Source organism: Celeribacter sp. ULVN23_4 (assembly GCF_054788345.1).
The window spans coordinates 110928-338912 of the sequence record NZ_JBTVYO010000002.1 but is presented as its reverse complement, the minus strand read 5'-3'; the positions used below and the strand labels follow the sequence as shown (position 1 = coordinate 338912).

The following is a 227985-nucleotide window of genomic DNA, read 5'->3' as shown; positions in this document are numbered from 1 at the left end:
CCGCCGATTCCATCGCCATTCTGAAACTGGTCGCCTTCCAGATGTCCGACCAAATCCCGAACGAAGTTCTTCGCGCGCAGGCCTCGCTCTTGCTGCCGCAGGAACGCCTGCGCGATCTGATGCCTGACGCGCCCGGCACCGGCACGGCGCTTTTGCCCTCCTACGCCGCGCTTTTCCCTGAAGTCGTCCCCGGCAAGAAACCCTCCGGCACCGAATATGCCATGGCGCCCTTCCCGAAACCCGGTCTTGCTGGCGCGTCAAACGCTTGGGCTGCGGCACCGGGCCGCTCGGCCACGGGCGAAACGCTCTTGGCCAACGATCCGCATCTCGGGTTTTCTGCCCCCGGCGCGTGGTATCTGGCGCGGATTGAGCTTTCGACCGGCGGCGTGATCGGTGCCTCGGTGCCCGGCATTCCGGGCATCGTCTCGGGCCGGAGCGAAGATTTCGGCTGGGGCATCACCGCCGCTTATCTCGATGACGCCGATCTCTACATCGAAAAGCTCAACCCCGAGAACCCGGACGAGGTTCTGACCCCCGACGGGTTCAAGCCCATGCGCACGCGTCCCTCCATCGTGCAGATCAAAGACGCCGCCCCCAAGACCCTGACCCTGCAATGGACCGAAAACGGCCCGGTACTGCCCGCGACGTCCTTTGACGTGGACACGATTACGCCTCCGGGCCATGTGGTCTCGACGGCTTGGACGGCTCTGGTCTCAGATGATCGTTCGATCTCCGCGCTCGTGGCGCTCAACCATGCTCACGACATGGACGATGCGATGAAAGCCGCCCGCGATTTCGCCGCGCCCGCCATGAACCTCGTGCTGGCCGATCCCGAAGAGGTGGAGATGAAAGTGATCGGGCGCGCGCCGAAACGCGATGCGCGCCACCAGTCGCAAGGCCGTATTCCATCGCCGGGCTGGATCGAGACCAACCGCTGGCAGGGCTGGCGTGACTTTGACGATCTGCCGCTGTTCACCGGCGGCGAGACTGGCATCGTCGGCAACACCAACAACAAAACGGTCGATGCGCCCTTCCCCAACCACCTGTCCTATCACTGGGGCGACACGCAACGGGTGCAGCGCTGGACGCGGCTGATGCAATCACGCGAGGTCCACACCCGCGACAGTTTCATCGAGATACAGAACGACATCGTCTCCCCCTCCGCGCGGACGCTTCTGCCACTCGTTGGCGCCGATCTCTGGTTCACCGGCGAGGCCGCCCCCGAAGGCACGCCCGAGCGTCAGCGTCAAAAAGCGCTGAGCCTCTTGGCGGAATGGAACGGCGAGATGAGCGAGCATCTGCCCGAGCCTCTGATCTATTACGCTTGGATGCGCGCACTTCAGGACCGCTTGATCCGCGACGAAATTGGTCCGCTGACGCGTGAGTTCACCCATGTCGATCCGCTGTTCATTGAACGCGTCTTCCGCAACATCGACGGCGCCTCCGCCTGGTGCGACGTGATCCAGTCCGCCCCGGTTGAGACCTGCACCGATATCGCGCGCCAGTCGCTTGATGACGCTCTGCTGTGGATTGGCGAACATTACTCGACGAACCTTGAATCCCTGCGCTGGGGCGACGCGCATATGGCGCATCACGATCACCCGGTTCTGGGCGATGTGCCCTTCCTGAAATGGGTGGTGAACATCCGGCAATCGACCTCGGGCGGCGACAACACCCTGATGCGCGGCGTGACCTCCGGCGATCCGGATGATCCCTTCACCAACGTCCACGGTGCGGCCTATCGTGGGGTTTACGATTTCGCCGACCCGGACAGTTCCGTGTTTATCGTCGCCACAGGCCAATCCGGCCATCCTTTGAGCCGACACTATGACGATCTGGGCGAGCTTTGGCGGCGCGGTGAATATGTCCCGATGAGCCTCGACCCGGAACTGGCGCGCGCCGCTGGCGTCGGCATCACCCATCTGGTGCCGAAGGAATGAAAAGGAAATTTTTATGGTGTCTAAAATTTTTAGAAAGAAGGAGTTACGCCGTGAGATCGCTGCGATAGAATTCAGGTATTTTCTGTCTTCTGCGGAGACTGTTATTGAAACACATAAAAGCCGATCAACATCATTTTCTGAATTAGATCAGGCGTATAGTTTTCACCTCACCTGTGAAGATAACCATTTGCAAGCCAGTTTCGAAAAACGGAAACTAGCCTATCTCAACCTCGAGGGCGATCCTGACGTCGAGTGTGGCACGAGATTAGTATATAGTTTGAATCCGACTGGTATTGTCGGGTGCCTCTTATATCCTGCTCGCAACCCGGTATCTGATGTCCAAGAATCTCTCATCCTGTTGAGAACAGGTCAATATTCAAGTTTTGAATTGCAAAAGCGCCTGAAGCGCGACCTGAAACTCCTCGAAACATACCTCTTCGTCTCCTCTCCGGACTTATCGGCAAGTCTTTTACAGCGTATGAGAATATTCTGGATACGGACATTGGGGCGCCTCCAAAAGAAGGGAGATGTTTCCAAATCTAGATTGTTTCTTTGGTTCTATTCGGGCGCAATTTTCATTCTAGGTTTTCTATTTGAAACTCTCCTAACATTTCTATTCGGTCTTTGAGTAACTTATTAGGCTAAAAGTAATATGCGCTTGTGATGCAACCGTAAGAAAGAAGGTAATATGACCTCAGAGCTCGGCAAAATGCGCGCGGGCCAGTGGTATCACAGCCTCGACCCAGAGATCGACGCGATCCGCACCCGCGTGTTCGATGCGGTGCATCGGCACAACATGGCCCTGCCATCCGAACGCGGTGACATTCATCCTGAGCTGCGCGCGCTTTTAGGCTCCGCGCACGACACCGCGCGGATCGAGGGGCAGTTTCACCTGCTCTATGGCGAGAACCTGCATCTTGGCGAAGGGGCGTTTCTCAATGTCGGCTGCGTGGTACTTGACAGTGGTCGTGTCGAGATCGGGGCGCGCACGATGATCGGGCCGAAGACGCAAATTTACTGCGCCGATCACCACCGCGATCCGGAGCTGCGTGGTCAACTGATCGAACGCGCGCTGCCGGTCACGATTGGCAAAGATGTCTGGATCGGCGGCGGCGCGATCATTCTGCCGGGCGTGACCATCGGAGATCGCGCCATTGTCGGTGCGGGAGCGGTCGTCACAAAAGACGTCGCGCCGGACACGCGTGTCGCGGGCAATCCGGCGCGGGTTCTCACATCAAAAGGGTAAGGCGTCACGCCTGCCCTTTGATCTCTTTCTTATAGACGAGGAAAGACGCGCCTTTTTTCACGGCCGTACGCGCGGCACGATCCAGCGCCGGGTCTTTGAACGGCTCTTTCTGCTGGGTGATGTCGCCCGCTTTCTTGAGCTGAATGGCGGACCAACCAGTCACCTCAAGGCCTTTGAACCCCTTGGCAATCGCAGGCTTTTTGTCCGAGGCCACCATGAAGACCATGATCGCGTGACGCGCGCCCATGCGCAGCCCGGTTTTCGCGCCAGCTGTGGCTTCGAACAGCATCATGAAAAGATGCGGTTTCTTGCCCGGCGCGGGCTTCGGTGCCGCCTGTTTCGCAGCTCCCTTTTTGGGGGCGGCCTTATTAGGGGCGGCTTTCTTGGTCGTCTTGGTCGCCTCAGCGCTCATCTCACATCTCCCGGAATTGCTTTTCCTGCCGCGGTGTCCACAACACCTTGAGTTGGTATCCCTCTTCCGTCATCTCTTCCGAAAGAACAACCCCTTCCTCAAAAAGCCATGCGCGCTTGCGGCCATCAGCATAGGGCAAAAGCATATCGCGTTCGATCTTCTCTTCTTCGAAAAATGCGGAAATCCCGGCGAGAAGCTCCGGCACGCCTTCGCCACTCACAGCCGAAATCGCGAAGATATTCTCCTCATGCGCGGCGCGCTCCAGGCGGGCGGCGCGGGCCTCCTCGTCCAGAAGGTCAATCTTGTTCCAGACCTCGAACATCGGCGCATCGTCCTTGATCCCGAGATCGCGGAGGATTTTCAGAACGTCATCGCGTTGGTTTTCGCTCTCGTCCGATGCGATGTCACGCACATGCAAGATGAGATCAGCGTCGAGCACCTCTTCCAGCGTCGCCCGGAATGCGGCGACAAGCTGGGTCGGCAGTTTGGAAATGAACCCCACCGTATCAGAGAGGATGATCTCCCGATCCCCGCCATGGGCGTTTTCGATCACCATCTGACGCATGGTCGGGTCGAGCGTTGCAAAGAGCATGTCTTTGGCGAACACATCGGCGCCCGTCACCGTGTTGAAGAAGGTGGATTTCCCGGCGTTGGTGTAGCCGACCAGAGCGACAATCGGGAACGGCACCTTGGCGCGCGAGGCGCGGTGCAACTCGCGGGTTTTCACGACCTTCTCAAGCTGACGGCGCAGGCGCGTCAGTTGTTCGTCAATGGCACGACGGTCAGCCTCGATCTGGGTTTCGCCGGGGCCGCCGACGAATCCGAGACCGCCACGCTGGCGTTCAAGGTGGGTCCAGGCCCGGACAAGGCGCGTGCGCTGATAGGTCAGCGCGGCCATTTCGACCTGCAAAACACCCTCTCGGGTCCGCGCACGGTCGGAAAAGATTTCGAGGATCAGGCCGGTCCGGTCGAGCAGTTTGACCTTCCAGTCCTTCTCAAGGTTGCGCTGCTGCACCGGCGTGACCGGCCCGTCGACGAGAACAAGTTCGACCTCATTCTCTTTCAGGCGCTGTTTCAGCTCTTCGATTTTACCGGACCCAAACAGATGCCCCGGTTGGATTTTCGGCAGGCGGACGACTTCGGACCCGACGACTTCGAGATCGGGCAAAGCATCCGCAAGCGCCACGGCTTCTTCGAGCCCTGAGACCGCGTCGCGTCGGTTCCGGTCGGAGGTAATATCAGGATGAAGCACCCAAGCACGGGTCTTCTTCACCTCAAGATCATGCAGTTCGGCCAAATGCCGCTCCTTTAACGTGAGAAAGCACCCGTCGCCTTACGACAGGTGCGCGTCACTTAATCCTTGTGAGACGGAATGCAAGGGCCTGGGATCAGGCCTCTTCACCATCGTAGAGATTGATCGGCTGGGCCGGCATGATGGTCGAGATCGCGTGTTTATACACGAGCTGCGATTGACCATCGCGGCGCAGAAGAACGCAGAAGTTATCAAACCACGTGATCACACCCTGAAGTTTCACACCGTTGATCAGAAAGATCGTCACGGGGACTTTGGTTTTGCGAACGTGATTGAGGAAAGCGTCCTGAAGGTTTTGTTTGTCGGCGGCCATGATCTTTGCCTTTTTCTTGCGCTTTTGATGCGAACTGTCCCTCGGGCGACAGCACTTGAGGCTGAGTTCGCCGGAGTTTGGCCCGAATGTCAAGATAAGGCGCTGATTTTCCCGGACATGTTTTCGACTCGGCGCAAATTTGTGTCACATCTTGTAGATGGCAGCGCTAACGCCCGCCGCATGTGGACACCAGACGCGCTCACAGCGGTCGCGCGCTTACCATCATAGAAAGACACAGTTTCCAGAAAACAGATCAGCGCCGCCAGAATTCGGGGTTGAGCAGCGCAATGATCGCAAGCATCTCAAGCCGCCCCAGCACCATCGTCGCCGCAAGGATCATCTTCTCCGCGCCGCCTAGGGTGGCATAGCTCAGAGAAGTGTCACCCGCGACCTCGACCAGCGGCCCGGTCGTGGTGAGCGCCGAAATGGTGAACACCGTGGCCGCCTCAAACGAGAGCCCGAACAGAGACAAAAGCATCATCACAGCAGCAATGGTAAAGGCGAAGACCATGAAATAGACCCAAGCCACATAGGCCCCCTCACGGCGAATACGACGCGCATTGGCCCCGGCCCCGCCGACAGAGTGCGGAGAAATCAGCTTTTCGATCTCGCGTTCGCCGTGGCGCACAAGCGCGTAGAGCCGGATCAGCTTCACGCCCCCCGCAGTCGTCGCCACACCGCCGCCAAAGATCGCCAGCCCCATAAGCAAGACACCGGGGGCCTGTAGCCCGGACCAAAGCCGCGCTTCTTCCCAGCCTGCGGATTCGAACCCGGCAGTGGACAGGAAGGACAACACCATGAACGTGCCGCCCCAGAGCGAGGACAGAGCGCGCCCCAAAGTCCAGTCGCCCGAGACTTCCAGCACCGCCACCCAATGACGCAGGAACAGGAACAGCGGCACGGTGATGATCAGGGCCAGCGCGATTTTCATCTCTGGGTCGCGCCAGAGCGGCGGTGCATCGATGCGGGGCTGATCCGCCGTGAAGGTCTTGCGCGAGAGCGCGAGGAACAGGAAGGCAAAGACCAGCAATTCTCCCATGAACCCGGACCCTGCCCCCGTCAGCCCGCCCACCGGCGAAATACCGGAGGTCGCCATGACGGACATGGCATGGCACAGCGCCACATAGGGCGAAGATCCAAACATCGAGAGCGCAAACCAAAGCGCCAGCGTGAGGCCGAGATAGATAGGGAACAGTTTCGTGGTGAATTTTGCAATGCGTTCCGGGGCCGCCGCAATCCGGGTGATCTGCGAGACGCGCACATCGCTTTGCCCGGCCTGACGTGAGGAAATCACCTCGAACCCGCCAAGGTTCAAAGGCGCAAGCACCGCAATCGCGGTAATCCACGCAAAGAGCCCCCCCAGCCAACCGACCAGAGCCGTCCAGAGATGCACCGGTTTCGTGAGCCGCGCCGGATCGTCGAACAGGGTCGCCCCGGTCGTGGTGAGCGCGGAAACCATCTCGAAATAGGCGTTGAAATAGGTCGTGTCCTTCGTCGCATCCGCGAAGGGCACGGCAAGGATCAACGGCAAAAGCGTATAGACCCCCAAAAGGGTCAAAAGCTGATTGCGCCCTTCCCGGTCCCGATCACGCCGAGTTTCGCGATCTTCCGTGCCCTCAGGCCGAAACCGCGCCATGGCGATGAACACGGCCAGCGAAGAGAACAACACACAGGCGTAAAAGAACGCCCGCACATCGTTCCATTCGCGCAGCACAACGCCATAGATCGCCGGGACCAGCATCGCGACACCGGCCACCAGCATCAGCTGGACGAAAAATGGCATGCGCGAGAAGCGGTTCATTAGAAATAGTCGATCGAAACTTGCAGCAGGCGTTCAACTTCCGGCACGTCGGCGGCCAGCGAGAAGATGGTGATCACATCGCCCTCGTCGATCCGGGTTTCCCCCATCGGCTTGACGTATTTCTCGCCCTTGGCAATCGCCCCGACCAAAACGCCTTCGGGGAAGTCGATGTCGCGAATCCGCTTGCCTGAGATCGGCGAGGTGGACAGAACCTGCGCTTCGATCACTTCCGCCTCGCTGTCGCCGACGGAATAGACGTTGCGCACCCGCCCGTGACGGATGTGGCGCAGGATCGAGGACACGGTGGTCGCGCGCGGGTTGATATAGGCGTCGATGTCGAGCGCGTTGAGGATCGGCACAAGCGTCGGATCGTTGACCAAAACAATGGCCATCTTCGCCCCACCCTGTTTCGCCCGCACCGCTGCGAGCATGTTAACCTTGTCGTCATCGGTCACGCAAAGCACGGCGTCGGCGCGCGAAATGCCACCCTCGGCCAGAAGCTCGGGATCGAGACCGTCGCCATTGAGCACGATGGTGCGTTCCAGCGCGTCTGCGGCTTTCTCGGCGATCTTGCGGTTCTTCTCGATGATCTTGGCGCGCATGCGCTCGGTCCGCGCTTCCAAAGCCTGCGCCACACCGAGACCGACATTGCCACCACCGAGGATCACGATGCGTTCCTGCTTGGCATTGGTCTTGCCGAAAATCTCCAGCGTGCGGGTGATATCGTCGGAATGGGTAAAGACATAAATCTCGTCGCGCGCGAACAGCTGATCCTTCGGCTCGGGCGCAAACAAACGCCCTTCACGGCGCACCCCGACCACGGTGGCGCGCAGGGTCGAAAAGAGATCGGTCAACTCCCGAAGCGAAGTGTTGAGCACCGGGCATTCTTCTTCGAGAAGAATCCCCATGAGCTGCACGCGACCGGCAAGGAAGGCCTGCGTGTCAAAGGCGGCCGGGGCCGCGAGACGGCGCAGGGCGGCTTCCGCCACTTCTTTTTCCGGCGAAATCACCACGTCGATCGGCAGGTGATCGCGGCGGTAGAGATCGGAATAGATCGCGGTCAGGTAGGATTGCGCCCGCAGACGCGCGATTTTGCGCGGCACGGCAAAGACGGAATGCGCCACCTGACAGGTCACCATGTTGACCTCGTCGGAATGGGTCGCCGCGATCACCATGTCGGCATCGCGCGCGCCCGCTTTGTCCAACACGTCGGGATAGGAGGCGAAGCCCTCGATCCCCTGAACGTCCAGAGTGTCGGTCGCCCGGCGCACCAGCGCGGGGTTGTTATCGACGACGGTCACGTCGTTTTTCTCGACGGAGAGCTGTTTGGCGATCTGCCAGCCGACCTGGCCCGCGCCGCAAATGATGACTTTCATTGCATCATCCCTGATCTAAAGCGTTTCGCGAAAGGCTTTCGCTTTGCCAAAGGCTTCGCATTTAACGACGGGGGCGTCAACGCGGCAGCGTGCCCGCACGCAGTTTCGCGCGACACGCCCCTCTGTGACGTCACGACTGAGTTTTATTCCGTTTCCTCGGCCACATAGGCCACACGCCCGCCCTGTTTGGTGCCTGTGACAACGCCCAGAGACTTGAGCTTGCGGTGCAGCGCCGAGCGCTCCATGCCCACAAAGGTCGCTGTGCGGGAAATATTGCCGCCGAACCGGTTGATCTGGGTCAGCAGATATTCCCGCTCGAACACCTCACGCGCCTCTCTGAGCGGCAGGGTCGCGATGGCGGGAGAGAGCATTGCCCGACCGTCATCCTCACGCACTCCGTCCTCGGACGGCAGTTCTTCTGCCTCAATCATGCCGGTGCTGTCACCGAGGATCAGAACCCGTTCGATCACGTTCTTGAGCTGGCGCACATTGCCCGGCCAGACCATCGTCTGCAACATCGCGGAGGCATCTTCCGACAGGTCCCTGAGCGGCAGGCCCTGCTCCCGGTTGAGCTTTTCAATAAAGTAGCGCGCCAGTTCCGGGATATCCTCGCGGCGCTTCTCAAGCGCGGGCACTTCAATCGGCACGACATTCAGACGGTGATACAGCTCCTCTCGGAACCGCCCGGCCTCGATCTCTTCAAGAAGATCGCGCGAGGTGGAGGAGACCACCCGCAGATCGACAGACACTTTCGAGGTGCCGCCAACCCGGGTGAACCGCTGATCGACCAGCACGCGCAGGATTTTCGACTGGGTGCCAAGCGGCATGTCCGCCACCTCGTCGAAATAGATCACCCCGCCATTGGCCTCTTCGAGAAGCCCTTTCTCGATGCCCCGCTCCGGCGTCTCCCGCCCGAACAGCACCTCTTCCATCCGGTCCGGCTCGATTGAGGCCGAAGATACGGTGACAAAGGGCGCGCCGCTGCGCTCGGACCCGGCGTGAATGAACCGCGCCGCGACTTCCTTGCCGACGCCAGCCCCGCCGGTGAGCATCACGCGACCGTTGGATTTGGTGACCTTTTCCAGATTGCTCTTGAGCTGTTTGAAGGCGGTCGAGACGCCGATCATCTCCAGATCGCCCGCTCCAGACCGTTTCAGCGTGGCGTTCTCGCGCCGCAGACGGGAGGTCTCCATCGCGCGGGTGATCACCACCATCAGCTGGTCAATATTGAACGGTTTCTCGATGAAATCGTACGCGCCCTGTTTGATCGCCGCCACCGCGATCTCGATATTGCCGTGGCCCGAAATAATGATGATCGGAACCTCAGGATGCTCGCGTTTGACATGCGTCAGGATGTCGATCCCATCCATCTCGCTGTCCTTGAGCCAGATGTCGAGGATCATCAACGCAGGAACGCCGTCCTCGATCTCCTTGAGACATTCGTCGGAATTCGAGGCCAGCCGGGTCTCGAAGCCCTCATCCTGAAGGATATCTCCGATCAATTCGCGAATATCGCGCTCATCATCGACGATCAGAATATCAGACATCTTTCACTCCAGACTTCATCTTTACACTGCAAGCTTTTGTTTTTCATTACGATTAACCTCACCCATAACGGCAAGGCGAATGGTCGCACAGGCCCCCACACGGCCCGAGGCATCCAGAGGCACACCATCGGTCAGCGTCAGCGTCCCGCCATGTTCCTCAATGATTTTCTTCACGATCGGCAGCCCAAGACCGGTGCCTTTCTCGCGCGTCGTGACATAGGGCTCAAACAGGCGCGACCGATCTTCCGGCAGGCCGATCCCGTTATCCGTGATGCAGATCACCGCCTCTTTGCCTTCGCAGCTCATCGCCACACGGATATGCGGAGAATGCCCTTCCGGAACACCTTCTTCCTCAAGGCTTTCAAGGGCTTCCCCGGCGTTCTTGATCAGATTTGTCAGCGCTTGACCGATCATTGTCGCGTCCACCTCGGCCATTGCCGTGGCGGGTTCAATTTCTGCTGCGATCTTCACATCCGGCTGGGCGTTCTGCTGCAACAGCACCGCGCCTTTCACCAGTTCGACCAGATCATGCTCCCGCCGTTCCGGACTTGGCATGCGGGCGAATTTCGAGAACTCATCGACGATCCGGCGCAAATCTCCGGTCTGGCGCACGATCACGGAGGTGTATTGCTCCAGATCGGCCCGCCCGTCCTCATCCAGCCCACGGCCAAACTTGCGCAGAATGCGCTCGGCGGAGAGTTGGATCGGCGTCAGCGGGTTCTTGATCTCATGTGCGATGCGGCGCGCCACATCACCCCATGCGGCCAGACGCTGCGCACTCACGAGATCGGTCACATCGTCAAAGGCCACAACATAGCCCTCAAGCGCCCCCTCGACATCGCGACGCGTGGCGATACGCACCAAAAGGCTCTCCTGCGCGCCGGAGCGGATCAGCCGCAATTCTTCCTGCGCCAGCTCGCGCTTATTGCTCCGCAACACATCAAAGAGCGGCCCGAATTCCGGCACCACAACCGCAAGTGCCTCCCCGGTGACATCCTTCTCCCCGAGGTTCAAAAGCGCCTGCGCCGAGCGGTTCAAAAGCGTCACGCGCCCATCCGCATCAAGGCCGACCACACCGGCCGTCACAGAGGACAGAACACTGTCGAACAAGCGACGGCGGTGTTCGATCTGGGCGTTGCGCTCCAGCAACTCGTCGCGCTGCACCTTCACCTGCCCGGTCATCTGGTTGAACACACGTCCGAGGGTCGCGATCTCGTCTTGACCATCTTCTTCCGGCACCCGCGCACTCAGATCGCCTTCCCCAACCCGCTGCGCCGCACCTGCCAGCCGCCCAATGGGGCGCGCGAGGCGTTCAGCGAACCACAGGCCAAGCCAGGTCGCGGCCAGAATGAGGATGATTGCGAAGCCGATGTACAAAAGGCCGAACTCGAACAACAGCCGACCGCGCTCGCTTTCAAGCTGGTTGTAAAGCGCGATACTGTCCTGTGTCTCATCCAGCAGGCTGAGGATTTTCCCGTCCACATCGCGGGTCACATAGAGATAGCGATCGGAAAATCCTGCAAGCCGCTGCAACGCCCGGCTCTCGTTGTGATCCCAATCGTCAATAAGCATCAACTCCCCGCTTTCGGCGCGGGCCAGTTGGTTCTCCGTCGGCTTCTCATAGTCGAACAGGTAAGACCGTTCCCCGCGGGCTTTGATCTCTCCGGCGCGGTCGATGACATAGGCCTCGCGCAGGCCACGCTGAATGAGCCCCTGCCCCTGATTGAGCACCTGTCGCAAACCACCGTCCGGCAGGATGGTCACGGAGCGACGCTTGTCGATGATGAAATTCGCCAGAGCGCGCGTGTCTTCGGCAAGACCGTCACGGTGTTCGGTTTCATAGGCCTTCGCCGCCTCCAAAGAGGAGCCGACCACGTTGCGCACCCGGTCGGAGAACCAGCCCTCAAGGCCGAAATTCACCGTGACCACGGCAAAGACCGCAACCATAACCGTCGGGATCAGAGCCAGAAGGACGAAAGCGCCAGACAGTCTGAGGTGAAGACGAGACCCTTCTGAATGCGCGCGCCGTGCCGCGACAACGCTTGCAATCCTTTGCGCCACAAGCCCCGCAACAACGATGACATAGACCACATCGGCGAGCAGAACGCCCCGCAGAACTGTCGAGGCCGGGCCGTGATCAAGAGGACCGAGAACGAGGAATGTAAGCACCGCCAACAGCGGCCCCATGACAAAGACCGCGATGGTGGCCGCATTCTGCAACCGACGTTGCCGCCGCAGTCGCACAAGCCTGTTCCAGCTCTGCCGACCGATTCTTTGTACCACAGGCTTTTGCGCCACCGTCTGGAACCCCGAACTGCTCAACCCAGCTCTGCGCGCCCTTGTTTTTTGGGGAAACTTGCACACAAAGCACCGTGGCAGAGAGAGCGCAGCCCCGTGATATTCCGGTCACTGCGCCCAAATCAGCACGGCTGTGGCCTTTTTACATCAGCTTACGGCGGCGTGTCACCTGAATATCGAGGTCGTTGATCTTTTTCCGCAAGGTATTGCGGTTGATGCCAAGAAGATCAGCACATTTGGCCTGATTTCCACCCACAGCATCGAGCGCGATTTCGATCAACGGTCCTTCGACTTCTTTCAAAATCCGCTGATACAGGCCCGGAGGCGGCAAAACCCCACCGTGCAGGTCGAAATAGCGGCGCAGATGTTTTGCAACAGAACTCGACAGCTTCTCGCCTTCGCCACCGCCCTGAAGCGGCTCCATGGCGGGCTGATTGCCAAGCACTGTTTCCACCTCGACGCGGGTGATTTCCTCTTCCGGGGAGGTCACGATCAGGCGGCGAATGGTGTTTTCCAGCTGACGCACGTTGCCCGGCCAGCTGTAGCTGCGCACCAGATCCATGGCTTCGGAGGTAAAGCGGCGCGGGCTCAGGCCGTCGCGCTCGGCTTTGGTCAGGAAGAACTCCGCCAGCAGCGGGATATCGTCCACACGTTCGCGCAGAGACGGCACGGAAATCGTCACACCGCCGAGACGGTAGAACAGATCCTGACGGAACGCGCCGTTTTCCATTTTGGCCGAGAGATTGGCCTGCGAGGTCGCCATGATGCGCGGCGCATTGTCGGTGAAACTGTCGAGCATCCGCACAATGCGGGCCTGAGCTTCCTCATCGAGATCGCCGACCTCATCAAACAGGATGGACCCGTTCTTCGCCTTGGAAATCACCGCAGCGGGCCCTTCCATCGTCGCAAGGTCAGACGCGGACACCACCACGAACGGCAGGTTGCGACGGTCGGAGAAATCGTGGATCGCGCGCGCGATCAGGGATTTGCCCGTACCGGACTCGCCGGTGATCAGCACCGGCAGATCGGTGTTCATCACGCGCGCAACAAGGCGATAGAGCGTCTGCATCGCGGGCGTGCGGCCCACGAGCGGCAAATCTTCCTGCGGCCCACCAATCTCAGACGGCGCTTTCGCGTTCGACGGCGCCGGGTTGGCGCGGCGCTTCACGTCGAGCGCTTTGGAGGCGCGCTTCATCAGATCGGGAAGATCAAAAGGCTTCGGCAGATAGTCGAAGGCTTCGGCTTCGGCGGCCTGAATGGCCGTCATGATGGTGTTCTGCGCGGAGATCACGATCACCGGAAGACCGGGGCGCAGCTCAGCGATGCGCGGCAGGCTCTCAAGCCCGTTGCCATCGGGCATCATCACGTCGGAGATCACCAGATCGCCTTTGCCCTCTTCGACCCAACGCATCAGCGTCACCAGAGACGAGGTTGCATGGACCTTGCAGCCCGCGCGCGTCAGCGCTTGGGTCAGAACCGTGCGGATCGTGCGGTCGTCATCGGCGACGAGGATCGTGCCATCCATAGTATTCTCTCCTTGTCAGTGGCGCATCGAACCAAACGGTCCGCGCGCTGCCCCTTTTTGGGTGGGGCTTTTTGCAACTTTATGACCTGTCATCCCCATGTCATGCCTTTTTCACGTCGCGCGGGGCGACAGGCAGGGAGATGCGGAAGACTGTCTTGCCGGGCACGGAGTCCACGGAAATCCAGCCTTCATGGTCGGAAATGATCTTGGACACGAGCGCAAGGCCAAGCCCCGTGCCGTTCTCGCGCCCGGATACGAAAGGTTCAAACACATCGGCGGCGATCTCCGGCGGCAGGCCGGGACCATCGTCGATGATTTCCACCTGCAATGGCAAGGCGCCGCCGCTGCCATCCTTGCGGCGCAGGCGCAAGGACAGATCATAGAAGGTCCGCAGACGGATCGTGCCACCGTCTTTGCCCGCCGCTTCCGAGGCGTTCTTGATCAGGTTCAGAAAGACCTGAAGAATTTGGTCGCCATCGACGAACGTGGGCGGCAGCGAGGGATCGAACTCCTCGATGAATGTCATATTCGCGCCGTAGGACAGTTCCGCCGATTTGCGGGCCCGGTCCAACAGGTCGTGAATGTTGATCGCGTGTTTCGCCGGTGGGCGCAGGTTGCCGAATTGCTCCACCTGCTCCAAAAGCGCGACAATGCGGCGGCTCTCGGCCACGATCAAATCGGTCAGTTCGAGATCTTCGGGTGAGAGGCTCATCGACAAAAGCTGCGCCGCGCCAGTGATCCCAGCGAGCGGGTTCTTAATCTCATGCGCCAGCATCTCGGCCATGCCAATCGCGGAACGGGCGGAGGTTTTCACCTGATGCGCACGCCCCAGACGGTCGGCGATCTGGCGCGGCTCCATCAAAAGGACAAGCCAGTCTTCCATGCCCTGAAGCGGCGCGATCTGGATGTTGCATTGCACCGGCGCGGCATTGCCGCCCGACACATCGACATTGTTGATAAAGAGCGGCGAGTCATCGCGGCGCACCCGGCCAAAAGCCTCTTCCAGCGGCGCATCAATCGCCAGCTTGTCGAACACCGGCACACCGGTCAGCACTTTGGCCGACGCGTTCAGAAACAGCTCAGCCGAGGAGTTGACCTCGACGATCTGGTTGTTCGCATCCATCATCAATGCGGGCACAGGCAGCGACGGCCAGAGCATGTCGAAACGATGGGTCATACGGCGCAGATCTCCCCGCTCAAAGCCTCTGGCAAAAGATCGAACACGCCCTTCGGCGTCTTTTCGGTCAGCACCCGCTTGCGCAGCCCGGAGGACGTGCCCGCCTCATCCATATACCACCCCAAATGTTTGCGCATCACGCGCCCCCCAAGAAATTCACCATAAAAACTCAGCCCGGCCTCGTAGTGCCCCGCGACCATCTCCGCGAAAGCTTTGCCCTCCGGGCGCACGGGCTCCGGTGCGCCGGTCAGGTTCGCGGCGACCTGCGCCAAAAGCCAGGGACGCCCTTGCGCCCCCCGCCCGATCATCACGCCATCGGCCCCCGATTGCGCCAAGGCCGTGCGGGCCTCCGCGGTGCCCGTGATATCGCCATTGGCGATCACCGGGATCGACACGGTCTCTTTGACGCGGCGGATCGCAGCCCAATCGGCGCGGCCCTTGTAGAACTGACACCGCGTGCGGCCATGAATGGTGATCATCTGAATGCCTGCGGCTTCGGCGCGCCGAGCCAATTCCGGCGCATTCAGAAGCGCATCGTCCCACCCCAGCCGCGTTTTCAGCGTCACCGGCACGGACACCGCCCCGACCACCGCCTCGATCAGCGTCAGCGCATGATCCAGATCGCGCATCAGCGCCGAACCGGAATAGCCGGACACGACCTTTTTCGCCGGGCAGCCCATGTTGATGTCGATGATCTTGGCGCCATTGTCCTCGGCCATTTTCGCCGCCAGCGCCATCGGCTCCGCTTCGCGCCCCGCCAGTTGCACGGCGGTGTTCTCGACGCCAAAGCCAAGCTCGGCCTTCTCGCGCGCGCCGGGACGCGCATTCAGCATGTCATGCGAGGCCACCATCTCGGACACAACGAGACCCGCGCCGAAAGACGCGACGAGATCGCGAAACGGCAAATCCGTGATTCCGGCCATGGGAGCCAGAAACACGGGTGGGTCCAGTGCAAGTTGCGCCAATTCAACGGGCAAGCGATTAATCCTTGAGCATTTCGGACAGGGGTAGCGGTCACAGCCGCGAGTCGCAAAGCTTCACGACGAAAAAAGTAGCGGAAAACACGTCATGCACAAATTTTAATCTACAAAAAGGTCAAAAACAGCGCATTGCAAGCCTGCGCGCCACCGATTATGCCAAAACCTATGACAGAAAATGCAGCTCTGATCGTTGCCGCCGGACGCGGCACCCGCGCAGGCGGGGAGATGCCGAAGCAATGGCAAAAGCTTGGCGCTGCCCCGGACGCACGCCGGGTGGTCGAGCATGCCATCGCCGCGTTTCGCCCGCATGTGTCGCGGATCGTTGTGGTGCATCACCCTGACGACAAGACAATGGCGCAAAGCCTTGAAAACGTGACACTTGTCGAAGGTGGCGCAACGCGGTCCGCATCGGTCAAGGCGGGGCTCGAAGCGCTTGCAGATCAAGACATCGACACAGTGCTGATCCATGATGCCGCCCGCGCTCTGATCCCTGCGGATGTCATCACATCTGTCCTCACCGCCCTGCAAAACACCCTCGGCGCTGCCCCGGCGCTTATGGTCACGGATGCGCTCTGGCACGGGGGCGCGTCGCAAAATGGCGCGCAAACAGGCATTTTTGTAGACGGCACCCGCGATCGCAGCGGGCTTTATCGCGCCCAAACGCCGCAAGGGTTCAATTTCGAGGCGATTCTCGCCGCGCACAGGGCTTTCGCTGGCGAAGCCGCCGATGATGTCGAAGTGGCCCGCGCCCATGGCATTGCTGTTGCGATCACCCAAGGCTCGGAAGAGAATTTCAAGATCACCCACCCGGAGGATTTCGCCCGGGCGGAGGCGCTTTTGCGTCAAAGAGCGCAAGAAAAACCACAGGAGACGGCACAGATGGATATCCGGCTGGGCAATGGCTACGACGTACACCGGTTTGGCGAGGGCGATCACGTCTGGCTCTGCGGTGTAAAAGTCCCGCACGGGCGCTGCCTTCAGGGCCATTCGGACGCCGACGTCGGCATGCACGCTCTCACAGATGCGATCTACGGCGCCTTGGCGCGCGGTGACATCGGCCAGCATTTCCCGCCCTCTGACCCGCAATGGAAAGGCGCGGAGAGCCATATCTTCCTGCGTCACGCCATCGGCCTTGCGCGTGAAATGGGGTATGAAATGATGAATTGCGACGTCACGCTGGTTTGCGAACGCCCGAAGGTCGGCCCCCATGCCACAGAGATGCGCGCGGCACTGGCGGAGATCATGAACGTCGATGTGGACAAAGTGTCGGTCAAGGCGACCACCTCTGAGCGTCTCGGGTTCACCGGGCGCGAAGAAGGCATCGCCTCGCTGGCGACAGCCGCGCTGATCAAGCGCTGATCGAGGAGAGATGAGATGAACCCATTCGCTGAACTGATCGGCACCATGGCCCGGATCGGCTATATGAAACCCGCCTCCGGCACTTGGGGCTCTGCCGCCGCCGTGCCGCTGTTCTGGGCGCTGGATGTGGCTCTTGGCGTGCCCGGCGTCATCATCGGCACGGTTGTGGCCTTTGTCGTCGGTCTCTGGGCCACGCAGGAGATGACCAAGGCGAAGGGCGAAGAAGACCCCTCCGAAATCGTCATCGACGAATTGGTGGGCATGTGGATCGCGCTGATCCCGGTTTCCATCGGTTCCGCCATGGCGGGCATGCCCTCCACAACGCTCTGGCCCGCGTGGCCCACGGCCTTTCTCGCCTTCCGCCTGTTCGACATCTGGAAACCCGGCCCCATTGGCTGGGCCGACCGCCGCGGCGATGCGCTTGGCGTGATGCTCGACGATGTGATCGCAGGCGTGTTCGCCGCCATCGTCGTGCTGCTCTTTGCGGGCATCTATCACGGCATGCTGCAATGACCGCCCTGCCCCATGCCCTCGCGGAAGAAGTGCTCGCGCTCGCACGCCGCGCGGGTGTGATGATCTCCACCGCCGAAAGCTGCACCGGCGGGTTGATCATCGGCGCACTGACCGAAATCCCCGGTTCCTCCGATGTGGTGGATCGGGGCTATGTCACCTATTCCAACACCGCCAAACGCGAAATGATCGGCGTCTCGCCTGTGACCTTGGCCGAATATGGCGCGGTCTCCGAGGAGGTGGCGCTTGAGATGGCCGAAGGCGCGTTGAACAAATCCCAAGCCGGGGTCGCGGTCGCCGTCACGGGCATCGCGGGGCCCGGCGGCTCGGAGCACAAACCCGAGGGCCGCGTCTGTTTCGGTCTCGCCCGCAAAGGCGCGACGACTGTGGTGGAAACGGTGGAATTCGGCCCCCTCGGCCGCTCCTCTGTGCGCGCTGCAACGGTCGAACATGCTCTGGAAATGCTGCGCTCTGCGCTGCGGGGGTGAGCGGAGTGCCACACAGGCACCAAGCCCGAAACGGAAGAACTGCCCCTCCCCATCGCGTTAACCTTAATCTGATTAACCTTAACGCGTGAGAGGGGGAGGCTCAACGTGGCAGGCGCGCCAGAGCGCCCGTCGCAGCCTTCACAGGAAGGACACGGAAGCCGCTCTCTCAGCCGTAAAGTTCCTGCGCCCGACGCTCGAATGCGCGAACGATGCGCTGCATCGCCTCGTTGAACACAACGCCGATCACGCCCTGAAGGATCGCGTTCTTGAATTCGAAATCGACGAAAAACTCGATCTCGCAGCCACCGTCTTCAGCGGGCGTGAACTGCCACCAGCTTTTCATGTAGCGAAACGGGCCGTCGAGATATTCCGTGTCGATCTTGCGCTCAAGCGGGAAAAGCTTGACCCGCGAGCCGAATTTTTCGCGGAAGACTTTGAAAGAAATCACCAAATCCGCAAGCATCAGAACATGGTCGCCCATGTCCGTGCGAGACCGAATTCGCGCTGCGGCATTCCACGGCAGGAACTTCGGATAATTCTCGACATCCGCCACCAGCGCGTACATTTGATCTGCGCTGTAAGGGAGGTGTTTTGTTTCCTGATGCGTCGGCATGGTCTCTGGTCTGTCTTTGCTCGGCCTGATACATCTATGGCGGCGACGAAAATTGCAAGGGTGCAAAGAGGGACAGCATGACGCAGCGACCTTATCACATCGACACCATGATCTCTGCCAAGACGATCGCGGCGCGGATCGAGGATCTCGCGAAAGAGATCCGGCGGGCCTATAGCGATACGGATAAATTGGTGGTGGTTGGGCTGCTTCGCGGCTCTTTCGTCTTCATCGCGGACTTGGTGCGCGAGCTGGAGATGAATGTCGAGGTCGACTTCCTTGAGGCCTCCTCCTACGGCAACGCCACCGAATCTTCGCGCGAAGTGAAAATCCTCAAGGACCTGCGCGGCGGCATCGAGGGCCGCGACGTGTTGGTGGTCGAAGACATCGTCGATACCGGCCACACGCTTTCGGCGGTGATCAAGCTGTTGAAATCGCGCAATCCGCGCAAGCTTGAGACCATCGCGCTTCTGGACAAACCCGCGCGGCGGGAAGTCGATCTCAAGGCGACATGGACGGGGTTTGAAATCCCGGACGCCTTCGTCGTCGGCTATGGCATCGACTTTGCCCAAGCCAACCGCAACCTGCCCTTCATCGGCTCGGTCGTGTTCGAGGATGAGCCGGAAGGCGGAGCACAGGCGTGAACGATCTGCGTTGGCTTCTGCGCGCCAAACGCTGGGCGCAAAATCCGCCCTCGCCCAGACGGGTCAAATTCGTCTTCGCCATCATCGCCGCCTGCATCGCGCTTTATGCGATTGAGAAAACCGTCGGATTGCCGGAGTGGATGCACGTTGAGGGCCAGACCCGTGTAAAGGTCCGGCCCGTGTCTTCGGAATAAGCCCTTAGCAGCGGCTTGCCCGTCGCCTCATTCGGCAACCATGAGGCTCTTTTCCCCAAGCAAGAGCGGCTCTTGCGCCTCAAGCGCCGCCGCGATGCGGGTCCGCGCCTGACGCAGACGTGGCGCATCGGCGAGATCGGCGTGCGAGGCCACGAACACCGGCAACGGCGGCAGATCGACCACCGGCTCAACCTGAACCAGCCGAGAGGACGCATTGCCGACCACCACCGGGAGCATCACCCGGCCAAGCCCCGCTTCGGCGAGCGCGCGCAGGGTCAGGAAACTGTCCCCCGCAGAGGTAAAGACCGCTTTGCGACGTTCCAATTCCTCACGCAGCTTCTGCGCGGCATGCGAGCGCCCGATGGCCCCCGTCAGCCCGATCCAGCGATTGGGCGACACGTCTTCAGACAGGGCATAGAAGCCAAAGCGCATCTGCGCCGCCATTTCTCCGTGCAGGTCTTCCGGCAGTTTGAAGGTCGGGCGGACCGTCACATCGGCATGCAGCCGCGACAAATCCACATGGGCGTTGTTCGAGACCAGCTCGAAAGACAAATCCTGCTCATGGGCAGACATCCGCGCCAGAAGCGGCGGCAGAACCACCTGACAGAACGTGTCGGTCGATGTGACCCGGATCACCCCCGCCAAAGGCGCTTCGCCCGCTTTTGCAAGACGTTCAACGGCACCAACGGCGGCCTCCACCTCACGCGCGGCCTCGATCAGCCGCAGCTTTTCAGGCGAGACCTCATAACCGCGCACGGATTTTTCGAACAGCTCGACCCCGAGACGCTTCTCAATCCCCGCCACGCGCCGCAGCACGGTGGCGTGGTTGACGCCCAACTCCCGAGCCGCGCCAGACACCGAACCCGAACGGGCCACGGCAAGCACGAACCGATAATCATCCCAATTAGGCCTGTGCATCATTTCCAAATCTCCCCTCCTGTTCTGACAAATATTATCATGAGGGCGGCTTTGCAGCCTTGAGGAAGATCACTTCCGCAACGATTTTTGCACATGTTTAAAAAAATTCAAAAAATTGAGTATTTAAAGTGGAGGGGTTTTATAAAGTCGAACTTTCAAGCCGCCATGGGCAATGGGCGCTCCGGTTGGCTCCCACGGCAGCCCCGTGGCCTGCGCCAATTGCCCGTCGGAGGTAATCATCCCGACGCGCCAGCCCTGGAACCGGTCGCGCATCACTTGGCCGAAACTGCCGTAAAGCGCGTAGAGGTCTTTCTTTTTCCCGATCCGCGCGCCGTAGGGCGGGTTCACGATCACAAGCCCTGCCGGGCCTTCGGGACGCTCCAGTGCAGAGATCGGCGTCGGCTGGAACATGCAGAGATCGGCGACACCCGCGCGCTCGGCATTTTCGTTCGCCATACGCACAACATTCACATTGCGATCAGATCCGTAAAACTGCAAATCGCAGGGCTTTTCGACCCAGCCTTCTTTGAGTTTTTGCACAGTGGTGGAATTAACAGCAGCAGGATTGAAAGGCGCGAGCTTTTCGAAGGCAAACCCACGGGCACGCCCCGGCATCATGCCGCGTGCAATCTCCGCGGCTTCAATGACAAAGGTGCCGGACCCGCACATCGGGTCGAGCACCGGCTCGCCCCCAGCGTAGCCACAGGCACGCAGGAAGGAGGCCGCCATGGTCTCCCGCATCGGGGCCTTGCCGACGCCCGCCTTGTAGCCGCGCTTGTGCAGCGCCTCGCCCGAGGTATCGACGGAAAGGATCACATTGTCATCCTCGATCCGCACCTTAAGCACGACCTCGGCCTCGGCGGAAATCGGCGCGCCAAGCTCTTCGGTGATCGCCCGTTCAATCCGTTCCTGCGCCGCGCCCGCGTGGTAAATCTTGTTGCGCTTGCCCGTCACCACCTCGACGCGGAACGGTACATCGGCGCGCAAAACATCTCCCCAAGGAAACTTGCGGCTGCGCTTGTCGAGCTGTGCAAGATGGAAGGCCCGGAAAGAGCCGATCCGCGCCAGAACCCGCGCGGCACCGCGCAGGGTCAGGTTGGCCCGCACCACATCGTCCCATGTGCCGTCAAAGGTCACACCGCCGCCCACGGCTTCAGGGGCGGGAAACCCCGCCTCCACCGCTTCCTCAAGAAGATACGGCTCCAGCCCCGGCTGCGTGCCGAGGAAAATCTCGAATGTCTGCACCACTTACGCCTGACCGAATTTCTTGAGACGGTTTTCGCGCAGACGGGCAAAGTCGTCGCCCGCATGGTAGGACGAACGCGTCAGCGGCGTTGCGGAGACCATCAGGAAGCCCTTGTTGATCGCGGCTTTCTCATAGTTCTTGAACGCATCCGGCGTGATGAATTCTGCGACCGCGTGGTGCTTCGGCGTCGGCTGGAGATACTGGCCGATGGTCATGAAATCGATGTCGGCGGCGCGCATGTCATCCATGACCTGCAACACTTCCGGACGTTTCTCGCCAAGACCAACCATGATCCCGGATTTCGTGAACATGGTCGGGTCCAGTTCTTTCACCCGCTGCAACAGCCGCAGGGAGTGGAAATACCGCGCACCGGGGCGCACCTCGTGATAGAGGCCCGGCACGGTTTCAAGGTTGTGGTTGAACACATCGGGCTTCGCCTCGACCACGGTTTCCAGCGCAGAGGGCGCGCATTTCAGGAAGTCAGGCGTCAGAATTTCAATGGTGGTCTCGGGAGAGCGCTTGCGGATGGCGCGGATGGTCATCGCGAAATGCTCCGCCCCGCCGTCTTCAAGATCGTCACGGTCCACGGAGGTGATCACCACGTGCTTGAGGCCAAGCTTTTGCACGGCATCGGCGACACGCCCCGGCTCGAACACATCGAGCTGATCTGGGCGCCCGGTGGCGACGTTGCAGAAGGTACAGCCACGGGTACAAATCTCCCCCATGATCATCATGGTGGCATGACCCTGCGACCAGCATTCGCCCGCGTTCGGACAGCCCGCTTCTTCGCACACGGTGACAAGCTTATGCTCGCGCATGATCTTATGCGTCTCCATGTAGCCTTTGGAGGTCGGGGCTTTCACCCGAATCCAATCCGGCTTTTTCGGCTGGGCGTTGTCGGGACGATGCGCCTTTTCAGGGTGGCGCTGGTCGGGGATCTTGAGATCACGCATGGCGGGGCCTTCTTTTCCGTTTGGATCACGATATAGGCAACCTGCCCGCAAATGTCTCGCGAAAACCGCGCATTTCGCCCGCACTTCGCCTGCGCAACAATTTTCGCCGCAGGCGCATTGAAGCCATGTTTAGAATCGCTCTAAACCCTACGCCATAATGAAGCGCTCCCCCGCACGGAGAAGCGCAATCTCAAGGAGCCAGTCTCATGAAAGCCGGTTACAAACTCCCCGAAGTGACCTTCCACACCCGTGTCCGCGATGAAAGCATCGGCGGCCCGAACCCGTTCAAATGGGAAGACAAAACGACTGCGGACTATTTCGCAGGCAAGCGCGTTGTGCTCTTCTCCCTGCCGGGTGCCTTCACCCCGACCTGTTCCACCTACCAGCTGCCGGGCTTTGAAAAAGGCTTCCCTGAGTTCAAAGACCTGGGCATCGACGCCATCTACTGCATGTCCGTGAACGACAGCTTCGTCATGAACAAATGGGCGCAATCTCAAGACCTTGAGAACGTCGGCGTGATCCCGGACGGCTCCGGCGAATTCACCCGCCGCATGGGCATGCTGGTCCGCAAGGACAACCTCGGCTTCGGTCTGCGCTCCTGGCGCTACGCCGCCGTCGTCAACGACGGTGTTGTTGAAGCATGGTTCCAAGAGCCGGGCCTTTGCGACAACCACGGCGAAGACCCCTACGGCGTGTCCTCCCCGGAGAACGTGCTCAAGTGGCTCAAAGGCGAAGAAGCCGAAGCCGTCGCATAAGACCTTCGCATTTTCGACGATACGAAAGGCCCGCGGGACAGTCTCGCGGGCCTTTTCGCATCTGCGGCAAAATTCGGAGTGGAATGGCCTTCGGAATACCGTCGCATACCGGAAATGCCCGAGGCGCATGGCTAAAAGACCGTCTCAGCCACGCCCCCGCGCATCCGCCAGCAACTCCTCCCCGGCATCGGTCAAGAGCGCCGCAAGCTCGGTGAACCATGGTTTCGCCTCCGTCGATTGCCGCCGTACCAGCGCCACAACGCGTTGCGGCTCGGGCGCAGAAAAACGCAACACCCGCATGTCCGGGCTCGCAGCCATTTCCGAACACAGCGCAATTTCCGGCAGCAGCGTCAAACCGAACCCCTGCGCGACAAGCCCACAGAGCGTCGCCAAAGACGAGGCCCCGAGATCGACCGACTGCCGGTTGCGTTTCAACCCGCAGACCTCAAGCGCCTGATCCGCCAGACAATGCCCTTCATCCAGCAACAACAGCGTGTCCGGCGACAGGTCCTTAGGATGCGGCACATGTTCGGCAGAGTTATATCCGGCAATCCGGCTTTGCGACCCGGCCAGCAGGAAGTGATCCACGAACAATGGCTCCGCCAGAAGCCCCTGCAAATCATAGGGCAATGCGATCACCGCCGCGTCCAACTTGCCGCTTGCGACAAGCCCGATCAGCTCCGCCGTCTGCGCCTCCCGCACCCGCATATCGAGGTTGAGCGCCGCCGCCTTGATCCGCGTGAGCGCGCGCGGCAAGAGATAAGGCGCGATGGTCGGAATGACGCCAAGTGTCAGCCGCCCCGTTAGGCCTTTCGACAGCCGGATTTCCGCCTCAAGATCGCGCGTCATCGACAGGATTTGTCGCGCCCGGTCGAGCACCACCTGCCCCGCCCGCGTCAGTCGAATGTCGCGCGGCAGACGTTCGACAAGCTGAGTGCCGAGACTGGCTTCCATCTCTTTGATCTGCTGCGACAGAGCCGGTTGGGTGACATGCACGGTTTCCGCCGCCGCCGAAAAGCTGCGGGTTTCGGCGAGAGCCACGAAATAGGTCATTTGTCTGAGCGTGAGCATGCGTCCTCCTGATCAGAAAAACTAATGCAAGAAGCCACAAATTACAATTTCAATTGATGTGACAGGGCCGATATTCAGTAGCCACCTCAGTAGCTATGAGGCTGTACGGGGCTATCGCCCCACCTTGAGACCGTCTGTGGCACAGACGCACTTCACCCGAAGGCGCGCCCTTCGGGTGCTTTTTTGTCGGCTATGAGCGTGTTCCCGAGTTTCACCCAATCAGGTTCGAATAGCCTGCCCTGTCGTAATGCGCCTTCAAACGCTGCAACGCGATCCGCAAAACGATCTTGCCGGACCGCGCCGACCAGCCCATGCGCTTCTCCGCCTGCTCCATGCCCTCCAACAGACAGCAGCAGCGCAAAGCCACATCGCCCAGCCCCGGTCCGAGATCGGACAGCGCCGCCGCGACGCGGGCTTTCGCAGCCTCGGGGCCGCTCCCTTGCGCATCGCCATGCGCCCCGGCCCCGCCCTCAAGTGCGGTCCGAGCCCAGTCCATTTTGGCCCAGTCCATCTTTGCCCCGACCGCCATCTGCGCCAGTTCAAAATCCTCGCGCAACCGCTCCGCCGCCGCCACGAGTTCCGGCGACAGGAACAGCCCGCCATCCTTATCGCGCCGCCGCGACAGAACCATGACCGGGCTCTCCGATGGCTGATATCGGATACGTTTCGCCCGCACGGTCGGCACCGCCCCGGCGCGCAGCGCAAAGCTCTGGCTCCCCGCCTCGAATGTGGTCGGTGCCTCGGCAAAGCCCACACGGACCATTTCATCCTCCATCAGAAACGCTCTGAGCGCCGCACGCCCTGTCCCAGAAATCGTATAGCGCGTGATTTTGCCCTTCACCTCAGCGACGATCCAGCCCTTGAGCGCCAAGGCCTGCGCGATCGGACGGTCCAGCACGGCGGTTCGGGCCGTGCGCCCGTCCGGCAGATCGCGGACGACCACGGCCTTTTCCATGTCCTTGGCCACCGCCAGACAGGCCCCCGGCTCCGACAACCGCCGCAGAATGCGACGCGCCTCGCGGGCGATGGTGGCATCATCCGGCGGGAAGGCACCTGTGGGGTCATCGAACGGGCGTTGGTCGGTCATGGCAGGCTTATCCTTGCTGAGAAATGTGACGGCAGACGGGTCTGTGGGAGCCACAAAATCCCCCATCGAAGCAGTGGACTGATGAGCGCCCAACACGGTGAGCGCCTCGTCAATCAAGGGATCGTCGCGCTTCTGTTCCAGCTTGCGGACCTGCCGCATCACCGTCGACGGGGCGCAGCCGCCACGCCGCGCCAAATCCCGTATCGTATCGCCCCGTTCCGTGTGCGCCAGATAGCGCTTGGCTTCGAGCGGCACCCATTGCGGCAGCCCTTCGTCCGCCCGATCTCGCCCTGTTCCAGTTTCCATTTTCAGCATGATGCCCCCATATATCGCAAAAATTGTTTCCATTTCAGACACAAGAAAAGCAGCACTGGAGACACCGGTTCTCCACGGTTTTTCCACTGTATTTCCACAGCTTATCCACTGACTTATCCCGAATCCTAAATCAACCGTGAGTTGTATTCCTTACCCAAAAGTTAACTGTATCCATTTCGAGAATTATCGTTTCCCAAGACTTAACAATGCAGCAGCGCACCGTTCGCCGATCCGCACCAATGCGCAACGCCCCTCAAGGCCGTGCCAAGCTTTCCTCACAGCAGATTTTTCAGCGAATTTTCCATGCGTCCGCACCGCCGCCCCAAGGGCGAAGGCGCTCAGACGCAAAGAGTTTCAGGAGAGCCAACCATGACCGATGTCACAGCCTTGCTTGCCACCCTGCGTCGCCCCCGCCTTTTGATCCGCGCCGCGCGCTATGGCCTAGAAGGCTACAATCGGAACCGAGACCTCAAACGCGTCATGCGCACGGGAACGCCGCCCACGCCCCTGCTCGCCCTCACCCGGCTGATTGAAGAAGAAGCCCGGATCGAGCACATTCGACGCTCCGGCGACGCCACCTATAACGTGACGCGCCATGTCGAAGTGCTCATCGCCTTGATGGGCGAGGCGCGCTTGCTGCCGAAGGTTCCGCAAAGGGCGTGACTGGCTCAGATAGTGGCCAAAGAACGACCGAAGGCACCCGTTTGCGCGCGCTCCCGCGCCGTGACGGGAGATTTTTCATCGCAATTTGCACTCAGACCCGGCCGGAGGTGGGAATCCATCTTGCCTGAAACGGCGCGCACGCATAAAGGCAGGGCATGACCCAGACATCCCATGACCGCCTCCTCATTATCGACTTCGGTTCCCAGGTGACGCAGCTCATCGCGCGCCGTCTGCGGGAGCTGAACGTCTATTGCGAAATCCACCCCTATCAGAAGGTCACCGACGCCTCGCTGAAAGAGTTTGATCCGAAAGCGATCATCTTCTCCGGCGGCCCGGATTCGGTGATGCGCGAAGGCTCCCCGCGCCCGCCGAAAGCGGCGTATGAGCTGGGCGTGCCGATCCTCGGCATCTGCTATGGCCAACAGGTCATGATGCATGATCTCGGCGGCCGCGTCGAAGCGGGTGAACATGCCACCGCCGAATTCGGCCGCGCCTATGTCACCCCGTCCGAAGACCGCCCCGACTTCCTCAAGGGCTGGTTCATGGACGGCACGGGCAAAGAACAGGTCTGGATGTCCCACGGTGACCACGTCGCGGAAATCGCACCGGGTTTCGCGGTCTATGGCACCTCGCCGGGCGCACCCTTCGCGATCACCGCAGACCTTGAGCGCAACTTCTACGCCGTTCAGTTCCACCCGGAAGTCCACCACACGCCGAACGGCGCGACGCTTTATGAGAACTTCGTCAAACTGGCGGGTTTCAAGGGCGACTGGACCATGGGCGCTTACCGCGAAGAGATGATCGCGAAAATCCGCGAACAGGTCGGCGACAGCCACGTGATCTGCGGCCTCTCCGGCGGCGTCGACAGCTCCGTGACCGCGATCCTGCTGCACGAAGCGATTGGCGATCAGCTCACTTGCGTCTTCGTGGACCACGGCCTTCTGCGCCTCAACGAGGCCACCGAAGTCGTGAAAATGTTCCGCGACAATTACAACATCAAGCTGATCCACGCCGACGAGAGCGATCTGTTCCTTGGCGAGCTTGAAGGCGTTTCCGATCCGGAAACAAAACGCAAAACCATCGGCAAACTGTTTATCGACGTATTCCAGAAATATGCTTCGGAAATCGAAGACGCCGAATTCCTCGCGCAAGGCACGCTCTATCCGGACGTGATCGAATCCGTGTCCTTCTCCGGCGGCCCCTCGGTGACGATCAAATCGCACCACAACGTCGGCGGCCTTCCGGAAAAAATGGGCCTCAAACTGGTCGAACCGCTCCGCGAGCTGTTCAAAGACGAGGTCCGCGCGCTGGGTCACGAGCTGGGTCTTCCGGCCTCCTTCATCGGTCGCCACCCCTTCCCCGGACCGGGTCTTGCGATCCGCTGCCCCGGCGAGATCACCCGCGAAAAGCTGGCGATCCTGCAAAAGGCCGACGCGGTCTACATCGACCAGATCCGCAAACACGGTCTCTACGATGAGATTTGGCAGGCCTTCGCCGCCATTCTCCCGATGCGCACCGTCGGCGTGATGGGTGACGGTCGGACCTATGACTACGCTCTGGCGCTCCGCGCGGTGACCTCGGTCGATGGTATGACGGCGGATTACTACCCGTTCACCCACGAGTTCCTCGGCGAGACCTCCACCCGGATCATCAACGAGGTGAAAGGCGTGAACCGCGTGTTCTACGACTGCACCTCGAAACCGCCGGGAACGATCGAGCTGGAGTGATCCAGTCGGTGACACATCGAACAGCATGTTCTGGTTCAGAACATGCTGTTTTTCTTTCAGAATATCTCTGTAGCCCCCATGTCCTCCGCCCATTTCTCCTACGTCTTTGATCAAGGCTACGCATTCCCAACACTTGTGTCGCTGGCATCCCTGCTGCGAACCACGCAATCGGACTGTGAGATTCTGCTCCTGACGGATCGGGCAATGCCCCACTTCCGCGCGGCTCTGGACCAACTGATGCAGCTCCACCCGAAGGCCAGCGTCTCCCTTGTCGAAAACCCAGATCTTCCGAGCGAACCTCCGGCTTGGGCGGCTGGCGCGCGCATCAAGATTTTCTGGCAACTGAGGCTCTACCCGCTCCTTCAACGCAAGAGCCTCGTGATTGATGGCGACACTCTGGTCATGGACGACGCGGCACGTGCCTATGACATCCCGCTCGGGTGCCACGCCATCGCCGCCGCCCCGGATTATTATTACCGCCACCTGTTCTACAAACGCCGCCACTATTCCCGCTTCCGCCCGTTTCAGGCCCGCAAGCTGAAACGTAAAGCGCGGCGGATCGTTAAAGATGCCACGAAGCAAATCCAAGCGAGCAAACGCGACATTCCCCTCGCAGGCTATACCAACACTGGCGTGGTTCTCATCGACATGCCGAAGCTGCGCGCGCAGGGCAAGGCGGACCGGCTCTGCGATTTCGACAGCTGTCTGCGGACCCACGAAGAGAAAGGCTGGGGGCATCAGGACCAGGACTGGCTCAACTTCCTTTTCGCCAGTGACCTCGCGGAGATGCACATCCGCTGGAACGTACAACACACTCAAATCGTAGAAGAAAACACCCAAAAACCCTATGTCCCATCCAAACAGAGACAGGGCTATCGCGAGGCGCTCGACAATCCGGGAATTCTGCATTTTGCGGGCGATCAAAAACCTTGGCACGCACCTGAGGACACCCGCTCCATGACCGACTTTCAGCGCCAAGCCCACATGCATTGGCGCAAAGAGGCTGCGCAGCTTTCGGACGAAACAGGGATGGACATCCTGCGCCTTTGCAACGATCCTTTCGCGACCTGACGCGACCGATTTTCAAGACGCACTGACCGCACGCGAAGGCTCTGGGAGGAGAACCAAATGGCTGGCAAAGTCCTGTTGACCGGCACCATGACATGCGCCCCCGATGAGGTGGAGAATGTGGTCGCGCTGCTCCCCGAACACATTCGCCTTTCGCGCGCGGAGCCCGGCTGTCTGCAATTCGATCTCTGGCAGGATGAGGTCCGCCCGACCGAGTTTCACGTCACTGAAGTGTTCCGAAGCGAGGCCGCCTTCGCAGCCCACCAAGAGCGCACGCATAATTCCGACTGGTTCCGCGTCACCGGTCACATGGCCCGCGACTTCAACAAAAGCCTGCACAGTGCCCAAAAGTAATACGCACAACGAGACGAAAGCGAACACGCCCGTGAATAAAGATTCTCAACCTCTCAAGGCAGCACTCTGGATGAGTGGGGCGTTGCTCGGGTTTTCTTCGATGGCGGTGGCCGGGCGTGAGCTCGGGGGGCATCTGGATACCTTTGAAATCATGGGGTATCGTTCGTTCTTTAGCCTCCTGATCGTTCTCAGTGTGGCTCTGGCTCAGCGCCGCCTGGCGGAATTGCACCCGACAGCTATGGCGCTGCACTTTGGTCGCAACCTGAGCCATTTTGCCGGACAAAACCTGTGGTTTTACGCTCTCACGGTCATTCCAATGGCCCAGCTTTTTGCGCTTGAATTTGCCTATCCAATTCTGGTCGGTCTCGGAGCATCAATTTTCCTCGGTGAAAAGATGACGCCGACAAGAGCCGTCGCAGCAGCCATGGGGTTCGCCGGGATTCTCATCGTCGCAAGACCCTTCGGAGGTGGAGGACTTTCAGCAGGTCTCATCGCCGCGGTTCTCTGCGCATTCGGCCTGGCAACCTCGGCTCTTTTCACCAAACGCCTCACCCAAACAGCGCGTGTGTCCGTTCTGTCGATCATGTTCTGGATGGTAACATTTCAACTTGCCCTTGGTATCATATGTGCCTTTGCTGACGGCCATGCGACCTTGTTGAAGCTACAGGACCTGCCTTGGGTTCTTGTGGTCGCCGTCGCCGGGCTTGGCGCGCATTTCTGCCTGACCACTGCGCTGTCTCTCGCGCCAGCCTCCATCGTCACGCCCATCGACTTTCTGCGTCTCCCGATCATCGCTGTCGTCGGAATGGTCTTTTACGGCGAAGGTCTCGACATCTATGTTTTCATCGGCGCGGCGATTATTTTTTCAGCCAACTACATCAACATTTTGGCCGAAAACCGCCGCATCTCCCGCCCCACAAGCATAAGCTGATGCACGAATGCCATGGTCAGCAGGTTGCAACCATGACGCGGCGTCAGAATTGCTTGAAATTTTGTCGCAGCTTAGGCTGATTGAACAATAAGGGCGAAAAATCGCTCATCACGACACTTTTAGATCTAGAGGGCGGGCTCAGGGCTCGTCAGGGATGGAGATCAATGAAAAACACGACACGTTTGGCGGCCTCTTCTGCCGCTCTGGCCATTATGGCCGCAACCGGTGCCTCTGCTGGTGGTCTGGATCGTTCCGGCCTCTCAATCGCCCCGATTTTCGAGGATGGCACCTATGCCGAACTAAGCTTCGGCTCCGTGAGCCCGGACGTTTCCGGCAATCTTCTGGACACATTCGACTCGGGCGACATGGCCCCGTCTTTCAACATGGTGTCCGGTGCCTATAAACGCGACCTGAACGACAAACTGTCCATGGCTTTGATCATCGACCAGCCGTTCGGTGCCGACGTCGATTATCCGAGTGGCACGGGCTATCCGGTCGCTGGCTCCAACGCCACCGTGGACACGATTGGCGTCACTGCGATCCTGCGCTACAAATTCAACGACCGCGTGTCCATCTACGGCGGCGTCCGCAACGTCTCGACCAAGGGCGAGGTTGAACTCTACGAAAGCGGCAGCCTTGGCTATACCATGGACACATCTCATGAGAACGATTGGGGCTATCTGGTCGGGGCCGCATATGAGATCCCAGACATCGCCCTGCGCGCCAGCCTGACCTACAATTCTCAGATCGACATCGACTTCACTGCGCATGAAACCGTCGTAGGTTTCGGCAGCGCCGATACCGACATGGAAGTCAGCCTGCCGCAATCGGTGAACTTCGATTTCCAAACAGGAATCGCCGCCGATACACTCCTGATGTTCTCCGCCCGTTGGGCAGAATGGACGGAAACCACGATCACGCCGGACCTCTACACAACCTTTGTTGATCCGGGAAACAACCTCGTAGACCACAACGACGACACGATCTCCTACAGCCTCGGCGTAGGACGCCGCTTCAACGACAAGCTTTCCGGCTCGCTCTCTGTCGGCTATGAAAAATCCTATGGCGGCATTCAGGGCAATCTGTCGCCCAAAGATGGCTACAAATCCATCACCGCAGGCCTGAAATACCAGATCACCGCACAAACCGCGATTGCGGGTGGTGTCTCCTACGCTTGGATTGGCGACGCGAACACCTCGCTCTCTGGCTTTGAAACCGAGTTCGAAGACAACACCGCAATCGGCTTCGGTCTGAAACTCTCGCATCACTTCTGATCCGGGCGTTACATCTTAGGAAAGGCCCTGCGATCTCGCGGGGCCTTTTTCATGCTTGCCGCCCTGCTCACCCCTACCCGTTTCGTGCCCGACAAAAGTCCGACAGAAGTCCGACGCTTTGCCGACACCTCATTTCACCGCCATCCCCGCTGCTTCCGAGCGAAAACCGCGATCCGCGTTTGCACAATTTCCGGTTTGCCAGCACGCCCCGCACGGGTGATTTTGCAAGACATTGAAAGGAGCGCAGCATGGCCGCACAAAAGACCATTTCCCCCGCCGCATGGGCCGGGCTGTTCGCCATGGGGTTTCTCTGGGGCTGTTCCTTTCTGGCCGTCGCCTTCCTGATCCGCGAGGTTCCGATCTATTGGGTCGTCGCGGGCCGCGTGTCCATCGCCGCCGCCGTGCTTTGGACCTACGTGATCGTCAAAGGCCTGCCGGTTCCGAAGTTTTCCCTGTATCTGTGGCGCTTTATCTTGGTTGGCGCACTGACCTCCGCCGTACCGTTCCTCCTTATCACATGGGCGCAGCGGCACATCCCCTCCGGGCTTGCGGGTATCCTGAACGCCTCAACGGCGATCTTCGGCGTGCTCTTTGCGGCGCTGATCTTTGCCGATGAAAAGCTCGGCTGGCGCAAAGGCACGGGCGTGCTGCTCGGGGTCTTGGGCATCATCACGATCATCGGGCCGGAGGCGCTCAAATCCTTTGACCTGACCTCTCTCGGTCAACTCGCCATGATCGCCGCCACCATGTCCTACGGGGTCTCCAACTCCATCGGCCGCATTCTTTTGTCCGATCTGAAACCCGAAGTCGCCGCCGCCGGCATGCTCACCGGCGCCGCCATCATCGCCCTGCCCGTCGCCTTGCTGGTCTCGGGCGCGCCGCCCGTCTCACTCAGACCCGAAACATGGGGCGCGATGCTCTACCTCGCGGTGATGTCCACGAGCCTCACATACATCATATATTACAAGGTGATACAGGCGGCGGGCGCGGGCAACACTTCGCTCACGACACTGATCGTCGCGCCGGTCTCCATCGCTTTGGGCGCAGCTGTGTTGGGCGAAAGCCTCCCCCCGCAGGCCTATCTCGGATTCGGGTTGATCGCACTTGGTCTTTTGGTGATCGACGGACGGATTTTGAAGCGGCTCCGACCGCGCAAAGCCGCTTAACTCTTGCAGCGACGCGCGCCCCGTGGCACCACCAATCGCGACCAACGGGGAAGACTGATGAAATACGAAACTGGTGCGGACTGGCAAGGCTGCGAGAACAAACGCCTCATCCTTTTCGGGATGTCGGGCCTCGGCAAGACCGTGATTTCCAACATGCTGCGCGAGACGGGACAGTGGTATCACTATTCCATCGATTACCGCATCGGCACGCGCTATCTGGGCGAAGCCATTGACGACAATCTGAAAAAGATCGCCATGCGCGAGCCGTTTCTGCGCGAGCAATTCCTCTCCGACAGCATCTACATCAAAGCCAACCTGAGCTTTGGCAACCTCGCCCCCGTGTCTTACTTCCTCGGCAAACCCGGCTCGGAAGCCCTTGGCGGCATCCCCTTCGCCGAGTTCCAGCGCCGCCAAAAGCTGTTCCGCGAGGCGGAAGAAGCCGCGCTAATGGACACCGGCCATTTCATCACCCGCTCCGAGACGCTCTATGGCTACCCGCATTTCGTCTGCGACACGGGCGGCTCGATCTGTGAATGGGTGGACGCGGAAGATGCCAACGATCCGATCCTCAAAGCGCTCTCGCAGGACGCGCTTCTCGTTTGGCTGAAAGGCTCCGAGGCCCATACCGAAGAGCTTGTCCGCCGGTTCGACAAAGCGCCGAAACCGATGGCCTATCAGCCCGAGTTCCTCGCCACGATCTGGGAGGAATATCTCGCCGAGAAAGCCGTCCAGGAAGACGAGGTCAACCCCGACGATTTCGTCCGCTACACCTATGCGCGCGCCCTCGCGCATCGCCAGCCGCGCTATCAGACGATGGCGGACAACTGGGGCATCACGCTCGATTACGAGCATGTCAAACAGATCAAAGGCCCTGCGGATTTCCATAGCCTCATCGCCACTGCGCTTGATAATCGTCCGAAACAGTCCTAAATCTGGCTCCTTCACCCTTTAAGAGGTCCCAAAATGCCCATTACACTGCCCGAAAACCTGCCCGCCTATGACGTCCTCTCCGCCGAGGGTGTCATGGTCATGGGCGAGGGTCGGGCCGCGCGGCAGGACATCCGTCCGCTCAAAATCGGGCTTTTGAACCTCATGCCGAAGAAAATTCAGACGGAGAACCAGTTCGCCCGTCTGATCGGCGCGACGCCTTTGCAGATCGAATTTCACCTGATCCGCATGAGCGAGCATCAGACCAAGAACACCGCCGCCGAGCACATGGAGCAGTTCTACCGCCCGTTCAACGAGGTCAAAGCCTCCGGCGATAAATTCGACGGGCTGATCATCACCGGCGCGCCGATCGAGCACCTGCCGTTTGAGGACGTCACCTATTGGGACGAACTCAAGGAAGTGTTCGAGTGGACCCAGACCAATGTTTTCTCCACCTTCGGCGTGTGCTGGGGCGGGATGGCGATGATCAACTATTTCCACGGCGTGAAAAAACACCTGCTGGATCACAAGGCCTTTGGCCTGTTCCAACAGGAAAACCTTGCGCCAAGCTCGCCCTACCTGCGCGGATTTTCCGACCAGTGCTATATCCCGGTGAGCCGCTGGACGGAGATGCGCCAGGCCGAGATCGACGCGGTTCCAAGCCTGATCCCGCTTCTGGGCTCTGACGAGACCGGCCCCTGTCTGGTGCAGGATCCGGAGCATCGCGCGCTCTATATCTTCAACCATTTCGAATATGACACGGGAACTTTGTTCGAGGAATATCAACGGGATGTCGAAGCCGGCGCAGAAATCATCCTGCCGCAACACTATTTCCCGAACGACAATCCGTCGCTGCGCCCAATGAACCGGTGGCGCTCGCACGCCCATTTGCTCTACGGCAACTGGATCAACGTGATCTATCAGGATACGCCTTTCAATCTGGAAGACATCGGGAACTGAGCCGATGGTCGCGCAGGCGCCCAACCCGCTCACCCAGATGCCGCTCCGGCAGGGCCCCATGCGGGCCCTGAAAACCCGCCGCAAAGGCGAGTTGATCAAAGGCGCGAGTGGCGCGAAAATCCATGTTGAGAGCTACGGCCCCGAAGAGGCCCCGCCCGTCGTGTTGATCCACGGCCAGTCCGGCTCGACCTATGACATGAGCTTCGCCCTCGCCCCGGCGCTGGAAGAACATTTCCGGGTCTATCTCATCGACCGTCCGGGCTTTGGTCACAGCCCCTATCACAAGGACGAAACCCTGATTGGACAGGCCCGCGTGATCCGCGAGGCCATTGCGGAGATCGAACCGCGACAGCCCATCGTGTTGGGCCAGTCCTATGGCGGCGCTGTCGCGCTCCGCTGGGCGATTGACGCGCCAGAGACCTCCGCCGGTTTGGTGCTGGTCTCCTCCCCGTCGCATCACTGGGACATCAATTCACCGCTCTTGCACCGCACCTTGGTGCGCCCTGTGATCGGTTGGTGGGCGGCGGAGCTGATTGCCTTCCTGACGCCGCAAAGCATCGTGACGCAGCAGCTCTCCAAAGTCTTTGCTCCGAACCCGGTGCCGGAAGGCTATGCCGATCATTTCCAGCCCCGGAACTCCATCGTGCCCCGCCGTCATCGCCTCAATGCCCGCCAGCGCGTGGCGCTCAAGGAGGAGATTTTCGAAATGATGGATGAGTATCGCCATCTCGACATGCCGATTGAAAGCATCCAAGGCGTCTCCGACATCATTGTACCGGAAATCCTGCACGCCAAACCTTTGGACGCGCGGGTGGAAAGCAACCATCTGGTCCGGCTTGAGGGTGTCGGTCACATGCCGCACCATGTCGCGACCGATGACGTGGTTCAGGCCGTGCACCGCGCGCAGGAGCGCATCGCGGCACGTTGCAACCGGGGCTGAAAAACCCCATAGTGTTAAAGCGATTAACACGGAAGGCCCGCGACATGACCGACCTGCCCTTTGACGGCGCCATCTCCCGCTATTTCGAAAAAGACGCCCCGAAATCCATCCGCAAGGCGGTGGAAGACGGCGGCAAGAAAGAAATTCTCTCGCCCTCTTTTCCCTATGAGACATGGTTGAAGAAGAGCGACTATGAGGACGAGATCGACGCGCTTCAGCTTGAGCTTGTGAAAATGCTCGCCGATGTGCGCGAAACCGGCAAGCGGATCGTCGTCGTGTTCGAAGGCCGCGATGCAGCGGGAAAAGGCGGCACGATCAAACGCTTCCGTGAATATCTCAACCCGCGCGCCGCACGAGTCGTCGCCCTGTCGAAACCGACCGAGCGCGAGGCCGGGCAATGGTATTTCCAGCGCTATATCGATCACCTTCCGACGGCGGGCGAAATCGTCCTGTTCGACCGCTCGTGGTACAATCGCGGCGTGGTGGAAAAGGTCTTTGGCTTTTGCTCTGACGAGCAGCGCGAGAAGTTCTTTCATCAGCTCCCGGAATTCGAAGAGATGCTGGTCTCCGAGGGCATCCAACTGTTCAAAATCTGGCTCAACGTCGGACGTGCCGAACAGCTCCGCCGTTTCCTCGCCCGCGAAAGCGATCCTTTGAAACAGTGGAAGCTCTCCTCGATTGACGTCGAAGGGCTGAAACGCTGGGACGCATACAGCAAGGCGATCTCCGAGACGATGGAACGCAGCCACACGCTGATCGCGCCCTGGACCATCATCCGGTCCGACGACAAATACCGCGCGCGGCTGAATGCGATCCGCTCGGTGCTGATGAAGATCGACTACAAGGGCAAGGATGCCAAGAACCTCGGCGCGATCGACACGGAGATCGTCGATGGCCCGAAAATCCTGATCACCGGCGACGAGGACGAATGAGAGCGGCCTCATGAGCAAACGCGGCTATCATCACGGCAACCTGCGACAGGCGCTGATCGAGGCGGCTCTTCAACTCATCGAGGAGAAGGGCCCGACCGGTTTCACCCTGTCGGAAGCGGCGAAAACGGCGGGGGTCACCCCGGCGGCAGTCTATCGCCATTTCGAGGGCCGTGAGGATCTGATCGCGGAAATCGCCTTGCAAGGGTTCGAGGTGTTCGGCGATCTGCTGCATTACGCCTATGAAACCGGCCAGCCCTCCGCGCTTGCCTCCTTTGAGGCGGTGGGTCGCGCCTATCTCGCCTTTGCCCGCAAATACCCCGGCCATTACATCGCGATGTTCGAGAGCGGCATCTCCATGCAGCGCAGTCCCGAGCTGCACACTGTTGCGAACCGCGCTTTGGGCGTGCTCGAACAGGCGGCAGAGCAACTCTCCGAGCAAATCCCCGAGGGCAAACGCCCGCCGCCGCAGATGTTCGCGGCCCATGTCTGGGCGATGTCCCATGGCGTGGTGGAGCTTTTCGCGCGCGGCACGCCCGGCGCGCGTGTGCCCTTTCCGCCCGAAGACCTTTTGGAAACCGGAATCGGGATATACTTGCGTGGATTGGGGCTTATTCCACAGGACAAATGAGCCTCGAAAAGGAGGCATATGTCTGATTTCACACGCAGAACATTGATCGCCAGCGGCACGGCGGCACTCGCCTTTCTAGGGATCGCTCGGGCCGAGACCCCGCCGGAGACGCGCAATTACGGGGCGGCGGAGCTCGACATCTATCGCGCGAACAGCCCGCGCGGCGCGGTGATTTACGTCCACGGAGGCGCTTGGCGCATCGGGTCGCGCAAGGCGGTGGACGCCAAACCCGCCTGGTTCAATTCCATGAGCCTCGATTTCATCTCTATCGATTACCCGATGCTGCCGGAAACGCCTGTGCCGGGTCAGATCAAGGCCGTGCGGCAAGCGATCGACTGGTGCTTCGCCCATGTCGCCAAACCGGACCGCACCATCGTGATCGGCCATTCGGCGGGCGCGCATCTGGCGGCGATGGCGACCCTGACGGGAAGGGTGCCGCGCCCGGCGGGGGTCATCATCAACGACAGCGGGGCGGTCGATCTGATCACCCTCGCCCGCGCGCATCAAGGCCACCTGCCCTTCGCAACCCGTGGCGCGTTTCGAGACAAATCTCAATGGGGCGCGCTGTCTCCGGCCTACACTCTTGCCAAGACCCTGCCGCCGATCCTCGCGATCTGGTCGCAAGTCCACGGCCACGCCTCCGCCATGTCGAATTTCGTCACGCTGGCGCGCTCAAAGGGGGGCGATGTGAGCGTGTTTGACGGCTCTGAGTATCGTCATGCAGAGGTCAATCGCACGCTTGGAACGGGCGCAATTCCCGATCTGGAACGTGCGATTACCGGGTTCGTGACGAAATCCCTCCGCCAATAAGCGCTGTTACTGACCCGCGCCAAACACCACCAAAGCGCCCGGAGACCAGCTGATCCGTGCAGAGGTGCCCACATCGAGCACATCACGCCCGAAGATGTTGCGCATGGAGATGCGGACAGGTTTCTCGACGCCTTCGAATTTGACGTCGTAATAGGTCATATCGCCGTAATAGACGACTTCTTCGACCTTCGCAGGCGCCTCGCGGTGGGTGGCAGACTGGCCTTCGTAGAGGATGGTCACAGTCTCCGGGCGGAAGCCGACAGTGGCCTCGCGCACAGGCACGCCAGCCGGGCATTGCGCCTCGGAAATTTCCGCGTCGCCAAGGCCCGCGACGGTGGCGATGTATTTGCCATCCTCTTCGCGCACGGTCGCCGGGAGGAAGTTCATCACGCCGATGAAATCCGCCACACGTTTCGATTTCGGCTTGCGGTACAGCACTTCCGGATCGTCACATTGCGCGATCTCGCCCTCGAACATCACGGCGATGCGGTCGGACATGACAAGCGCTTCTTCCTGATCGTGGGTCACGAGGATAAAGGTAATCCCCACCTCGCGCTGAAGTTTGATCAGCTCCACCTGCATCTGCTCGCGCATTTTGCGGTCGAGCGCGGAGAGCGGTTCGTCAAGCAACAAAACCTTGGGTTTGAGGACCAGCGCACGGGCGAGTGCAACCCGCTGGCGCTGGCCACCGGACAACGCATGGGCGGCGCGGTGGCCGTAACCTTTGAGGCCGACCATCTCCAAAGCATCCTCGGCCGCCTTGGTTTTCTCGGCTTTCGACATCGACGATTTGCGCAGACCGAACGCGACGTTCTGCAACACCGTCAGGTGCGGGAAGATGGCGTAGGACTGGAACACCATATTCGTGGGGCGTTTGTTGGCCGGCACCCCGCGCATGTCTTTCTCCGAGATCATGACATAGCCGGTGTCGTAATCCTCAAACCCCGCGATGGTGCGCAAAAGCGTGGTCTTGCCACAGCCGGACGGCCCCAGAAGGGAGAAGAACTCGCCCTGCCCGATTTCGAGATTGATGCCACGCAGCGCGTGATAATCCCCGTAATGCTTGTTGACGTTCTGAAGCGAGATCAGCGCCGGTCCGGCAGGTCGTTTTTTGATGGTCATTAGAGGAAGCCCCCGGTGTCTTTGAGCCCGGCGCGCTTGGCACCACGGCGGCGGAAGAATTCAGCGATTACGATGAGGATGACGGAGAGCACGACAAGGATCGTCCCAAGCGCCATCACCGCAGGAAGAAGTTTCGGGAAGCGCATCATCGAGAAGAGATAGACCGGCAGGGTCGGTTCGGCCCCGGTCAGGAAGAAGGCGATGATGAACTCGTCCATGGAAATGGTGAAAGAGATCAGAAGCGCGGAGATGATCCCCGGCATGACGAGCGGCAGGGTCACCAAGCGGAAGGTCGACGCAGGCGTTTCGCCCAGATCATAGGCCGCCTCTTCGAGCGACGGGTCGAGCGAAGCGAAGGCCGATTGCAGGATCGCGATGGCAAAGGGCGTACAGATCAGCGTATGCCCCGCGATCACCGACCAAGCACCGGTGTCAAAGCCCATGCGCAGGATCACGATCAGAAGCGACACAGCGACGATAATCTCCGGCAGCACCAGAGGCAGCATGATGAAGCCCATGATGCCCTTTTGTCCGGGGAAGGAATAGCGCGTCGCCGCCATGGCCGCGAAAACCCCGAGGCCAGTGGCCAGAACCGCAGAGGTCACTGCGATCTTGAGCGAGTTCAGCAGCGCGCCATGCATCTCTGAGAGCGTCAAAAGCGTGGTGAACCATTCGGTCGTAAAGCTCTCCAACGGGAAGGCGATCACCGAGGAGCTGTTGAAGGCAAACAGCGGCAACAGGAAGATCGGCGCGTAGAGAAACAGCAGGTAGAAGATGGCGTAAACCTTGAGCGACTTCATTTGCGGCCTCCCTGTGCTTTGCCGCCTGCGGCCTTGTTGCCCAAAAGCATGAAGACGATGGCGATCACTGCGACGATCAGCATGGCAAGCACCGCAAGCGTGGCCCCCAGAGGCGCGTTGTTGAGGCGCAGGAACTGGGTCTGGATCATATTGGCGATCATCAGCCCGCCGGGGCCGCCGACAAGGCGCGGCGTGACGTAATCACCGATGGTCGGAATGAAGACGATCAGCACGGCGGCCACCACACCGGGCGCGGCCAGAGGCAGGGTCACGCGCAGAAAGGTCATCGTGCGGCTCTCGCCGAGATCGCGGGCGGCCTCAAGCAGCGAGCGGTCGATCTTCTCCAGCGCGACAAAGATCGGCAGGATCGCAAAGGGCGCATAAGCATGGGCCAGAGTGATGATCACCGCGTTGACGTTGTAGAGGATGAAGGTCAGAGGTTCTTCAATCAAACCAACGGCTTTCAGGCCGGAGTTCAGAACGCCGTTATAGCCGAGGATCACTTTCCAGAGGAACACGCGGATCAGGTAGGAAGTCCAGAACGGGATGGTGATGAGGAAAATCCAGAGGGATTTATGCTCGGGCTTCACACCAAAAGAGACGAAATAGGCAATCGGAAAAGCCAACAGCACGGTGATCAAAGTCACCAGCCCCGACACCATCAGAGAGCGCAGCATAAGCTGGCGATAAAGCGGATCGGTCAGCGCCTCTTTATAATTCGCCAGCGTGAAGGCCGTGTCGAAATCGCGGACGCCCGTCTGGGTCCAGAACGAAATCACCAAAATCGCCAGCAAGGGCACCGCCAGCAACAACAGCGCATAGAGCGCCGTTGGCGAGACGAGCATCAGCCCCACCCCTTGTTCGGTGCGGAAGAACCGCCGCAGCTTTTCGCCGATTGTCATGCCCTCTTTCCCCTTGAAACACATGGATCATATGAGACCATCTGATCCTGTGAATTATTTGATCAAATTTGCAAGTACTAACGCACCGGCCTCCCTACGCAATGGGCAAATTCAAGGCAGATGCCACTTGATCGATCATCAAAGAGGCAAACTCTGCATTGCCATGCAATACGTCATCCGCGTCATGCGGCAGGTCTTTGCGCTGCGCAAGTCGAACCGAGCCGCGCAGGAACTCTTCGCGCGTGAAAAGCCCCTTTTCAATTGTCCCCTCCGGCTGCGCGATGAAGCCAATCCCCTCCGCCTCGCACAGGCTCCGGGTGGCGGTATCGAACCAATCGGAGACGAAGCCGCCATCGCCCCGCGCATCGAGCTGCACAAAGCCGAGATAGGTTTTGCCTTGGTCACGCACCCGTTCCGACGGGCGCGGCTGGCTTGCGATGAAGACCGGCGCATCCGTCGCTTGTTTAAGCGCCATCGCGAGCTGCATCCCATGAGTCCGGCGCAAACGCTCTTCGCCGTAGGCGCGCAGCATCGCGGCCGAGGCCAAGGGGCGCGCGCCTTCCACGGCACGCACATCCCCGGAGATCGACGGCATATCAAGGCTGGAGAGTTCGCGGAACATCCGCACGAAGGTGAAAATCGCCACATGCAGCCCTGTGACGATGAACCCGTCGTAGTCCGAGAGCGCAAAGGAGTCGCGCCCGACCAGATGTGTGAGACGCATGTTCGCCTCCGCATTGGCGCTTTGCAGCCGTCCCTCGACCACCTCGAAATGCGACAGGCTATCGCCATGCGCGCCGAACATGTCGAGCGCCAACCCCGGCCAGCGCGCTGCAAATCGCTCCGCCGCAGAGGCATAGGCCGCCATATGGGAATTGCCGAGCACACATAGACGCATCGTCATTTGCGCAACGCGTCCAAGAGCGCTTCTTCGCAAATCACATCATCGGCATCCTCGAAGGCGTCATCCTCTTCCGCGCATTCATCCATATCTGGCTCCACGGCGTCCAACAGCCCCTGCGCTGTCAGGAATACGGCCATCACCTGCTCCACCATCTCCGGTCTGACCGAGCGCAGATTGGGCGCGAAGGCCGGTTCCGTATTGGCCCATGTGGTGACCATCTCATAGGAGGGAAAGTAATCCACCGCCTCGTGATCCGCCGCGAAATCCCCGGCCGCCGCGCGCAGAACCGCTTTTGAGTAGGTCGTCGCAGAGAGAACATGCTGCCCGGAGGCCGTCGCGGTCAGAGGCACGGGTGAGACGGTCAGCAGCAGTTTGATGTCCTTGTTCATCTGGCGCAAAAGCCGCTGCATTTCAACGAGATCCGCATAGATTTCATCATAGGTGAAATTCTGGAACACATGGCGGCGCGGGCGGTAGTCCCCCGCGATGACACCCGGCGCCACGGCCATCGTCCGCCCGGAGCGTTTGGCGATCCAGCCTTCGGTGAGGCCGAGCGTGAAGACGAACACATCCGCCTTTTGTACCAGAGACACCACCTTCATCAGATGGGCGCGGCGCAGTTTCATCGCCTCTTCGCGACTATCGCAGCCCTCCGGCTCCACACCGGGGCGCAACATGTCGAACCAGCGCTCCCCTCGCTGCGCGAACAGGTTCTTGCGGACCTGCCCCGCCATCGCATCTTCGAGCAGCTCACGCATCTGCCGCGCCGTGTAGACATTGCCGTAGCGCGCCGAATAGATGCCGTAGCCATATTGGCGCGCCAGCTCGTCGCTCATGCCTTTGGGTTTGGGCTCGACATCCAGAACATTCACCCCGGAGAGGCGCAGGTAATTTCCGATATGTTGGGCAAAGCAACTGCCAGCTGTGGCGACAGACGTGTCCCGCGTGATCCGAACTTTCGGATCATACAGCCCCGGCCAGCCCTGCCGGTCGGTGTCGACCACTCCGCTGCGCCAGAAGCTCTGGGATGGGATGTCTTCATAGGGGTGAGGCAAAGCAGAGACTCTTCAATCGCTTGAACCTCACTATGGCGTGGACGCCCCTCGAATCCAAGTGTTTCGCACCACCGGACCCGCCAAAGAAAAAGCCGCCACAGAGAGCTCTGCAGCGACTTTTCGAAAATATATGCAGTCCGGCGATTAACGCTTGGAGAACTGGAAGGAACGGCGAGCTTTGCGCTTACCGAATTTCTTACGTTCAACAACGCGGGAGTCACGGGTCAGGAAGCCAGCAGCTTTCAGAGCGCCGCGCAGTTCCGGGTTGTAGAGCTGCAGAGCTTTGGAGATGCCGTGTTTCACAGCACCGGCCTGACCGGAGAGACCACCACCTTTAACGGTAGCAACCACGTCGAATTCACCTTCGACGCCAGCGATTTCCGCCGGTTGTTTCACGATCAGCTGGAGCACCGGACGGGCGAAGTAGACAGACATGTCTTTGCCGTTGACGGTGACTTTGCCGGAACCCGGCTTGATCCAAACGCGGGCAACAGCGTCTTTACGCTTGCCGGTGGCGTAGGAACGGCCCAGTTCGTCACGAACGGGTTCGCGGGGCGCAGCAACTTCGACGACGGCTTCACCACCAGCGACGGCGTTCAGCTCCTCAAGGGATTTGATTTCATCAGCCATGATTATGCGCTCCGGGTGTTTTTCTTGTTCATGGATTTGACATCCAGAACTTCGGGGGACTGCGCTTCATGCGGGTGCTCGGCACCAGCGTAAACGCGCAGGTTGGTCATTTGCTGGCGGGAGAGTTTGCCGCCCGGCAGCATGCGCTGCACGGCTTTGGTCACAACGCGCTCCGGGTGGTCGCCGTCGAGCAGCTGACCGATGGTGCGGGATTTGATGCCGCCCGGGTGGCCGGTGTGCCAGTAGAAGTTCTTGTCGGTGCGTTTTTTGCCCGTCAGCTGAACTTTTTCGGCGTTGATGACGATCACGTTGTCACCCATGTCCATGGACGGGGTGAAGGTGGCTTTATGTTTGCCACGCAGGCGCATCGCGACGATGGAAGCGAGACGGCCCAGCACGACGCCTTCAGCATCGATGATGATCCATTTCTTGTCCACGTCCGCGGGAGTAGCGGAGAAGGTTTTCATTTTGCTTGCCCTTATTGGGTGAGAATTCGATTGAGCGTGTTCTAAGCATTTCGCGCGCCACGTCAAGCGCATGCTTTTGCGATTTAACAAGTAAAAACAACCCCTTAAAAAATAGGTATTATTTTACCCCACATTTTTCACCCCTTTTGGCGCGAAACAGAGGTTTGCGCGATGTCATGGCGCGCCCTATTGCTGTTTTGTACCACGTTTCAGACAAAACAACATCAGGTCCCAGCATGTTCGCCAGGCTCAACCTTATGGATCACCTAAAACAGATCGTCTACGGCGGCAATGACGGCATCGTCACGACCTTTGCCATCGTCGCAGGGTTTGCCGGGGCGAGCGCCGAGGGCACCGGGGAAATCGCGACATTGGCGGTTCTGGTGTTTGGTCTGGCCAATCTCTTTGCCGACGCCACCTCGATGGGACTGGGAGAATTCCTGTCCGCCCGCGCCGCCCGCGACATGATCGGGAGGCGGCGAAAACGACTGACCCACAATCCATCGGAACAGGTCGCGGCCCTCACCCGGCACCTCAAGGGGCACGGGCTGTCCACCTTGGACGCCACCACCATGGCGACACTGGCCGCCAAATCGCCGGAACTGATGGCCGAAATCACGCTCTCTCAGGTCGAGGGATTGGAAGATCCGGGCCAAGGCCCGCTCTGGCCGCGCGCTCTGGTGACTTTCATCTCCTTCGTCGCCTTTGGCACGATCCCGATCCTGCCCTACATCCTTGGCCTTCCGAGCGCGCTACAATTCGGCGCCGCCGTCGCCGCGACAGGCATCGCGCTTACACTTTTGGGACTGCTGCGCCACGTTGCGACCCGCGCAGCGCTTTGGCGCGCGGTCGGGGAGACCGTCTTGCTCGGCGGACTTTGTGCCGTGGTGGCCTATGCGGTGGGGCTGATCGTGGCCGGGTGAACGTAAAAGGCCTGCCCCCGAAGGAGCAGGCCCGCCTGATATTCAAATATGCAGCGCGATCAGAAGCGGTAGGTCATCCCCACTTCGATGGTCCGACCACGACCACCGATACCGTCGGTGAACATTCCCTCACCCGAGGTCGCCAGACCGGTCCCCGCCTCGCGGTAGAACTTGTCGGTGAGGTTTTCGACGCTGGCGTAAAGCTCCAACCCGTCACTGACCTGCCACGATCCGTAGAGGTCAAACAGCGTGTAAGAGTCGAGATCGACAGTCGTGCCGCTCATATCCACGAAGGAAGTGTAGGTCGCAACCGAGCTTTCGCCGACATAACGGACACGGCCACCGATCCGGGCATCGCCATTCATAAGCTTCACACCGAGATCCAGCGTCACATAGTCGTCGGGCAGTTCGCCGTAGGAATCCTTGCCGAACCCGGCTTCGTTGCTGATCGGCTGATCCGTATCCGCGATGGTCACGGACAACGACCCAAAGAAGCGATCCGTGTCAAACCCGCCGGACAATTCAAGCCCGGTCATCGTCACAGTGCCATCCGTGTTGATGAAACGCACGGTGCCGTCGCTGTCTTGCTCATAATTGATGTAGTTTTCGATGTCGGATTTGAACACGGTCGCCCCGGCCCAAAGTCCTTCACGCGCGAAATTCACACCAAGCTCGAAGGTCTCAGCCGTTTCCGCTTCAAGGTCAGGATTGGTGTAGATCGCGGAGCTGGCCGTGGCGTGCGATCCGCCGCTGTAGAACATCTCCGTCACGGTCGGCGCGCGCATGGTTTCGGCAAAGGAGCCATAGGCCGACCACTCTTCGTCAAAGTGATACCGGGCCACGAGGCTGCCGTTCAGCTTGCCATCATCCCGTGTCACGTCCTCGCCGTCGATCGTGCTGTCGAGCTCATAGTAGTCATAGCGCAGACCACCGCCGAAATCCCAATTTCCGAGCGTATAGGCGGAGTTCATGAACACCCCGGCCTTGGCCAGCTTGCCCGCCGCATTCGCGCCAGAAGTGCTCTCTTCCGTGTCGAAATCGTTCTGCGTATAGGCGACACCATAATCGAGCAGCAGATCACCGATACCCAAGGCAAACAGGCTGCGGTTGCTCAGGTTGGCCCCAAGCGTCTCATCCGTCCCGTTGCGCCCAAGGTAAGAGCCCGAGGTCTTGCCCTCCCCGGTCGGGAAATCAAAGCTGAGATCCTGCCAGTAGACTTTCGCGGTCATATCGATCAGCGGATCGCCCGGATTGTAATGCATATCCGCGACCACGCTCTGGCGCTCCACATCCCAGATGTAGCCCGAGGAATCCGTCGGGTAGAACGTGTTCTGATAATCCTGCGCCGTCAGGTTGAATTCGAGGTCTTCCGTCGGACGGTAGCGCATCTTCGCCAAAATCGTGCGCGGCTCGTCTTTATAATACTCGCTGGACTCAGTCCCTGCCCCGTCCTCAAACGGCCCGTGATTATAGCCGCTCACCGCAGCCATGCCGCCAAAACGACCGTCCTTGCTTTGCATCGCACCGGCGAAGGTCGCGGCCACATCGCTGCCATTGGTGCCAAAGCTCAACCGCGCCATGCCGCCGGTCGTCTCACCCTCTTCAATCAGGTCGTCGATCCCGATGGTCCGGAAATTCGCGGCCCCGGCCAATGCGCCCAGACCATCCGCCCCGGCGACCGCCCCTTTGGCGATATCGGTGCTGGCGATCAGCCCCGGATCGAGAAAGACCTGATCGTCATACGAACCGCCATGACCGGAAATGTTGCGGAAAGTTTGCGGGATGCCGTCGATCATCGTGTTGACGCGGCCAAAACCTTGCAGACCACGGATGTTCACCGCGACCGTCGGGCTGTCGGCGGGCGAGCGGGTGAAGGCCCCGGCAGTGGCGCGTACCGCCGTGCCGATGTCATTGCCATATTGCTCGACCATCGTGGAACCGTCCAAAGCGCTGACAGACGCCCCGTTCAGCGTCGTGGTCGCGCCCGCCTCGGTTTCGCTTTCGACGATGATCGGCTCAAGCGCGGTCCTATCCTGCGCCTGAGCGCTCAGCGGCAGCCACGGCAACAGAAGCGCCGCGCTGAGAAGCAAGCGCGCGCGGGCCCCGACGGGCCGAAGATAAATGGTCATGAGATTCCCCTCTCATATGTCCGGATCAGTTGATGCGTTGACGATCTCTTGATCTCGGGGGCCGGGTTCGGGGACCTTGGGCTGCCTAGTTACAGCATGTTCACAATGCCGGAAAAGCGTCGGGCGGACGATTATTATCTCTTAGTCTTTCTGTCAACTTTCACCCCTACGTGCGCAAACGCACAAATTGCGCCTCGTTGCCGTTATGCAACAACTGATCCACACATAAGCCTCTCCAACGACGCCCGAAATTCAGGCACAACACCGCTTTGTCGGTCTTGTTTACGGTCGAGATCGCAGTTTTGTGAATATTTGGTATGCAATGGTATGCACACCTTTCGTTAGCGTCTGAAATGGTCTAAAAGAAAGCGACTCTCCCAGACCTCTCATGGAGCTCCCCAGATGACCAAGATCAAGGTAGAAAACCCAATCGTCGAAATGGACGGCGATGAAATGACCCGCATCATGTGGGACTTCATCAAGAAGAAGCTCATTCTGCCCTATCTCGACCTCGACCTGCTCTATTACGATCTCGGCATCGAGTCCCGCGATGAAACCGATGACCAGATCACCATCGACGCAGCCGAGAAGACCAAAGAAATCGGCGTTGCCGTCAAATGTGCGACGATCACCCCGGACGAAGCCCGCGTCGAGGAATTCAACCTCAAGCGCATGTACCGCTCCCCGAACGGCACGATCCGCAACATTCTCGGCGGCACGATCTTCCGCCAGCCGATCATCTGCCGCAACGTGCCGCGCCTTGTGCCGGGTTGGACCAGCCCGATCGTCGTCGGCCGCCACGCTTACGGTGACCAATACAAAGCCACCGACTTCCACTTCCCGGGCGCAGGCCAGCTGACGATGAAATTCGTTGGCGAAGACGGCACCGTGATCGAGAAAGAGGTGTTCAACGCCCCCTCCGCCGGTGTCTATCAGGCGATGTACAACCTCGATGACAGCATCCGCGACTTCGCCCGCGCCTCGCTGAACTACGGTCTCTCCGTGGGCTGGCCGGTCTACCTCTCGACCAAGAACACCATCCTCAAAGCCTATGACGGTCGTTTCAAAGATATCTTCCAAGAGGTCTACGAAGAAGAATTCGCCGAAGCCTTCAAGAAAGCCGGCATCTGGTACGAACACCGCCTGATCGACGACATGGTGGCCTGTGCGATGAAATGGTCCGGCAAATTCGTCTGGGCCTGTAAGAACTACGACGGCGACGTGCAGTCCGACACCGTGGCACAGGGCTTTGGCTCGCTGGGCCTGATGACCTCGCAGCTGATGACCCCGGATGGGAAAATCGTCGAGGCCGAAGCCGCCCACGGCACCGTGACCCGTCACTATCGCCAACACCAAGCTGGCGAAGCCACCTCGACGAACTCCATCGCCTCGATCTTCGCCTGGACCGGTGGCCTGAAGCACCGCGCCAAACTGGACGACAACGAACAGTTGATGCGCTTTGCCACGACGCTGGAAAAAACTATCGTCAACACCGTGGAAAGCGGGTTCATGACGAAAGACCTCGCGCTGCTCGTCGGCCCGGATCAGGGCTGGCTCACCACCATGGGCTTCTTGGAGAAAATCGACGAAAACCTGAACAAAGCGCTGGCGGGCTAAGCCCCCCCATCCAGATTTGAGACAGGCCGGGGCCAAAACGCTCCGGCCTTTTTCTTTGCCACGTCTCGACCTCTTTTCGCAACGACAGCCTCGCAACCACTTGCCCGACCCGCGTCTCTTCGTCAGATTGGACAGCAGGCATGACCCAAACCGGGATGCTTTTGACCTCAATAAGGGACAGTTATGAAAAAACATCTTTTGACCGGGCTTTTCGCTCTTCTCGCGACACCTGCGCTCGCCCACCTTCCGCCCGAAGAGCACGGCTCATTTCTCGCTGGCGTCTCGCACCCGCTTTTCGGCCTCGACCATGTGCTCGCGATGCTGGCCGTTGGCGTCTGGGCACTACAGATCGGCGGCAAGGCGCTTTGGGCCGTTCCCGCAGGCTTTGTTGGCGCGATGACGCTGGGCTATATCGGCGGCATCAGTGGCCTGCCCCTGCCCTTCGTCGAGCCGATGATCCTTGCCTCCGCCATCGTCATCGGCCTTCTGGTCAGCTTTGCCGTGCGTCCGGGCCTTTGGGGCGGCGTTGCCATTGCGGGGTTCTTCGGCCTGTTCCACGGCCATGCCCATGGCGCGGAGCTGGGCGCGGCCCATGCGCTCGGGTTTGGCGTCGGCTTTATCCTCGCCACGGCGGCTCTGCATGCGGCGGGCATCGTCTTGGCGCAGTTTATGGCCCGCACACATCCGCTCGCCCCGCGTTTTCTTGGCGCGGCCTCTGCGCTTCTCGGCCTGTCTCTGGTGTTCGGCTGATCGCATTTACCATAAGCCACGAATTGCGCGGGAGATTTTCCGCGCAATTTTACCTGTTACCTTGGCTTTAACAGACTGCATCCTATCTTCGGCTCGTCAGGAGAACAGAAGGTTTCCGATGCAGATTTCCTCTGCCCATCATCCGCTCACAGGACTTGGCCTGTCGCAGAACCAAAGCTCCGCCTCCGATCAGGAGACGCGGACGGCGTCAGAGCATGACAAGCCCGCAGAGACCGAGACCAAATCCAAAAGCACGGCGATCAAGAGTACGGCGATCGAGACCGCACGGGAGATTTTCGCGCGCTACGATCTGACCGCGATCTCCCCGACTGCCATTGATGAGCTGACGGCGGAGCTCAAAGCCGTCCGCTTCGATGATCTCGGCTTTGTCATGGGGCTTGAACGTCAAGGCGCCGCCTATCTGTCGGAGATGGCCGCCACAGGCCGCGTCTACGGCACTGGCGAGGAAGGCACCGATCCGAACGCCCCGGTTGACCTGATCGCGCGCGCCCGCTCCGATCTCGCCTCCGCCAGCCGCTATGGGCAGGACACAGAACGGCTCACGACACATCTGTTCAAACTCGAAGAGGCGCAGATGAGCCGCCCGGTCGCCAGCGCCCCCGCCTCGACCTCGCCGCAACTTGCGGAAACACTGGTCTTGTTTCAGGCCCAAAGGCTCTGGATCGAGTGATCCTCCGCGCCACTCAGGCGACCTTTGCCCTCTATAAGCCTTTCCCCTGCTGCATTTTTCGACAGCCCGCCAACTTCACAAGAAATTGCCGGGATGCCAATGCGTTTTGGACTAGACAGGTCAATATCGCTGTCCTAATTGAGTCTTATGCCAGCGCCCATACCAATTACAGAATCGCCCACCAAACACAGCCTCATTGAGGATGTGCAGGGCTTTTCCATTGCCTTGATCACCACCTCCATCGGGCTCGTGATCATCAACCAACTGGGCTTTATCACCGGCCAGACGGCGGGGCTCGCTCTGGTCATCTCCTACCTCACCGGCTGGTCCTTTTCTTGGGTCTTCTGGCTGATCAACGTGCCCTTCTATGCGCTGGCATGGTTCCGCATGGGCACGGAATTCACACTCAAATCCGCGCTCTGCGTCACGGCAGCCAGTCTCCTCGTCGCGATCATCCCCAACTGGATGTCTTTCGACCACCTCAACCCGCTGTTCGGCACCATCGCCTTCGGCATTCTCACGGGCTACGGGCTTTTGGGCATTTTCCGGCACAAGGGCTCGCTCGGCGCGCTCGGGGTGATCGCTCTGGTTGCGCAGGATCGCTTTGGCATTCGCGCTGGGATTGTCCAACTCGGCTTTGACGCGGTGCTCTTTGGCGTAGCTTTCTTCCTTTTCGAACCGACCCGGGTGCTGTATTCGCTCTTCGGCGCGTTGATCCTGAATGGCGTGATCGCCTTCAACCACCGCCGAGACCGTTATATCGCAGACTGACCCCGGAGCCTCCAATGACCGCAACAGAAGCCGAAAAACCGCGCGAAGAAGACCAGCATTCGTTCTTCGACGATGCGCAGGGCATCCTGTTCGGCACGATCATGTGCGCCTTTGCCCTGATCCCTCTGCGCACCCTTGGGCTGATCACCGGTCAGATTGCGGGCTTTGCCGTGCTGATGTCCTATGTCACCGGCTGGTCATTTGGCTGGGTGTTTTTCGTCGCCAACCTGCCGTTTTACTGGTTCGGCTATAAACGCCTCGGCAAGAAATTCATGCTCAAGACCTTCGCCGCCGTTGTCATGGTCTCGATCTTCTCCGAATGGTTCCCGACGCTCGCGACCTTTGAGACCCTGAACCCGCTGCTCGGCGCCGTGATTTTTGGCTTTGCCACCGGCGCCGGCCTTTTGGCGATCTTCCGCCACGGGGCGTCGCTGGGCGGGATCGGGATCATCGGCCTCTACATTCAGGACGCGACCGGGTTCAAAGCCGGATACGTGCAGCTGATCTTTGACGCCTGCCTCTTCATCGCGGCCTTTTTCCTTCTGCCGCTGCCGATGGTGCTCTACTCTCTGCTGGGTGCGCTTCTCGTGAACCTCGTGATCGCCATCAACCACCGCCGCGACCGCTATATCGCAATGTAAGGAGGCGAAATGCCTGCGCATTACATCTACCTCATCATCGCGATCTGCCTTGAAGTCATCGGCACCACCGCCATGGCGGCCTCGCAACAATTCACCCGGCTTGTCCCCGTCGTGATCCTCGTGATCTCTTACGGGCTGTCCTTCTACTTTCTGTCCATGACCCTGCGCACCGTGCCTGTCGGCATCGCCTATGCGGTTTGGTCGGGGCTGGGCATCGTTTTGATCTCGCTGATCGGGCTGGTGTTCCTCGGGCAGAAACTCGATCTTCCGGCCCTTCTCGGGATTGCCCTGATCATCGCAGGCGTGCTGGTGATCCATCTTTTCTCGCGCACGGCATCACATTAATCCGCTTTCAGCGGCTTTTCGCCCCTGCCCGACGCTTTAAAGCTGGCCTTTTGTCCTCTCAGCGGTTAGGCGCGAGGCCAAGACATATTCACGACGGAAACCCCACCCTATGGATCTTCGCAATATCGCCATCATCGCTCACGTTGACCACGGCAAAACCACCCTTGTGGATGAGCTGCTGAAACAGTCGGGCACCTTCCGCGAAAACCAAGCCACCACCGAGCGCGCCATGGACTCCAACGATCTGGAGCGTGAGCGCGGCATCACCATTCTGGCGAAAGCCACCTCGGTTGAGTGGAAAGGTCATCGCATCAACATCGTTGACACCCCCGGCCACGCCGACTTCGGCGGCGAGGTGGAGCGCATCCTCTCCATGGTCGATGGTGTTGTCCTTCTGGTAGACGCCGCCGAAGGCCCGATGCCGCAGACCAAATTCGTGACCTCGAAAGCCCTCGCCCTCGGCCTGCGCCCGATCGTCGTTCTGAACAAGGTCGACAAACCGGACGCCGAGCCGGACCGCGCGCTCGACGAATGTTTCGACCTCTTCGCCTCGCTCGACGCGAATGACGATCAGCTCGACTTCCCGCATCTCTACGCCTCCGGCCGTAACGGCTGGTGTGACACGGAACTGGACGGCCCGCGCAAGAACCTCGACGCGCTGTTCAACCTGATCCTGAACCACGTTCCGGCCCCGAAACAGATCAAAAAGCAAGACGAGCCCTTCCAAATGCTCGCCACCACGCTCGGCTCTGACCCGTTCCTCGGTCGCCTTCTGACCGGCCGTGTCGAAAGCGGCAAGCTCAAAGCCGGCACGACCATTCAGGCTCTGACCCGCAACGGCCAGAAGATCGAACAGTTTCAGGTCAAGAAAATCCAGGCTTTCCGCGGTCTCGGCATGGCCGACATCGACGAAGCCGTCGCGGGCGACATCGTTTCGCTCTCCGGCATGTCGAAAGCCACCGTGTCCGACACGCTCTGCGCGCTCGAAATCGATACCCCGCTGGAAGCCCAGCCGATTGACCCGCCGACCATCACCGTCACCTTCGGCATCAACGACAGCCCGCTGGCCGGTCGCGAAGGCAAAAAGGTGCAGTCCCGCGTGATCCGCGAGCGCCTGATGAAAGAGGCCGAGTCCAACGTCGCCATCAAGATCAAAGACACCCCCGGCGGCGAAGCTTTTGAGGTTTCCGGTCGCGGCGAACTTCAGATGGGCGTTCTCATTGAAAACATGCGCCGCGAAGGGTTCGAGCTTTCGATCTCCCGCCCGCAGGTGATCATGCGCGAAGAAGACGGCAAGCGGATGGAACCCATCGAAGAAGTCACCGTCGATGTGGATGACGAATACTCCGGCGCTGTGATCGAGAAACTCACCGGCGCGCGCAAAGGCGATCTGACCGAGATGCGTCAGCAGAACGGCAAGACCCGCATCATCGCGCATGTCCCGTCCCGTGGCCTCATCGGCTATCACGGCGAATTCCTCACCGACACCCGCGGCACCGGCGTTCTGAACCGCGTGTTCCACAGCTGGGCCCCGTACAAAGGTCCTATCCCGGGCCGTCGTCAGGGTGTTCTGATCTCCATGGAAGACGGCGAAGCCGTGGCCTACGCGCTTTGGAACCTCGAGGAGCGCGGCAAGCTCTTCCTCGGCGCTCAGGCGAAGGTTTACCAAGGCATGATCATCGGCGAGCACTCCCGCGACAACGATCTCGAAGTGAACCCGCTCAAAGGTAAGAAACTTACCAACGTGCGTGCTTCTGGTACGGACGATGCGGTGAAACTCACCACGCCGACGACGCTCTCGCTCGAAGAAGCCATCGCTTACATCAACGATGACGAGCTTGTCGAAGTGACCCCGGAAAGCGTCCGCCTGCGCAAACGCTACCTCGACCCGCATGAGCGTAAGCGCAACGCGAAAGCAGCGGCTCAGTAAAAACGTATCTCGCGTTCAAACGACTTCAAAACCCGCCGCTGCCCGGCGGGTTTTTCTTTTGGCTTACCGCCCCTATTATCCCTAAAATCAAAACAATAATTTAAAATCATATGGTTTTGTGTAATTTTAAATCGATAAAAAACCCTTTAATTTCAGCCAAAAGATGATTTTTTGATTTTTCTTGGTGGTTTTACGGAACTTTGCGCTAGCATTTTTATAAGGCCATCACTTTACAGGCGCGGTCGTTCGGTCGTGCACGCATAGCGAAGCGCTGGGGAAATTGAGTTAGCAGGTGCCCGGTTTTCGTGGCTTTCCACTTCAAAGGAGGGAGTGAAAGTCCATGTTGCGTTAGGTTTAGGTGCGATGGCCTCATGAAAGGGAGGAACCATGACACAAACCAATCGACTGAAACATATCGCGATTGTCGCAGGGCTGGCGCTTGTCGCGCCAAGTTTCCCCGCATCAGCAACCACTGTGGACAGCTATAAAGTCGCACACCCTATGATGGCAAGCGTGCGTGAGGACGGCTACACCGTGCGGGTGCTTCGCGTCAATCAGATGAAGAACCTGATCACCATCATTTCGGTCAACGAAAAATACGAACGCCACGTTGCCTTGAACCGTAACAACGGCGCGTTGATCTCGGATCGCCTCTACCCGCTCGGTTATTCTTTTGATCCGCTGACAGCGCCAAATGGAATGCCAGGCAACAGCTCCTCGGGGGGGAAGGGAGCCTCTGGTGATTTGGCAGCGGGCACCGGGACCGGCGGCAGCGGCGGTATAGACGACGGCACGGGCAATGGTGCGGGCGACGGCACGGGCGATGGAGCGGGAGGATCATCATCCGGCGGCATTGGTGTTGCAGGAAACGCATCTGTCGGCAGCAGCGGAGCCAGTGCGGGCGTTGGCGCGAATGTTGGCAGCAAAAGCCTCGGTGTTTCAGTGAGCCTCGGCGGCAACTGATTAACCCTTAGAGGCAGGCAGAAAATGCGACGGGCCGAGTACGGGCCGTCGCAACTCCCGAACGGTCCAAACGCCCCAGAATTCTTTCACCGTCTACTTTCACCGTCTTCTTTCACCGTCTTCTTTCCATGAGCGCGCAGACGATGTGCGATGAGTGTCCTTAGATTTTAGCGCTGCTTACGGTATCTTGGCGCTCAAAGGGAGACCAGCCATGCGCAAAATCCAAACCCAAGGGGTTCACCACATCACCATCACCGGCGCTGACCGGCAATCCTCGATCGAGTTCTGGGAGGGCGTGCTGGGCATGCCGTTCGTGTTTGATCAGCCCAATCTGGACGCCCCGGAACAGGGTCATCTCTATTTCGATCCGGGCGACGGGCGCTTGATCACGGTGTTCACATCAGAGGACCGCAAACCGGGCCGTCACAGCATCGATCAAGGCCCCGGCTCGCTGCACCATCTGGCGTTCAACGTCTCCAAGGTGACCTTTGATCAGGTGGTTGAGCGTCTCGACGCGCGCGGGATCAAACATTCCGGCGTCAAAGATCGCGGCTTCATGGACAGCATCTATTTCCGCGAACCGAATGGCATGCTTGTCGAACTGGCGAGCTACCGTTTCGAGCCGCCGCAGGGCTACACCCACACGGACGTGCTGCACCGCGCCCATCTCATTCGCGTGGCGGCGGGAGATGATCACATCGAGACAGTTCACCTCGCGGATGCCATCGAGCAGCTGGTGAATGAGAGCACCAACACGCTGTCTTTCGACCGCAGCCCGAAAAATCCCTTCGCCAAATAAAAACGGCGCGGGACAGCCCGCGCCGCTTTCAAATCATGTGAGTGATCTCACTCTTCGATTTCAATCACCACGATGTCGCGCTCGGACGCGCCGTTCGCGTGGCTCAACGCCTCTTGGTATTCCGGGCTGTTGTAGCAGGCCACGGCAGCCTCGACGCTGTCGAAGCGGGTCACGACGTTGCGCGGACGGTCGTTGCCTTCGAGCTGGACATAACGGCCGCCACGGGCAAGGAATTTACCGCCATGCTTGGCAATCGCGGGGCCAGCGAGTTTCGCATAACGGCCATAGGCCTCTTCATCGGTGACCTTGATATTGGCAATCCAAAGTGCGGGCATCTGTCTCTCCTTAAACGCCGTCCACGATCACGATGTCACGCTTGGACGCGCGCAGGGCGATCGGAAGAATGTCCTGATATTCCGGTGAGTTGTACCATGCGCGCGCGGTGTCGCGGTCCGGGAATTCAATCACCACATGGCGGGACGGGCTTTTGCCCTCCACCTGTTCGGGCGCGCCACCTTTGACAAGGAAGCGCCCACCCCATTTTTCCGCAAGCGCGACGGTTTTGGAGGCGTAGCCCTGATAATCCTCAGGGTCCGTCACCTCAATGGTCGCGACGATATAGGCCGTCATCCGAGCACCTTTTCAGCCGCAGCGATGGCCGCATCCGCGCCGGAGAAATCCTTGCCGCCGCCCTGCGCCATGTCCGGACGGCCACCGCCGCCCTTGCCGCCCACTGCGGGCACAGCCGCCTTGAGCACATCGACCGCAGACACCTTGCCCGTCAGATCATCGGTCACGCCGCAGGCCACGGCGACCTTGCCATCTTCCTCGGCGATCAAAAGGATCACGCCAGAGCCAAGGTTGGTCTTATGCGCGTCGATCAGGCCGCGCAGGTCTTTGCCGGAGACGCCTTGCAGCGCTTGTGCGAGGAACGGGATGCCGTTGACATCTTTCGCCTCTGCACCACCGCCGGAACCACCGCCAAGCGCGATCTGTTGCTTGAGGTTCGCGACCTCCTGCTCCAGCTTCTTGCGCTCATCGGCAAGAGCTTTGACGCGCTCGACCACTTCCGAGACGGGCGCTTTCAGGACGTTTGCAACCTCATGCGCACGGTTGGCCTCGGTTTCAAGATGCGCAATCGCCGCCTGCCCCGTCAGCGCTTCGATCCGGCGCACGCCAGCAGAAGACGCGCTGTCGCCCAAGATCACGCAGAGGCCGATATCGCCGGTGCGTTTCACATGGGTGCCGCCGCAAAGTTCAAGCGAATAGGTCTGACCATCGGCCCCCTTGCCGGTGTCGGCCCGGCCCATGGAGACCACGCGGACCTCATCGCCATATTTCTCACCAAACAGCGCCTGCGCACCGAGTGCGCGAGCATCGTCCGGCGTCATGATACGGGTTTCGACCGCATCGTTTTGACGGATGTAGAGGTTCACATCGCTTTCCACCTTGGCAATCTCTTCCTCGCTCAAGGCTTTGGCGTGGGAGAAGTCGAAGCGCAGGCGGTCGGGCGCGTTCAGCGAACCGCGCTGTGCGACGTGATCGCCAAGCGCCTCGCGAAGTGCTTCGTGCAGAAGGTGGGTTGCGGAGTGGTTCGCGCGGATCGCAGAGCGCCGTGCATGATCCACTTCAAGCGCCGCCGGAGCGCCCACTTTGATCTCACCGCGCTCGATGGTGGCGAAATGGATGAAGACACCCGCGACCTTTTTCGTGTCGGTGATTTTCGCGATGGATTTCTCCACACGGATCACGCCGGTGTCGCCGACCTGACCGCCGGACTCGCCGTAGAACGGCGTTTGGTTGACGACGATCTGGACGGTATCGCCCTCTTTTGCGGTCTCAACTTGGGCACCGTCTTTGACGATGGCCACGATCTCGCCCTCGGCCTTCTCGGTGTCATAGCCGAGGAATTCCGTGGTGCCTTTCTCTTCCGCGATGTCGTACCAGACGGTCGAATCCGCCGTCTCGCCGGAGCCAGCCCAAGCGGCACGCGCCTTGGCTTTCTGTTCGGCCATGGCGGCATCGAACCCGTCGGTGTCGACCTCGACGCCCTTCTCGCGCAGCGCATCCTGCGTCAGATCGAGCGGGAAACCGTAGGTGTCATAGAGTTTGAACGCCGCCTCGCCCGGAAGCTTATTCCCTTCCGGCAGATCGACCAACTCGTCTTCGAGCAGTTTCAGGCCACGGTCCAACGTCTGGATAAAGCGGGTTTCTTCGAGTTTCAGCGTCTCTTCGATCAGAGCCTGACCGGTGCGCAGTTCCGGATAGGCTTCGCCCATCTGGCGCACCAGTTCCGGCACCAGTTTGTGCATGACCGGATCTTTCGCGCCCAGAAGGTGCGCGTGGCGCATGGCGCGACGCATGATCCGACGCAGAACGTAGCCGCGGCCCTCGTTCGACGGCATGACGCCATCGGCAATGAGGAAGGACGTGGACCGCAGGTGGTCCGCGATCACACGGTGGTGGACGTTCTTGTCGCCATAGGGATCGACGGAGGTCGCATGGGCCGAGGCTTCGATCAGCGAGCGCATCAGGTCCGTGTCGTAGTTGTCATGCGAGCCCTGCAGCAGCGCCGCGATCCGCTCAAGCCCCATGCCGGTGTCGATCGACTGCATCTCAAGCTCGGTCATCGAGCCGTCGGCAAAGCGTTCGTTCTGCATGAACACGACGTTCCAGATCTCGATGAACCGGTCGCCGTCCTCTTCGGGGGAACCCGGAGGGCCGCCCCAGATGTGATCGCCGTGATCATAGAAAATCTCGGTGCACGGGCCACAGGGACCAGTGTCGCCCATCTGCCAGAAGTTGTCAGAGGTGGCGATACGGATGATCCGCTCTTCCGGCACGCCGACCTTTTTCCAAATCTCGAAAGCTTCGTCATCGGTGTGGTAGACCGTGGTGTAAAGCTTGTCCTTCGGGATATCGAAATCTTTGGTGATCAGCTCCCAGGCAAAGGGGATCGCCTCGTGTTTGAAGTAATCCCCAAAGGAGAAGTTGCCCAGCATCTCGAAGAAGGTGTGGTGGCGCGCCGTGTAGCCGACGTTGTCCAAATCGTTGTGCTTGCCCCCGGCGCGGACGCATTTCTGTGCCGTCGTGGCGCGCGTGTAATCGCGCTTTTCAACCCCGGTGAAGCAGTTCTTGAACTGCACCATCCCGGAGTTGGTGAACATAAGCGTCGGGTCGTTGCGCGGCACAAGCGGGGAGCTCGGCACGACGGTGTGACCGTTGCGTTCGAAATAGTTAAGAAAGGTGGAGCGGATATCGTTCACGCTGGGCATGTTGGGCGCATCCTTACGGAAAAGTCTTGGCGTTCGGCATGGTTTACCCGCGCAGGCCCGTGCTGTCCATAAGCGCCAAAAGGAAAAGGGCCGAAACCCATCGGCTTCGGCCCCTCAAAACATGCGATCCGCGCGACTTATTCGTCGTCGATCATGTCACCATGATCGAAATCGTCGCCCAGATCGAAATCAAGCCCGTGAGCGGCTCGGATTTTGTCCTCGATCTCAAGCGCGACCTGCGGGTTTTCTTTCAGGTAGCGTTTCGAATTCTCGCGGCCCTGCCCCATGCGCTCATCGCCATAGGAGAACCATGCGCCGGATTTGTCCACGACACCAGCTTTCACGCCGAGATCCAGAAGCTCCCCGGTTTTCGAGATGCCTTCGCCATACATGATGTCGAATTCCACCTGTTTGAACGGCGGCGCCACCTTGTTCTTCACCACTTTCACGCGGGTCTCGTTGCCCACAACCTCATCGCGGTCCTTGATCGACCCGATGCGGCGAATGTCCATGCGCACGGAGGAGTAGAATTTCAGAGCGTTCCCGCCAGTGGTGGTCTCCGGCGAGCCGAACATCACGCCGATCTTCATGCGAATCTGGTTGATGAAGATGACGGTACATTTCGAGCGGCTGATCGAACCGGTCAGTTTGCGCATCGCCTGCGACATGAGACGGGCCTGAACGCCGACGGAGCTGTCGCCCATGTCGCCTTCAAGCTCGGATTTCGGCGTCAGCGCCGCCACCGAGTCGACCACGACCAGCGACACGGCACCGGAGCGCACCAGCGTATCGACGATTTCAAGCGCTTGCTCGCCGGTGTCGGGCTGAGAAATCAGCAACTCGTCAAGATCGACGCCGAGTTTTTTGGCATAGATCGGGTCCAGCGCGTGTTCCGCATCGACAAAGGCGCAAACGCCGCCTTTTTTCTGTTCCTCGGCAACACAATGCAGGGTCAGCGTAGTCTTACCCGAGGATTCCGGGCCGTAGATCTCGACGATCCGCCCCTTCGGGATACCGCCGATGCCGAGAGCAATGTCGAGGCCGAGAGAGCCGGTCGAGGTTGCTTCGATCTCCTGAACCGGGTTGTCAGCCCCCAGCTTCATGATCGAACCCTTGCCGAATTGCCGCTCAATCTGGGCCAGCGCGCTGTCGAGCGCCTTCTGCTTGTCCCCGTTCTGCTTGTCGTTTTTTGCCATGTCTTTGGTCGCCGTTGCCATCTGTTCAATCCCTTATCTCACACCCGTCAAAAAGCGTCCATCGCGGAAACGTCGCGGGGCTGGGAGCTGCTCTGACCGGGGCCTGTGTTCGCCTCTTGTTCTCATATATCTTTATGAGCACAAAAAGAGAACATATCAACTTAAAATTACAAAACGACTATGTGGGAGCGTTGGTTAACCGCGGGTTAGCATCGAGAAGAAACCATTCCGAGACACAAGAGATAACGTCAAATACATCCGCGATCGCATTGATTTTTAGATGTTAGTAGAATTGAGACTGAACCGTCGCGGTCAATTCCGAAAGGGAAAACGGCTTGGGTAGAAAAACCGAATTCGGGATGCGCGATTGCTGGTCCGTGAAATGATCTTCGGCATATCCGGAGACGAACACGACCTTGACGCCCGGCCGGGATTTCAAAGCTTGCGACACCCAGCTTGGCCCATCCATCCCCGGCATAATCACATCAGAGACGAACACGTCGATTTGGAGGCTCTCATCCTCCAACGTCTCAAGCGCCTCCTCGGCATTCTCCGCCTCAATCACCGTATAGCCCCGCAGACGCAACGCGCGGGAGGCAAAGGCGCGGACGGGGGCTTCATCTTCCACCAAAAGAATAACCCCGGAGCCACGTTCAGCAGAAACGCCAGCCTCGGCAAAGGATTTGTGAGACGCTTCTACAACCGCTTCGGCCCGTGCGGTATGGGCAGGCAAATAGATGGTAAAGGCCGTCCCGGTCCCGACAACGCTGTCGACAAAGATAAAGCCCCCGGTCTGCTTGATAATCCCGTAAACCGTGGACAGACCGAGCCCCGTCCCCTCGCCGGTGCGTTTGGTCGTATAGAAAGGCTCGAACACTTTTTGGAGCCGATCCGGGGGAATGCCGCTGCCCTGATCCGTCACGCTCACAACCACATATTCCCCCGCAGGCAAGGTGGCCCGGTCGCGCGTGAACGCCTCGCGCAGCACCTCGTTTCGGGTTTCGATCTTGATCGTACCGCCGTCCGACATGGCGTCGCGCGCGTTCACCACAAGGTTCATGAGAACCTGTTCCAGCTGCCGTTTGTCCACCCGGATCGGCAAAAGCCCGATGTCGTGGTCCAGAGACAGGGTGACCCTTTCGCCCACCAAACGGTTCAGGAGATGGGTCAGATCCGACAGTGTATCCCGCAGGTCGATGACCTCCGGCTTCAGCGTTTGCTTGCGTGAAAAGGCCAGCAATTGCCCAACCAGAGAGGCAGCACGATTGGCGTTTTGGTGGATTTGAACGAGATCACCGTAATCCGTGTCCGACTTATCGTGCCGCAAGAGCAACAGGTCGCAATGACCTGATATTGCAGTCAAAAGATTGTTGAAGTCATGTGCGACACCGCCCGCAAGCTGGCCGATCGCTTGCATCTTCTGACTTTGCACGAATTGCGCCTCAAGCGATTTCAGTTCTGTTGCGTCAGACAACACGGCGATGAGTTCAATGTCATCTCCCGGCCCCTCGACCCGGTTGAGCGTGATCTGCAGAAACGTATCGCTTTGAGGGCGCGATGCGCGCACGAACTCCGGTTTGCGCACCCGGCCCATTGCCACATCCGACACCCAATCCTGCACCGGGCGGCCCAATCCCTCCACCAAATCACTGAGACTGAAACGCTCATGCGTCGAGATCGCGAGCAGCTCACGCGCATGCCGATTGGATTCGATAATTTGCCCATCCACAGCAACCTTCAACAAGGCCACAGGCAGCGCATCGAGGGCTTCCCAAGCTCCGACATTTGGCGTCGAATCCGGCATGAAAAACAGTTCTTTACGACCTGTTCCTGCCTTCTCGATCTGCGCGACACGCGCATAAATGCGGCCTTCGGCACCGGCAAGAACATGCACATCGCCGGGGCGGATCGGCAGGTCGGTCACCATGCGGTCCAAGCTTTGCTCACGATGGCCGAGCAAGCGGTGCATCGCCTCATTCATAAAGAGAACCGAATTGTTTGGAGAGAGGGTCAGCATCGGCAAGGAAATCGCGTCGCCAGAAAGCGCAGCGCGCTCCGCCATGTCTTCCAAGCGCCAGAGAAAACCGTTTTCGCCCACCAGATGCACGGCAAGGCGCATATGACCGTGGCGCATCACAACATCTTCGCGCGCAGCCCCCTTTGCCAAAGCGCGCGATTGCATACGGCTCAAGGTCGCCCCCGGCGCGGCAAAGATTCCTTCGAGCGCAGACAAAACACTCTGCCCCCCGCGCCCGCCAAACCGCTCAACAGCCGCCCGGTTTTGATAGCCGATCACGCCCGCCATATCCGTCGCAAAGGACGGCGCGGCGTCATTGGCCAAGAAGGCAGCAATCGCAAGGTTGAGACGTCTACGCGACCTGCGCTGTCGATGATTGAGAAACCAGATCAACAACACAGCCCAGAGCAAGGCCGCGCCAGAGCTAAAGGCGATCAGGCCAAACACCGGCTTTGGCAGCAAAAGCGCGATCCCACAGAGGGCAATCCCACTCAGCGCAATCACAGTGCTATATGGGCCAATGCGTTCGGCCTGTTTCGATAATGGCCCCGCAGTCATGCTCGTACTCAACACATCTCCCCCTATGCGTTTCGTCCTTAAAATATCTTGATCCCGGCTCTCCTCGCCCGGTCCAAATCGCGTCTCACAAAGACGCTGTCCCCTATGGCATGCCCCCGACTGCACACGAATGTGTGCTCAACTGTTCTATGAATTGGTTAACCAAGCCTTAACCGACAGCATGAAAAGAGGATAAAATGCGAACAAGCTATCGGTAAAGTAGTATTTAAAACCTGACTTACAGGCCTAAAGCGACCTCACACGTCACGACGCAGGATGGCGTAGAAGAAACCATCGCCGCCTTTGAGCGGGCTGAGAACCGATTGACGGATCAGAGAAAAAGCGGGCCGGCGCGTCAAAAATCCAGCCACCTGATCCGTATTTTCCGCTTCAAAAAGCGAACAGGTCGCATAGGCCAGAACACCGCCGGGCGCGACACGTTCGGCGACCTCATCAAGGATTTCCGACTGAAGCGCCACAAGCCGGGTCAACCGCGCGTCAGTGAGCGCCCATTTCCCCTGCGGGCTGCGGGAGAACGCGCCGGAGCCGGAACATGGCACATCGCAGAGCACCAGATCATAAGTCGGAGCCAGCTCCGCCTTGCGGGCGCAGGTCACTTTGATCCCGGCACGAGAGGCGCGTGGCGCGATGTCTTGCATCCGCGCCGGATCAACATCATGTGCGGTCAGGTTCAACTCAGCCCGCGCGCCCATGGCAAGCGACTTGCCGCCACCGCCCGCGCAGTAGTCGAGCACCGCCATGCCATTTTCAAGCGGCAGAGCATCAATGATCGCCTGAGACCCCGCGTCTTGCAGCTCGACAACACCCGTCAGATAGGCTTGCGACCGGGCCACGGCACGGGTGCCCTTGGTGACTTTGAGAGCCGTCTCCGAGAGCGGATGCGGCACGGCCTCGATCCCATCAGCGGCAAGCAGTTCAAGCGCATAAGAGAGCGTGGATTTCGCGATGTTCACCCGGAGAAAGACGTCCGAGCGCTGCCGCAGAAGCTCAAGGGCGGCCTCCGTGTCCGCCCCGAGCGTCGCCTCATAGAGAGGCAGAAGCCAATCCGGGCAGTCGAAGCGCACACCGCGCGGCGCTTGGTCCAGCGCGGGCGGCATGGCCTGTTCGTCCTCATTGAGAGGTCGCGGCGCGAACCGGTCTTCACAAAACAGGGTGTCCGGAGAAATCTCCTGCGCCCGCAAAGCACCGATCATCAACTGACGACCGGAGGGACGCCCCTCGCCAGCCCCGCCGAGCCAAGCGTAAGATCGTTTGCAGCGCAGAGCATCGAAGACATGATCACGTATGGCGGCGCGGTCCTTGGAGCCGGCAAACCGATGGCCGCGCGCCCAATTTGTCAGGACACGTTCCGCGTTCTCCCCCGAGAGAATATCGTCGAGGCATTCAATCGCAGCAGAGATACGGGCGGCAGGGGTCATAGAAGGCTCCGGTAGCGGATCACCAGCGACCCGTCAGACCAGACCTACACCGCCGCCCGCCGACAATCAACGCGCCAGAAGCTTGCCAATGAGATCGCCATCAAGCACCCGGTCGCCGCAGTTGGTCTCGTCCTGCATGCGATTGCACAGACGGTTCAGCCCTTTGAGCGTGCGCGGCCCCGCGAACCCATCCAGCTTGCCGCTGTAAAGGCCCATCGGCTTCATCTCGCTCTGGAGCATATAGACCGCCAGATTGGGGTTGGCCTTGTAAAGTTCTTCACCGAACCACTCGGACATCAGCTCTGGCTGCGCCTCGACCGCTTTGGCAAGACGCGGATAATCGCGGCTCATGCGGTGGGTGGCCGCCTCGATGGTCAGCGCGAATTGGGCTTTTTGTGCGTCGGTGAGCAAGTCTCCATAGGCCTCAATCGCCGCTTCCGCCGCCGCTGGATCCTTGCGGATATTGTAGCGATTGCCGTCGCGCTGCATCGAGATCAGGCTCATGAGCGCCGTGGCGTTGCCGTCTTTCGCCGCCGTTTCAAGTTCCGACAGCGCCTTCGGCCCGCTGGCACGCATCGAGATGCCCCAGATGGCCCGCTGCGCTTCGAGAACGGCGATCCGTTCCTCTCCCGCCGCACGCGCCTTATCGGCATAGCCGTCGAATTTCGAACGCGAGTCCGGCCCCAGATAGCCATACATGGCCCCCTCGGCGAGACTGACCCAAGCAGAATTCTCGCCCATCTCTCCGGCGCGGATCAAATTGGCTTCGCCCGCCTGCCAGTCCTTTTCGGACCACATCAGCATCGAACCATACTCCGCAAGCCCTTTGCCGTCCCCGGCGGCCGCCGCGTCCTCAAAAAGCGTCTTGGCCTGCGCCCAGTCTTTCTCAAGTGGCTTGCCGTAGAGATAGAACTCCCCGAGCGCGGTTTTTGCGCGGGTGTCGCCTTTCGACGCCGCCGCCTGCAACAGCGGAAGCCCGCGGTCGACATCACGCGGCATCACCCAACCGCCGATCAACTGCTGCCCCAGAACGCGCATCGCGTCCGCATTGCCCTGAGCCGCCGCCGCACTCAAAAGCCGATCCGCCTCTGCGAGATTTTTCTCCACGGGCGCACCCCAGAGATAGGCCTGTCCCAAAGTCGATTGCGCTTTGGCATCTCCAGCCTCTGCCGCCTTGGTCAAAAGCAGAATGGCCGCCTCGACATCCTGATCGACACCGCCATAGCCCCAGAGCAAGGCGCTTCCCAGATCTCTTGCCGCGGCCATATCACCGCCATCTGCGGCCGCCTTCAAGGCCGCAGCATCAAGGTCTTCGGCCATGCCCGCAAGCGGCAAGACCCATGAGGCCAGCACGCCGACCAACGCATATTTCAAATGTTTAGAATGCAACATATTCCCCCTCCACATCCCAGTGCCGCCAAGGTTCGGAAAGGGCTCAACTCTACCCGTCTCTGCAGATCACAAACGGCATTTTAAGGAAAACACTGGGGATCACAGAATATGTCCGACGCCTTGGCCGCATCCCCCATTAAAGCAGAAAATTGGTAAAAATTCAATTTGCCATAACGTCGCCAAGCACGGAGGCCCGAAATGAAAAAAGCGCCACGGTTTGATCCGTAGCGCTCTGTTTTTCCAGCGATATGGATATTCGCTCAACCGATGCGGTAATTCGGGCTTTCGCGCGTGATCTGCACGTCGTGAACATGGCTCTCCTTGAGACCCGATCCGGTGATTTTCACGAAGTTGCAGTTCTTGCGCATCTCGCCGACGGTGGCGCAGCCCGTGTAGCCCATGGAGGCCCGCAGACCACCGACCATCTGGTGCAGGACGGTAGACACCGGCCCCTTGTAGGGCACCTGACCTTCGATGCCTTCCGGCACGAGCTTGTCGGAGGCTGCGTCTTTTTGGAAATACCGATCCGCAGAGCCGCGCGCCATCGCGCCCAAGGACCCCATGCCGCGATAGGATTTGAACGAGCGACCTTGGTAGAGGATCACTTCGCCCGGGGATTCATCCGTGCCCGCGATCATCGAGCCGACCATGGCCACGGAAGCGCCTGCGGCGATGGCCTTGGAGAAGTCGCCGGAGAATTTGATACCGCCGTCCGCAATGACCGGCACATCGCCAGCCGCCTTGGCGCAATCCATGATCGCGGTGAGCTGCGGCACGCCGACACCAGCCACCATGCGGGTGGTGCAGATCGAGCCCGGCCCGATGCCAACTTTCACAGCATCCGCCCCCGCATCGATCAGCGCCTTGGTGGCGGCACCGGTGGCGACGTTGCCTGCGATGATCTGGACCTTGTCGCCGAAGATTTTCTTCGCGCGCGCCACCCCGTCGATCACACCGGCCGAGTGCCCGTGCGCCGTGTCGATCACGATGATATCGACGCCAGCGTCCACGAGCGCTTCAGAACGCTCAAAGCCCGCATCGCCCACACCGGTCGCCGCGGCGACCCGAAGGCGCCCCAGCTCGTCTTTACAAGCCGAGGGGTTGAGAACGCTTTGCTCGGTATCCTTGAGGGTCAGAAGACCGGTCAGCCGGTTGTCCGCATCGACGACCAGAAGCTTTTCGATCCGACGGGCTTTCATCAGCGAGATCGCCTCATCGCGATCGGCTGGCTCCTGCAGGATCGCGAGCTTGTCCGAGGTCATCACCTGAGAGACCGGCGTGTCATCGGAGGTCGCAAACCGCATGTCGCGATTGGTGACGATACCGACGATGCGGCGATCCGCGTCGATCACCGGGAAGCCGGTGAAATTATACTGCGCGCAGAGCGCTTTCGCGTCGGCGATGGTCTGGTTCGCGGTAAGGGTCACCGGGTTGTAGACGATGCCAGACTCGAAGCGTTTGACCCGGCGGACTTCGGTCGCCTGCCCTTCGACGCTGAGGTTCTTGTGCACCACACCGATGCCACCGGCCTGCGCCATGGCAATCGCCATACGGGCCTCGGTCACAGTGTCCATTGCAGAAGACAGCAGCGGAATGTTCAATTGAATAGATTTTGTCACGTATGTCTTGGTGTCAACTGTAGACGGCAGCACGTTGGATGCAGCCGGAACAAGCAATACGTCATCGAAGGTAAGCGCCTCGCGAATCTCCATCAGGTCTCTCCATGTGGGATACGGTTTGGCACGTCCCTATTACATGTATGCCCCTTAATGGAAAGGGCCATTTGTGTGTTTTACCGAGATGTCACGCAAGATTTAGGGCCGCACTCTGGGGAGAGGCGGCCCTTTTTCGAGTATTTTGCAGCAAAGGAAACCTAAACCGTCGCCGCATTGGTGGCTTTGGCAAGCTTGCCGCGCATCCAGATTTGCATGATTTTCGGCGCGATGTAGAAAATCACGAGCGTTGCCGCGACCAGTTCCAGCCCGCCGATGATGCGGAAAGGCATCGGCACCAGCGTGGCCGCAGCGAACATCATGTTGGCGAAGGCTGCGAGCGGAAAGGTAAACGCGCCCCAAAGCGCGGAGAAATCGCCTTTGGTCAGGTAGCGCACCCCGAACACGTAGACGAGGAGCGCGGTCACGCCAATCCACGCGAAGGCCAGCGCCAGCGTGGTGTAGCCCAGAAGCGTGGCGACAATGCCGAACAGCGAGAGCGGCGCAAGGTGGATCGCCAGCAGCGGGCGCAGCGGCGGCGGCACATCGGCCTTGGCGAATTGCAGCACGGAAATGAGCCAGATCGCCGCGGCAATCGGCAGCGTGGTGGCGAAGAGGAATTGCGACAGACCGACCCAGCCCAAAGGCACGGCGGAAAGCGGCGCGAGGATGTAGCCGACGAAGGACAGATGCCATGCGGGGGTCACACGGCGTTGTTCAGCTGGGCCGAGCGCAAAGGACCGAATGATCAAAAGCGCGACGACCGTCAGGGCGATAAGCGACAGCACAAGCACGGTTTTCGCAGCGAGCGCCGAATACGGCACAAGGACCGCAGCAAAAAGAAAACCGGTGTCTGCTCCGGCTGACAATCCCGCCCGCCCCGGTAGGATGCGCAGGTCTTCGGCGATCACCGAGGGACGGCGGGACATTTTGGCGAAATAAGTCAGAAGCGCGAAGAGATAAAGCAAAGAGAACGCCCCGAGCAGCATCTCCCCGATCCAAGCGGGCGCCCCCGGGATCACCTTCGCGGCATTGCGCCAGGCAAGCCCCAGCCCCATCAAACCCATGATCGGCGGAAAGATCGCCGGAGGCGTCGCTCGCCAGAGCCCTTGCGGCGCTGTATTGAACGGTTTCGGCATGATGCGGGGCGGTGTCTGGGACATGGGATGAACCTTGAAATGGGCCTTCAAACATACATTTAGAATGCTGAATATCACCCTACCCTGTTTTGCGAAAGAGTTTCCACGGGGGCGCGATGTCGCGGGTCTGTTCCCGCACAAAAAAGGCGACCCTAAGGCCGCCTTAAATTCTGTCACCTTTGGCTTTACCCCTTCGGGCGCATCGACAGGCCATCAGCGAAAAGATGCACTTTCTCCGGCGGGGCAGAGAGTTTCACGGTCTGGCCTTTGAGACCGGCGTGAATGCCCGGCAGTTTGGCGATCAACGGTTCATTGCCGCGTTCGGCCACGAAATACAGAAGCGTCACTTCGCCGAGCGCTTCCACCACATCGACCACACCGTCGACGATGGCCTCGCCTTCGGCCAGATGCATGTCTTCCGGGCGCACACCGACATTGACCTGACGGCCCATGTCTTCCGGCCCCGTGGGGATGGTCGTCGTGGCGATGCCTTCGCCGTCGAGTTGCACCTTGGTCATCTCACCGGTCTCGATGATCTTACCCGGCAGAAGGTTCATCGACGGGGAGCCGATGAACTGGGCAACGAATTCATTGTCCGGTTTCTCGTAGAGATCAAGCGGCGAGCCGACCTGCGCGATGCCTTTGTTGGCGAGTACCACGATGCGATCCGCGAGGGTCATCGCCTCGACTTGGTCGTGGGTCACATAGATCATCGTGCTCTCGGGCATGCTTTCCTTGAGCTGCGCGATCTCCAGACGGGTCGCAACGCGCAAAGCGGCGTCGAGGTTGGAGAGCGGTTCGTCGAAGAGGTAGACCTTCGGGTCGCGCACGATGGCCCGGCCGATGGCGACACGCTGACGCTGCCCCCCCGACAGAGCTTTGGGCAGGCGGTCGAGATACTCTTCGAGCTGAAGGATATGGGCCGCCTTCATGACCGCCTCTTTGATCTCCTCTTTCGACTTCTTGGCGAGCTTCAAAGAGAAAGCCATGTTGTCGTAAACCGTCATGTGCGGATAGAGCGCGTAGCTTTGGAACACCATAGCGATACCGCGCTGTGCCGGCGGCACATCGTTCACAAGCTCCCCATCGATTTCGAGCGTCCCGCCGGAGATTTTCTCCAGACCCGCAATCATGCGCAGCAAGGTGGATTTACCGCAGCCCGAGGGGCCGACGAAGACAATCAGCTCGCCGGTCGCGATGTCGAGATTGATGTCCTTGAGGACCTCGACCTTGCCGCCATAGACCTTGGCGACGTTTTCCAGTTTAAGATCGGCCATTTCTCTCTCCCCTCGCCTCTCAGGCAGTTTCCCGCAGCATAAGCGCCGGTTGCCACGGCCCGAGATGCAGTTTCCCGTCGTCCATCGGAGACGCAGAATTCAATTCGCTTCCAATGTGATGCCAGTTCCCCTTGGGCGCGTCCAGTGTCGCGGGCTGATCGGACAGGTTGAACACGCAGAACAGTTCTTCGTCTTCCGACTTGCGCGTGAAACTCAGGCAGCTTCCGTTGACCGTCAGATCCAACATCTCGCCGGTCATCAACGCCTTATGCGCGTGGCGGAAGGCAATCGCCCGGCGGTAGTGATGCAGAATCGAACCGGGATCGTATTCCGATTGCGCGACAGAGAGCGACAGGTGATCCGGGCTGACCGGCAGCCAGGTGCGCGGCGCGTCAGAGAAGCCGCCGTGATGCTGGGTCTGATCCCAAACCATCGGAGTGCGGCAGCCGTCGCGGCCCTTGAACTCCGGCCAGAACTGGATGCCGTAAGGGTCTTGCAGGTCTTCATAGGCGACATCCGCCTCGGTGAGACCAAGCTCTTCGCCCTCATAGATACAAGCGGAGCCCCGCAGGCACATCATCAGCGTGGTGAACGCCCGTGCGCCCATCGGATCGAGGTGCCAGCGCGACATGTGGCGCTCCACATCGTGGTTGGAATAGGCCCAGCAGGCCCAACCGTCCGCAGCGACGGCAGACACTTTATCCATGACCTCTTTGACATAGTCCGGCGTCGGCGTGTCCCCGGACAACAGCTCAAAGGCGTAGCACATATGCATAAGCTCATCGCCCGTGGTGTATTCCCCAAGGATTTCAAGCCCATGCTGCTCATCTCCCACTTCGCCGACGGCAGCGGCGCCGTAGGGTTCCATCACCGCGCGCAGCTTGCGCAGGAATTCGAGGTTTTCCGGGCGCGATTTGTCGTAAACGTGCTGCTGCCAGTTGTACGGGTTCACCGCAGGCGCGGTTTTTGCCGTGCGCAGTTCCGGCGCGAGCGGCGGGTTGTCCCGGAACTCCGCGTCATGGGTGTAGAAGTTGATCGTATCGAGGCGGAAGCCATCGACACCGCGCTGGAGCCAGAAATTCGCCACATCCAGGAGCGCGTCCTGCACTTCCGGTTCGTGGAAGTTGAGATCGGGCTGCTCGGTCAGGAAGTTGTGCAGGTAGTATTGCAAACGCCCCGCGTCCCATTGCCAGCCGGAACCACCGAAGATCGACAGCCAGTTGTTCGGCGGCGTCCCATCGGGTTTCGCATCGGCCCAGACATACCAGTTCGATTTCGGGTTGTCCTTGGAGGAGCGGCTCTCCACGAACCACGGGTGCTGATCCGAAGTGTGCGACAGAACGAGATCGATCATCACCTTGACGCCAAGACTGTGCGCCGTGTCGATCACCGCGTCGAAATCGGCGAGCGTGCCGAACATCGGGTCAACATCGCAGTAATCAGACACGTCATAGCCGAAGTCTTTCATCGGCGAGGTGAAGAAGGGCGAAATCCAGATCGCATCCACGCCAAGCGAGGCGATATAGGGCAGACGGCTGACGATGCCGAGAAGATCGCCAATGCCATCGCCGTTGCTGTCCTGAAACGAGCGAGGATAGATCTGATAGATGACGGCCCCGCGCCACCAGTCTTTTTCACGCGTGAAAGGCGTAGAAGAAGGAATCGTTGCGTTCATGGTTTTGCTCTTTTGTTATGTCGCGTGTCTTATTTGACAGACCCGGCCAGAAGGCCGCGCACGAGATATTTTTGCATGAAGAAGAAGACCGTCAGCGGCACGGCGATGGACACGAAGGCTGCCGTCGCGAGGATTTCCCAGTTGCCGCCACGGGTGCCCAGAAGCTCGACGATCTGGCGCGTCATGACGGTGGTGTCCCCGGAGCTGTCGATCAGGAAGACGAGCGCCACCAGCAAGTCGTTCCAAGTCCACAAGAACTGGAAGATCGCGAAGGAGGCGAGCGCCGGGAAAGACAGCGGCAGGATGATCTTGGTGAAAATTTGGAAATCCGTCGCGCCATCGACGCGGGCGTTCTCGATGATGTCTTTCGGCAGCCCAACCATGTAGTTGCGCAGCAGATAGATCGCCAGCGGCAGACCGAAGCCCGTGTGGGCGGCCCAAACGCCGAGATAGCCTTTCGAATTGATCGTGTCGCCCGGTTCAAACCCCAAAAGCTGCCCGATGGAGCCCACCGACAGGAAGCGGCGCGCATTGTCCGGGTCCGGGGTGCCGACAAGGGCGACGAACCATTCCACAACCGTGCCGTGGAAGGTCAAAAGCGGGATCAGCGCCAATTGCAGCGGCACGACGAGCAAGCCGACGATCACCGCGATCAGGAAGGCCCGCCCCCGGAAATCCATCCACGCCAGCGCATAGGCCGCGAACGCCGCGATCAGGATCGGGATGACCGTCGCCGGGATCGTCACGGTGAAGGTGTTGATGAAGGCTTTGCTCATCTTGTCCGTCGCCTGACCGGAGAACAGCACCGTGCGGTAGTTCTCAAAGGTGAAAGACGGCGGGGTCTTCGCTGTGAGGAACACACGCTCGCCACGACGTCCGGAAAATTCCGTATCGTTCACGAGACTGTAGTCACCATTGGCCTCGACGGTCAGCTGCCCGTCATCGCCCAAATCGGCCGTTTCGCCCGCCGTATAGTCGTCAATCGCGCGAGACGAGGTGCCCCAGACGGAGATCGTACCGGGCTTGGCGCCCTCTTGCTCGAACAGATTGCCTTCGATCACATATTTGCCGTCGATCTGCTGCTGCATCTCCGGGGCCGCAGTGCGGATCATCGTGTTCTGCACCTGCGGGAAAAGCGCCTTCCACCAGCCGGAGCTGGAAATCTGGTCGCCGGTCCGGAAGGAGGACACGAAGAGGCCGACCGTAGGGAACAGCCAGAGGAAGACCAGAAAGATCACCGAGAGGTGCGTGGCCCAGATGAGAGCGGGTTTCTTGCCAGCGATATTGTCCATGATCCTGCCCTCACTTCATCTCTTTGCGTGCGTTGTAGACGTTCCACACGAGGATCGGCGTCACCAGCAGCATGATCACCATGGCTGCCGCAGAGCCGACGCCCCAGTCGCGGGCGCGGAACAACTGGTCATACATGTAGTTGGCCAGAACCTGTGTCTCCCATTGACCGTTGGTCATGGCAAAGACGATGTCGAAGATTTTCAAAACGACGATGGTGATCGTGGTCCAGACGACGACGATGGTGCCCATGATCTGCGGCACTTTGATTTTGAAGAAAATCTGGAACGGGTTGGCGCCATCGACAATGGCCGCCTCAATGGTTTCTTCCGGCACACCGCGCAAGGCCGCCGAGAGGATCACCATGGCGAAACCGGTTTGAATCCAGATCAGAACCACCATCAGAAAAAAGTTGTTCCAGAACGGCAAGGTGAGCCAGTTGATCGGCTCCGCCCCGCCAATCGCGAGGTAAATCGCATTCAGGATACCGATTTGTTCAGTGCCCAACGGACGGGCGTCATAAACCAGTTTCCAGATCACCGCAGCGCCCACAAAGGAGATCGCCATCGGCATGAAGATCAGAGATTTGGCGATGGAGCCCCAGCGAATACGGTCGGTGAGCTGCGCCACCAGAAGGCCGAACGCCGTGGAGGCCGCAGGCACAACCAAAAGCCAGAGCGCGTTGTTGCGCATCGCTTCCCAGAATTTCGGGTCGGCAGACATTTTGCGGTAGTTTTCCAGACCGACAAACGCGCCGCCCATGTCACGGTCGGTAAGAGACAGCCGCAGCGTATCGAAGACCGGATAGGCGAGATACAGGCCCAACGCCATCATCGCCGGCAACAGGAACAACCAAGGCCGCACGAGGTTCGCACGGTTGATATTGCGCCCGGCATTCGCACCGCGCGCCGGGAAGATCACCTTGTCGAGGATGATGTTGGAAAAATAGAAATAGCCGATACAGGCGCCGACGCCGATCGCGATGGTCAGAAGACCTTGAAGTGCCGGATGCATTGTCTCTCCCCTTCCGTCAGGCGGCTGTGTTCAGGCACGCCGCTCTTGCCTTGCGCTTATCAATGTCCCTTTGGGTCCCTTTGGGGATTTGTCACTCCCGTCGGGTCAGCAGCTGCGCAGTTCGTTGCGGACGCGAAAGCCTCCGGGCCCGAAGGCCCGAAAGCATCTCTTGTTTCAAATCTGGCTGATTACTTCAGCGCATCCCAGGAGGTCTGGATCGACTTGGCAACATCTTCAGCGGACTCGCCGCCCGTGTAGTCAACCATACCGGTCCAGAAGGAACCTGCGCCCACGCCGCCCGGCATCAGGTCAGATGCATCGAAACGGAACGTGGTGGCATTCAGCAGAATGTCGTTCATTTTCTTCAGCGTCGGATCGGAGAACACAGAGGTATCCACGGCCTTGTAGGGCGTCAGGAAGCCTTTTTGTTTCATCCAGGCTTCATGGGCATCCGTGGTTTTCAGGAATTCCATGAACTGATGCGCTTCCGGGCTGTCATTGGTGATGGCCCAAAGCGTACCGGCGCCAAGCACAGGCGTGCCGAGATCTTTGCTCTCGTAGGACGGGAAATAGAAGAAGTCTGCATCTTCGCCAAGCACGACATCCTCCGGGAAGAAGGCCGGGATGAAGGACGCCATGTGGTGCAGGTAGCACTGCGGCGGCGAGGTGAAGAGACCTTTCGGGCTGTCGCGGAAGTCGGTGGAGGCAACCGCATCGGCACCGCCCGAGACGAACGCATCATTTTTCGCGAACCAACCGAATTCTTCAATGGCTGCGACGACGCGCGGATCGTCGAATTTCACGTCATTGGTGACCCAGCCGTCGTACACTTCAGGATCTTGCGTGCGCAGCATCATGTCTTCGACCCAGTCGGTGGCCGGCCAGCCGGTGGCGGCCCCGGACCCCAGACCGATACACCAAGGCGTTTCGCCATCGGCGACGATCTGTTCGGTCAGCGCTTTCAACTCTTCCATCGTGGTCGGAACTTCGTAGCCCGCATCCTCGAAGTTCTCCGGCACGTACCAAACGAGGGATTTCACGTCGATTTTGTAGGGGAAGGCATAGAGGTGATCCGCGCCGTCTTTCCCGGTGTAGGTGCCAAGTGCGGTCCAGCTTTCGCCCGCCGCGTAGTTTTCTTTCAGCCATTCATCGGTCCCATCGGCCAACGGCGTCAGGAAACCACGCTTTGCCATATCCGAGGCCAAACCCGGCTGCGGGAACACGGCGATATTCGGGGCGGAGCCCGCTTCGGCGTCAATCACGATTTGCTGTTCAAAGCTGTCGGAGCCGACATAGGCAACATCAAGGCCGCTTTGCTCCTCAAAAACCGCCAATACTTTTTCGACCATCTCTTGGTCGGCGCCAATCCACGGGCCAGCAATCGTCAGGTCCTGCGCCTGCGCACCTGCGGCCATAAGGGCAAGCGACGCGGCACCGGTCATAAGTGTCTTTTTCATGTAAACCTCCCAGTTTTCATACCCGGACACGGGCGGAGAAATCGTAGCGTTATCAGTCAAGAAATCAATCATTTCCACAACCGTCAAAGCGCTTTGACATGCGCAACCTGTCCCATGGCACCTAGAGAGTCAATGACACGGATCAACCGAAACCGCAGTGTCAAAACATAGCTGATGAAATTTGTGTGACGGCGCGTGAGCGCCGCACGCCCCCCCCGCCTTCCTCCAAGCAGAGTTGCTCGCACCCCCGCATCAAATAGGTCAGCACTCCCGTCTTTACCTTGCCCCTGCCTCAGTCTAGCGTGACATCAAACCACGGATCACGCAGACACAAATGAACCTTAAAGAGCTTTCTTCACTGCTTGGACTGTCCCAAACGACCGTCTCCCGCGCCCTCAACGGCTATCCCGAAGTTTCCGAGGTCACGCGTCAAAAGGTGTTGAAAGCCGCACAACAACACAATTATACCCCGAACCCGCGCGCGCGCAGCCTCGCGACCGGGCGCAACCACGCCGTGGGCCATATCATACCTCTCTCCAAAGGGCATGAGATGGTGAACCCGGTTTTCGCCGATTTTGTCGCAGGCGCGTCCGAGATCTACGCCCGGGAAAACATCGACATGCTGTTGCAAGTGGTCCCCGACAGTGGCGAGGCAGAGGCCTATCGCAAGATCGCGGCAAAAGGATCGGTCGACGGTGTGATCGTACACGGACCGAAGGCAGATGACCCGAGAATCAAACTGTTACGCGACATTGGGATGCCCTTCGTCGTCCACGGGCGCTCGGGGAGCACGGATGAAAACGACTATTCCTGGGTCGATATGAACAACCAGCGCGCTTTTGAGCGGGCCACGAAATTCCTGATCGATCTTGGCCACCGCCGGATTGCTTTGCTCAACGGGCTTGAAGGCATGGACTTCGCCGCCAAGCGCCGCGCAGGCTATCGCGTCGCACTAGAAGCTGCCGGGATCACCGAAGATCCGAGCCTGTGCCACAGCGCAGAGATGACTGAAGACTTCGGCTTTCGCGCCGCAATGGAGGTCCTGAGCAAGGACCAACCTCCCACCGCGATCATCGCCTCTTCGATCATCGTCGGTTACGGCGTCCGCCGGGCCATGGACACGCTTGGCCTCAGGGTTGCCAAGGACGTTTCCCTGATCGTCCATGACGACGAACTGTCCTACATGCGCAATGGCAGCACGGAACCGATCTACACCGCAACGCGCTCCTCGGTGCGTCTGGCCGGGCGCATCTGCGCTGAAATTCTGATGCAGCAGATCGCCAATCCAAAGCGTCCCCCGCATCACGAATTGCTCGATGCCGATCTGATCATCGGCCACACCACCGGACCTGCGCCGACCCCGAGCTGATCCGCAAGGCGGTTTGGCAAGTTTTCTGTTTGCGCAAACCTTCAAAGCGCTTTGAGCTTGCCCGCAAAGCCCCGAACTCGTTATAAGCGCAGCCAGCCCCAGCCACTCAGAAATGGAGCGCTCCATGGCAAATGTCTCGAATCCCACCTCCCCCCTGACCCGCAAAGATTTCCCGAAAGGCTTCCTGTTCGGCGCGGCCACCGCCGCCTATCAGGTCGAAGGCCACAAATTCGGCGGCGCGGGCCGCTGCCACTGGGACGATTTCGCCGCCACCCCCGGCAACGTGCTGCGTGCCGAAGACGGCGCCTTGGCCTGTGATCAGTATCATCGCTACGGCGAGGACATGGACATTCTCAAGGCCGGGAATTTCGACGCCTACCGCTTTTCGACAAGCTGGTCGCGCGTAATCCCCGAAGGCCGCGGCGCGGTGAACCGCGAAGGGCTGGAGTATTACGACCGTCTCGTCGATGCGATCCTTGAGCGCGGGCTGGAGCCGCATGCCACGCTCTATCACTGGGAACTGCCCTCTGCCCTGTCAGACCTCGGCGGCTGGACCAACCCGTCGATTGCGCGCTGGTTCGGCGATTTTGCCGAAGTGATCGATGACGTGATCGGTGACCGCGTCGCCTCCTACGCCACAATCAACGAACCTTGGTGCGTCTCCTACCTGTCGCATCTGCTGGGCCACCACGCTCCGGGCCTGCGCAACATCCGCGCCGCCGCACGCTCGATGCATTACGTGCTCAAAGCCCATGGCGAAGCGATCTCCCGCCTGCGTGCCCGTGACCGCAAGAACCTTGGCATCGTACTCAATTTCGAGCATACCCAACCTGCCACAGATGACCCTAAAGACATTCGGGCCGCTGCCACGCAAGACGCCACCCACAACCGCTGGTTCATCGAAGCCATCACCAAGGGCCGTTACCCCAAGGAAGCGCTCGAAGGGTTGGAGCCTTATCTGCCGCATGATTGGCAGGAAGATCTCAAAGCGATCTCCCGCCCGATCGACTGGCTGGGCGTCAATTACTACACCCGCAATCTAGTGGCCCATGACGCCGAAAGCCCCTGGCCCTCGACCGCCCCGGCGCAAGGCCATCTCGCCACCACCCAGATGGGCTGGGAAATCTGCCCGGAAGGGCTCGAAGCCCTGCTTTTGCGCCTCAAGGAAAACTATGTCGGAGACCTGCCGATCATGGTGACGGAAAACGGCATGGCTTGGGATGATCATGTCCGCAACGGCGTGGTCGAAGACCCGGAACGCTGCGCCTTCATTCGCGATCACATGGCCGCAATGCACCGCGCACTTGAGCAAGGCGTCAACCTTCAGGGCTTCTTTTACTGGTCCCTGCTGGACAACTACGAATGGGCCTTTGGCTATGAACGGCGCTTCGGAATGGTGCATGTCGATTTTGAAACATTGAAACGCACCCCCAAAGCCTCCTATCACATGCTCAAAGACCTGATCGCCCGAGACTGACTCGAGACCCTGCTGCGGAGTTGACGCCATGCCCCATCCTTCCGATACCCTCACCCTCGTGGCCGATATCGGGGGGACCAACACGCGCGTCGCTCTGGCAGATGGGGAAACCTTGTTGCCGGAGACGATCCGTCGCTATTCCAACCGCAAGTTTCCGGGGCTTGAGAGCGTTCTAAGGCAATATGTCGAGGATGAGGGCGGCGTCGATTGCAAAGGCGCCTGCGTTGCGCTCGCAGGCCCCGTGCGCGATGGCGTCGGGACAATGACCAATCTCGACTGGACCATCGACCACGACACGTTGCGCCGCGCCACACAGGCCGAACATGTCTCCATCCTGAACGATCTTCAGGCACAGGGCTATGCACTCGGACTTGTCGCGCCGGAGAATATGCGCTCGGTGATCGACGCACCAACCCCGGCGCCACATTCGGCCAAACTGGTGATCGGCATAGGCACCGGGTTCAATGCCTCTCCGGTGTTCGAGACCCCCCGTGGCCGCTTCGTCGCGCCCTCAGAAAGCGGGCACGCCAATCTCCCGATCCGCACGGCTGATGAGTTGGCGCTCTGCGAATTCGTCGAAACCGCGCATGGCTTCCCCGCCATCGAGGATGTGCTGTCCGGCCGCGGTCTGGAACGGGTCTATCTTTTCCTCGGCACACGCAGCGGGGCCGCCCGCGAGAAATCCGCCGCTGAAATCATGGACGCCGTGGCCCGTGGCGACGATCCGCGCGCCACCGAAGCCGCCCGCCTCTTCGTCAAGATGCTCGGCACGGTGGCGGGCAATCTCGCCCTCATCCAACTGCCCTTTGGCGGCATCTATCTCGTCGGCGGCGTTGCCCGCCATATAGCGCCTTATCTCGATGCCTTTGACTTCAATGGAGCCTTCCGCGACAAAGGCCGTTTCGCCGGATTCATGAAGAATTTTTCCGTCTCCGTGATCGAAGACGATTATGCCGCCCTCACCGGCTGCGCCTCTCACATGCACAACATATACCCGTAACGCATTGTTATTGTGAAACCTTACAGTTTCACGACAGGCGCAGAGTGTTGCATTCAAGAAAAAACGGTGGCGTAACCTCGTTTTAACTCCCTTGCCCTTACACAAGGTCTCGTGACCACAGTTGTAAGGGAATTTCGGGATGCCTCACCCCTGCCGAACACACGCCTTTCGCCAACAAGGCCTGCGCACATGACGACACATGTGCATCTTCACGATCGGCTCGATTATCAATCCGTGCCTCCCCTCATGGCGGAGCTTGGCGCGATTACGGATGACACGCTCGTCATTGATGCCGGCAATGTCCGCCATCTCGGCGCCCTGTCGCTTCAGGTGATCCTGTCCGCCGTCAAAACGCGCGCCGCTCAAGGCAAGAGCACTCGGCTCGCGAATGCCTCTGACAACTGCATCGATATGCTTGGCCTCTTTGGCTTCACCCCAGAAACCATTACTCAACCGGAGGCCTGGACATGAGTCTGGAAGTTCTCGCTGTCGACGACAGCCGCACCATGCGTGACATGCTCAATCTCGCCCTGTCCTCGGCGGGCTTCACCGCGCACCTTGCCGAAGACGGTCTTCACGGTCTCGAAGTTCTCGAAGACATTGACCCGGACGTGATCATCACCGACATCAACATGCCGCGCATGGATGGCTTCGGTTTCATCGACGCCGTCCGCTCCGAAGACAAATGGAGCCGCATTCCGATCCTCGTCCTCACGACTGAGAGCGCCGATGAGCTCAAGGCCAAGGCCCGCTCCGCCGGGGCAACGGGCTGGATCGTGAAACCTTTCGACCCCGCCAAACTCGTCAAAGCCCTCCAAATGGTGGCTGGATAAGAGGTTCCCATGTCCGACCCGATGGCAGAAATCCGCGCCTCCTTCTTCATCGAATGTGAGGAACTTCTGGAAAGCCTTCAAGATGGCCTCCAGTTGATGGATGACGGCGACAGTGACCCGGAAACGATCAACGTCGTGTTCCGCGCCGTACATTCGATCAAAGGCGGCGCGGGTGCGTTTGGCCTCGACGATCTGGTGCATTTCGCCCATCGGTTTGAAACGGCGATGGACGAGGTGCGCGCAGGTCGGTTTCATCCGGATGGCGATGCCGTCCGCCTGTTCTTCACTTGCGCCGACATTCTCGGCGATCTGGTGCGCGCCGCCCGCGATGGCGACAGCGTTGCCTCCGATGTGACCGATCCTGTTCTGGCAAAGCTCGAAAAACTAGTCGGCGTCGAAGAGGAAGAGGAGGAAGAACTCGACTTCACACCGGCAACCCTGTCTCTGGATTTCGATACGGAAAACGCCGTGGCCGACTTGCCAGACTTGCCTGACCTGAGCGCTCTCCCCTTGCCAGAGGAGCCCCAAGACACGCAAACCGTCATGCCGTCGGACGAAACCGAGTCCCCGACCGAGACCGCGAGAGGCTTCACCATCCTCTTCAAGCCGGAAGCCTCGCTCTACACCTCCGGCAATGAACCGCTCTATCTCCTGCGCGCCCTGCGCGATCTTGGCGATCTTTCCGCAGATTGCCATTGCGCCGCCCTGCCCACGCTGGATGAAATAAACCCGGACACCGGGCATTTGTCTTGGACGCTGACCATTCAAACAGAGGAGTCCGAACAAGCCGTGCGGGAGGTCTTCGAATTCGTAGACGGCCTCTGCCAGCTCGAAATACACCCCCTCTCCGCATCCCAACCGCTGCCGGAGCTTCCCTCGGAAAATCAATCACCGAACCCGGCGGCTGAAGCCCCGCTGCAGCCGGACATGACGCCAACACTCGCCCCGCCTCCGGAGCAGTCCGTCGAGGAACCGACTCAGTCGGAAACAAGCCCAGAGGTGACCGAAGATATCATCACGCCCGTGCTCCATGACGCCGCCCCGCAGAAAGAGAACACGACCCCGCCCAAAGCCGCCTCAGCCACGCCCACACAGCCCCGCGCCACGGTGCGCGTTGATTTGGAACGCATCGACCGGCTCGTGAACCTTGTCGGAGAGCTTGTCATCAATCAGGCGATGCTGAGCCAATCCGTCACCGAGGCCAATCTTCCCCCAAACTCTCCTGTCTCAACCGGGTTGGAGGAATTCCTACAGCTCACCCGCGACATTCAGGAATCGGTGATGATGATCCGCGCCCAGCCGATCAAATCCCTGTTCCAACGCATGGGCCGGATCGTGCGGGAATCCTCCGCCTCCGTCGGCAAAGAGGTCCGGCTTCACACCGACGGCGAAAGCACCGAGGTCGACAAAACCGTCATCGAACGGCTCGCCGACCCGCTCACGCATATGATCCGCAACGCAGTCGATCATGGTCTGGAAAGCCCTGAAAAACGGATTGAGAACGGAAAATCGCGCTTGGGTCACGTCACCCTCACCGCGCAACATCGTTCTGGCCGAATTGTGATTGAGGTGACCGATGATGGTGCCGGGATCAACCGGGAGCGCGTCAAGGCAAAGGCCATTGAGAAAGGCCTGATCCCCCCCGACGTCACCCTGAGTGAAAGCGATATCGACAACTTGTTGTTCCTGCCGGGTTTTTCCACAGCGCAGGAGGTCTCCAATCTCTCCGGCCGGGGGGTGGGGATGGACGTGGTCAAAAGTTCGATCCAAGCCCTCGGTGGCCGGATCAGCATCTCGTCGCAAGAGGGCAAAGGCTCGACATTCTCGATTTCGCTGCCCCTCACCCTCGCCGTGCTGGACGGCATGGTCGTGCGCTTCGCTGAAGAAACCCTTGTTGTCCCGCTCAACGCCATTCTCGAAACCCTCACGCTCACCGATGACGACGTCAAGGCACTCGGGCCTCAAACCCATGTTGTCCAAATCCGTGGCGGCTTTGTGCCGCTGCTCGATCTCGGCGCGGAGCTCGGATACCGGCCACCACAAGACAGTTACGTCGGCGGGATCGTCCTGTTGATCGGTCAGGAAGATGGCAATCGCGCCGCCCTCGCCGTCGATGCCATCGAAGATCAGCGTCAGGTCGTCATCAAAGGTCTTGAGGGCAGTTATGGCCGTGTCCCCGGAATTGCGGCGGCCACCATTCTCGGCGATGGGCAAATTGCCCTCATTCTCGACCCCACCGATCTGGTCAGTCAGGCCAGCGGACGCACCCGGACGCCCCACCATCAGCAGGCACTTGTAGGATAAGATCATGACGGACACCGACAAACAGACCTCCTCCTCTTCTATGGAGCTATTGTCCTTTCGCGTCGGCGGGCAGGACTATTCCGTGGACATCATGTCCGTGCGGGAAATTCGCGGTTCGGCGAAAGCGACATCGCTCCCACACGCCCCGCCGTTCATCAAAGGCGTCATCAACCTGCGTGGCACGGTGTTGCCAATCATCGACCTCTCCGCCCGCCTCGGGTTGCAGACCGGTGAGGACTCGGAACGCAATGTGATTATTGTCGTCGATCTCGGCAAACGGACCGTCGGACTTATGGTCGACGCAGTTTCCGACATTCTCGCCATCCCCTCCGAAGAGATGCAGCCACCACCCGACCTTGCCGCAGATGAGGCGCGAGCTTTTGTCTCTGCCCTGACCATCGTGGATGGGCGCATGATCCGAATTCTCGATTTGGAAGCAGTGATGCCACCGCAAGGAGAGGAAGCCGCTTGAGCGAAATCTCCCCCATAACCGGACGCGCCAATATGGCCAACGTCATTTCCGATCAGGCTTTCGCCCGCATCGCGTCCATCGCCGCGCGCGAGGCCGGCCTCGTTCTCTCGGCGTCCAAGGTCTCAATGGTGAAATCCCGTCTGACGCGCCGCCTGCGCGCGCTCAAACTGCCAAGTTTCGATGCCTATCTGGATTTTCTGGAGACCGAAAATGATGCTACCGAAATGGAAAACTTCATTTCGGCCCTCACCACGAATGTTTCCCATTTTTTCAGGGAGAACCATCACTTCGACTATCTTGCAAGCCATGTCGTGCCTCATCTCAGACAAAAACTGGCAACGGGCGGAAAAGCAAGGATATGGTCGGCGGGGTGCTCCAATGGGCAGGAACCCTATTCCATCGCAATGACGCTCCTGCAACACGCCCCCGATCTGGCGAAGAAGGATTTAAAAATCCTCGCCACAGATATCGATCCGGAAGTCATCAATCGCGCACGACTCGGACACTATAGCGGCTCTCTGACGGCAGGCCTGACGGAGCAGATGATCTCTTCTTTCTTTTCGACATCTGGTGAGGAGGATGAATTGACCCTGACGCTCAAGCCGGATGTCCGAGACATGGTCTCGTTTCGGCAACTCAATCTCCATTCCGAATGGCCCATGACAGGCAAGTTCGATGTGATCATGTGTCGAAACGTCGTGATCTATTTTGACGAGGCCACCCAAGCGCGCCTGTTTAGTCGTTTTGCGGGCATTCTTGCCCCCGGTGGCTGGCTCATGCTCGGCCATTCGGAACGCCTGAGCGAAAGCGCCAGCCCACTTTTCGACAACGCAGGCATCACCACCTACACGACGAAACGTAAGAGTTCGTCACCCGCTTTGAACGAAGCGCAAGTCAGCAAAGGAAACCTCTGATGGCACTACGGGATCAACTTCGTGTCATGGTCGTTGATGACATGTCCACGAGCCGTGGTCTCATCACGAATGCGCTGGATTCGTACGGCATTCGAAATGTTGCGAGCGCGGCGGACGGCCCATCGGCATTGCAAAAACTTGCCACGGCACCGGTGCATCTTGTGATTTCAGATTACAACATGCCCGGGATGGACGGTCTGCAGCTTCTGCACGCTCTGCGCTCTAATGGCAGCACACGCGGGATCGGCTTTCTTCTTATCACGGGACGCGCCGACCGGGAAATCATCGATATGGGCAAACGGCTTGGCATGAACAATTTCCTGAAGAAACCCTTCGACCCGGCCGGACTTCGGGCCGCGATCGAAGCCATCGTGGGGAAGCTCTGATGTCCGTGCATCCGGTTCATTCTCCCCCCCGAGACAGCGGGTCAGACCCTGCCGCAATCCCTTTGAACACGCTCAACAAGCGTATTCAGGACGAGATGGTCGGCCTCGTCATCTTGGCAGCAGAGGTACAAATCGCGCTTGGCCCAACCCTGGCCGAAACCAAAAGCCTGTCTCCCGCTGTGCAGCGCAGTTTGCAGGCCATCGACAGGCTGCACCAAACACTCGATGACCTTCAAAGGGTGATGGGACATCTCGCCGAACAAACGGAACAGGAGATTGTAGAGATCACCCCGCTCAGTGAAGTCATTCGGTTGAGGCATTTGGCGCACAAATTATTCGACAATATCGACGCGCCATTTGCCCTCTCTGAGGACGACTCCGGGGAGATTGCATGGTTCTGAAGACGGCCTGAACGCCAAACATCTTTCACTCTGAAAACCGGGGCACTTTTGGGTCAATGGGACATTGGAAAGAGAGGCGTTTTCATTGTGGTTGCAAGCGGCACTCTCGCCCCGTTCAATCACTCATCGGGTGCCGGAGCGGTAATCGTTTGGCAGTCAGAGAGGCGCATGCCATCCCTGCCACAACATCCGAATTGGTGTTTAAGATGATGCCCGCGACATGGCACGATATCACGCTTTACTCTCGCGTTTTCGCCGACATCGGTCGGCAAAAGCGTTTCTACTTAAACCTGAATCAGGGTTTGAGCAGAAACGCGGAGCAACGTCCAAGCGGAGCGGGCGTTTCGACTTTATGTGATAGATCAAGTTAAAGTCGAAACGCTTTAGCGAACCGTTCAGACGGCTCTTAGCGACGATAGCAGCGGGAATGTTTGCCGAACCCCGCCGGGGAACAGACCCAAGAGCCGCTGCCTTGAGCCGCCACGCGCGTGAGTACCGTGCCGGACGCATCGGCCACCTCTTGTCCACCGGCGAGCCAGTCGAAACGGGCGCTGCCGCTGCCTGCAACGGTTGTTTTCTGGGATGCGGATTCGGTTTGCGAAGCGGCAGCAGGTGCGGGTTGAACAGCGGTTGCAACGCCAAGGGCGAATGCGGCTGGCACCAACACATGCGAAAGGGTTTTCGTAAATACGAACATAGCTCGGCCTCCTTGATCGCGACCTTGTCCAGCACGGGGCCGCGACAGGTCAGTCTTATCTCTCGATACCCCGTGATTGATGAAAACGAGGTTAGAGGTCAAGCAGGACATCATTTCGGCGCAAGCATGGCAGCAATATGCCGTCTCAACTGCGCCGAAAAATCACGCATAAAATCATTGGCATTCAGCATGTTGAATGTTGAATGTTGAAAAAAAGAATGGGCAGCTTTTCGCCGCCCATTCGCATCCTCGCCACACAGAGGCTAAATGCCCCTTTTTTACTCACTTGAGGACTTGATTCTTGACCCGCCAATCCGGCAGACCAAAGCCTTCCGGCCACGGATAGACCTCCGGATAGTTGAAGTAGACGACGCCAACCAAGGACGGATAATCCGCATTTTCCGCGCGCACGGTGGCTTTCCAATCCTCAACATACGCGGCTTTACCGACATAGCCGAGTTCGGCCACAACCACAGGCTTTCCAAAAGCCTGCGCCCGCTCATAGCGCGGCGCGAAGATTTCATCGTAAGTGCGATCACGCCCATATTTGGCCTGATCCCACGCCTGCAGACCAAAGACCGTCAACCCAACCAGATCGGCATAGTCATCGCCCGGGTAGTAGTCTTGCATGCCCTCGTCTCCGAGCGGCGACCACATCAGGTTGATGTTCGGCGCGTCTTCCTTGCACAGATCCGTCATCCGGCGATAGGCGGAGATAAAATCATCCGGCTCCCAATCGGACCAGATGAATTGTCCGCTTTTGTCGTCCATCTCATGCATGAAGCGCAGGGTCACCGGACTTTTCAACGTACCAAGCACCTGACAGATCGCATGCATGTTACCGTCGTAGGTTCCCTCGGCAATCCCCTCACGAAGATAGCGCGCGGTATTGCGTTCATTGCGCGACCACGTCCACGGCTCAAGCGTCACGAGCAAAGCACGCTGACGTTCGAGCGCGTATTCATCGGCATCGTAAAGAGACGGCAAATAGACGTCTTCCCACGGCAGAAACAGGTGCTCAACGGTCACCGCCGCATCCCGTGAAAAATCCCCGTCCGGATCGTAAACGCCGAATGGCACTTCGCCCGGTGGAGACTGCGCAATTCCCGCGCTCGCAAACCCGGTCAGCACGCCCACAGCAAGTCCCGTGGCCAATACTGACATCACACGTTTTGTAGACATATCAAACATCGCTCCCTCCCTTTTCAAGGCGCTGCGCCCCCAAACCACTGCGGTGCGAAATCAAGATGAACCTCGCCGGGTTTCCCCCGTCCGGCCCCCGCCACCACATACTCAACCTTCACAACATTAATGGGCTCAAGACCGTAAGACAGAGCGAGGACGCCCACCTTCCCCCTCAGGATAACAGAATTCATGAAAAAAGCCATGATCACAGTCAAAACAACACCTTGCATGGCCAATTTTGGCGTGAAATCCCGCAATCTAATGTCGTTTTCGCGGATGTGATGAACGATGGCGACGCACAAAAGGCTGACATAAAGCACCGCGTTCATCAGGGTCAGGAGATAGAACCCGGGCGCCATAACGAGATGATCTCGCAGCATCACGGGAAGGATCGCGCCCAGCGCCAGAGCCCCATACACGAGAATGATACGGGTCGGCATGGTCGCCTGTGCGGCCTCGCCTTTCGGCGTGATGCGAAAATCGACGAAGCTCCCCGTGATCCTGTCCCGAAACGCCATCGCGACGCCCCAAAGCACCCATGGCCATTGGATCGTGAGAAACAGAATTTTTTCCCATGCGAAAATCTTGGCGTCCACCGGACGGAACAGACCGTCGCGTTTCAAACCGTGCACAATCACCAGAGGGACGAGCCACAATGGGAAGGAATGCCAAATGAAGGACGGATAGGTGATATCCGCATAGATGAAATCGAACATCACAGCCAGAACGGGCGTGGCGTAGCCGATAAACATGGCGATGGCGAAAAACAGATACCAGAGCTGACACAGGAGAAAGAGCAGTTTGAGGCGCATCGGAAATTGCGGCAAATACTGCGGCGTATACCGCAGCAAGAGAGAGACCAGAGACCGTGACCATTGGAATTCCTGCGTGACCAGATCAGGCAGTGAGGCAGGTCCATCGCCATAGGCGATCGCATCGATTGCATGAACCCCGCGCCACCCCGCCGCAGAGATCAGCATGGTGGTGGAATGATCCTCGGCCAGTTCCGGACCAAGCCCACCAGCCTCTCTCAGAGCTTCCGTCCGCACGGCATAATGTGACCCGATGCACATGGGCGTAAGGTTTCTGGTCAACCCCGCCTGAAAGATACCGTGAAAACCGGACTCAACGTAAAGCCGCGTGCGGGCGGCCCAATGACCTTCCGCATTCGCTCCGCAAATCGACGGCGCGGAAACATATCCGACATCCGGATCGGCGAACGGGCGGATCATTTCACGCAGGTAACCGGGCTGCGGTACATGGTCCGAGTCGAGCTGGGACACGATATCGTAGAGCTCGTACCCCCATGTATCGTAGAAATAGGCAAGGTTTCCCTCTTTGCACCTTGTCCGGCGCGGCCAAGACTTCTGATGATATTCCTCTACCCCATTTCGCGAGGAGATCAGCACGCCGTGATCCTTGCACCACGCAATGACTTCAGGCGTGGGAGCCTCATCGGCCAACCATGTGTCGTGGGGGTAATCTTGCGCCAACATCGCTTCCAATGTCGGACGCACCACTTCGAACGGTTCCGAGGGCGTTTTGGTCACAATCATAGCGACGTCAAACTGGCCCGGTTCGGGATCGGGCGCGACAGAGCGATGGGCTTGCAGGAAAATCACCATGAAATAGGCCTGCATGCTCCAGATCCAGCCGAGACCCAGAGTGATCAGAACAAATCTGACAATGCCAATCACGTGGCTCGGATCAAACCACCAACTCCAGAACCATAGGGAAGCCATGAACCAGAGCACGACAAGCAATGTGTACCAACGCCGCCGACCTTTGGAGTAGAGAGACGCAAGCATTGGACGCGGCGCAAGTGCGGGATGGCGTCTCGCGACACCCCGCCCGTCCTCAAGTTGATATCTCGTCATCCTTGGGCGACCTTCGGCGCCTTGGGCATAAACCATGGCGCCGCATGCCCCACCATATCATCGATATTCGTCCAGCGCGCGTCGAACCCGAGCACTTCGCGCGCCCGGCTGGGATCGGCCACAAGCTCGGGTGGATCACCCGCCCTGCGCGGGCTGTTCTGGTGCGGGACCTCATGTCCTGTCACCCGCTCGACGGATTCAAGGATTTCCTGAACAGAGGTCCCTCTCCCCGTCCCGAGGTTGAGCTTGAGAGGCCCTGCCCCTCCCTGCAACGCGTTCAGAGCCAAGACATGCGCCCGCGCGAGATCGCAGACATGGATGTAATCGCGCACACAGGTTCCGTCCGGCGTCGGATAATCCGTTCCGAACACATGGAGCGCAGGCCCCGCCCCTTGTGCCGCCATGATGGCAAGCGGGATGAGATGCGTTTCGGGATCATGGCGCTCAGACAATTCGAACTCAGGGTCAGCACCGGCGGCATTGAAATACCTCAGCGCGGCGTAGTTAAGCCCCCATGCTGTCGCGGCATCCTCCATCATCCATTCGCACATAAGTTTGGAGCGCCCATAGGGGTTGATCGGCGATTGCGTCATGCTTTCGTCAATCGGAACATGATCCGGCTCACCATAGGTGGCGCAGGACGAGGAAAACACGAGCGTCTTCACCCCGACCTTTTGCATCGCACCCAGAAGAGAGATCATCCCCCCGACGTTATTGTCGTAATACATCTGCGGCTCACTCACGCTTTCGCCCACATAGGCAAAAGCTGCGAAATGAATGACGGCATCGATGCGCTCTTGTTCAAGCACGCGTGTCAGATGATCACTGTCTCGCAAGTCGCCTTCCACCAAAGGCCCCCAGCGGACCGCATCGGCATGACCGCGCGACAGGTTGTCATAGACCACAGGCGTCAGCCCGGCTTGGCTCAAAGCCTTACAGCAATGGGAGCCAATATAGCCCGCGCCACCGGTCACAAGAACGCGCGAACCGCGGAACGCATGGGGTGTCATGCTCCACCTCCTTGCGCGACCTTTGCGGGCTCCTCCTCAACCTGTGTCGCTACAAGTTCGTTGCCAAAATACGCGACAGTCGGCACCAGCCCCGCACGCAGAGACACATTCGGTTCCCAATCCAGAAGCTCTTTTGCGCGCGAAATATCGGGGCGGCGCTGGCGCGGATCATCTTGCGGCAGATCGCAATAGACGACGCCACCGTTGGTCGGGATCATCTTTTGAACCAACTCTGCAAGCTCATTCATGGTGAACTCACCCGGATTGCCAAGATTGACCGGAACAGCCCCACAGGTATCGCATTCCATGAGCGTCATCAGCCCGTCGACCATATCATCGACGTAGCAGAAGGACCGCGTCTGTTCCCCCGTCCCGTAAATCGTCATCGGCTCACCTTTGAGCGCCTGCACGACGAAATTGGAAATCACGCGACCGTCTTCCGGGTCCATACGCGGGCCGTAAGTGTTGAAAATCCGCGCCACACGCACATCGACGCCGCGCGTGACATGCATATCGTGGAACAGTGTCTCAGCCGCCCGTTTGCCCTCGTCGTAGCAGGACCGTGGCCCCATCGTGTTCACCAGCCCACGATAGTCTTCCCTTTGCGGGGACACTTCCGGGTCGCCGTAAACTTCGGAGGTCGAGGATTGCAGCACCCGCGCGCCTTTCTCCTCGGCCAATTCAAGAAGGTTCAACGCGCCCATCACCGAAGTCTTGAACGTGTGCAGCGGATCCCTCTGATATTTTGGCGGCGAGGCCGGACAGGCCAAGTTATAAATCCTGTGCACCGGACCTTGCACGACAAGCGGATCAACGATGTCATGAAGAAGGAACCGGAAGTTCGGATTTTGCAGAAGCGCGGAAATGTTCGACATCCGCCCCGTGTCCAGATTGTCGGCGCAGATCACCTGATGGCCCTGCTCCAAAAGTTTCCGGCACATGTTCGAGCCGATGAACCCGGCTCCCCCCGCAACGATCACCACTTTCGCCGTGGCGTGTTGCCCAATTCCCATGACGCTAAATTGCGGATCAAACCGCTTAACATTGGAGCCCATCTCCCCCTCCAAACAAATGCCTTGGTCCCCATAAATGCCCCCACAGCAAGAAGACCAAAGCCAACAAAAGTAACGCTAACAGTATATATACTAGCCTAAAAAATGGCGTTGATGTGCCTCAAAATAACCGTAATTCAAAATATCTCTTTTTTTAGCCCCCATCAGAGAGCCCCAAAAACAGGTCAGAAAGGCGCTCAGAAAACGCCTCCCCCATGCCATCTTCGAAAGCAAAATTTACACCGTGTCTCCGCCTCCCCGAAGACGCGTTTCGTTATGATTACAAACTCAGCCAGCTCTGTTCCACGACCGCTTCCATTGCAACGTAGCTCGTCGTTGAGCTGACATGCGGCAGCGTGGAAATCTTCTCGGCCATAATCTCGCGATAGTGTGCCATATCGCGGGATCGCAACTTGATCTGGTAGTCAAACCCACCGGCGATCATATAGCACTCCTCCACTTCCGGGATGCGCCGCACCGCGTCATTGAACTCTTCCAAAGCCTTTTGGCGCGTGTCGGACACCCGCACCTCGATATAGGTGACATTGGTCAATCCGAGCTTCAGAGGCGACAGGATCGCCCTGTATCCCGTGATCAATCCCAGGTCTTCCATCTGCTTGATTCGATAGGTCACAGGGGTCTTCGACAGACCTACCTTTTTAGACAGTTCCGTAATCGGAATTCGGGCATTCGTAACAAGCGCCTCGAGAATTTTCTGATTGGCGACATCCAACTCGAAGTTCATCCTAAAATTTCCCTCAATTTAGGTTATTTCGACTATTAAAAAACAAAAATTAGAGCCTTCGTCTATAATTATCCCCGTATTATTGGCAAAATTCCACCCTTCGGAGGTTACCATGGGTCTTCCCCCCTTTCCCTCTCTCGGATTCGCCGCGAAATACGCTCCAGAGAATCAGTTGCTCGAATCGCTCACCCGCGAGGCGGCCATTTCCCCGCAAACCCGCGAGGCCATCAGTGGCCGCGCTGTCACGCTCGTGAAGCGTATCCGCACCGAGGCGAAGCCCACGTTGATGGAGCACTTCCTGGCCGAATATGGTCTCTCCACCCGTGAAGGCGTGGCGCTCATGTGTCTGGCTGAGGCCATGCTCCGCGTGCCCGACAGCTTCACCATCGACGCGTTGATCGAAGACAAGATCGCCCCCTCGGAGTGGAACAAGCACATTGGCACCGCCGCATCCTCATTGGTCAATGCCTCCACTTGGGCACTGATGCTCACCGGAAAAGTCCTCGACGACAAACAGCCGGGGATCGCAGGCACTCTGCGCGGGGCAGTCAAACGTCTCGGCGAGCCTGTCATCCGGACGGCCGTCGGCCGCGCAATGAAGGAAATGGGTCGCCAGTTCGTTCTGGGCGAGACCATTGAAGCTGCGCTCAAACGCGGCGAGGCTCGCGAGAAACAGGGGTTCACCTATTCCTTCGACATGCTCGGCGAGGCCGCCCGTACCAAGGCCGACGCGGATCGCTACGCCAAAGACTATGCCGACGCCATCACAGCGATCGGCAAACATGCCGCTCATGACACGATCGTGGACAACCCCGGCATCTCCGTAAAGTTCTCCGCCCTGCACCCGCGTTATGAGGTGGCACAGGAAGAGCGCGTGATGACCGAACTGGTCCCCGTCGTCTCCCGCCTCGCCCGTCAGGCCAAAGACGCAGGCATCGGCTTCCACGTCGACGCTGAGGAACAGGACCGCCTCGTACTCTCCTTCAAAGTGATCGAAGCCGTGCTCTCCGACGAGTATCTCGCCGGGTGGGAAGGTTTTGGTGTCGTGGTGCAGGCCTATGGCAAACGCGCCGGCGCGGCCATCGACGCGCTCTACGACATGGCGAAACGCTATGACCGCAAGATGAACATCCGTCTCGTCAAAGGCGCGTACTGGGACACCGAGATGAAACTCGCGCAGGTCACGGGCCAGCCGGGCTTCCCGCTCTACACCTCCAAAACCGCGACCGACGTGTCCTACGCTTGCCTTGCCAAGAAACTCTTCGGCATGGGCGATCACCTGTTCCCGCAGTTCGCCACGCACAACGCCCACACGGTCGCGACGATCATGGAACTGGCCGAGGGCCGTCCTTTTGAGTTCCAGCGCCTGCACGGCATGGGCGAGCGCCTGCATGACATCGTGCTGAAAGAAACCAACGGGCATTGCCGCATCTATGCGCCCTGCGGCGCGCACCGCGATCTTTTGGCCTATCTCGTCCGTCGCCTGCTGGAAAACGGCGCGAACTCTTCGTTCGTGCACCAGATCGTCGACGAGAACGTCCGCCCGGAAGACATCGCCAAAGACCCGTTCGAAGCGCTCGCAACCGCGAAAGCCCCTGCGGGTCTCGACCAACCGGCCGATATCTTCGGCGGCAACCGGATCAACGCCAAGGGCTGGGATCTCAACGATGACGGCGTTCTCTCCGAGATCTACGCCGCACGCGACATTGAGATGCCGAAAGCCCGCCCGCTGACCGTGACCGCGCCGACCGGCACCGCACATCCTGTGACCAACCCGGCAACGGGGGAAGTGATCGGCGAAGTGACCGAGGCCGACAGCGCCACCGTCGCCAACGCCCTGAACGATGCGCAAATCTGGTCCGCCTCCCCCTCTGAGCGCGCCGCTGTTCTACGCCGCGCCGCCGATCTCTATGAGGAAAACTCCGGTGCCTTCTTCGGCATTCTGGCCCAGGAAGCCGGGAAATCCCTGCTCGATGCAGTGGGCGAAGTGCGCGAAGCGGTCGATTTCCTGCGTTACTATGCTCAGGAAGGTGAGGCCAGCGCCCGCACACCGCGCGGCATCTTCACCGCGATCAGCCCGTGGAACTTCCCTCTGGCGATTTTCACCGGGCAGATTTCTGCCGCGCTGATGGCCGGGAACGCGGTACTCGCGAAACCTGCGGAGCAAACCCCGATCATCGCCACGAAAGCGGTCGAGCTGCTGCACGAGGCCGGTGTGCCGCGTGAGGTGCTGCAACTCCTGACCGGGCGCGGCTCCACCGTTGGTGCGGCGATCACCTCTGACCCGCGCGTCAAAGGTGTGGTCTTCACCGGCTCGACCGACACGGCCCAGCGGATCAACCGCACCATGGCCGAAAACCTCGAACCGGGCACGCCGCTGATCGCGGAAACCGGCGGTCTGAACGCGATGATCGTCGACTCCACGGCGCTCTCCGAACAAGCCGTGCGCGATATCGTGGCCTCCTCCTTCCAATCGGCTGGTCAGCGCTGCTCCGCGCTGCGCTGCCTCTACCTTCAGGAAGACAGCGCCCCGCATGTGATCGAGATGATCAAAGGCGCGATGGATCAGCTTACCGTCGGCAACCCGTGGCAGCTGACCACGGATGTCGGCCCGGTGATCGACAAGGAAGCCCAGACCGAGATCGCGAGCTATGTCGCGAAGAAGTCCAACACGATCCTGCATCAGGTTGGCACCCCGAACGAAGGCACTTTCGTGGCTCCGACCCTTCTGAAGGTCAAAGGCATCAACGATCTGGAACGCGAGATTTTCGGCCCGGTGCTGCATGTCGCGACCTTCAAGGCGCGCGATCTCGACAAGATCGTGGCCGAGATCAACGGGCGCGGTTTTGGCCTGACCTTCGGCCTGCACACGCGGATCGACGACCGGGTGCAGAGCATTTCTGACGCGATCCATGTCGGCAACATCTACGTCAACCGCAACCAGATCGGCGCGGTCGTGGGCTCGCAGCCCTTCGGAGGCGAAGGCCTCTCCGGCACCGGACCGAAAGCGGGTGGACCGCTCTACCTGCCGCGCTTCTTCGCGCCGGAACCGGGTCTCTCAGAGGCTGGCAGCTTTGCGCGCTCCGCCGATCTCAAGGCTCTGAGCACGGCCCTCGCCTCGCCCAAAGAGAATCTTCTGGAAGAGCGCCTGATGCCTGGTCCGACCGGGGAGCTGAACCGTCTGGCCTTCTACTCTCGTCCGCCGGTGCTTTGCCTTGGGCCGGGGGCGGACGCTGTCAAAGCGCAGGTCGCGGCAGTCGAAGCTCTGGGCGGCGTCGCTGTGGCGCTCGACGGCACCTTGTCGGCGAAAGAGCTGGCCAAGATCGACGGCCTCTCCGGCGCGCTGTGGTGGGGGAACGCGGACACCGCGCGGGCCTATGCCAAGGCGCTGGCCTCCCGCGACGGCGCAATCACGCCGCTGCTCACCAGCCGCCCGGACAAGGCGCATGTCGCGCATGAGCGTCACCTCTGCGTCGACACCACGGCGGCAGGCGGCAACGCGGCACTGCTCGCCGGTTGATCGGCCCGATACAAAAAAACGAAAAAGCGCGGCCTCCCGGTCGCGCTTTTTCAATCACAGATCCGAAAATCTGTCCGGCTGCATGGCTCATAGTCGCACCTCATGCGTGAAGCAAATCTTCGACATTCCGGAGCGAAAGCCGCCACCGGACATAAGGCACCGCCGCCAGACGGATGATTTCCGGGCTCGTCTTGATATCGCGGAAGGGAGAGCGTTTGATCACAGCCCCCAGCAACGAAACCGCCACGACGCCTCAAGCAAAATGCCTCTGACATGGCCCCTCAAGACCGCCATTGAAGATGGGGAAGGCTTTTCAAAGCAGCGCGCTGGACAGCATCTGAAATGCTGTGATGGGGAGAAACTCGGACGAGGCGCGGCCAGACGCTCACCGCTTCTATGACCGTCTGGGGTTGATCCGTCACATATCAGGTACAAGCTGAAGGTCTGAGAGGGGACAACAAACCATTCTAAACACTGAACACTGCGCAGATGCAGCGAGGAAGGTGAACGCCCGTACCCGAAAGCCCCCCCTAGGCTCAGGACCGACAATTGAACCGTAGAGAGGAGATAAAGGACAGCGCGATGATCGTTGCTCCGAGAAGACCGGTCACGACCTCCGGGATGTGTACGAGGCTCTGCGCGAACATGATCACCGCGAGGGCGAGGATCGAATAGAACGCACCGTGTTCAAGAAAGCGGAACTGGTTCAGTGTTTCCTTCTCCACCAGCATGATCGTCATCGATCGCACATACATCGCGCCGATCCCGAGACCGATGGCGATTAGGAAAAGGTTGTTGGTGAGCGCGAAGGCACCGATGACGCCATCAAAACTGAACGAGGCATCGAGGACTTCGAGATAGAGGAACGCCCCAAGCCCCCCTGCCCGTGCAGCACTTTGAATTTCCGATTCCGCATCAAGCACATGGCTGAGCGTCTCGACACACATGAACACAACAAGCCCTATGATCGCAGCTTTGAAAAACGTCGCCTGTTCTTCCGTGCCCAGAAACAGCCCGAACCCAAGCACCACCAAAAGCACCGTGCCGTATGTCACGCCCTTGATCGTGCCCATGGAACGCAGTTTGCGCTCAATCCGGTGAATCCAGTCAATCTCTTTGGCCTCGTCCATGAAGAAGGACAAAGCCACCATCCCGAGGAAGGCCCCGCCGAAGGCGGCGATGGAAAGGTGGCTCTCGGCCATGATGCGCGCGTATTCCTGCGGCTCGCTGACTGACAGACGCACGGCTTCGATCGGCCCGACCCGCGCGGCAATGGCGACGATGGCCAGAGGAAAGACGATCCGCATGCCGAAAACAGCGATCAAGATGCCCCAGGTCAAAAACCGCTGCCGCCAAACGGGCGTCATCGTCTTGAGCTTATTCGCATTGACGATGGCGTTGTCGAAAGAGAGCGAAATCTCCAACACGGCCAAGACAGAGCCGATCAACAGAAACGAGAAGGCCGCGCCGAGCGTCCCGTCGAAACGATAGCCTAGCCAAAAAGTCGCCATGAGGCCCAGAACCGTCACGAGGATGGCCCATTTGAAATAGTGAAGTAGCGTTTTCATATCGTCCTCTCGGAAACTCGTCTCAGGCGTCCGCAAGAGCCAGACGTGCGCGGCGGCGCTCGGCCTGAACATCAGGATCAGAATCGAGACCCGCCGCCAGAAGCCGTTGCGTGTAGCCTTGTTTTGGGGCCTCGAAAATCTGGCGCACTGCTCCCTGTTCCACGATTTCGCCACGCTTCATAACGAGCACACGATCCGCAAAATCGCGCACCACCGGCAAGTCATGGGCAATGAAGATAAAGGCAATGCCAAGGCGGTCGCGCAGCTCGCCCAAAAGCGCGATCACCTGCGCCTGAATGGAAACGTCGAGCGCGGAGACCGCCTCATCACAGATGATCAGATCGGGTTCGAGCGCCAGCGCCCGCGCAATCGCGATCCTTTGACGCTGTCCGCCGGAGAATTGGTGCGGATAGCGCAGCGCGTGATTGGCCTGAAGCCCGACCTGTTCGAGCAGTTCCTCGACGCGGGCGCGCCATTTTGATTTTGGCAGGATGTCGGGATGGATCACCCATGCCTCGGAAATGATGTCATACACGGACATATGCGGATTGAGGGACTGGGTCGGATCTTGGAACACCATCTGCAACTGACGGCGCAGTTTGCCCATCTCTTTTGGGGATTTCTTGAGAATATCCTCGCCCCTCCATGCCACAGTTCCACCACTGGCCTCTTCCAGACGGAGCATCAGCCGCGCAATCGTAGACTTACCGGAGCCGGACTCACCGACCACCGCCAGCGTTTCACCCGCATATAGATCGAAATTCGCGCCCTTGAGCGCATTGAATGCGCCGTAGGACTTTTTGAGATTGCGAACCTCAAGAATTGGAGCGGCCGTTTGAAACCCGTCCCGCATCTCGCCCTTTCCCGGCGCGGCGGCAAGAAGTTTGCGCGTATAGGGATGCTGTGCGTTATGGTAGAGGTCTCGCGGCGTGCCGCTTTCGACGATCCGCCCGCCTTCCATCACCACGGCGCGGTCGGCCGCTTCGGCCACAACCCCGAGATCATGGGTGATGAGCAACAGCCCCATTCCGGTCTCTTCCTGCAACTCTTCCAGCAGGGAGAGAACTTCGGCTTGAACCGTCACGTCGAGAGCCGTCGTGGGTTCGTCGGCGATCAGGATATCGGGCTTGAGCACCAAGGCCATGGCGATCATCAAGCGTTGACGCTGACCGCCGGAGAACTCATGCGGGTATTTTCCCATCGATGCCTTGGCGTCAGGGATGCCCACCCGTTCCATCAACTGCAGCGCACGCTCGTAGGCCTCTGCCTTGGAACGCCCGTGCGCCATCGCGGTTTCCGCGATTTGCCAGCCGACCGGATAGACCGGATTTAGATGTCCCAGAGGGTCTTGGAAAATCATCGAAATCCGTTTGCCATTGAGACGGCGTCGGTCCTCTTCGGAGGCTTTCAGCAAGTCCTGACCATCAAAAAGGATTTCCCCGCTCGTGATCTCGCCCGGCGGCATGTCGATCAGGTTCATGATTGCTGAAGCAGAAACCGATTTCCCCGATCCGCTTTCACCAAGAATAGCGAGGGTTTCGCCACGGTCGAGATGCCAGGAAATGCCGTTCACTGCATTGACGAGACCATTGGCGGTATGAAAGCGGACAGAGAGGTCACGGACTTCGAGAAGATGATCAGCCATTCTTTTTCCCTCCGATTTCGAGACGCCAGCGTTGTGTCGGATTGAGCGCGACGCGCATCCAGCTCGACAACAGGTTCAGCGACATCGTGGTCAAAATGATCGCCAGACCAGGCCAGAACGCGAGCCACCATGCGTTTGTGAGATACTGTCGGCCCTGGCTCACCATGAGACCCCATGTGATCTCCGGTGCCTGAATGCCGATCCCGAGGAATGAGAGTGCGGACTCCGCCAGCATGACAAAAGCGAAATCGAGCGTCGCGATGGTCAGAAGCGTGGGCAGGATCACCGGCAGGATGTGTTTGAACACGATCCGGCGGTTCGACGCCCCCATGACCTTTGCGGCCTGCACGAACATCCGTTTCCGGACTTCGAGCACTTCGGCGCGGGTCGTCCGCAGATAGATCGGGATGCGCGTGATCGCGAGTACCAACACGAGGTTCCCGATCGACGGCTCCAACATATAAAGCACGATCACGGCGAGGAGCAGCGACGGGAAAGACATGATCACATCGGCCAGCCGCATGATCACCTCTCCGGTCCAGCGTCCGGCATAGCCCGCAATCAATCCAAGGGTCGATCCGACAACGAGAGAGCCGAGAACAGCCCCCGCCGCAATCACCATGGTGTTTTGAGACGCCACGATGATCCGCGCGAGCAGCGGACGCCCGAGGGCATCTCCACCGAGGATGTAGAAAAAACCGCGCGTCAGCTCAAAAGGTGGCGCATTGCGTGCCCTCAGATTGGTTTTTGCAGCCATATCTTCGAGAAACATCGGCCCGAAGACAGCGGACATTAGCACAACCAACAAAAACAGGATCGCTATAGAGGCGAGCTTGTCGGCCCAGAGCATTCTGATAAGGCGCCGTAGTCCGGTCGCGCCTTTTGGCGCTGTGACGGGCATTGCGACGGTGTTATCGGTGGGGGTCCCGCTCATCAGTCCCTCCTCAGGCCCGGATACGCGGATCGAGCAGCGCATAGGCAATGTCGATCAGGATGTTCATGATAAAGATTGCGATGGCCGTCACCATGATGGCGGCAAGGATCACATTGAAATCACGCTGGAGGATCGAGTCGATCATCAGTTTGCCCACACCGGGGAACCCGAAGATCGTTTCGACAACGACGGCACCGTTCAAGAGCGCCGCAGCTTGGTCCCCGATCACCGTGATCACCGGAAGCATCGCGTTCCGCAGCGTGTGCACGAAGATCACAGGACGGTTCTTCACCCCTTTTGCACGTGCGGTTTTGACATAGGGCGATCCAAGCGCATTGATCATGGAGCCGCGCACGATTTGCAGGATCAAGCCGAACGGGCGGATGAAGAGCACGCAGATCGGCAGGATCCAGTGCCACACCGTCCCCGTGCCAGAGGTTGGCAACCACCCGAAGCTCACAGAGAACAGGACGATACCGACAATGGCGATCCAGAAATCCGGCGCGGAGGCCCCGATCAGGGACAGCACGGAGGCAAAGCGGTCAAAGGGACGTCCAACATTGAAAGCCGCAATGGAGCCGACGATGATCGCCGCAACAGTCACAAGCGCCATGGTGATCAGGGCAAGCTGAAGCGTCCAGACAAATGACTCGAGAACCACATCGATCGCAGGTCGCGCCTTGCGCAGACTGTCGCCGAAATCGAGTTGGACGAGATCGGAGAGGTAGCGACCGAATTGAACAAGCACCGGGTCGTTCAGCCCGTGGATTTCTCGGAAATTCTCCCGCATCGCCTCAGAGGCATCCACCGGCAGATAGAGTGCGGCAGGATCACCTGTCAGGCGCGAGAGGAAGAACACGAGGACGATCAGGACCATCAGCGAGACAAAGCTCGACACAGCCCGTTTTCCCAGCATCTTTTTCATGGAACTCTCCGTCAGAGGTTCGAAACACGCACGAGACACATGCCCCGCGCGTGTTCCGGGAGGTAGGGCTTACTTCAGACCGATTTCGGCAAGCTGAAGCTGGCTGTTGGTCGCGATGGTCGGGGTGAAGTCGACATTTTCACCCACGCGGGCATGGCCCACCATGTGGAACAAAAGCACATCCGCGACGAGATCGTCATGCAGGTAACCGAACAGTTCGGACCAAAGCGCGACACGCTCGTCACCGGTCGCAGCCGTCGCACGTTCGATCAGATCATCGGCTTTGGCATCTGCGATACCCGCTTGACGGCCATCGGAGTGGTATTTGAAGTACATCGAGAAGACCGGATCGCCCCGCGAGTTGTCATGCTGGGCGCCGACGAGGATCGGCTGGTCCTGAACGTAGGGCTTCGAGTAGTATTGTTCGTGCTCGGCCACTTCGACCATTTGCAGACGGATATTGAACCCAACCTCGGAAAGCATGGACTGGATCGCCTCATAGGTTTCAGTGGCGCCGGGGAAGTTGGCAGTACGCCCCACGAGCAGGATTTCCGTGTCAACCGGCGCACCATCCGCTTTGGCCTCTTCCAACAGCGCCTTTGCGCGGTCCGGATCATAGGCCCAGGCCTTGGTGTCTGGGTTCCAACCGAGTGTCGTCGGCACGTTGATTGCCGTTGCGATCTGGGTGCCATCGGCGAGGATCGTGCCGACGAATGCCTCACGGTCGATCCCGAGGTTCAGCGCCTCACGCACCCGCTTGTCGTCGAGCGGTGCCACGCCGTGGTCGATCCGCAGGTAGGTGGTCTCCGAGTTCGGATAGGACCGGTCCATATCGGTCGTTGCATCAATCGCGGAAATCGAGGGCGCAATGTCTGCTTCGCCGGTTTGCACCATTGCCGCACGCACAGACGGATCAGACCGGAAGGCATAGGTGGCCGTGGTCACTGCGGGCTGCTCCCCCCAGTAATCGTCACGCCGCTCAAGCGTAATGCTCTGGCCCGGTTCCCAGTTGGACAGGACATAGGGCCCAGTGCCCACCGGCTCACGGGTGAATTCGATCGGCGTCTCAGATGGCACGATTGTCAGAAGAGACAAGAGAAGCGGCAGGATCGGCTGGGCCGGATCGGTCTTGAAGTCGATGGTCAGATCATCAACCACGCTCGGCGTGATCGAGATGCCTTCGTAATAACGCGAGATTTCACAGGTGATCTGGTCGCTGCCTGCGCGCTCGAAAGAATGCTTCACATCGGCAGCGTCGAACGCAGTGCCATCCGAGAAGGTCACGCCCTCACGCAAATGGAAACGCCAAGTGGTGTCATCCACCAACTCCCAGCTTTCAGCCAGACGCGGCTTTAGGCCCTCATCACCGCGCACATCAAGCTCGGTCAGGGTTTCGCTGATGTTTCCAAGGACGATGCGACCAATGTTGGAGCGCGTAGCCATGCAGGGTTCGACGAGATCAGGCTCTTCGCCGAGGACAATGGTCACGCTGGAATCCTGCGCAAAAGCCGGGCTCAAAGCTGAGGTCGCGAGCAGCACCCCCGCAAGAAGTGTTGTCTGTTTCATATTTCCTCCCTGAAAGCTGAATGCTTCCCAAAACTGCAGAGCGCTCCCACGCTCGTTCACTTGTGGGCGCTTTTCGCGCCTCGTTACGCCATCGCCTCCCAGCATGATGGACGCACCACCAATATTGGTAAAGTTGAAAACCAAAGTCAAATACTCAATTTTTCAGATTTCATAAATTCACTTTGGATATTGTTTTATTTATACTTATTTTCACCAACTCAAAACTTCATCACCCGTTTCAATTGCTGACATCCCCTCCAAACTTGACAAGTTGTATACTAATCTGATCACTTGTCAGCCAGACCACCAAAGGAGGAGCCCCCATGACGCCGGAAGAAATCGCTGAAAACATGGATGGAATACTGTCGCCGCGTCCCGACGGCGCTTGGGCGATTCTCCCTGCGGACACGATCCAGAATCATGCTGCGTTTTTGGCGCGCCTGCCCGATGGGGCGCTGGCCTGCGCTTGGTTTGGCGGCACACTCGAAGGCAAATCCGACATCTCAATCTACGCGACAATTCTGGACGAAGGCACCTCGCAATGGGGCCCTGTCGCACGCCTGACAGATGACCCTGATCGCTCGGAGCAAAACCCTGTCCTCTTTACCGCACCGGACGGCAACATCTGGCTCTTCAACACGGCGCAACCCGCTGGAAATCAGGATGAATCGCGCGTGTACATCCGCCCGGTGATGCGCGCGGGCGACCGCCTCACCTCCGGCGCAAAACGTGACATCGGCCTGCCGAACGGCACTTTCATCCGCGCCCGCCCGTTTGTTCGGGAGGACGGTGCCTGGGTTCTCCCCCTCTTCCGCTGCAACCCGCGCGAAGGCATCCGCTGGACCGGAGCCTTTGACACAGCCGCCATCGCCGTGAGCATGGATAACGGCGACAGCTGGACGGTGACAGGTGTTCCCAACTCTCCGGGTGCCGTTCACATGACCCCCGTTTCGCTTGGCGGGGACGACATGGCCGCCTTCTATCGCCGCCGCCAGTCGGACTATGTTCACCGCTCCGAAAGCCATGACGGCGGACGGAACTGGAGCGCGCCCGCCCCGACGGATATCCCGAACAACAACAGCTCCATCGGCGTCGCCCCCCTCACCGACACCGTCCTCGGCGTGGTATGCAACCCAATCTCGGCGGCAGAATCCTCATCCCGCCGCGCGTCCCTCTACGATGAACTCGAAGAGAACGACGACCGCCCTGAAGGCGAAGGCTGCCATCCCATCTGGGGTGTCGAGCGCGCTCCACTCGCGCTGTGCCTCTCGGCGGATGGCGGGAAAACCTTTCCGGTCCGCTACACCGTTGAAACGAGTTCAGGCACCTGCCTGTCGAACAATTCCATCGACGGCCACAACAAGGAACTCTCCTACCCCGTCCTGCTGCCGCGTGAGGATGGCGGGTTGGATATTGCCTACACGCTCTACCGCCGCGCCATCCGGCACGTGCGCCTGAGCGCCGACACCGTGGCCAACCTCGTCGCCAAAACCGTTTAAAAGGAGCGCCTCATGCCTACTATGGATCGCCTCATCACCATCCATCAACCCAAGCGCCTCGAAATCGGCGCTGGAGCCGCCGCCAAAGTGGGGGAATGGGCTGAATTTACCAAGAGACCGCTCGTCATCGCCTCTGGCCCGACCGCGCAATATGTCGAACGCCTCGCCTTATCGGGCGACATTCTGGTGATCGACAACGTGCCGCCCGAACCGGACCTGCCCGCATTTGAAGAGGTGCTCGCACAGGCACGCGCCCACGACCCCGACCTCATCGTCGGCCTTGGTGGCGGATCGGTGCTCGACATCGCAAAACTGGTTGCGGCACTCTGGAACAGCTCCCAGACGCTCATCGATGTGGTCGGACCGAACAAGGTCGCCGGACGCAACACCCCCCTTGTTCAGGTCGCAACCACAGCCGGGACCGGATCCGAGGCAGGCATTCGTGCGCTTGTTACAGACCCGGAGACGAAATCAAAACTTGCCGTCGAGAGCCCGCATCTGATCGCCGATCTCGCCGTACTCGATCCGGAACTCACCTATTCCGTACCATCCGCAGTGACCGCTGCGACCGGCGTGGATGCGATGGCGCATTGCGTCGAGGCCTTCACCAATATCAAGTCACACGACTTGATCGACGGCTATGCCCGCATGGGCTTTGGTCTCGTCGGAAAATACCTCAAGCGCGCCGTTGAGGACGGTTCTGACAGCGAAGCGCGCGCGGGCATGATGCTGGCCTCCTACTATGGCGGCATTTGCCTCGGACCGGTCAACACAGCGGCGGGTCACGCGCTCGCCTACCCGCTCGGCACACGGCTCTCCCTGCCGCACGGGCTGGCCAACGCGATCATCTTCCCGCACGTGCTGGCCTTCAACCAACCCGTCGCGCCAGAAAAATCCGCCGAAGTGGCAAACGCGCTCGGCCTCAGGAATGCAGGCAGCCAGGACGCGCTCAAAGCAGCGGCGTTTGAATTCTGTCGCGATCTCGGGATCGAAATGCATCTCAAAGCGCATGGCGCAAACGCGGCCGATCTTGGCGTCTGGGCCGAGGAAGCTCACGCAATTCGACGCCTGATGGACAACAATCCACGCGACATGAGCGTCGATCAGGTTCACGCCATCTACCGCGACGCATTCTGACCACCCCAGCCTCGCGAAAACAAAAGCGCGCCCTGCTCAGGCGCGCTTTTCCGTTAAAGTGTTTCTCAAAAAACTGAGATACTCGACTTGAGAAACACGGTAATATCAATGCAGTATAGCAAAGTTTTCCACTCAACCCGTCTCAAATCAAACGAAAAACGCTTTCAGCCCATTGTCGATGGTCCCCACAACATTCACATCGACAGATCAAGCATCCCACCACCAAACAAGCGCTCGCGCGAGTGGATAATATGGGCGCGCATGACATCACGCGCGCGCTCCGCATCGCGATCCCGGATCGCTTCGTAAATTCCGCGATGCTCGCCCAGAACATGCTCAAGCGCTGCCGCCCCATCCGACATGAGCGCATCCCCGTGCATCTTCATTCCGACATAAACATGGTCGCGCAGCGCCTTGAGCGTCTCGGCGTAATATTGATTGTTCGAAGCCCGTGCGATCGCGAGATGAAAGGTAAAATCCGCATCCTCACGGTGCAGCCGCGAGCCCGTCGCATCGGACAACAGATCCAGCGCGCGCACCATCTCATTCAGGCTCTCGTCATTGCGCCGTTGCGCGGCGAGCCCGGCGGCATCAACCTCAACAGTCAGGCGGAATTCATAACAGCGCTGGATGTCCGCGATGGTTTCGACCGGTGTGTATCCGAGCGCCGGTTCCCGCTTGACGCGCACGAAATTGCCGGCGCCCTGACGGGAGACAATCAACCCCTCCTCGCGCAACTGCTCTAACGCAACGCGCAACACCGGGCGCGACACTCCAAATTGACCGGAGAGATCCTTTTCCGCAGGGAGCTTCTCATTCGCACCGTAATCTCCACGGGTGATGCGATTTTTCAGGGCAGTGTAGACCTTTTCCGAGAGAGGCGGCCGAGAACTCCTAGAGGACGTATTATCTGGGTTTTTCTGGTCCATTTTTCCCTCACCGGCAGTTATGTGTTTCTGCAACAAGCCCGGCCAACAGATCCGGCACACCAAAACCGCCCGACTTCGTGGCGATCTGCATTTTACCCCAACTCACCTGCACCTCACACAGCGGCAAGCCCGGCCGCAACTCGGCAGTCACTTGTAAACTGTTTACCCCCAGCCGGTCCAGTATCGCTTGCGCAGTTTCCCCCCCGCAAACGAGCAAAGCCGCGGGCCTCATGCGCTCCGCATAACGCACCACGCTCTCGGCAAAACGGCGCGCAGCCTCCTGCCCCGTCACGGCCCCACCACCATCAGAGATCGAGAGAACGAGCGGACCTTCGCGAATATCCACCTCCGGGGCGCGCCCATCGGGAGCCTCCAGCACAGCAATCTCAGACGGCAAAGCAGCAATCTGCGCGCACGTTACAGGGTCCCGAGATCCGTTGGCGATCATCAAAGGCGCCCGAAGACTTGCCCGACCTGGAGCTTCGACCCCCGCGCGTCGCGCCAGCGCAAAGGAAAGTCCCCGCGCACCGATCCAAAGGACGGGTCCATCAACTCCTCCGACAAGACGGTCAAGTTCGACATCCGCCTCACAATCGTGCACCTCGACCGGACCTTCGAAACAGGCCGCAACAGGGATCGGCACCGCAACCCCCTCTCCAACCAGTGCCCCCGCCTCGACCCGCCGGCCCATTTCGGGAATTGCGGGACATGCAATCGCGCGCGCCGCCCTGCACCAAGCCGCCATCGCAGCTGTCTCGGCGGCGACATTGCCCTTTAATCGAGAATCGACCTTTTTCATCACTGTTTTGAAAGCTGTTGGCGACACCGCCTCCAGCGCCGCAATGACGCGCGCTGCCGCTTCACCCGGTGCGATTTCGCGACTGGCGGTATTCACAGCCAAAACATCTGGCGCCATCGCGAGCACCTCCGGCACGGCCGCAGGGCTTCGCGCCACGACAACCTTGTGCCGCGCATCCGCAAAGCCGACCGCCGAGTCGAGAGCACCAGTCAAATCATCCGCCAAGATTAGCGTTTCCGTCATGATATTTTACCAATTCTACACATGTTACTACGCAGCATACACGAAAACACGAATGATAATCTAATTATAATTTAGATGGTTAAGCTTAAATTATATCAAGACATCGCCAAGTTATTGAAACATATTTACCTATAGGTTATTTAGTGTCGCAAGATCGCCATTCCGAGGAGGAGCGAAAATGAGCGAACCAGTTGTCATCACCATGGGAGACCCCTCCGGCGTCGGAGCGGAGGTGACGGTCAAAGCCCTCGCAGGTCGCGATGCAAACATGCGCGCCCAAACCATCGTCATTGGCGATCGCGACACGATGGAACGCGCCCGGAAAGTTTGCGGCGTATCGCTTCCGATCCTGTCGCCCGATGACGACGGAGATGGCATTCGTGTCGCGCATGTGCCTGTCGAGGGCCTTCCCGACACGTTCGGCGTCCTGTCGCCAGCCTGTGGTGAAGCCTCGTTTCGCTATATCGAACGGGCCGTCGCAATGACCATGGGCGGACAGGCCGCCTGCATTGTGACGGCCCCCATCAACAAAGAGGCGTTGAACGCAGCAGGGCATCACTATGATGGACACACGGGCATGCTTGCGAATCTCACGGGGTCAAAATCCTCCTGGATGCTTCTGGCGTCTGAGCGACTGAACGTCGTCCACGTTTCGACCCATGTCTCACTCAAAGACGCGATCACCCGCGCGACGACAGAGCGGGTTCTGGAAACCATCCGCACGGGTCACAAGCACCTCAAACGCATGGGGCTTGAGGCACCGCGCATTGCCGTTGCCGGGATCAACCCGCATTGCGGTGAGAACGGATTGTTCGGCGATGAGGATGACGTGAACATCGCGCCCGCAGTTGAGGCGGCCCGCGCCGAAGGGATCGACATTCAGGGCCCGATTTCTGCGGACACCGTCTATCACCGTGCCTATCAGGGTGCCTTTGATCTGGTGATCGCGCAGTACCACGATCAGGGTCACATCCCGATAAAGCTCGTCGCCTTTGATACGGCGGTGAATGTGTCGCTCGGCTTGCCGATTGACCGTTGCTCCGTCGATCACGGGACCGCCTTCGACATCGCAGGCACCGGCATTGCAAAGCATGACAATATGCTCTGTGCCCTCGACTACGCGGCCAAAATGGCCGCCGCCAAAAGGATCTGAGCCATGAGCAATCAAAAAGAAGCTTTCGTCGCGCTTGTTACCTGCTTCAACGACGACGAGACCATCAATTTTGAGGCCACCCGCGCGCAGGTCCGCCGCCAGATCGACGCGGGCAATAACATCATGTGTGCGGGCACGAATGGCGATTTCTCCGCCCTCACCTACGATGAGAAAGTCCGCCTGTGCGGCGAGGTCGTGGACGAGGTCGGCGGCAAAGCCAAAGTGATCGTCAACGCGGGCATGCCCGCCACGTTTGAGACCATTCTCCTCGCCCGCGAATTTGACAGGATTGGTGTCGACGGGATTGCCGTCATCACACCATTCTTCATCGCCTGTACGCAGGACGGCCTGATCCGGCATTTTACCTCTGTCGCGGATGCCGTCGAAACGCCGATCTATCTGTACGACATCCCGGCCAGGACCCAAAACCACATCGAACCGGAGACTGCGCGCGCCCTTGCAAGCCACGGAAACATCGCCGGGATCAAGGATTCCGGCGGCGCACAGGACACGTTGGAGGCCTATATGGCTGTCGGGCGCGAGATTGACGGCTTTGACGTCTACTCCGGCCCGGATCAACTGGTGCACTGGTCTCTGACAAATGGGGCAAAAGGATGCATTTCCGGGCTTGGAAACGTGCTGCCGGATGTGCTTGCTCAAATCGTCTCAGCTGTGAATGCCGGAGATGAAGCGGGCGCGGCGGCAGCGCAGGAAATTTATACGGCCTTCCGCACCGATCTCTACAAGCTTGGCTTCCCGCCAGCTTTGGTCAAACGCGCGCTCTATCTGCGTGATCCCTCCGTCGGCGCCTCGCGCCAGCCCGCTCTCTTGCCCAACCCAGCGCAGGACGCGGAGATCGACGCCATCCTGAAAAAATTCGGTCGATAAAACCACAGGAGCGTCATACCCGTCCGGATCAGTCTCAGCCTGGACATCGGCACGGACGGCACCCTAAAATCAGCTCGCGGCGCGCTTACTCGGCGCGCCCCCTTTAGGTGGTTACACTTAATTGCCCTGTAAGGAAAAAGACCTTGCAGGGCGCAACGCATTCAGCAGACCATGCTCTCCGGCGCGCTCCCGGTCGATCTCACACCGGAGAAGCTCCTGCGCACGAAGCTCCCGATGACTTGGGCTGCGCATTGCTCAGGGAAGTTCAACGCCTCAGGTCCAGACAGAGCTTCGCAACCGGAAACATGACCCGGAAACGGTTCACAATTTGCGGCACAATTCGTAGAACGCTGACGCTCTAAGCTATTGTTTTCATTTTGATGATTAGGGGTAGTGGCGGACAGGAAGGGATTCGAACCCTCGAGACGGTTCCCCGCCTACACACTTTCCAGGCGTGCGCCTTCGACCACTCGGCCACCTGTCCGAGGCCGTCTATAGTGGAGGTGATAAGGGGGATGCAACCCCCTCTTTTGAAGAAAATGAATGTTTTTTGACGGTGCCATTCCAGCCTCCGCCGCAGAGCCCTTTTTCCACAGGGTTTTCGCGCCTTTCCCGTTTCATCTGATAGAGGCGGATCGGAAAACGGCACCGCATCGCGCGCATCATGCTGCCCGCCTCAAAGGCGGCAGCAGTTCAGATTTTTGAAAAACGCTTTAGTCGAGATGAATCGTCACGCGGCGATTGTCTCGCCCCTTCTTCTCGACCTTACCGAACCGAATGCGCCCGATCTCGGAGGTGCGCGCGACATGAGTGCCACCGCAGGGTTGCAGATCGACCTGATCCTCCCCCCACCCGATGCGCACGAGACGGACCCGGCCCTGCCCGGTCGGCGGCATGACCGACATGGTCTTCACAATCGCCGGGTTGGCCAGAAGTTCCTCATCGCTGATCCAATCCGGCGAGACCACAAGATCCCGTTCGATCAATGCATTGAGCGCCGTTTCAAGCGCCGCTTTGTCTTCCGGCGGGGTGTCCATCTTGAAATCGAGACGCCCTTTTTCAGAGCCGATGGAACCGCCCGTCACAGGCAGAGGAATGACCACGGACAAGAGATGCAGCGCCGTATGAACGCGCATATGGCGATGCCGCCGCATCCAATCGAGCCTCTGCGTCACTTCACTGCCGATGGGCGGCAAGGGCGTGGGGTCGGCGGGGACGAGGATAATCTCCTGCACTGCCCCCTTCACGGTCGTGGCGATGGTCAGCGTGCCCCCATCCCAATCGAGCCAGCCGCTATCGCCCGGCTGACCGCCACCCGTCGGGTAGAAGATCGTCTGATCCAAGATGACACCGCCCTCTGGCGTGTGGTCGACAACGCGCCCCGACGCGTCCTGAAGATAAGCGTCCTCGCGAAACAGCGGCTCGGTCATGAGCTTTCCCCATCGCCTTCACCTTCGCCGTCAATGTCACCAAGATCGGAGGCTTCAATCATCGTCCGTTCCGGCTCGGCAGTCTGCGAACGCGTTTCAGGCTCCTGAGAGAGCGGCACGGGCGGCGTCGCATCTGGCCAGGGCTGCGGTTGCAGCGCCTCGGGGTTGCGCAGCCAGATATCACGTTGCGCGAAGGGAATCTCGATCCCTTCCTCGCCAAATCGTTTGGCAATGGCGTGGTTGATGTCGTTTTTCACCGCGAGAATATAGGTCACGTCGCGCAGGATCGCGCGGATTTCAAATTCGAGAGAATCCGCGCCGAAATTCAGGAACAACACCTGCGGCTTTGGATTGACCGTGATCATCGGTTGATCTTCGGCAATCTCGCGCAGGATCGCCTCGACCTTGCGCGTGTCGGAGCCATAGGCGACGCCTACGGGAATGATCACCCGCCCGATCAGGTTGCCGCGCGTGTAGTTGGTCACCTGATTGGAAATCAGATCGGCGTTCGGCACGATCAGATCTGTCTTGTCAAAGGTCTCGACCCGCGTGGAGCGCACGGAGATATCCTTGACGATCCCCATTTGGCCGCCACCGACATCGATCCAGTCGCCTTCGGAAATCGGTCGTTCGATCAAAAGGATGATGCCAGAGACAAAATTCTGCACAATATTTTGGAGACCAAAACCGATCCCGACCGACAGCGCACCCGCGACAATCGCCAGCGCCGAAAGGTCAATGCCGGCTGCGGTGACGGCCACAATCGCGGAAATGAAAATCCCGACATAGCCCGCGCCAGAAATCACCGCATTCTGACCGCCCTTATCGAGGCGGGTCTTCGGCAGGATCGCCGTGCGCAGCGCCGCTTTGAACAGCCGCGTAGCGCCGAACCCCATGGCGAAGACCACGATGAGCATGAGTATATCACCGACCGAGATTTGCACCCCACCCAGCGAATAGCCGTCCCGCATCTGCGCCCAGATTTCCCAGAGCCGATCCTCGCGCACGCCCCAGATCAGCGCAAACAGCGGCACCGAGCCGATAATCAGCGCGAAGGTCAGCAAGACCGGTGCAAGCGCTTCGCGGTCTCCATCGTGGCGGCGGGTCAGAAGCGCATAGAGATCATTTGCGAAGCGTGACAAAGAGGCCAAAAGCCCCATGAGCGCGAGCGATTTGACCACCGGGAAAATAAGCCCTTTGGCCGCCGACATATAGCCCACCGCCCCCAGCAACAGCCCGGCAACGGAGGCGAGAATGACCGCGCGCGACACCGAACGGGTGATAAGGCTCGCAAACCCCTGCTCAGGCACATCCGCCGTCGCCTCGCCTTCGCTGATCGCATGGGGCGTGGTGTTTTTCAGGATTTGCGCCAGCCGGAACAGCGCTGCCGCAGTGATCGCGATCAGCGGGAAGTTCAGAACCGCCGTGCTGGCTACGGAATAATTGTCGATCTCACCCAGATGCCGCAGGCTGCCGTCCAGCGCCACCATCACGCCCGCAAGAGTCGCCATCGCAGTCGCCTCATAGCGGCGCGGGGTCGATAGATCGAAAAGCGGCTCGGCGCTTCCGGTCGGATAGAGCAAACGGCCCACGATCCAGCGCGACACGAAATAGCCAAGCCCCATAAGCGGAATGGCGCGGAAGATCACATCGCCGCGCGGCCCAAGAAGTCCGGACACCCGTGCCGCCTCGGTGATCGCGACAAGCCCCATCAGAGGCACGAGAATTTGACTCAAAGAGGCGATGAAGCCGCTGACGCCCTGCCCGGCTGCCCCCGGTACACGACTGCGGACAAAGCCCGTCATCTGTTCCGACCAATGCCCCCCCCGGCTGACCAGAACAATCGCAATGAGCAGATAGATCACCAATGTCCCCGCATTGGTTTTCAGCCCGGCCCGCCCCGTCTCGGAGGCCAGATTGTCCGCAACCGCAGTCCAGGCCGAGACGCCCGTTTTGGCCAAGGATTTCAGCGCAGCGGGCCAGAGCGTCGGATTGAGAGGGCTTGGACCAAGCTCCATCAGAGCATCGGCCTGACGCTCGCTCAAAACACTGTCAATCTCGGAGATCAGCCCGTTGGCGCGGGTATAGGCCTCTTCGGCGGTTTTGACCGGCGCTTGCGCGGTCTCCAGCTGGCTGTTGAGTTCCTTGCGGCGCTGCGCGATCTCCGCGCTCTCGGTCTCGCCTTCCGCAGGCGGATCGCCAAGCGCATCAATCTGCGCCTGCAACGTGTCGATCCGCGCCGAATTGGTGTCTTCCGCTGTCAGAAAAGAGGCGCGCCAAACCGTCAGGCTCTCGCGCAGCTGCTCCAACACGGTGTTGGCCGTATCGCTGCTTTGGATGGTGGTCTCCGCAGAGGAGGCCACCTTTTCCCATTGCATATAATCAGGTGCGACGCTGTCCTGCGCGCTGACGGCGAGCGGCAGCGCGAGACACAGGATCAGAAGGAGGCGGGCAAGAAACTGCGCTATCATGCACCTTCATATACGTCAGGCAGAGCGCGCGGTCCACGGTCAAGCCATTCGGGCACAGGAAGTTGTTTCTCCTTGAGGAAGTCCGGGTTGAACAGCTTCGACTGATAGCGCGTGCCGTAGTCGCACAGGATTGTGACGATGGTGTGCCCCGGCCCCATCTCGCGCGCCATACGCATGGCGCCCGCGACGTTGATGCCCGACGAGCCGCCAACGCAGAGGCCTTCGTGTTCAAGCAAATCGAACACCACCGGAAGTGCTTCCTCATCCGGGATTTGATAAGAGAAATCAGGGGTGAACCCTTCGAGGTTGGCGGTGATCCGACCCTGACCGATGCCTTCGGTGATCGAGCCGCCCTCGGATTTCAGCTCGCCCGTGGTGTAATAGCTGTAGAGCGCCGCGCCCATCGGGTCCGCGAGACCGATTTTCACACCCTTGGGCTGAAGCGCCATGCCGGTCCCAGCAAGTGTCCCGCCAGAGCCAACCGCACAGATGAAACCATCGACCTTGCCGCCGGTCTGTTCCCAGATTTCCGGACCGGTGGTCTCGATATGCGCCTGACGGTTCGCCGTGTTGTCGAACTGATTGGCCCAGATCACGCCATTCGGATCGGTCTTCGCCAGTTCCTTGGCGAGACGCTCCGAGTAGCGCACGTAGTTGTTCGGGTTCTTATAGGGCGCTGCCGGCACCTGAACCAGCTCCGCGCCCGCCAGACGGATCATGTCTTTCTTTTCCTGAGACTGGGTCTCGGGAATGACGATCACGGTGCGGAACCCAAGAGCAGAGCCCACAAGCGCCAGACCGATGCCCGTATTGCCCGCCGTGCCCTCGACGATGGTCCCGCCGGGTTTCAACGTGCCCTTCTTGAGCGCATCCTGAATGATGAACAGCGCCGCGCGGTCCTTGACCGACTGGCCGGGGTTCATGAATTCCGCCTTGCCGTAGATCTCACAGCCGGTCGCTTCCGACGGGCCTTTGAGCCGGATCAGGGGCGTGTTGCCAATGCTGTCGATCATATCGCGTTTAATGGGGCTGGGCGCAGACATTTTCGTCGTCCTTTAAATCTCGCAGTCCCTGAATGTGTAGGACGCACATCCCGCGAACTCAAGACAGCGCCAGACAGAGAGGAACGCCGTTCCGGTTTTTCGAAAAATACCGGAACGCACGTTTACGATCCGCCCCGCTCCCTCGGACGTTCAGCGCGGCGTGAGTTTCAGCCAGATGCCATCTTTTGAGCGCACAGTGAGATGCGCCACCGGCACGGGCGTCTTTTCCGGGGTCGTTTCAAGGCAAAAAGCCCGTAGAATCAACGCCAGAAACAACGGCCCCTCGACCATCGCAAAGCCTGCTCCGGTGCAAACGCGCGGCCCGGAAGAGAACGGAATATAGGCATCGCGCAAGCAGTCCTTGCCATTCTCGGTCTTGAACCGGTCGGGATCGAAGGCGTCGGGGTTCTCCCAGAAAATCTGATGCCGCCCGAGATGCCAGGGCGACAGCACGATCTGCGCCCCTTTCGGCACATGGCGCGCCCGAAACTGCACCGGACATTTCGCCTCACGCACCATCATCGGCACCGGCGGATAGAGCCGCAGCGTTTCGCGAAACACATCCTTGATGAAGCGGAGTTTCGAGAGATCGGAGAAACTCGGCTGCTCAGGCAGGCTCATGGCCTCCGCCGCCGCGCGCTCCTGTATCTCCGGGTTCGCGGCCAAAAGCCAAAGCGCCCAGCCAAGTGCCGTCGCAGAGGTCTCGTGCCCCGCCAGAAAGAAGATCGCCACCTGATCGACCATCTCTTCGGTATCAAACCGATCCCCCGTCACCGGGTCCGCCGTGGTCATGATCTTCGTCGCCAGATCGTCGGGGGCCTGCCCCGCCTCGATCTCCGCCATCCGCTGCGCGGTCAGGTCGGTGATCAGCTTGCGGATCGCCTTGGCACCCTCCCGCGTGCGCTTGCGGTGAAACCGCGGCAACCAGTTCGGCAGCGGAATGAAGGCCGCGATATTGAGGATCGGCTGCGCGCGCTGATAGCCCTGAAACTCCTCAAACACTTTCGAGGCGGTCTCATGGGTGATCGGGATCGAAAACAACGTCCGGAAAATCACATCCGCCGCCCCTTCGGAGGCATAGGGCTCAATATCAAACGGCGCGTCCTGCCCGGCCAGCCGGGACACGAGCGTTTGCCCCGCCTCCAACATCGCCGGAAACGTGTCCTTGAGCCGCCCGCCTTCAAAGGCCGGGTCGATGATCCGACGCTGTTTCAACCATGTCTCGCCATTGGTGAGAAACACCGAATTGCCGAGCAAGGGCCGCAGCCCCTCCGCCACCCGCCCGGACTTGGGGAACGCCATCGGCTCCTCATTGAGCACGCGTTTGACCAGAGAGGGCTGATTGACCAGAAAGCTGCGAAAGAACGGCGTTTTATATTCCGCCATCCACGCGCGGTAGAGCTTTTCGGGTTGCGCCGAGAGGATATCCTTGCGGAACAGTTTAACGTAATTGCGCAGGGAGGTTTTCTCGGGCCGCGACTTTGGTTTGGGCGGGATCATGACGCACCCTCCTCTGCCATGTCCTTGAATTTATTCGCCGCCACGTCGATGCGCGAGGGGCTCGGCAGATGATCATGGAACCGGGTCGCCAAGGTCTGGTCGCCCGCCGTGATCTTGAAATAGTCGTAGCTCTCCGGCTGATCAAAGGCGCAGAGATATTGGAAATGCCGCCGGAAAAAGCGCCGCTTCATCGTCGCCTGTTTTTCCGGGCTGAGCGTCTGGGTAAAGGCGGCTGAGATCACCAGCGGCCACTTCTGGTCTTCCGGCGCGACGCCCGACACTTTGATCGGATCGCAGAGCGCGAAAGAACACGGATCGCCCGGCGCCGTCACATCGAGCCAGAAAATCTCATCGCGCGCAGAGAGATAGGCCAGATCGCGGCGCAGGGTCTTGGCCTCTGGCAGGTAGGACACCATTGGAACGACCTGCCCGAGCGAGAGAAAGGACAACACCGGCCCGTTGGAGATCAGCTCCCCGCGACGGATCAGGTCAGACAGGATTTGAATGCCCAGATGCGCGCCGGAGCTATGGCCGACGATGAGAACTTCGTCCCAATCCCCGCGCAGTGCTTCAGAAATCTGCTCCCGAAACACCGCGATGCGTTCCTTCAGCACGGGCGGATCCGCTCCGCGCCAGCGCGCCGAGAAGCCGTAATCGTGCATCAGGTAATAGGCGAAGACCTTGCCGTCCTTGGCCTTGAACCACGACAGCAACAGATAGGCCGAGACAAGACCAAGGGCGAGCCCGATCCAATGGCCAAGCGTACCAAACAGTCCGCCGATGGCCGTCACGAGCCACAACAGAACAAGCGCAATCATAAGCTGCGCCAAGAGTACGCCAATCGGATACAGCGCCGCGATCACCGGGCCGCGCCGGAGCTTCATCAAGCGAAACAGCGCGCCGGTCGAGATATAGGTCCATGCGGTGCGCGCAAGGATCAGGTAGGTGCGGAAAATCCCCGCCTCCATGCTCTCCTGCACGATGTCGGACCAGACCAGCACGTCGATGTCGCTATGGATCTTGCTTCCGTCGATCTCGCTTTCAACCGTCCAGCCGAAATTGCGCCCCTGTTTCGCGGATAAGCTCAGGGAATAGCCGGAAATCTCCGCCTGTGCCGCGCCTTCCTTGCGGTAAAGCTCACGGTAACGGCGCGGCGGAATGGGGTCATAGCCCGGGATGTAGAACACCCGGCGCCGTGTGACCTGTCTACCCTGCTCGCTCATACCGAAAACCTCTAATGTTTTCGGAACACTAACGTGGGTTTCAGGCGAAATTAAGCCCTTTTAACCGAGTTGGCTGAGCGCCGGGAAGGTTTCCAAAAGCCAGTAAGACAGGCGCGAGAAGGCCCCCGTGACCATCAGAAGGCCAACGAGCAACAACAGCCCGCCCATGATCTTCTCTATCAGGCCCATGTGGCGTTTGAGACGGTTCATCAGTCCGACTGCGCGGGTGATGAAAATCGCCGACAGAAGGAACGGCAGGCCAAGCCCGATGGCATAGGTCGCAAGCAGAGTGGTGCCGCGCGACACGGAGGCCTCAGAGGCCGCCATAGACAGGATCGCGCCAAGCTGCGGCCCGATGCAAGGCGTCCAACCGAAGGCAAAGGCAAGGCCGAGAATATAGGCGCCAAAAGCCGTGCCGCCCTTGTCGCCCGCGTCCAGCCGCGCCTCGCGGTCGAGGATCGGAATGCGGAAGACCGACAGGAAATGAAGGCCGAGAATGATGATCACGACACCTGAGATACGGGCGAAAAGCACTTGGTTTTTCAGAAAAAACATCCCGAAGGCCGAAGCCGTGAACCCCATGAACAGGAAGACCGTCGAGAGCCCAAGCACAAACATCAGCGCGGGCAGGATCGCCTTGCGAGAGCCTTTGCCGCCACCCGTCAGTTCACCCATGGAAATCCCGGACATATAGGCGAGATAGGGCGGCACGATGGGCAGCACACAGGGGCTCAAAAAGGACACCATGCCCGCGGCAAGAGCCACGAGCATCGAAGGCAGGAGCGTTGCGTCGAACAGATCAATTCCAAACATGACAGCCTCATGCCAGAAAACCAGCGCCGCGCCTAGCGCCTCCTTTGTCGCGGCGCCTCACATTCGCGTTGGATCATATGTCAGACATGAAAACGGCCGGGAAAGTCCCGGCCGTTCTGAATTCAAATTTCAAACCGCTCAGCGGCTCCACCAGCCTCGGCGCTTCGGTTTGTCGTCTTCCGTAGCCGCTTCGTCAGCCTCCGCCATCTGCGGCTCGGAGGAGACCTCAGGTGCCGCTTCTGACACGACCTCGGCAGGCACATCCGTCGACGGGACAACCTCTTGCGTCTCCTCGACCACGGGCGTCACCTCCTCAGCAACAGGGGCGACCTCTGAAACCGGCTCGGGCGCAGCCTCCACGACCGCTTCCGGCGCGGCCTCGGCAACAACAGGCGCGTCTTCAACCGATGCGTCCTGCGCCTCGACCGGGGCTTCGACCGGAGCCTCTGCCGGAGCATCCGCAGCGGAAGCAGCTTCGGCTTCAGCCGCCGCTTTCGCAGCTTTGTCCGCTTCGATCTCAGCCTTGGTCCGACGCTTGCGCTTCGGCTTCGGCTTTTCTTCCGTGGCAGTGCCCTCGGCCTCAGCCGCCGCTTTCGCAGCCTTGTCCGCCTCGATCTCCGCCTTGGTCCGACGCTTGCGCTTCGGTTTCGGTTTCGCTTCCGCCTCTACAGGTTCAGCCGGAGCCTCTTCGACCGTCTCAGTGGCCGCAGTAGCCGCATCTTCCGACGGGGTTTCACCTTGCTCTGCCGGAGCCTCTTCGCCGGTCTCGGACGTCTCTTCGGCATCGCCCTCCGAGTTGTCCTCGCCATTCGAGTCCTGACCGTCCGTCTGATCGCTCTTCTTGCGACGACGACGGCGGCGGCGACGTTTCTTCGGCTTCTGTTCGTCCTCCGCGGCCTCTTCGACCACTTTGGCTTCTTCTTCGACCTGATCCTCGGCCTCTTCCTCGATCTCTTCCTCGTAATCCGCCATCAGATCGGCAGACGCGGAAATCACGGTCGCACTCGGTTCCGGCACCACACGGGTGGCGGTTTTGAACCGCTCCATGGAGAAGTCCGGGGAGATCAGGAACGGATCGGCCTCGATCCGAATGGCCATGCCATAGCGCGCTTCGATCTGGGCGATCTTTTCGCGCTTCATGTTCATCAGGTAGTTGACGATGGCCACCGGCGCTTTGAGCAGAACCTCGCGGGAGCGCTTGCGCGTGCCCTCTTCTTCCAGCTGGCGCAGAATGGTCAGAGCCATGTTGTCGTCGGAGCGGATCAGACCCGTGCCGTGACAATGCGGACAGGGCTGGGTCGTGGCCTCAAGCATGCCCGGACGCAGACGCTGGCGCGACATTTCCATCAGACCGAAACCGGAAATCCGGCCCACCTGAATGCGCGCGCGGTCGGTTTTGAGTTTGTCTTTCAGACGTTTCTCAACCGCCGTGTTGTTCCGGCGCTCTTCCATGTCGATGAAGTCGATGACGATCAGACCAGCAAGGTCGCGCAGACGCGCCTGACGGGCGACCTCTTCGGCGGCCTCAAGGTTGGTCTTGAGCGCGGTCTCCTCGATCGAGCCTTCTTTCGTGGCGCGACCGGAGTTCACGTCAACGGCCACCAGAGCTTCGGTCACGTCGATCACGATGTAACCGCCGGACTTGAGCTGCACCACCGGGTTGAACATCCCGGCGAGGTAGCTTTCCACCTGATAGCGCGCGAACAGCGGCAGTTGGTCCCCGTAGGGTTTCACGTTCTTGGCATGGGACGGCATGATCATTTTCATGAAGTCCTTGGCCTCGCGATAGCCCTCGACACCCTCGACGATCACCTCGTCGATGTCCTTGGAATACAGATCGCGGATCGACCGTTTGATCAGGTCGCCTTCCTCATAGATTTTCGCCGGGGCCACAGATTTCAGCGTCAGCTCGCGGATCTGTTCCCACATGCGTTTGAGGTAGTCGTAGTCGCGCTTGATCTCCGTCTTGGTGCGCTGTGCGCCCGCCGTGCGGATGATCAGGCCAGCGCCCTGCGGCACTTCAAGCTCGCCTGCGATCTCTTTGAGTTTCTTGCGGTCTGCGGCATTGGTGATCTTGCGGGAGATACCACCACCGCGCGCGGTGTTCGGCATCAACACGCAGTAACGCCCGGCGAGCGACAGGTAGGTGGTCAGAGCCGCGCCCTTGTTGCCGCGCTCTTCCTTGACGACCTGCACCAGCATGATCTGGCGGACTTTGACGACTTCCTGGATTTTGTATTTGCGCGGACGCGGTTTGCGCTTCGGGCGAATTTCCTCGGTGGTGTCATCGTCGGCGACGCTTTCGATGCTGTCATCGGTCTCAGACGCGTTGTCCGCGTCGTCATCAGAGTCATCATCTTCGTCGTCAGACGCGTCTTCATCCTCCGCGTCGGAGCTGTCCTCAGACGTGGTCTCGGTTGCCTCGTCAGGCTCCGCAGTCTCGGCTTCTTCCGTCTCAGCCGCGACCTCAGCGACCGGCGCTTCCGCCTTGGTCTCTTCGGTTTGAGCCGCTTCTTCAGTCTGTTCCGGGGCATCTTCCGGTTCTTCGACCGGGGTGTCCTGAACGGTGAACGCGGGCGACGTGCCCTCCTCGACCGGCGCAGCCTCGTCAGAGATCAGCGCATCAGCCTCGGAGCCTTCCGGCTCGATCACATCCATACCTGCAACAGAAGACGGTGCGTCCGAAGCCGCATCGTCCGCGATCGACACTTCTTTGGTCTCGATCGCGTCGGAGGATTTTACCTCTTCTGCCTTGGTCTCGGCCTTCGGCTTGGAACGGGAACGCGAGCGCGAACGGCGGGACCGTTTCGGCTTTTCTTCTTCCTCTTCCTGCGCCTTGGCATATTCCATTTCCTCAGCCAGCAGCGCCTCACGGTCGGCCAGCGGGATCTGGTAGTAATCCGGGTGAATCTCGGAGAAGGCGAGGAAACCGTGACGGTTTCCGCCGTAATCCACGAAAGCCGCCTGAAGCGACGGCTCGACCCGTGTTACTTTTGCAAGATAGATGTTGCCAGCAAGCTGGCGTTTGTTTTCCGATTCAAAGTCGAATTCCTCGACCTTGTTTCCGTCGACCACCACGACGCGGGTTTCCTCCGCGTGGGTGGCGTCGATGAGCATTTTCTTTGCCATTGAATTTGTCTTCCGGCACCCGAAACGGGCGCACCTCCCCTGCGGGACGCGGCGCTGTTTTCCGGGTGATGTCTTGGGGCGTGCAGTGCGGGCAAGACGGCGGGGGCGCTGGCGCCCGCTCTGTGCTCTGATCTTGCCTCTGCGCGTTGCATCGCGGTTCTTCTCCGGCGCATCAGACGGGATATATCCCAAGCCCTTGCGCCCATTTAAATCCCTATGACCTCGAGAACGTGGCTTCGGGCGGTTCGTGCCGACGGTTTTGTCATGCCGTCTGGCGGTATCGGTCTGCTCTGCGGGGAAGCGACGGGAATTCCCGGATTCCAACACACGCATGCAGCGAATCTGTGTCACGCGGTTTCCGGGACATCTTGGGCGTCATCCGGACCTGCGTCTTTATATCAGTAGTGATGCATCTGCCTTTAGACAACACGCAAATGCATGGAAACGCGTTTTTCGCGGCCAAACCCGCTTCAAACGCCCATATAGCGTCAAAATTAAAGCAAATTGGTTAAAGCACTCTTTCGTGAGCCACCTTGAGCTCTGTGCAGGGCGACAGAGGGTCTCTGTGCCTCTGCACACAAGTTTCATGTGCATATTCGATCATAAGTGATAAATTATATATCGAAATTCACATAAAAGCGCAGAACTCTGCGCAACCCGAAAGGACACATCATGACCCGTATCGCTCTTCTGGTCGGCTCGCTCCGCAAAGACTCTTATACTCTGAAACTCGCCAAAGCCCTGACAAAACTTGCCCCGGAAGGCATGGAATTCGACTTCGTTCAGATCGGCGACCTGCCGTTCTTCAACGAAGACCTCGACACCGACACCCCGCCCGCAAGCTGGACGCGCTTCCGCGAGGAGATCAAAGCTGCCGACGGTGTGCTGTTCGTGACACCGGAATATAACCGCTCTATGCCCGCAGCGATCAAAAACGCCCTCGACGTGGGCTCGCGCCCCTATGGTGAAAGCGCATGGGCCGGCAAACCCGCCGCCATCGTGACCGCAAGCCCCTCCGGCATCGGCGGCTTCGGCGCCAACCACCACCTGCGTCAACCGCTGGTGTTCCTGAACATGCCCGCCATGCAGCAGCCAGAAGCCTATATCGGCAACCTGTGGAACATGTTCGACGAGGACGGCAAGATCATCACCGAAGGCACTGAGGACTTCCTCACCACCTATATGGCCGCCTTCGCAAAATGGGTTGAAGACCACGCCTGAGCATAGCTCTCCCTCCGATCCCAGACGTGACAAGGCGCCCTTCCCTCGCGGGTTGGGCGCCTTCCCTTTGTCATGATCGCGCGAACTCAGAGATAATCAGAGCGCTGCAAACCGTATTTGGCCATTTTCTCGTTGAGCGTCCGGCGCGGCAGGCACAGCTCATCCATCACGGCGACGATAGAGCCTTTGTGACGGCGCATCGTGTTGTCGATCAACATCCGCTCGAAGGCCTCGACATATTCCTTGAGCGGCTTGCCCTCGGTCGTCATGGTCTGCTGTTCCGGCGCATCGGACTCGGACAGCAAAAGCGACGTGATCGACCCGGAGCCGCGACGGCTTTGCAACACGGAACGCTCCGCCACATTGATCAGTTGACGGATGTTCCCCGGCCAGGGCGCTTGCAAGAGCTGGGCCGCTTCCTGCGCCGACAGTTCCGGCGCATCGCAGCCGTATTCTTCGGCGAATTGCTGGCTGAGCTGGGTAAACAGTAGCAGGATGTCCTCCCCGCGCTGGCGCAGCGGCGGGGTGGTGATTTTCATCGCGGCCAAACGGAAATAGAGATCGGGACGCAGCGCCGATTCACAGGTCCGGCCCTGTTCCTGCAGGTTACAGATCGCGATCACACGGGTTTCCGGCGGCGTGCCCTGCTCGTCGATCCATTTCAGCAAACGCGCCTGAAGCGTCATCGGCATGGCCTCGATATCTTCGAGCACCAAAGTGCCGCCGCGCGCTTCTTCAATCAACGGCTGGATTTGCCCGTCCGGGTCCGGCCCAAAGAGCCGTTTCGTCAGATCGGCCTCATCGCGCCCCGCACAGGCGAAGGTGATGAATTTCTTAGACGCCCGTGTGCCCACCGCATGAAGCGCGTGCGCCACAAGCGTCTTGCCGGTGCCGGTTTCGCCATCGATCAGCACATGCCCGTCGGCCTGTCCGAGATCGAGAATATCCTCGCGCAGCCGCTCCATCACGGGAGACGCGCCGATCAGCTTGTTCATGATGCCCGTGCCATCCGACAGCTCGCGCCGCAGCATCCGGTTGTCGAGCGTCAGACGCCGCGCATTGGTGGCCTTCTTGGCCAGCTCGGTCATCCGGTCCGGGTTGAACGGTTTCTCAAGGAAATCAAACGCCCCGATCCGCATCGCCTCCACCGCCATTGGCACATCGCCGTGGCCGGTGATCATGATGACGGGCAGACCGCTATCAACACTCATCAGGCGTTTGAGAAATTGCATCCCGTCCATGCCGGGCATTTTGATATCGGTGATGACAACGCCCGGATAATCGGCCCCAAGCGCCTTCACAGCATCTTCCGCGCTGGCAAAGGTTTCCGTGTCAAACCCCGAAAGCGCCAGCCATTGGCTGATCGACTGCCGCATATCCTGTTCGTCATCGACGATCGCGATTTTCATTGCCGTCGCCATGGTCTTTTCCCTTCTTGCTCCGGTCCATGCCGGATATTCAACGTCTGGGCGGGTTTATTCCGCCGCGTGTTTCGCCTCGTCAGAGAGAGGCAGTATCATTTCAAACACCGCGCCCCCGGCTGGCCGGTTGCGTGCCGTCAGCCGCCCGCCGAGCTCCGCCACAATGCCGGAGGAGATCGCAAGGCCAAGCCCAACCCCGTCCCCCGGAGCCTTGGTGGTGTAAAAAGGCTCGAACAAAGTGTCGAGGTCTTCGATCCCGGAGCCGTTGTCACGAACACTCACGCTTGCTTGAGTGCCGCCCAGTATACCACCGGTCACCAAAATCTCGATCTGCGGTTCGTCGGAATTCTTGCTGGCGTCAAACGCATTGCGCAACAGGTTCACAAGCACCTGCTCAAGGCGCACCCGATCCCCGTCCACCACCACCGGCTCCGGCGGCAGGCCGCGAATGATCTCGACCGCGCCCTGTTTGAACTGCGGCTCCATCATCGACAGGGCCGAGGACACGCAATCGCGCAGGTCAATCGGCTGCAAATGATCGGAGCCTTTGCGGGCGTAGGATTTGAGCTGTTTGGTGATCGCGCCCATGCGCTCGATCAGATCGTCAATGCGCCCAAACGAGGCCAGTGCCTCCTCTGAGCGCTTGCGCTTGATCAGAAGCCGCGCCCCGGCAAGATAGGTTTTCATCGCGGCGAGAGGTTGGTTCAGCTCATGCGACACCGCCGCAGACATTTCCCCCAGCACCGCCAGCTTGGACGATTGCGCCAAGGTCTGTTCGGCCACCTCAAGGCTTTTCTCCGCCCGTTTGCGGTCCGCGATCTCGCGTTGCAACGTGGCGTTAAGCTGGCGCAGCTCCGCACTTTCCCGCTGGAACAACCCGGCGCGGGACACGGCGCGGCGCGATGTCAGGTAGAACGCGCCCGACAGCAAAATGGCAAAGCCCATGATTTCGAGGGCCAGAAACCCGTTCACCCGCTCGCGCACCGAGCCATAGGTGGTGAAAGAGGTCATCCTCCAGCCGCGAAATGGGATGCGGCTTTCGAGACGCATCACTGCTTCGCCGCCGAGATAGGCCTCATCCGGGTCCGGTGACCAGTCGGTGGTCAGCTGAAACGCCCGCTCAATCGCCGTCGGCGCATCACGGGTGGCCAAAGCTTCGGCCTCCTGTTTCGAACGCCAACGCGGCTCGGTGGACAATATGATATTGCCCTCGGAGTTGACCACAATCACCGCGTCCGAAATCCCAGCCCAGCTTTTCTCGAACTTGGCGAGATCGACCTTGACCACGATGACACCCGCCAGCGCGCCATTCACGTCGATCCGGCGCGAATAGGTGAACTCATAGGCGTTGTTGTCCATCGCCGTGGTCTTGAACACCGTCTCATTGGAGCGCAACGCATCGACGAAAGACGCCGATTGTCGGTTGTTCGCGCCGAGCAATGACCGATCCGTCGCGGCCACCACCCGGCCACTTTCATCCAAAAGCGTGATCCCCGCCGCGCCGATCTCATCGACATAGGCGATCAGATGTTGAGAGGTCTGGGAAAAATCGCGCGAGGTCAGCGCATTCACCAGAACCGGATCGCGCGACAACAGGATCGGAACGATGGAATTACGCTGCAATTCACTCATCAGGTTCCCGGCATAAAGCGCCTGTCGCACTTCCGCGCGGTTGCGGGTCAGCGTCGTGTAGCGTTCCGTCAAAAGAAGATTGGTGACCCAGATGACGCCCACGGCCGCCGCAATAAAGGCCATCAGAGCCAGACGCCCGGTCCAGCTCATGGTGCGCGGCCGCCTGGCCCGCTGTTTGCCGCCGATGGTATCGTGATCACTCATGCGGGTAAGAGTACGCGCTGGCGCCTGTCGCCCGCAAGGGGCCGAACAGGCGTCATAGTCCCCGCAAAACCATCGTTTCGCGACATTTGAGCAAATTCCTGCCGGTGTGGCGGGGGTTTAGGCGGAAACCAGTGCGTCCATCAGCGATGTGAAGAACAGTTTACCGTCTTCATTGCCGTGCTGCGGCTCGGCGGCGCGTTCCGGGTGCGGCATCATGCCGAGCACACGGCGGTTCTCCGACAGGATGCCGGCGATGTCGCGCTTCGACCCGTTCGGGTTGTCGAGGTAACGGAAGGCCACACGGCCCTCGCCTTCGAGCATGTCGAGCGTGCTCTCGTCGGCCGTGAAGTTGCCATCGTGGTGCGCGATCGGAATACCGATGTGCTGACCTTGCGCATAGGCAGAGGTATAGGGGCTGTCGGTGCTTTCAACGGCGAGCGGTGTGGTCTTGCAGATGTACTTGAGACCACCGTTGCGCAGCAAAGCGCCCGGCAGGAGCCGCGCTTCGGTCAGCACTTGAAAGCCGTTGCAGATGCCGAAGGCATACCCGCCACGCTCAACGTGTTTCTTGAGCGAAGCCACCACCGGAGAGTTCGCCGCAATCGCGCCGCAGCGCAGATAGTCGCCGTAGGAAAAGCCGCCCGGCACGCCGACAACATCGACGCCTTCCGGCAGTTCCGCATCTTTGTGCCAGACCATCGTCACGTCCGCACCGGCATTCTTGAGCGCGGTGTACATGTCACGGTCGCAATTGGACCCGGGGAATTGCAGGACGGCGGCTTTCATCGGGGAAACTCCTGTGAGGGATGTACGGAGGTCTGTTCACGCGCCTGATACGCTGGGGAAGCTTCGGGATCAAGCCTTCATGCGCAATGAACATGCCGCGATCAGCGCATCACCCGCACCTGCCAGCAATTGTTGCGCGCCGAGCGAATGTCGACAAAGGCAATCTCATCGCGCGACAGCAACTCCGCGCAATAAGTTTCGATCTCGCCCTGCGGCGTCACCCGCCCCGTGCCGTACACGATCCGCTCATTGATGTCGTAGCCCTTGATCAGATAGTCCGGCGAGGTGGTCAACACCTCCGGCACGGCTTCGCCCCGATAGGGTGCGCAATCACCGGCACAAAGGAAAATCGGCCCGGTCTCCGCATAAGGATTGCGGCTCTCAAACGGCCGGTGCGCACAGATCAACATGCCCTGGCCTTTGGGAATATTGCACAAACAGTGCCGACAGGGCGCCCTCTCATAAGGGTTCAGAACGAACTCCGACACCTGCCCGTTGGCATCCGACTTGCCCAAACGCAGCGCATGGGCGGTGAGGGTTGGCAATCCCTGAAAGATCATCGCGAAAGCTCCTTATTCACACGCCTCCGGCATAGAAAATCGCCATGCTCCAAGCGACCCGGATCTTGTGCAAAGCAGCGCCGCACGGTCTCTGTGCCAAGGGGAACAGCCAGCCCCCTTGTTCTGCCCCCGGCCAAATCCCTACATTCATCTCAACAGCGCGCCAGCCCTCCGGCTTGGCGTTGATGAAAGGAACACTATGAAAAATCTTGGCTTTTTGTCCTTCGGCCACTGGGCACCCGAACGCGGTTCGGCCGTGCGCTCGGCCTCGGACGCGCTTTTGCAATCCATCGACCTGGCCGTCGCCGCAGAAGAACTGGGCCTCGACGGGGCCTATTTCCGCGTCCACCACTTTGCCCGCCAGCTCGCCTCACCCTTCCCGCTTCTGGCCGCCATCGGTGCCAAAACCTCGAAAATCGAGATCGGCACCGGCGTGATCGACATGCGCTATGAGAACCCGCTCTATATGGCGGAAGACGCAGGCGCAGCCGATCTGATCGCGGGCGGACGCCTGCAGCTTGGGCTCAGCCGTGGCTCGCCCGAACAGGTGATCGATGGCTGGCGGCATTTTGGCTATATGCCCGCCGAGGACGAGGACGCCTCCGACATGGCCCGCCGTCACACCCAGCTCTTCCTGCAACAGCTCGAAGGCCGTGGCTTTGCGCAGCCCAACCCGCGCCCGATGTTCCCGAACCCGCCGGGGATGCTGCGTCTTGAGCCGCATTCCGAAGGGCTGATCGACCGCATCTGGTGGGGCTCCGGCTCCAACGCCACGGCGAAATGGGCGGCGATGCTCGGCATGAACTTGCAAAGCTCGACGCTGAAAGACGACGAAACCGGCGAGCCCTTCCATGTGCAGCAGGCGCAGCAGATCCGTGAATATCGTGAGGCGTGGAAATCTGCGGGTCATGACCGTGAACCGCGCGTCTCTGTGAGCCGCTCAATCTTTGCGCTGACCAATGACATGGACCGGATGTATTTCGGCCAAGGAGGCAAGGACAGCGACCAGATCGGGATGATCGACCAGACCCGCTCGATCTTCGGGCGCGGCTATGCCGACGAGCCGGACAAGCTCATCGAGCAGCTCAAAGGCGACGAAGCGATTGCCGAGGCCGATACTCTTCTCCTGACCGTGCCGAACATGTTGGGCGTCGAGTACAACATCCATGTGATCGAGACGATTTTGAAAGAGGTCGCCCCGGCGCTGGGGTGGCGCTGATCCCCTCTCTTAAAAACAGGCGCATCCCCAAACGGGGGTGCCCTCTTCAGGCCACGTTCTGAGTGCGAACAATTATGAGCGCGATTTATTCCGGCCAAACCACCATCGGTATGGTCTTCTCGTCGCATTCATCATCCACGACCCGCGTTTTCAGCCGATAGTGAAACCCATCGAACACCCAAGTCTCATGGGTAAAACAATCCCCGAGGCCCCGCCCCTTGTAATAGCTCTCCAGCACCGGGGAATCCCCCTCAAGTCCCCAAAGCGCCAGTTCCGGCGTCGGTGTCCCGGTCTCGTCGATCGCTGCCACCCGCACGGGATCAACACCATCGAGCACCGGCCCCAGCAGATAAACGTGTGAGCCGACATTATAGGCCGCCGTCCAACAGGTTTGCGCCAGAACCAGAACCTCCGGGTGCCCCCAAATGATCTGCGGCTCAGAGACATTGTCGAACATATCCGGCAAAGGCCCCTCACAGGCCTCCTCCGTCATGGCGCGGGCCTGCGCCTTGAGCGCCGCCCAATCCGGCCTCGGAAGGGCCAATGTGCGATCTCCCGCCTGCCCTTGTTGCTCCTCCGCCCAGATCAGCGCCGCCTTGATCCCGGCCAGAGAGACACCGTCGCTGAACCCCTCCGCATCGTAGTGAAGTTCAAGCACATCCCCATCCAGAAGCGGCGCAGGGAACGGCATTTCCGCATCCTCCGCCCAGCCCATCTCAACCCCGTCGATCAAAATCGTGCCACGTACATCTTCATGGAAACTCAGCGCCCAATGCCCGCCCGCATTGGCCCTGACCAGCGACAGGATCGGATTGGCGCGGGGCGTGAGCGCGCAATACTCCGGCCCGCACGCCGCCTGCCATTGCTTGTAATGAAACCCGGGAACCTCCTCCGCCCCGCTTGCACTTGGCAAAGCCGCACTGGGCAAAACCACTCCGACCAAAGCCGCGCAAAGAACAAAGGGCGCAGAGCGCGTCAAACCGGAAAACATAGTGATACCTCTCAAACCATCCACAGACCAACACCCGCGAGATCAAACCTCGCCGGGACGGCCCAACACTGACGGAAAGGACAGACAAAACAAGAGGTTTATGCCGCGAGGTTGATGTTGTGCGGATGTAGCGCGCAAAGAATAGCCTCGAAGGCCGATACAGCAGCGCATAGCAAAGCAACGGCACATAAAAAAAGCCGCCCCGAAGGGCGGCCTTTGATCTCGTGGAAGCTGAGCGGCTCAGAGCAGCTCGATTTTGTAGCTTTCGATCACCGTGTTGGCCAAAAGCTTCTCGCACATCTCGGTGATGGTCTCTTCCGAGGTGCCATCGGCGAGATCAAGCTCGATCACCTTGCCTTGACGCACGCCTTCGACGCCATCAAAGCCAAGGCTACCCAAAGCGTGGCGCACGGCCTCGCCTTGAGGGTCCAGAACACCGTTTTTCAGCATGACAAAGACGCGGGCTTTCATGAAGTCGTTCCTCTCAGTGGTCCCTTTGGCGCGCTTAGCCGCACACCAGTCGTGGCTTTCAATTGATGATCTTCGGCGTGTCCGCGTCGATCGGTCCGTTGGTCGGCAACACGCCCAGACGGCGCGCCACTTCGGTATAGGCGTCGGTCAGAGAGCCGAGGTCGCGGCGGAACACGTCCTTGTCGAGCTTCTGCCCGCTCTCGATGTCCCAAAGGCGGCAGCTGTCCGGGCTGATCTCGTCGGCGACGATCAGGCGCATGAAATCGCCATCCCAGACGCGACCAATCTCGATCTTGAAATCCACCAGACGAATGCCGACGCCGTACATCACGCCGGACAGGTAATCGTTCACCCGCAGCGCCAGAGCGACGATGTCGTCGAGATCCTGCTGCGAGGCCCAACCGAAGGCGATGATATATTCTTCCGGCACAAGCGGATCGCCGAGCGCGTCGTCCTTGTAGGAGAATTCGATGATCGGGCGCGGCAGGCGGATGCCTTCTTCAAGCCCGAGACGTTTGGCCATGGAGCCGGCAGCGTAGTTGCGCACGATCACTTCCAGCGGCACGATCTCGCATTGACGGATCAGCTGCTCACGCATGTTCAGGCGTTTGATGAAGTGGTTCGGAATGCCCAGAGAGGTCAGACCGTTCATGAAGAACTCGGACAGGCGGTTGTTGAGCACGCCCTTGCCCTCGATGGTCGCATGTTTCTGCGCGTTGAACGCAGTTGCGTCATCCTTGAAATACTGCACCAGAGTGCCCGGTTCTGGACCTTCGTAGAGCGTTTTCGCTTTGCCTTCGTAGATTTTTTTACGGCGCGCCATGGGGCCTCCAAAGCTAGTGGGGCCGGGAATCATTACGACCGGCCACTTCAGATGCGCTCTTTAGGGCAAGGGAGACGCGGGGGCAAGCTTGCCACCACAATCACCGCCCAGTTGATTTTCGCCATTTGCCCAAAATCTAAACACTTTATTGATCTGCATCCTTGTGAACCGCCCCTGAGATGGTCATAATCAAGCTCAGGAGATTGACAGAGGAGGAGCCTGCATGACCACCTTCGACGAACGGGAAGCGGCCTTTGAGCGCAAATATGCGCATGACGCTGAGCTTCAGTTCCGCCTGGAGGCGCGTGCCGACCGTAAGCTTGCCAAATGGGCTGCCGGGACGCTCGGGAAATCCGGCGATGAAATTGAGACCTACACAGCGGATGTGATCCGTGCCGATCTGAAAGAGCGCGGCCCGGAAGACGTGATCGCCAAAGTCGCCGAAGATCTCGGCGCGGCGTCCAGCGTGAGTGCCGTGCGCGAAAAATACGCCGAATTCTTTGCCGAGGCCAAAGCAGAACTGGCCGAAAGCTGACCTGAGGCTGACCGCGTCAGATCACTGAAATTTCACCACAAAGTGACAGGCTTTAGGGTCCGTATTTCGATACGGGCCCTTGTTTCTTTTTGCGTCTCCCCCGACATGCTCCACAGGCCCTGAGCTCTCCGCCCAAAAGGCCGACCGCACAGGCCGACGGTTCGTGCACCACGCTCGATGTGGGGTAACCGCTTCTTTGTCAAAGGCATTAATCGAATCTTGGCAAAGCTCGCGTAAGCCACAACCTGCCCCGGACGAAACGGTGTCAGACAGGGCCCGAAACAGGGCCAAACAGGAGCATGGACCACGATGCGACACAGCCAGATCGAGATCGAGGACAAGCTTGAGCCTCTCGCCTCGACCGCCACGCCAAGCCGCTCCGACCCGGCAGGCCCGCGCAAATTCGTGGGCAAACTCGTCGGCAAACAGGTTTTCCCGCTCGCCGTCATGCTGTTTTTCGGCTGGCTCCTTTGGGAAAAAGTCGCCCATCTCAACCTTCACACCATTCTCGGCACCATCGCGGGCATTCGCCCCGAACAATGGGGATTTGCCGCGCTCGCCACGCTCGGGAGCTTCTGGGCCGTCGGGCAATATGACCGTGTGCTGCATGCCCAGCTCGGCACCGGGATTTCCGACACATCCGCGCGCAAGTCCGGCATGGTCGCCATTGGACTGTCGCAGTTTCTTGGCTTCGGCGCCCTGACCGGGACGCTGATCCGCTGGCGGATGCTCCCCGAACTCACCCTCTGGCAAGCGGCGCGGCTCTCTGCCGCTGTGGCCTTGTCCTTTCTTGCGGGCTGGGCCGTGGTCGCCTCCGCCGCGCTCATGTTCTTTCAACCCGAACTGCCTTGGATCAGAACCCTCGCCACCGGTACGGTGCTGTTGTCGGCGCTGATGGCGCTTCTGTCGCTTTTTCCGCCCCGTCGCCTCGTGCGCCTGCCTTGGCCGTCCCTGCGGACCATGGCGACCGTGATCGGGCTCACCGCCATTGATACGATCTGCGCCGGACTGGCGCTTTATGCGCTCTTGCCCGAACACCTTCACCTGCCGCTGGAACACACGATTTCGGCCTATCTCTTCTCTCTCGGGGCCGGGCTGATCGCCTCCACGCCGGGCGGCGTCGGGCCGTTCGAGGCAACCTTGGCCTCGCTCCTGCCGAACGTCCCGCTGGAACCGCTGCTCGGTGCGGTCGTTGCCTTCCGGCTGGTCTATTACGTGATCCCCGCGGCGCTCTCGGCGCTGGTGATCCTGCGCGGCCCGCGTGGCAGCAATCTCGCGGCAGAGCCGAAACTGGTCAAAACATGCCCCACGCCGTTCCTCTCGCCGCAGCTTGAAATGCAAATCTTCGCCGCGCCGCGCGCCGAAGCAGGACTGCTCCGCACCCGCGACTTTTCGCTTTTGAGTTCAAGCGATGGCACCGGCCTCGGCCTCGCCGCCCCCATCGGCCAGTCGCTCGTCATGCTCTCCGATCCGCTCGCCGCACGCGCCTGCCCCTCCGTCACCCGCGAGGCATTGGCACGGGCGGCGGCCCGGCGTTACCGCATGCCCGCGATCTATAAATGCGGGGCGCGCATGGCCGCCTCCGCCCGCCGCGCGGGCTGGCGCGTCCTGCCCACCGCCGAAGAAGCTTGGCTTCGGCCCAAGGACTTCACCTTGGAGGGTGCAAAATACCGACAATTGCGCCGCACCCTGCGCAAAGCCGAAGAGGCCGGCATCAAGATCACCGAAGGCGGGCGCGAATTGCCCTTGGAGCAGATGGACCGCGTGGCGGGCGAATGGCTCACCCTGCGCGGCAAGGAACGCGGTTTCTCGATGGGCACCTATGATCGCGACTATATCTCCTGCCAGCGCGTCTTCCTTGCATGGCAGGGTCGCAATCTGGTCGCTTTCGTAAGCTTTCATGAAAGCCGCAATGAGATGACCCTCGACCTGATGCGCTTCGGCCATGCCGCCCCCGACGGCACGATCCAGCTTCTGATCGCCAAGGTCATCGAGGCCGCCCGCGCCCATGGCGTCCCGCGCCTGTCGCTCGCCGCCGTGCCGTGGCAGGGAGAGGATCGCTCCGCCCTGATCCGCCGCCTGCGCTCCCGCTTTCTGAGCAAATCCGGCGCTGCGGGCCTGCGTCGGTTCAAGGCGGCCTTCGCGCCGCATTGGGAAACGCTCTACCTCGTTGCCCCGTCCCGGCTCGCACTCGCGGTTTCCGCGCTCGACATCCTGCGCCGCGTCACCGCCCCGCCGCCGCGCCCCACCGGCAACCCTATGAAAGCCGCGCGGTTTGCCACCCACCGCACGCTCCGCCTCGGACGCCTGCCGCGCCTGTTGTCACGACGATAGGCGCAACGCCCCGCCGGTTCTGCACTCAGGCTCATGATCTTTATGACCTGTTTGAATTTGATAAATGGAACCAGACGTGGCACATCACCCCAAAGCCCGGCGGTCTTCCGTCCGGGCATTCCCTTTTTGACCCCGCACCCTGCCCGCCCGGCTGGGCGCAAAGCTCCGGAGGCTTCATGACCGACGCCCTGACCAAACTCCTTGAGACCCGTGATTGGCTGATGGCCGATGGCGCGACGGGCACGACCCTGTTCAATATGGGCCTCTCCTCCGGCGACGCGCCGGAGCTTTGGAACGTCGACAAGCCGGAAAACATCGAAAAGCTCTATCAGGGCGCGGTCGATGCCGGGTCCGACATCTTCCTCACCAACTCTTTCGGCGGCACGGCCTCGCGCCTCAAACTGCACAATGCCGAAGACCGCGTGTTCGAACTGAACAAGGCTGCCGCCGAGATCGGCCGCAAGGTCGCCGATGCGGCAGGTCGCCCGGTGATCGTCGCGGGCTCGATGGGCCCGACCGGCGAGATCATGGAACCGATGGGACCGCTGTCTTACGAGCGCGCCGTCGAGATGTTCTACGATCAGGCCGTGGGCCTCAAAGCGGGCGGGGCCGACATCGCTTGGATCGAAACCATTTCCGCCCCCGATGAATACAAGGCCGCCGCCGAAGGCGCGGCCAAGGCCGGTCTGCCGTGGATCGGCACCATGAGCTTTGACACCGCAGGCCGCACCATGATGGGCGTCACCTCGACGGAACTGTCGAACATGGTCGAAAAACTGCCGACCCCGCCGATCGCCTATGGTGCCAACTGCGGCGTCGGGGCCTCCGACCTGCTGCGCACCGTTCTGGGCTTTTCCGCGCAGGGCCACGACCGTCCAATCATCGCCAAGGGCAACGCGGGCATCCCGCGCTATGTCGACGGCCACATTCATTACGATGGCACGCCCGAGTTGATGGCCGAATATGCCGTCCTGGCGCGCGATGCCGGGGCGACGATCATCGGCGGCTGTTGCGGCACCACGCCGGAGCATCTCAAAGCCATGAAAGAAGCGCTTGAAACCCGTCCGCGCGGCCCGCGCCCGACGCTTGAAGAGATCGCCGAGAAACTCGGCGGCTTCTCCTCGGCCTCTGATGGCACCGACGACAAAGGCCCGGCGAAACGCGAACGCTCCGGGCGTCGCCGCCGCACCTGATCGGCTGTCCTATGTCAGAGCTTTGGTTAAAACAGAGAGAGCTGGTCGCCCGGTTTGGGCGGCACGGCGAAGAGGTCGGTCCGCAGGCCCGGCCCCTTTCGCGCAAGCCCCGTGCGGGCCAGCGCGATCTCGAAGCGTTTGGCCATAAGCTCCGCCCATTCCCCCTCGCCCTTCATCCGCTTGCCGAACCGCGGATCATTGGCCTTGCCACCGCGCAGCTCGCGCACCCGGTTCATCACACGTTGGGCGCGGTCTGGCACATGGGTTTCCAGCCAGTCCTCAAAGAGCGGCGCCACCTCAAGCGGCAGGCGCAGCATGATATAGGCCGCACTGCGCGCCCCGTTCGCGGCGGCGGCGGTGAGGATCGCCTCCAACTCGTGATCGGTGAGCGCCGGAATCATCGGCGCGGCCATGACATGGGTGGGAATACCCGCATCGCTCAAGGCGCGGATGGTTTTCAGGCGTCGTGCGGGCACCGGGGCACGCGGCTCCATCTGCCGCGACAGGCGCGAACCGAGCGTGGTGATCGAGATGCCCACCTGCACCAAGCCCTTTCGGGCCATGGGCGCGAGAATATCGATATCGCGCTCGATCAACGTGCCCTTGGTGGTGATCGTCAGCGGGTGATTGTGATCGCGCAGCACCTCCAGAATACCGCGCATGATCCGATCACGCGCCTCGATCGGCTGGTAAGGATCGGTGTTCGTTCCCATCGCAATCGGCGCGACCTCATAGCCTTTGGCGGCCAACTCGCGGGCCAAGACCTCCGCCGCGCCGACTTTGCGCGTCAGCCGGGTTTCGAAATCGAGACCGGCGGAGAGGCCAAGATAGGCATGCGAGGGCCGCGCAAAACAGTAGGAACAGCCATGCTCACAGCCCCGGTACGGGTTGATCGAGCGATCAAACGGAATGTCGGGACTGTCGTTGCGGGTGATGATCTTTTTCGGGCGCTCATCCACCGTGGTAGTGCCCAAAGTCTTCGCCTCGACCTCGCTGTCCCAGCCATCGAGGAAAGTCTCCCTCGCCAGCCGCTCAAACCGGCCCGAGGCATTCGACCCCGCCCCCCGCGCTTTCGGCACAAGGCCGAGCGGGAGCGTGTCGGAAAAGAAAAACGTGGATTCGCGGCTCATGCCGTGACACTAGAACAAAATGAGAACATTTGCCAAGAGCGCCCGCGCGCAGATGGCATGAATTTCCAGACGAAAGGAAACGCCCATGTCTGATGATGACGATCTGATCCTCTCCGAACTTGATGACGGCGAGCTGACCGAACAGATGATGGACGACCTCTACGACGGTCTCAAGGAAGAGATCGAAGAAGGCGTCACCATCCTTTTGGAGCGCAAATGGACGCCCTATGACATCCTCACCAAAGCTCTGGTGCCGGGCATGGCCATCGTCGGCGACGACTTCCGCGACGGCATCCTGTTCGTCCCCGAAGTGCTGCGCGCCGCGCAGGCGATGAAGGGCGGCATGGCGATCCTCAAGCCGCTTCTCGTGGAAACCGGCGCGCCCAAGATGGGCAAGATGGTGATCGGAACGGTCAAAGGCGACATCCATGACATCGGCAAGAACCTTGTCGCGATGATGATGGAAGGTGCGGGTTTCGAGATCATCGATCTCGGCATCAACACCGAGGCCGAAAACTACATCGGCACCGCCGAGCGCGAAGGCGCGGATATCATCGGCATGTCGGCGCTTTTGACGACGACCATGCCCTATATGAAAACCGTCATTGAATCACTCAGCGAGAAAGGCCTGCGCGAGAAATACATCGTGCTCTGCGGCGGTGCGCCTCTCAATGAGGAATTCGGTCGGGCCATCGGTGCGGATGCCTATTGCGATGATGCGGCGATTGCCGTGGAAACCGCGAAAAAGCTCGTGCACGCGCGGCATAACCAAGTGTGAATGACGCGCCTGTCATAAACGATGAGGCCCTGAATGACGCAAAGCTGCGCGATCAGGGCCTCGCGCAAACCGGCAGCGGCAAGACGCTGATCATTGCCTGTGGCGCTTTGGCGCGTGAGGTGCTGGCGATCATTCGCCTCAACGCGCTCGATCACCTGACCCTCACCTGCCTGCCCGCGATTTTGCATAACGATCCGTCCAAAATCCCCGCCGCCGTCGCGCGTGCGATTGACGAACATCGCGCGGATTACGACCACATCCTGATCGCATACGGTGATTGCGGCACCGGCGGCTTGCTCCAGGCGCTTTGCGACAAAAAGGGCGTCACCATGATCGACGCCCCGCATTGCTATGCGTTTTTCGACGGGATGGACCAATTCCCCGACCGCGACGAGCCGACGACCTACTACCTCACCGATTTCCTCGCGCGTCAGTTCGATGCCTTTGTCTGGAAACCCTTGGGGCTGGACCGCTACCCGGACCTGCTGTCGGCCTATTTCGGCAATTACGAGAAACTGGTCTATCTGGCGCAAACCGACGACCCGGCTTTGACCGAGATCGCCAAAACCTGCGCCGCGCGGTTAGAACTGCCTTTTGAGCGCCGCTTCACCGGCTACGGCGATCTGGACCGCTTCCTGCGCCCCTGAGCGACGCCACAGCCAACACCACAGCCCCGCGTTTCCTTTGCTGAGAAATACTCAAACGGTGTCAGCCCGCTTTCGCCGCCGTTTCCATGATGCGCTCGACCATCGCCCGCAACCCGTTGGAGCGCTGCGACGACAGGTGTTCGTCAAGGCCAAGCCGCGCCAGTTCGGCAGGCGCGTCCGTGGCCAGAACCTCTGTCACGCTCAGCCCTGCGAACAGCTCATGCAGAATCGCGATCAGACCCTGGACGATCATCGCGTCCGATGCGCCTTGGAATTCGAACTTGCCGCCCTCGATGGTCGGCACCAGCCAAACCTGCGAGGCGCAGCCTTCGACCTTGGTGGCGGGCACCTTGAACGCATCGTCGAGCGGCGGGAAGGCTTTGCCCATCTCGATCACATGGCGGTAGCGGTCTTCCCAATCGTCCAGAAACTCAAAGGTTTCGACAATCTCTTCGAAATTCTCATTCGCCATGATCTACCCTTGCCTCTTCGCACGTCTTTGGTTGCGAATTTCTTACGCCCTCGCCCGGCAAAGGTCCAGCCACCCACAGCTTTGCGATGCGTCTTGGGTCAACCTGCCCTTTTCATCGCAAGGCTTTTCGGGTAGCCCTTTGATCACGAGAGTGAAAGGGAGAAGCCAATGCGGCGTCAGGTGATCATTTCGGGACTGGTTCTGTCGCTTTTGACAGGCTGCGCATCGGTACAAGAGTCGCGGTTCAACCCGCTCAACTGGTTCGGCAAATCCGAACCCGTCGCCGTCGATGAAAACGGCCAACAAATTGTCACCCTCAAATCCCTCGCCCCGCGCAAAGGCTATCCCGTCTTCGTCGACTCCCGTCCGCTCGCGCCGACGATCAGCGATGTGAAAGTGGTGCAATCGGCCTCCGGCGCCATCATCACCGCCACAGCACTTCTGCCCTCGACCGGCTATTTCGACGCCCAGCTCGTCCCCGCCGCCTCCGAGCGCAGCGACACGCTGGTGTTCGAGTTCCGCCTGCGCGCGCCTGAGAGCGCCGCCCCCACTGGCAATGCCGCGCAGCGCAAAATCACGGCGGCCCGCTCGCTGTCTTTTGATGAGATTGCAGGCATTCACACCATCATCGTCCAAGGCGCAGAGGGCGCACGGCAGGTTCGGCGCTGATATCGCGCTGAACGGCTTTGACAATCCCGGAAAGCGACCGCATCTTGGCGCCTCAACAAAAATGAGGCACGCATATGTCGCAGTTTCCGCGCAAAATTATCATCGACACAGATCCCGGACAGGATGACGCCATGGCGATCCTTCTGGCGCTCGGCTCGCCCGAAGAGATTGATGTGCTCGGCATCACCGCCGTCGCCGGCAACGTGCCGATCGCGCGCACTTCGGAAAACACCCGCAAAATCTGCGAAGTCGCCGGACGACCGGATGTGAAAGTCTATGCCGGCTGCGACCGTCCGATGGCCCACACGCTCGTCACTGCCGAACATGTTCACGGCAAGACCGGGCTGGATGGGATCGAACTGCCGACACCGCAGATGCCGCTACAAGACCAGCACGGCGTCGATTTCATCATCGACACGCTGCGCGCTGAGCCCGCCGGGACCGTGACGCTCTGCCCGATGGGCCCGCTCACCAATATCGCCACCGCCTTTGAAAAAGCCCCCGACATCGTCGAACGCGTGCAGGAAATCGTCCTGATGGGCGGCGCCTATTTCGAGGTCGGCAACATCACCCCGGCGGCGGAGTTCAACATTTACGTCGACCCGGAAGCCGCTGAGATCGTGTTCAAATCCGGCGTCAAACTGACTGTCATGCCGCTCGATGTGACGCATAAGGTGCTGGTGACGGCACCGCGTCTTCAGGCCTTCAAGGACTTCGGAAACCATCTCGGCGATGTGGTCGCAGGCTGGCTCGATTTCTTCGAACGTTTCGACATCGAAAAATACGGCTCGGAAGGCGGCCCGCTGCATGATCCGACCGTCATCGCCTATCTGATCAAGCCGGAACTGTTCTCCGGTCGCCAGATCAACGTCGAGATCGAGACCAAGTCTGAGCTGACCCGCGGCATGACCGTTGCCGATTGGTGGGGCGTCACCGACCGGCCCAAAAACGCGATGTTCATGGGCGATGCCGATGCCGAAGGGTTCTTTGCGCTCTTGACCGAAAGGGTGCGGCGTTTGGCCTGAGCCACGCTCTGCCCCGTTGCGCCGCGCCCAACTCGCCCTAAATGAGTGCCATGACCCAGTTCGACAACTCCTACGCCCGCCTGCCCGACCGCTTCTTCACCCGCATCGCCCCGGAGCGCGCGCCTGCGCCCGAAATGATGCTCTGGAACGCCGCTCTGGCGGAGGAGCTTGGGGTTTCTGACTGGGATGCGGAGGTCTGCGCGGGCAATGTCATCCCCGACGGGGCCGACCCCATCGCGCAGGTCTATGCCGGACATCAATTCGGCGGCTGGTCGCCGCAGCTCGGCGACGGGCGGGCGGTCATGCTGGGCGAGGTTGTGGCGGACACGGGCCGGTTCGACATTCACCTCAAAGGCGCGGGCCGCACACCCTATTCGCGCAACGGCGACGGGCGCGCCTGGATCGGGCCGGTGCTGCGCGAGTTCATCGTCAGCGAATTCATGCATGCGGCGGGTGTGCCGACAACCCGCGCCCTCGCCGCAGTGCGCACCGGCGGACGGGTGCAGCGCGAGCGCGCCTTTCCCGGCGGCATTCTCGTGCGCGTGGCCGCAAGCCACATCCGCGTCGGCACGTTCCAATATTTCACCGCCCGCGAGGATTACGAGGCGGTGCGCCTTCTGGCCGAACATACCCGCGCCCGCCACTTCCCGCAGGCCACGAACACGCTTGAGCTCTATCATGAGATCGTCAAGGCGCAGGCCCGCCTGATCGCCAAATGGATGGGCCTCGGCTTTGTCCACGGCGTGATGAACACCGACAATATGGCGGTCTCCGGCGAAACCATCGACTTTGGCCCCTGCGCCTTCATCGACGGCTACAGCCCGAAAGCGGTCTACAGTTCCATCGACACTCACGGGCGCTACGCCTATGAGCAGCAGCCCTCCATGGCGCATTGGAACCTCGCCCAGCTCGGGTCCTGTTTCGTGCCGCAGATGGAAGAGGAGCTTGGCGGTCAGCAGCAGGCGATTGACGCGCTGACCGAGGTGCTGAACGCCTTCCCGGGCCTCTATCAGGCGGAATGGCGCACTGTGTTTGGCGCCAAGCTCGGCCTCCCGGAGACAACGGAAGAAGACCTGCCCTTGATGCAAGATCTGCTCGGCCTCATGGCCAAGCATGGTGCGGATTTCACCAATACCTTCCGGGGCTTGCTCGACGGTTCCGCGCGCGACTGGATGCTCGACCGCGACGCCTTTGATCACTGGGCGGAACGTTGGGCCGCGCGGCGCGACGGGAATTGGCAGGAGATCATCGTCAAGGCCAGCCCCGCCGTCATTCCGCGCAATCACCGGATCGAAGAGGCCATTCAAGCCGCCCTCGACGGTGACGAAACCAAGGCGCAACGGCTCGCCAAGGTTCTCTCCGCGCCGTTCGATCTTGCCGACACGGATCGCGACCTGAGCCTCCCGCCGACCGAAGATCAGATCGTACATCAGACCTTCTGCGGCACCTGAGGTTTACAGGCGGCAATAAGCGCCCGGATAATCCGTCACCAGCCCGTGCCCATCGACTTTGATCTCGGCGGCAAAACCGCTCGTGAGGTTCTCGTAAAGATAGGCGCGCGCCGGGCTCAGGCAGGTGTAGCGCTGCATCACTTTGCGCGGTCGGAAAGTGTCCCCGATCTCACCCGGCGGCGGCACGAAAGCGACCGCAATCTCCTGCGTCTCACCCGCCGCAAGCTTCAGTCGCCGGATCGGCAACATATTCGTCGCGGGCGTCACGGCAATATCGGCATCAAGACAGCCATCCAGTTCGGGAAGCGGGCTCTCGCTGCGCAGATCGAACCAATTGCCTTGTCCGTCGCTGGCGATGTGAAGCACCATCTTGCCGACGTATTCCACCCAAAGCTCACGGGTGCGAAATTGCGGATCGGCTTTGAGATGATACTGCGCGCCAAAAGGGAACTTTCCCGCTCCACTCAATGCCGCTTTCAGGCTCACTTCATCTTCTCCAACGGAGAACACGCAGTGTTCATGCCCTGTAGAATCCCCTCTTCCATTGTAGGCGCTCCAGCGCGCCGCAATGCGCATCGTCATAAAATTAACCTCCTGAAAGCGAATTATTTGTCCCGGTACTTGGCGAAAAACTTACTGTTGCGTTGAACGAAATCCCGGATCAGCCCGGCGAAAGGCGTGCCACTGTCACGCTTGAGGTAAACGACCCCCGACAAGGCCCCGATGAACCCGCCCCCGGCATCGACGATGAGATCCCACATCGTGTCCTGAAGCCCGGACTTCTGCATATTCGTGCCGAAAATCTGATCCATGGAATATTCAAATATCTCCCAAAGAGCCCCGATCGACATGGCAAAACAAAAGGCGAAAAGCCCCATCGCCCAAGGCGGAGCCGCATAGCGATCCCCTTGGAACAACATGAAAATCGCCACAAACCCCACCAGCCCGAAGGCCAGAGCGGACCCGCCATGAAGCACCACGTCCCACCACCAATAGCGATAGTAGAAGTCATCCACCTCTCCCAAAAAGAGAGTGGCGAACAGGAAAACCACGATCGCCGCCATGAAGGAGCGTGGGATATAAATCTGGAACCGATGTGCAAAGGCCATCGGCAATAAGGTCAACCCGAAGGTGCCCAGCGCGACGAATGCGGTCGAATAGCGCGCCGTGAACAGAGAAGCGATAAATTCCACGAACAGGGCCAACCAGACCAGCCGCATGACCAGCGGCTCCTGTCGATATCTGCGAAAAAGCTGACGCATTTGCCCTCCGTAGCCGATGAAATTCGGCGCTCGCGGTCTTATCTTATCCCTATGAAACCGAAAGTGGAAACCAACGCAATGCGGCTCGCCTCCTATAACCTGCGCAAATGTCGCGGCACGGACGGCCAGCGCGCGCCCGGACGCATTCTCGATGTAATCAACGGGATCGGAGCCGATGTCGTCGCGCTCCAAGAAGCCGACATGCGGCTCGGCCCCCGTCCCGCCGCCCTGCCCCCGCGCATGATCGAGACCCACACGGATTTCGTGGCCCTCCCCGTCAACACCTCGCCCGTCTCCGTCGGTTGGCACGGCAACGCCATTCTCGTGCGCAAAGGGGCCGAGGTCGAAGCCGTCCATCGCCTCGATCTGCCAGGGCTTGAGCCGCGTGGCGCTGTGGCCGTCGATCTGCCCGATCTTCGCGTCGTCGGCGTCCATCTCGGGCTGCTCCGCAGTTCCCGCCAGAAACAGCTGCACGCCATTCGCGCCCATCTCGCCGCGCTCGATGACCGACCGACTGTGATCCTTGGCGATTTCAACGAATGGTCGAACCATCAGGGGCTTGATCCGCTCAAGGATGCTTTCGCGGTGCATGCCCCCGGTCGTTCCTTCCACGCCAACCGCCCGATGGCTTCGCTCGACCGTATCGCTCACACCAGCGCGCTTGAGTTGCGCGACGCCGGGGTGGTTCAGACCGATGCCTCACGGCGTGCGTCCGATCACCTGCCGATCTGGGCCGATCTACGTCCGACAGTTCAGCCCCTGTAAACAACGACGCAGGCTCACAGTCTCTTCTTCCCCTGTCCTCTCAAGGTGGTACACAGAAGATGTCCATTATTCCGTGAGCTTCTCCCATGACCGTCTTGCAACTTGCTTCTTTGCTGATCGTTCTCGCCGGGGCCTTCGGCGCGATCAATTACCTGTTCCTGCGCCTGCCCAGCACCATCGGCATTCTCGTCGTCTCCTTGGTCACCTCTCTGGTGATCATCGGTGTCGATTTCCTGTTCCCGAACACCGTCTTCGAGGAAGAAATCCGGGCCGCCGTGCAGGAGTTCGATTTCACCGACACGCTGCTTGAAGGCATGCTCGGGCTGTTGCTCTTCGCGGGCGCGCTCCACGTCAAACTGGATGACCTCAAGGATCAATGGCTGCCCGTCATCTTGATGGCCACTCTGGGCGTCGCGCTCTCCACCGCGGTTGTGGGCGTCGGTTTCTCCTGGCTCACCGGCATGCCGCTTCTGGTGGCGCTCACCTTCGGCGCGCTGATCTCTCCCACCGATCCTGTGGCGGTTCTGGGCGTTCTCAAAGATGCCAACCTGCCCAAAAGCCTTGAGACCAAGATCGCGGGCGAAAGCCTGTTCAACGACGGCGTCGGCTATGTGGTCTACCTGATCCTCGTCGGTCTGGCCTTTGGTGCCACCGCCTCCGGGCATGGCAGCAGCGGCGAAGAGGAGAACATGGCCCTCATGGTGTCCAAACTGTTCTTTCGCGAGGCCGTGGGCGGCGCTGTGCTTGGCCTTGTGCTCGGCTGGCTCACCTTCCGCGTCATGCGCCTGATCGATGACTACTCTCTCGAAGTGCTGATCACCTTGGGGCTGGCCTTCGGCGGCTATGAGCTTGCCGTGGCGCTTGGCGTCTCCGCGCCGATCATGGCGGTCTGCGCCGGGCTGCTCATTGGCGAAGTCGGCACCAAATACGGCATGTCGGAAGAAACCCGCAAATATGTCTCCGCCTTCTGGACCATGGTGGACGAGATCCTCAACGCCGTGCTGTTCCTCATGATCGGCTTCGAGGTCTTCGCCGTCGTCTTCGACATGGCCACGATCAAAGCCGCTGGCTTCGCCATCGTTCTGGCGCTCCTCGCCCGCCTGATCTCCGTCGTCGTCCCCGCCGCTCTCTTGCACAACGTCACGCCCTTCTCCCGCGGGGCGGTGCCGATCATGACATGGGGCGGCCTGAAGGGCGGTATCTCCGTCGCTTTGGCCCTCTCCTTGCCCGACAGCGAATGGAAACCGACCATCCTCGCCGCGACCTATGTCATCGTCGTGTTCTCGATCATTGTCCAAGGCCTCACCGTCGCGCCTCTGGCGAAACGCGTTGGCCGTGAACCGGAGTTGAAAATGTGACCCGTTACCTGACCTATGACGTCTTCACCGATCAACCCTTTGGCGGCAATCCTCTTGCCGTCGTGATCGGGGCAGAGGCCCTTCCGGAAGAACGGCTGCAAAAGATCGCCCGTGAGTTCAATTATTCGGAGACCGTGTTTCTCTTCCCCCCGGAAGATACATCGAACACCGCCTGTCTGCGGATTTTCACCCCGACGATGGAAGTCCCCTTCGCGGGCCATCCGACCATCGGGGCTTCTGTCGCCCTGTCCGAGATGGGCTTTGGCCCGGATTTGCGGCTCGAATTGAAAGTCGGCCTGATCACCGCAGTGGTCCGGGACGGCACCGCACAGTTCACCGCGCGCCAGCCGCTTGAAACCGTTGCCCATCCCGAAGCAGCTCTTGTGGCCAAGGCCCTCGGGCTCAGTGAGGCCGATCTCAAGACCGCCCCCATCATGGCGGGCATGGGGCTGACCTTCACCCTCACCGAGCTTACCTCCCGCGAGGCGCTCTCCCGCATCGCGACCGATGTCGCGGCCTTCCGCGAGGGCCATGCGCGCTATCCGATGGGGCTGGACTTTGCGCAACTGCCCTATTGGCGCGACGGCGACACCGTGCATATGCGCATGTTCGCCCCGCTCGATGACATTCCCGAAGACCCGGCCACCGGCTCTGCGGCGGCGGCCCTCGGGCGACTTCTGTTCGAAGAGACCGGAAGCCCCCTCTCCTTCGTCATCCATCAGGGCGACGACATGGGCCGCCCCTCGCGCATCACCGTTGATGTCGATGCGGATGCGGTGACGATCGGCGGTCAGGCCGTGCGGATGATGGAAGGTAAGCTCGCCTTCTGAGGCGGGCGGTCCACGGATCGCCCTGAGCGGCACTTCACGCCTTTACCTCCCCCGTCTTTCCACGCGTTAAGGTTAATCTGATTAACCTTAACGCGTGAGACACCTCGGAACAGGCGTGAAGACCTCCCTCTCAGCCTCACACGCAGCTCCAACAAAAGGCCGACGAAAGTCCGACGCAAAGCCGACGCTTTGCCGACAGGCGGTTTTCCCCCTCAGCGCGCCTTCAAGACGCCCCTTTCAGGATCATCCGCGCTGTCGCGGCAAAGGCCACCTCCGCATCCGATTGCTCGTAAATCGCGCGCACATCCTCGGGAAGCTCATCAAAGAACACCGGGCGCGGCACCGCCAATTGCGCCGCCCCTTGCAACGCGATGACCAAGGCATGCGCCAGCTCGAACGCCGCCAAAGGCTCCATGCCCCGCACACGCGCCAACTCCGTCGCCAGACGTGCCCCTTCCGCCCCAACAGCCCGTTTCGTCGCGATCAGAGCCTCTTGCGACAGGTTCGCCTCGATGATCGTCGTCAACCGCGCCATCAGCGGCAGGAACAGCGGCACACCCTTCGCCTCCCGCATCATCGCGCCGATCAGCGCCTCGTCCTCGCCCAGATGCGGGATCACCGCCGTCACATAATCTGACAGCGCCTCGACAAAGAGCTGTGCGAAGAGTTGTTCCTTGGTTTTGACGTAGAGATAGAGCGTCCCCTTGGCGAGACCTGCGCGTTTCGCCAGCCCCGACATGGTGAGCGCGTCAAAGCCTGATTCTTCGATCAAGGCACGCGCCACGGAGAGAATACCGGCCTGACGGTCCGTCTTCTCGGCCTTCGTGCGTGCCCTTTTCTTGTTCTCCATCAATGCCATGCCTTTCGCCCGCCTCGGGGGTTCCGCTTTGCGCTTTACAAATGACCGTCGGTCATTAATTTAATGACCATTGGTCACTTATTGCATGTTACGCCTGAAAAGGTCAAAGAAAGGACGCCAGATGTCCTTCTCAAACCAGTCCCAGAAAGTCATCCTGATCACGGGCGCCTCCTCCGGCATCGGGATGCAGACCGCGCTCGATCTGTTGAAGGAAGGTCACATCGTCTACGCCGGCGCGCGGCGCACAGAGGCGATGCGCCCGATCTATGAGGCCGGGGGTAAAGTGCTGCCGCTGGATGTGACCGATGACGCCTCCATGACCTCGGTGGTCAATGAATTGATCCAGACAGAGCTGCGGATCGACGTCTTGGTGAACAACGCGGGCTATGCCACCTACGGCGCGGTGGAAGACATTCCGATGGAGGCCGGACGCCGCCAGCTTGAGGTCAATATCATGGGTCTGGCCCGCATGACCCAGCTCGTCCTGCCGCATATGCGCCAACATGGGTCAGGCCGGATCATCAACATCTCTTCCGTCGGCGGCACCATCCACACCCCGCTCGGCGCATGGTATCACGGCACGAAATTCTTCGTTGAAGGCTTCACCAACGCCATGCGTCTCGAAGTTGGGGACAAGGGTATCGAAATGATCCTCGTCGCGCCGGGCTTCATCGAGACCGGTTTCACAGATGTTCTGGCGAAAGAATTGGACCGCAACGAAAAAGAACCGGCCTACAAACCGATCTATGACGCCCTGCGCAAGGCGGGAAGCGCCGCAGGTTCGCCCCCAAGCGTGATCTCCAAGGCGATTTCCAAAGCCATCTCGGACCCGAACCCCAAGACCATCTACCGCGCCGGGAAATATTCCAAACTGCTCTATCTGCTCCGCCGCACCCTGCCCCATCGGATGTTCGACAAGACCATGCTCTCCATGCTCAAGTGAGCGCGGTGCGGGCGCGCAGATGTTGCGACAGATTTGCAAAACCGGGCTGGACCTCTCCCGCCCGTTTTTTTACCTTTGGGAACGACTGTCACCATCGGAGCTGTCATGACCGACACGATCCTTTCCCGCTGCGAGGCCAAAGGCCTGCGCCTGACCGACCAGCGCCGGGTCATCGCCTCCGTCCTCGAAGAGGCCGAAGATCATCCCGATGTGGAAGAGCTTTACGCCCGCGCCTCGGAAAAGGACAAACGCATCTCTCTGGCGACGGTCTACCGCACGGTGAAATTGTTCGAAGAACGTGGCATCATCGAAAAACTGGCCTTTGGCGATGGCCGTGCGCGCTACGAGACCGCCGACCGCGCGCATCATGATCACCTGATCGATCTCGACACCGGCCATGTCATCGAATTTGTCGATCCGGAGATCGAAGCGCTCCAAGAACGCATCGCCGAAAAACTCGGCTATGATCTCAAAGGCCATCGGTTCGAGCTTTACGGCGTGAAGAAAAAGAACTGAGCGCTTTCCCGCACCCCCCGTCTGCGGCTCCACCCAATTGCAAGAGCGCCGCGCAACGTGCATGGCAGGAGGACGCACTTCAGGGGCTGCCATATGCATAATCTACGCGCCATTTTCATGATCATCGCCTCCATGGCCTTTTTCACCGTGGAAGACATGTTCATCAAACACCTCTCCGGCGCGCTGCCGGTGGGTCAGGTGGTGCTCTTTATTTCGGTGGCCTGCACATTGATCTTTCTGGCCTGGGCAAAGATCAACCGCGACCCGATCTTTGTGCCCCGCAACTGGCGCCCGAAAGTGGTGATCCGCGCCTGTACCGAAGGCATTGCAACCATCTCCTTTGCAACCGCCCTGTCGCGGGTCGAGATTTCAACCGTCGGAGCGGTGTTCCAATCCATGCCGCTGGTCGTCACCCTCGGCGCCGCGCTGTTCCTCAAAGAAAACGTCGGCTGGCGGCGCTGGAGCGCGATTGTCGTCGGTTTTCTCGGCGTTCTCCTTATCATCCGCCCCGGCATCTCCGGGTTTGATCCACAGGTGCTTTGGGTGCTCGTCGCGGTGATCGCGGTCGCCTCTCGGGATTTGATGACGCGGGTGATGGACGCCGCCGTCCCCTCCTCTGTCGTCTCGTTCCAAGCCTTCCTGACCGTGATCCCGGCTGCGATCATCAATCTGTGGCTCGCGGATGCAACGCTTGTGATGCCCGATCTTGTCCACAGTATCAAAACCTTGCTCGCGATCGGCGCCGCTGTCGGCGGCTATGCCCTGATCGTCGCCGGGATGCGCATGGGCGATGCCTCCGCCGTGACCCCGTTCCGCTACACCCGCCTGATCTTCACCATGATCGGCGGGGTGCTGGTGTTCCACGAACGCCCCGATCTGATGACCCTCGCGGGCTCCGCCCTGATCATCGGCTCCGGTCTCTACACGTTTTTGCGCGAACGCAAACTGGCGCGGCTCAACCGTGCGGCGCTGCGCTCCGATCTGGCCGAACCGGGCATTTGAACCGGCCCGGCGCGCAGTCTTCTTGGCTGCCGCTTTGGCGGGCAATCGTCACAAAACCTTTGCAGAACGTAGCTTTACCCGCACCCAGACACAAAGAGCCGCGCCATGTTAGCGTATGCGTTGTTGACCTGCCCGCCCCGGCTGCTATCAAGCAAGCGACTGGCCCGCCAATCAAACTTTGCAAAGGGACATAAAGCCATGAGCACCATCATCGACATCATCGGTCGCGAAATCCTCGACAGCCGCGGCAATCCGACCGTGGAAGTGGACGTTATCCTCGAAGACGGCACCATGGGCCGCGCTGCCGTGCCGTCGGGCGCCTCCACCGGGGCCCACGAGGCCGTGGAAAAGCGTGACGGCGACAAGTCCCGTTACATGGGCAAAGGCGTGCTCGAAGCGGTCGCTGCCGTGAACGGTGAAATCCTTGAGGCGCTCGTCGGCATGGACGCAACCGAGCAGGAAGCCATCGACGCCGTCATGATCGAACTTGACGGCACCCCGAACAAAGCCCGCCTCGGCGCCAACGCCATCCTCGGCGTGTCGCTCGCCTGCGCGAAAGCCGCCGCTGACTACTCCGCCCTGCCGCTCTACCGCTACGTTGGCGGCTCCTCCGCCCGCGTTCTGCCGGTGCCGATGATGAACATCATCAACGGCGGCGAGCATGCCGACAACCCGATCGACTTCCAGGAATTCATGATCATGCCGGTCTCCGCCACCAGCGTGAAAGAAGCGATCCGCATGGGCTCCGAAGTGTTCCACACCCTGAAAAAAGAGCTGTCCGCTGCGGGCTACAACACCGGTATCGGCGACGAAGGCGGCTTTGCCCCGAACATCTCGTCGACCCGCGAAGCGCTGGACTTCGTCCTCGCCGCGATCAAGAAAGCGGGCTACGAGCCGGGCGAAGACATCTACCTCGCCCTCGATTGCGCCTCAACCGAGTATTACGAGGGCGGCAAATACGAGATGAAGGGCGAAGGCAAATCGCTGAGCAGCGAGGAAAACGCCGACTACCTCGTCGAGCTCTGCAACGACTACCCGATCATCTCCATCGAGGACGGCATGGCCGAGGACGACTGGGCCGGTTGGAAGCTCTTGACCGAGAAACTCGGCGACAAGGTTCAGCTCGTGGGCGACGATCTCTTCGTGACCAACCCGGAGCGTCTCGCCTCCGGCATCGAGCAAGGCGTTGCCAACTCCATGCTGGTCAAAGTGAACCAGATCGGTTCGCTCTCCGAGACCCTCAAAGCCGTCGATATGGCCCACCGCGCCCGCTACACCAACGTGATGTCGCACCGCTCCGGCGAGACCGAAGACGCGACGATTGCCGACCTTGCTGTCGCCACCAACTGCGGCCAGATCAAAACCGGCTCCATGTCCCGCTCTGACCGGATGGCCAAATACAACCAGCTGATCCGCATCGAGGAACAACTGGGTGCCACGGCGGAATATGCCGGGACGTCGATCCTCAAGAAATAAGCGTCACCGCTTGACGAAATAGAGAAAGCCCCGCCAGATTGGTGGGGCTTTTTATTCAATTAGACTTTATTTATCAAACCTAAGACCCCAATACTCGCCGTTGAAAGATAGAACCAATTAATCATGAGCAGATTGACAATTAAGACTCCTAGGAGCCTAAAACTAGCGAGCCATATTTACGATCTAAATCTAGGAAAGCTTTTACTGGATAAATACGACGAGTTCCTCTTGGATATGTCTGAGACTTCCTATGGCGAGCCTTTCGCCATGCTGCTTCTCGCAAACCAATTCAAGGAAATGGTCGATAAATCTAAAAATACAGTGTTTCTGCTAAAGTACCCTAAGAATAACTTCGGAGGGTATGCACAACATATTGGTCTCTTTAACTACATGGGATTTGCTTTAGGAAACACTCCAGATTCCGCTACCGGATCTAAAAATTACACTCCAATTAGATCCTTTTCTATTTCGAAAATCCTCGCTGATCGTGGGGATGAGCCTGTTGGAAAATATCTCACAAGTTATTCGTCAGAACTCTCACAAGTCCTCTGCCAAGCCTCGGAAGGGGCTGCCTTCGATCTATTTGAATATTGCTTGCGCGAAATTATGAGAAACTCTGCGGAGCACAGCGAAGGAAGTAGTCTTGTGGTTATGGGACAACACTGGCCAAGCCAACACACGGCGGAAATTGTTGTCTGTGATAATGGTATTGGCATCGCGAACACTTTGTATGACAACGAATACATAGATTGTTCGACTAACCGAGAAGCGCTTAAGTTTGCTTTGCTTCCGGGTGTTTCCGGCGTATCTCGAGAAGAGCGATTTGAGCAAGACGAGTTTTGGGGGAATTCAGGCTTCGGCCTCTATGTCACCAGTAGGTTCTGCTCTGAGCATGGCTCCTTCAGAATGATCAGTGGAGACAGCGGTTTAACTCTGGCTCGTGGCTATCAAACAGAACACCCCGCGTGGGGGTTTGGTGGCACGTGCGTTCAAATGAGGTTCTCCACAAGGCAAGCAGAAAATCAAACGGGTCGCATTGCTGAAATCATTGAGGAGGGGAAATCTGACTTCAAGGGTATTCTCTCGGACTACCCAATCAAGCCCTCTGCAGCATCAAAAATGCTTGCCTCACACTTCGACAAACGATGACTGAAAGCATGAGCGACACTAAAAGCACCCTCCCCGACGGCCTCCACGACCTGCCCTCCGGCAAGCTCGCCGCCATTGTCACTTACCTTGAAATGTTCGAGCGCCCCGCCCCCCGGCCCGCGCCAGAACAGCCCGGTCTCGAACTGGTGCGCCATGAGGCTCCGACGCTCGACTGGTACCGCGCGCTCTACACCCGCGTGGGGGCGGATTGGCTTTGGTTTTCAAGGATGTATATGGAGGACGCCAAGCTCTCCGCGATCCTGACCGATCCGAAGGTGGAGGTCTATTCCGCCCGCAAGGACGGCGTGGATTTGGGGCTGCTCGAACTAGATTTCCGCGATGCCGAGAACACCGAACTGGCCTTCTTCGGGCTGGACACAAGCCTGATCGGAGGCGGCACCGGACGCTGGCTCATGGAGCACGCTTTGGACAAGGCCTTCACCCGCCCGATCAAGCGGCTTTTCGTGCACACCTGCACCCTCGACAGCCCGCAAGCCGTGGGATTTTACATCCGCTCCGGCTTCAAACCTTACGGGCGCGCCATCGAGGTGATGGACGATCCGCGTATGAACGGCCCGCTTCCCAAGACCGCCGCCCCGCATATCCCGCTGATCTAAAGTCCCTTTTCCCCTTTCTTTCGACATTCATCCGCATAATGATCTCGAAAACGAAGGAGATCACCATGGGCCCCATCACCCGCGCGGAAAAACAGGTCGGCCTGTTCACCGCCGCCTATGTCATCGCATTCACGCTCTGGTTTTTTGCCATCGGGAATTTCGAATTCATCGTCTATGTCGTGACCATGCTGATCCTGATCGGCCTCGTCGCGACCAGCCTGCGCAAGGTGGAATACCCGCCGAAACTCCTTTGGGCGCTGTCGGTCTGGGGGCTTTTGCATATGGCCGGCGGCGGCGTGCCGGTGAACGGCTCGGTGCTCTACACGCTCCAGCTCATTCCGATCATCAGCGATGGCGAGATGACGATCCTCAAATACGATCAGGTCGTCCATTTCTACGGTTTCGGCATCTCGGCTTGGCTCTTGTGGCACATCATGACCCACAGCTTTCCGATGCTCAAAGGCACGAAAACCGCTGTCGCCCTGCCCGCCCTCGGCGCGATGGGGCTTGGCGTGGTCAATGAGATCATCGAATTCACCGCCGTCCTTCTGGTCCCGGACACCAATGTCGGCGGCTATGTGAACACCGCGCTCGATCTGGTGTTCAACACGGCGGGCGCGCTTTGCGCCATGTGGCTGGTCACGCGCCTCACCCGCACCAAAGCCTAAACCGGACATGAAAAAGGCCCCGCTTGAGGGGCCTTCTCACATCTTTTGTCACGCCGCTGTTACGGGCATTTCGCCGTGTAATAGGTGCCGTCGCCATTGGAATAGGCACAGGTCGCGGCATTGTCGTTTTTCGCGACAACGGAGCCTGCGGCGGCCCCACCCAGCGTGGCGAGCACTTTCCACTCGTCGCTCGAACCGAGCGCATCGGCGGTCAGATAGCCAATCCCGGCCCCGGCGGCGGCACCAAAGGCGGTGGCTTGGTCGGTGCCATTCATGGTCGTACAGGCAGCGAGCGTCGGCGCGGCGAAGGCCAGCGCCAGAATAATTTTCTTGGACATGGAGGTCTCCCGTTGTCTTTATCTCTGAGGGCCCAACGCCTCAGACGGCATTCGGTTCCCATTTTTTTCATCGCGCAGACAGGAAGGTCCTTAAGATCATGCAAGCCGACGAGATCATCGCCCATCTAAACCTCGCGCCACATCCCGAAGGCGGCTATTACCGCCAGACATGGATCGCCGAGACTGAGGGCGATGCGCGGCCCGCCGGAACTTGCATCTATTTCCTGCTGAAACAGGGCGAAAACAGCCATTGGCACCGCGTTGATGCGGCCGAGATTTGGCATTACTACGCGGGCGCGCCGCTCATCCTGTCACTCTCCGAGACGGAGAAAGGCCCCGCCCGCGATTTGACCCTCGGCCCGGATATCTTCGCCGGAGAAGCGCCGCAGCTCATCGTCCCGACCGGCCATTGGCAAGCCGCCCGCTCGACCGGGGACTGGACTTTGGTCGGCTGCACCGTCTCGCCGGGCTTTCGGTTCGAAGGGTTTGAGTTGGCCGCTCCGGGCTTCGACATCCCGCGCTGAGCCTCACAGCCCCGCTTTAAGAATATGGCCCGAAGCGCCTCTGATACGATTCTCTTGAGCGCCGTTCAGGCGGCCATTTCTGCAAACTACGCCGCCTCTCATGCCCCGGCGACAAAATTATTTTGCACGATTGCGCTCCAATCGCAAAAGAAGGGGGAGAATGGTTCCGTTTTTCCCCGCTGATTTTCCCGAATGGTAAGGTTTTACGCACTAGCGCAAAAATGACCTTACGTTAACTTAACCTTGTTAAATGGTTCTGGGGGGGAGTGTGGCCCCGGATTTTTCGAGTGTTCCGAGTATCAAAGGCGCTGGTGGGTTGGCGACAAAACTTAGGTTTTGTCAAAAATCTGCCAGTTGCCCGTTTCTCGCCAAAACCAATGTCCTGACATCTTGATCTCACCTTTGCTCCGCCCACGCGGGGACTGCATTTGGCGTGACCACTCTCACGTCGCGGCGCACAGTCGCGCCGTCAGGACCGCTTTTCCGACCGAGACACCCGCCCGCCACCGATTGCCGTGCGCACCCCCGTGGTCGAGGGCGCAGAGGTCGGCAAACCGCGCAAGACGCGCGCTGCGAGATAGGCGAAAGCCTGAGCTTCAAGCATATCGCCATCCAGCCCGACCGCTTCCACAGGTGACACCGGGCAATCCACCCCGGCGGCAATCATCGTCATAAGCGTCGCATTATGCCGCCCGCCGCCGGTGACATAGAGCGCCTCGGGCGGGCGCGGACAATGGTCCATCGCGCGGGCCACAGAAGCGGCGGCAAACGCGGTGAGCGTGGCGGCGGCATCTGCATCGGGCAAGGCCTCGACAGCCTCAAGCACCCCGTGGAAATCATTTCGATCCAAAGACTTGGGCGGCATCTTGTAGAAATAGGGATGCGCCAGCCCTTTGGCGACAATCTCCATATCCGGCTGCCCGGCCCCGGCAAGCGCGCCGTCCGCGTCATAGGTCTCACCACGCCGCGCACGCATCAGATCGTTGACGGGCGCATTCGCAGGCCCGGTGTCGAACGCCAGCAACGCCCCCGGTGCAGCGGGATCCGTCAGAGCCGGATCAACCCATGTCAGATTGCCGACGCCGCCAAGATTGAGAAAGACCACCGGGCCGGTCGCGCCGATATAGCGGGCCAGCGCGTGATGATAGAACGGCGCAAGCGGTGCGCCCTGCCCGCCCATTTCCACGTCGGAGGAGCGAAAATCCCAGACCACGGGTGCGCCCGTCACCTCCGCCAGTATCGCGCCGTCACCAGCCTGATAGGTCCGCCCCTCATCGGGCGCATGGGCCAATGTCTGTCCGTGAAAGCCGACAAGCTCGAAACCGTCCAGCTTTGAGAGCGCCTCGGCATGGGCCGTCTCGATAAGCTCGTTCAACGCGTCAGAGGCCTGCCAGACGCCAAGCTCTGCGCGGAACATGTCTTGTTCGGCCTCCGAATAGGGCCGAAAGGCGCTGTCCCCGAACTCGAAAATCGTCACACCATCCGTTCGCAAAAGCGCGACATCCACCCCGTCGAGCGAGGTGCCGGACATACAACCCGCGACCCATCTCGGATCCGTCTTACACTTACCGCTCATCACACTCTTTCCCTTTGGTGCTCACCCCGATATATCAGGCCGCGCTGACCCATTGAACGGAAAATGTGAGAGATGACCTACCATCCCAAATCGGACTTTCTCCGCGTCATTATCGAACGCGGTTTCCTTGCGGATTGCACCAATCTGCAGGAGCTGGATGAAGCGCTGAACACAGGGATGGTCACCGCCTATATCGGCTATGATGCCACGGCGAAATCTCTGCACGTCGGGCACCTGTTGAACATCATGCTGCTGCGCTGGTTCCAGAAAACCGGCCACAAACCGATCACCCTGATGGGCGGCGGCACCACGAAAGTCGGCGACCCGTCTTTCCGTTCTGATGAGCGCCCGCTCCTATCGCCCGAGCAGATCGACGACAACATCAGCGGCATGCAGAAAGTCTTCGACCGCTACCTCGACTATGCGGACGACGAGACCCAGCCCGGCAACGGCGCTCTGTTGCGCAACAACGCCGAATGGCTCGACGAGCTGAACTACCTCGAATTCCTGCGCGACATCGGGCGGCACTTCTCCGTCAACCGGATGCTGTCCTTTGAATCCGTGAAATCGCGCCTCGACCGCGAGCAATCGCTGTCCTTCCTCGAATTCAACTACATGATCCTTCAAGCCTATGACTTCCTTGAGCTGAACCGCCGTTACGGCTGTCTGCTGCAAATGGGCGGCTCGGATCAGTGGGGCAATATCGTCAACGGCATCGACCTGACGCGCCGCGTGCTCGACAATGAAATCTACGGCTTGACCACCCCGCTCCTGACCACCTCGGACGGGCGCAAGATGGGCAAATCCCAAGGCGGCGCGGTTTGGCTGAACTCTGAAATGCTCTCGCCCTACGAGTTCTGGCAGTTCTGGCGCAACACCACCGATGCCGACACTGGTCGTTTCCTCAAACTCTACACCGATCTCCCGGTGGAAGAATGCGAGCGCCTCGGGGCTCTCGAAGGGTCTGAAATCAACCAAGCCAAGATCATCCTCGCCAACGAGGTCACGACGCTCCTGCACGGCGCAGAGGCTGCGAAAGCGGCTGAGGCCACCGCGCGCGAAGTGTTTGAGAAAGGCGGCGTGGGCGATGACCTTCCGACCGTGGAACTTTCCGCCTCCGACATCGGCGACGGCATCTCCATCGTGCAACTTTTTGTCAAATCCGGCCTCGCGGACAGCGGCAAAGCGGCGAAACGCCTGTTTTCTGAGGGCGGTGCCAAGGTGAATGACGAAGATCACAAGGACGCTGGCCTTCTGGTCACCGCCGACATGCTGAAAGAGCCGATGAAGCTCTCCGCGGGCAAAAAGCGTCACGCTTTGGTGGTCTGCAAAGGCTAACCCCACCCGACAAACCCTCTCAAACCGTGTGCGACCTGCATCGCACACGGTTTTTTAATTTGAAATTCATGGATTTTTTCCGGTTTCAGGCGCAGAATATTCACCATGATCAGACTCACAGCTCTCACATTTGCTCTCGCAAGCCTCGCCTCCGCCTCACAGGCCGACACAGGACGCTCCGACACATGGATCACCGGTGACGGCTGGATCGCGCTTGGCGCGTCCACCGTCGAGGATCAGGATCTCTGGTTTGGCGGCGACGGCACATGGTCCACCACATGGGACGGGCTCGGGCTGAGTTTCGGGGCCTTCGGCACCTTGGGCCGCACCCATGAAACCTATGGCGCGCTGAGCTATAGCCTCTCCACCGGAGAGCGGTTCGAAATCGGCAACCCGCGCCCGGCCTATGATCAATATGCCCGCCCGATGATCTCCGATGTGATGCTGCCGGAGGCGCTCCGCCGCACCGGCGCCGGGTTCAGCCGCCTCACGGACGGCACAATCACCGAGGACAAATACCTGCCCTACGGCCTGAGCTATGCGAACGCCAATGTCGCGACCTCTCTGCATTATGTCGATGAGTATGACACCACGGTGCTCGGCCTCGGCGGCGGTTGGGAGGCGGGCGCATGGCGGATCGAGGCGGCGCTGGAATATATCTCCGGCCCCTCTGATGACACCAATGCCAAGCTTCAGGGCTCGCGCGCGCTCGGCGCGGGTCAGATGACCGGCACGCTGTCTTACAACGAGGCGAATGACGCCCCCGCCGCGCTGGAACTGGCCTATCGCCACCCGGTGAGCGACGGCATCTCCCTGACGGAAATGGTCTCCGTCCCCTTTGAAGACCCGGAGGATGGCGTCGCCCTTCTCGGCGCGAATATCTACCTGCGGGGCAGCACATCGCTCGATCTCTCGGGCGGCTACGGCGCGGGCGACGGGCTTGCCAACGCGGCCATCCGCTTCGAGTTTTAAGAAAGGGCGCTCAAAGGCGCCCTTTCTTACATCTTAGATCAGCTTTCGCCTTCAGTCCGTGACTTTGACCGAGCTCATCACATCCGGCGCACCGATCACAGCACCGTTCGCGCCGGAGCCCTTCTTGATCGCGTTGACCACATCCATGCCGGAGGTGACCTTGCCCACAACCGTGTACTGACCGTTCAGATGCGGTGCCGGGGCGAACATGATGAAGAACTGGCTGTTGGCGGAGTTCGGGTTCTGGCTGCGCGCCATCCCGACCACACCGGCCTCGAACGCAACATCAGAGAATTCCGCCTTGAGATCGGGAAGCTCGGACCCACCGCGCCCGGCCATTTGCATGGAGAACATCTCAGAGCCCATTTTGCCGAACTCGACATCGCCGGTCTGCGCCATGAAACCGTCGATCACGCGATGAAACACCACGCCGTCATAGGCGCCCTCAGAAGCGAGCTTGGTGATTTGCGCGACGTGACCCGGTGCGACATCGTCGAGCAGGTCGATATGGATGAGACCATTGGCCTCCCCCTCAACCGTGATGTCGAGACCGGTCGCGAACGCCGGGCCACTGGCCAGTGCGGCGATCAGGACAAGCGGCTTAAACATCGGCGGCCACCTTCACGGAAATCATCGCATCCGGATACATCGGCGGCTCGCCGCGGGTGATCTTATCCACCGCTTCCATGCCGGAGATCACGCGGCCATAGACCGTGTACTGGCGGTTGAGGAAGTGGTTGTCAGCAAAGTTGATGAAGAACTGCGAGTTGGCGGAGTTCGGGTTTTGCGACCGGGCCGCGCCCAGCGTGCCGCGATCATGCGGGATGCCGGAGAATTCAGCCGGAACGTCCGGAAGATCAGAGCCGCCCGTGCCCGCACGGCGCAGTTCGAAATCCTTGTTCTGGTTGCCGAATTTCACGTCGCCCGTTTGCGCCATGAAACCGTCGATCACGCGGTGGAACACCACGCCATCATAAGCACCAGCGCGCGCCAGTTCCTTCATGCGCTCGCAATGTTTCGGTGCGATATCGGGCAGAAGTTCGATCACAACCTCGCCGCCGTCCAGCGTCATGATGATGGTGTTTTCGGGATCCTTGATGTCGGCCATGAATGCCTCCTCCGGGTCAGAATAGGGTCAAAATTTTGCGCAGTGTAGAGTGCTGATGCCACAAGGGAAAGGCCGATCTGCACCTGTCTTCGCGCATCCTCTCACGCGCGGTTGACGAAGCGGTGATGAGCGGTCAAACAGTTACCAACAGATGCCCAACCTTCTCAAAAGGACTTTTCAATATGGCCTGGAAAACCCTCGACGACATGGAACTCTCTGGCAAGGTGGTGCTGACCCGCGTCGACATCAACGTGCCTGTCAAGGATGGCAAAGTCACCGACGCCACCCGGATCGAGCGGATCAAGCCGACCATCGACGACATTCTCGCCAAGGGCGGCAAGCCGGTGCTTCTGGCGCATTTCGGTCGCCCGAAAGGTCAGGTCGTGCCGGACATGAGCCTCGGCCTGATCAAGGACGCCGTGGCCGAAGTGCTTGGCGTTCCCGTGAAATTCGCGACCGACTGCATCGGCGGCGCAGCCAAAGAAGCGGTGTCGGAGTTGGGCGACGGCGAAGTGCTTCTGCTGGAGAACACCCGCTTCCACAAGGGCGAGACCGACAATGACGGCGAATTCGCCGCCTCCCTCGCGGCCCTCGGCGATGTTTACGTCAATGACGCCTTCTCCGCCGCGCACCGCGCGCATGGCTCCACCGAAGGCGTCGCGAAACTCCTGCCCTCCTGCGCCGGTCGCCTGATGCAGGCCGAGCTGTCCGCCCTCGAAGGCGCGCTCTCCACCCCCGAGCGCCCGGTCGTGGCCGTCGTCGGCGGGGCGAAAGTCTCCACCAAGCTCGACCTTCTCGGCAATCTCGTACGCAAGGTTGATTACCTCGTGATCGGCGGCGGCATGGCGAACACCTTCCTCGCCGCTGAGGGCGTGGACGTCGGCAAATCGCTCTGCGAACACGATCTGGCCGAAACCGCCCGCGAGATCACCAAGAAAGCAGGCGAAGCGGGCTGCGAGATCGTCCTTCCCGTCGATGTGGTCGTCGCGCGTGAATTCAAAGCCGGGGCAGAAAACGAGGTTGTCCCGACCACCGAATGCCCGGCGGATGCGATGATTCTCGATGCCGGTCCGAAATCGGTCGAGAAAATCTCTGAGATCTTCGAAGGGGCCAAAACCCTGATCTGGAACGGCCCGCTCGGCGCGTTCGAGATCGAGCCCTTCGACATGGCGACCAACGCCGCTGCGCAAAAAGCTGCGGACCTGTCGAAAGCAGGCAAGCTCGTGTCCGTCGCAGGTGGCGGCGACACGGTGGCCGCGCTCAACAAAGCCGGGGCCGCCGCAGATTTCACCTATATCTCGACAGCGGGCGGTGCCTTCCTCGAATGGATGGAAGGCAAGGCCCTGCCGGGCGTCGTCGCCCTCGGATAAGATTGGAAAAGCCCGCCGCGTGCGGGCTTTTCCATGCGCGGCTCTTCCCCTGCGCGCGCCCTGCTCCGGATGCATGGCCGTTATGAAACCCGACCTTGCGCCAGATCATAACGCCCGCGCCCAAAACGGCCTAGCTTTCGGGCAAGATCGACCGTTAGCGCCACCAAATAAAAGAAGATCAAGACGTTAGCGCCACCACGATTGCGACCGATTGCCGGGCGGGTTAACCCGGTTAAGAACTCCAAAGCGCCCCGCGAGGGGACAGATTAGAGCCAAAAGAGGAAAGACATGTCCATTCAGGAAATGACCGCCAAAGTCGGCGAAGGCCAGGGCTTCATCGCAGCACTCGACCAGTCGGGCGGGTCCACCCCGAAAGCGCTGAAACTCTACGGCATCGAAGAGAATGAATATTCTGGCGAAGAACAGATGTTCGACCTGATCCACGAAATGCGCTCGCGCATCATGACCTCTCCGGCCTTCACCGGCGAGAAGGTGCTTGGCGCGATCCTCTTCGAGATGACCATGGACCGTATGGTCGAAGGCAAGCCGACCCCCTCCTACCTCTGGGATGTGAAGGGCGTCGTACCCTTCCTGAAAATCGACAAGGGTCTCGAAGCCGAAGAGAATGGCGTCCAGCTCATGAAACCGATGCCGGGTCTCGACCACCTGCTGTCGCGCGCCTTCAAACTCGGCGTCTTCGGCACCAAAGAGCGCTCCGTGATCAACGCCGCCAACCCGGAAGGCATCAAAGCCGTTGTGGATCAGCAATTCGCCATCGGTGATCAGGTCATCGCGGGCGGCCTGATGCCGATCCTTGAGCCGGAAGTGACCATCACCATCTCCGACAAGGCCGAAGCCGAAGCGATCCTGCGCGAAGAGATCCTCAAACATCTCGACGCCATGCCGGAAAACAAGCAGGTGATGCTCAAGCTTTCCCTGCCGACCGAGGCCAACTTCTACAAACCGCTGGTCGATCACCCGCGCGTGTTGAAAGTCGTGGCCCTCTCCGGCGGCTACGGTCGCGACGAGGCCAACGAAATCCTGTCGAAAAACACCGGCATGATCGCCTCCTTCTCCCGCGCCCTCTCCGAAGGTCTGAACGCGAAACAGTCCGATGAAGACTTCAACGCGATGCTCGCGACCGCCGTGGACAGCATCTACAAAGCCTCCATCGCGGGCTAAGCCCCGCACGCGAGACTGGCAAAGTCTGACACAGGCAAAGTCTGGCACTGTTAAAATCTGACAAAGGCGTCCCAACCGGGGCGCCTTTTTATTTCAGCATTTTTTTGCAGATGATTCGTTTTTGGGATTCACATAGCGAATCACCTGTGGCATAAGATGTTTACGGAGGCGATCCACCAAAGAGAGAGCCCCGTGAGGCAGAGCAGATGTCGCAAGGCATCTTCATACAAAGGTAAGAAGCCTATCATGGCTCATCCGCGCAAACGTCCGTCGCTGACTGTGCTTTTGTACAGTGGCGTCATGGTCACCCTGGGTGGCTATTTCACCTTCGCCGCCGTGCAGGGTGAGTATGGATTGTTTCGCCGTTTGCAGATCGAGGCAGAATTGTCCGATCTGCAGACGGTGAGCGGCCAACTCGACGAAGAGCTTGGCGTGATGCGCAACAAAACTCTCCGCATGTCCGACACCTATCTCGATCTCGATCTTCTCGACGAGCAGGCCCGTGACGTTCTGGGCTACTTGCGCGCCGACGAAATCGTCATTCGCTGACATCCCTGCCCGAAAGGCATCCGATGACACAGAACGCCGACATTTCGACCGCCACATATTGCCCCAGCCGGCGCCACGTCATGCTGGGCGGCCTCAGCCTTCTGACCCTCACCGCCTGCGGCAGCAGTGGCGGCGCCCCGTCCAACCCTGAAGACGCCTGTTCGATCTTCCGCGAACGCCCGCATTACCGCTCCGCCCTTCTGGCTTCCGAGCGCAAATGGGGCGTGCCGGTCCATGTGCAAATGGCGCTGATCTATCAGGAATCCACCTTCCGCGCGACGGCCCGCCCGCCGAAACGCTATGTGTTCTTCATCATCCCGAAAGGCCGCGCCAGCTCCGCACGCGGCTATGCGCAGGCCCTCGACGGCACTTGGGACGATTACCGCAACGGCCCCGGCCGCGCCGGCGCCAACCGCAGCAACATCCGCGACGCCACCGACTTCATCGGCTGGTATGTCTCGACAAACAACGCCGCCCTCGGCATCTCCAACTCCGACGCCCGCAACAGCTACCTCGCCTATCACGAAGGCCGCACCGGCTATCGGCGCGGCTCTCACAATGGCAAGACATGGCTGCTGAACGTGGCGGATGGCGTCGCGGCGCGGGCAGCCCGGTATCAGGCGCAGATTCAGTATTGCCGGTGACAAAACAAAAGGCTCGACCAACAGTCGAGCCTTTCAAATATCCACTAGAGGCGCTTCCTTAGCTCTAAGGGGTCGGAGCGGCCTTTCGGCCTCGTGGAAACGATCTCGCTGCCAAGATCGGCGTCGAAGCCCTGCGCTAGAAATGCAGCAAACGCAGGAAATGCCCTTTACGCAGGCCGCAAGATAGCCATTGCGACCTTAAAAGTCGATGACCGCGCTCACAAAACCCCGACATTCCCAAAATGCATACCTGCCACCCGCAATGCATAGCAGAAAAACCGTGCAATCATGTCGCACCATCGTTATTATATAGTTTAACACTAAACTATCAGCCGTGATCTTGGAGGAGGAGGCCTGATGGCACCCCGTAAAACAGCATCCAAACCGGCAAGCAAAGCGAACGTCTCCAAAGACGAGCTTCTTGCCTATTACAAAGACATGCTTCTTATCCGTCGTTTCGAGGAAAAGGCCGGCCAGCTGTATGGCATGGGCCTCATCGGCGGGTTCTGCCACCTCTATATCGGCCAAGAAGCCGTCGTGGTCGGGCTCGAAGCCGCCGCGAAAGAGGGCGACAAGCGCGTCACCTCCTACCGCGACCACGGCCACATGCTCGCCTGCGGCATGGACCCGAACGGCGTGATGGCCGAGCTGACGGGCCGCGAAGGCGGTTATTCCAAGGGCAAAGGCGGCTCGATGCACATGTTCTCGAAAGAGAAACATTTCTACGGCGGCCACGGTATCGTCGGCGCACAGGTGCCGATCGGCGCCGGCCTCGCCTTCTCCGACAAATACAAAGGCAATGACAACGTGACCTTCGCCTATTTCGGCGATGGCGCGGCCAACCAGGGCCAGGTCGCTGAGACCTACAACATGGCGGAAATCTGGGATCTCCCGGTGGTCTTCGTCATCGAGAACAACCAATACGCCATGGGCACCTCGACCCAGCGCTCCACGAAATCCCCGTCTTACTGGGAACGCGGCGCGGCCTACGGGATCGAAGGCGAGGAAGTGGACGGCATGGACGTTCTGGCCGTGAAAGAGGCCGGTGAGCGCGCTGTCGCCCACTGCCGCGCGGGCAAAGGCCCCTACATTCTCGAAGTGAAAACCTACCGCTACCGCGGCCACTCCATGTCGGACCCGGCGAAATACCGGACCCGCGAGGAAGTGCAGAAAATGCGTGAAGAGCGCGACCCGATCGAAGCCGTGCGCTCCATCCTCATGACCGGCGGCCACGCCAGCGAGGAAGACCTCAAAGCCATCGACAAAGAGATCAAAGCGGTGGTCAACGAGAGCGCCGAATTTGCGAAAACCAGCCCGGAACCGGCGCTCGAAGAGCTCTGGACCGACATCTACGCGGATGAAATTCCGCCGCACAGCGCCTGATTTCTGGGAGGAAGATACCAATGGCAACCGAACTTCTGATGCCCGCCCTCTCTCCGACCATGGAAGAAGGCACGCTCGCGAAATGGCTCGTCAAAGAGGGCGACACCGTCACCTCCGGCGACATCATCGCGGAAATTGAAACCGACAAGGCCACGATGGAATTCGAGGCTGTGGACGAAGGGATCGTCGGCAAGATCCTCGTGGCTGAAGGCACCGAAGGTGTGAAGGTCAACGACGTGATCGCGATCCTCGTTGAAGAAGGCGAAAGCGCCGACGACATCGCCGCCCCTGCTGCAGCTGCGGAAGCTGCTCCGGTCGAAGCTGAGGCCCCCGCCTCCGCCCCGGCCAAAGCCGCCGCTCCGGTCGAAGTCGTCTCCAAAGCCTCCCCGGATTTCCCGGAAGGCACCCCGATGAAAACCCAGACCGTCCGCGAAGCTCTGCGCGACGCCATGGCCGAAGAGATGCGCCGCGACGAAGACGTCTTCATCATGGGTGAGGAAGTGGCCGAATACCAAGGCGCGTATAAAATCACCCAAGGCATGTTGGACGAATTCGGCGCGAAACGCGTGATCGACACGCCGATCACCGAACACGGCTTTGCAGGCATCGCCACGGGCGCGGCCTTCGGCGGTCTGAAACCCATCGTCGAGTTCATGACCTTCAACTTCGCGATGCAGGCCATCGACCACCTGATCAACTCCGCCGCCAAGACGCTTTACATGTCCGGCGGTCAGATGGGGGCCCCGATGGTGTTCCGTGGTCCGAACGGCGCCGCCGCCCGCGTGGGTGCGCAGCACTCCCAAGACTACGCCGCCTGGTACGCGCAAATTCCGGGTCTGAAAGTCGTAATGCCCTACTCGGCCGCCGACTACAAAGGCCTGATGAAAACCGCGATCCGCGACCCGAATCCGGTGATCTTCCTTGAGAACGAAATTCTCTACGGGAAATCTTTTGAGGTTCCGGATCTCGAAGACTTCACCATCCCCTTCGGCAAGGCCCGCATCTGGCGCGAAGGCACCGATGTGACCATCGTGTCCTTCGGCATCGGCATGACCTATGCACTTGAAGCCGCTGACAAACTCGCTGAGGAAGGCATCTCCGCCGAGGTCATCGACCTGCGGACGCTCCGCCCGATCGACTATGACACCGTGCTGGCGTCTGTCATGAAGACAAACCGCTGCGTCACCGTCGAAGAAGGCTTCCCGGTCGGCTCCATCGGCAACCACATCTCCGCCGTGATCATGCAACGCGCCTTCGACTATCTCGACGCGCCGGTGATCAACTGTGCCGGTAAAGACGTGCCGATGCCCTACGCCGCCAACCTCGAAAAACTCGCGCTTGTGACCACCGACGAAGTGATCGCAGCCGTGAAAGAAGTGACCTACCGCTAAGGAGACCTGACAATGGCTATTGAACTACTGATGCCCGCGCTGTCTCCGACGATGGAGGAAGGCACGCTTGCGAAATGGCTCGTCAAAGAAGGGGACACCGTCTCCTCCGGCGACGTGATCGCAGAGATCGAAACCGACAAGGCGACGATGGAATTCGAAGCCGTGGACGAAGGCGTCATGGGGAAAATCCTCGTGGCCGAAGGCACAGAAGGCGTGAAAGTGAACGCGCCGATTGCTGTGCTTTTGGAAGAGGGCGAAGACGCCTCTGCGGCTGAAAACGTCGGCAGTTCTGCCCCCGCTCCCGCAGCGGCAGAAGCCCAGAAAGCCGAAGCTGCGGCTCCGGCCCCTGTTCCGGCTGCGGCTCCGGCCCCTGTTCCGGCTGCGGCCCCTGCCCCGGCAGCGCCCAAAGCGGCCTCTGGCGAACGCATCTTCGCCTCGCCGCTGGCCCGTCGCATCGCCGCCCAGAAAGGTCTCGATCTGGCTGCCATTTCGGGCTCCGGTCCGAAAGGCCGCATCGTGAAAGCCGACGTGGAAAACGCCACCGCAGCCCCGAAAGCGGACGCTCCGAAAGCAGCCGCTCCGGCCCCGGCCGCAGCCGCCGCTGCTCCGGCTGGTCCCTCCGCAGATATGGTCGCGAAGATGTACGAAGGTCGCGACTACGAGGAAATCAAACTCGACGGCATGCGCAAAACCATCGCCGCACGTCTTTCCGAAGCCAAACAAACCATCCCGCATTTCTACCTGCGCCGCGACATTCAGCTCGATGCGCTGATGAAATTCCGCGCGGAGCTGAACCATCAGCTCACCGGCAAGGGTGTGAAACTGTCGGTCAATGACTTCATCATCAAGGCCGTCGCCAACGCGCTGCAAGAGGTGCCGACCGCCAACGCCGTTTGGGCTGGCGACCGTGTGCTTCAGATGAAAGCCTCTGACGTGGCCGTCGCGGTTGCCGTCGAAGGCGGTCTGTTCACGCCGGTTCTGAAAGACGCCGACATGAAATCGCTGTCTGCTCTGTCGAAAGAGATGAAAGACCTCGCCCACCGTGCCCGCGACCGCAAACTTGCGCCGCAGGAATACCAGGGCGGCTCCTTCGCGATCTCCAACCTCGGCATGTTCGGCATCGACAATTTCGACGCCATCGTGAACCCGCCGCATGCCGGTATTCTGGCCGTCGGCACCGGGGTCAAGAAACCAGTGGTTGGCGAAGACGGCGAGATCAAGGTCGCGACCGTGATGTCCGTCACCATGTCGGTCGACCACCGCGTGATCGACGGCGCACTTGGCGCTGAACTCCTGAAATCCATCGTCGAGAACCTCGAAAACCCGGTGGCGATGCTGGCCTGAGCCACTCGGGTATGAATTGAGAAAGCCCTCCGGTTCCGGGGGGCTTTTTTAGTCTCACATGCGACATTTGCGCGTATTTCCGGTTGCGTCAGCGATCCAGCCCCGCGGCCAGAACCGGTTCGATCACGGACAGTGGCACGTTCTTTTTCCGCCCCTGAAAACGCCCGACCAAAGGCTTTTGGATGGTCACAAGTTTTTGCCCGCGCAGATCGCAGATGCCCTGTTGCAGTTTGAGATACCACCCGATGGATTGCACTTTTCGAAGGCTCTCGCTGTAGAGCGCCCAGTGCAGCGCTGAGCCGTTGACCCCGGAAAGGGAGGCGGCGCCGGAGACCAGTTCGAGCTGTTCGCGCAGGCTGAGCGTCTCGGGATGGACCACGGTATAGCCGAGCCGGCGCGCCATATCATCGAGCTCCTTGCCATATCCTGTCCGGGAGCCTTTTTGAGGCAAAGCGGATCGTGACATGAAAAGATGCCCCGTATCCTGTGCTGCGAACGGCAGTTTCAAGGCGGAGGCGAGCCTTGGAGCATAGCGAAATTTGCCCGGAAATGTACCGTTGATCACCGAGAGGGAGGCGACTTTGGCGGGGGCATCGAGCACGAGAAAATTGTCGAGACTCAGATCGAAAATCGCAAGCAAGCGCTGAACATAGTCCGGCAGTTTGTCCGGGATCCCGGCGCGCGGGCTTGCCAGAAACAGCAGCCGGGTTTTCGAGAAATCCGCCCCGGCAGCGCGCAGATCGAGAAGTTTCGGCAAAGTTTCCGTGATGAAATGGCCGAAATGCAAATAAAGAACTCCGCCCCAGATAAAATCTCCGGGGATGAGATTCGGCGCGACGGGGAGCGATTTGCGCAGGGGGCGCATTGCACGATAGGCCCGCGACGAGATCAGCACTGGATCGACATCAATGCGCCTGCCGTCGCCTGAGACGAGATCGAAAACATGCACACCGCCGGTCAGTTCGTGAATCGGAGAAATCGAACAGTCGGAATAGATCGTTTTGTGCATATGGCCGCTCAAGCAATGGAATGCCCGTATAAGGTCACAGAAGAAGAGCGGGGGCAAGCTCCGGGGAGGGAGCGCCGCGCGAGACGTTTCGAGGCCCAAGACGCGTTACCCGCCCTTAAGTGCGCGCCAGGCGGCGGTGAGAGGGTCAGGACCGGATCGTTGGAAGTGAGCGGACTTAGGGCGGCAACAGCGCGGCTTGCACGGATCGAAGTTTTGCGCGCCCGTCGTCCGAGCGCGCAAAACCCGGTTTAGTCAGCGCCGCGCGCACCGATCAGTTGGTTCATCGACACAGACGGCTGCGAACATCCGGCCTCGCCCACGACACGCGCGGGAACGCCTGCAACGGTCGTGGCGGGCGGCACTTCGTTCAGAACGACGGAGCCCGCCGCAATGCGCGAGCAGCAGCCGATCTTGATATTGCCAAGCACCTTGGCCCCCGCGCCGATCAAAACACCGTCGCCGATTTTCGGGTGACGGTCCTCGTCCTCTTTGCCGGTGCCGCCGAGCGTCACGTCATGCAGGATCGACACATTGTCGCCAATGACCGCCGTCTCGCCGAAGACCAGCGAATGCGCGTGATCAAGGAACAGACCCTTGCCGATCTGACAGGCCGGGTGAATGTCGACGGAGAATTGCTCGGACATGCGCATCTGGAAGAAATACGCCAGATCGCGGCGGCCTTCTTTCCAGAGCCAATGCGCAACACGATGCGCCTGCGTCGCCTGAAACCCTTTGAAATACAAAAGCGGCTGGATGTAGCGGTGGCAGGCCGGGTCGCGGTCATAGACGGCGCAAATGTCAGCACGCGCCGCCTCGGCAATCGACGGATCAGAGGCATAGGCCTGATCGGCAATCTCGCGGATCAGCTGTTCGGACATATCGCCGGACGCAAGCTTCTGCGCAACGCGATAGGCCAGCGCATCCTCAAGCGTCTCGTGGTGCAGGATACAGGCATGAACCAACCCGCCGAGCAGCGGCTCTTCGGCCACGGCCTCGCGCGCCTCGGAGACGATACGGCTCCAGACGGGATCGAGTGCTTTGAGAGTGGTGCGGATCTTAGCCATGCGCTTTTCCTCTTTTCCGAGAGCTTACTATAGATAGGTCCGGTTTCAAAACCGCAAGTCCCCGAGACGGAAAAAAGCCCCGTGCGCTGTGGCACGAGGCAGATATTCCTATTTTTTGATGCGTCTTATTCGGAAGGCAGCGAGAACTGCACGCAATGAATGGCGAGACGGATCACCCCACCCGCCGCAAAATCGCCCCCCTCGCCGGTGAGGATCAGGTCTTCGGAGCTGTAATAGGTCAGCGGATTGCCCGTCAGCCCGCGCAGCCAACTGCCCTGCGTCAGCGAAAGCCCCGAGCCGTACCGATCCGAAGACCCGGAAACGCCCAGTGAAAACCCGGTCAGCCCCGTGCCGGTGATCTCCGTCAGCACCCGCCCCGTGACGCCGTAAACCACGGATTGACCGGGCAAAGCGTAAGAGACCGCAGACGTCGCCCCGACCGTGATCGTGTGATCCAGCTCGATCACCTTCTGCACCATCCCCGCGCCGTGAGCCGACAGCGTGATCAGCCCCAAAACCCACTCCGTGCCGTCGAACCCCGCCCAACCGTTTTGATCCGCCACATAGGCGCGCATGCCGAGCGTGGCGGGGACAAAAGCCCAGCCGCCATTGACGTAAAGCGCGATGGCGCCGTCCTGCCCGGCCCACGCATTGACCGCCGAATCCGGCACGCCGTAGGCCGCCCCCTCTTCGGGCGCCGCCGGGGGCGTGGTCTCTGTCACCGAGATCAGCGTCAATTGCATCAACCCGTCGAGACGGGCCAAAGCCTCGTTCACGGTCACATGTTTCTGCGCCTGAGAGGCCTCAAGCAGCGGCAAGGCGAAGCGGGTGGTGTCAGTCATGGATTTCGATCTCCCGGAAGAGGCCCGCTCCGAAACTGTCGGAGATTTGGGCGACGTGAATGTCATAAGCGCCGGTCACACCGTCGCTGGTTTTCTGTGCCGCGCTGTAGGTCCAAGCCGGGCTGGTGACGGTGGCCTCGCGCAGCACCGCGCCGCCCTGCACCACACGCAGGCGATAAAGCTCCGCCCCCTCGCCCTGCGGCACCTCATAGGATTGCCAGCTGTCCCCATCGATCCGCGTGCGACGGACCCAAGAGACCTCCGTGTCGCCGCCGCTCGTCACCGTGGCGCTCAGATGCGCGGGCGCATAGGGGCGCAGACCAATGCCATCGAAAGCCTCGACATAATGCTGGTAGCTCGGATCGTCATAGCCCCGGCTCGCCGGACCGATGCGGTAATGCCGCGCCAACCCCCGCGCCGATTGCGCGATGTCGATCTGGCGCAAACTGCTGTCCAACAGGACAAAGCGCGACCCGATGGGCCAGCTTGGCACCTGCCCCGCCGCGCCCAGCGCATCGGTTCCAAGCTGCCCACGCAAACGCAGCGACAGGTCATAGGTCAGCGGCGCGACAAGCTCCGCGGTGGCGAATTGGAACACTTCCCAATTGGCGCCGGAACCATCGCCGATCACCGCGACATTCGCCCCGTTCAGAACGTCGAGCATCTCGGCGGAGGACAGTTCTCCCTTGGTGAGCTCGACCCGAAGCGCCGCGCCACGATCCCAGAGCCCCGGCACCGCCGTGTCCAGCGCCGTCAGCGTGACCCCGATTGTCGCCCATGTCGGCAAAAGCGTGTTCAACGCATAGCCACTGTCCGAGGCCGAAGCATAGACCGCCGCCGAACCCGGCCAAGGCTCCGCCGTCACCGCGACATGCGGCGCGTGGGGCACTTCCTCCCCGGTCAAAAGCGGCAGGTCGAGAAACAGCGGATAGACCGGCACGGGGGCGGTAAAGGCCTTGGCCTCGACAATCTCCTCGACCGCCTCAGACGGCGTGTAAATCTCTTGCTCAATGCGCACGGCGTCGATCTGTTGCTGCGTGCCCAGCGTCACATGATCGATCCGGTAACGCAGATCCCCCTCCGCGCTTTTCAGCGTCACCACATCCCCCGCGCCCACGCTCATCAGCGAAGGCGGCAGGGAGAACCGCGCCGTATCGCGCGCCACACGGGACTCGGAGAGCCAGCGCTCGGTGATTTGCCGCCCCTCGGCACGGGTGAGCGCCAAAGGCAGGTCGGATTGCGAGATCAGGCGGCTTTCCTCGTCCGGAAAAATCGCCTCCTCGGAGCGCGCACCATAATCGTCATCGGCATCCACAAAGGTGAGCTGCACCCGTCCCGCGACCTCCGCCTCCGGCGCACGGACACGTTCGAGATTACCGTCCAGCTCTTGGCTTTCGGCGAGTTGATCTTCGCTCAGATCAAGCATGGATGTCCCGTCCCGCGACCGGAACACCAACTGCCCCTCGCGCTCCACCGCCTCGAACCCATAGGCCAGCATCAGGGGCTGAAGCGCCGAACGCGCGCCGGACATGTCAGAGACGCTATAACCCCGCAGCAGCCCCCAAAGCTCCGTGGTGTCGATCTCCTCCACACCGGAACGCGCACAAATCTCCGCCACCACATCCGCCAGAGAGCGCGCTGTGGACCGCCCATTGAGCCAATGCCCCTTGGCGTAATTGCCCCCGTCCGACCAGACCGAGGTGGTCGTCGGAAAGGCCGGATAGGGCCGCGCGTCCCAGGCCCAAACGTGGGCGCGGCTCATGTCGATCATCGGACCATCGTAAATGTCGGAGGTCGGATTATGCGCCGCCTCCCCCCAATACTCTGTCACCGCCCGGACATATTGCAGCTGGATGAAATCATCCCGCCGCCCGGTGGAATACGCCGGCAAAGCGCTCTCCGAGGATTTCGCATCCAGAAACTTGTTAGGCTCATTCGTGCCCTTATCGATCGCGGCACAGCCAAACTCCGTGAACCACACAGGTTTCGAGCGCGGCTCCCAAAGGGTCGGCGTCTCCTGTCGCACGCCGTCAAGGCGCTCGTGGTGATCGTTCTCCCACCAGCTGCGGATGTCCTTGTAGCGGTAAATCCAATCCTCGCCATACGCCCCGTCGGTGATCGGGGTTCGGATTTGCGCCGCCGCGTGGTTTTCATGGGCGTAATACCAATCAAACCCCTCGCCGCCCTCGATATTGGCCTTCAGGTAGTCGAGATTATAGATCGCGCCCCACGCCACATCGAGGTGATCATCCCCCTCGCGCCAATCCGAGAGCGGCATGTAATTGTCGATGCCGATGAAATCGATATTGGCGTCGGCCCAAAGCGGATCGAGGTTGTAATAGACAGTCCCGCCCGCCTGATAGCCGAAATATTCCGACCAGTCGGCGGCATAGCCGATCTTACACCCCGCCCCGAGAATGGCGCGCACATCGGCGGCGAGTTGCACCAGCTGATCCACCGCCGGAAAACCCGACGCGCCGCGAATACGGGTGAGCGAGCGCATTTCAGAGCCGATGCAAAACGCCTCAACGCCCCCCGCCAAAGCGCAAAGATGCGCGTAATGCAGGATCATCCGGCGAAACGAGAACTCCGCCGGGCCGGTGTAATGGACGGTCTTGCTCTGCGGGCTGAAATCGCTCCCTTGCGCCGTGCCGAAAAATGCCGCGACCTCGGCCTCTGCCGCAGAGGTGCCATCCGTCGTGCCGCTGATCCCCGGCGCGAGCGATGTAGTGATCCGCCCCCGCCACGGCAGCGCGGGCTGCTCAGCCTCGCCCGTCCACGGATCGACAAGACCATTGCCCGCCATTTGACCCATCAAGATGAACGGGTAGAACATCACCTCTTGGCCCGCGGCATGCAGTGCCTTGATCGCCTGCACCACGGATTGATCGGTCGGTGTGCCGCCATAGATCACCCGGTCATCCGCGTCACGCGGGACACGCGCGGCGCTTGAGCGCGTCAGGCCGGAGACCTTCCACGCCATATCCGAGGAGTCGAGATCGGATTGCTCGACCTTCGGCTGGATTTGGCACTGACCACAGCGCAGGTCATCGCCAAACCACGACACCACCAGAGAGGTAGACCCACACTTCGGCAATTCCTCCACCATCGCCTCCAAAGACGTGGAGAAATCCGGCTGACCGGAGGCGGAATTCATGTTCGACACAAGCACCTTGCCCTTGCCGTTCTTGAGATAGACCGGTTCGGTCGCCAGAGCATATTCCCCGGTGCCAGGGATCATCGCCACGGCGGGCACGAGATGGGTGAGGTCCGAGGGCGCCTCGGCCTGATCCGGGCGCGTCACCTCAAACGTGAACTGTGGCACCCGGTTTCCAAAAGGCTCAAGCTCCACATCTTCAAGCACCACATAGGCGATGCCACGATAGGCGGGCACCAGCCCCGCGCCCTCGACCGCTTCGATCTTCGCATCCGGCAATTGGTCTTCCGTGCCGTGGTAGACCCGCAGCGTCAGCGTGCTTTTGTCCACTTCTGTGCCATCGGCCCAGACCCGCCCGACGCCCGTAATCTCCCCCTCACAAAGCGCAACAGCCAGCGAGACGGAATAGCTATATTCCTTCACCGTCGTGCTCGACGAGCTGCCCTTGCCGCCGACCTTGCGTGTCGAGGTATTCTCCTGAAATTCGGTGGCCCAGATCACCTGTCCACCGACCCGCATTCGACCATAGACCTGCGCCACCGCGCCGCCCTCGGACGCACCGGTGAGGCGAAAGCGTTCGACCCGGCCGGTCTCCACCGTCTGACTGCCAGCCCCCATAAGGCGCTGGTCAATCGCCTGCCCGATCGTGGCCCCGATGGCGCGGCCAATGACCACGGAGGACAGTCCAAAGACCCCGCCCCCGACAGAGGCCCCAATGGCCGCACCAGCGGCGGAAAGTACGAGCGTCGCCATCAGAGACCTCCTTTGGCATCAATGGATTGCGGCAGCGGCGGGAAGGCGAAACAGCGGACCACCCGGCGGCGCCACGGCGCGCTCAGGGCGTTCTCGATCACACCGTGACCGCTATAGGCATGAATGAAACTCGGCGCCGCGCCCGCGCGCCCGACGATGCCGAGATGCTTGGCCACCGCGCCCTGGCGCATCCGAAACAACAGCACATCGCCCGAGACCATCTCTGCGAGCGGCTTTTCGACAAGGATCAGTTGCGCCGCACGCAGGATGCCTTCGTCCCGTTGCGGCTCGTTCCAGTCCGCCGTGTAGGCGGGAATATCCACCGGCTCCGCACCGTAAATCTCACGCCACACCCCGCGCAAAAGCCCGAGACAATCCGCCCCCGCGCCCTTGCAGGAGGCCTGATGCCGATAGGGCGTGCCGATCCAAAGGCGCGCGCGGTCCGCTATGGTCAAATCCGTCATTCTCGCCTCCTCACACCGACCCGCTGCCCATCAAACTGCCGCCGTCGTTTTTGCCGGAGCTTACGGGATAAGAGGCCAGCCAATCGTCGCCCGGAATATGCGGGAAGCCGCGAAAATTCAGGAAGTTGTCGAACTTGAGCCGACAGGTCTCCGCGCGCTTGTCACAGCCCGCCTCGATCCGGAGCATATCGCCCACGGCAATCTCCGCGCGTAGCTCTTCCCAAAGCTCAATGCGACGCCCATCGCCCGACAAGCGGTCGCTTTTGACGATCCCGATCAGTCCCTCCGCCGCGCCGGACACCACAGTGAGACGCCCGCGCTCGAACCAGCGGTCATCAAAGCCTGTGAGATCGGCAAAGGTGAAAATCTTGCCCTTCTCGACGCTCTCGACCGCCACCTCGGTGAAATACCCGGCCTGCAGCGTGTTAAACTGGCATCCCGAGCCGCCCAAAACGGCGGAGCACCCCGACTGATAAATCCGCCCCTGCGGTTGGTTCAGCGCCTCCGTCAGCCCCCGCAGCTCGGCGCGAAAGCCCCCCGCGACGCGGGTGATCTCGCCAAAGCTGCCCTGAAACAGCAGCGCGCGCTGGCTCACATCCGCCCAGTTCACCAGCCAAGACCGCACATGCGCCCCGTCGAACCGTCCCGCACGGATATCCTCTTCCGTCACAGCCGCCGCAGAGAGCGCCCCCAGAGCCTCGGTATTATCAACCGCCAACCCCGTGGATTGCTCCAGTGCATTGGCGGTGAGACCCGTGTCGGCCTTAAAGGTCACGCCCTCAAAGCTCAGGTCATTGTCGTGATCGGTAAAGCCAAACGTCGCCCCATCCTTGCGCACCAAAGCCCAAGCGCGGCAGAGCGTGGTGACGCCAGAGGCGAGATGCGTTTGTAATTCCTCGGAAAACGCCATCAGACACGCACCTCCACCACCGGCACGTTCGGCACTTCGCCCGCTTGGAACGAGGAGACCGACGTCGTGATGAGATCGGTGTCAAACCGCACCGGCACATCGAATTCGAACCCCGCCGTGATCTCCGCGCCCCCGGTCGGAGGCGTGCCAAAGGTGATCTCTCCGGTCGCGGTATCGACCTCCCAGTCAACCGCCTCAAACGCCTGTTGCCCACCGACACCGATCAGAACCGTGCTGAACACCGGCTTCTTGATCGGGCGCAGATAGGCGACATCGCCGGAACGATAGGTTTTCGACAATTGAAACACCGTCGTCGCGCCATCGCCCTCGCCGATCACCTGATCGGCAAACCCGGTCGCCTCCGAAGGTTTCGAGGTTTTGTAATCCGACCAGTCTTTCCAGCGAAACCCGTAAAGCTGCCCTTGCCGCGCCTCGAAAAACGCGATCAGCACCTCGATATCATCGAGCGAGCGCATCCCAAGCCCCGCATCATAGCGGCGACGCGAATGCGCCCAGGGCGTGTTGCGTTCTTCGAACCCGTTGGCCAGCGTCACCACATCGGTGCGCCGCTCCGGTCCGCCGATGGAGCCAAAGCTCAGATTGGCCGGAAATCTCACCTCATGAAATGCCATGATCTGCCCTCCGATTGGTCAGGTTACTGATTGCGGGAACCACGCCCCAAAGCGCGGCCAAGCTGCGCGGCCACTTGGCTCTGGCTGCGCTGAAAGCCCGCGACATCCGGCGTGGTGACGTTCATCGTGATGTTGACGAGCCGCGACGATCCCGAGGCCTGCACCCCGAGCTTGCCATCGGCGCCACGGGTGAGCGGCATGATGGCCTCCGCGCCCGCCTCTCCCATAAGCCCCGTCGCGCCGCGCATCGGGAAATAGGTGGGGGACGAGACCACGCCGCCATTGGCGAATGGCATCACCTTGCCCTGCGCAAAAGCGCCGCCTTTCTCGAACGGCAGAAGGCTCTGGATGATCCCCTCAAGCCCCGTCCCCAAGACCGATCCGACATGGCTCGTCACAGGCGTCACAGCGGCATTATAGGCGGCCGTCAGCATCGACTGCCCGACGCCTTTCAGCGCTTCCGAAAGCGTATCCCCGTCGAACACCAGCCCGTCGATGGCCCGTTTCAGCCCCCGCGAAATGCCGCTCTCCAATTTCGAGACCTCGCGTTGTGTCTCCGCCACCGTGGCCTGAAGCCGCAGCATTTCCTGATTGAACGCCGCCGCCATCGCTTCGGCCCCGCCGATGGTACTTTCCATCTGTTCAACCCGGCCCTCAAACGTGTCGAGCCCGTTGATATCCGTGCCGTTCAACTCATCCGCCATGGTCTTGCCCTTTCATGTCATCTGCCCCGGCCCGCCCGTCCGGGAAGGCCTTCGCCAGTTCTTCCAACCGCGCGCGGCCCATCGGGGCTGTGCCCGATCCCGCGCCCAGCATGAGCAACAACTCAGCCGGTGTGAGCGCCCAGAACTCGGCGGGTTTGAGACCCAACCCCTTGATCCCGAGCCGCATCAGCGCGGGCCATTCAAAGCCGCCGGATTGAGACATCATGCTCATGACACCCTCCCTCAGGCCGGCACCGTGAAAGCCCGCGCGATCAGCTCCGCACCGACCCGCGCCGCTTCCAACGGGCCGCCGGCGATCTCCGCCGTCAGGATGTCGTCATAGCCGCCGACCCAACCGCCGCCTCGAAGCCCCGCCACCACGATGCGCAGCACGTCCGCCGAAGAGAATTTGCCGCCCTCGAACCGCTCCACCAAAGCGACAAGCGTGTCGGTCTCAAGCCCGGCCTCCAGCTCGGCCAAAGCGCCAAGCGTGAGTTTGAGCACCCGGCGTTCGCCATTCAGCGTCAGCGCCACTTCGCCTTGGAACGGGTTCGCCATCGGATTACGCCGCCACGAAGCTCAGCGCGCCCGCGGACGCCATCGCCAGCTCATAGGTCGCCTCGCCATTGTACGCGCCCGCATATTCGATCGAGGTGATCATGAACGCGCCTTGCACGGTGCCGAAATCCGGGATGATGACCTGAAACGCGGGCACTTCGCCGTCGAAGAAAATCTGCCGTGCGCGCTCGTCGGTCGCCGCGTCCTTGAACACGCCCGAACCGGAGATCGCAGCGCTTTTCACGCCCGCGCCGCCCAGAAGTTCACGCCAGCCGCCGGAGCTTTCCAGCGAGGTCACATCGACGCTTTCCGCGTTGAAGGAAATCCGCGTGGCGCGCAGCCCCGCGATGGTTTCAAAAGTGCCGGACCCGTTCATGTCCAGCTTGATCAAAAGGTCTTTGCCGTTTTGGGCAGCCATGGTCGTTACTCCGTCTTGGAAAATCAGTTGTCTTCGACGCGTGCGCGGAATTTCAGGTCGATCCGGCGCACATCGCTGTCCTGCACGCGCCGGGCCTTTGCCGACAGGAACCACAGCCCGACAAGCCTGCCCCGCGTGAGCGTAAGATCGGCATCTGTGAGCACGTCGGAAATGCTTGCCGCCACCTGCTTCGCGGTGAGAAACCCCGCGCTGTCGGACACCACCGACACGGTGAACTCATGCCGCGCGCCATGTCCGCTTTTGTCGGAGGCGTCGGTGACATCCTCCGGCCCGAGGCTCACGTAGAGCGACGGCACCGTGCCCGAAGGGGCGGCGTCATAGATCGCAGACCCGACAAGCCCGGTGAGTGTCGTGTCATTCACAAGCGCCTGATAGACCGCCGTCTGAAGCGCCGCAGAAACTCCGTAGCTCATGACGCCACCTCTTCGCGTGCGTTACAGATCAGGTAATGGCCCTGCGCATCCATCTCGGTCACGGCGAGGATGCGAAACACCCGCCCGCCTTCGACAAAGCGTTGATCCGGTTTCGGACGACGCTGCGATCCGACCGGCGCGCCGCGCACGATGATCTTCATCGGCACGCGGGAGATGGTGAGGAAATCTTCAGAAGTCTCCGAACCTGTGCCGGGTTTGATCGACGCCCAGAGCGCGCCAAGCTGCACCCATGTTTCGACATAGCCGCCCGCCCCGTCAGAGACCCGTTCCGCCTCTTCCAGCACCAGCTTGCGATTGAGATGCACCACCGCCATCAGCCCCGCCCTCCGAACAGCCGCAGGTTGCGGTAACGCTCCAAAAGCGTGCTGACGCCAAACGGCATCGTCGCCTCGCCCACCGCAGTTTCATGACGATGCTCGTAGTAATGCGCGGCCAGCAGAAACACCGCCTGCGCCAGATCGGCGGGCAGATCGTCCCATGTGTCGGCATAGCCCGCCGTGAACGCGATCTTCGCCTGACCCGCCACCGGAATCTGCGGCAGGATGAAGCCGGTCGAGACCACCCGCGGCCGGTGCATGTCCTGCTCCAGCATATATTTCGCGCTGTCCACCGTGGTCTCGGTTCCGAGCCGATCCACGATGACAAAACTTGCCACCGCCGTGACCGGAGCCACCGGCAGAACCTGCGCACTCAGGTCACGCCATGCGGTGAGCGTGTACAGAAAATCGCGGGAGATTAGCACCTTGCCCGTGCGCGCTTCGACCGCCGCCATGGCCGCCCTGAGAAACCTCTCCAGAACCGTGTCCTGAACCCCGTCGTCGTCAAACCCGGTGCCCAGTCTCATATGGTCCCTGAATTCAGCGACCGGCAGCGCCGCTGTCGCCACCTGGGTCTGCTCCATCAATATCATGGTACATCTCCGTATCCGGGCCCCCTGTTTTGCGAATTCGGATGCGCGGTCCCCCGTGTCGCTCGGACGGAGGGGGATCTGCTAGACAACACGGGAGTTCAGGACCGCGCATCCGCCGCCCCGGTCCGAAGACCGGAGCCCGTCGTTCAGATTCAGGCGGTGCCGAATTTCAGCAGCTTGATCGCCGCGAAATCGGACACATCGCCGCCGACACGCTTGGTCGCGTAGAACAGCACATGCGGTTTCGCAGAGAAGGGATCGCGCAGGATGCGCACATCCGGGCGCTCGGCCACGGTATAGCCCGCGTTGAAGTCGCCGAAGGCAATGGCGGCGGCATCAGAGGCGATGTCCGGCATGTCCTCGGCGATCAGCACCGGGTAGCCCATGAGCCGCGCGGGTTCGCCAGCGGCAAGGCTGTCGGACCAGAGGAAACGGCCATCGGCATCCTTGAGCTTGCGCACTTGGCCAGCCGTTTTGGAGTTCATCACAAAGGTGCCATTGGCGCGGTACTGTGCGCCGAGCGCGTAGACCAGTTCAACAATCGCATCCGCCGGGTTGGTCGCGTCAAACGCGCCATCCGTGCCGGTGAACACATAACCCAGAGCGCCCCAGGCCCAGCTGTCATTGTCCACCTGCGTGTGGTTCAAAAACCCGGTCGGCTTGTCCACACCGTCGCCGTTGATGAAGGCCGAGGCCTCGGACGAGGCGAATTTGTCTGCGATGCGGGCGGCGAGCCAGCCCTCGATGTCGAAAGCGCTGTCATCCAGAAGACGCTGGGAGGCTTTCGGCAGGGCCGAGAGCTCATAGAGCGGGATGGAGATGCGGTCGATGGTCGGCGTGTCGGTTTCCGAGAGCGTCCCCGCCTCGGTGACCCAGCCGGAGCCAAGGTCGGTGGTGTCGATCAGCACGTCGTAAGAGGTCGCCTCGACATTCACCACATTGGCGATGGAGCGGATCGAGGCGGTGGATTTCAGCACCGATTTGATCACGTCGGAGGTCTGCGGATCGACGAGGTAACCGCCGTCGCCATTCACGGCGGTGGACATGGATTTGCCCTCAAGCGCGAGACCGCGCAGCGCGTCGTCATCGCCGTTGCGGACATAACCGACAAAGGCGGTTTTGTGGGACAGATCCACCTCTTGCGAGGCGGACAGGACCGGACGCATCGCCGGGGTTCCAAAGGTATGGGATTTACGATCAAGCATGGTCAGTCGCTCTTCCTGCTTTTGAAGTTTCGATTTGATTTCGGTTTGAAAGTCTTTGAGATCATTCATGAAACCGGCCAGCGCGGCCTTCACCTCTCGGGCCGGTTCCGTCCCGGCCGTCATCTCGTTTTTGCTCATCCAAACAGTCCTTCGTTTGATGTCGGTTTGCGGGTGACTGCGCTGGCCTCAGTCATCGTGTCACGTCCGGCCAGCAGCTTGCGGGCGCCGTTCAAAGCCTCCGCGAGATCGCGCAGCATCTGCTCCGTCATCAGGGCACCATCACCCTTCTGCTCGGCACTCAGCCGCGCTTCCGGCAGCATCGGGAAGGTCACGAGAGAGACCTCCCAAAGCTCCAGTTCCGACAAAAGGCGTGCGCCTTTCTGATCCTTCTGGGCGCGCAGCGTCCGGTAGCCGATCGACAACCCGTCAATCGCCCCGGCCTCGATCAGCGCCACCGCCTCGCGGCCCTTTTGCAACTCGGTCAGAAGACGGCCTTTGACATAGAGCCCGCGCGCGTCTTCGCGCACCTCGTCCCAGATGCCGATGGGCTGCGCCGGATCGTGCTGCCAGAGCATCTTGACCGTGCGGCCTTTGGCTTTGAGGCTCGCGAGAGATTTGGCATAAGCGCCCTGCATGACGATGTCTCCGCCGCTGTCGCGATGATTAAAGAGTGATGCGTAACCCTCTATCTTTACGCCATTTTCGATGGACACACCTTCACCGAGACGGGCGAATTTATGCTCTAGGCCGCTGTAGAATTGGCTCTGCATGTCAGTGCTCCTCCTCGGCGGCGTCATCGCCTGCGGGCGGCACGTCCTGTTCGTCTTCTGGTGCCTCCTCAGCCTCAGAATCCGGCTCCGGCGTCAGAGGCGGCAGGCCCAGCATGGCGCGCTTTTCATCCGTAGAGAGAAAGTCCGCCCCGGCGATCCGCGACCACTGCGCATCCCGCTCAGAGGATAAGGCAGGCACCTGATCGAGATCGGGTTTCAGCTCCACCGCCTCGCCCGTCATCTCGGACAGCCAATGACCGATTGCGGCGGTCACTTTTTGCACCAAGGGCAGAACGGTCAGACGGTAAAACGCCCGGTTCGCCTCCTGATAATTGGCGTAGGTCATGTCGCCGGGAATGCCCAAAAGCATCGGCGGCACACCGAAGGCCAAGGCGATCTCGCGCCCGGCGGCCTCTTTGGTTTTCTGGAACTCCATATCAGACGGGCTGAAGCCCATGGGCTTCCAATCCAGCCCGCCTTCCAAGAGCATCGGGCGGCCAGCATTGCGCGCGCCTTGGTGGTGGTTTTCCATCTCGGACAGGAGCCGATCATACTGATCCGCGCTCATCGCCGCAGAACCGTCCGCGCCCTTGTAGACAATCGCGCCAGACGGCCGCGCGGCATTGTCGAGCAGGGATTTCGACCAGCGCGAGGCGGCATTATGCACGTCAATCGCGGTGGCTGCGGCTTGGATCGGCGAGAGGCCGTAGTGATCGTCAGACGGGTGAAACGCCTTGATGTGGCAGATCGGGGAATGGCCCTCGACAACGTCAAAACGGTGTTTGCGCCCGCCGACGGAATAGTCATAGGCCACCGGCCAGCCATCCGCGCCGGGCACCAAGGCCATGCGATCAGAGCGCAACACATGCAGTTCGGAAGGCACCTGCCCCCAGTCGCCGACGGCCTCCAGATAGCCGTTGCCGGACAGGAGGAAATGGGCATAGAGCGCCTCGAAAAGCTCGGCACGGCCCTGCGCCGGGTTCGGGCGGGTGATGACGTTGAGCAGCGGATGCGCCTCGAACCGCTCAGTCCGGTTTTGCAGCACCAAAGGCAGGGCGGCGGCGGCTTCTGCGATCAGTTTGACGGCGCGAAAGCCCACCGGATTTCCCGCGAAACCGACGCGGGTCAAGGTCACGGTGTCACGCGAGGACCATGCCACACGGCCCGCACCGGAGACCGCCGCTACGACCGGGCCGGTGGCCGAGGCTTTCACCTCCGGCATCGCCTCTGCGCCTCGTTTCAGAAAATCAAACATGATTGCCCTCTCCTCATCTTCCGGTCCAGTTTCTCGACAGCAGACACAGCCGCGCCATCGGTGGAATGAGTTCTAAAGGAGAGGTGGAAAGAAGGTCTGAGCAGAGCGTGCGCTGGGGGCAGCGCCGCGCAACAGCGCTTTCAGGCGCTTGATTTCAAAGAAAAACCCCACCGAACCGATGGGGCTTTGTTGCGCTCGAAGCTTGAAAACGGGCGAAAGCCCCGCCGTCAAAGGCTCAGATAGGGCTCAGGCATGAAGGGAATATCCGTGTCCGTCGGCCGCGCGCCCGCAGCCGTCAGCATGGCGTGGATTTGGCCACGGTGATGGGTCTGATGGTTGAACACCTGCATCACCAGAGCCGCCCTCGGCTTGGTGATGTCTCGTTGGGTCGCGCCGGAGTACCAACTCAGATCGCCCTCAAGCCATGCCGGATCGAGCGCTTTCGCCCAGGCGAGAATGTCGAGATCAAGTGAGGCGCGCGCCGTGCAATAGGCCTCCCAATCGTCGATCAGATCGGTGGAGGTCGGAATGCCGCCTTCGGGGGCGGTGAACGCGGGGGAGAACCGGCTGAACCAGATTTGGTCGGCCCAGAACAGATGCGAGAAGGTCTTGAGGATCGACCCGAAGAAGGCCCCGCGATCAGCGGCGCGTTCTGCATCAGACAGCGTGCTGGCGGCGGTCAGAAGGTTCTGGTTCTGCCAATGATTGTAACGCGCCATGGTGAGGGCGTACTCGGGCGTGATCGCTGCGGTCATGGGGACGGTCATCTGGGGGCGGCTCCTGTGTCGAGAGAGTTTCACGATGGGCCGCCCGCCGGGGTGCGTCAATCGCCCAGAAGCGCCCTGTCCCTACAATCCGCGCATACGGGGCTGTGCGGGGTTGGGCAGGATCATCAGCTCATGAATCGCCCAGACCAGCGCGTCGAGCCGGTCGGGAGAGCCCGGCGCCTGATAGCCTTGGGCGGTCATCTTGATCATCTGGTCTTCGAGCGCGCCCAAGCCCCGGCTGTGATAGACCCGGCCCTGATCGTAGAGCGCGGCGACAGGTTCGGCGCGGGCGGCTTTGCCGCGCGACGCGCGCACGGATTTATAGGGCACCAGAGGGTCGATCTGGCGCAGGACGCTTTCCACGAGATCGCCGCCTTGGTTGACCTCTGCGATGATTTTGTCGCCGTCCCAGCGCTCCAAAGCGCTGATCGCGGCCTGCGCCCAGACCGTGGGGGAAGAGGCCGAAACGGAGGCGTCCTCCAACACATAGGCGCGCCAGTCCTGCGGCGGGCCTTTGGTGAGCGCGCCGACAACGACGATGCCGCAGTCGTCCGACCCTTTGTGGCCCGTCACCGGCGGATCGACCGCGACGACGATGCGGTCAAACTCCGGGAGCCTGTCGGCGCGCATCTCTTCGAGACGGAAAAGCGACCAAAGCGCGCCCTCCTCTTCCTCGATCAACACGCCCTCAAGCTCCTGCCGCCCGAGACGGGTGCCGGCGTAACGCGCTTTGACCTCTTCGAGGAAAGAGGCGGCGAGATTGGCGGCATTGGCGGAGGTCGGGGCGTGGGTGACGACGGTGCTGTCGCGGCTCAGAAGGGATTTCAAAAGCGCGACACTGCGCGGCGTGGTCGTCACCACCGCGCGAGGATCATCGCCAAGGCGCAACCCGAATTGCAGCATGTCCCATGCCTCCTGCGGATTGCGCCATTTCGCCAGCTCATCGACCCATGCGGCATCGAATTGCGGGCCGCGCAGGGCTTCCGGGTCGCTGCCGGAAAACACGGTGGCTTCGGCCCCATTGGGCCAGACCAAAGTGCGGCGCGTCGCGCTCCATGTCGGGCGGCGGTCGCGGGGCGAACAGGCCAGAAGGCCGCTGTCGCCGAAGATCATCACTTCGCGGGCCTGATCATAGGTCTCGCCGATGAGGGCCACGCGTTTGGCGCGACCGGGTTGAGAGGCCCGCGCGCCTTCAACCATGGAGCGCACCCATTCGGCCCCGGCCCGCGTCTTGCCCGCGCCGCGCCCGCCCAGAATGACCCAAGTGCGCCATGCGCCGTCGGGCGGGAGATGATGATCCAAGGCCCAGGCCTCGAACAGGTAAGGGAGCGCCAGAAGCGCCCCCTCCCCAAGTGTGTCGAGAAACTCACTCTGAAGTTCTGGCGCCTCGGAGGCGAGCCAGCCGATCAAAGATCTCAGATCGCGCGTTGTCGAAGTCGATTTCTCCGGGAGCAAGCTCCCCGCGTTTGCGTCTTTCCTCATCGAGTTTCTGCCTTTCTGTCACAGCGGCCAGTTTCGCGCGCATCAGGTCGGCAAGCAGAGGTTTCACCTCTTTCCCGGCCTTCTCGCCCGTCAGGATCCGATCGATCACATCGTCCAGCGCCATAATCGCCCAAAGCAGGCTTTGCCGGACCGAATGCTCGATCTGATCCACCGTTTCGAACTCATCCCCCACAGATGAAGTCATGCTCATGTTCATCGCCTCTCATGCTTGATTGATCTCCGCACGAGAAACGCGGGGGGAAAGACCTGTCCCCTCGACAGGCCCGATGCGGCGCACCCCGCGCCGCATCACCCCGCGCTTTCCAGCAGGGTCCAGCCTGTCGCAGAAGTCGTAAAATTGGTTAAAGCCCGCGCACGGTGCAGTCTTGACGGGCGTTAACACTTGCATTTGGGCTGGCAAAGGCTTGTCAGAACGCCTTTTTTCCCGCATGTCTGATGGCCGAAAAGAGGAAAGATCATGGCCAGCGCGTTTCACGACAAGCTCAGCGAACTCTATGAGGGCAACAGCGACCGGGCGCATCTGTTTCGCTATATCTTGCTGGCCTTCGATATGACGACGATTGTCTTCGTCATCGTCACGTCCTTCTTCACCCACCCGCTCTGGGTCGAGATCACCGATCTGGTGGTCGGGTTCCTGATCCTCTTGGATTTCTCGGCGCGGGTCTATGTGGCGAAGAAAAAGCTGCGCTATCTGAGCCGGCCTTCGACGCTTGCCGATATTGCCGCGATGATCTCTTTTCTGGCGCCTCTGGCGGGCGAAGGGCTTGGGTTCCTGCGGATCCTTCGGACGCTGCGGCTTTTGCACACCTATCAGCTGATGAACCGGTTGCGTCAGGATTTCACCCTGTTCCGCAAACATGAAGAGGTGATCATCGCCGCGATCAACCTTTTGGTCTTCATCTTCGTGACCACGGGGATGATCTACGCGCTGGAGCACGGCCACAACCCGATGATCCGCAACTACGCAGATGCGCTGTATTTCACGGTCACCACGCTGACGACCACGGGGTTTGGCGACATCACCCTGCCGGGCACTTCCGGGCGGATGCTGTCCATCGGGGTGATGTTCTTTGGCGTGACGCTGTTCTTGCGTTTGGCTCAGGTGCTCTTTCGTCCCTCGAAAGTGCGCTATGAATGCGAGACCTGCGGGTTGATGCTGCATGACGCGGATGCCGTGCATTGCAAACATTGCGGCGCGGTGGTCCATATCGGGACCGAAGGGCTAAACTGAGCGCATGCCGAAACCTCCGGACGCCTCCGGCGGGAGTATTTCCGGCAGCAAAGGAAACGCTATTCCACAGCCGTGCCGAACAGGGTCACCAAGGCCGCGATCAGCGTGACAGCCGCGAAAAAGGCGACATGGGCGGCGGATTTCCCGTCGCGCCGGGCCAAGACCACGGCGATGGCCCCCTGCACCGTGTAATAGGCGGCGAAGGCTTTGGAGGCCCATGAGATGATCTGGAACACATCGAGCGCCCATGTGAGCACCAGCCCGAGCGCGACGAGAACGGCATAGCCCGCTTTCACAGGCACGCGGCCCTTGGTCAGTTCCTCGACCAGCCCGCCGGAGCCGGAGGTGTCCGCCACGGCGGCGGAAAATTGCGCCGCCAGCGCCGCGATCACCAGCATCGCGGGCAGGATCGGGGCGACATAGGCCATCATGTCGATGATCGCGGTTTCCGAGGTCTCGATCTGATCGGGCGCGAACACATAGGCCATGAGCACCACATAGACCATGTAGATCGCGGTCGAGACCCATTGCGCGAGCTTCATCGAGCGCACCCGTGTGGGCGCGTCGTATTCTTCGCCGAGATAGCGCGAGGTCTCGAAGCCCTGCACGGTCACGATCAGACCAAAGAGCAGCGTGAGCGCGGGCCAGCCGGTGAGGCTGGCGGGGGTGACGATGAGGCTCTGCGTCTCGGCTTTGCCCGCGAAGAACCATGCCAGACCGACAAGAAGCCCGCCGATGATGGCGAGTTTGAGACCGACGGAGACCTGCTCCATCCGCTCCAGCGCGGCAAAGCCACGGGTCCAGCCGACGATCAGGATCACGGCGAAGACCGCAGAGGTGACGATGCGCCCGGCCGTTTCGGAGCCCCACGGCGTCAGGCTCACGGCGAAGGCGCCGAGAAGGTTGAGGTAATAGGCCACGGAAATCACATAGGCGAAGGCCAGCGCCCATGAGGCAAGCCGCTCCATCTTTGCCGTCAAAGGCCCGTGTTTGGCCCGCGCCAGCGCCGCGATGTTGAAGCGCACGGCTGAGCCGATGGCATAGGCGAGAAGGCAGAGAAGCGCCATCGCCAGAGGGGTCCATGCGCCGTAGGCCTGCGCCAGAATGGGGCCGAGGACGAGAAAACCGGAGCCGATGATCGAGGCGAGCGGCGTGATCGTCGCCTTCCAAAGCTGCGCCCGCGCCAACCGCGGCCAGCTCAGGAGGCCGATCAGCAGCAACGTGGCAAAAAGGATGGCGAAGGTTTCCAAACCGGCACTCCAAAAACAGAAAAGGCGCGATGGTTGTCGCGCCCTTTCAAATAATTTTCAATGCCTTACTGAAGCCATCGCACGCCAGACTCTACTGGTTGGCGCGCTCAGCCTCGATCTTGCGCCACTTGGCGACATTGGCGTTATGCTCGGCCAATGTCTCGGCGAAAGCATGCCCACCGGTGCCATCGGCCACGAAGAACAGGTAAGGCGTCTCGTCCGGATCGACAGCGGCCTGCATGGCCTCCAGCCCCGGATTGGCGATCGGTCCGGGCGGCATGCCCGCGATCACATAGGTGTTGTACGGGCTGTTCGATTGCAGTTCCGACTGGCGCAGACCGCGCCCCAGAACGCCCATGCCGTTGGTCACGCCATAGATCACCGTCGGGTCCGTTTGCAGCTTCATCCCGCGTTTCAGGCGGTTCTCGAAAACGGAGGCAACCTGACGGCGCTCCTCGGCCACACCGGTCTCTTTCTCGATGATCGAGGCCATGGTGAGCATCTCTTCGGGTGTGTCGAACGGCAGACCATCCACGCGCGACGCCCAGACCGTGTCGATGCGATCTTGTTGCAGCGCTTCCATGCGGGCGATGAGATCGTCCACGTCGGAGCCGTCCCGCACTTCGTAGCTTTCGGGGGCGAGCATGCCCTCGGACGGCATTTCATCGGCTTCGACCGACCCGGAGAGGAAGTCCGCGCCTTTCAGGCTTTCCACCACGCGCCACACGGTCGTGCCTTCGGCCACGAGCACCCGGTAGCGGGTGTCGCTTTCGCCGCGCACTTTGGTGTATTCGGCGGGGATGGTGTCGCCCTCGTCCCCGGCCTCGCCCGGCTGGAATTCCGCCGTCTCGGCATAGGTGCCGGTGGTCGGGTCCAACTCGCGCACCTGCATCACCGCGCGGTTCACACCGATGCGGTAGACGACTTCGGTGCCGCAGGTCGACGCGCCGCCCTGGGTGATCAGATCGACGATCTGCTCCATGGAAGACTTTTCGTCCACGAGGAAGGACCCGGCTTTGAGCTGCGCGGCCTTGTCGGAATATTCCGCACCGATGCGGAAGATCGACGGGTTGGAGATCGCGCCCTGATCGGCCAGATTGTCAGAGACCCGGCGCATGGTCGAGCCCGAGGGCACCCGCAGGCAGATCGCCTGATCGAGCGGCCCCTCGGCCACGTATTCCCGTTTGCCCCAAGCAATCACAGCAGCAAGCGCGATGAGCAGAACGATGAACAGGGTCAGCGCATTCGAGGCGATGGATCGCCACATATCAGCCGTCCACCTTCTTCAGAACCAGCGAAGCGTTGGTGCCGCCGAAGCCGAAGGAGTTCGACAGGGCGACATCGATTTTACGCTCGCGCTTGGCGTTGGGCGCCAGATCGAGCTTCGGCTCGACGGCCGGGTTTTCAAGGTTGATCGTCGGCGGCGCGACCTGATCGCGGATCGCGAGCACGCAGAAGATCGCCTCAACCGCACCTGCGGCCCCGAGAAGGTGGCCGATGGAGGATTTCGTCGAGGACATGGTGGCTTTCGAGGCCGCATCGCCGAGCAGGCGCTCAACAGCGGCCAGTTCGATCGTGTCGGCCATGGTCGAGGTGCCATGCGCGTTGATATAGTCGATCTCCGAAGGCTCGATCCCGGCGCGGGCCAGAGCGGCCTGCATCGCGCGGTAGCCGCCGTCGCCATCGGAAGACGGCGCGGTGATGTGATAGGCGTCGCCGGACAGGCCATACCCCACGACTTCGGCGTAAATCTTCGCGCCGCGCGCCTTGGCGTGTTCGTATTCTTCGAGCACGACAACGCCAGCGCCCTCGCCCATCACGAAACCGTCGCGGTCGTCGTCATAGGGGCGCGAGGCGTGGGACGGGTCGTCCTTGCGTTTGGTGGAGAGCGCTTTACAGGCGTTGAAGCCCGCCATGCCCAGCTCGCAAATCGCCGCTTCCGCGCCGCCCGCGACCATCACGTCCGCATCGCCGAAGCCGATCAGACGGGAGGCGTCGCCAATGGCATGCGCCCCGGTGGAACAGGCGGTCACGACCGCGTGGTTCGGGCCTTTGAAACCGTAACGGATCGACACCTGACCGGAGATCAGGTTGATCAGCGAGCCCGGAATGAAGAAGGGGGAAATCCGGCGCGGGCCTTTTTCCTTGAGGATGATCGCCGCATCCGCAATCGAGGACAGGCCGCCAATGCCGGAGCCGATCATCACGCCGGTGCGCAGGCGTTCTTCTTCGTCCTCGGGCGTCCAGCCCGCATCGGTCAGCGCCTGATCTGCGGCGGCCATGCCGAAGAGAATGAAATCATCGACTTTCTTACGCTCTTTCGGCGCCATCCAGTCATCGGGGTTGAACGTGCCGTTCGTCCCGTCACCGAATTTCACCTCACAGGCGTAATCGGTCGCCAGATGGCTTGCATCGAACCGCTGGATCGTTCCGGCGGCGGACTCGCCGGCCAGAAGCCGCGTCCATGTCTCTTCCACACCGCAAGCCAGCGGCGAAACCATTCCAAGTCCTGTGACAACTACTCGGCGCATCCTTGCCCCCTCATTTTTCGTCTGCGTTCTCTTACACGGCTCCGTCCCGCGATGGAAGACCACGGACGGAGGGCAGCGCCAAATCGGCGGCCATTGGTAACCAGATATTTAGGCTTTTCCGTTTATCAATGACAAGATGTGTGTTCCAGACCGCGAAATCCAGCGACACAGGCGCGTCTCCGCCCGGCTGCGACGCGCTCTCGCGCCTGTCCGCTGGCTGCGTTTCCGTGTCGTGGCGGTGATCTTGGCGGTGATCTTGGTGGTGATCTCGACCCTGCTTGGCTTCGGCGGGTTGGGACCGGGTGTCGCCCTTGCCGCGCCGTCTTGTGGGCTGGAGAACTGGCTCACGGCCCTGAACCAAAGCGCCAATGGTTATATCTCTGCCCTCGGCACGGCCGACGAGCATGAAAGCGCGCGCCGGTTTCGCTCGGAAATGGAGCGCTACGGGCGCGATCAGCTTTTGCAACAAATCCGGGAGGCCGATCTCGGGACCAATGAGCAACCGCTTTTGGATTTCATCACCGCGCGCCGCTATCTTTTGAATCTTGAGCAAGACAACTGGGGTCAAATGGCGCAACGCTATGGCCAAGACCCGCGCTTTGGTGCGCAGGCGGATAGCCTGTCACGTTATCTCTCCGCCACGCCCTGCGACCCCGATGCGCCCGATCATCTCAACGCCCCGGACGCGGGCGACGGAGGGATGTTTCACCGCGTCGCCGAAGGAATTGAGGAAATCACCGAACTCGTGCAGGCGCTCGCCCAAACGGAGAGCGGGAAACCGCCGCCCATTGACCCGCAGAACTTTGACGAATTCCGCATGACGCCCCACGCGCCGCCCGACACTGCGCCCCCCAAAATCAAGCTGAACGCCTCCGGGAATGTCGCCTTCGTCCTTGGCATGTTCACCTTTATCACCGCCATCTCGGTCTGGCTCTGGATGCGCTACAGCATCGTGCAGCGCCGCGCCCTGCGCTACCCCTGCGCCCTGCCCGTGGTGATTTTCGACGGCATTCTGCCCGTGATCGGTGAAATTCTGGACCTGAGCCAAGTGGGTTGCAAAATCGAGAGCAGCCACGCCCTAGACATCCGCCAAAAGGTGCGCCTCACCTGCGGCCCGATGGACCGCAAAGCGCGGGTGATCTGGTGCAACAATCATTTCATCGGCCTGAAATTCGAACGAGCACTCAACGAGGCCGAGTTCAAAACCCTGCTTGGTCCCCATGCCGCTCAGGTCGCGGCGGAGCGCGCGGCGGCAGCAGAGATTGCGCCACTCGACGAGACCCCACAGGCAGCCCCAGAGGAGGCCCCCGCCCCGCCCCCCGATCTCGCGGCGTGACCCCGGCATGTGAGACAGGAGCTCGCAAAAGAAAAACGGTGCAGTCTTTCGACCGCACCGTTTCTAAAACCTTGCTCCAAAAGGAGCAGATCGACCTAATCGATCAGGAAGCTTCGGTGATGAACTTCACCGCGTCGCCGAAGGTCTGGATGGTCTCAGCAGCGTCGTCCGGGATTTCGATGCCGAACTCTTCTTCGAATGCCATGACCAGCTCGACGGTGTCGAGGCTGTCAGCGCCCAGATCGTCGATGAAGGACGCGGTTTCCGTCACTTTGTCTTCTTCAACGTCGAGATGCTCGACAACGATCTTTTTCACGCGATCTGCGATGTCGCTCATAGTCTTTCCTCACAATTTGGGGCCCGATGCCCACTTTCGCTCTGGCCCTCGGGCCACTCAAGTTACATGCCGCCAGTATCAGGGCTTTTCAACCCCATAGATACGACACACCCACGGTCGCTTAGGCAACCATGGCACAATCTGCGCTGCTCTTACCACAATCCTTCCCAGTGGCAAATGTTTTGTGACGCCACGTCGGGAAAGGAATTCAATGGCTCAGAGCATCGCCATTCCGCCGTTGACATGCAGCGTCGTGCCGGTGGTGTAGCCCGCCTCCGCAGAGGCCAGATAAAGCACCGCCGCCGCGATCTCTTCCGGGGTGCCCATGCGGGCTGCCGGGATCTGCGCGTTGATCTTGTCTTTCTGATCATCGGTAAGCTTGTCGGTCATCGCAGTCGCGATGAAACCGGGGGCCACGCAGTTCACGGTGATGCCGCGAGTCGCGACCTCATAGGCCAGAGATTTCGACATGCCGACCATACCGGCTTTGGAGGCCGCGTAGTTGCCCTGCCCCGGATTGCCGGTGGCGCCGACGATGGACGAGATATTCACGATCCGGCCCCAACGTGCCTTCATCATGCCGCGCAGCACGCCTTTGCACAGTTTCATCGTCGAGGTCAGGTTCACGTTCAGCACGCTCTCCCACTCGTCGTCGGACATGCGCATGAACAGGTTGTCGCGGGTGATCCCGGCGTTGTTCACCAGAATATCGACGGAGCCCATCACCTCGGCGGCCTGTTTCGGCAGCGCTTCGACGGCTTCCTTGTCGGACAGGTTGCAGGGCAGCACATGGGCGCGCTCGCCAAGCTCTGCGGCCAGTGCCTCAAGCGGCTCAACCCGCGTGCCGGACAGGGCCACCGTTGCGCCCGCCTCGTAAAGCGCCTTGGCGATTGCGCCGCCAATGCCGCCGGAGGCGCCGGTGATCAGTGCATTCTTGCCAGTCAGATCAAACATTCTCTACTCTCTCCCGAAGCGCTCGGCTTCTTTTGTCTCTCAATATCCCGGGGTGAGCCGCGCCGTTTTGGCGCGGTGAGGGGCAGCGCCCCTTCTTTTTCCCCGGAGGTTCAGGCCTCAAGCGTTTCGACTTTAACTTGATCTCTCACATAAAGTCGAAACGCCCGCTCCGCTTGGACGTTGCTCCGCGTTTCTGCTCAAACCCTGATTCAGGTTTAAGTAGAAACGCTTTCGTGTCAGGCTTTCAGTTTCGCGATGTCGTCCGGCGTGCCGATGGCGGTGCAGGCGATGGATTTCTCGATCCGCCGCACCATGCCCGACAGCGCCTTGCCCGCGCCGATTTCCCAGATCTCGGTCACGCCCTGCTCGGCCATATAGGCCACAGATTCGCGCCAGCGCACGGAGCCGATCACCTGTTCGACCAGAAGCGAACGGATCAGCGCCGGATCGGTCACGGCGCTCGCGCGCACATTGGCGATCAGCGGCACGGAGGGTTCCGAAATATCCACATCATCCAGCGCCTCGGCCATCACATCGGCGGCGGGGGCCATCAATGCGCAGTGGAACGGTGCAGACACCGGCAGAAGCACAGCGCGTTTCGCGCCTTTCTCCTTGGCGATCTCAACGGCGCGTTCAACGGCCTCTTTGTGACCGGAGACCACAACCTGCCCCGGATCGTTGTCATTGGCGGCCTGGCAGACCTGACCCTGCGCGGCCTCTTCGGCCACTTCTTTCACGGCGGCGAAATCGAGAGCCAAAAGCGCAGCCATCGCGCCAACGCCGACCGGCACGGCCGCCTGCATTGCCTGACCACGGGTGCGCAGAAGGCGCGCGGTGTCGGCGATGCTCAGAGCGCCAGCCGCAGCAAGCGCGGAATATTCGCCAAGGCTGTGACCGGCGACAAAAGCGGCGTCCGTCACGGCGAACCCTTCGGCCTCAAGCGCGCGCATCGCGGCCAGCGACGTGGCCATCAGCGCGGGCTGGGCGTTCTGCGTCAGCGTCAGGGTTTCAATGTCGCCGTCCCAGATCAGCGCGGAGAGTTTTTCTCCAAGCGCCTCGTCCACTTCGTCGAAAACGGCTTTTGCTTCCGGGTAGCTGTCGGCCAAGGCCTTGCCCATCCCGATTGTCTGGGCCCCTTGGCCCGGGAACACGAATGCGCGCGTCATGCCCGCCCTCCACATGTCAGTCTCTGTCGGACACGGGTCTAACGGTCCGACGCCCGCACGGCAAGGCGACAGATGGTTTCGCGCGGCAGGCAGGCCCGCCGAAACGAGCCTCAAGAGATGAAAAGTAAAGGAAGGCTTAGCGGAATGCGCGCGGCAGGGTACGGGTCGCGGGCTTTGCGGAGGAAGATTGCGCGCTCGGCATTTGGGCGGCGTGTTTGCGATTCTTGGGCTGCATCACCCGCTGCGGCCGCACTTGGGCGGCGCTTTTCGGGCGCAGATCCATATTCAGGTCAGCCCAAACCTCACGAAGAACTCCTTCCTCGCCCGTTAACAGGGGCAGAATATCCCCATCACGGCCATAGCGCAGATTCAAGGCACTCAAACCACGCGCCCCCGCAACCCGCCGCAAGAAGACAGAGCCGATCTCCTCGAAAGCCACGACGGTGATCAGACGGGTGTCGGATTTGCGATTGCGCCAAACCACACGCACCTGAAAGCGTTGCAGGTCGATCTGGACTTCGCGCGTGAGACCACGCTCTGCCAGATGTCCGAAGGCCAGACCGGCCAAGCCAAGCGAGATCGACAGCGCGGCCTTTATCCCAATCACGGACAGCGAGAAAGTTGCCCCCGGCAGAAGCCAGAGCCCGCCCATGGCCACGAAACAGAGGATGGCAAGCAGCCGGATCAGGCGCTCACATCTGGCCCGCAGGTGCTGCATTCCATCCAACCGCACCAAGCTATAGCCCCAGCCTTGGTCCTGCCGCGAAATCACACCTTTTTCATGCTGTGAGGCGTCAGGCTGATGTCCGGTCTGGAGCGCGCTATGTTGTCCGGAAGAATGGGGCATTCCCGTCTTTCCTCATTCTTATTATATCGTCCACTTGAAGTTGAGTAATCTTCGTTAATCTGGGCGGGATTGTGGCCTCCTGACGGAGATTTCAGGCCATCCGCATGAAAATGTAGCCGAACCCGAAACACTGAATTTCCACATGGTTTTGCATAGGTTAGCTCAGCGCGAAACAGGCTTGCTCCGGCGCCGCAATTCACCCTTGCGCCAAAGCTCAAGATGCGTATAAAGGCGCATCCTTTTCGCATGAACTTATGAACCGCGCAGTCTCTCGTGGTCGGGCCGCGAAAAAGGCCAAATGCCCGTCCTATGAAATGCGCTTGAACATGAACTGGAGTCACCATGCCGCTTTACGAGCATGTCTTCATTGCGCGTCAGGACCTTTCCAACGCGCAGGCCGAAGGTCTCATCGAACATTTTGGCACCGTCCTCGCCGACAACGGCGGTAAACTCGTCGAGCACGAGTACTGGGGCGTCAAAACGATGGCCTACAAGATCAACAAAAACCGTAAGGGCCACTACGCCTTCCTGCGCACCGACGCTCCGTCGGAAGCCGTTCAGGAAATGGAACGCCTGATGCGCCTGCATGACGACGTGATGCGCGTTCTGACCATCAAGGTCGACGAACACGCCGAAGGTCCGTCGGTTCAGATGCAGAAACGCGACGAGCGCGAAGAGCGCCGCGGTCGCCGTCACTGATCTTGAGAGAAAGGACCTAACCTATGGCCGCTAAACCGTTTTTCCGCCGCCGCAAAGTCTGCCCGTTCTCCGGCGACAATGCTCCCGCGATCGATTACAAAGACACCCGTCTTCTGCAGCGCTACATCTCTGAGCGCGGCAAAATCGTTCCGTCCCGTATCACCGCAGTCTCTGCGAAGAAACAGCGTGAGCTGGCTCGCGCCATCAAACGCGCCCGTTTCCTCGCCCTGCTGCCCTACGCTGTGAAGTAAGGAGTAGATCCAATGGAAGTTATCCTTCTCGAACGCGTGGCCAAACTTGGCCAAATGGGCGATGTGGTGTCCGTCAAAGACGGCTACGCTCGCAACTTCCTGCTGCCGCAGGAAAAAGCGCTGCGTGCGTCTGACGCCAACATCAAAGCTTTCGAAGCTCAGAAAGCTCAGCTCGAAGCCCGCAACCTCGAAACCAAAAAAGAAGCCGAAGCTCTGGCTGCGAAACTCGACGGCGAGAAATTCGTCGTGATTCGTTCCGCGTCCGACGCTGGCTCCCTCTACGGTTCCGTGACCCCGCGCGACGCGGCTGAAGCTGCAACCGCCGGTGGGTTCTCCGTCGATCGCAAACAGGTTGCCCTGAAAGCGCCGATCAAAGAACTGGGCCTGCACGAAGTGCACGTGATCCTGCACCCGGAAGTTGAAGCCACCATCGTTCTGAACGTCGCTCGTTCGACCGAAGAAGCTGAGCTTCAGTCCGAAGGCAAATCCATCCAGGAACTGGCTGCCGAAGCCGAAGCACAAGCCGAATTCGAAATCGCCGAACTGTTCGACGACATCGGCGGCGCGGCTTCCGACGACGACTCCGACCTGGTCGAAGTCGCCGAGGACAAAGAAGAAGAGTAATCTTCTTTTCTGCACCGACATTGGAAAGCCCCGCCCTCTCCGGCGGGGCTTTTTCTTTGGCCAGCTCCCACAAGCAGAGCATGAGCAAGCTTTTGCTCCCCACAGAACACCAGCCTTGGCACGCGCCGCAAAACATGGTCCATAAACTCAGTTCAATTTTTCAAGAGCTTGCCGATGACCGCCCTCGCCCGCCGGACGTTTCTATTGTCCGCCCTCGCCCTCGCCGCCTGTGGCAATAAGGCCGAAGTCTCCCGTGGCCGGGATTTCAACCCGCCGCTTTACCCGAACGAGACGCCGAAGCTGCGCGCCCAGATCAACAAATGGGCCGACTATTACGAGATCCCGCGCGAGTTGGTGCATCGTCAGGCCATCCGCGAAAGCACACACCGCCCGGAGGCGCGCAACGGGCCGTATTGGGGCCTCTTGCAAATCCTGCCGCAGACCGCCCGCACCATGGGGTTCAAGGGCGAGGCGAAAGACCTGCTCGATGCGGATGTGAATCTGAAATACGCGGGCAAATACCTGCGCGGCGCCTATCTCGTCTCCGGCGGCGATATCGACGGCGCGATGGGCTGGTACGCCCGCGGCTATTACTACGAGGCCAAGAAACAAGGCCTGCTTTATGAGACGGGGTTGAGAAGCTAAACGCTTCTTTTGTCCGGAAATATCCCGGGGGTGAGCGCAGCGAGGGGGCAGAGCCCCCTTTTTCTTTGCCTGATCTTTTCCCGCAGCCCGTCCCCACAAGACGCCTCAGAACATAAGAAAAGGCCGCCTCCTTACACGGAAGCGGCCTCCTGTCCCTCGCTCAAAGCGAGATGCCCTTTGCGGGCTTATCTTATTCTTCGTCGAGCGCTTCGACAGCTTTTTCCAGCTCTTCTTTGGAGACCTCTTTCTCGGTCACCTGAGCGTTTTCAGCGATGTAGTCGACGACTTTGTCTTCGAACAGCGGCGCTTGGATTTGCTGACGCATCTGCGGGTTCTGTTGAACGAATTCAAAGAACTGACGCTCTTGACCCGGGTATTGACGCGCTTGCGTCATGACCGCTTGGGTGAACTCGGCGTCGGACACTTGGATCTCTTGCTTCTGACCGATGTCAGCCAGCAGCAGGCCGAGGCGCACGCGGCGTTCAGCCAGCGTGTTGTGCTCGTCGGTCACGTCGATTTCCGGGTGATCGTGGCCCTGCACGTCCGGGTTTTCTTCGTGCCACAGCTGGTGCGCGATTTGTTTCGCTTCCGCTTCCACGAGGCTCGGCGGCAGCTCGAAGGAGACAACAGCGTCGAGCTGGTCGAGAAGACCACGCTTCATGATTGCGCGTGCAGCGCCAGCGTATTCAGCTTCGAGACGCTCGGTGATCTGACCTTTCAGGGTTTCGAGGTCTTCGACACCGAATTTCTTGGCCAGCTCGTCATCGATCGCGGCTTCGGCCGGAGCTTTGACGGCTTTCACTTTGCATTCAAAGACAGCGTCTTTGCCGGCAAGGTTCTCTGCGCCGTATTCTTCCGGGAATTTCACTTCGACGTTTTTCTCATCGCCGGCTTTCAGGCCAACGAGTTGCTCTTCGAAGCCCGGGATGAAGGAGCCGGAGCCGAGGGTCAGCGGGTAGTCTTCAGCAGCGCCGCCGTCGAAAGCTTCGCCATCGACTTTGCCGAGGAAGTCGATCACGACCTGATCGCCATCTTCCGCTGCGCCGTCTTTGTCTTCGAAGTTCTGCGCGGTGGCCGCGAGGTTTTTCAGAGCGTCTTCGATCTCGTCAGCGCCCGCTTTGACGACGAGTTTTTCGAGCGTCACGGTGGAGAGATCGGCTTCCGGGATCTGCGGCAGGGCTTCGTAGGTCATGGTGACGACGACATCGTCGCCCTCTTTCCACTCTTCGCCGCCTTCCATGGTGACGTTCGGCTGCATCGCCGGTTTGTCGCCAGAGGCTTCGAAGTGATCGTTCATCGCGCCATCGACAGTTTCCTGCATGGCTTCGCCCAGAACGCGCGGGCCGAATTGTTTTTTGAGCAGCGCCAGCGGCACCTTGCCTTTGCGGAAGCCTTTCATTTCGACTTCAGGCTGAGCTTCTTTGAGCTTTGCGTTGACTTTTTCGTCAAGTTCAGCGGCGGTGATGGTGATCTGATAGCCGCGCTTCAGACCTTCGTTCAGGGTCTCGGTGACCTGCATCTTGGCGTCCTTCTTACGTCTTGTACGTCTGTAATCTTGTACGTCTGTACGTCCAGTCAGGCCGCAGCAAAGGCGACCGGATAAATCAGTCGCCCTTCTAGGCGGTCAAAGCCCATCGTGCAAGGCGATTCCGTTGATCTCGCGCCAAGGAAAACACCACCCCGCCGCTTGCCCCCGATTGCCCCGCGTCTGCGCTTAGATTGCGGGCGGTTTGTGGCACGGGCGCAGGCCGGGAAGCGCGCAAACAGGAAAAGGGCGTCGTCAAGCGTGGCCCCCCTCTCCTCCCCTGCACACAGAAGCGTGATTTCAGAGTTTGCGCCAAATCAATTCCACAAAGATACTTCAAAGATATATCTTTGTGGAACCGTCAGACTCGAACAGGCAATCCACAGGCGACCCGATGCGTGAGCTTCCCGACACTTTCTCCCTGCCCCAACGGCTTCTCCATTGGTCGATGGTGGCGTTGATCCTTCTCAACCTCCTGTTCCCGCAAAAGATGTGGCATCTAAACCTGCCCGGTTTAGAACGTCCGGTTTCCGCCCATATCGTCATCGGCCTCGCCGTCCTGATGCTGGCGGTGCTGCGCCTGTTTCTCCGCCTCGGCTTTGGCGTTCCACCGGAACCGCTCGGCGCCCCGTGGTTCTTCCGCGTCTTCGCGCGCACCGGACAATGGATTTTCTACCTGTTCTTCTTCGCCATGCCGCTCACCGGCCTGCTCGCCCATTACGCGCAAATGCCCTTGGCCCTGGCGCTGCACACCCATGTGATCCAACCGCTGTTCTGGACCCTGATCCCGATTCATGTGTCTTTGGCCCTAGCGCATCAATATCTTTGGAAAACCGGCATGCTGGGCAAGATCATCCACGGGTGAGATGGGCCGTGATGGGGATCGGCGTATATGTACTTTGGGGGTGGTGCGGGTGGAGCAGCATCAGTCGCGGGGCTTTGTACAGGTGCGCATAGACCATCATCAGACAGACGTCACCTTGGGAAACTTCTTGTTTCCGATCCTCGATGCGGGAGGAAATCCGCTTCCACTTCGTGTCGGTCACATGGACAACCTGCCCCGCACGCCAGATCAGGATATCGGGTTTCGTCTGGAGCAAATCTTCGACATTTCGGAGCGAGAGTGGGAACCGAACGTGCAGGATAACTGCCAGGCGGATGATTTCCCGGCTCGCCTTGAAGTGCGAAAGGGAGAACGTTTGATCATAGCACGAGGCTGCGAGGCTGCCATGAACCGCTCAAGACAAGTTCCTCTGACAGAGCCATACCAACGCTTTAAAGCGTTTCGACTTTAACTTGATCTATCACAGAAAGTCGAAACGCCCGCTCCGCTTGGACGTTGCTCCGCGTTTCTGCTCAAACCCTGTTTCAGGTTTAAGTAGAAACGCTTTAGCAAAGCAAAGACAAATCCTATTAGAAGGCTGACACTATTTGCTCAGTCCTTCCACCCATGATTTCGCCTGCGCCACGGCAGCCGCGTCGTCGCGCGTCACAAAGATCGGGAAGCTGAACAGCTTCGACGCCACCTTTTCCACGCGCTCATGAAGAATTTCATGCATCTTCTGGTTCGGCACAACATAGGCATAACCCTGCACCAGCCTGTCCAGATCCTTGCGCACCCGTTTCAGCCAAATATGCGCCGCACGGTCATCCTCACGCGGCTCATCTTCGGGATCATGATCCGCCACATACCAGATCACGCTGAACGGCTGATCGCACGCAATCAGCATGTCCATGCCACGGGCAAACCGCCCCACCCGGTCCTCTTCGCCCAGTTGCGGGAAGCGGATACGGGCGACGGGCCAGTCGCTGATGTCAAAGAGGTCGGGCAGCGTCTCTTGCAGGATCGGCTCGGAAGTGTCGGAGGTCATGTGTCCACCTTTCTGTTGAAATGCAGCATGAGCAGCGCAAAGAGCACCACCAAAACGGCAAAATACCATGTCCAGTCGATGTATTTCGCCAGTTGCGCTGAAAGCAGCATGGCGACCGCTGCGATGAAACGACCGATCCCGTAATAGGCGGCGTAATCGGTAACCGGCTGCGCGCCCTTGGCCCAACCGAGGATCATCGCCGCATAGATCACGAAAATCCCGCCCACAGCACCGCCGATCACCACGGCCCCGGTCATGGCGGGCAAAACACTTCCCGACACCACACCCCAGAGCATCAAGCAAATCGCCACAAGGCTGATCGCCCCGAAGATCAACAGGCTGCGCCGGTGCCCCAGTTTGTTCATCAGCGGAATGGCCAGCGCCGAGGCAACGATCATGCCCAGCGGGCCGAGTGTGCCCACGACCCAGCCGATCTCGTTCAGCGGCACGCCAATCGCCACCAGCATCAGCCGGTTGAGACCGCTGGCCGGAAAGATGATCGCACAGATCACGATCAGACGGATCAACCGCCTGCGGCTTTCGGGCTGTTTGAACAGGTGTATAAGACTAGCCTTTGCCCTGCCCTGTTGTTTAGGCACCTCCGGCAGGGTCAAAAGCAGAACCGGAATGAGCAGCACGGCAAGCAGTGTCGCGAGGACCAGAAAGCTCGTTTCACGTCCCCAGACCTCAAACCGTGCGACCAAAAGTCCGCCGCCGAACATTGACCCCGAAGCCAGCGCCGCCAGTTTCAACCCCGCGGCCCAGCTCCGGCTTTTCTTGGAAATCCGTTCAACCGCAAGACCATCAAGTGCCAAATCCATCGTCGCCATGGAGAACGCCGCCAGAAAGCCCAACGAAATCAAAGCGCCGATGGCGTTGGATGGAACAAAAGCAACGGCGACGACGCTCAGAATGGTCAGCGCCTGTGTGGCGATGATCCAGCCCCGCCGCGCTCCGAAACGCGACAGCACCGGGATATCCCAGCGATCCACCCATGCGGCCCAGAGGAACGCGAGGCCAAAAGGCATGTAAAACCCATAAGCCAGCCCCGCAGCCCCCGGCCCCATGCCCGCAGCCATCAACATGGGGGGCAAGCCCCCCTGAATAAGACCAAGCACCGCACCGAAGCTCATGTAAAGCGTGGTCAACGCCAGAAGCAAGGCGGCCTGAGACGGGCCGTCCTGTATTTCAATCTGTTCCGTCACAGCCATGGCTTACCATTTCCGCGTCAGTTTGAGAGACACCGCACGCTCATTGCCGTAGTTGCAGAAATTGTTGCTCAGGCAGGTGAAATAGGTCTTGTCGAAGAGGTTGCTGACATTGAGTTGCAGATTGGTCCCCGCCCAACGGTCGCCAAGCCGGTCCAGATCATAGCTCACCATCGCATCAGCCAACGTATAGCCCGGCACGCGAATGCGGGAGCCGTCGCTCTCAAAACCGCCCGTGGAGCTGCCGACATAGCGGATGCCACCCCCCAGCGTGAGCCCGGCAAGCGCCCCCTGATCAAAGGCATAGTCGCTCCACAACGAGGCGGTTTTCTCCGGCGTACCGACCGGGCTGTAGCCCACGGCATAGCCTTCGCCCTCGACAATCTCAGCATCGACCACGCCAAAGGCCGTCACCACGTTCCAGTTCGGCAAAGGTGCGAATTTGGCTTCGAATTCAATGCCCTGCGCCTCGGTCTTGCCGTTCTGATATTTCTGATTGAGCGTGTTCGAGGTGATCGTGTTGTCTTGCGTGATGTCATAGATCGCCAGCGAGAACAGCCCCGGGAAATTCGCAGGCGCGTATTTCACCCCGATCTCATATTGCTCCGCCGTCAGCGGTTCGAACGCCTCGCCGGTGCCGGTATCGGTGCCGGACACGGGCAGGAAAGACGTGGACCAGCTGGCATATGTCGACACACCACTGTCGAAATTATAGACGGCGGCCAGACGCCCGCTCAGCTCTTCATCGCTGACGTTTTCATCGCTGTCGGTCAGACGATTGAGCGTGTCGGTCTCAACATAGTCATAGCGCATGCCCGCCCAGAGATCGACATTGCCGATGGTGGCCTTGTCCTGAACATAAAGACCGACCTGTGTCTGCTCCTGATACTGGTCGACATATTCCGCCGGATCGCTGACCGTCTGGCCATAGACCGGATCAAGATAGTCAATCGTTGGCGCTGAACCGTATTGCGCCTGATAGTCCCAGTTGATCCGCTGGATATTCAGCCCCAGCAAAAGATCATGCTCGACCGCCCCCGTGGCAAACTCGCCCAAAAGGTTGGTGTCAAAAGCCACCCCATCAAGATCTTCCTGCGTGTCCCATGTGTAGCGATTGATTGTCGAGCCCACGAGCGCATAGGGCAGCACCGACTCTGTATCCACCGACAGGTCGATATAGCTGGCCTTGGCATTGAACGTCCATGTTTCAGACAGGCGATGCGAGAAATCAGCTGTGAGCAGGATTTGCTCCCGCTCAAATTTATCATGCGTCGGCTCGCCGTCGAAAAAGTCGCTCGGAATATCATCGTAGCCCGTGTTACCATAGACCGAGCCATAGGTGGGCAGGACACCATAATAGCCACCCTCGGGATCATTGGTGTAGCTCAGAGACAGGTTCAGTTCGGTATCCGCATCCGGGTGCCAGTTGAGCGAGGGGTTCAGGAACAGACGCCGTTCCTTGGTATGTTCGATCTGCGTGTCCGCATCTTTCACATGGCCAACAAACCGATAGCTCAGCGTCTCGCTGTCCGCGACAGGACCGGAGAGATCGACGGTCGCCTCTTTGCTGTCATGGCTGCCATAGCTCAACGACACCTCGCCCTGCGGTATCTCTGTCGGGCGTTTCGTCACCACATTGACCAGACCTCCGGCCTGCGTGCCGCCATAGACCGAGGAAGACGGCCCTTTGAGCAATTCCACCCGCTCGATCGCGGCGATGTCGATCTGCGGGATCGAATAGCTCGACCCGCGCAAAAGCGGCAGGCCATCGGCGTACAGCACCGACTCCGACGGGGAACCGAAACCGCGCATATAGGGGATGTCGTAGCGGGTCGCGGAGCCGCGCACCTCGGCGTTTACACCAGAGGAATAACGCAGCGCCTGCACCACGCTGCCCGCGCTTTGCGCATCGACCTGATCGGCACTGACCACGGACACAGAACCGGGCGTCTCAGAGATCGGCGTATCGGTCTTGGTCACTGTGGCACTGCGTTCGGCTATGTAGCCCTCAACCGGCCCATCGGCGCGTTCGCCCCCCACAACAATCTGTTCAAGCATCACACTGCCGTCATCAGAGGCGCCTCTCGCTTCCGGCAGGATCAGAGATACGCTTTTCGGCGAGGTGAAACGATAACTGATCCCGGTGCCGCTCAAAAGCCGTGCAAGCGCCTGATCCGCTGTCATCGTGCCGCTGACGGACGCGCTTTTCAGGCCGGACACAGCACTGGTGTCATACAGCACCTGAATGCCCGCCCGATTGGCAAAGCTCAGGATGGCGCGATTAAGCGACTGCGCCGGGATATCGAATGCGAGTGTCTGGCTGGCAGATGCGCCCTGAGCCACGGCCATCGAGACCGAACAAGGTGCCGTCAGCGCCAGACAGATCGCCACCCGGCTCGCGGTTCTGGTGAGCGTTTTCATCAGACCACGGCGCGCTTCCTGCGGTTTTCGCGTGGCTTCCAAAGCATTCTGAATATCAAAATTTCTCGTCATGTCCCGTCCTTTACGCACCTGTTATTCAGGCGTTCCCGAGCTGTTTTCATCAGCCGTCGCAAAGTAAGACGAAATCAGTCAGGTATTTCAGTAAAAGAAAATGAACATTTTTATTCTAAGCGGGATTTCAAAACCTTGCGGGTCCGTTGCTCAATAGATCACGGTCACCATCGGTGGAATTTGGAACACGCTCAGATCAAGGTCGCTGGCAATCCGGTCCACGGCCTGACCGATTTTCTTAATATCGAACACTCCGCTGACCCGACGCGCCGCAAGCTCTTCGTTGCGGATCACGATCTTACCGTGACGATAGCGGTTCAACTCCCGGACCACCTCGCTCAGCGGCTGATCATCGAAAATCAACAGACCCCGACGCCATGCGGTCTCGAACTCACTCGTGCCGGTTTCGATCTGTGAAAATCCCGTATCCGGTTCGAAATGCACCTTATGGTCCTCAGCAAGCGTCACCTGATCCGTCCCGGCCGCGACACGTACACTGTGTTCTGTCACCAGCACCGACATGTCATCGGGAGTTATCTCGACCATGAACTGTGTCCCCAGCGCCGTGGTCTCCATCCCCTCTGCCATGACCGTGAAGGGACGAGGCTCCGCTTCGGTCATGGGGCTGACAATGAAATATGCCGTCCCCCGCAACAGGTCGATGTGCCGCTCATCCTGATTGAAAGCCAGCTTGATCGCGCTGTCAGAGGCAAGCTCCACCTGACTCCCGTCCGGCAGCTCCACGACCTTCATGTCACCGCGCCCGGCCACATAATCGGCCTGCATCAGAACAAACGGATTGCCATACCAGAAGACAGTTCCGACCACGGCCATCAGGATCATACAGCTCAAAGCCAGAATGGTCTGCGCAAACCGACGCCCATGCGCATGCGTCCAAGCCTGAGCCGCCATCTGTGGCGTCCTGACCTCTTCCTGAGGGTCATCCGAGAGGTCGCTCGCCGTCAGCAGGCCAAGCTCATGCCAAAGTGCCTGCGCGCGCTCAAAGGCAGCCCGCTGCAACGGCCCGCGATTGATCCATGCCTGAAACGCGGCCTCCTCCTCTGCCTGCGCTTGCGCAGAGAGCTCGGCATTCCCCAAACGGATCACCCATTCGGCGGCTTCGGCCTCCGGATCTTCTGATATCATATGTTCGACAGTCACGTGTGGCTCTTCTTGGTACAGGCGCTTGGCAGCTTATAAGACGCGCGCGGCGCAGAAATCCGATAAGCCTTTTGTAAAATCATCATTGTTTTCGCCTATGCCCCTGAATGCCTCCAGCCCCGCCCGGTATATCTTCCGTCTCGGCAAGACGCCGGGAGACATGCAAAAGCGCCTTGGCCAGATGCTTTTGCACTGAACTCTCCGAGATTTCCAACCGGGTCGCGACCTCGCGATAGCTCAGCCCCTCGATCCGGTTGAGGATAAACACCTGCCGACTGCGTTGCGGCAAATCCTTGAGCGCGAACACGAGCTGTTGCACTCTTTCTCGTCCTAAAGTGGTCTGTTCCTGATCAGGACGATCATCAGACACATGCTCCAGCAACTCCGGCCCCGGCATTTCGACCATGGCACGTCCTTGTTGGCGAAGGTAATCCACCATCAGATTGTGAGCGATCCGGTAGAGATAGGACCGCACATTATCGATTACCGCCTCAGAGTCATTCCTACGCTGCATAAAGCGCAGGAATGTTTCCTGGGTCAAATCTGCAGCTACCTCAGGGTCTTGCATTTTGCGCGTAAGATAGAGCTCCAACTCCCGCCGGTGGGACAGGAAAAGGCTTTGCACCGCATGATTTTCCAATTTTTCCACACCCCTGAACGCCTGGCGACCCCATGGTGTTGGCGACGGCACCTGAAGAAACAGGCACGAAAGCTGTGCGGAAGGTCTGACATCCTTTTACAGGCAGATGCTATCACGACGCAAGACAATGCCAAGCCGTCGCAAGAAGACTGGCACCAAAACCAATGGTTGGTATCGCATTCGCCAAATTGGCAAGGCCGAACAAGCCCTCATATGCACCCCATAGAAACTGCCACTCACAGGCATCATCAGCATCAATCCCCTGCTATGTGCCCCCTACTAAGAGCCGGTCAGAAAGTGCGCCGTTGAGATCGGCATGCATCGAACGAGGTCTCCTCACATAGGATTGTGTGGAAGCGTACACACAGGCGATTTGACATTTCCGATACTTTTTGTCAGATTTTGTGAAACGCAACGCATATCCTCCACACCATGCCTGTTTCCAATGCCTCCCCTTCTGCACGGAGTTTCCGTCCTCGCATGGACGCGCGCACCCGTGATCTGAGAACACTCAAGCCCTTGGCGTTCCGCACCCTTTCAGGGGCGATTGCCGATGTCTGGCACGTGCATGGCGAACGCGGCGGCGGGGGCTTTTATGTCGCCCCAGATCCACGAATCGTGGTTTTTCTCGACGAGGTCACGCCCGCGATGGCGCTCAGAACCTCTGAACATGGCATGGAACATATCGGCACACGGGCGATGTTCGTCCCCGCTGGCGTGCCGCTTTGGAGCCGTCTCGGCACGGGCCAACCGCTCAGTCATATCGACTTTCATCTGGAGGCGGGCGCACTTCAGGCGCGCGCACAGACCGTCGACGTGCGTGTCCCGCAACAGGCTCGGTTTGTCGCCGACAATGAGGCGCTTTTGTCCATCGCGCGGCTGGCCGCCAGCGAGGTGGAAACGCCCCGGCGTGGCGAGATGATGCTGGACGGTCTTTTGCAGGCCCTGCTCGGAGAGTTGATCGACACACCGACAGATCGCGCACGCCCGCAGCTCTCCGGTGGCCTCAGCGCACATCAGATGCAGGCGCTCGATCAGCATTTGCATCGCCATCTCGACCGCGCCGTCTCGGTCGCGGAACTGGCGGAGGTGGTGGGCCTGTCAGAAAGTTGGTTCAGCCGCGCCTTCAAAGCCACAACCGGCCAGCCGCCCATTCGCTGGATCGCCGAACAACGCGTTCAGGCCGCGCAACATCTGATGGGCCACAGCGCCAGACTGCCGCTTGCCGATGTGGCGCTTGCCACCGGGTTTGCCGATCAGTCGCATCTGTCGCGGGCGTTTCGCCGCCATGTCGGTCTGACGCCCTCGCAATGGCGGCGCAGCCACCAAGGCGACCCGGTGGCGCTGCCCCAGCCCCAGAAAGACGGATAAACTTCGCCCTCGGTTCATCTTTTACGTTTTGAACGACAGACACGCACAAATCGCGGCGTGTCCGTTCAAGACGCCCGTCCAATGGCTGACGTAAAGACTCGGAAAATTCAAAAATGGACCGAAGCCTATGAAGTCGACATTTTCGCTTATGCTGGGGGCAAGCGCTCTTGCTCTGACTGCCCCTCTTGCTCACGCACAAGAGGTGACGGAGCTGGAACCGATCCTCGTGCAATCCGAAGAGAACCCGACAGGCCCCGTCGTGGGCTATGCGGCGGGCACCAGTGCGTCGACCAAAAGCGGGCGCTCGCTGGCGGAAACGCCCTCTTCGATCACGGTCGTGACCACGGATCAGATCGAAGACACCTCCGCCAACAACCTCTCCGAGGCTCTGGGCTATGCCGCAGGTGTCGTGACCGAAGCCTACGGCGCCGACCCGCGGTTTGATTCAATCTCGGTGCGCGGTGCCGATCTTCAGAACCAGATCTATCTGAACGGCTTGCAGTTCAGCCGCTCAACGAACCCCGGCTACGGCGCGCCGTCACTTGAGCTTTACGGCATGGAACGGGTCGAATTGCTGCGCGGCCCGAACTCGGTCCTTTATGGCTCAGGCTCTCTCGCGGGGCTGGTCAATCTCGTGCAAAAACGCGCGCAGACCGATGGTGACAGCACGGAAACCGGCGCTTATATCGACAGCAACGGCTCCTATTATGTCTTTGGTGATGCGAACCGCGTGGTGAATGACGAATTTTCCTACCATATCACCGGCAAGACCGGCAACCGCGTGCTGGCCATCGACGAGTACGACAACCCCGGTGCCTATCTTGGTGTCGCGACCAAATGGCAGCCGAGCGGGATGACCACGGTCGAATTCCTGATGTCCTATCAAAATGACAATCCCTCCTCGCCCTCCGGCGTACCGAATGGGCTAATCGGGCTTTACCCGGACGAGGACCTGCGCGATTTCTATTTTGGCAATGAGGCGCTCGAAGATGGCGACCGCAAGGTGCTCAACCTCGGCATGCAGATCACCCATGATCTCGGCAATGGCTGGAGCATCCTCAACAACACCGGCGTGACCAAATTCGACTGGTCCTATTCCAACCTCTCAGTTGGCTCCGTGACGGGCACAGAAGTCGGGCGCACGCTTTTGGAACAGGACGAAGATGTCTGGTCCATCGCCACCGATCTGCGTCTTGAGGGTGAGGTTTACACCGGCGATATCACCCATGCGCTCACCTTCGGCATGGATGCACGCCGCTTCCATGAAGATGCCACCAGCGTGTTCTATTACGGACAGGATAGCATCGACTATGCCGATCCGGATTACGGCGACGCGACCGCCGTCAAGGACGGCACCACATGGACCGCCGACAAATCCGTTACGGTTGAACAACTCGGGATCTACGCCTCTGACGAGGTCGATTATGGCAACTGGCGCGCCTCATTGGCGCTGCGCCACGACTGGAACTCCGCCAAAGGCCAATCCGAAACGCTCTACGACATTCCCGGTGATGGCAGCAGTCCGGGCTACACCGATCTGACCCGCGACGACAGCGCAACCACGGGGCAGGCCAGCATTGGCTATGTCTGGGACAATGGTCTCTCGGCCTATCTGTCCTATGGCACCTCGTTCCAGAGCTTTGCGGAACCGGGCGACGATGGCGAGCCGCTTGATCCGACCACTGGCGAGCAATGGGAGGTTGGCGTGAAATATCTGCCGGCCATGTTGGACGCCTATTTCACCGCAGCCCTCTATCAGCTCGATGAGAAGAACCGCCCGGTCTATGTCCTCAACGATGCCAATGTCACGGTCTACGATCAGGTCGGCAAATCGCGCATTCGTGGGCTGGAGCTTGAAGGCCGTGGTTATCTCGGCAACGGTTGGAGCGTCACTGGCGGCTATTCCTACACCGACAGCGAAATCATCGGCGGCGACAATGACGGCAATGAACTGGGTCTGACGCCGAAACATACGTTCAAGCTTTGGGCCGCCAAAGAGGTACTCGATGGGCCGCTGTCCGGTCTGACCCTGGGCGCAGGTGCGCGTTACATCGGAGATCGCTACGCGTTCAACGCCAATACATATGACCTTGATGCCGTCACCCTGTTCGACGCAGCCCTGTCCTATGACTTCAGCAATGGCACCGAGCTTCAGCTCAACGTGACCAACCTCACCGATGAGGTTTATATCTCCTCTGTTGGCTATTTCTCCACCTATTATGGCGACAGCCGCACTTTCGCGGCGACGCTCACCAAAGAATGGTAAATCGCCCGCACTCCGGCACGACACGTCGTGCGTTTCTCGCCACGGGAGCTTCTCTCGTGGCGGGATCATTTGTGGGCGGGGCTCTGGCCTCACCTGTGCCCCGCATCGCCGCGATTGATTGGGCAATGGCGGAAACCGCGCGGGCTCTCGGGCTGACACCTGTCGCCATCGCCGAACTGACGCGCCTCAAAGAGGCCAGCGCCATGACCTTTGACCCGAGCATCCGTGATCTGGGCCTGCGCGGCGCGCCCAATCTCGAAGCGCTCAGCCTCACGCGTCCCGATCTCATTTTATCGTCCAATTACTACAGCTTTGTCGAACCGCAGCTGTCCCGTGTGGCGCCGGTGTTTTCCCGCCCGCTCTTCGTGGCCGGGGAACCCGTTCTGCCCAAGGCGCTCTCTGTCATCTCCGAACTGGCCCAAACCCTCGGTTTCGACACAGGGGACAGGGTTCGCGCGGGCTATGAAGAGCGCCTCAAAGACCACGCGCAAACGCTCGCCCCGATCACCCGCCCCACCCTGCTGTTTTCCTTTGGCGATGCCCGCCATGTGCAGGTCTACGGCGCGGACAGCCTCTATGGCAGCACCCTTGCCGCTCTGGGCCTCACCAATGCCTGGGGAGAGGGGACGCAATTCGGGTTCAACGCGCCCGTTCCGCTGACCCGGCTGGCGGAGTTTGCCGAGGCGCAGTTTGTCATCGTCGGCCCCGTTCCCGTGGCGGCGCGACAGGCGCTTGAGAACAGTGTGCTGTGGCGGGCTCTGTCGCCCGTGCGCGCGGGACGTCTTGTGCATTTGCCCGACAATAACCCCTTTGGCGGCGCGCCCTCCGCGCTTTATTTCGCCGACAATCTGACCGAGGCGCTCACCACATGACGTTCCGCCTGCCTGCCGCGATCCTAACGCTCTCCGCCCTCCTTTGGGGGATCGCCGCCACAACGACACTGCCCTTGTCGGATTGGAGCGGGGTTTTCAACGACCCCGCCATACTGCGCCCCGATGAAATCCTCTTGGCTTACGGCCTCGCGCCCCGCGCGGTCGTCGCCTTTTTGGCGGGCGCGCTATTGGGACTGGCGGGCGCTCTGTTGCAGGCCGTTCTGCGCAACCCCTTGGCGGACCCGACCACCATGGGCGTCTCATCGGGCGCGCAACTGGCGCTTGTCTCTGCCACCATCCTCTGGCCGGAACTGCTTACCATCGGGCGCGGCCCCGTGGCGCTTTTGGGCGGTGCGCTGGCGGCAGCTCTCGTCATGGCCTTGGGCGCGCGGCGCGGATTTGCGCCCGTAACCGTGACCATTGCGGGGATGCTCGTAGGTATGAGCGCGTCTTCGATTGCGACAGCCATCACGTTGGGTCAGGGGCATTACCTTTTGTCGCTGGTGATCTGGAACGGCGGCGCGCTTACGCAAGACAGCTGGCACGGCGTTGGCCACCTTGCGGTCGCGCTTTTGATCGGGGCCGCACTGAGTGCCTTGATCGCCCGCCCGCTCGTCCTGCTCTCACTGGGCGGCGCGACGGCCAAGGCGCTTGGCGCGCGGGTCGGCCTCCTGCGTGTCATCGCCCTTGCGATTGCGGTCTGCCTTGCGGTTGCCGTCTCCGCCGAGGTCGGGCTTGTGGGCTTTGTCGGTCTGGCCGCCCCTGCGATCGCGCGCCGCATGGGGGCCGTCACCGTACCGCATTTGTTGATCGCCGCACCCATTTCTGGGGCGCTTTTGCTGTCTGTCGTGGACAGCGCGCTTTTGGGGCTCGCAAGCCTCGGCGGGCCGGAGCTGCCCACGGGCGCACTTACGGGGCTGATCGGTGGGCCGCTTTTGATCGCGCTCTTGCCCCGGATGCGCAGCACCGTGCCGCCCGAGGCCGAACAGGCGGATTTCGCCCCCAGACGCGCGCGCCATCCCATCCGCCGCGTGGTCTTTGTGATGGGCCTCCTGCTCATGGTCGCGCTTGTCACCCTGTTCGGTGGACGCGGGCCTGACGGCTGGGGGCTGATCTCCGGCGAGGTCGCTCGGAACTTTTTGCCGCTCAGAGCCACCACCATCCTCGCCGCCGCCTCCGCAGGCGCTTTGCTGGCCAGTTCCGGCGCGGTGCTTCAGCGCCTGACCGCAAACCCTATGGCTGCCCCCGAGATCCTTGGCGTCACAGGCGGCGCAGCCCTTGGCTATGCCTTGGCGCTGTTCACCCTGCCCGCACCCTCGCCACTCATGCTCGCGCTTTTCTCCTCAGGCGGTGGCATGGCGACGCTCATTGCGCTGGCGCTGTTTGCCGCCCGTGCGGAGATGGCACCTGCCCGGCTATTGCTGGCGGGGCTCGCTGTGGGGGCCTTTGCCTCCGCGCTTATCGCTGCGATCATGGCATCCGGCGATCCGCGCGCCTGGAGCCTTTTGGGTTGGATGGCCGGAAGTGCGGCTCGCGCCACGCCCTTGGGCGCGCTCAGTTTGGCGGCCATGGCCATGATCGGTCTGGGACTTCTCATGACCGTCTCGCGCTGGTTTGACATTCTGCCTCTGGGCGGTGCGATTGCCAAAGGTCTGGGGCTGCGGGTCGGGCAAATCCGGCTCGTGCTGGTTCTGGGCGTGGGGCTTGCCACCGGAGCCGCAAGCATCCTCGTCGGCCCGGTCAGCTTCGTGGGCCTCATGGCACCGCATCTCGCGCGCAGCCTTGGCCTTATTCGCCCCCTGCCCTTTCTGGTCGGAAGTTGGGCCCTGGGCGCGCTTTTGATGACACTTGCCGCCTTTGGCGCGCGCACCGCAAGCTATCCCTATGACCTGCCTCTGGGGCTTTTCGCCTCTTTGATCGGCGCGCCATGGCTGTTCATTGCCCTGATACGGAGATCCCGATGACTGACGACACCCCTCCCGTATTCCGTCTCGCGCATGTCAGCTTCGATGTTCCGGGGCGACGTTTGATCGAGGATATGACCCTCGACATCGCGCCCGGCGTCACCGCGCTCATCGGACGCAATGGCTCGTCGAAATCCACGCTTTTGAAACTGCTCGCCGCCCAGACACGACCCAGCATGGGAGAGCTGTTCTATGGCGACAGGCTCTTGTCCAAACGCCGCGGCCGCGATCTGGCGCGGGATCTGGCCTTTCTGCCGCAGGTCACACCACCGACCGAGGGGCTGACCCTGCGTGAATTGGTGCGGCTCGGGCGCTACCCTTGGCGTGGGGCGCTTGGGCGGCTGGGAGCGGAGGACCATCGGTTGATTGACGGGGCGATGGCGCAATGCGGCCTCGCGGGGCTTGAGGGGCAACTGGTAGACACGTTGTCCGGTGGCGAGCGTCAGCGCGGCTGGATCGCTATGATGCTTGCGCAGGAGGCCCGCACCCTGTTGCTTGACGAGCCAATTTCGGCCTTGGATATCGCGCATCAGATCGAGGTTTTGCGGCTCTTGTCAGACACCGCCAAGTCGCGCGGCATTTCTGTCGTGATCGTATTGCATGACGTCAATATGGCCTTGCGGTTTTGCGATCATGTGATCGCGCTGGACCGTGGGAAAGTCATCGTTCAAGGATCGAAAGATGTGCTTTTAGCGCCTGATAACCTTGCAAAAATTTATGGTGTCCCTATGCAGGTTCTACCCGCCGAACCCTGCCCCGTTCTGCATCCGCTCTGACCCCGCACGCCCCTCTGCTCCAGACTTATATCGCAAGAGATCCCCATGCTTCGCCAATTCTTCGCCTATTACAAACCGCATAAAAAACTGTTCTGGGTGGATTTCGGCTCTGCCATTCTCTCCGGCCTTCTCGAACTGGCTTTCCCTCTGGCGATCACCGGCTTTATCGACCGGCTTTTGCCCATGGGCGACTGGTCGCTGACCCTTGCCGCCGCAATCGCGCTTTTGGCGGTCTATGCGATCAACACCGGTCTCATGGGCATCGTGATCTATTGGGGGCACCGGCTCGGGATCGAGATCGAAACCGAGATGCGTCGTCGGGCCTTTGCCCATCTGACCCGCCTCTCGTGGCGTTGGTATGACCGGGCGCGCACCGGCAAACTCGTGGCCCGTGTGACCCGCGATCTCGAAGAGATCGGCGAGGTGGCGCATCACGGTCCCGAAGACCTGTTCATCGCGATCATGACGTTTGTCGGCGCGTTCCTGTTGATGCTGAACCTGCACCCGCAGCTTGCGCTGATCACCGCCGTGATCGTGCCAGTGATGGTCTGGGTCATCTCCGTGTACGGCGCGCGCATGACGCGGTCCTGGCGCGAGATTTATGCGCGTGTCGGGGCCTTTAACGTGCGTCTTGAAGAGGCGATCGGGGGCATTCGCGTGGTGCAGGCCTTTGCCAATGAGCGCCATGAAGAGACGCTGTTTGCCAAAGACAACGCCGCCTATCGCGAGACCAAACTCGAAGCCTATGGGATTATGGCCAAGGCCACGGCGATCCATTACATGGGCCTGCGCTTCGTGCAGGTCATCGTCATGGTGGCGGGTGCGGGGTTTGTGTTGAACGGGTCGCTGACAACCGGCGGCTTTGTCGGCTTTCTCCTGCTGGTTAACGTGTTTTTCCGTCCGCTCGAAAAGATCGCCTCGGTGATCGAAACCTATCCGCGCGGAATTGCCGGGTTTCGGAACTATCTCGACCTTTTGGGCACCGAATGCGATGTGGCGGATCGCGAAGGCGCCCGTCCCGCGCCCGCATTCAAAGGCGCGGTGCAATTTGAAACCGTGTCCTTCGCCTATGACAGCCCGCTACCGGTGCTCCATGAGGTGACCTTTGAGGCCAAAGCTGGTCAGACAATCGCTTTTGTCGGCCCTTCGGGGGCCGGAAAGACCACGCTTCTGGCCCTGCTGCCCCGGTTCTACGACGTGACCGGCGGGCGTATCCTGATCGACGGGATCGACATTCGCGACATGACGCTTGAGAGCCTGCGCGCCCAGATCGGGACGGTCAGCCAGGATGTGTTTCTCTTCGGCTCGACGCTCCGCGAAAACATCGCCTATGGCAAACTCGGGGCCACAGAAGACGAGATACGCGCCGCCGTCGAAAAAGCCCAGCTCAGCGATCTTGTCGCGCGCCTGCCCGAGGGGCTGGAGACCATCGTGGGCGAGCGCGGAGTGATGTTGTCCGGTGGCCAGAAACAACGCGTTGCCATCGCGCGGGCGTTCCTGAAAAACCCGCCGATCCTTGTGCTCGACGAGGCCACATCGGCACTCGACCGGGAAACCGAACGCGAGATTCAACGCGCGCTTGAGCACCTCTCCCAAGGCCGAACGACGCTGGTCATCGCTCATCGGTTAGAGACCGTGCGCAACGCGGATCAGATCATCGTGATGCAAGCTGGGCGCATCGTCGAAGCCGGCAAACATGACGATCTTTCGGTTCAAAATGGGCTTTATGCACGTTTGAAATGAGGCGAATCTGCCTTTGGTCTTGGGTCTGTGCCGGTTCGAAGCCAATCCAGAGCCGGGATCCGACGAACGCTTTTCTCAAAAAACTTGAGGTACTCAATGATTGAGAAACGCAGCACTCTCAATACAGTGTGACAACGGTTTTCGCCCAATCTGTGGGTTGAGATTAAAGGCGTGACGTTCAACGAGAAACGCTTAAGGCCTTATTTCCAAATGACATAACCTGCCCTCTCAAGAGGACAGGTTGAGTAACTTTTGCGATGAGATGTCCTTGAGACAGTTCTCTCAAAAATCGACAGTCAGACCGACGTTGAACCCACGCTCTTCCACGACCGTCGCCACCGTCGCAGAGGATATCGCCCCGTTGACATAGCCGCGATAGGAGTGAAGCCAAGTGGCCGCTTCTTCGTCGAACAGGTTTGTGACCGACCCAAAGAGACGCACATTGTCCGAAAGCAGATAGCTCGCTCCGATATTGGCGACAGCATAGCCATCAACCTTATAGGCTTCGGTGTTTTCGTCGTCAGAATAATACCCGTCGACATAGCGCACATCTCCCGAGAGCGTCAGCTTGTCGGTGACATCCCATTCCGCTCCAAGGTTCAAGGTGTAATTCGGAGCGCGGGCAAATTCGCTGCCGTCAAGATCGGCGGTTGCAGCGTCGAAAGACGTGATTTCGGTGTGCAACAGACCAAGCCCAGCCTTGAGACGCAGCGCATCACTCGCGCGGAAGTCAGCACCAAGTTCAAGACCATAGGCCTCGGCACTGTCCGCATTGGTGGTGGTGTAATCGGTTTCGCCATCCTTGGTGAAGGAGATGGAGCGTTGCGCGTCTTTGTAATCGGCATAGAACAGGTTCGCCGTCAGAGCGAGCCGATTGTCCAGCAGATTGGCGCGGGCGAAAAGCTCATAATTCCAGACGGTTTCTTCGTCATATTCGAAATATTGTCCGGTCTGGAACCCGAGCCCGACACCGCCCGGATTGTAGCCTTTCGACACAAGCGCCCCGACGGTCATCTCCGGGCTGACCTCGTAGCTCAGAACAAGCCGCGGCAGGACCGCCTCGAACGTCTCGTCGTAATCCACCGCATAGGCCAGGTAATACCCGTCACGCTCCGTGTGATCCTGTTGGAACCGAAGCCCACCCGTCACAGAAAACTGGTCGTTGACGCGGTAGGTTGTTTCAGCAAACAGGCCATAGCTTGTCTTCGTGTCCGTATAGGCGTTTGCTCCCGAGATATAGAGCTCCTCATCAGAGTCGGTCTTCGCAGCATAAAATCCGACGAAACCGCTCCAGACCGACGAGTCATCCCCAAACGTGAGGCGGGTTTCATTGCTGATCGTGTCGCGGTCGATATAAGCGGTGCCGCTGTTAAAAGTCTCCAACAACCGGTCACTGCTTGTGCTGGTATAGGCCAGCTCATTGGTCAGAACCATGCCATTGGCGAACTCATAGCTGAGATCCGCGACCAAACTGTCGCTTTCGATCTCCCAGCTCGGATAGTTGTCCGCCGGGTTTTCCAGATCGAAATAAGGCTCAAAGACCTCTTCGATCTGCGGCCGGTTGGAACTGCTGTGTGAATAGGTCAGCTTGGCCTCGAAACCGGCAATTTCAGCGGGCTGCCAAAGCAGCTTTGCGCGCACCGTTTTGCTTTCGTAGTCCAAATCTGTCACGGATTCTGTAAAATTGGACCCGGTGTACTTCACATAGGTGTCGCGCGACGAATAATCGATGGCGATCCGTGCCGCCAGATCGTCAGAGATCGGCGCGGAATAGGCCAGAGAGGCGCGTTTCATATTGTTCGAGCCGAATTGCAGCTGCGCGCGGCCTTCCTCGTAAAAGGTCGGCTCATTGGTGTTGACGATGATCGCACCAGCAATCGAGTTCGCACCCTGCGCTGTGGTTTGCGGCCCCCGGAACACTTCGATGCTCGCCACATCCCATGTCGAGGCACTGCCATAGTTCAGGCTAAAGTAATCCTGCGTGGCCCCATCGGTGTTGATCGTCGTGCGCGGCACAGTGCCGCCGAAAAACGCATAGGCCGAGGTGTTCGGCCCCTGCGTGTCCTGGCCACGGATCGTCGGGGACTGACCGCTCCCGGTGTTCAGGACGTTCGGAATGTCTGACACGGTTTCCGTGACATCGTTGCTGGCCTTTTCCTGAAGGCTGTCGCCGCTGACGACGACCACGGAGCTTGCCGTGTCTTTCAGATCACGCTCGACCTTCTCGCCTGTCACGATGATCGGATCGAGCAGGATGACATTGCTGCTGTCCTGTGCCAATGCGCCATGTGCCGACATAGACGCGGCCAAAGCCATGAGGCTCGTTGTGCGAATGAATCTTGATTGAAGTGTTGCCATGTTTCCCTCGGGCGTTCGTTTTTACGTCCATGCTGGCTAGGGGAATGGCTTGCAGCGTTTCGTTCCGCATTGCATTACGCGTTCCGCATGTCAACTCGTCTATTGCGCAAAGGCGCGCAAATTTGTACCCCAGTTGCACAGATGCATGAAAAATGACGACGACACCGAAAACCCGGGAGCGCGCAGACCTTGAGCCAGCCTTCACCGACAAGAGAGACGTCCGAGACCTCGCGCAGCAGCCAGACGGAGGTGGCAAAGCCACGCGATGGCACAGTCCAATCCGTATCCATCGCTTCGGGTTTCCTGCGCGTTCTTGCCTCTGCCGCACAGGCCCTGCCTCTGGGCGAGATCGCCAAACGGGTCGGCACCGGACGGTCCACCGCGCATCGCTATATGCAATCGCTGGTCAAAGAAGGCCTCGCGCAACAGGATCCCGTCAGCGGTCATTACGACCTCGGCCCCCTGTCTCTGTCGATTGGTGTGGCCGCTTTGCGCCGGGTCGATCCGGTCGAAATCGCTGGCCGCCATATCAAGGAATTGTCGCAGACCCATGCGATCAGCGCCGGAATTGCCATCTGGACTGAACGCGGGCCGACTGTGATCCGCTGGCACAACAGCGCCTATTTCGCAATCTCCGCCATCGGGCTTGGCACCATCCTTCCGATCGACAACACCGCTTGCGGCTTGGTGTGTCAGGCCCATCTGCCGGCGCGGTCCATCATGGAAGCCCGCGAACATCAGCCGGAAGATTTCCGTGGCACACCGCCCACCGCCGCGCTGTTGAAACAGGTGTATGAAGACAAATGGTGCGAATTGACCAGCCATCTCTTGCCCAATGTCACAGGTCAGGCTGCGCCGATCTTTGATGCCCAAGGCGATCTGGCCTGTATCGTCACCTCCGTGGCCGATTTGGGCCGGATGCAAAGCCCCGAACAGCTTTCCGCCCTGAAAGCCGCCGCAGAGGCGATCAACCGTGAAACCGGGGGGTTAAGCTCCTGAGGCCCGGCCCAAAGAGGGGCGCGGCACCACCATCGGCAGGCCGGTCTCCGGGTCTTCAATAATGCGCGCCGACAGGCCGAAGACCTGCGCCACCATCTCCTCGGTCACGATGTCTGAGGGCGCGCCCGCGGCCATCACCAGCCCGTCTTTGAGCGCAACCATATGGGTGGCAAAGCGGCAGGCCTGATTGAGATCATGCAGCACCGCCACAATGGTCCGCCCTGCCCCGCGCAGCTCTTCCAAAAGCTCCAAAAGCTCCATTTGATGGGCAATGTCGAGATAGGTCGTCGGCTCGTCCAAAAGCAATATCGGCGTTTCCTGCGCCAGCGCCATGGCGATCCAGACCCTCTGGCGCTGCCCACCTGATAGCTCCGAGACCATGCGCTCCGCATGTGGTGCCATCGCCGTCGCTTCCAGCGCGCGCGTGATGGCTTCTGCGTCCTCTTTCGACCATTGCCGCAGGAAACTCTGATGCGGAAACCGCCCCCGCGCCACCAGATCGGCGACCGTAATTCCGTCCGGCGCGGTGAGGCTTTGCGGCAAAAGCCCAAGCTTGCGGGCAAATTCGCGCGGCGCATAGCGGTGAATGTCTCGCCCGTCGAGCGTCACCTGCCCCGAAACCGGCGACAAAAGCCGTGACAAGGCCCGCAAAAGCGTCGATTTCCCGCAAGCATTCGGCCCGACAATCACGGTGAAGGACCCATCCGGGATCGCCAGAGACAGGTTGCGGGAAATCTCCCGCCCGTCATAGGCCAGCGTGATATTTTCAGCCTGCAAAGCGTGCGACTTTCTCATGGCATGTCTCTTTAGTCCGAGTCTTTCTGTCGGTATTGCATTGCGGAACGCATTCTGCAATATCAACCCGACCCTTTCCAGTGAGTCAGCACTTACCTGCGATCGTCTCAAGCCCAAAAGAGCCTTCTCCAATGACAGTTTTCCGCATGAAACGCCGCAATTTCCTTTGCACGCTTGCCACCCTTCCGCTTTTGACGCTCAGCGCACCCCTCTCGGCTGAGGACGCCGACTGGCCGCGCGACATCGTCCATGACACCGGCACTTTGACGCTCGATGAAGCCCCAAAGCGCGTGGTCTCCACCTCGCCCAGCCTCACCGGGCTTTTGCTGGCCATTGATGCACCGCTGATCGCCACGGCGGCCACCACGCCGGGGCCTTTGACGGACGAAGCTGGCTATTTCACTCAATGGGCCGAAATCGCGCATACACGCGGCGTTGAGAGCCTCTATCCCAACCGCGACTTCGACATTGAGGCGCTGATCATGACCGACCCCGATCTTGTGATCGGTTCTTCGACCGGCGCCGACAGCCTCCTGCCTTATCTCGCAGAGGTCGAGGCACAGGGGTTGCCGACGCTGATCCTCGATTATGCCGTCATGAGTTGGCAGGACATGGCGCGCAGCCTTGGGCGTGCCACGGGACATGAGGCGAATGCCGAAACCGCTATCGCGGATTTTGAAACCCGCGCGAGAGAGGCTGCGGATCAGCTAAAGCTCAACGGACGTCCCGTCACCATCGTCGGCTATGACATCGCGGGCACCTATTCCATCGGGCGCAGAAAAAGCTCTCAGGCCGAAGTGCTCGAAGCGCTTGGTTTCACCATTGTCCCCTTGGCCGAGAGGTTCCAAAGCGCCGTCACCCGTGTGACCAATATGGATTTCATCTCGCGCGAGACCCTGAGCGCAGCCATCACCGAAGACACCGTCATCTTGCTCAGCGGCGATGACAGCGATGTCGCGGCCTTCCTGAACGATCCGCTGCTGGCCAATCTGCCCGCCGTGCAAAAGCGTCAGGTCTATCCGATGGGCCCATCGTCCTTCCGTGTCGATTACTATTCCGCGCTCGAAATGATCGCGACGCTGGAAACCGCCCTCTCGCCCGAATGATGCACCCTTCCGCCCCTCTCCGTCATCGGATAACGCCTCTGGCGCTCACGGCAGCCATGCTATGTGCGGCAGGCGTGCTCAGCCTGATGACCGGCGCGCGGGCCATTCCCCTGAGCGATATCCTGCAATCGCTCATCGCCTATGATCCGACGAACGATCTGCATGTGATCATCCACGCTCTGCGTCTGCCGCGCACCGCTCTGGCGCTTCTGGCCGGGGCCGCTCTGGGGATTGCAGGCGCCTTGATGCAGGCCGTGACACGCAATCCTCTGGCCGAGCCGGGGCTTTTGGGGATCAACGCAGGCGCCGCCGTCGCGGTGCTTTTGGGCGTGAGCCTCTTTGGTCTGACCCGCATCGACCAGTATCTCTGGTTCGGCATTGGCGGCGCGGGGCTTGCCGGGGTTGCCGTCTTTCTTTTGGGCCGTGGCCATGACGCGGGCGTGGACCCGGTGCGGCTTGTGCTGGCCGGGGCCGGGCTATCGGTCATGCTCGGCGCATTGAGCGGCATCATCGTCATCAATGCGCCCTCGAACGTCTATGAAGACTTCCGCCAATGGGGCGCGGGATCGGTCGAAGGGCGCGGCGGGCCGGTTCTGATCGCCCTCACCCTGTCGCTCGTCCTCGGAGGCGCACTTGCCATCGGGATCGCTCCCGGCCTGAATGCGCTGGCTCTGGGCCGCGATGTCGGACGGGCTTTGGGCGCGCGCCCGGTGCTGATCTGGAGCCTTGCCTGTCTTGCCATCATGATGCTTGCGGGGGGCGCCACCGCCGCCGTGGGGCCCATCGGCTTTGTCGGGCTGGTCGCGCCCCATATCGCCCGGTTGTTCTCCGGGCCGGATTATCGCTGGATTCTCCCCTATTCCGCCCTGACCGCCGCGCTTTTGCTGCTTCTTGCGGATATTCTCGGACGCGTCCTTGTCAGCCCCTCCGAAGTCGCGGCGGGCATCGTGGCGACCATCCTCGGCGGGCCGTTCTTCGTCCTGAGCGTCCGCCGTTTCAAAATGGTGCGGATCTGATGCGGCCCCCTGTCCTCTCCTTGGGTCCCGTCACCCTTGCGCTGCATCCGCGCGCCGTGATCGTGACAGGGATGTTGCTCGCCGCCATCCTTGGTCTGGGCGTTCTCCTGCTCACCACGGGCAAGATGCCCATTGGTCTCGATGACTTTCTGGCCGTGCTTCGGGGCCAAAGCAATGACAGCGCAGCCGCCAAGGTACTCTGGCGTATCCGCATCCCGCGTGTGCTCACCGCTTGCCTCGTGGGCTTTGGCCTCGGGCTTGCGGGCGCTGCGTTTCAGACCGTTTCGCGCAATCCGCTTGGCTCCCCCGATGTGATCGGTTTCACCACCGGGGCCGCGACGGGCGCCATCGTACAAATTGTGATGATCAACTCTGACCCGCTTCGCATCGCCGCCATGTCGATGCTGTCAGGCCTCGTGACGGCCTTTGTCGTCCTCATGCTGGCGCGCAAATCCGGGCGTTCCGAGGGCTATCGGCTGGTGCTCGTCGGCATCGGTGTCGGGGCGACGCTATCGGGCGTCAATACGGTGTTTCTGGTGATGGGCGATCTCGATCAATCCATCGCCGCACAGCTTTGGCTCGCTGGTTCTCTCAACACCCGCACCTGGGCGCATGTCTGGCCCGCAGCACTGGGTCTCTTCGTGTTGGCCCCTGTTGTGCTGGCCCTCTCACGCAGACTCGCCCTCTTCGAAATGGGCGATGATGCGGCCGCCGCCCTCGGCGTTCCGGTCGAGCGCACCCGCATCACCGCCATCCTTGCCGCCGTCGGCATGACCGCGATTGCGACCGCCGCCGCAGGTCCGATCAGCTTTATCGCACTGGCCGCGCCGCAACTGGCGCGTCGTGTGAGCGGCATGGCGCATATTCCCTTTTTCGCCGCGGGCCTCATGGGGGCCGGCCTGTTGCTGGCCGCTGACCTGATGAGCCAGCGTATGCCAACCGGATTGAACCTCCCCGTCGGGCAGATGACCGGGCTTTTGGGCGGTGGCTATCTTTTGTGGGTGCTGACGCGGCGTTCACGGTGAGGAGACAATCGGATGACACAGAAACCTCTGCATATCGGCATGACGCTTGCCCCGACATGGCTGTCCGGTGAAGGCTGGCGACGGCCCGACAGCGGTATCGAGGGCCTGTTGAGCTATGACTATTACATCGACATCGCCCGGCGCGCCGAGGCCGCCAAGCTCGATTTCGTCTTTCGTCCCGACGTTTTGGCCGTCAACAAAGCCCTGATGGGCCAGGGTGGCGGTATGGGCGGCCTCGATCCGACGCTTTTGTTGGCAGCCATTGCGCATGCGACCGACAGGATCGGGCTTTTGACCACCGTTTCCACCACCTTCTATCCGCCTTATATCCTTGCCCGGATGATCATGTCGCTGCATTGGCTCTCCAAGGGCCGTGCGGGCTGGAACATTGTCACGGCGCTCGATGGGCAGAGGAACTTTTCCCTCGACGATATGCCCACGCCCGAGGATCGTTATGCCCGTGCCGCCGAGGTGACCGAGATCGTGCTCAAGCTCTGGGCGAGCTACCCGCGTGACGCCATTCTTCAGGATCGCGACAGCGGGATGATGGTGGATCCTGAGTTGGTACAGCCGATCCATCATGAGGGGGTCTTTCACCGGGTCGAAGGCCCCTTGGGGACCCCGAACATGGGGGGAGGCGACTATCGCATTCCGCTGATTCAGGCGGGGGCCTCGGAGACGGGGCGTGATTTCGCGGCGCGCGTGGCCGATGCCACCTTTGCCTCGACCCCCGATATGGAGGCGGCCGTTGAGTTGCGCCAAGACCTGCGCCGCCGGGCCAAGGCGCATGGCCGAAGCGAAGGGGCCGTACGACTCATGCCGGGGCTGAGCCTGTATCTGGCCGACACCGAAGCCGAGGCCCGCGATCTCTACCGCGCCACCCATGCGCGGGCGGATGAGGCGCGCAAATTTGCCAATATTCTGGAGATGACCGGGCTCGACCTACGCGATTGGCCAAAAGACCGGCGCATTCGGACCAATAATCTGCCGCCCCCGCCCGCCAAGGTCCGCTCGCGCACCCATGCGGGTCTCTTGCGGCGCGCCATTGAGCGCCATGAGCCGACGGTGGGCGATCTTTTGCGGATGCCCGAAGTCATGGGGTCGGCGCATTGGCAGGTGATCGGCACCGTCGGGCAGGCGGTGGATGAGGTGCGCAGATGGCGGGACGCGGGCGCGCTCGACGGGTTCATCCTGTTCCCCGGCGGTTCGGTCGATTGCATGCATCTCTGCCTTGACGCTCTCTGCCCCGCACTCAGCGAGGCGGGCCTGCTGCGCCGTGACTATCACGGCACAACATTCGCCAGCCATTTCGAGACCCCTTAAGCCTCAGCCAGTTCTTTCATCGCTGTCCAATAGGTCGCGGCAATGCTCTCGGACTTGTCCAGGCCACGTTCGACAAGGGCCGTGCGGGCCGCGATGGCCTCTGTCTTTTCGGCCGCAAAGAACACATAGCGATCCGTTTCCGGGATCGGCAATTTGTCCAGCGCCTCAAGCGGGGTTTCGCCGTCAGAGCGCATCACCCAGCGCACAGAGACGCCCGGCGGATGCGCCAGATCCTGAATATCCCCGCGCTCCGGCACGAACAGCACCGCCTCGCCGCGTGTCTCCTCTGGCAAAAGTTCGAGAAAGCGTTTGATCACAGGCACGGCGGTTTCATCGCCGATAAAGCCCTGCCATCCGGCGAGGTTCACCTTGCCGCTGCCGCCCGGTCCCATGATCACCATATCGGAGCCCGGCCGCACTCGCTCGCACCACTCCGTCACCGTGCCGCCCTCATGGCGGAACACGTCGAACGCGATCCGAGCGGCCTCGCCATCGGTTTCGATGTTGCGCGTGGTATAGACAGGCTTGTGCCAGGCCGCAGTGCCGCCCGGCCAATGCGTCACGCCCTGCGCGTCCACATAGGGCCATCCCGCCCCTTCGGGACCGAACAACAGCCGGAAGTGAAACCCGCCCGAGCCGAACCGCGCAAGCTGATCGCCGGACATGGTCACCCGCATATAGGAGGGCGAAAGGCGTTCGACCTTCTCAATCGTCACCAAGGTCTGGTTCGCCGGGCGCGCGGCGGGTTTGACCCCTTGCCAATCCGGGGTGACGCCATAGCCTTTGAGCTGTTCGCTCAAGACATCGCGCATCATCTGGAGATTGCCGTCATTGCTCGCCTCAAGCAAAAGCTGTGTCCCCTCGCCTTCGGCACTCAGGAAAATCCGGGCGACCTCCAATGTGATCTCAAGCGTTTTGTCGTCTTCGGAAACCGGGCATTCAAATTGAGCGGCGGTTTTGCGAAACCCGGCAAAGGCTTGGGCGGGGGCAAGCGGAAGAAAAGTGGTGGTCGTGGTCATGAAAGGCCCTCGTTTCTTTGATCTGTACCATGATCCGGAGAAACAGGCGCAGCCACCTCTTGAACATCGGTCAAGATGCTATGCCGCCCCAGCGGAATCATCATCGGTTGTCCGCTGACGGGATCGGTGGCGATCCGGCTGGCCAGCCCGAATATATCGCGTAACATTTCGGATGTCAGAACTTCTTTTGCAGGGCCGGGGCGATAAATTTCAGTACTGCCGCATGTAAGGTGCAGCTCCCCTTGGGACACCTCTGCGTTTCGACTATAGCTTCTCCCGGAGGGCTTCGTAAGGCGTCTTTCCACCGTGGACACCATGGGCTAATCCCCCGAAAATTATGGGGGGGGAGATCAAAGTAGAATTTTCTCGAAAAATGGCAGTGGGGTTTCTAAAGCAAACCGAAGGCGGCGTGCCGGTTGCTAATCTGTGCCACGAGCATGGGATGAGTTCGGCGAGCTTTTACAAATGGCGCTCGAAGTATGGCGGCATGGATGCTAAAGCGTTTCGACTTTAACTTGATCTATCACATAAAGTCGAAACGCTTTAATCATCCCGCAACGCGCTGATTTTATTGAAAGCATGGTGCGGGTGGAGGGACTTGAACCCCCACGCCTTGCGGCGCCAGAACCTAAATCTGGTGCGTCTACCAATTTCGCCACACCCGCGTGGCGGTGCAGATAGCAAAAGGATCACGCGGGGAAAAGAGGCAATCTGCATTCGGAAGCCCGCAAAAGCGTCCCGACCACAGAAAAGTCTGTTCGTTAACACATTCTTGACTTAATCTCCCTAGCATATCGAGGCAGTGATATCCAAAGGCCCTGACATGACCTATAAAGGCAGCGGGCACGATCAAGAGCATGGCAATGGGCGCAATTCGTCCAAGCGGCTCGACGTGCGAGACATTTTACCCAATCACGACAAGGGCTTGCTCCTTGGGACCAAGGTCATGACCGCCGATGGCGCTCTGCCGGTTGAGTATCTTGAGCCCGGCGACCGGGTGATCACGCGGGCGGGCATGCGCACGCTTTTGGACATCGACACGCCCTCGCCGAAACGGTTCAAACTGTCGTTTGAGCGCGAAGAAGTCATTTACGCCAACGGCGTGATGGTCATGAGTGAGACGGGTCGCCCCTTCGCGATGTGAATTCAATGTGATCTGTAAGCCACAGGTTTAAGACAAAAAAGCCGCCCTCCGAGGCGGCTTTTGTTTTGAGTATTTATCGCACAAAGGAAACACAGAGCCGCGTATCAGAGCCCCAAAGCGCGGAAGACTTTTGGCAGCTCTTCCGGCAAATCCTCTGCGATCAATCCGGGACCGAAGCTGCGGGCAGCCTCGACATGGAGCCAGGCGGCACTCTCCGCAGCATGGTGCGGCGCAAAGCCGCGCGCCATGAGGCCGGTGATCAGACCGGCGAGCACATCGCCGGAGCCAGCGGTCGCAAGCCAAGGCGCGGTGCGTTCATAGACGGCGGCTTTGATCGAACAGCGTCCATCGGGGCTGGCGATCACCGTATCGGGGCCCTTGAACAACACCGTGCAGCCCGCGCATTTGGCGGCCTCGCGCGTGGCGTCCACTTTACTATAGGCCGGACCTTTGACGGGCGGCTCGGAGAGCTTGGCGGCGATGTCGGGGAAAAGGCGTTTGAACTCGCCCGCATGGGGCGTGAGGACGCATCTGTCGTGGAGCAACTCAAACCCCGCCTCGCTTTGCGCCAAAGCGGTGAGCGCGTCGGCGTCGAGCACGGTGGCGCGTTTGGCGGCGAGGATATGAGGCAGGAATTCCCCGGCGCGCTCGATGCCAAAGCCCGGGCCAAAACAGAGCGCATTGATGCGCTCGTCCGAGAGAACACGGGTGAGGATTTCCGGCGTGTCGATCTCGGCGAGCATAATGGCGGTGATCTGGGCGGCGACTTCCGTGACGGCCTCATGCGGGGTGCCGAGGGTGACGAGCCCCGCGCCGACGCGCAGGGCTGCACGGGCAGAGAGGCGCGCGGCACCGGTTTTGCCGGAAAGACCGGAGAGGATCAGCGCGTGACCGTGGGTGTATTTGTGGTCTTTCGGATCTTTTCCCCAAAACAAAAGCGGCTGCACGAAGGATCTGTTATCCTTCACAATAGGCGACATGTGAACAAGACAGACCTCGGGGCGACGGACAATCTTGGCGGCACGGCCAGTCTTCTTACCGCTTTCATCGAGCATATCCCTGCGCGAATTTTCACGAAAGTCCTGCACACCAATATCAACCACATGCAGCTTGCCGCAAAGGGATGGGCCATCAGCTGAAAAATGACCGCATTTCGGGCTATCAAAGGTAACGGTCAGCGCAGCAAAGCCGGTCCCACCGAACGGATAACGCGAATGAGGCAGTTGACTGAGTTGAATGGGTAAGTCAGCCAGCGCCGGATTTGACGGTTGCGCCAAAACCTTGCCGCTATCGAGGCATAACCCCGACGGACAGTCGACGCATACTATTTTATCGTAGCGATCCCCATTTGCCCCGGCCAATTGCAACATTGCCGAGAGAGCTTCACCACTCAAAGCGCGCGACAGCCCAGTCCCGAACAAAGCATCCACAACGACATCGCAGTCACTGCGCCTAAATTCTCGCGTGTTCAGCGGAGCAACCTCCCCCAACGGCCCCCACCGCTCATAATTCGCCTTCGCATCCGGCGGGAGTTTCTCGGGGTCGCCGTAGAGGAACACCTCCACCTCCCAGCCGCGTTGTTTGAGCAGGCGCGCAATGACAAACCCGTCGCCGCCGTTGTTTCCGGGACCGCAGAGGATGACGGCCTTATAAGAAGAGTGCGCCAGCTCGGGCCATTCGTCGAAAACCGCCACGACGACGCCCTGCCCGGCACGTTCCATGAGCTCCAATCCAGTGACCTCGCCACTGTCGATCGCCGCCTTCTCAATGGCGCGCATTTGCGCAGAGGTCAGAATCTCCGTCATCGCAGCTCTCCCCGTCCCATCGTCACAACCGCGTCTGAAGACGCTGGATTAACGGCGCGCATTTGTGCACTGGTCAGCAATTCTGCCATTTTTTGCCTCAAAAGTTTTCAAAATGCCCTTTTTAAGATCGCGAAGCTCAAATATTGTGCAGACACATGCGAATCCTGTGGGCGTTTTACGTGCCCTCAGGTTAGTCGATTGTGACCGCATAAGAGAAATGGTCTGACAGTCAGCGAATGAATTTAAGGGAGTCGAAGATCCATGAAAAAGATCGAAGCTGTGATCAAGCCTTTCAAGCTCGACGAAGTGAAAGAGGCGCTGCAAGAGATCGGCGTACAGGGTCTTTCCGTGGTCGAGGTGAAAGGGTTCGGGCGCCAGAAAGGCCACACGGAACTGTACCGCGGCGCGGAATATGTGGTGGACTTCCTGCCGAAAGTGAAAATCGAGGTCGTCCTTTCCGACGATCAGGTTGACGGCGCCATCGAGGCGATCGTGAGCGCGGCCAAAACCGACAAGATCGGCGACGGCAAGATTTTCGTATCGCCCGTCGAACAGGCGATCCGCATCCGCACTGGCGAGTCTGGCGAAGACGCGCTGTAAGGGACGGCGCGAGGCGCGGGTCGCAGGGCGACTTGTACGCGCGTCTTTCGTCACAAACGCAATAACTCAACCAAAGGGATAAGGTCGAATTATGAGCATCCAAGACGTTCTCAAGACCATGAAAGACGAAGACGTCCAGTACGTCGACGTCCGTTTTACCGACCCGCGCGGTAAGCTGCAGCACGTGACGCTGCGCCACACCGAGGTGGACGAAGACTTCTTCGAAGAAGGCTTCATGTTCGATGGCTCCTCCATCGCTGGCTGGAAATCGATCGACGAATCCGACATGAAGCTGATCCCGGATCCGGCTTCTGCTTACATCGACCCGTTCTACGCCGAGAAAACCCTCTGCGTGCACTGCACCGTGGTTGAGCCGGACACCGGCGAATCCTACGACCGCGACCCGCGTGGCTGTGCGCAGCGCGCTGAAGCTTACCTGAAGTCCTCCGGCATCGGCGACGCATTCTACTGCGGCCCGGAAGCTGAATTCTTCCTCTTCGACGACGTGCGTTACGCCGTGACCCCGAACAAAGTGGGCTACGAGATCGACGCAGACGGCGCAGCTTGGAACACCGACGCTGAGTTCGAAATGGGCAACCTGGGCCACCGCCCGGGCTACAAAGGCGGCTACTTCCCGGTGAACCCGTCCGACGACGGCCAGGACATCCGCGGCGAAATGCTGACCACCATGGCGAACATGGGCATGAAGGTCGACAAACACCACCACGAAGTGGCGACCTCCCAGCACGAGCTTGGCATGATCTTCGGTGAACTCACCGAGCAAGCTGACAACCTGCAGAAATACAAATACGTGATCCACAACGTGGCTCTGGCTTACGGCCGTTCCGCGACCTTCATGCCGAAGCCGATCAAAGGCGACAACGGCTCGGGTATGCACGTGAACATGTCGATCTGGAAAGACGGCAAGCCGCTCTTCGCTGGCGACAAATACGCCGATCTCTCCGACGAAGCTCTGTGGTTCATCGGCGGCATCCTGAAGCACGCGAAAGCGCTGAACGCCTTCACCAACCCGTCCACCAACTCCTACAAACGTCTGATCCCGGGCTTTGAAGCTCCGGTTCTGCGTGCGTACTCCGCTCGTAACCGTTCTGGCTGCGTGCGTATTCCTTGGGCGGAATCCCCGAAGGCGAAACGTGTGGAAGCCCGCTTCCCCGATCCGTCCTCCAACCCGTACCTGTGCTTCGCTGCCCTGCTGATGGCTGGCCTCGACGGCATCAAAAACAAAATCGATCCGGGCGCTGCTTCCGACAAAGACCTCTACGATCTGCCGCCGGAAGAACTGGCCGAGATCCCGACCGTCTGCGGTTCGCTGCGTGAAGCTCTCGAAGAGCTGGCAAAAGACATGGACTTCCTCACCGCAGGCGACGTGTTCACCAAAAGCCAGATCGAAGGCTACCTCGACCTCAAATGGGAAGAAGTGTACGAATACGAGCACACTCCGCACCCGGTCGAGTACCAGATGTACTACTCTGTCTAATCGACAACGGTTTTCAGAATTTGGAAAGGGCTCCCTCTCGGGGGCCCTTTTCTTTTGGTGTATGGAGTTTTTTTAAATGCCGCCTGCCCCGACGGGGCTTCAGCCCCCCAGTTCGCGCTTGAAGCGGAATTTCTGGGCGGCGAAAGCCGGATCGATCTCACAGCGCTCCGCACGGATTTGCGCCCAGATCAGCCCGGTGAAAATCAGCGTGCCGCCGATGATATTGCCAATGAGCGCCGGAAGCATGAAGCCGAACACGCCTTCGGCCACCTCGATATGATCGGTCAGCATCAGCAGCACCGCCTCACTGGTCCCCGCGATCACATGGGAGAAACCGGCCAGCGCGATCAGCCATGTCACCAGCACGATCAAAAACAGTTTGGCGGACCCGGCATTGGGCATCATCCAGACGAGACAGGCGACAAGCCAGCCCGCCCCGATCCCGAGGAACAGAGTTTGCCAAAACCCGCCTTCGACGCCGTGTTCAGAGATGGTGATAAGGGCGTCATAGACTTCGGGTTCGGTAAAACGGATATGATAGACCGCCATGGCGAAAGCTGCGGAGCCCGCCAGGTTGAACAGCAACACGATACCCCAGAGCTGCATGAGGCGGGTGAAGACGCGCGGGGTCGGTCGGGTCAGGACCGGCACCACCGCCGTGATCGTGTTCTCGGTGAAAAGCTGCATCTTGCCCATGATCACAATCACGAAGCCGATGGCATAGCCGAGGTTTTCCACCAAAGGCCGCCAGCTCGCGTCCGGCAGATAGGCATGGAACAGCGCCTTGCCCAGAACCGAAAATCCAATCGCCAGCCCGGCGATCATGGCCGACATCGCCAGCGAGGAATTCGGACGCTGCAATTCTTCCGCACCTTCGCGACGGATCACTTCGAACACCATCGGCGCGGCGATACTGGAGGCGTCTTCCAGCACGTCTTCCTGCTGAGCGCCTTCCTTGGCCTTTTGTGCCCTCGCGTTCTGAGTTTTACTGCGCGGCGAGCCTGTGCGTTGCGGCTTTTTCATGCTTGATCCTTATGTCTGCTCAGGCCAATGCAGCCTTTTCAAACAACGCAAAAGCACCTGTCCTGTTCCGACATATTTCCACGTGGCCCTGATTGCGCTAGGTCTCGCCCATGACCGTTTCGCTCCGCCCGCATCATCTCCTGTGTCTTATGACCTATGTCGGAAAAGGCTATTCGCCCGCTTTCGTGGCGGGATACGACCGGATTGTCGAACGGCTGAAAGCCGGGGAAGAGATCGAGATGACCGACGGCCCGGACGACATCTGCGCCCCCATCGCCTGCGATCTCAAAGAGCATTGCCACGGCAGTTCCGTGATCACGCGCGACGCTCTGGCGGCCCGCGATGTGGGGCGGCTTTTGGGACAGACGCTCGGCGCGGGAGACAGGCTTGTCCTCGATGAGGAGACCCGCGCCGCTTTGAGGGCCGCATTCGCCACCGGCGAGATACGGAAGGCCTGTCAGGGCTGCGAATGGGACGGGCTTTGCACTGCGGTCGCGGGAACGGGCTTTCCCGGTGTCAGGCTGGCATGAGACGCTCTCCGTCGGCGACCTCACAGTTGCCTACATCACAGTTGCCTACATCACAGTTGCCTACATCACAGCCGTTTACTTTTCGTTAACCTTTATTAACATCTGACCATCGGATATTTGTTGAGTTGGTTATGAAACACATTTTTCTCGCGATTTTTCTGCTCCTGCCAAGCATCGCCCTGGCAGACAACCGCCCCGCCCCAACCCTGCAAGGGGTGGATTTGTGGCAAAGCCTCCTCTCGGAACATTCGGGACAGACCGCACAAGGCGTACAAATCTTCAACGCGTCCTGCTGCAAGGTCTGTAGAAAGGGCTACGCCTGCGGCAACAGCTGCATCAGCCGGGACAAGTCCTGTCACCAACCTCCGGGATGTGCCTGCGACGGCTGAACCGCGAAACGCTCACGT

The 227985-nt window shown here is 60.2% G+C and carries 212 protein-coding genes, 2 tRNA genes and 3 pseudogenes (2 of these 217 running past the window's edge); 100 read left to right on the top strand and 117 right to left on the bottom strand.

Annotated elements, in window-relative coordinates; all coding sequences use genetic code 11:
- The 3 genes in view from ACYBHZ_RS06955 to ACYBHZ_RS06945 are tightly spaced (at most 60 nt apart) and all read left to right on the top strand, a layout consistent with a single transcriptional unit that may run on beyond the window.
- A protein-coding gene (locus tag ACYBHZ_RS06955) for a penicillin acylase family protein (RefSeq protein ID WP_460273531.1) crosses the window boundary here: on the top strand, positions 1-1940 show its 3' portion. Its footprint begins 520 nt before the window's first position; only the last 1940 of its 2460 coding nucleotides appear in the window; its start codon lies off the left edge, out of view; it ends in the stop codon at positions 1938-1940.
- A gap of 13 nt (positions 1941-1953) precedes the next feature.
- A complete protein-coding gene (locus ACYBHZ_RS06950) occupies positions 1954-2568 on the top strand; it encodes a hypothetical protein (protein ID WP_460273530.1) in 615 nt (204 codons plus the stop codon).
- A 60-nt stretch (positions 2569-2628) separates the two neighbouring features.
- Complete coding sequence (locus ACYBHZ_RS06945) at positions 2629-3186, top strand: sugar O-acetyltransferase (protein ID WP_460273529.1); 558 nt, start codon at positions 2629-2631, stop codon at positions 3184-3186.
- 4 nt (positions 3187-3190) lie between these two features.
- On the opposite strand, the gene ACYBHZ_RS06940 is transcribed toward ACYBHZ_RS06945, so the two are convergent.
- The 10 genes from ACYBHZ_RS06940 to dusB all read right to left on the bottom strand — a co-directional run bounded on the left by ACYBHZ_RS06940 (position 3191) and on the right by dusB (position 15924).
- Complete coding sequence (locus tag ACYBHZ_RS06940; protein ID WP_460273528.1) at positions 3191-3598, bottom strand: hypothetical protein; 408 nt, start codon at positions 3596-3598, stop codon at positions 3191-3193.
- Position 3599: 1 nt separating this feature from the next.
- On the bottom strand, positions 3600-4895 hold the full coding sequence (gene hflX, locus ACYBHZ_RS06935; RefSeq protein ID WP_460273527.1) for a GTPase HflX: 1296 nt from the start codon (positions 4893-4895) through the stop codon (positions 3600-3602).
- Between the two features lie 91 nt (positions 4896-4986).
- Entirely contained in the window at positions 4987-5223 is a 237-nt protein-coding gene (hfq, locus tag ACYBHZ_RS06930) for an RNA chaperone Hfq (protein WP_066603845.1), read from the bottom strand.
- Positions 5224-5476: 253 nt separating this feature from the next.
- Positions 5477-7006: a TrkH family potassium uptake protein gene (locus ACYBHZ_RS06925; protein ID WP_460273526.1), complete on the bottom strand. Its 1530-nt coding sequence runs from the start codon at positions 7004-7006 to the stop codon at positions 5477-5479.
- 17 nt (positions 7007-7023) lie between these two features.
- Positions 7024-8400 (bottom strand): Trk system potassium transporter TrkA, encoded by a 1377-nt coding sequence (gene trkA, locus ACYBHZ_RS06920; protein WP_460273525.1) that lies wholly within the window; start codon positions 8398-8400, stop codon positions 7024-7026.
- A gap of 143 nt (positions 8401-8543) precedes the next feature.
- Positions 8544-9947 carry a nitrogen assimilation response regulator NtrX gene (ntrX, locus tag ACYBHZ_RS06915; protein ID WP_460273524.1) on the bottom strand — a complete coding sequence of 468 codons (1404 nt, stop codon included), beginning with the start codon at positions 9945-9947 and terminating at the stop codon, positions 8544-8546.
- Positions 9948-9968: 21 nt separating this feature from the next.
- On the bottom strand, positions 9969-12134 hold the full coding sequence (locus ACYBHZ_RS06910; protein WP_460273890.1) for a sensor histidine kinase NtrY-like: 2166 nt from the start codon (positions 12132-12134) through the stop codon (positions 9969-9971).
- A gap of 253 nt (positions 12135-12387) precedes the next feature.
- Complete coding sequence (locus ACYBHZ_RS06905; protein ID WP_460273523.1) at positions 12388-13770, bottom strand: response regulator; 1383 nt, start codon at positions 13768-13770, stop codon at positions 12388-12390.
- Between the two features lie 100 nt (positions 13771-13870).
- Positions 13871-14947, bottom strand: a complete 1077-nt coding sequence (locus ACYBHZ_RS06900; RefSeq protein WP_460273522.1) for a two-component system sensor histidine kinase NtrB — start codon at positions 14945-14947, stop codon at positions 13871-13873.
- Positions 14944-15924: a tRNA dihydrouridine synthase DusB gene (gene dusB, locus ACYBHZ_RS06895; RefSeq protein WP_460273521.1), complete on the bottom strand. Its 981-nt coding sequence runs from the start codon at positions 15922-15924 to the stop codon at positions 14944-14946. Before dusB ends, ACYBHZ_RS06900 begins: the two co-directional genes overlap by 4 nt.
- A 168-nt stretch (positions 15925-16092) precedes the next feature.
- Between dusB and ACYBHZ_RS06890 the strand changes: the two genes are divergently transcribed.
- From ACYBHZ_RS06890 to ACYBHZ_RS06880, 3 genes are read left to right on the top strand one after another with little or no spacing between them, the layout of a single operon-like run.
- On the top strand, positions 16093-17286 hold the full coding sequence (locus ACYBHZ_RS06890; protein ID WP_460273520.1) for a bifunctional 2-C-methyl-D-erythritol 4-phosphate cytidylyltransferase/2-C-methyl-D-erythritol 2,4-cyclodiphosphate synthase: 1194 nt from the start codon (positions 16093-16095) through the stop codon (positions 17284-17286).
- A gap of 15 nt (positions 17287-17301) precedes the next feature.
- Complete coding sequence (locus ACYBHZ_RS06885; RefSeq protein ID WP_460273519.1) at positions 17302-17799, top strand: phosphatidylglycerophosphatase A family protein; 498 nt, start codon at positions 17302-17304, stop codon at positions 17797-17799.
- Positions 17796-18284, top strand: coding sequence for a CinA family protein (locus ACYBHZ_RS06880; RefSeq protein WP_460273518.1), 489 nt, complete (start codon positions 17796-17798; stop codon positions 18282-18284). The genes ACYBHZ_RS06885 and ACYBHZ_RS06880 overlap by 4 nt, the downstream gene beginning before the upstream one ends.
- 166 nt (positions 18285-18450) lie before the next feature.
- On the opposite strand, the gene ACYBHZ_RS06875 is transcribed toward ACYBHZ_RS06880, so the two are convergent.
- The gene (locus ACYBHZ_RS06875; protein WP_460273517.1) at positions 18451-18897 is read right to left on the bottom strand and encodes a type II toxin-antitoxin system RatA family toxin; all 447 of its coding nucleotides are present in this window, start codon (positions 18895-18897) and stop codon (positions 18451-18453) included.
- A 77-nt stretch (positions 18898-18974) separates the two neighbouring features.
- On the opposite strand from ACYBHZ_RS06875, the gene hpt reads away from it, so the two are divergent.
- Both hpt and ACYBHZ_RS06865 read left to right on the top strand, forming a co-directional pair.
- Positions 18975-19538, top strand: a complete 564-nt coding sequence (hpt, locus tag ACYBHZ_RS06870; RefSeq protein WP_460273516.1) for a hypoxanthine phosphoribosyltransferase — start codon at positions 18975-18977, stop codon at positions 19536-19538.
- Positions 19535-19732 (top strand): hypothetical protein, encoded by a 198-nt coding sequence (locus ACYBHZ_RS06865; protein ID WP_460273515.1) that lies wholly within the window; start codon positions 19535-19537, stop codon positions 19730-19732. The genes hpt and ACYBHZ_RS06865 overlap by 4 nt, the downstream gene beginning before the upstream one ends.
- A gap of 27 nt (positions 19733-19759) precedes the next feature.
- On the opposite strand, the gene ACYBHZ_RS06860 is transcribed toward ACYBHZ_RS06865, so the two are convergent.
- From ACYBHZ_RS06860 to lipA, 3 genes are all read right to left on the bottom strand, one after another.
- Positions 19760-20653, bottom strand: a complete 894-nt coding sequence (locus ACYBHZ_RS06860) for a LysR family transcriptional regulator (RefSeq protein WP_460273514.1) — start codon at positions 20651-20653, stop codon at positions 19760-19762.
- Between the two features lie 120 nt (positions 20654-20773).
- Complete coding sequence (locus ACYBHZ_RS06855; protein WP_460273513.1) at positions 20774-21898, bottom strand: THUMP domain-containing class I SAM-dependent RNA methyltransferase; 1125 nt, start codon at positions 21896-21898, stop codon at positions 20774-20776.
- Entirely contained in the window at positions 21899-22849 is a 951-nt protein-coding gene (lipA, locus tag ACYBHZ_RS06850; RefSeq protein WP_460273512.1) for a lipoyl synthase, read from the bottom strand. It abuts the gene before it with no gap.
- Positions 22850-23055: 206 nt separating this feature from the next.
- Between lipA and ACYBHZ_RS06845 the strand changes: the two genes are divergently transcribed.
- Positions 23056-23604 carry a redoxin family protein gene (locus tag ACYBHZ_RS06845; protein ID WP_460273511.1) on the top strand — a complete coding sequence of 183 codons (549 nt, stop codon included), beginning with the start codon at positions 23056-23058 and terminating at the stop codon, positions 23602-23604.
- A 144-nt stretch (positions 23605-23748) separates the two neighbouring features.
- Here the strand turns inward: ACYBHZ_RS06845 and ACYBHZ_RS06840 are convergent, their stop codons facing one another.
- Both ACYBHZ_RS06840 and ACYBHZ_RS06835 read right to left on the bottom strand, forming a co-directional pair.
- On the bottom strand, positions 23749-24675 hold the full coding sequence (locus ACYBHZ_RS06840) for a LysR substrate-binding domain-containing protein (RefSeq protein WP_460273510.1): 927 nt from the start codon (positions 24673-24675) through the stop codon (positions 23749-23751).
- A 211-nt stretch (positions 24676-24886) separates the two neighbouring features.
- On the bottom strand, positions 24887-26077 hold the full coding sequence (locus ACYBHZ_RS06835; RefSeq protein WP_460273509.1) for a DUF6456 domain-containing protein: 1191 nt from the start codon (positions 26075-26077) through the stop codon (positions 24887-24889).
- Positions 26078-26446: 369 nt separating this feature from the next.
- On the opposite strand from ACYBHZ_RS06835, the gene ACYBHZ_RS06830 reads away from it, so the two are divergent.
- From ACYBHZ_RS06830 to ACYBHZ_RS06770, 13 genes are all read left to right on the top strand, one after another.
- Positions 26447-26740 (top strand): DUF6477 family protein, encoded by a 294-nt coding sequence (locus ACYBHZ_RS06830; RefSeq protein WP_460273508.1) that lies wholly within the window; start codon positions 26447-26449, stop codon positions 26738-26740.
- Between the two features lie 155 nt (positions 26741-26895).
- The gene (gene guaA, locus ACYBHZ_RS06825; protein WP_460273507.1) at positions 26896-28467 is read left to right on the top strand and encodes a glutamine-hydrolyzing GMP synthase; all 1572 of its coding nucleotides are present in this window, start codon (positions 26896-26898) and stop codon (positions 28465-28467) included.
- Positions 28468-28509: 42 nt separating this feature from the next.
- Positions 28510-29538 carry a glycosyltransferase family 8 protein gene (locus tag ACYBHZ_RS06820; protein WP_460273506.1) on the top strand — a complete coding sequence of 343 codons (1029 nt, stop codon included), beginning with the start codon at positions 28510-28512 and terminating at the stop codon, positions 29536-29538.
- 57 nt (positions 29539-29595) lie between these two features.
- Positions 29596-29889: a putative quinol monooxygenase gene (locus ACYBHZ_RS06815; RefSeq protein ID WP_460273505.1), complete on the top strand. Its 294-nt coding sequence runs from the start codon at positions 29596-29598 to the stop codon at positions 29887-29889.
- Positions 29876-30820 (top strand): DMT family transporter, encoded by a 945-nt coding sequence (locus tag ACYBHZ_RS06810; RefSeq protein ID WP_460273504.1) that lies wholly within the window; start codon positions 29876-29878, stop codon positions 30818-30820. The genes ACYBHZ_RS06815 and ACYBHZ_RS06810 overlap by 14 nt, the downstream gene beginning before the upstream one ends.
- 164 nt (positions 30821-30984) lie before the next feature.
- Positions 30985-32094: an OmpP1/FadL family transporter gene (locus tag ACYBHZ_RS06805; protein WP_460273503.1), complete on the top strand. Its 1110-nt coding sequence runs from the start codon at positions 30985-30987 to the stop codon at positions 32092-32094.
- A gap of 248 nt (positions 32095-32342) precedes the next feature.
- A complete protein-coding gene (locus tag ACYBHZ_RS06800) occupies positions 32343-33260 on the top strand; it encodes a DMT family transporter (RefSeq protein WP_460273502.1) in 918 nt (305 codons plus the stop codon).
- Between the two features lie 57 nt (positions 33261-33317).
- Entirely contained in the window at positions 33318-34190 is an 873-nt protein-coding gene (locus tag ACYBHZ_RS06795; protein ID WP_460273501.1) for an ATPase, read from the top strand.
- 33 nt (positions 34191-34223) lie between these two features.
- Positions 34224-35147: a homoserine O-succinyltransferase gene (locus tag ACYBHZ_RS06790; RefSeq protein WP_460273500.1), complete on the top strand. Its 924-nt coding sequence runs from the start codon at positions 34224-34226 to the stop codon at positions 35145-35147.
- A 4-nt stretch (positions 35148-35151) separates the two neighbouring features.
- Positions 35152-36087: an alpha/beta fold hydrolase gene (locus tag ACYBHZ_RS06785; protein WP_460273499.1), complete on the top strand. Its 936-nt coding sequence runs from the start codon at positions 35152-35154 to the stop codon at positions 36085-36087.
- Positions 36088-36131: 44 nt separating this feature from the next.
- On the top strand, positions 36132-37019 hold the full coding sequence (gene ppk2 / locus ACYBHZ_RS06780; protein WP_460273498.1) for a polyphosphate kinase 2: 888 nt from the start codon (positions 36132-36134) through the stop codon (positions 37017-37019).
- Between the two features lie 10 nt (positions 37020-37029).
- Positions 37030-37647: a TetR/AcrR family transcriptional regulator gene (locus ACYBHZ_RS06775; RefSeq protein ID WP_460273497.1), complete on the top strand. Its 618-nt coding sequence runs from the start codon at positions 37030-37032 to the stop codon at positions 37645-37647.
- Between the two features lie 18 nt (positions 37648-37665).
- On the top strand, positions 37666-38457 hold the full coding sequence (locus tag ACYBHZ_RS06770) for an alpha/beta hydrolase (protein ID WP_460273496.1): 792 nt from the start codon (positions 37666-37668) through the stop codon (positions 38455-38457).
- A gap of 6 nt (positions 38458-38463) precedes the next feature.
- Here the strand turns inward: ACYBHZ_RS06770 and ACYBHZ_RS06765 are convergent, their stop codons facing one another.
- The 7 genes from ACYBHZ_RS06765 to rplM all read right to left on the bottom strand — a co-directional run bounded on the left by ACYBHZ_RS06765 (position 38464) and on the right by rplM (position 44337).
- The gene (locus ACYBHZ_RS06765; protein WP_460273495.1) at positions 38464-39579 is read right to left on the bottom strand and encodes an ABC transporter ATP-binding protein; all 1116 of its coding nucleotides are present in this window, start codon (positions 39577-39579) and stop codon (positions 38464-38466) included.
- On the bottom strand, positions 39579-40379 hold the full coding sequence (locus ACYBHZ_RS06760) for an ABC transporter permease (protein ID WP_460273494.1): 801 nt from the start codon (positions 40377-40379) through the stop codon (positions 39579-39581). Before ACYBHZ_RS06760 ends, ACYBHZ_RS06765 begins: the two co-directional genes overlap by 1 nt.
- Positions 40376-41281 carry an ABC transporter permease gene (locus ACYBHZ_RS06755; RefSeq protein WP_460273493.1) on the bottom strand — a complete coding sequence of 302 codons (906 nt, stop codon included), beginning with the start codon at positions 41279-41281 and terminating at the stop codon, positions 40376-40378. Before ACYBHZ_RS06755 ends, ACYBHZ_RS06760 begins: the two co-directional genes overlap by 4 nt.
- A 94-nt stretch (positions 41282-41375) precedes the next feature.
- Positions 41376-42185 (bottom strand): hypothetical protein, encoded by an 810-nt coding sequence (locus ACYBHZ_RS06750; RefSeq protein ID WP_460273492.1) that lies wholly within the window; start codon positions 42183-42185, stop codon positions 41376-41378.
- Positions 42182-43240, bottom strand: coding sequence for a GSCFA domain-containing protein (locus tag ACYBHZ_RS06745; protein WP_460273491.1), 1059 nt, complete (start codon positions 43238-43240; stop codon positions 42182-42184). The genes ACYBHZ_RS06750 and ACYBHZ_RS06745 overlap by 4 nt, the downstream gene beginning before the upstream one ends.
- Positions 43241-43384: 144 nt before the next feature.
- The gene (gene rpsI, locus ACYBHZ_RS06740; RefSeq protein WP_460273490.1) at positions 43385-43870 is read right to left on the bottom strand and encodes a 30S ribosomal protein S9; all 486 of its coding nucleotides are present in this window, start codon (positions 43868-43870) and stop codon (positions 43385-43387) included.
- A gap of 2 nt (positions 43871-43872) precedes the next feature.
- Positions 43873-44337: a 50S ribosomal protein L13 gene (rplM, locus tag ACYBHZ_RS06735; protein ID WP_460273489.1), complete on the bottom strand. Its 465-nt coding sequence runs from the start codon at positions 44335-44337 to the stop codon at positions 43873-43875.
- A gap of 257 nt (positions 44338-44594) precedes the next feature.
- On the opposite strand from rplM, the gene ACYBHZ_RS06730 reads away from it, so the two are divergent.
- Positions 44595-45260, top strand: coding sequence for a VIT1/CCC1 transporter family protein (locus ACYBHZ_RS06730; RefSeq protein WP_460273488.1), 666 nt, complete (start codon positions 44595-44597; stop codon positions 45258-45260).
- Positions 45261-45319: 59 nt separating this feature from the next.
- Here the strand turns inward: ACYBHZ_RS06730 and ACYBHZ_RS06725 are convergent, their stop codons facing one another.
- Complete coding sequence (locus tag ACYBHZ_RS06725) at positions 45320-47389, bottom strand: TonB-dependent receptor domain-containing protein (RefSeq protein WP_460273487.1); 2070 nt, start codon at positions 47387-47389, stop codon at positions 45320-45322.
- Between the two features lie 402 nt (positions 47390-47791).
- Here ACYBHZ_RS06725 and ACYBHZ_RS06720 point away from each other — a divergent pair, with 402 nt between their 5' ends.
- The 9 genes from ACYBHZ_RS06720 to ACYBHZ_RS06680 all read left to right on the top strand — a co-directional run bounded on the left by ACYBHZ_RS06720 (position 47792) and on the right by ACYBHZ_RS06680 (position 55896).
- Positions 47792-49006 carry an NADP-dependent isocitrate dehydrogenase gene (locus tag ACYBHZ_RS06720; protein WP_460273486.1) on the top strand — a complete coding sequence of 405 codons (1215 nt, stop codon included), beginning with the start codon at positions 47792-47794 and terminating at the stop codon, positions 49004-49006.
- Positions 49007-49189: 183 nt separating this feature from the next.
- A complete protein-coding gene (locus ACYBHZ_RS06715) occupies positions 49190-49756 on the top strand; it encodes a HupE/UreJ family protein (protein ID WP_460273485.1) in 567 nt (188 codons plus the stop codon).
- Between the two features lie 118 nt (positions 49757-49874).
- Positions 49875-50447, top strand: a complete 573-nt coding sequence (locus ACYBHZ_RS06710; protein ID WP_460273484.1) for a hypothetical protein — start codon at positions 49875-49877, stop codon at positions 50445-50447.
- A gap of 147 nt (positions 50448-50594) precedes the next feature.
- Complete coding sequence (locus ACYBHZ_RS06705; protein WP_460273483.1) at positions 50595-51218, top strand: YitT family protein; 624 nt, start codon at positions 50595-50597, stop codon at positions 51216-51218.
- A 14-nt stretch (positions 51219-51232) separates the two neighbouring features.
- Complete coding sequence (locus ACYBHZ_RS06700; protein ID WP_460273482.1) at positions 51233-51859, top strand: YitT family protein; 627 nt, start codon at positions 51233-51235, stop codon at positions 51857-51859.
- A 9-nt stretch (positions 51860-51868) separates the two neighbouring features.
- A complete protein-coding gene (locus tag ACYBHZ_RS06695) occupies positions 51869-52204 on the top strand; it encodes a DMT family transporter (RefSeq protein ID WP_460273481.1) in 336 nt (111 codons plus the stop codon).
- A 109-nt stretch (positions 52205-52313) separates the two neighbouring features.
- Positions 52314-54134, top strand: coding sequence for a translational GTPase TypA (gene typA / locus ACYBHZ_RS06690; protein WP_460273480.1), 1821 nt, complete (start codon positions 52314-52316; stop codon positions 54132-54134).
- 387 nt (positions 54135-54521) lie between these two features.
- Complete coding sequence (locus tag ACYBHZ_RS06685) at positions 54522-55097, top strand: hypothetical protein (RefSeq protein WP_460273479.1); 576 nt, start codon at positions 54522-54524, stop codon at positions 55095-55097.
- A 211-nt stretch (positions 55098-55308) separates the two neighbouring features.
- Positions 55309-55896: a VOC family protein gene (locus ACYBHZ_RS06680; protein ID WP_460273478.1), complete on the top strand. Its 588-nt coding sequence runs from the start codon at positions 55309-55311 to the stop codon at positions 55894-55896.
- Between the two features lie 47 nt (positions 55897-55943).
- Here ACYBHZ_RS06680 and ACYBHZ_RS06675 read toward each other — a convergent pair whose 3' ends face one another.
- From ACYBHZ_RS06675 to ACYBHZ_RS06610, 14 genes are all read right to left on the bottom strand, one after another.
- Positions 55944-56231 (bottom strand): DUF1330 domain-containing protein, encoded by a 288-nt coding sequence (locus ACYBHZ_RS06675; protein WP_460273477.1) that lies wholly within the window; start codon positions 56229-56231, stop codon positions 55944-55946.
- Between the two features lie 10 nt (positions 56232-56241).
- Positions 56242-56526: a DUF1330 domain-containing protein gene (locus ACYBHZ_RS06670; RefSeq protein ID WP_460273476.1), complete on the bottom strand. Its 285-nt coding sequence runs from the start codon at positions 56524-56526 to the stop codon at positions 56242-56244.
- Positions 56523-59171 (bottom strand): alanine--tRNA ligase, encoded by a 2649-nt coding sequence (gene alaS / locus ACYBHZ_RS06665; RefSeq protein WP_460273475.1) that lies wholly within the window; start codon positions 59169-59171, stop codon positions 56523-56525. The genes ACYBHZ_RS06670 and alaS overlap by 4 nt, the downstream gene beginning before the upstream one ends.
- 137 nt (positions 59172-59308) lie before the next feature.
- Positions 59309-60388, bottom strand: a complete 1080-nt coding sequence (gene recA, locus ACYBHZ_RS06660) for a recombinase RecA (RefSeq protein ID WP_460273474.1) — start codon at positions 60386-60388, stop codon at positions 59309-59311.
- A 262-nt stretch (positions 60389-60650) separates the two neighbouring features.
- Entirely contained in the window at positions 60651-62942 is a 2292-nt protein-coding gene (locus tag ACYBHZ_RS06655) for an ATP-binding protein (protein ID WP_460273889.1), read from the bottom strand.
- 257 nt (positions 62943-63199) lie between these two features.
- The gene (locus ACYBHZ_RS06650; protein ID WP_460273473.1) at positions 63200-64381 is read right to left on the bottom strand and encodes an RsmB/NOP family class I SAM-dependent RNA methyltransferase; all 1182 of its coding nucleotides are present in this window, start codon (positions 64379-64381) and stop codon (positions 63200-63202) included.
- Between the two features lie 66 nt (positions 64382-64447).
- Positions 64448-65773 carry a tetratricopeptide repeat protein gene (locus tag ACYBHZ_RS06645; protein WP_460273472.1) on the bottom strand — a complete coding sequence of 442 codons (1326 nt, stop codon included), beginning with the start codon at positions 65771-65773 and terminating at the stop codon, positions 64448-64450.
- Between the two features lie 260 nt (positions 65774-66033).
- Complete coding sequence (gene guaB / locus ACYBHZ_RS06640) at positions 66034-67485, bottom strand: IMP dehydrogenase (RefSeq protein ID WP_460273471.1); 1452 nt, start codon at positions 67483-67485, stop codon at positions 66034-66036.
- Between the two features lie 161 nt (positions 67486-67646).
- Positions 67647-68648 (bottom strand): TDT family transporter, encoded by a 1002-nt coding sequence (locus tag ACYBHZ_RS06635; RefSeq protein ID WP_460273470.1) that lies wholly within the window; start codon positions 68646-68648, stop codon positions 67647-67649.
- 161 nt (positions 68649-68809) lie between these two features.
- On the bottom strand, positions 68810-69901 hold the full coding sequence (locus tag ACYBHZ_RS06630) for an ABC transporter ATP-binding protein (RefSeq protein ID WP_460273469.1): 1092 nt from the start codon (positions 69899-69901) through the stop codon (positions 68810-68812).
- Between the two features lie 19 nt (positions 69902-69920).
- Positions 69921-71576 (bottom strand): alpha-glucosidase family protein, encoded by a 1656-nt coding sequence (locus tag ACYBHZ_RS06625; RefSeq protein WP_460273468.1) that lies wholly within the window; start codon positions 71574-71576, stop codon positions 69921-69923.
- 29 nt (positions 71577-71605) lie between these two features.
- The gene (locus ACYBHZ_RS06620; protein ID WP_460273467.1) at positions 71606-72868 is read right to left on the bottom strand and encodes a carbohydrate ABC transporter permease; all 1263 of its coding nucleotides are present in this window, start codon (positions 72866-72868) and stop codon (positions 71606-71608) included.
- Positions 72869-72878: 10 nt separating this feature from the next.
- Positions 72879-73880 (bottom strand): carbohydrate ABC transporter permease, encoded by a 1002-nt coding sequence (locus tag ACYBHZ_RS06615; protein WP_460273466.1) that lies wholly within the window; start codon positions 73878-73880, stop codon positions 72879-72881.
- Positions 73881-74068: 188 nt separating this feature from the next.
- Positions 74069-75337, bottom strand: a complete 1269-nt coding sequence (locus tag ACYBHZ_RS06610) for an ABC transporter substrate-binding protein (RefSeq protein WP_460273465.1) — start codon at positions 75335-75337, stop codon at positions 74069-74071.
- 334 nt (positions 75338-75671) lie between these two features.
- On the opposite strand from ACYBHZ_RS06610, the gene ACYBHZ_RS06605 reads away from it, so the two are divergent.
- The 10 genes from ACYBHZ_RS06605 to ACYBHZ_RS06560 all read left to right on the top strand — a co-directional run bounded on the left by ACYBHZ_RS06605 (position 75672) and on the right by ACYBHZ_RS06560 (position 84493).
- Positions 75672-76706 (top strand): LacI family DNA-binding transcriptional regulator, encoded by a 1035-nt coding sequence (locus tag ACYBHZ_RS06605; protein WP_460273464.1) that lies wholly within the window; start codon positions 75672-75674, stop codon positions 76704-76706.
- A 124-nt stretch (positions 76707-76830) separates the two neighbouring features.
- Complete coding sequence (locus ACYBHZ_RS06600; protein ID WP_460273463.1) at positions 76831-78183, top strand: GH1 family beta-glucosidase; 1353 nt, start codon at positions 76831-76833, stop codon at positions 78181-78183.
- Positions 78184-78211: 28 nt separating this feature from the next.
- Entirely contained in the window at positions 78212-79183 is a 972-nt protein-coding gene (locus ACYBHZ_RS06595; RefSeq protein WP_460273462.1) for a glucokinase, read from the top strand.
- A 189-nt stretch (positions 79184-79372) separates the two neighbouring features.
- Positions 79373-79654, top strand: a complete 282-nt coding sequence (locus ACYBHZ_RS06590) for an STAS domain-containing protein (RefSeq protein ID WP_460273461.1) — start codon at positions 79373-79375, stop codon at positions 79652-79654.
- A complete protein-coding gene (locus ACYBHZ_RS06585) occupies positions 79651-80016 on the top strand; it encodes a response regulator (RefSeq protein ID WP_460273460.1) in 366 nt (121 codons plus the stop codon). The genes ACYBHZ_RS06590 and ACYBHZ_RS06585 overlap by 4 nt, the downstream gene beginning before the upstream one ends.
- Positions 80017-80025: 9 nt before the next feature.
- Positions 80026-82320 carry a chemotaxis protein CheA gene (locus ACYBHZ_RS06580; RefSeq protein ID WP_460273459.1) on the top strand — a complete coding sequence of 765 codons (2295 nt, stop codon included), beginning with the start codon at positions 80026-80028 and terminating at the stop codon, positions 82318-82320.
- Between the two features lie 4 nt (positions 82321-82324).
- The gene (locus ACYBHZ_RS06575) at positions 82325-82792 is read left to right on the top strand and encodes a chemotaxis protein CheW (protein ID WP_460273458.1); all 468 of its coding nucleotides are present in this window, start codon (positions 82325-82327) and stop codon (positions 82790-82792) included.
- A gap of 32 nt (positions 82793-82824) precedes the next feature.
- Entirely contained in the window at positions 82825-83706 is an 882-nt protein-coding gene (locus tag ACYBHZ_RS06570) for a CheR family methyltransferase (RefSeq protein WP_460273888.1), read from the top strand.
- A complete protein-coding gene (locus ACYBHZ_RS06565) occupies positions 83706-84092 on the top strand; it encodes a response regulator (RefSeq protein ID WP_460273457.1) in 387 nt (128 codons plus the stop codon). Before ACYBHZ_RS06570 ends, ACYBHZ_RS06565 begins: the two co-directional genes overlap by 1 nt.
- Complete coding sequence (locus ACYBHZ_RS06560) at positions 84092-84493, top strand: hypothetical protein (RefSeq protein WP_460273456.1); 402 nt, start codon at positions 84092-84094, stop codon at positions 84491-84493. The genes ACYBHZ_RS06565 and ACYBHZ_RS06560 overlap by 1 nt, the downstream gene beginning before the upstream one ends.
- Before the next feature lie 406 nt (positions 84494-84899).
- Here the strand turns inward: ACYBHZ_RS06560 and ACYBHZ_RS06555 are convergent, their stop codons facing one another.
- The 6 genes from ACYBHZ_RS06555 to ACYBHZ_RS06530 form a co-directional block, all read right to left on the bottom strand.
- Positions 84900-85190, bottom strand: a complete 291-nt coding sequence (locus ACYBHZ_RS06555; RefSeq protein WP_460273455.1) for a hypothetical protein — start codon at positions 85188-85190, stop codon at positions 84900-84902.
- Positions 85191-85472: 282 nt separating this feature from the next.
- A complete protein-coding gene (locus tag ACYBHZ_RS06550) occupies positions 85473-86381 on the bottom strand; it encodes a glycoside hydrolase family 26 protein (protein ID WP_460273454.1) in 909 nt (302 codons plus the stop codon).
- Positions 86382-86395: 14 nt separating this feature from the next.
- Positions 86396-88252, bottom strand: a complete 1857-nt coding sequence (locus ACYBHZ_RS06545) for a glycosyltransferase (RefSeq protein ID WP_460273453.1) — start codon at positions 88250-88252, stop codon at positions 86396-86398.
- Complete coding sequence (gene galE / locus ACYBHZ_RS06540; RefSeq protein WP_460273452.1) at positions 88249-89262, bottom strand: UDP-glucose 4-epimerase GalE; 1014 nt, start codon at positions 89260-89262, stop codon at positions 88249-88251. The genes ACYBHZ_RS06545 and galE overlap by 4 nt, the downstream gene beginning before the upstream one ends.
- On the bottom strand, positions 89259-90275 hold the full coding sequence (locus ACYBHZ_RS06535; RefSeq protein ID WP_460273887.1) for a UDP-glucuronic acid decarboxylase family protein: 1017 nt from the start codon (positions 90273-90275) through the stop codon (positions 89259-89261). The genes galE and ACYBHZ_RS06535 overlap by 4 nt, the downstream gene beginning before the upstream one ends.
- A 319-nt stretch (positions 90276-90594) precedes the next feature.
- Positions 90595-91059, bottom strand: a complete 465-nt coding sequence (locus ACYBHZ_RS06530) for an Lrp/AsnC family transcriptional regulator (RefSeq protein ID WP_460273451.1) — start codon at positions 91057-91059, stop codon at positions 90595-90597.
- 112 nt (positions 91060-91171) lie between these two features.
- On the opposite strand from ACYBHZ_RS06530, the gene putA reads away from it, so the two are divergent.
- Positions 91172-94579 carry a bifunctional proline dehydrogenase/L-glutamate gamma-semialdehyde dehydrogenase PutA gene (putA, locus tag ACYBHZ_RS06525; RefSeq protein WP_460273450.1) on the top strand — a complete coding sequence of 1136 codons (3408 nt, stop codon included), beginning with the start codon at positions 91172-91174 and terminating at the stop codon, positions 94577-94579.
- Positions 94580-94685: 106 nt separating this feature from the next.
- Here the strand turns inward: putA and ACYBHZ_RS06520 are convergent.
- The 6 genes and pseudogenes from ACYBHZ_RS06520 to ACYBHZ_RS06495 all read right to left on the bottom strand — a co-directional run.
- A pseudogene (locus tag ACYBHZ_RS06520) lies at positions 94686-94802 on the bottom strand (IS6 family transposase); the annotation flags it as partial.
- A gap of 313 nt (positions 94803-95115) precedes the next feature.
- A complete protein-coding gene (locus ACYBHZ_RS06515; protein WP_460273449.1) occupies positions 95116-96147 on the bottom strand; it encodes a DUF475 domain-containing protein in 1032 nt (343 codons plus the stop codon).
- 22 nt (positions 96148-96169) lie between these two features.
- Positions 96170-97792: an ABC transporter ATP-binding protein gene (locus tag ACYBHZ_RS06510; protein ID WP_460273448.1), complete on the bottom strand. Its 1623-nt coding sequence runs from the start codon at positions 97790-97792 to the stop codon at positions 96170-96172.
- Positions 97785-98726, bottom strand: a complete 942-nt coding sequence (locus tag ACYBHZ_RS06505) for an ABC transporter permease (RefSeq protein ID WP_460273447.1) — start codon at positions 98724-98726, stop codon at positions 97785-97787. The genes ACYBHZ_RS06510 and ACYBHZ_RS06505 overlap by 8 nt, the downstream gene beginning before the upstream one ends.
- A gap of 10 nt (positions 98727-98736) precedes the next feature.
- Positions 98737-99651 carry an ABC transporter permease gene (locus tag ACYBHZ_RS06500; protein WP_460273446.1) on the bottom strand — a complete coding sequence of 305 codons (915 nt, stop codon included), beginning with the start codon at positions 99649-99651 and terminating at the stop codon, positions 98737-98739.
- A gap of 69 nt (positions 99652-99720) precedes the next feature.
- Positions 99721-101217 carry an ABC transporter substrate-binding protein gene (locus tag ACYBHZ_RS06495; RefSeq protein ID WP_460273445.1) on the bottom strand — a complete coding sequence of 499 codons (1497 nt, stop codon included), beginning with the start codon at positions 101215-101217 and terminating at the stop codon, positions 99721-99723.
- A 323-nt stretch (positions 101218-101540) separates the two neighbouring features.
- On the opposite strand from ACYBHZ_RS06495, the gene ACYBHZ_RS06490 reads away from it, so the two are divergent.
- Positions 101541-102716 (top strand): sialidase family protein, encoded by a 1176-nt coding sequence (locus ACYBHZ_RS06490; protein ID WP_460273444.1) that lies wholly within the window; start codon positions 101541-101543, stop codon positions 102714-102716.
- 12 nt (positions 102717-102728) lie between these two features.
- A complete protein-coding gene (locus ACYBHZ_RS06485; protein ID WP_460273443.1) occupies positions 102729-103853 on the top strand; it encodes an iron-containing alcohol dehydrogenase in 1125 nt (374 codons plus the stop codon).
- Between the two features lie 194 nt (positions 103854-104047).
- Here the strand turns inward: ACYBHZ_RS06485 and ACYBHZ_RS06480 are convergent, their stop codons facing one another.
- The gene (locus tag ACYBHZ_RS06480) at positions 104048-104782 is read right to left on the bottom strand and encodes a FadR/GntR family transcriptional regulator (protein WP_460273442.1); all 735 of its coding nucleotides are present in this window, start codon (positions 104780-104782) and stop codon (positions 104048-104050) included.
- A 7-nt stretch (positions 104783-104789) separates the two neighbouring features.
- A complete protein-coding gene (locus ACYBHZ_RS06475) occupies positions 104790-105824 on the bottom strand; it encodes a four-carbon acid sugar kinase family protein (protein ID WP_460273441.1) in 1035 nt (344 codons plus the stop codon).
- A 178-nt stretch (positions 105825-106002) separates the two neighbouring features.
- Between ACYBHZ_RS06475 and pdxA the strand changes: the two genes are divergently transcribed.
- The gene (gene pdxA, locus ACYBHZ_RS06470; RefSeq protein ID WP_460273440.1) at positions 106003-106977 is read left to right on the top strand and encodes a 4-hydroxythreonine-4-phosphate dehydrogenase PdxA; all 975 of its coding nucleotides are present in this window, start codon (positions 106003-106005) and stop codon (positions 106975-106977) included.
- A 3-nt stretch (positions 106978-106980) separates the two neighbouring features.
- Positions 106981-107865: a dihydrodipicolinate synthase family protein gene (locus tag ACYBHZ_RS06465; RefSeq protein ID WP_460273439.1), complete on the top strand. Its 885-nt coding sequence runs from the start codon at positions 106981-106983 to the stop codon at positions 107863-107865.
- 394 nt (positions 107866-108259) lie between these two features.
- Here the strand turns inward: ACYBHZ_RS06465 and ACYBHZ_RS06460 are convergent.
- The 8 genes from ACYBHZ_RS06460 to ACYBHZ_RS06425 all read right to left on the bottom strand — a co-directional run bounded on the left by ACYBHZ_RS06460 (position 108260) and on the right by ACYBHZ_RS06425 (position 119474).
- Positions 108260-108349, bottom strand: a tRNA-Ser gene (locus ACYBHZ_RS06460).
- A 229-nt stretch (positions 108350-108578) separates the two neighbouring features.
- Positions 108579-109295: an alanyl-tRNA editing protein gene (locus ACYBHZ_RS06455; RefSeq protein WP_460273438.1), complete on the bottom strand. Its 717-nt coding sequence runs from the start codon at positions 109293-109295 to the stop codon at positions 108579-108581.
- Complete coding sequence (locus ACYBHZ_RS06450) at positions 109292-111766, bottom strand: DUF3772 domain-containing protein (RefSeq protein ID WP_460273437.1); 2475 nt, start codon at positions 111764-111766, stop codon at positions 109292-109294. The genes ACYBHZ_RS06455 and ACYBHZ_RS06450 overlap by 4 nt, the downstream gene beginning before the upstream one ends.
- A complete protein-coding gene (locus ACYBHZ_RS06445; protein WP_460273436.1) occupies positions 111763-112809 on the bottom strand; it encodes a cysteine synthase A in 1047 nt (348 codons plus the stop codon). The genes ACYBHZ_RS06450 and ACYBHZ_RS06445 overlap by 4 nt, the downstream gene beginning before the upstream one ends.
- A 150-nt stretch (positions 112810-112959) precedes the next feature.
- Positions 112960-114309, bottom strand: coding sequence for a cytochrome P450 (locus ACYBHZ_RS06440; protein WP_460273435.1), 1350 nt, complete (start codon positions 114307-114309; stop codon positions 112960-112962).
- Positions 114306-115532 carry a hypothetical protein gene (locus ACYBHZ_RS06435; protein ID WP_460273434.1) on the bottom strand — a complete coding sequence of 409 codons (1227 nt, stop codon included), beginning with the start codon at positions 115530-115532 and terminating at the stop codon, positions 114306-114308. The genes ACYBHZ_RS06440 and ACYBHZ_RS06435 overlap by 4 nt, the downstream gene beginning before the upstream one ends.
- A 60-nt stretch (positions 115533-115592) precedes the next feature.
- Positions 115593-116345 (bottom strand): cytochrome c biogenesis CcdA family protein, encoded by a 753-nt coding sequence (locus tag ACYBHZ_RS06430; protein ID WP_460273433.1) that lies wholly within the window; start codon positions 116343-116345, stop codon positions 115593-115595.
- A 138-nt stretch (positions 116346-116483) separates the two neighbouring features.
- Positions 116484-119474, bottom strand: coding sequence for an Rne/Rng family ribonuclease (locus ACYBHZ_RS06425; RefSeq protein WP_460273432.1), 2991 nt, complete (start codon positions 119472-119474; stop codon positions 116484-116486).
- Between the two features lie 672 nt (positions 119475-120146).
- On the opposite strand from ACYBHZ_RS06425, the gene ACYBHZ_RS06420 reads away from it, so the two are divergent.
- Positions 120147-120695, top strand: a complete 549-nt coding sequence (locus ACYBHZ_RS06420; protein ID WP_460273431.1) for an NADPH-dependent FMN reductase — start codon at positions 120147-120149, stop codon at positions 120693-120695.
- Positions 120696-120781: 86 nt separating this feature from the next.
- On the opposite strand, the gene ACYBHZ_RS06415 is transcribed toward ACYBHZ_RS06420, so the two are convergent.
- The 4 genes from ACYBHZ_RS06415 to ACYBHZ_RS06400 form a co-directional block, all read right to left on the bottom strand.
- Positions 120782-122116, bottom strand: a complete 1335-nt coding sequence (locus tag ACYBHZ_RS06415) for a sigma-54-dependent transcriptional regulator (protein ID WP_460273430.1) — start codon at positions 122114-122116, stop codon at positions 120782-120784.
- 54 nt (positions 122117-122170) lie between these two features.
- Positions 122171-123898, bottom strand: coding sequence for a sensor histidine kinase (locus ACYBHZ_RS06410; RefSeq protein WP_460273429.1), 1728 nt, complete (start codon positions 123896-123898; stop codon positions 122171-122173).
- Positions 123899-124069: 171 nt separating this feature from the next.
- Entirely contained in the window at positions 124070-124738 is a 669-nt protein-coding gene (purQ, locus tag ACYBHZ_RS06405) for a phosphoribosylformylglycinamidine synthase subunit PurQ (protein ID WP_460273428.1), read from the bottom strand.
- Between the two features lie 101 nt (positions 124739-124839).
- A complete protein-coding gene (locus ACYBHZ_RS06400) occupies positions 124840-125298 on the bottom strand; it encodes a DUF1203 domain-containing protein (RefSeq protein ID WP_460273427.1) in 459 nt (152 codons plus the stop codon).
- 199 nt (positions 125299-125497) lie between these two features.
- Here ACYBHZ_RS06400 and ACYBHZ_RS06395 point away from each other — a divergent pair, with 199 nt between their 5' ends.
- Positions 125498-126517: an LLM class flavin-dependent oxidoreductase gene (locus ACYBHZ_RS06395; RefSeq protein WP_460273426.1), complete on the top strand. Its 1020-nt coding sequence runs from the start codon at positions 125498-125500 to the stop codon at positions 126515-126517.
- Positions 126518-126602: 85 nt separating this feature from the next.
- Here ACYBHZ_RS06395 and ACYBHZ_RS06390 read toward each other — a convergent pair whose 3' ends face one another.
- The 3 genes from ACYBHZ_RS06390 to purC all read right to left on the bottom strand — a co-directional run bounded on the left by ACYBHZ_RS06390 (position 126603) and on the right by purC (position 128802).
- Positions 126603-127508, bottom strand: coding sequence for a DUF1176 domain-containing protein (locus ACYBHZ_RS06390; protein ID WP_460273425.1), 906 nt, complete (start codon positions 127506-127508; stop codon positions 126603-126605).
- 240 nt (positions 127509-127748) lie between these two features.
- On the bottom strand, positions 127749-127979 hold the full coding sequence (gene purS / locus ACYBHZ_RS06385) for a phosphoribosylformylglycinamidine synthase subunit PurS (RefSeq protein ID WP_460273424.1): 231 nt from the start codon (positions 127977-127979) through the stop codon (positions 127749-127751).
- Positions 127980-128037: 58 nt separating this feature from the next.
- Positions 128038-128802 (bottom strand): phosphoribosylaminoimidazolesuccinocarboxamide synthase, encoded by a 765-nt coding sequence (gene purC / locus ACYBHZ_RS06380; protein ID WP_460273423.1) that lies wholly within the window; start codon positions 128800-128802, stop codon positions 128038-128040.
- A gap of 223 nt (positions 128803-129025) precedes the next feature.
- On the opposite strand from purC, the gene ACYBHZ_RS06375 reads away from it, so the two are divergent.
- The 3 genes from ACYBHZ_RS06375 (at position 129026) to bmt (ending at position 132864) form a co-directional block, all read left to right on the top strand.
- Positions 129026-129337, top strand: a complete 312-nt coding sequence (locus ACYBHZ_RS06375; protein WP_460273422.1) for a DUF1476 domain-containing protein — start codon at positions 129026-129028, stop codon at positions 129335-129337.
- Positions 129338-129646: 309 nt separating this feature from the next.
- Complete coding sequence (locus ACYBHZ_RS06370) at positions 129647-131671, top strand: phosphatidylglycerol lysyltransferase domain-containing protein (RefSeq protein ID WP_460273421.1); 2025 nt, start codon at positions 129647-129649, stop codon at positions 131669-131671.
- A gap of 176 nt (positions 131672-131847) precedes the next feature.
- Complete coding sequence (bmt, locus tag ACYBHZ_RS06365) at positions 131848-132864, top strand: betaine--homocysteine S-methyltransferase (RefSeq protein WP_460273420.1); 1017 nt, start codon at positions 131848-131850, stop codon at positions 132862-132864.
- A gap of 26 nt (positions 132865-132890) precedes the next feature.
- Here bmt and ACYBHZ_RS06360 read toward each other — a convergent pair whose 3' ends face one another.
- Positions 132891-133994, bottom strand: a complete 1104-nt coding sequence (locus tag ACYBHZ_RS06360; RefSeq protein ID WP_460273419.1) for a PA0069 family radical SAM protein — start codon at positions 133992-133994, stop codon at positions 132891-132893.
- Positions 133995-134079: 85 nt separating this feature from the next.
- Between ACYBHZ_RS06360 and ACYBHZ_RS06355 the strand changes: the two genes are divergently transcribed.
- Both ACYBHZ_RS06355 and ACYBHZ_RS06350 read left to right on the top strand, forming a co-directional pair.
- On the top strand, positions 134080-134772 hold the full coding sequence (locus ACYBHZ_RS06355; protein WP_460273418.1) for a corrinoid protein: 693 nt from the start codon (positions 134080-134082) through the stop codon (positions 134770-134772).
- Positions 134769-135419, top strand: a complete 651-nt coding sequence (locus ACYBHZ_RS06350; RefSeq protein ID WP_460273417.1) for a DUF1638 domain-containing protein — start codon at positions 134769-134771, stop codon at positions 135417-135419. Before ACYBHZ_RS06355 ends, ACYBHZ_RS06350 begins: the two co-directional genes overlap by 4 nt.
- Before the next feature lie 61 nt (positions 135420-135480).
- Here ACYBHZ_RS06350 and ACYBHZ_RS06345 read toward each other — a convergent pair whose 3' ends face one another.
- Positions 135481-135891 (bottom strand): SufE family protein, encoded by a 411-nt coding sequence (locus ACYBHZ_RS06345; protein ID WP_460273416.1) that lies wholly within the window; start codon positions 135889-135891, stop codon positions 135481-135483.
- Between the two features lie 168 nt (positions 135892-136059).
- Here ACYBHZ_RS06345 and ACYBHZ_RS06340 point away from each other — a divergent pair, with 168 nt between their 5' ends.
- The 3 genes from ACYBHZ_RS06340 (at position 136060) to ACYBHZ_RS06330 (ending at position 139036) form a co-directional block, all read left to right on the top strand.
- A complete protein-coding gene (locus tag ACYBHZ_RS06340) occupies positions 136060-136560 on the top strand; it encodes a hypothetical protein (protein ID WP_460273415.1) in 501 nt (166 codons plus the stop codon).
- Between the two features lie 74 nt (positions 136561-136634).
- Positions 136635-137585, top strand: a complete 951-nt coding sequence (locus ACYBHZ_RS06335; protein ID WP_460273414.1) for a nucleoside hydrolase — start codon at positions 136635-136637, stop codon at positions 137583-137585.
- A 41-nt stretch (positions 137586-137626) separates the two neighbouring features.
- Entirely contained in the window at positions 137627-139036 is a 1410-nt protein-coding gene (locus ACYBHZ_RS06330; protein WP_460273413.1) for a protein adenylyltransferase SelO, read from the top strand.
- Between the two features lie 3 nt (positions 139037-139039).
- Here the strand turns inward: ACYBHZ_RS06330 and ACYBHZ_RS06325 are convergent, their stop codons facing one another.
- Positions 139040-139618, bottom strand: a complete 579-nt coding sequence (locus ACYBHZ_RS06325) for a putative glycolipid-binding domain-containing protein (RefSeq protein ID WP_460273412.1) — start codon at positions 139616-139618, stop codon at positions 139040-139042.
- 23 nt (positions 139619-139641) lie between these two features.
- Positions 139642-140298, bottom strand: coding sequence for a hypothetical protein (locus ACYBHZ_RS06320; protein WP_460273411.1), 657 nt, complete (start codon positions 140296-140298; stop codon positions 139642-139644).
- Between the two features lie 63 nt (positions 140299-140361).
- Between ACYBHZ_RS06320 and ACYBHZ_RS06315 the strand changes: the two genes are divergently transcribed.
- The 3 genes from ACYBHZ_RS06315 to ACYBHZ_RS06305 all read left to right on the top strand — a co-directional run bounded on the left by ACYBHZ_RS06315 (position 140362) and on the right by ACYBHZ_RS06305 (position 143251).
- Positions 140362-141063, top strand: a complete 702-nt coding sequence (locus tag ACYBHZ_RS06315; protein WP_460273410.1) for an endonuclease/exonuclease/phosphatase family protein — start codon at positions 140362-140364, stop codon at positions 141061-141063.
- A gap of 86 nt (positions 141064-141149) precedes the next feature.
- Complete coding sequence (locus ACYBHZ_RS06310) at positions 141150-142421, top strand: cation:proton antiporter (protein ID WP_460273409.1); 1272 nt, start codon at positions 141150-141152, stop codon at positions 142419-142421.
- Complete coding sequence (locus ACYBHZ_RS06305) at positions 142418-143251, top strand: PhzF family phenazine biosynthesis protein (protein WP_460273408.1); 834 nt, start codon at positions 142418-142420, stop codon at positions 143249-143251. The genes ACYBHZ_RS06310 and ACYBHZ_RS06305 overlap by 4 nt, the downstream gene beginning before the upstream one ends.
- Before the next feature lie 223 nt (positions 143252-143474).
- Here ACYBHZ_RS06305 and ACYBHZ_RS06300 read toward each other — a convergent pair whose 3' ends face one another.
- Positions 143475-144110, bottom strand: coding sequence for a TetR/AcrR family transcriptional regulator (locus tag ACYBHZ_RS06300; protein ID WP_460273407.1), 636 nt, complete (start codon positions 144108-144110; stop codon positions 143475-143477).
- Between the two features lie 121 nt (positions 144111-144231).
- On the opposite strand from ACYBHZ_RS06300, the gene ACYBHZ_RS06295 reads away from it, so the two are divergent.
- The 7 genes from ACYBHZ_RS06295 (at position 144232) to ACYBHZ_RS06265 (ending at position 150481) form a co-directional block, all read left to right on the top strand.
- Positions 144232-145053 carry an oxidoreductase gene (locus tag ACYBHZ_RS06295; protein WP_460273406.1) on the top strand — a complete coding sequence of 274 codons (822 nt, stop codon included), beginning with the start codon at positions 144232-144234 and terminating at the stop codon, positions 145051-145053.
- A gap of 105 nt (positions 145054-145158) precedes the next feature.
- Positions 145159-145569, top strand: coding sequence for a Fur family transcriptional regulator (locus ACYBHZ_RS06290; RefSeq protein ID WP_460273405.1), 411 nt, complete (start codon positions 145159-145161; stop codon positions 145567-145569).
- Between the two features lie 93 nt (positions 145570-145662).
- The gene (locus tag ACYBHZ_RS06285; protein ID WP_460273404.1) at positions 145663-146571 is read left to right on the top strand and encodes a DMT family transporter; all 909 of its coding nucleotides are present in this window, start codon (positions 145663-145665) and stop codon (positions 146569-146571) included.
- 198 nt (positions 146572-146769) lie between these two features.
- Positions 146770-148047, top strand: a complete 1278-nt coding sequence (eno, locus tag ACYBHZ_RS06280) for a phosphopyruvate hydratase (protein WP_460273403.1) — start codon at positions 146770-146772, stop codon at positions 148045-148047.
- A 123-nt stretch (positions 148048-148170) separates the two neighbouring features.
- Positions 148171-149196: an ATP-binding protein gene (locus ACYBHZ_RS06275; RefSeq protein WP_460273402.1), complete on the top strand. Its 1026-nt coding sequence runs from the start codon at positions 148171-148173 to the stop codon at positions 149194-149196.
- 8 nt (positions 149197-149204) lie between these two features.
- A complete protein-coding gene (locus tag ACYBHZ_RS06270; RefSeq protein WP_460273401.1) occupies positions 149205-149813 on the top strand; it encodes a GNAT family N-acetyltransferase in 609 nt (202 codons plus the stop codon).
- Between the two features lie 65 nt (positions 149814-149878).
- Positions 149879-150481, top strand: coding sequence for a DUF2238 domain-containing protein (locus ACYBHZ_RS06265; protein WP_460273400.1), 603 nt, complete (start codon positions 149879-149881; stop codon positions 150479-150481).
- Between the two features lie 59 nt (positions 150482-150540).
- On the opposite strand, the gene ACYBHZ_RS06260 is transcribed toward ACYBHZ_RS06265, so the two are convergent.
- Positions 150541-150819, bottom strand: a complete 279-nt coding sequence (locus ACYBHZ_RS06260; RefSeq protein ID WP_460273398.1) for a glucose-6-phosphate isomerase — start codon at positions 150817-150819, stop codon at positions 150541-150543.
- A gap of 98 nt (positions 150820-150917) precedes the next feature.
- Between ACYBHZ_RS06260 and ACYBHZ_RS06255 the strand changes: the two genes are divergently transcribed.
- A complete protein-coding gene (locus tag ACYBHZ_RS06255; protein ID WP_460273397.1) occupies positions 150918-151343 on the top strand; it encodes a cupin domain-containing protein in 426 nt (141 codons plus the stop codon).
- Positions 151344-151812: 469 nt separating this feature from the next.
- Here ACYBHZ_RS06255 and ACYBHZ_RS06250 read toward each other — a convergent pair whose 3' ends face one another.
- A complete protein-coding gene (locus tag ACYBHZ_RS06250) occupies positions 151813-152919 on the bottom strand; it encodes an anhydro-N-acetylmuramic acid kinase (RefSeq protein ID WP_460273396.1) in 1107 nt (368 codons plus the stop codon).
- 72 nt (positions 152920-152991) lie between these two features.
- Here ACYBHZ_RS06250 and tyrS point away from each other — a divergent pair, with 72 nt between their 5' ends.
- On the top strand, positions 152992-154257 hold the full coding sequence (tyrS, locus tag ACYBHZ_RS06245; RefSeq protein WP_460273395.1) for a tyrosine--tRNA ligase: 1266 nt from the start codon (positions 152992-152994) through the stop codon (positions 154255-154257).
- Positions 154258-154362: 105 nt separating this feature from the next.
- The gene (locus tag ACYBHZ_RS06240; RefSeq protein ID WP_460273393.1) at positions 154363-155229 is read left to right on the top strand and encodes a hypothetical protein; all 867 of its coding nucleotides are present in this window, start codon (positions 154363-154365) and stop codon (positions 155227-155229) included.
- A gap of 51 nt (positions 155230-155280) precedes the next feature.
- On the opposite strand, the gene ACYBHZ_RS06235 is transcribed toward ACYBHZ_RS06240, so the two are convergent.
- Complete coding sequence (locus ACYBHZ_RS06235; RefSeq protein WP_460273392.1) at positions 155281-155838, bottom strand: peptidylprolyl isomerase; 558 nt, start codon at positions 155836-155838, stop codon at positions 155281-155283.
- A complete protein-coding gene (locus tag ACYBHZ_RS06230) occupies positions 155831-156337 on the bottom strand; it encodes a peptidylprolyl isomerase (protein ID WP_460273390.1) in 507 nt (168 codons plus the stop codon). The genes ACYBHZ_RS06235 and ACYBHZ_RS06230 overlap by 8 nt, the downstream gene beginning before the upstream one ends.
- 182 nt (positions 156338-156519) lie before the next feature.
- Between ACYBHZ_RS06230 and ACYBHZ_RS06225 the strand changes: the two genes are divergently transcribed.
- The 7 genes from ACYBHZ_RS06225 to ACYBHZ_RS06195 all read left to right on the top strand — a co-directional run bounded on the left by ACYBHZ_RS06225 (position 156520) and on the right by ACYBHZ_RS06195 (position 164200).
- Entirely contained in the window at positions 156520-157707 is a 1188-nt protein-coding gene (locus tag ACYBHZ_RS06225; RefSeq protein ID WP_460273388.1) for a phosphoglycerate kinase, read from the top strand.
- Between the two features lie 288 nt (positions 157708-157995).
- Positions 157996-158889, top strand: a complete 894-nt coding sequence (locus ACYBHZ_RS06220; RefSeq protein WP_460273387.1) for a fructose bisphosphate aldolase — start codon at positions 157996-157998, stop codon at positions 158887-158889.
- 246 nt (positions 158890-159135) lie between these two features.
- The gene (locus ACYBHZ_RS06215) at positions 159136-159438 is read left to right on the top strand and encodes an FtsB family cell division protein (RefSeq protein WP_460273386.1); all 303 of its coding nucleotides are present in this window, start codon (positions 159136-159138) and stop codon (positions 159436-159438) included.
- An 80-nt stretch (positions 159439-159518) separates the two neighbouring features.
- Positions 159519-160082 (top strand): transglycosylase SLT domain-containing protein, encoded by a 564-nt coding sequence (locus ACYBHZ_RS06210; RefSeq protein WP_460273886.1) that lies wholly within the window; start codon positions 159519-159521, stop codon positions 160080-160082.
- A 357-nt stretch (positions 160083-160439) separates the two neighbouring features.
- Positions 160440-161465, top strand: a complete 1026-nt coding sequence (pdhA, locus tag ACYBHZ_RS06205; protein ID WP_460273385.1) for a pyruvate dehydrogenase (acetyl-transferring) E1 component subunit alpha — start codon at positions 160440-160442, stop codon at positions 161463-161465.
- A 20-nt stretch (positions 161466-161485) separates the two neighbouring features.
- Positions 161486-162856 carry a pyruvate dehydrogenase complex E1 component subunit beta gene (locus tag ACYBHZ_RS06200; RefSeq protein ID WP_460273383.1) on the top strand — a complete coding sequence of 457 codons (1371 nt, stop codon included), beginning with the start codon at positions 161486-161488 and terminating at the stop codon, positions 162854-162856.
- Positions 162857-162868: 12 nt separating this feature from the next.
- Positions 162869-164200, top strand: coding sequence for a pyruvate dehydrogenase complex dihydrolipoamide acetyltransferase (locus ACYBHZ_RS06195; RefSeq protein WP_460273382.1), 1332 nt, complete (start codon positions 162869-162871; stop codon positions 164198-164200).
- 88 nt (positions 164201-164288) lie between these two features.
- On the opposite strand, the gene ACYBHZ_RS06190 is transcribed toward ACYBHZ_RS06195, so the two are convergent.
- The 20 genes from ACYBHZ_RS06190 to ACYBHZ_RS06095 all read right to left on the bottom strand — a co-directional run bounded on the left by ACYBHZ_RS06190 (position 164289) and on the right by ACYBHZ_RS06095 (position 181766).
- Complete coding sequence (locus ACYBHZ_RS06190; protein ID WP_460273380.1) at positions 164289-165209, bottom strand: glycosyltransferase 61 family protein; 921 nt, start codon at positions 165207-165209, stop codon at positions 164289-164291.
- A gap of 248 nt (positions 165210-165457) precedes the next feature.
- Positions 165458-166273 carry a serine O-acetyltransferase gene (gene cysE / locus ACYBHZ_RS06185; protein ID WP_460273378.1) on the bottom strand — a complete coding sequence of 272 codons (816 nt, stop codon included), beginning with the start codon at positions 166271-166273 and terminating at the stop codon, positions 165458-165460.
- A 125-nt stretch (positions 166274-166398) separates the two neighbouring features.
- Entirely contained in the window at positions 166399-167115 is a 717-nt protein-coding gene (locus tag ACYBHZ_RS06180; protein WP_460273377.1) for a DUF2793 domain-containing protein, read from the bottom strand.
- Positions 167108-171025 (bottom strand): baseplate multidomain protein megatron, encoded by a 3918-nt coding sequence (locus ACYBHZ_RS06175; RefSeq protein WP_460273375.1) that lies wholly within the window; start codon positions 171023-171025, stop codon positions 167108-167110. Before ACYBHZ_RS06175 ends, ACYBHZ_RS06180 begins: the two co-directional genes overlap by 8 nt.
- Positions 171025-171489, bottom strand: coding sequence for an NlpC/P60 family protein (locus ACYBHZ_RS06170; RefSeq protein ID WP_460273373.1), 465 nt, complete (start codon positions 171487-171489; stop codon positions 171025-171027). The genes ACYBHZ_RS06175 and ACYBHZ_RS06170 overlap by 1 nt, the downstream gene beginning before the upstream one ends.
- Positions 171490-171499: 10 nt before the next feature.
- A complete protein-coding gene (locus ACYBHZ_RS06165) occupies positions 171500-172399 on the bottom strand; it encodes a DUF2163 domain-containing protein (protein ID WP_460273371.1) in 900 nt (299 codons plus the stop codon).
- Entirely contained in the window at positions 172399-173031 is a 633-nt protein-coding gene (locus tag ACYBHZ_RS06160; protein ID WP_460273370.1) for a phage distal tail protein, Rcc01695 family, read from the bottom strand. Before ACYBHZ_RS06160 ends, ACYBHZ_RS06165 begins: the two co-directional genes overlap by 1 nt.
- Positions 173032-173054: 23 nt before the next feature.
- Positions 173055-173735 carry a phage tail tape measure protein gene (locus tag ACYBHZ_RS06155; protein WP_460273369.1) on the bottom strand — a complete coding sequence of 227 codons (681 nt, stop codon included), beginning with the start codon at positions 173733-173735 and terminating at the stop codon, positions 173055-173057.
- Positions 173725-173967 carry a rcc01693 family protein gene (locus tag ACYBHZ_RS06150; protein ID WP_460273367.1) on the bottom strand — a complete coding sequence of 81 codons (243 nt, stop codon included), beginning with the start codon at positions 173965-173967 and terminating at the stop codon, positions 173725-173727. The genes ACYBHZ_RS06155 and ACYBHZ_RS06150 overlap by 11 nt, the downstream gene beginning before the upstream one ends.
- 11 nt (positions 173968-173978) lie before the next feature.
- Positions 173979-174293 carry a gene transfer agent family protein gene (locus tag ACYBHZ_RS06145; RefSeq protein ID WP_460273366.1) on the bottom strand — a complete coding sequence of 105 codons (315 nt, stop codon included), beginning with the start codon at positions 174291-174293 and terminating at the stop codon, positions 173979-173981.
- Positions 174294-174297: 4 nt separating this feature from the next.
- Positions 174298-174711 (bottom strand): phage major tail protein, TP901-1 family, encoded by a 414-nt coding sequence (locus ACYBHZ_RS06140; RefSeq protein ID WP_460273365.1) that lies wholly within the window; start codon positions 174709-174711, stop codon positions 174298-174300.
- A 23-nt stretch (positions 174712-174734) separates the two neighbouring features.
- Complete coding sequence (locus tag ACYBHZ_RS06135) at positions 174735-175145, bottom strand: DUF3168 domain-containing protein (RefSeq protein WP_460273364.1); 411 nt, start codon at positions 175143-175145, stop codon at positions 174735-174737.
- Complete coding sequence (locus ACYBHZ_RS06130) at positions 175142-175480, bottom strand: head-tail adaptor protein (protein WP_460273363.1); 339 nt, start codon at positions 175478-175480, stop codon at positions 175142-175144. The genes ACYBHZ_RS06135 and ACYBHZ_RS06130 overlap by 4 nt, the downstream gene beginning before the upstream one ends.
- Complete coding sequence (locus ACYBHZ_RS06125) at positions 175480-176076, bottom strand: head-tail connector protein (protein WP_460273362.1); 597 nt, start codon at positions 176074-176076, stop codon at positions 175480-175482. The genes ACYBHZ_RS06130 and ACYBHZ_RS06125 overlap by 1 nt, the downstream gene beginning before the upstream one ends.
- A 152-nt stretch (positions 176077-176228) precedes the next feature.
- On the bottom strand, positions 176229-177419 hold the full coding sequence (locus ACYBHZ_RS06120) for a phage major capsid protein (protein WP_460273361.1): 1191 nt from the start codon (positions 177417-177419) through the stop codon (positions 176229-176231).
- Entirely contained in the window at positions 177416-178051 is a 636-nt protein-coding gene (locus ACYBHZ_RS06115) for an HK97 family phage prohead protease (protein WP_460273360.1), read from the bottom strand. The genes ACYBHZ_RS06120 and ACYBHZ_RS06115 overlap by 4 nt, the downstream gene beginning before the upstream one ends.
- A gap of 1 nt (position 178052) precedes the next feature.
- A complete protein-coding gene (locus ACYBHZ_RS06110; RefSeq protein WP_460273885.1) occupies positions 178053-179309 on the bottom strand; it encodes a phage portal protein in 1257 nt (418 codons plus the stop codon).
- 224 nt (positions 179310-179533) lie between these two features.
- On the bottom strand, positions 179534-180073 hold the full coding sequence (locus ACYBHZ_RS06105) for a DinB family protein (protein ID WP_460273359.1): 540 nt from the start codon (positions 180071-180073) through the stop codon (positions 179534-179536).
- Between the two features lie 81 nt (positions 180074-180154).
- A complete protein-coding gene (locus tag ACYBHZ_RS06100) occupies positions 180155-181492 on the bottom strand; it encodes a DNA-packaging protein (RefSeq protein WP_460273884.1) in 1338 nt (445 codons plus the stop codon).
- Positions 181440-181766, bottom strand: a complete 327-nt coding sequence (locus ACYBHZ_RS06095) for a hypothetical protein (RefSeq protein WP_460273358.1) — start codon at positions 181764-181766, stop codon at positions 181440-181442. Before ACYBHZ_RS06095 ends, ACYBHZ_RS06100 begins: the two co-directional genes overlap by 53 nt.
- A 267-nt stretch (positions 181767-182033) precedes the next feature.
- On the opposite strand from ACYBHZ_RS06095, the gene ACYBHZ_RS06090 reads away from it, so the two are divergent.
- Positions 182034-182807, top strand: coding sequence for an ion transporter (locus ACYBHZ_RS06090; protein ID WP_460273356.1), 774 nt, complete (start codon positions 182034-182036; stop codon positions 182805-182807).
- Positions 182808-182866: 59 nt separating this feature from the next.
- Here the strand turns inward: ACYBHZ_RS06090 and ACYBHZ_RS06085 are convergent, their stop codons facing one another.
- From ACYBHZ_RS06085 to fabF, 3 genes are all read right to left on the bottom strand, one after another.
- Complete coding sequence (locus tag ACYBHZ_RS06085; RefSeq protein WP_460273355.1) at positions 182867-184057, bottom strand: APC family permease; 1191 nt, start codon at positions 184055-184057, stop codon at positions 182867-182869.
- Between the two features lie 91 nt (positions 184058-184148).
- Positions 184149-185324: an endolytic transglycosylase MltG gene (mltG, locus tag ACYBHZ_RS06080; protein WP_460273354.1), complete on the bottom strand. Its 1176-nt coding sequence runs from the start codon at positions 185322-185324 to the stop codon at positions 184149-184151.
- A 1-nt stretch (position 185325) separates the two neighbouring features.
- On the bottom strand, positions 185326-186588 hold the full coding sequence (gene fabF / locus ACYBHZ_RS06075; RefSeq protein WP_460273352.1) for a beta-ketoacyl-ACP synthase II: 1263 nt from the start codon (positions 186586-186588) through the stop codon (positions 185326-185328).
- Between the two features lie 136 nt (positions 186589-186724).
- On the opposite strand from fabF, the gene ACYBHZ_RS06070 reads away from it, so the two are divergent.
- Positions 186725-187924: a PilZ domain-containing protein gene (locus ACYBHZ_RS06070; protein ID WP_460273351.1), complete on the top strand. Its 1200-nt coding sequence runs from the start codon at positions 186725-186727 to the stop codon at positions 187922-187924.
- Positions 187925-188027: 103 nt separating this feature from the next.
- On the opposite strand, the gene ACYBHZ_RS06065 is transcribed toward ACYBHZ_RS06070, so the two are convergent.
- From ACYBHZ_RS06065 to ACYBHZ_RS06050, 4 genes are all read right to left on the bottom strand, one after another.
- Entirely contained in the window at positions 188028-188261 is a 234-nt protein-coding gene (locus tag ACYBHZ_RS06065; protein ID WP_009571390.1) for an acyl carrier protein, read from the bottom strand.
- 216 nt (positions 188262-188477) lie between these two features.
- Positions 188478-189215, bottom strand: coding sequence for a 3-oxoacyl-[acyl-carrier-protein] reductase (gene fabG / locus ACYBHZ_RS06060; protein ID WP_460273350.1), 738 nt, complete (start codon positions 189213-189215; stop codon positions 188478-188480).
- Positions 189216-189451: 236 nt separating this feature from the next.
- Complete coding sequence (gene fabD, locus ACYBHZ_RS06055) at positions 189452-190381, bottom strand: ACP S-malonyltransferase (protein WP_460273349.1); 930 nt, start codon at positions 190379-190381, stop codon at positions 189452-189454.
- A 136-nt stretch (positions 190382-190517) separates the two neighbouring features.
- Positions 190518-191228 (bottom strand): hypothetical protein, encoded by a 711-nt coding sequence (locus ACYBHZ_RS06050; RefSeq protein WP_460273348.1) that lies wholly within the window; start codon positions 191226-191228, stop codon positions 190518-190520.
- 342 nt (positions 191229-191570) lie between these two features.
- Here ACYBHZ_RS06050 and rpsF point away from each other — a divergent pair, with 342 nt between their 5' ends.
- From rpsF to ACYBHZ_RS06030, 4 genes are all read left to right on the top strand, one after another.
- The gene (gene rpsF, locus ACYBHZ_RS06045; RefSeq protein ID WP_460273347.1) at positions 191571-191927 is read left to right on the top strand and encodes a 30S ribosomal protein S6; all 357 of its coding nucleotides are present in this window, start codon (positions 191571-191573) and stop codon (positions 191925-191927) included.
- Positions 191928-191950: 23 nt separating this feature from the next.
- Complete coding sequence (rpsR, locus tag ACYBHZ_RS06040) at positions 191951-192178, top strand: 30S ribosomal protein S18 (RefSeq protein ID WP_005852865.1); 228 nt, start codon at positions 191951-191953, stop codon at positions 192176-192178.
- 12 nt (positions 192179-192190) lie between these two features.
- Complete coding sequence (rplI, locus tag ACYBHZ_RS06035) at positions 192191-192802, top strand: 50S ribosomal protein L9 (RefSeq protein ID WP_460273346.1); 612 nt, start codon at positions 192191-192193, stop codon at positions 192800-192802.
- A gap of 174 nt (positions 192803-192976) precedes the next feature.
- Positions 192977-193447, top strand: a complete 471-nt coding sequence (locus ACYBHZ_RS06030; protein ID WP_460273344.1) for a lytic transglycosylase domain-containing protein — start codon at positions 192977-192979, stop codon at positions 193445-193447.
- A 190-nt stretch (positions 193448-193637) separates the two neighbouring features.
- On the opposite strand, the gene tig is transcribed toward ACYBHZ_RS06030, so the two are convergent.
- A complete protein-coding gene (tig, locus tag ACYBHZ_RS06025) occupies positions 193638-194966 on the bottom strand; it encodes a trigger factor (RefSeq protein WP_460273343.1) in 1329 nt (442 codons plus the stop codon).
- A gap of 400 nt (positions 194967-195366) precedes the next feature.
- On the opposite strand from tig, the gene ACYBHZ_RS06020 reads away from it, so the two are divergent.
- Entirely contained in the window at positions 195367-195837 is a 471-nt protein-coding gene (locus ACYBHZ_RS06020) for a cytochrome b (protein ID WP_460273342.1), read from the top strand.
- Here the strand turns inward: ACYBHZ_RS06020 and ACYBHZ_RS06015 are convergent.
- The 6 genes and pseudogenes from ACYBHZ_RS06015 to ACYBHZ_RS05990 form a co-directional block, all read right to left on the bottom strand.
- Positions 195824-196179 (bottom strand): annotated as a pseudogene (locus ACYBHZ_RS06015) (5-methylcytosine restriction system specificity protein McrC). The gene ACYBHZ_RS06020 and the pseudogene ACYBHZ_RS06015 overlap by 14 nt on opposite strands.
- A gap of 220 nt (positions 196180-196399) precedes the next feature.
- Positions 196400-196843 carry a hypothetical protein gene (locus ACYBHZ_RS06010; protein ID WP_460273341.1) on the bottom strand — a complete coding sequence of 148 codons (444 nt, stop codon included), beginning with the start codon at positions 196841-196843 and terminating at the stop codon, positions 196400-196402.
- Positions 196840-198054, bottom strand: a complete 1215-nt coding sequence (locus ACYBHZ_RS06005; protein ID WP_460273339.1) for an MFS transporter — start codon at positions 198052-198054, stop codon at positions 196840-196842. The genes ACYBHZ_RS06010 and ACYBHZ_RS06005 overlap by 4 nt, the downstream gene beginning before the upstream one ends.
- Positions 198055-198057: 3 nt before the next feature.
- Positions 198058-200544 (bottom strand): TonB-dependent siderophore receptor, encoded by a 2487-nt coding sequence (locus tag ACYBHZ_RS06000; protein ID WP_460273338.1) that lies wholly within the window; start codon positions 200542-200544, stop codon positions 198058-198060.
- A 150-nt stretch (positions 200545-200694) separates the two neighbouring features.
- Complete coding sequence (locus tag ACYBHZ_RS05995; protein ID WP_460273336.1) at positions 200695-201705, bottom strand: FecR family protein; 1011 nt, start codon at positions 201703-201705, stop codon at positions 200695-200697.
- 82 nt (positions 201706-201787) lie between these two features.
- On the bottom strand, positions 201788-202330 hold the full coding sequence (locus tag ACYBHZ_RS05990; protein WP_460273883.1) for an RNA polymerase sigma factor: 543 nt from the start codon (positions 202328-202330) through the stop codon (positions 201788-201790).
- Between the two features lie 495 nt (positions 202331-202825).
- Here ACYBHZ_RS05990 and ACYBHZ_RS05985 point away from each other — a divergent pair, with 495 nt between their 5' ends.
- The 6 genes from ACYBHZ_RS05985 (at position 202826) to ACYBHZ_RS05960 (ending at position 211337) form a co-directional block, all read left to right on the top strand.
- A complete protein-coding gene (locus ACYBHZ_RS05985; protein WP_460273334.1) occupies positions 202826-203716 on the top strand; it encodes a helix-turn-helix domain-containing protein in 891 nt (296 codons plus the stop codon).
- 127 nt (positions 203717-203843) lie between these two features.
- Entirely contained in the window at positions 203844-205982 is a 2139-nt protein-coding gene (locus ACYBHZ_RS05980) for a TonB-dependent siderophore receptor (protein ID WP_460273332.1), read from the top strand.
- 56 nt (positions 205983-206038) lie between these two features.
- Complete coding sequence (locus ACYBHZ_RS05975; RefSeq protein WP_460273331.1) at positions 206039-206854, top strand: iron-siderophore ABC transporter substrate-binding protein; 816 nt, start codon at positions 206039-206041, stop codon at positions 206852-206854.
- Complete coding sequence (gene fhuB / locus ACYBHZ_RS05970; protein WP_460273330.1) at positions 206851-208818, top strand: Fe(3+)-hydroxamate ABC transporter permease FhuB; 1968 nt, start codon at positions 206851-206853, stop codon at positions 208816-208818. Before ACYBHZ_RS05975 ends, fhuB begins: the two co-directional genes overlap by 4 nt.
- Positions 208815-209594, top strand: coding sequence for an ABC transporter ATP-binding protein (locus tag ACYBHZ_RS05965; protein ID WP_460273329.1), 780 nt, complete (start codon positions 208815-208817; stop codon positions 209592-209594). Before fhuB ends, ACYBHZ_RS05965 begins: the two co-directional genes overlap by 4 nt.
- Before the next feature lie 45 nt (positions 209595-209639).
- Positions 209640-211337, top strand: a complete 1698-nt coding sequence (locus tag ACYBHZ_RS05960; RefSeq protein WP_460273328.1) for an ABC transporter ATP-binding protein — start codon at positions 209640-209642, stop codon at positions 211335-211337.
- Positions 211338-211619: 282 nt separating this feature from the next.
- On the opposite strand, the gene ACYBHZ_RS05955 is transcribed toward ACYBHZ_RS05960, so the two are convergent.
- Positions 211620-213653 (bottom strand): TonB-dependent receptor, encoded by a 2034-nt coding sequence (locus tag ACYBHZ_RS05955; protein WP_460273327.1) that lies wholly within the window; start codon positions 213651-213653, stop codon positions 211620-211622.
- Positions 213654-213884: 231 nt separating this feature from the next.
- Here ACYBHZ_RS05955 and ACYBHZ_RS05950 point away from each other — a divergent pair, with 231 nt between their 5' ends.
- Complete coding sequence (locus ACYBHZ_RS05950) at positions 213885-214694, top strand: IclR family transcriptional regulator (RefSeq protein ID WP_460273326.1); 810 nt, start codon at positions 213885-213887, stop codon at positions 214692-214694.
- Here the strand turns inward: ACYBHZ_RS05950 and ACYBHZ_RS05945 are convergent.
- A complete protein-coding gene (locus ACYBHZ_RS05945) occupies positions 214683-215489 on the bottom strand; it encodes an ABC transporter ATP-binding protein (RefSeq protein ID WP_460273325.1) in 807 nt (268 codons plus the stop codon). The genes ACYBHZ_RS05950 and ACYBHZ_RS05945 overlap by 12 nt on opposite strands.
- Before the next feature lie 131 nt (positions 215490-215620).
- Between ACYBHZ_RS05945 and fepB the strand changes: the two genes are divergently transcribed.
- The 4 genes from fepB to ACYBHZ_RS05925 are packed head-to-tail and all read left to right on the top strand — an operon-like array spanning position 215621 to position 219959.
- A complete protein-coding gene (fepB, locus tag ACYBHZ_RS05940) occupies positions 215621-216595 on the top strand; it encodes a Fe2+-enterobactin ABC transporter substrate-binding protein (RefSeq protein WP_460273324.1) in 975 nt (324 codons plus the stop codon).
- A gap of 56 nt (positions 216596-216651) precedes the next feature.
- Complete coding sequence (locus ACYBHZ_RS05935; protein ID WP_460273323.1) at positions 216652-217611, top strand: FecCD family ABC transporter permease; 960 nt, start codon at positions 216652-216654, stop codon at positions 217609-217611.
- Positions 217611-218636, top strand: coding sequence for a FecCD family ABC transporter permease (locus ACYBHZ_RS05930; RefSeq protein ID WP_460273322.1), 1026 nt, complete (start codon positions 217611-217613; stop codon positions 218634-218636). Before ACYBHZ_RS05935 ends, ACYBHZ_RS05930 begins: the two co-directional genes overlap by 1 nt.
- A gap of 12 nt (positions 218637-218648) precedes the next feature.
- Complete coding sequence (locus tag ACYBHZ_RS05925) at positions 218649-219959, top strand: NtaA/DmoA family FMN-dependent monooxygenase (RefSeq protein WP_460273321.1); 1311 nt, start codon at positions 218649-218651, stop codon at positions 219957-219959.
- Here the strand turns inward: ACYBHZ_RS05925 and ACYBHZ_RS05920 are convergent.
- Complete coding sequence (locus ACYBHZ_RS05920; protein WP_460273320.1) at positions 219956-220978, bottom strand: siderophore-interacting protein; 1023 nt, start codon at positions 220976-220978, stop codon at positions 219956-219958. The genes ACYBHZ_RS05925 and ACYBHZ_RS05920 overlap by 4 nt on opposite strands.
- Positions 220979-221351: 373 nt before the next feature.
- Here ACYBHZ_RS05920 and ACYBHZ_RS05915 point away from each other — a divergent pair.
- Positions 221352-221474: pseudogene (locus tag ACYBHZ_RS05915) on the top strand (transposase); the annotation flags it as partial.
- A gap of 84 nt (positions 221475-221558) precedes the next feature.
- On the opposite strand, the gene ACYBHZ_RS05910 reads toward ACYBHZ_RS05915, so the two are convergent.
- Positions 221559-221643: transfer RNA gene (locus ACYBHZ_RS05910), tRNA-Leu, on the bottom strand.
- A gap of 158 nt (positions 221644-221801) precedes the next feature.
- On the opposite strand from ACYBHZ_RS05910, the gene ACYBHZ_RS05905 reads away from it, so the two are divergent.
- Positions 221802-222122 carry a hypothetical protein gene (locus tag ACYBHZ_RS05905; protein WP_460273319.1) on the top strand — a complete coding sequence of 107 codons (321 nt, stop codon included), beginning with the start codon at positions 221802-221804 and terminating at the stop codon, positions 222120-222122.
- Positions 222123-222226: 104 nt separating this feature from the next.
- On the opposite strand, the gene ACYBHZ_RS05900 is transcribed toward ACYBHZ_RS05905, so the two are convergent.
- On the bottom strand, positions 222227-223927 hold the full coding sequence (locus tag ACYBHZ_RS05900; RefSeq protein WP_460273318.1) for an NAD(P)H-hydrate dehydratase: 1701 nt from the start codon (positions 223925-223927) through the stop codon (positions 222227-222229).
- A gap of 261 nt (positions 223928-224188) precedes the next feature.
- Between ACYBHZ_RS05900 and ACYBHZ_RS05895 the strand changes: the two genes are divergently transcribed.
- Complete coding sequence (locus ACYBHZ_RS05895; protein WP_460273317.1) at positions 224189-224527, top strand: P-II family nitrogen regulator; 339 nt, start codon at positions 224189-224191, stop codon at positions 224525-224527.
- A 91-nt stretch (positions 224528-224618) separates the two neighbouring features.
- A complete protein-coding gene (gene glnA, locus ACYBHZ_RS05890; RefSeq protein WP_460273316.1) occupies positions 224619-226025 on the top strand; it encodes a type I glutamate--ammonia ligase in 1407 nt (468 codons plus the stop codon).
- Positions 226026-226124: 99 nt separating this feature from the next.
- Here glnA and ACYBHZ_RS05885 read toward each other — a convergent pair whose 3' ends face one another.
- The gene (locus ACYBHZ_RS05885; RefSeq protein ID WP_460273315.1) at positions 226125-227048 is read right to left on the bottom strand and encodes a formate/nitrite transporter family protein; all 924 of its coding nucleotides are present in this window, start codon (positions 227046-227048) and stop codon (positions 226125-226127) included.
- Positions 227049-227158: 110 nt separating this feature from the next.
- On the opposite strand from ACYBHZ_RS05885, the gene ACYBHZ_RS05880 reads away from it, so the two are divergent.
- The gene (locus ACYBHZ_RS05880) at positions 227159-227578 is read left to right on the top strand and encodes a DUF1284 domain-containing protein (RefSeq protein WP_460273314.1); all 420 of its coding nucleotides are present in this window, start codon (positions 227159-227161) and stop codon (positions 227576-227578) included.
- Positions 227579-227914: 336 nt separating this feature from the next.
- Here ACYBHZ_RS05880 and ACYBHZ_RS05875 read toward each other — a convergent pair whose 3' ends face one another.
- Positions 227915-227985, bottom strand: the 3' end of a protein-coding gene (locus ACYBHZ_RS05875; protein ID WP_460273313.1) for a DUF6314 family protein. It continues 385 nt past the right edge of the window; the window shows 71 of its 456 coding nt (coding positions 386-456); its start codon lies off the right edge, out of view; it ends in the stop codon at positions 227915-227917.

Bases quoted from the DNA above. Each gene is read 5' to 3' on its own strand.
- ACYBHZ_RS06685 (WP_460273479.1), top strand. From the start codon at position 54,522: ATGACACAAACCAATCGACTGAAACATATCGCGATTGTCGCAGGGCTG.
- eno (WP_460273403.1), top strand. From the start codon at position 146,770: ATGAGCACCATCATCGACATCATCGGTCGCGAAATCCTCGACAGCCGC.
- ACYBHZ_RS06860 (WP_460273514.1), bottom strand. From the start codon at position 20,653: ATGATGCACAGGCCTAATTGGGATGATTATCGGTTCGTGCTTGCCGTG.
- recA (WP_460273474.1), bottom strand. From the start codon at position 60,388: ATGGCAACGGCGACCAAAGACATGGCAAAAAACGACAAGCAGAACGGG.
- ACYBHZ_RS06550 (WP_460273454.1), bottom strand. From the start codon at position 86,381: ATGTTTGATATGTCTACAAAACGTGTGATGTCAGTATTGGCCACGGGA.
- ACYBHZ_RS06600 (WP_460273463.1), top strand. From the start codon at position 76,831: ATGGCAAATGTCTCGAATCCCACCTCCCCCCTGACCCGCAAAGATTTC.
- ACYBHZ_RS06325 (WP_460273412.1), bottom strand. From the start codon at position 139,618: ATGACGATGCGCATTGCGGCGCGCTGGAGCGCCTACAATGGAAGAGGG.
- ACYBHZ_RS06005 (WP_460273339.1), bottom strand. From the start codon at position 198,054: ATGGCTGTGACGGAACAGATTGAAATACAGGACGGCCCGTCTCAGGCC.
- ACYBHZ_RS06595 (WP_460273462.1), top strand. From the start codon at position 78,212: ATGCCCCATCCTTCCGATACCCTCACCCTCGTGGCCGATATCGGGGGG.
- ACYBHZ_RS06160 (WP_460273370.1), bottom strand. From the start codon at position 173,031: ATGGCATTTCATGAGGTGAGATTTCCGGCCAATCTGAGCTTTGGCTCC.
- ACYBHZ_RS06720 (WP_460273486.1), top strand. From the start codon at position 47,792: ATGACCAAGATCAAGGTAGAAAACCCAATCGTCGAAATGGACGGCGAT.
- ACYBHZ_RS06345 (WP_460273416.1), bottom strand. From the start codon at position 135,891: ATGGCGAATGAGAATTTCGAAGAGATTGTCGAAACCTTTGAGTTTCTG.
- ACYBHZ_RS05885 (WP_460273315.1), bottom strand. From the start codon at position 227,048: ATGAAAAAGCCGCAACGCACAGGCTCGCCGCGCAGTAAAACTCAGAAC.
- ACYBHZ_RS06140 (WP_460273365.1), bottom strand. From the start codon at position 174,711: ATGGCTGCCCAAAACGGCAAAGACCTTTTGATCAAGCTGGACATGAAC.
- ACYBHZ_RS05905 (WP_460273319.1), top strand. From the start codon at position 221,802: ATGACCTATAAAGGCAGCGGGCACGATCAAGAGCATGGCAATGGGCGC.
- ACYBHZ_RS06265 (WP_460273400.1), top strand. From the start codon at position 149,879: ATGGGCCCCATCACCCGCGCGGAAAAACAGGTCGGCCTGTTCACCGCC.
- ACYBHZ_RS06275 (WP_460273402.1), top strand. From the start codon at position 148,171: ATGAGCAGATTGACAATTAAGACTCCTAGGAGCCTAAAACTAGCGAGC.
- ACYBHZ_RS06925 (WP_460273526.1), bottom strand. From the start codon at position 7,006: ATGCCATTTTTCGTCCAGCTGATGCTGGTGGCCGGTGTCGCGATGCTG.
- ACYBHZ_RS06615 (WP_460273466.1), bottom strand. From the start codon at position 73,880: ATGCATCCGGCACTTCAAGGTCTTCTGACCATCGCGATCGGCGTCGGC.
- ACYBHZ_RS06295 (WP_460273406.1), top strand. From the start codon at position 144,232: ATGTCCTTCTCAAACCAGTCCCAGAAAGTCATCCTGATCACGGGCGCC.
- purC (WP_460273423.1), bottom strand. From the start codon at position 128,802: ATGGCGCGCCGTAAAAAAATCTACGAAGGCAAAGCGAAAACGCTCTAC.
- ACYBHZ_RS06705 (WP_460273483.1), top strand. From the start codon at position 50,595: ATGCCAGCGCCCATACCAATTACAGAATCGCCCACCAAACACAGCCTC.
- ACYBHZ_RS06805 (WP_460273503.1), top strand. From the start codon at position 30,985: ATGAAAAACACGACACGTTTGGCGGCCTCTTCTGCCGCTCTGGCCATT.
- ACYBHZ_RS06375 (WP_460273422.1), top strand. From the start codon at position 129,026: ATGACCACCTTCGACGAACGGGAAGCGGCCTTTGAGCGCAAATATGCG.
- ACYBHZ_RS05880 (WP_460273314.1), top strand. From the start codon at position 227,159: ATGACCGTTTCGCTCCGCCCGCATCATCTCCTGTGTCTTATGACCTAT.
- fabF (WP_460273352.1), bottom strand. From the start codon at position 186,588: ATGCGCCGAGTAGTTGTCACAGGACTTGGAATGGTTTCGCCGCTGGCT.
- ACYBHZ_RS06435 (WP_460273434.1), bottom strand. From the start codon at position 115,532: ATGAGCGAGCAGGGTAGACAGGTCACACGGCGCCGGGTGTTCTACATC.
- ACYBHZ_RS06030 (WP_460273344.1), top strand. From the start codon at position 192,977: ATGACCGCCCTCGCCCGCCGGACGTTTCTATTGTCCGCCCTCGCCCTC.
- ACYBHZ_RS06220 (WP_460273387.1), top strand. From the start codon at position 157,996: ATGTCCATTCAGGAAATGACCGCCAAAGTCGGCGAAGGCCAGGGCTTC.
- ACYBHZ_RS06230 (WP_460273390.1), bottom strand. From the start codon at position 156,337: ATGGCCGACATCAAGGATCCCGAAAACACCATCATCATGACGCTGGAC.
- ACYBHZ_RS06180 (WP_460273377.1), bottom strand. From the start codon at position 167,115: ATGACTGACACCACCCGCTTCGCCTTGCCGCTGCTTGAGGCCTCTCAG.
- ACYBHZ_RS06620 (WP_460273467.1), bottom strand. From the start codon at position 72,868: ATGGACAATATCGCTGGCAAGAAACCCGCTCTCATCTGGGCCACGCAC.
- ACYBHZ_RS06260 (WP_460273398.1), bottom strand. From the start codon at position 150,819: ATGTCCAAGAAAATTATTCTGGCGCTGGCCTTCGCCGCGCCGACGCTC.
- guaA (WP_460273507.1), top strand. From the start codon at position 26,896: ATGACCCAGACATCCCATGACCGCCTCCTCATTATCGACTTCGGTTCC.
- ACYBHZ_RS06495 (WP_460273445.1), bottom strand. From the start codon at position 101,217: ATGAAACAGACAACACTTCTTGCGGGGGTGCTGCTCGCGACCTCAGCT.
- ACYBHZ_RS05985 (WP_460273334.1), top strand. From the start codon at position 202,826: ATGGACGCGCGCACCCGTGATCTGAGAACACTCAAGCCCTTGGCGTTC.
- ACYBHZ_RS06950 (WP_460273530.1), top strand. From the start codon at position 1,954: ATGGTGTCTAAAATTTTTAGAAAGAAGGAGTTACGCCGTGAGATCGCT.
- ACYBHZ_RS06065 (WP_009571390.1), bottom strand. From the start codon at position 188,261: ATGAGCGACATCGCAGATCGCGTGAAAAAGATCGTTGTCGAGCATCTC.
- ACYBHZ_RS05925 (WP_460273321.1), top strand. From the start codon at position 218,649: ATGACACAGAAACCTCTGCATATCGGCATGACGCTTGCCCCGACATGG.
- rpsR (WP_005852865.1), top strand. From the start codon at position 191,951: ATGGCCGCTAAACCGTTTTTCCGCCGCCGCAAAGTCTGCCCGTTCTCC.
- fabD (WP_460273349.1), bottom strand. From the start codon at position 190,381: ATGACGCGCGCATTCGTGTTCCCGGGCCAAGGGGCCCAGACAATCGGG.
- ACYBHZ_RS06910 (WP_460273890.1), bottom strand. From the start codon at position 12,134: ATGGGGCCGCTGTTGGCGGTGCTTACATTCCTCGTTCTCGGTCCTCTT.
- mltG (WP_460273354.1), bottom strand. From the start codon at position 185,324: ATGTGGCGATCCATCGCCTCGAATGCGCTGACCCTGTTCATCGTTCTG.
- rplI (WP_460273346.1), top strand. From the start codon at position 192,191: ATGGAAGTTATCCTTCTCGAACGCGTGGCCAAACTTGGCCAAATGGGC.
- rpsF (WP_460273347.1), top strand. From the start codon at position 191,571: ATGCCGCTTTACGAGCATGTCTTCATTGCGCGTCAGGACCTTTCCAAC.
- ACYBHZ_RS06630 (WP_460273469.1), bottom strand. From the start codon at position 69,901: ATGGCCGATCTTAAACTGGAAAACGTCGCCAAGGTCTATGGCGGCAAG.
- ACYBHZ_RS06505 (WP_460273447.1), bottom strand. From the start codon at position 98,726: ATGAGCGGGACCCCCACCGATAACACCGTCGCAATGCCCGTCACAGCG.
- ACYBHZ_RS05935 (WP_460273323.1), top strand. From the start codon at position 216,652: ATGCTATGTGCGGCAGGCGTGCTCAGCCTGATGACCGGCGCGCGGGCC.
- rplM (WP_460273489.1), bottom strand. From the start codon at position 44,337: ATGAAAACCTTCTCCGCTACTCCCGCGGACGTGGACAAGAAATGGATC.
- ACYBHZ_RS06480 (WP_460273442.1), bottom strand. From the start codon at position 104,782: ATGGACCAGAAAAACCCAGATAATACGTCCTCTAGGAGTTCTCGGCCG.
- ACYBHZ_RS06190 (WP_460273380.1), bottom strand. From the start codon at position 165,209: ATGCACAAAACGATCTATTCCGACTGTTCGATTTCTCCGATTCACGAA.
- ACYBHZ_RS06830 (WP_460273508.1), top strand. From the start codon at position 26,447: ATGACCGATGTCACAGCCTTGCTTGCCACCCTGCGTCGCCCCCGCCTT.
- ACYBHZ_RS06410 (WP_460273429.1), bottom strand. From the start codon at position 123,898: ATGAGCTGGACCGGGCGTCTGGCTCTGATGGCCTTTATTGCGGCGGCC.
- ACYBHZ_RS06875 (WP_460273517.1), bottom strand. From the start codon at position 18,897: ATGCCGACGCATCAGGAAACAAAACACCTCCCTTACAGCGCAGATCAA.
- ACYBHZ_RS06165 (WP_460273371.1), bottom strand. From the start codon at position 172,399: ATGGCGTTTTCCGAGGAATTACAAACGCATCTCGCCTCTGGCGTCACC.
- ACYBHZ_RS06235 (WP_460273392.1), bottom strand. From the start codon at position 155,838: ATGTTTAAGCCGCTTGTCCTGATCGCCGCACTGGCCAGTGGCCCGGCG.
- ACYBHZ_RS06210 (WP_460273886.1), top strand. From the start codon at position 159,519: ATGCTGGGCGGCCTCAGCCTTCTGACCCTCACCGCCTGCGGCAGCAGT.
- ACYBHZ_RS06645 (WP_460273472.1), bottom strand. From the start codon at position 65,773: ATGTTGCATTCTAAACATTTGAAATATGCGTTGGTCGGCGTGCTGGCC.
- ACYBHZ_RS06500 (WP_460273446.1), bottom strand. From the start codon at position 99,651: ATGAAAAAGATGCTGGGAAAACGGGCTGTGTCGAGCTTTGTCTCGCTG.
- ACYBHZ_RS06490 (WP_460273444.1), top strand. From the start codon at position 101,541: ATGACGCCGGAAGAAATCGCTGAAAACATGGATGGAATACTGTCGCCG.
- ACYBHZ_RS06700 (WP_460273482.1), top strand. From the start codon at position 51,233: ATGACCGCAACAGAAGCCGAAAAACCGCGCGAAGAAGACCAGCATTCG.
- ACYBHZ_RS06760 (WP_460273494.1), bottom strand. From the start codon at position 40,379: ATGAAGTCGCTCAAGGTTTACGCCATCTTCTACCTGCTGTTTCTCTAC.
- ACYBHZ_RS06790 (WP_460273500.1), top strand. From the start codon at position 34,224: ATGCCCATTACACTGCCCGAAAACCTGCCCGCCTATGACGTCCTCTCC.
- bmt (WP_460273420.1), top strand. From the start codon at position 131,848: ATGACCGACGCCCTGACCAAACTCCTTGAGACCCGTGATTGGCTGATG.
- hfq (WP_066603845.1), bottom strand. From the start codon at position 5,223: ATGGCCGCCGACAAACAAAACCTTCAGGACGCTTTCCTCAATCACGTT.
- fabG (WP_460273350.1), bottom strand. From the start codon at position 189,215: ATGTTTGATCTGACTGGCAAGAATGCACTGATCACCGGCGCCTCCGGC.
- ACYBHZ_RS06750 (WP_460273492.1), bottom strand. From the start codon at position 42,185: ATGACGATGCGTCTATGTGTGCTCGGCAATTCCCATATGGCGGCCTAT.
- ACYBHZ_RS06625 (WP_460273468.1), bottom strand. From the start codon at position 71,576: ATGAACGCAACGATTCCTTCTTCTACGCCTTTCACGCGTGAAAAAGAC.
- ACYBHZ_RS06215 (WP_460273386.1), top strand. From the start codon at position 159,136: ATGGCTCATCCGCGCAAACGTCCGTCGCTGACTGTGCTTTTGTACAGT.
- ACYBHZ_RS06145 (WP_460273366.1), bottom strand. From the start codon at position 174,293: ATGGCGAACCCGTTCCAAGGCGAAGTGGCGCTGACGCTGAATGGCGAA.
- guaB (WP_460273471.1), bottom strand. From the start codon at position 67,485: ATGGAGATTCGCGAGGCGCTTACCTTCGATGACGTATTGCTTGTTCCG.
- ACYBHZ_RS05895 (WP_460273317.1), top strand. From the start codon at position 224,189: ATGAAAAAGATCGAAGCTGTGATCAAGCCTTTCAAGCTCGACGAAGTG.
- ACYBHZ_RS06090 (WP_460273356.1), top strand. From the start codon at position 182,034: ATGGCCAGCGCGTTTCACGACAAGCTCAGCGAACTCTATGAGGGCAAC.
- ACYBHZ_RS06885 (WP_460273519.1), top strand. From the start codon at position 17,302: ATGAACCCATTCGCTGAACTGATCGGCACCATGGCCCGGATCGGCTAT.
- ACYBHZ_RS06290 (WP_460273405.1), top strand. From the start codon at position 145,159: ATGACCGACACGATCCTTTCCCGCTGCGAGGCCAAAGGCCTGCGCCTG.
- ACYBHZ_RS06250 (WP_460273396.1), bottom strand. From the start codon at position 152,919: ATGAGCGGTAAGTGTAAGACGGATCCGAGATGGGTCGCGGGTTGTATG.
- ACYBHZ_RS06680 (WP_460273478.1), top strand. From the start codon at position 55,309: ATGCGCAAAATCCAAACCCAAGGGGTTCACCACATCACCATCACCGGC.
- ACYBHZ_RS06320 (WP_460273411.1), bottom strand. From the start codon at position 140,298: ATGCGTCAGCTTTTTCGCAGATATCGACAGGAGCCGCTGGTCATGCGG.
- ACYBHZ_RS05960 (WP_460273328.1), top strand. From the start codon at position 209,640: ATGCTTCGCCAATTCTTCGCCTATTACAAACCGCATAAAAAACTGTTC.
- ACYBHZ_RS06300 (WP_460273407.1), bottom strand. From the start codon at position 144,110: ATGGCATTGATGGAGAACAAGAAAAGGGCACGCACGAAGGCCGAGAAG.
- purQ (WP_460273428.1), bottom strand. From the start codon at position 124,738: ATGAAAGCCGCCGTCCTGCAATTCCCCGGGTCCAATTGCGACCGTGAC.
- tig (WP_460273343.1), bottom strand. From the start codon at position 194,966: ATGCAGGTCACCGAGACCCTGAACGAAGGTCTGAAGCGCGGCTATCAG.
- ACYBHZ_RS06175 (WP_460273375.1), bottom strand. From the start codon at position 171,025: ATGGCGACGCTCGTACTTTCCGCCGCTGGTGCGGCCATTGGGGCCTCT.
- ACYBHZ_RS06905 (WP_460273523.1), bottom strand. From the start codon at position 13,770: ATGGATGGCACGATCCTCGTCGCCGATGACGACCGCACGATCCGCACG.
- ACYBHZ_RS06010 (WP_460273341.1), bottom strand. From the start codon at position 196,843: ATGACCTCCGACACTTCCGAGCCGATCCTGCAAGAGACGCTGCCCGAC.
- ACYBHZ_RS06440 (WP_460273435.1), bottom strand. From the start codon at position 114,309: ATGATCCCGCCCAAACCAAAGTCGCGGCCCGAGAAAACCTCCCTGCGC.
- ACYBHZ_RS06485 (WP_460273443.1), top strand. From the start codon at position 102,729: ATGCCTACTATGGATCGCCTCATCACCATCCATCAACCCAAGCGCCTC.
- ACYBHZ_RS06415 (WP_460273430.1), bottom strand. From the start codon at position 122,116: ATGGCGACGGCAATGAAAATCGCGATCGTCGATGACGAACAGGATATG.
- ACYBHZ_RS06510 (WP_460273448.1), bottom strand. From the start codon at position 97,792: ATGGCTGATCATCTTCTCGAAGTCCGTGACCTCTCTGTCCGCTTTCAT.
- ACYBHZ_RS06770 (WP_460273496.1), top strand. From the start codon at position 37,666: ATGTCTGATTTCACACGCAGAACATTGATCGCCAGCGGCACGGCGGCA.
- trkA (WP_460273525.1), bottom strand. From the start codon at position 8,400: ATGAAAGTCATCATTTGCGGCGCGGGCCAGGTCGGCTGGCAGATCGCC.
- ACYBHZ_RS05900 (WP_460273318.1), bottom strand. From the start codon at position 223,927: ATGACGGAGATTCTGACCTCTGCGCAAATGCGCGCCATTGAGAAGGCG.
- ACYBHZ_RS06820 (WP_460273506.1), top strand. From the start codon at position 28,510: ATGCTGTTTTTCTTTCAGAATATCTCTGTAGCCCCCATGTCCTCCGCC.
- ACYBHZ_RS06155 (WP_460273369.1), bottom strand. From the start codon at position 173,735: ATGGCGGATGAGTTGAACGGCACGGATATCAACGGGCTCGACACGTTT.
- ACYBHZ_RS06695 (WP_460273481.1), top strand. From the start codon at position 51,869: ATGCCTGCGCATTACATCTACCTCATCATCGCGATCTGCCTTGAAGTC.
- ACYBHZ_RS06270 (WP_460273401.1), top strand. From the start codon at position 149,205: ATGAGCGACACTAAAAGCACCCTCCCCGACGGCCTCCACGACCTGCCC.
- putA (WP_460273450.1), top strand. From the start codon at position 91,172: ATGGGTCTTCCCCCCTTTCCCTCTCTCGGATTCGCCGCGAAATACGCT.
- ACYBHZ_RS06200 (WP_460273383.1), top strand. From the start codon at position 161,486: ATGGCAACCGAACTTCTGATGCCCGCCCTCTCTCCGACCATGGAAGAA.
- fepB (WP_460273324.1), top strand. From the start codon at position 215,621: ATGACAGTTTTCCGCATGAAACGCCGCAATTTCCTTTGCACGCTTGCC.
- ACYBHZ_RS06450 (WP_460273437.1), bottom strand. From the start codon at position 111,766: ATGATAGCGCAGTTTCTTGCCCGCCTCCTTCTGATCCTGTGTCTCGCG.
- ACYBHZ_RS06565 (WP_460273457.1), top strand. From the start codon at position 83,706: ATGGCACTACGGGATCAACTTCGTGTCATGGTCGTTGATGACATGTCC.
- ACYBHZ_RS06395 (WP_460273426.1), top strand. From the start codon at position 125,498: ATGAAAAATCTTGGCTTTTTGTCCTTCGGCCACTGGGCACCCGAACGC.
- ACYBHZ_RS06330 (WP_460273413.1), top strand. From the start codon at position 137,627: ATGAGTGCCATGACCCAGTTCGACAACTCCTACGCCCGCCTGCCCGAC.
- ACYBHZ_RS06815 (WP_460273505.1), top strand. From the start codon at position 29,596: ATGGCTGGCAAAGTCCTGTTGACCGGCACCATGACATGCGCCCCCGAT.
- ACYBHZ_RS06360 (WP_460273419.1), bottom strand. From the start codon at position 133,994: ATGAGCCGCGAATCCACGTTTTTCTTTTCCGACACGCTCCCGCTCGGC.
- ACYBHZ_RS06195 (WP_460273382.1), top strand. From the start codon at position 162,869: ATGGCTATTGAACTACTGATGCCCGCGCTGTCTCCGACGATGGAGGAA.
- ACYBHZ_RS06135 (WP_460273364.1), bottom strand. From the start codon at position 175,145: ATGAGCTACGGAGTTTCTGCGGCGCTTCAGACGGCGGTCTATCAGGCG.
- ACYBHZ_RS06710 (WP_460273484.1), top strand. From the start codon at position 49,875: ATGCAGATTTCCTCTGCCCATCATCCGCTCACAGGACTTGGCCTGTCG.
- typA (WP_460273480.1), top strand. From the start codon at position 52,314: ATGGATCTTCGCAATATCGCCATCATCGCTCACGTTGACCACGGCAAA.
- ACYBHZ_RS06880 (WP_460273518.1), top strand. From the start codon at position 17,796: ATGACCGCCCTGCCCCATGCCCTCGCGGAAGAAGTGCTCGCGCTCGCA.
- ACYBHZ_RS06655 (WP_460273889.1), bottom strand. From the start codon at position 62,942: ATGACTGCGGGGCCATTATCGAAACAGGCCGAACGCATTGGCCCATAT.
- ACYBHZ_RS06240 (WP_460273393.1), top strand. From the start codon at position 154,363: ATGATCAGACTCACAGCTCTCACATTTGCTCTCGCAAGCCTCGCCTCC.
- ACYBHZ_RS06400 (WP_460273427.1), bottom strand. From the start codon at position 125,298: ATGATCTTTCAGGGATTGCCAACCCTCACCGCCCATGCGCTGCGTTTG.
- ACYBHZ_RS06430 (WP_460273433.1), bottom strand. From the start codon at position 116,345: ATGTTTGGAATTGATCTGTTCGACGCAACGCTCCTGCCTTCGATGCTC.
- ACYBHZ_RS06605 (WP_460273464.1), top strand. From the start codon at position 75,672: ATGAACCTTAAAGAGCTTTCTTCACTGCTTGGACTGTCCCAAACGACC.
- ACYBHZ_RS06125 (WP_460273362.1), bottom strand. From the start codon at position 176,076: ATGATATTGATGGAGCAGACCCAGGTGGCGACAGCGGCGCTGCCGGTC.
- ntrX (WP_460273524.1), bottom strand. From the start codon at position 9,947: ATGTCTGATATTCTGATCGTCGATGATGAGCGCGATATTCGCGAATTG.
- ACYBHZ_RS06070 (WP_460273351.1), top strand. From the start codon at position 186,725: ATGTGTGTTCCAGACCGCGAAATCCAGCGACACAGGCGCGTCTCCGCC.
- ACYBHZ_RS06390 (WP_460273425.1), bottom strand. From the start codon at position 127,508: ATGTTTTCCGGTTTGACGCGCTCTGCGCCCTTTGTTCTTTGCGCGGCT.
- ACYBHZ_RS06570 (WP_460273888.1), top strand. From the start codon at position 82,825: ATGGCCAACGTCATTTCCGATCAGGCTTTCGCCCGCATCGCGTCCATC.
- ACYBHZ_RS06225 (WP_460273388.1), top strand. From the start codon at position 156,520: ATGGCCTGGAAAACCCTCGACGACATGGAACTCTCTGGCAAGGTGGTG.
- ACYBHZ_RS06020 (WP_460273342.1), top strand. From the start codon at position 195,367: ATGCGTGAGCTTCCCGACACTTTCTCCCTGCCCCAACGGCTTCTCCAT.
- pdhA (WP_460273385.1), top strand. From the start codon at position 160,440: ATGGCACCCCGTAAAACAGCATCCAAACCGGCAAGCAAAGCGAACGTC.
- ACYBHZ_RS06730 (WP_460273488.1), top strand. From the start codon at position 44,595: ATGGATCACCTAAAACAGATCGTCTACGGCGGCAATGACGGCATCGTC.
- ACYBHZ_RS06715 (WP_460273485.1), top strand. From the start codon at position 49,190: ATGAAAAAACATCTTTTGACCGGGCTTTTCGCTCTTCTCGCGACACCT.
- galE (WP_460273452.1), bottom strand. From the start codon at position 89,262: ATGACACCCCATGCGTTCCGCGGTTCGCGCGTTCTTGTGACCGGTGGC.
- ACYBHZ_RS06755 (WP_460273493.1), bottom strand. From the start codon at position 41,281: ATGACAATCGGCGAAAAGCTGCGGCGGTTCTTCCGCACCGAACAAGGG.
- ACYBHZ_RS06845 (WP_460273511.1), top strand. From the start codon at position 23,056: ATGAAAGCCGGTTACAAACTCCCCGAAGTGACCTTCCACACCCGTGTC.
- ACYBHZ_RS06555 (WP_460273455.1), bottom strand. From the start codon at position 85,190: ATGTTCGTATTTACGAAAACCCTTTCGCATGTGTTGGTGCCAGCCGCA.
- ACYBHZ_RS05920 (WP_460273320.1), bottom strand. From the start codon at position 220,978: ATGACCACGACCACCACTTTTCTTCCGCTTGCCCCCGCCCAAGCCTTT.
- ACYBHZ_RS06940 (WP_460273528.1), bottom strand. From the start codon at position 3,598: ATGAGCGCTGAGGCGACCAAGACGACCAAGAAAGCCGCCCCTAATAAG.
- ACYBHZ_RS06575 (WP_460273458.1), top strand. From the start codon at position 82,325: ATGACGGACACCGACAAACAGACCTCCTCCTCTTCTATGGAGCTATTG.
- ACYBHZ_RS06050 (WP_460273348.1), bottom strand. From the start codon at position 191,228: ATGCCCCATTCTTCCGGACAACATAGCGCGCTCCAGACCGGACATCAG.
- ACYBHZ_RS06590 (WP_460273461.1), top strand. From the start codon at position 79,373: ATGACGACACATGTGCATCTTCACGATCGGCTCGATTATCAATCCGTG.
- ACYBHZ_RS06670 (WP_460273476.1), bottom strand. From the start codon at position 56,526: ATGACGGCCTATATCGTCGCGACCATTGAGGTGACGGACCCTGAGGAT.
- ACYBHZ_RS06465 (WP_460273439.1), top strand. From the start codon at position 106,981: ATGAGCAATCAAAAAGAAGCTTTCGTCGCGCTTGTTACCTGCTTCAAC.
- ppk2 (WP_460273498.1), top strand. From the start codon at position 36,132: ATGACCGACCTGCCCTTTGACGGCGCCATCTCCCGCTATTTCGAAAAA.
- ACYBHZ_RS05945 (WP_460273325.1), bottom strand. From the start codon at position 215,489: ATGAGAAAGTCGCACGCTTTGCAGGCTGAAAATATCACGCTGGCCTAT.
- ACYBHZ_RS06000 (WP_460273338.1), bottom strand. From the start codon at position 200,544: ATGACGAGAAATTTTGATATTCAGAATGCTTTGGAAGCCACGCGAAAA.
- pdxA (WP_460273440.1), top strand. From the start codon at position 106,003: ATGAGCGAACCAGTTGTCATCACCATGGGAGACCCCTCCGGCGTCGGA.
- ACYBHZ_RS06650 (WP_460273473.1), bottom strand. From the start codon at position 64,381: ATGACCCCTGCCGCCCGTATCTCTGCTGCGATTGAATGCCTCGACGAT.
- ACYBHZ_RS06105 (WP_460273359.1), bottom strand. From the start codon at position 180,073: ATGACCGTCCCCATGACCGCAGCGATCACGCCCGAGTACGCCCTCACC.
- ACYBHZ_RS06775 (WP_460273497.1), top strand. From the start codon at position 37,030: ATGAGCAAACGCGGCTATCATCACGGCAACCTGCGACAGGCGCTGATC.
- ACYBHZ_RS05965 (WP_460273329.1), top strand. From the start codon at position 208,815: ATGACTGACGACACCCCTCCCGTATTCCGTCTCGCGCATGTCAGCTTC.
- ACYBHZ_RS06285 (WP_460273404.1), top strand. From the start codon at position 145,663: ATGCATAATCTACGCGCCATTTTCATGATCATCGCCTCCATGGCCTTT.
- ACYBHZ_RS06840 (WP_460273510.1), bottom strand. From the start codon at position 24,675: ATGCTCACGCTCAGACAAATGACCTATTTCGTGGCTCTCGCCGAAACC.
- purS (WP_460273424.1), bottom strand. From the start codon at position 127,979: ATGAAAGCCCGCGTCTTTGTCATGCTGAAAAACGGTGTTCTGGACCCT.
- ACYBHZ_RS06130 (WP_460273363.1), bottom strand. From the start codon at position 175,480: ATGGCGGTGGTGCATCTCAATCGCAAGCTGGTGCTGGAAGAGGCGGAA.
- ACYBHZ_RS06515 (WP_460273449.1), bottom strand. From the start codon at position 96,147: ATGAAAACGCTACTTCACTATTTCAAATGGGCCATCCTCGTGACGGTT.
- ACYBHZ_RS06455 (WP_460273438.1), bottom strand. From the start codon at position 109,295: ATGACCGAGCCGCTGTTTCGCGAGGACGCTTATCTTCAGGACGCGTCG.
- ACYBHZ_RS06475 (WP_460273441.1), bottom strand. From the start codon at position 105,824: ATGACGGAAACGCTAATCTTGGCGGATGATTTGACTGGTGCTCTCGAC.
- ACYBHZ_RS06115 (WP_460273360.1), bottom strand. From the start codon at position 178,051: ATGCAGAGCCAATTCTACAGCGGCCTAGAGCATAAATTCGCCCGTCTC.
- ACYBHZ_RS06675 (WP_460273477.1), bottom strand. From the start codon at position 56,231: ATGCCCGCACTTTGGATTGCCAATATCAAGGTCACCGATGAAGAGGCC.
- ACYBHZ_RS06585 (WP_460273460.1), top strand. From the start codon at position 79,651: ATGAGTCTGGAAGTTCTCGCTGTCGACGACAGCCGCACCATGCGTGAC.
- ACYBHZ_RS06580 (WP_460273459.1), top strand. From the start codon at position 80,026: ATGTCCGACCCGATGGCAGAAATCCGCGCCTCCTTCTTCATCGAATGT.
- ACYBHZ_RS06340 (WP_460273415.1), top strand. From the start codon at position 136,060: ATGCGGCGTCAGGTGATCATTTCGGGACTGGTTCTGTCGCTTTTGACA.
- ACYBHZ_RS06150 (WP_460273367.1), bottom strand. From the start codon at position 173,967: ATGAGCATGATGTCTCAATCCGGCGGCTTTGAATGGCCCGCGCTGATG.
- ACYBHZ_RS06310 (WP_460273409.1), top strand. From the start codon at position 141,150: ATGACCGTCTTGCAACTTGCTTCTTTGCTGATCGTTCTCGCCGGGGCC.
- ACYBHZ_RS06835 (WP_460273509.1), bottom strand. From the start codon at position 26,077: ATGCTGAAAATGGAAACTGGAACAGGGCGAGATCGGGCGGACGAAGGG.
- ACYBHZ_RS06120 (WP_460273361.1), bottom strand. From the start codon at position 177,419: ATGAGCAAAAACGAGATGACGGCCGGGACGGAACCGGCCCGAGAGGTG.
- ACYBHZ_RS06795 (WP_460273501.1), top strand. From the start codon at position 33,318: ATGAAATACGAAACTGGTGCGGACTGGCAAGGCTGCGAGAACAAACGC.
- ACYBHZ_RS05980 (WP_460273332.1), top strand. From the start codon at position 203,844: ATGAAGTCGACATTTTCGCTTATGCTGGGGGCAAGCGCTCTTGCTCTG.
- rpsI (WP_460273490.1), bottom strand. From the start codon at position 43,870: ATGGCTGATGAAATCAAATCCCTTGAGGAGCTGAACGCCGTCGCTGGT.
- ACYBHZ_RS06545 (WP_460273453.1), bottom strand. From the start codon at position 88,252: ATGACGAGATATCAACTTGAGGACGGGCGGGGTGTCGCGAGACGCCAT.
- ACYBHZ_RS06425 (WP_460273432.1), bottom strand. From the start codon at position 119,474: ATGGCAAAGAAAATGCTCATCGACGCCACCCACGCGGAGGAAACCCGC.
- ACYBHZ_RS06535 (WP_460273887.1), bottom strand. From the start codon at position 90,275: ATGGGAATTGGGCAACACGCCACGGCGAAAGTGGTGATCGTTGCGGGG.
- ACYBHZ_RS05955 (WP_460273327.1), bottom strand. From the start codon at position 213,653: ATGGCTTTGGCCGCGTCTATGTCGGCACATGGCGCATTGGCACAGGAC.
- ACYBHZ_RS05930 (WP_460273322.1), top strand. From the start codon at position 217,611: ATGCGGCCCCCTGTCCTCTCCTTGGGTCCCGTCACCCTTGCGCTGCAT.
- ACYBHZ_RS06255 (WP_460273397.1), top strand. From the start codon at position 150,918: ATGCAAGCCGACGAGATCATCGCCCATCTAAACCTCGCGCCACATCCC.
- ACYBHZ_RS06785 (WP_460273499.1), top strand. From the start codon at position 35,152: ATGGTCGCGCAGGCGCCCAACCCGCTCACCCAGATGCCGCTCCGGCAG.
- ACYBHZ_RS06560 (WP_460273456.1), top strand. From the start codon at position 84,092: ATGTCCGTGCATCCGGTTCATTCTCCCCCCCGAGACAGCGGGTCAGAC.
- ACYBHZ_RS06170 (WP_460273373.1), bottom strand. From the start codon at position 171,489: ATGACGGATTTGACCATAGCGGACCGCGCGCGCCTTTGGATCGGCACG.
- ACYBHZ_RS06800 (WP_460273502.1), top strand. From the start codon at position 32,343: ATGGCCGCACAAAAGACCATTTCCCCCGCCGCATGGGCCGGGCTGTTC.
- lipA (WP_460273512.1), bottom strand. From the start codon at position 22,849: ATGCGTGATCTCAAGATCCCCGACCAGCGCCACCCTGAAAAGGCGCAT.
- ACYBHZ_RS06890 (WP_460273520.1), top strand. From the start codon at position 16,093: ATGACAGAAAATGCAGCTCTGATCGTTGCCGCCGGACGCGGCACCCGC.
- ACYBHZ_RS06725 (WP_460273487.1), bottom strand. From the start codon at position 47,389: ATGACCATTTATCTTCGGCCCGTCGGGGCCCGCGCGCGCTTGCTTCTC.
- ACYBHZ_RS06530 (WP_460273451.1), bottom strand. From the start codon at position 91,059: ATGAACTTCGAGTTGGATGTCGCCAATCAGAAAATTCTCGAGGCGCTT.
- tyrS (WP_460273395.1), top strand. From the start codon at position 152,992: ATGACCTACCATCCCAAATCGGACTTTCTCCGCGTCATTATCGAACGC.
- ACYBHZ_RS06635 (WP_460273470.1), bottom strand. From the start codon at position 68,648: ATGTCCCAGACACCGCCCCGCATCATGCCGAAACCGTTCAATACAGCG.
- ACYBHZ_RS06095 (WP_460273358.1), bottom strand. From the start codon at position 181,766: ATGAGCATGACTTCATCTGTGGGGGATGAGTTCGAAACGGTGGATCAG.
- ACYBHZ_RS06765 (WP_460273495.1), bottom strand. From the start codon at position 39,579: ATGACCATCAAAAAACGACCTGCCGGACCGGCGCTGATCTCGCTTCAG.
- ACYBHZ_RS06355 (WP_460273418.1), top strand. From the start codon at position 134,080: ATGTCTGATGATGACGATCTGATCCTCTCCGAACTTGATGACGGCGAG.
- ACYBHZ_RS06370 (WP_460273421.1), top strand. From the start codon at position 129,647: ATGCGACACAGCCAGATCGAGATCGAGGACAAGCTTGAGCCTCTCGCC.
- ACYBHZ_RS06945 (WP_460273529.1), top strand. From the start codon at position 2,629: ATGACCTCAGAGCTCGGCAAAATGCGCGCGGGCCAGTGGTATCACAGC.
- ACYBHZ_RS06445 (WP_460273436.1), bottom strand. From the start codon at position 112,809: ATGTCTGCGCCCAGCCCCATTAAACGCGATATGATCGACAGCATTGGC.
- cysE (WP_460273378.1), bottom strand. From the start codon at position 166,273: ATGGCTAAGATCCGCACCACTCTCAAAGCACTCGATCCCGTCTGGAGC.
- glnA (WP_460273316.1), top strand. From the start codon at position 224,619: ATGAGCATCCAAGACGTTCTCAAGACCATGAAAGACGAAGACGTCCAG.
- ACYBHZ_RS06335 (WP_460273414.1), top strand. From the start codon at position 136,635: ATGTCGCAGTTTCCGCGCAAAATTATCATCGACACAGATCCCGGACAG.
- ACYBHZ_RS06610 (WP_460273465.1), bottom strand. From the start codon at position 75,337: ATGAAAAAGACACTTATGACCGGTGCCGCGTCGCTTGCCCTTATGGCC.
- fhuB (WP_460273330.1), top strand. From the start codon at position 206,851: ATGACGTTCCGCCTGCCTGCCGCGATCCTAACGCTCTCCGCCCTCCTT.
- ACYBHZ_RS06900 (WP_460273522.1), bottom strand. From the start codon at position 14,947: ATGACCCATCGTTTCGACATGCTCTGGCCGTCGCTGCCTGTGCCCGCA.
- alaS (WP_460273475.1), bottom strand. From the start codon at position 59,171: ATGCCCAGCGTGAACGATATCCGCTCCACCTTTCTTAACTATTTCGAA.
- hpt (WP_460273516.1), top strand. From the start codon at position 18,975: ATGACGCAGCGACCTTATCACATCGACACCATGATCTCTGCCAAGACG.
- ACYBHZ_RS06420 (WP_460273431.1), top strand. From the start codon at position 120,147: ATGACCCGTATCGCTCTTCTGGTCGGCTCGCTCCGCAAAGACTCTTAT.